General features: G+C 59.2%; 205 protein-coding genes, 17 pseudogenes and 4 CRISPR repeat arrays (1 of these 226 running past the window's edge). Of the genes and pseudogenes, 118 read left to right on the top strand and 104 right to left on the bottom strand.

Translation table 11 applies throughout. The annotated features are described in order from the left end of the window. Positions 1 to 109: 109 nt before the first annotated feature. Positions 110 to 2,959, top strand: coding sequence for a hypothetical protein (locus NGM06_RS20555; RefSeq protein WP_254270609.1), 2,850 nt, complete (start codon positions 110 to 112; stop codon positions 2,957 to 2,959). Here the strand turns inward: NGM06_RS20555 and NGM06_RS20560 are convergent. Continuing rightward, a complete protein-coding gene (locus tag NGM06_RS20560) occupies positions 2,949 to 3,167 on the bottom strand; it encodes a hypothetical protein (protein ID WP_254270583.1) in 219 nt (72 codons plus the stop codon). The genes NGM06_RS20555 and NGM06_RS20560 overlap by 11 nt on opposite strands. Here NGM06_RS20560 and NGM06_RS24535 point away from each other — a divergent pair. Then, positions 3,153 to 3,404 carry a DUF8112 family protein gene (locus NGM06_RS24535; protein WP_465260992.1) on the top strand — a complete coding sequence of 84 codons (252 nt, stop codon included), beginning with the start codon at positions 3,153 to 3,155 and terminating at the stop codon, positions 3,402 to 3,404. The genes NGM06_RS20560 and NGM06_RS24535 overlap by 15 nt on opposite strands. Before the next feature lie 276 nt (positions 3,405 to 3,680). After that, positions 3,681 to 7,111: direct repeats of the CRISPR family, unit length 30 nt; unit sequence GCTTCAACCCCACAAGGGTGCGTCTGGAAC. A 114-nt stretch (positions 7,112 to 7,225) separates the two neighbouring features. On the opposite strand, the gene NGM06_RS20565 is transcribed toward NGM06_RS24535, so the two are convergent. The 6 genes and pseudogenes from NGM06_RS20565 to cas6 form a co-directional block, all read right to left on the bottom strand. Further along, on the bottom strand, positions 7,226 to 10,177 hold the full coding sequence (locus tag NGM06_RS20565) for a CRISPR-associated endonuclease Cas3'' (RefSeq protein WP_254270610.1): 2,952 nt from the start codon (positions 10,175 to 10,177) through the stop codon (positions 7,226 to 7,228). Between the two features lie 6 nt (positions 10,178 to 10,183). After that, on the bottom strand, positions 10,184 to 11,032 hold the full coding sequence (gene cas5b / locus NGM06_RS20570) for a type I-B CRISPR-associated protein Cas5b (protein ID WP_254270587.1): 849 nt from the start codon (positions 11,030 to 11,032) through the stop codon (positions 10,184 to 10,186). A 9-nt stretch (positions 11,033 to 11,041) separates the two neighbouring features. After that, positions 11,042 to 12,094 carry a type I-B CRISPR-associated protein Cas7/Csh2 gene (cas7b, locus tag NGM06_RS20575; RefSeq protein WP_254270588.1) on the bottom strand — a complete coding sequence of 351 codons (1,053 nt, stop codon included), beginning with the start codon at positions 12,092 to 12,094 and terminating at the stop codon, positions 11,042 to 11,044. Positions 12,095 to 12,120: 26 nt separating this feature from the next. Further along, on the bottom strand, positions 12,121 to 12,645 hold the full coding sequence (locus NGM06_RS20580) for a TM1802 family CRISPR-associated protein (RefSeq protein WP_254270733.1): 525 nt from the start codon (positions 12,643 to 12,645) through the stop codon (positions 12,121 to 12,123). 575 nt (positions 12,646 to 13,220) lie between these two features. Continuing rightward, positions 13,221 to 14,282, bottom strand: a pseudogene (locus tag NGM06_RS20585) (hypothetical protein); the annotation flags it as partial. Beyond that, on the bottom strand, positions 14,279 to 15,100 hold the full coding sequence (gene cas6, locus NGM06_RS20590) for a CRISPR-associated endoribonuclease Cas6 (RefSeq protein ID WP_254270590.1): 822 nt from the start codon (positions 15,098 to 15,100) through the stop codon (positions 14,279 to 14,281). The gene cas6 and the pseudogene NGM06_RS20585, both read right to left, overlap by 4 nt. 264 nt (positions 15,101 to 15,364) lie before the next feature. Further along, positions 15,365 to 17,947: direct repeats of the CRISPR family, unit length 30 nt; unit sequence GTTCCAGACGCACCCTTGTGGGGTTGAAGC. A 94-nt stretch (positions 17,948 to 18,041) separates the two neighbouring features. On the opposite strand from cas6, the gene cas4 reads away from it, so the two are divergent. The 3 genes and pseudogenes from cas4 to cas2 all read left to right on the top strand — a co-directional run bounded on the left by cas4 (position 18,042) and on the right by cas2 (position 19,860). Beyond that, positions 18,042 to 18,599 (top strand): CRISPR-associated protein Cas4, encoded by a 558-nt coding sequence (cas4, locus tag NGM06_RS20595; protein ID WP_379793596.1) that lies wholly within the window; start codon positions 18,042 to 18,044, stop codon positions 18,597 to 18,599. 2 nt (positions 18,600 to 18,601) lie between these two features. After that, a pseudogene (cas1b, locus tag NGM06_RS20600) lies at positions 18,602 to 19,598 on the top strand (type I-B CRISPR-associated endonuclease Cas1b). 4 nt (positions 19,599 to 19,602) lie between these two features. Next, a complete protein-coding gene (gene cas2 / locus NGM06_RS20605; protein WP_254270593.1) occupies positions 19,603 to 19,860 on the top strand; it encodes a CRISPR-associated endonuclease Cas2 in 258 nt (85 codons plus the stop codon). 100 nt (positions 19,861 to 19,960) lie between these two features. Further along, a CRISPR array of direct repeats spans positions 19,961 to 23,754; the repeat unit is 30 nt; unit sequence GTTCCAGACGCACCCTTGTGGGGTTGAAGC. A gap of 101 nt (positions 23,755 to 23,855) precedes the next feature. Further along, positions 23,856 to 24,213: direct repeats of the CRISPR family, unit length 30 nt; unit sequence GTTCCAGACGCACCCTTGTGGGGTTGAAGC. Positions 24,214 to 24,290: 77 nt separating this feature from the next. On the opposite strand, the gene NGM06_RS20610 is transcribed toward cas2, so the two are convergent. From NGM06_RS20610 to NGM06_RS20625, 4 genes are all read right to left on the bottom strand, one after another. Continuing rightward, positions 24,291 to 27,485: a DUF5817 domain-containing protein gene (locus NGM06_RS20610; RefSeq protein ID WP_254270611.1), complete on the bottom strand. Its 3,195-nt coding sequence runs from the start codon at positions 27,483 to 27,485 to the stop codon at positions 24,291 to 24,293. 272 nt (positions 27,486 to 27,757) lie between these two features. After that, positions 27,758 to 28,141 carry a helix-turn-helix domain-containing protein gene (locus tag NGM06_RS20615; protein WP_254270596.1) on the bottom strand — a complete coding sequence of 128 codons (384 nt, stop codon included), beginning with the start codon at positions 28,139 to 28,141 and terminating at the stop codon, positions 27,758 to 27,760. Further along, complete coding sequence (locus tag NGM06_RS20620) at positions 28,141 to 28,536, bottom strand: hypothetical protein (protein WP_254270597.1); 396 nt, start codon at positions 28,534 to 28,536, stop codon at positions 28,141 to 28,143. Before NGM06_RS20620 ends, NGM06_RS20615 begins: the two co-directional genes overlap by 1 nt. After that, complete coding sequence (locus NGM06_RS20625) at positions 28,533 to 28,856, bottom strand: helix-turn-helix transcriptional regulator (RefSeq protein ID WP_254270598.1); 324 nt, start codon at positions 28,854 to 28,856, stop codon at positions 28,533 to 28,535. Before NGM06_RS20625 ends, NGM06_RS20620 begins: the two co-directional genes overlap by 4 nt. Positions 28,857 to 29,191: 335 nt before the next feature. On the opposite strand from NGM06_RS20625, the gene NGM06_RS24540 reads away from it, so the two are divergent. From NGM06_RS24540 to NGM06_RS20680, 12 genes and pseudogenes are all read left to right on the top strand, one after another. Further along, complete coding sequence (locus tag NGM06_RS24540; RefSeq protein WP_497007250.1) at positions 29,192 to 29,461, top strand: winged helix-turn-helix domain-containing protein; 270 nt, start codon at positions 29,192 to 29,194, stop codon at positions 29,459 to 29,461. Between the two features lie 525 nt (positions 29,462 to 29,986). Further along, positions 29,987 to 31,177 (top strand): hypothetical protein, encoded by a 1,191-nt coding sequence (locus NGM06_RS20630; protein ID WP_254270612.1) that lies wholly within the window; start codon positions 29,987 to 29,989, stop codon positions 31,175 to 31,177. A gap of 1 nt (position 31,178) precedes the next feature. Beyond that, complete coding sequence (locus NGM06_RS20635; protein ID WP_254270601.1) at positions 31,179 to 31,535, top strand: hypothetical protein; 357 nt, start codon at positions 31,179 to 31,181, stop codon at positions 31,533 to 31,535. Between the two features lie 97 nt (positions 31,536 to 31,632). Then, positions 31,633 to 31,725, top strand: a pseudogene (locus NGM06_RS20640) (ribonuclease H); the annotation flags it as partial. A gap of 443 nt (positions 31,726 to 32,168) precedes the next feature. After that, complete coding sequence (locus tag NGM06_RS20645; protein ID WP_254270602.1) at positions 32,169 to 33,014, top strand: hypothetical protein; 846 nt, start codon at positions 32,169 to 32,171, stop codon at positions 33,012 to 33,014. Positions 33,015 to 33,933: 919 nt separating this feature from the next. Further along, the gene (locus NGM06_RS20650) at positions 33,934 to 34,569 is read left to right on the top strand and encodes a DUF1989 domain-containing protein (RefSeq protein WP_254270603.1); all 636 of its coding nucleotides are present in this window, start codon (positions 33,934 to 33,936) and stop codon (positions 34,567 to 34,569) included. A 177-nt stretch (positions 34,570 to 34,746) separates the two neighbouring features. Further along, a pseudogene (locus tag NGM06_RS20655) lies at positions 34,747 to 35,375 on the top strand (YqcI/YcgG family protein). A gap of 175 nt (positions 35,376 to 35,550) precedes the next feature. Beyond that, entirely contained in the window at positions 35,551 to 35,895 is a 345-nt protein-coding gene (locus NGM06_RS20660) for a winged helix-turn-helix domain-containing protein (RefSeq protein WP_254270605.1), read from the top strand. A gap of 470 nt (positions 35,896 to 36,365) precedes the next feature. Next, positions 36,366 to 37,586, top strand: a complete 1,221-nt coding sequence (locus NGM06_RS20665) for an ATP-binding protein (protein WP_254270613.1) — start codon at positions 36,366 to 36,368, stop codon at positions 37,584 to 37,586. Next, positions 37,583 to 38,839 carry a DUF6414 family protein gene (locus NGM06_RS20670; RefSeq protein ID WP_254270614.1) on the top strand — a complete coding sequence of 419 codons (1,257 nt, stop codon included), beginning with the start codon at positions 37,583 to 37,585 and terminating at the stop codon, positions 38,837 to 38,839. The genes NGM06_RS20665 and NGM06_RS20670 overlap by 4 nt, the downstream gene beginning before the upstream one ends. Before the next feature lie 139 nt (positions 38,840 to 38,978). Then, a pseudogene (locus NGM06_RS20675) lies at positions 38,979 to 39,286 on the top strand (AbrB/MazE/SpoVT family DNA-binding domain-containing protein). After that, positions 39,283 to 39,723 carry a PIN domain-containing protein gene (locus NGM06_RS20680; RefSeq protein WP_254270615.1) on the top strand — a complete coding sequence of 147 codons (441 nt, stop codon included), beginning with the start codon at positions 39,283 to 39,285 and terminating at the stop codon, positions 39,721 to 39,723. Before NGM06_RS20675 ends, NGM06_RS20680 begins: the two are co-directional and overlap by 4 nt. 639 nt (positions 39,724 to 40,362) lie before the next feature. Here NGM06_RS20680 and NGM06_RS20685 read toward each other — a convergent pair. From NGM06_RS20685 to NGM06_RS20695, 3 genes are all read right to left on the bottom strand, one after another. Beyond that, complete coding sequence (locus NGM06_RS20685) at positions 40,363 to 42,429, bottom strand: hypothetical protein (RefSeq protein ID WP_254270616.1); 2,067 nt, start codon at positions 42,427 to 42,429, stop codon at positions 40,363 to 40,365. A 2-nt stretch (positions 42,430 to 42,431) separates the two neighbouring features. Then, positions 42,432 to 43,106 carry a DUF7504 family protein gene (locus tag NGM06_RS20690; protein WP_254270617.1) on the bottom strand — a complete coding sequence of 225 codons (675 nt, stop codon included), beginning with the start codon at positions 43,104 to 43,106 and terminating at the stop codon, positions 42,432 to 42,434. Between the two features lie 428 nt (positions 43,107 to 43,534). Further along, on the bottom strand, positions 43,535 to 44,911 hold the full coding sequence (locus NGM06_RS20695; RefSeq protein WP_254270618.1) for a PD-(D/E)XK nuclease family protein: 1,377 nt from the start codon (positions 44,909 to 44,911) through the stop codon (positions 43,535 to 43,537). Between the two features lie 297 nt (positions 44,912 to 45,208). Here NGM06_RS20695 and NGM06_RS20700 point away from each other — a divergent pair, with 297 nt between their 5' ends. Together NGM06_RS20700 and NGM06_RS20705 are read left to right on the top strand one after the other, a co-directional pair. Continuing rightward, on the top strand, positions 45,209 to 45,415 hold the full coding sequence (locus tag NGM06_RS20700) for a hypothetical protein (RefSeq protein WP_254270619.1): 207 nt from the start codon (positions 45,209 to 45,211) through the stop codon (positions 45,413 to 45,415). A 45-nt stretch (positions 45,416 to 45,460) separates the two neighbouring features. Continuing rightward, a complete protein-coding gene (locus NGM06_RS20705) occupies positions 45,461 to 45,763 on the top strand; it encodes a DUF8011 family protein (RefSeq protein WP_254270620.1) in 303 nt (100 codons plus the stop codon). 254 nt (positions 45,764 to 46,017) lie between these two features. Here NGM06_RS20705 and NGM06_RS24375 read toward each other — a convergent pair whose 3' ends face one another. Further along, positions 46,018 to 46,431 carry a winged helix DNA-binding protein gene (locus NGM06_RS24375; RefSeq protein WP_368408910.1) on the bottom strand — a complete coding sequence of 138 codons (414 nt, stop codon included), beginning with the start codon at positions 46,429 to 46,431 and terminating at the stop codon, positions 46,018 to 46,020. Positions 46,432 to 46,457: 26 nt separating this feature from the next. Here NGM06_RS24375 and NGM06_RS20710 point away from each other — a divergent pair, with 26 nt between their 5' ends. Continuing rightward, entirely contained in the window at positions 46,458 to 47,192 is a 735-nt protein-coding gene (locus NGM06_RS20710) for a DUF7504 family protein (RefSeq protein WP_248653220.1), read from the top strand. Positions 47,193 to 47,583: 391 nt separating this feature from the next. Here the strand turns inward: NGM06_RS20710 and NGM06_RS20715 are convergent, their stop codons facing one another. Next, the gene (locus tag NGM06_RS20715; protein ID WP_254270621.1) at positions 47,584 to 48,399 is read right to left on the bottom strand and encodes an IS5-like element ISNamo1 family transposase; all 816 of its coding nucleotides are present in this window, start codon (positions 48,397 to 48,399) and stop codon (positions 47,584 to 47,586) included. A 289-nt stretch (positions 48,400 to 48,688) separates the two neighbouring features. Between NGM06_RS20715 and NGM06_RS20720 the strand changes: the two genes are divergently transcribed. Then, complete coding sequence (locus tag NGM06_RS20720; RefSeq protein ID WP_254270622.1) at positions 48,689 to 50,554, top strand: hypothetical protein; 1,866 nt, start codon at positions 48,689 to 48,691, stop codon at positions 50,552 to 50,554. On the opposite strand, the gene NGM06_RS24485 is transcribed toward NGM06_RS20720, so the two are convergent. The 5 genes and pseudogenes from NGM06_RS24485 to NGM06_RS20740 form a co-directional block, all read right to left on the bottom strand. Then, positions 50,551 to 50,685, bottom strand: coding sequence for a DUF7503 family protein (locus NGM06_RS24485; RefSeq protein ID WP_438267638.1), 135 nt, complete (start codon positions 50,683 to 50,685; stop codon positions 50,551 to 50,553). The two genes, NGM06_RS20720 and NGM06_RS24485, sit on opposite strands and share 4 nt — an antisense overlap. A gap of 744 nt (positions 50,686 to 51,429) precedes the next feature. Further along, entirely contained in the window at positions 51,430 to 52,332 is a 903-nt protein-coding gene (locus NGM06_RS20725) for a DUF8008 family protein (protein WP_254270623.1), read from the bottom strand. A gap of 87 nt (positions 52,333 to 52,419) precedes the next feature. Then, the gene (locus tag NGM06_RS20730; protein WP_254270624.1) at positions 52,420 to 52,800 is read right to left on the bottom strand and encodes a helix-turn-helix transcriptional regulator; all 381 of its coding nucleotides are present in this window, start codon (positions 52,798 to 52,800) and stop codon (positions 52,420 to 52,422) included. A 388-nt stretch (positions 52,801 to 53,188) separates the two neighbouring features. Beyond that, positions 53,189 to 53,563, bottom strand: a pseudogene (locus tag NGM06_RS20735) (DUF6166 domain-containing protein); the annotation flags it as partial. Positions 53,564 to 53,859: 296 nt separating this feature from the next. After that, entirely contained in the window at positions 53,860 to 54,348 is a 489-nt protein-coding gene (locus NGM06_RS20740) for a DUF7995 family protein (RefSeq protein WP_254270625.1), read from the bottom strand. Positions 54,349 to 55,460: 1,112 nt separating this feature from the next. Between NGM06_RS20740 and NGM06_RS20745 the strand changes: the two genes are divergently transcribed. Then, positions 55,461 to 55,679 (top strand): hypothetical protein, encoded by a 219-nt coding sequence (locus NGM06_RS20745; RefSeq protein ID WP_254270626.1) that lies wholly within the window; start codon positions 55,461 to 55,463, stop codon positions 55,677 to 55,679. Positions 55,680 to 55,848: 169 nt separating this feature from the next. Here NGM06_RS20745 and NGM06_RS20750 read toward each other — a convergent pair. After that, a pseudogene (locus NGM06_RS20750) lies at positions 55,849 to 56,219 on the bottom strand (CBS domain-containing protein). Between the two features lie 144 nt (positions 56,220 to 56,363). Between NGM06_RS20750 and NGM06_RS24225 the strand changes: the two are divergent. Further along, positions 56,364 to 56,495: a hypothetical protein gene (locus NGM06_RS24225; RefSeq protein ID WP_256568015.1), complete on the top strand. Its 132-nt coding sequence runs from the start codon at positions 56,364 to 56,366 to the stop codon at positions 56,493 to 56,495. Between the two features lie 528 nt (positions 56,496 to 57,023). Here the strand turns inward: NGM06_RS24225 and NGM06_RS24380 are convergent. After that, on the bottom strand, positions 57,024 to 57,191 hold the full coding sequence (locus NGM06_RS24380) for a hypothetical protein (RefSeq protein WP_368410517.1): 168 nt from the start codon (positions 57,189 to 57,191) through the stop codon (positions 57,024 to 57,026). Positions 57,192 to 57,251: 60 nt separating this feature from the next. Between NGM06_RS24380 and NGM06_RS20760 the strand changes: the two genes are divergently transcribed. Further along, positions 57,252 to 57,530 (top strand): winged helix-turn-helix domain-containing protein, encoded by a 279-nt coding sequence (locus NGM06_RS20760; protein WP_254270627.1) that lies wholly within the window; start codon positions 57,252 to 57,254, stop codon positions 57,528 to 57,530. 343 nt (positions 57,531 to 57,873) lie between these two features. Continuing rightward, entirely contained in the window at positions 57,874 to 58,734 is an 861-nt protein-coding gene (locus NGM06_RS20765; protein WP_254270628.1) for a hypothetical protein, read from the top strand. A 14-nt stretch (positions 58,735 to 58,748) separates the two neighbouring features. Here the strand turns inward: NGM06_RS20765 and NGM06_RS20770 are convergent, their stop codons facing one another. Then, the gene (locus tag NGM06_RS20770; protein WP_254270629.1) at positions 58,749 to 59,261 is read right to left on the bottom strand and encodes a macro domain-containing protein; all 513 of its coding nucleotides are present in this window, start codon (positions 59,259 to 59,261) and stop codon (positions 58,749 to 58,751) included. A 208-nt stretch (positions 59,262 to 59,469) separates the two neighbouring features. Here NGM06_RS20770 and NGM06_RS20775 point away from each other — a divergent pair, with 208 nt between their 5' ends. Both NGM06_RS20775 and NGM06_RS20780 read left to right on the top strand, forming a co-directional pair. After that, positions 59,470 to 59,655: a DUF5786 family protein gene (locus NGM06_RS20775; RefSeq protein WP_254270630.1), complete on the top strand. Its 186-nt coding sequence runs from the start codon at positions 59,470 to 59,472 to the stop codon at positions 59,653 to 59,655. 99 nt (positions 59,656 to 59,754) lie between these two features. After that, positions 59,755 to 59,898, top strand: a pseudogene (locus NGM06_RS20780) (S1 domain-containing protein); the annotation flags it as partial. 104 nt (positions 59,899 to 60,002) lie between these two features. Here NGM06_RS20780 and NGM06_RS20785 read toward each other — a convergent pair. From NGM06_RS20785 to NGM06_RS20795, 3 genes are all read right to left on the bottom strand, one after another. Further along, positions 60,003 to 62,234, bottom strand: a complete 2,232-nt coding sequence (locus tag NGM06_RS20785) for a CDC48 family AAA ATPase (protein ID WP_254270631.1) — start codon at positions 62,232 to 62,234, stop codon at positions 60,003 to 60,005. 75 nt (positions 62,235 to 62,309) lie between these two features. After that, entirely contained in the window at positions 62,310 to 62,825 is a 516-nt protein-coding gene (locus NGM06_RS20790) for a macro domain-containing protein (RefSeq protein ID WP_368410518.1), read from the bottom strand. Between the two features lie 426 nt (positions 62,826 to 63,251). After that, positions 63,252 to 64,079 carry a DUF8137 family protein gene (locus NGM06_RS20795; protein WP_465260991.1) on the bottom strand — a complete coding sequence of 276 codons (828 nt, stop codon included), beginning with the start codon at positions 64,077 to 64,079 and terminating at the stop codon, positions 63,252 to 63,254. A gap of 152 nt (positions 64,080 to 64,231) precedes the next feature. On the opposite strand from NGM06_RS20795, the pseudogene NGM06_RS20800 reads away from it, so the two are divergent. Then, a pseudogene (locus NGM06_RS20800) lies at positions 64,232 to 64,734 on the top strand (macro domain-containing protein). A 48-nt stretch (positions 64,735 to 64,782) separates the two neighbouring features. Here the strand turns inward: NGM06_RS20800 and NGM06_RS20805 are convergent. Next, on the bottom strand, positions 64,783 to 65,355 hold the full coding sequence (locus NGM06_RS20805; protein WP_254270633.1) for a cysteine hydrolase family protein: 573 nt from the start codon (positions 65,353 to 65,355) through the stop codon (positions 64,783 to 64,785). Between the two features lie 183 nt (positions 65,356 to 65,538). On the opposite strand from NGM06_RS20805, the pseudogene NGM06_RS20810 reads away from it, so the two are divergent. Next, positions 65,539 to 66,684 (top strand): annotated as a pseudogene (locus NGM06_RS20810) (nicotinate phosphoribosyltransferase). A gap of 39 nt (positions 66,685 to 66,723) precedes the next feature. Here NGM06_RS20810 and NGM06_RS20815 read toward each other — a convergent pair. Then, positions 66,724 to 66,966, bottom strand: a complete 243-nt coding sequence (locus tag NGM06_RS20815) for an amphi-Trp domain-containing protein (RefSeq protein WP_254270634.1) — start codon at positions 66,964 to 66,966, stop codon at positions 66,724 to 66,726. Positions 66,967 to 67,118: 152 nt separating this feature from the next. On the opposite strand from NGM06_RS20815, the gene NGM06_RS20820 reads away from it, so the two are divergent. From NGM06_RS20820 to NGM06_RS20830, 3 genes are all read left to right on the top strand, one after another. Continuing rightward, complete coding sequence (locus tag NGM06_RS20820) at positions 67,119 to 67,511, top strand: NUDIX domain-containing protein (RefSeq protein ID WP_254270635.1); 393 nt, start codon at positions 67,119 to 67,121, stop codon at positions 67,509 to 67,511. Between the two features lie 1,081 nt (positions 67,512 to 68,592). Next, on the top strand, positions 68,593 to 69,816 hold the full coding sequence (locus tag NGM06_RS20825) for an arylsulfotransferase family protein (protein ID WP_248653218.1): 1,224 nt from the start codon (positions 68,593 to 68,595) through the stop codon (positions 69,814 to 69,816). Then, positions 69,804 to 70,727, top strand: coding sequence for a phosphatase PAP2 family protein (locus tag NGM06_RS20830; protein WP_248653217.1), 924 nt, complete (start codon positions 69,804 to 69,806; stop codon positions 70,725 to 70,727). Before NGM06_RS20825 ends, NGM06_RS20830 begins: the two co-directional genes overlap by 13 nt. Before the next feature lie 89 nt (positions 70,728 to 70,816). Here the strand turns inward: NGM06_RS20830 and NGM06_RS20835 are convergent, their stop codons facing one another. The 7 genes from NGM06_RS20835 to NGM06_RS20865 form a co-directional block, all read right to left on the bottom strand. Then, on the bottom strand, positions 70,817 to 72,148 hold the full coding sequence (locus tag NGM06_RS20835; protein WP_248653216.1) for an MFS transporter: 1,332 nt from the start codon (positions 72,146 to 72,148) through the stop codon (positions 70,817 to 70,819). A 710-nt stretch (positions 72,149 to 72,858) separates the two neighbouring features. Further along, positions 72,859 to 73,854, bottom strand: coding sequence for a phosphate uptake regulator PhoU (locus tag NGM06_RS20840; RefSeq protein WP_254270636.1), 996 nt, complete (start codon positions 73,852 to 73,854; stop codon positions 72,859 to 72,861). Between the two features lie 261 nt (positions 73,855 to 74,115). Continuing rightward, positions 74,116 to 74,955, bottom strand: coding sequence for a phosphate ABC transporter ATP-binding protein PstB (pstB, locus tag NGM06_RS20845; protein WP_248653214.1), 840 nt, complete (start codon positions 74,953 to 74,955; stop codon positions 74,116 to 74,118). Between the two features lie 10 nt (positions 74,956 to 74,965). After that, the gene (gene pstA / locus NGM06_RS20850; RefSeq protein ID WP_248653213.1) at positions 74,966 to 76,588 is read right to left on the bottom strand and encodes a phosphate ABC transporter permease PstA; all 1,623 of its coding nucleotides are present in this window, start codon (positions 76,586 to 76,588) and stop codon (positions 74,966 to 74,968) included. After that, complete coding sequence (pstC, locus tag NGM06_RS20855) at positions 76,588 to 77,577, bottom strand: phosphate ABC transporter permease subunit PstC (protein WP_379793599.1); 990 nt, start codon at positions 77,575 to 77,577, stop codon at positions 76,588 to 76,590. Before pstC ends, pstA begins: the two co-directional genes overlap by 1 nt. Before the next feature lie 63 nt (positions 77,578 to 77,640). Next, positions 77,641 to 78,684: a PstS family phosphate ABC transporter substrate-binding protein gene (locus NGM06_RS20860; protein WP_248653211.1), complete on the bottom strand. Its 1,044-nt coding sequence runs from the start codon at positions 78,682 to 78,684 to the stop codon at positions 77,641 to 77,643. Positions 78,685 to 78,969: 285 nt separating this feature from the next. Continuing rightward, positions 78,970 to 80,052, bottom strand: a complete 1,083-nt coding sequence (locus NGM06_RS20865; RefSeq protein WP_248653210.1) for a PstS family phosphate ABC transporter substrate-binding protein — start codon at positions 80,050 to 80,052, stop codon at positions 78,970 to 78,972. A gap of 255 nt (positions 80,053 to 80,307) precedes the next feature. Between NGM06_RS20865 and NGM06_RS20870 the strand changes: the two are divergent. Together NGM06_RS20870 and NGM06_RS24490 are read left to right on the top strand one after the other, a co-directional pair. After that, positions 80,308 to 80,439: pseudogene (locus tag NGM06_RS20870) on the top strand (IS5/IS1182 family transposase); the annotation flags it as partial. 146 nt (positions 80,440 to 80,585) lie between these two features. Beyond that, positions 80,586 to 80,834, top strand: coding sequence for a DUF7511 domain-containing protein (locus tag NGM06_RS24490; protein WP_438267639.1), 249 nt, complete (start codon positions 80,586 to 80,588; stop codon positions 80,832 to 80,834). 169 nt (positions 80,835 to 81,003) lie between these two features. Here NGM06_RS24490 and NGM06_RS20875 read toward each other — a convergent pair whose 3' ends face one another. Further along, positions 81,004 to 81,219, bottom strand: a complete 216-nt coding sequence (locus NGM06_RS20875) for a hypothetical protein (protein WP_248653209.1) — start codon at positions 81,217 to 81,219, stop codon at positions 81,004 to 81,006. A 185-nt stretch (positions 81,220 to 81,404) separates the two neighbouring features. On the opposite strand from NGM06_RS20875, the gene NGM06_RS20880 reads away from it, so the two are divergent. The 5 genes from NGM06_RS20880 to NGM06_RS20900 all read left to right on the top strand — a co-directional run bounded on the left by NGM06_RS20880 (position 81,405) and on the right by NGM06_RS20900 (position 85,494). After that, positions 81,405 to 81,998: a hypothetical protein gene (locus NGM06_RS20880; protein WP_248653208.1), complete on the top strand. Its 594-nt coding sequence runs from the start codon at positions 81,405 to 81,407 to the stop codon at positions 81,996 to 81,998. A 56-nt stretch (positions 81,999 to 82,054) separates the two neighbouring features. Beyond that, a complete protein-coding gene (locus tag NGM06_RS20885; protein WP_248653207.1) occupies positions 82,055 to 83,794 on the top strand; it encodes an ABC transporter ATP-binding protein in 1,740 nt (579 codons plus the stop codon). Then, positions 83,791 to 84,582: an energy-coupling factor transporter transmembrane component T family protein gene (locus NGM06_RS20890; protein WP_248653206.1), complete on the top strand. Its 792-nt coding sequence runs from the start codon at positions 83,791 to 83,793 to the stop codon at positions 84,580 to 84,582. The genes NGM06_RS20885 and NGM06_RS20890 overlap by 4 nt, the downstream gene beginning before the upstream one ends. Positions 84,583 to 84,584: 2 nt before the next feature. Next, the gene (locus tag NGM06_RS20895) at positions 84,585 to 85,031 is read left to right on the top strand and encodes a hypothetical protein (protein ID WP_248653205.1); all 447 of its coding nucleotides are present in this window, start codon (positions 84,585 to 84,587) and stop codon (positions 85,029 to 85,031) included. An 88-nt stretch (positions 85,032 to 85,119) separates the two neighbouring features. Then, a complete protein-coding gene (locus NGM06_RS20900) occupies positions 85,120 to 85,494 on the top strand; it encodes a hypothetical protein (RefSeq protein WP_248653204.1) in 375 nt (124 codons plus the stop codon). Between the two features lie 555 nt (positions 85,495 to 86,049). Here NGM06_RS20900 and NGM06_RS20905 read toward each other — a convergent pair. The 3 genes and pseudogenes from NGM06_RS20905 to NGM06_RS20915 all read right to left on the bottom strand — a co-directional run. Continuing rightward, positions 86,050 to 86,252 (bottom strand): annotated as a pseudogene (locus NGM06_RS20905) (IS5/IS1182 family transposase); the annotation flags it as partial. A gap of 245 nt (positions 86,253 to 86,497) precedes the next feature. Next, entirely contained in the window at positions 86,498 to 87,049 is a 552-nt protein-coding gene (locus NGM06_RS20910; protein ID WP_248653203.1) for a hypothetical protein, read from the bottom strand. Between the two features lie 450 nt (positions 87,050 to 87,499). Beyond that, positions 87,500 to 87,919 carry a RidA family protein gene (locus tag NGM06_RS20915; protein WP_248653202.1) on the bottom strand — a complete coding sequence of 140 codons (420 nt, stop codon included), beginning with the start codon at positions 87,917 to 87,919 and terminating at the stop codon, positions 87,500 to 87,502. Between the two features lie 141 nt (positions 87,920 to 88,060). Here NGM06_RS20915 and NGM06_RS20920 point away from each other — a divergent pair, with 141 nt between their 5' ends. From NGM06_RS20920 to NGM06_RS20930, 3 genes are read left to right on the top strand one after another with little or no spacing between them, the layout of a single operon-like run. Further along, positions 88,061 to 88,462 (top strand): ArsR/SmtB family transcription factor, encoded by a 402-nt coding sequence (locus NGM06_RS20920; RefSeq protein ID WP_248653201.1) that lies wholly within the window; start codon positions 88,061 to 88,063, stop codon positions 88,460 to 88,462. Beyond that, positions 88,455 to 89,618: an ACR3 family arsenite efflux transporter gene (gene arsB / locus NGM06_RS20925; RefSeq protein ID WP_248653200.1), complete on the top strand. Its 1,164-nt coding sequence runs from the start codon at positions 88,455 to 88,457 to the stop codon at positions 89,616 to 89,618. Before NGM06_RS20920 ends, arsB (NGM06_RS20925) begins: the two co-directional genes overlap by 8 nt. A gap of 8 nt (positions 89,619 to 89,626) precedes the next feature. Then, positions 89,627 to 90,073 (top strand): low molecular weight phosphatase family protein, encoded by a 447-nt coding sequence (locus tag NGM06_RS20930; protein ID WP_248653199.1) that lies wholly within the window; start codon positions 89,627 to 89,629, stop codon positions 90,071 to 90,073. 167 nt (positions 90,074 to 90,240) lie between these two features. Here the strand turns inward: NGM06_RS20930 and NGM06_RS20935 are convergent. From NGM06_RS20935 to NGM06_RS20975, 8 genes and pseudogenes are all read right to left on the bottom strand, one after another. Further along, a pseudogene (locus NGM06_RS20935) lies at positions 90,241 to 91,582 on the bottom strand (MFS transporter). Positions 91,583 to 91,889: 307 nt separating this feature from the next. Beyond that, positions 91,890 to 92,387, bottom strand: a complete 498-nt coding sequence (locus tag NGM06_RS20945; RefSeq protein WP_248653198.1) for a carbohydrate kinase family protein — start codon at positions 92,385 to 92,387, stop codon at positions 91,890 to 91,892. Between the two features lie 776 nt (positions 92,388 to 93,163). Then, positions 93,164 to 93,640, bottom strand: a complete 477-nt coding sequence (locus NGM06_RS20950) for a PIN domain-containing protein (protein ID WP_254270637.1) — start codon at positions 93,638 to 93,640, stop codon at positions 93,164 to 93,166. Beyond that, positions 93,637 to 94,491, bottom strand: coding sequence for a UPF0175 family protein (locus NGM06_RS20955; RefSeq protein ID WP_254270638.1), 855 nt, complete (start codon positions 94,489 to 94,491; stop codon positions 93,637 to 93,639). The genes NGM06_RS20950 and NGM06_RS20955 overlap by 4 nt, the downstream gene beginning before the upstream one ends. 944 nt (positions 94,492 to 95,435) lie before the next feature. Further along, positions 95,436 to 96,236, bottom strand: a complete 801-nt coding sequence (locus tag NGM06_RS20960) for an ABC transporter permease (protein ID WP_254270639.1) — start codon at positions 96,234 to 96,236, stop codon at positions 95,436 to 95,438. After that, a complete protein-coding gene (locus NGM06_RS20965; protein ID WP_254270640.1) occupies positions 96,229 to 97,191 on the bottom strand; it encodes an ABC transporter ATP-binding protein in 963 nt (320 codons plus the stop codon). Before NGM06_RS20965 ends, NGM06_RS20960 begins: the two co-directional genes overlap by 8 nt. Positions 97,192 to 97,687: 496 nt before the next feature. Beyond that, on the bottom strand, positions 97,688 to 98,764 hold the full coding sequence (locus NGM06_RS20970) for a class I SAM-dependent methyltransferase (RefSeq protein ID WP_254270641.1): 1,077 nt from the start codon (positions 98,762 to 98,764) through the stop codon (positions 97,688 to 97,690). A 164-nt stretch (positions 98,765 to 98,928) separates the two neighbouring features. Next, positions 98,929 to 99,729: a helix-turn-helix transcriptional regulator gene (locus tag NGM06_RS20975; protein ID WP_254270642.1), complete on the bottom strand. Its 801-nt coding sequence runs from the start codon at positions 99,727 to 99,729 to the stop codon at positions 98,929 to 98,931. Between the two features lie 300 nt (positions 99,730 to 100,029). On the opposite strand from NGM06_RS20975, the gene NGM06_RS20980 reads away from it, so the two are divergent. From NGM06_RS20980 to NGM06_RS21000, 5 genes are all read left to right on the top strand, one after another. After that, complete coding sequence (locus NGM06_RS20980; protein ID WP_254270643.1) at positions 100,030 to 100,863, top strand: alpha/beta fold hydrolase; 834 nt, start codon at positions 100,030 to 100,032, stop codon at positions 100,861 to 100,863. 518 nt (positions 100,864 to 101,381) lie between these two features. Next, positions 101,382 to 101,855 carry a redoxin domain-containing protein gene (locus tag NGM06_RS20985; protein WP_254270644.1) on the top strand — a complete coding sequence of 158 codons (474 nt, stop codon included), beginning with the start codon at positions 101,382 to 101,384 and terminating at the stop codon, positions 101,853 to 101,855. 182 nt (positions 101,856 to 102,037) lie between these two features. Then, positions 102,038 to 102,319, top strand: coding sequence for a NifU family protein (locus NGM06_RS20990; protein WP_254270645.1), 282 nt, complete (start codon positions 102,038 to 102,040; stop codon positions 102,317 to 102,319). A 62-nt stretch (positions 102,320 to 102,381) separates the two neighbouring features. Then, entirely contained in the window at positions 102,382 to 102,801 is a 420-nt protein-coding gene (locus tag NGM06_RS20995) for a molybdopterin-dependent oxidoreductase (protein WP_254270646.1), read from the top strand. 89 nt (positions 102,802 to 102,890) lie between these two features. Then, positions 102,891 to 103,505: a class I SAM-dependent methyltransferase gene (locus NGM06_RS21000; protein WP_254270647.1), complete on the top strand. Its 615-nt coding sequence runs from the start codon at positions 102,891 to 102,893 to the stop codon at positions 103,503 to 103,505. Between the two features lie 31 nt (positions 103,506 to 103,536). Here the strand turns inward: NGM06_RS21000 and NGM06_RS21005 are convergent, their stop codons facing one another. Then, the gene (locus NGM06_RS21005) at positions 103,537 to 103,842 is read right to left on the bottom strand and encodes an antibiotic biosynthesis monooxygenase family protein (protein WP_368410519.1); all 306 of its coding nucleotides are present in this window, start codon (positions 103,840 to 103,842) and stop codon (positions 103,537 to 103,539) included. A gap of 188 nt (positions 103,843 to 104,030) precedes the next feature. Here NGM06_RS21005 and NGM06_RS21010 point away from each other — a divergent pair, with 188 nt between their 5' ends. The 7 genes and pseudogenes from NGM06_RS21010 (at position 104,031) to NGM06_RS21035 (ending at position 107,743) form a co-directional block, all read left to right on the top strand. Then, positions 104,031 to 104,438: a DsbA family protein gene (locus NGM06_RS21010; RefSeq protein ID WP_254270649.1), complete on the top strand. Its 408-nt coding sequence runs from the start codon at positions 104,031 to 104,033 to the stop codon at positions 104,436 to 104,438. Between the two features lie 18 nt (positions 104,439 to 104,456). Then, on the top strand, positions 104,457 to 104,666 hold the full coding sequence (locus tag NGM06_RS21015; protein WP_254270650.1) for an SDR family NAD(P)-dependent oxidoreductase: 210 nt from the start codon (positions 104,457 to 104,459) through the stop codon (positions 104,664 to 104,666). Next, positions 104,597 to 105,148 (top strand): annotated as a pseudogene (locus tag NGM06_RS24385) (SDR family NAD(P)-dependent oxidoreductase); the annotation flags it as partial. The gene NGM06_RS21015 and the pseudogene NGM06_RS24385, both read left to right, overlap by 70 nt. Positions 105,149 to 105,355: 207 nt before the next feature. Then, the gene (locus NGM06_RS21020) at positions 105,356 to 105,757 is read left to right on the top strand and encodes a helix-turn-helix domain-containing protein (protein WP_254270651.1); all 402 of its coding nucleotides are present in this window, start codon (positions 105,356 to 105,358) and stop codon (positions 105,755 to 105,757) included. Positions 105,758 to 105,901: 144 nt separating this feature from the next. Beyond that, a complete protein-coding gene (gene trxA / locus NGM06_RS21025) occupies positions 105,902 to 106,261 on the top strand; it encodes a thioredoxin (RefSeq protein WP_254270652.1) in 360 nt (119 codons plus the stop codon). Beyond that, entirely contained in the window at positions 106,262 to 107,287 is a 1,026-nt protein-coding gene (locus NGM06_RS21030; protein ID WP_254270653.1) for an NAD(P)/FAD-dependent oxidoreductase, read from the top strand. 63 nt (positions 107,288 to 107,350) lie between these two features. Then, positions 107,351 to 107,743 (top strand): DUF302 domain-containing protein, encoded by a 393-nt coding sequence (locus NGM06_RS21035; protein WP_254270654.1) that lies wholly within the window; start codon positions 107,351 to 107,353, stop codon positions 107,741 to 107,743. A gap of 23 nt (positions 107,744 to 107,766) precedes the next feature. Here NGM06_RS21035 and NGM06_RS21040 read toward each other — a convergent pair whose 3' ends face one another. The 3 genes from NGM06_RS21040 to NGM06_RS21050 all read right to left on the bottom strand — a co-directional run bounded on the left by NGM06_RS21040 (position 107,767) and on the right by NGM06_RS21050 (position 109,409). Further along, positions 107,767 to 108,468, bottom strand: a complete 702-nt coding sequence (locus NGM06_RS21040) for a DUF2270 domain-containing protein (protein ID WP_254270655.1) — start codon at positions 108,466 to 108,468, stop codon at positions 107,767 to 107,769. A gap of 111 nt (positions 108,469 to 108,579) precedes the next feature. Beyond that, a complete protein-coding gene (locus tag NGM06_RS21045) occupies positions 108,580 to 109,164 on the bottom strand; it encodes a DsrE/DsrF/DrsH-like family protein (protein ID WP_254270656.1) in 585 nt (194 codons plus the stop codon). Between the two features lie 2 nt (positions 109,165 to 109,166). Then, positions 109,167 to 109,409 (bottom strand): sulfurtransferase TusA family protein, encoded by a 243-nt coding sequence (locus NGM06_RS21050; protein WP_254270657.1) that lies wholly within the window; start codon positions 109,407 to 109,409, stop codon positions 109,167 to 109,169. A 214-nt stretch (positions 109,410 to 109,623) separates the two neighbouring features. Between NGM06_RS21050 and NGM06_RS21055 the strand changes: the two genes are divergently transcribed. The 7 genes from NGM06_RS21055 to NGM06_RS21085 all read left to right on the top strand — a co-directional run bounded on the left by NGM06_RS21055 (position 109,624) and on the right by NGM06_RS21085 (position 115,860). Then, complete coding sequence (locus tag NGM06_RS21055) at positions 109,624 to 110,799, top strand: MBL fold metallo-hydrolase (RefSeq protein WP_254270658.1); 1,176 nt, start codon at positions 109,624 to 109,626, stop codon at positions 110,797 to 110,799. 1 nt (position 110,800) lies between these two features. Next, a complete protein-coding gene (locus NGM06_RS21060) occupies positions 110,801 to 111,295 on the top strand; it encodes a YeeE/YedE family protein (RefSeq protein ID WP_254270659.1) in 495 nt (164 codons plus the stop codon). Further along, a complete protein-coding gene (locus NGM06_RS21065) occupies positions 111,292 to 111,762 on the top strand; it encodes a YeeE/YedE family protein (RefSeq protein ID WP_254270660.1) in 471 nt (156 codons plus the stop codon). Before NGM06_RS21060 ends, NGM06_RS21065 begins: the two co-directional genes overlap by 4 nt. Before the next feature lie 404 nt (positions 111,763 to 112,166). Next, positions 112,167 to 112,316: a DUF7512 family protein gene (locus tag NGM06_RS21070; RefSeq protein WP_254270661.1), complete on the top strand. Its 150-nt coding sequence runs from the start codon at positions 112,167 to 112,169 to the stop codon at positions 112,314 to 112,316. Positions 112,317 to 112,318: 2 nt separating this feature from the next. Then, the gene (locus tag NGM06_RS21075) at positions 112,319 to 113,308 is read left to right on the top strand and encodes a sulfite exporter TauE/SafE family protein (RefSeq protein ID WP_254270662.1); all 990 of its coding nucleotides are present in this window, start codon (positions 112,319 to 112,321) and stop codon (positions 113,306 to 113,308) included. A gap of 98 nt (positions 113,309 to 113,406) precedes the next feature. Further along, the gene (locus tag NGM06_RS21080) at positions 113,407 to 114,531 is read left to right on the top strand and encodes an MBL fold metallo-hydrolase (RefSeq protein WP_254270663.1); all 1,125 of its coding nucleotides are present in this window, start codon (positions 113,407 to 113,409) and stop codon (positions 114,529 to 114,531) included. Positions 114,532 to 114,570: 39 nt separating this feature from the next. Then, positions 114,571 to 115,860 (top strand): MFS transporter, encoded by a 1,290-nt coding sequence (locus NGM06_RS21085; RefSeq protein ID WP_254270664.1) that lies wholly within the window; start codon positions 114,571 to 114,573, stop codon positions 115,858 to 115,860. Between the two features lie 55 nt (positions 115,861 to 115,915). Here NGM06_RS21085 and fdhF read toward each other — a convergent pair whose 3' ends face one another. Both fdhF and NGM06_RS21095 read right to left on the bottom strand, forming a co-directional pair. Next, positions 115,916 to 117,976, bottom strand: coding sequence for a formate dehydrogenase subunit alpha (gene fdhF / locus NGM06_RS21090; RefSeq protein ID WP_254270665.1), 2,061 nt, complete (start codon positions 117,974 to 117,976; stop codon positions 115,916 to 115,918). A gap of 495 nt (positions 117,977 to 118,471) precedes the next feature. After that, positions 118,472 to 118,837, bottom strand: a complete 366-nt coding sequence (locus NGM06_RS21095; RefSeq protein WP_254270666.1) for an SHOCT domain-containing protein — start codon at positions 118,835 to 118,837, stop codon at positions 118,472 to 118,474. 180 nt (positions 118,838 to 119,017) lie between these two features. Between NGM06_RS21095 and NGM06_RS21100 the strand changes: the two genes are divergently transcribed. From NGM06_RS21100 to NGM06_RS21110, 3 genes are all read left to right on the top strand, one after another. Next, a complete protein-coding gene (locus NGM06_RS21100) occupies positions 119,018 to 119,548 on the top strand; it encodes a VIT1/CCC1 transporter family protein (protein ID WP_254270667.1) in 531 nt (176 codons plus the stop codon). Next, positions 119,549 to 121,147: an SLC13 family permease gene (locus tag NGM06_RS21105; RefSeq protein ID WP_254270668.1), complete on the top strand. Its 1,599-nt coding sequence runs from the start codon at positions 119,549 to 119,551 to the stop codon at positions 121,145 to 121,147. 259 nt (positions 121,148 to 121,406) lie between these two features. Beyond that, on the top strand, positions 121,407 to 122,072 hold the full coding sequence (locus NGM06_RS21110; RefSeq protein WP_254270669.1) for a hypothetical protein: 666 nt from the start codon (positions 121,407 to 121,409) through the stop codon (positions 122,070 to 122,072). A 61-nt stretch (positions 122,073 to 122,133) separates the two neighbouring features. Here the strand turns inward: NGM06_RS21110 and NGM06_RS21115 are convergent, their stop codons facing one another. Further along, positions 122,134 to 124,149, bottom strand: a complete 2,016-nt coding sequence (locus NGM06_RS21115; protein WP_254270735.1) for a copper-translocating P-type ATPase — start codon at positions 124,147 to 124,149, stop codon at positions 122,134 to 122,136. A gap of 487 nt (positions 124,150 to 124,636) precedes the next feature. On the opposite strand from NGM06_RS21115, the pseudogene NGM06_RS21120 reads away from it, so the two are divergent. Beyond that, positions 124,637 to 124,747, top strand: a pseudogene (locus NGM06_RS21120) (DoxX family protein); the annotation flags it as partial. 104 nt (positions 124,748 to 124,851) lie between these two features. On the opposite strand, the gene NGM06_RS21125 reads toward NGM06_RS21120, so the two are convergent. Continuing rightward, complete coding sequence (locus NGM06_RS21125; RefSeq protein WP_254270670.1) at positions 124,852 to 125,760, bottom strand: glycosyltransferase family 2 protein; 909 nt, start codon at positions 125,758 to 125,760, stop codon at positions 124,852 to 124,854. A gap of 221 nt (positions 125,761 to 125,981) precedes the next feature. Between NGM06_RS21125 and NGM06_RS21130 the strand changes: the two genes are divergently transcribed. Continuing rightward, a complete protein-coding gene (locus NGM06_RS21130; RefSeq protein ID WP_254270671.1) occupies positions 125,982 to 127,418 on the top strand; it encodes a PAS domain S-box protein in 1,437 nt (478 codons plus the stop codon). Positions 127,419 to 127,559: 141 nt separating this feature from the next. Further along, a complete protein-coding gene (locus NGM06_RS21135; protein WP_254270672.1) occupies positions 127,560 to 131,429 on the top strand; it encodes a PAS domain-containing sensor histidine kinase in 3,870 nt (1,289 codons plus the stop codon). Positions 131,430 to 131,834: 405 nt separating this feature from the next. On the opposite strand, the gene NGM06_RS24495 is transcribed toward NGM06_RS21135, so the two are convergent. Together NGM06_RS24495 and NGM06_RS21145 are read right to left on the bottom strand one after the other, a co-directional pair. Further along, positions 131,835 to 132,182: a DUF7342 family protein gene (locus tag NGM06_RS24495; protein ID WP_438267640.1), complete on the bottom strand. Its 348-nt coding sequence runs from the start codon at positions 132,180 to 132,182 to the stop codon at positions 131,835 to 131,837. Between the two features lie 164 nt (positions 132,183 to 132,346). Continuing rightward, the gene (locus NGM06_RS21145; RefSeq protein WP_254270736.1) at positions 132,347 to 133,492 is read right to left on the bottom strand and encodes a Fic family protein; all 1,146 of its coding nucleotides are present in this window, start codon (positions 133,490 to 133,492) and stop codon (positions 132,347 to 132,349) included. A gap of 541 nt (positions 133,493 to 134,033) precedes the next feature. On the opposite strand from NGM06_RS21145, the gene NGM06_RS21155 reads away from it, so the two are divergent. Beyond that, positions 134,034 to 135,260: an MFS transporter gene (locus NGM06_RS21155; protein ID WP_254270673.1), complete on the top strand. Its 1,227-nt coding sequence runs from the start codon at positions 134,034 to 134,036 to the stop codon at positions 135,258 to 135,260. 175 nt (positions 135,261 to 135,435) lie between these two features. Here NGM06_RS21155 and NGM06_RS21160 read toward each other — a convergent pair whose 3' ends face one another. The 3 genes from NGM06_RS21160 to NGM06_RS21170 all read right to left on the bottom strand — a co-directional run bounded on the left by NGM06_RS21160 (position 135,436) and on the right by NGM06_RS21170 (position 138,676). Beyond that, complete coding sequence (locus tag NGM06_RS21160) at positions 135,436 to 136,674, bottom strand: LVIVD repeat-containing protein (protein WP_254270674.1); 1,239 nt, start codon at positions 136,672 to 136,674, stop codon at positions 135,436 to 135,438. A gap of 2 nt (positions 136,675 to 136,676) precedes the next feature. After that, positions 136,677 to 137,942, bottom strand: a complete 1,266-nt coding sequence (locus NGM06_RS21165; RefSeq protein WP_254270675.1) for an LVIVD repeat-containing protein — start codon at positions 137,940 to 137,942, stop codon at positions 136,677 to 136,679. A gap of 296 nt (positions 137,943 to 138,238) precedes the next feature. Beyond that, positions 138,239 to 138,676: a hypothetical protein gene (locus tag NGM06_RS21170; protein ID WP_254270676.1), complete on the bottom strand. Its 438-nt coding sequence runs from the start codon at positions 138,674 to 138,676 to the stop codon at positions 138,239 to 138,241. Between the two features lie 315 nt (positions 138,677 to 138,991). Between NGM06_RS21170 and NGM06_RS21175 the strand changes: the two genes are divergently transcribed. Further along, positions 138,992 to 139,357 carry a DUF8112 family protein gene (locus NGM06_RS21175; RefSeq protein ID WP_254270677.1) on the top strand — a complete coding sequence of 122 codons (366 nt, stop codon included), beginning with the start codon at positions 138,992 to 138,994 and terminating at the stop codon, positions 139,355 to 139,357. 453 nt (positions 139,358 to 139,810) lie between these two features. On the opposite strand, the gene NGM06_RS21180 is transcribed toward NGM06_RS21175, so the two are convergent. The 3 genes from NGM06_RS21180 to NGM06_RS21190 all read right to left on the bottom strand — a co-directional run bounded on the left by NGM06_RS21180 (position 139,811) and on the right by NGM06_RS21190 (position 144,398). Further along, positions 139,811 to 141,163, bottom strand: a complete 1,353-nt coding sequence (locus NGM06_RS21180; protein WP_254270678.1) for a hypothetical protein — start codon at positions 141,161 to 141,163, stop codon at positions 139,811 to 139,813. Beyond that, positions 141,156 to 143,009 (bottom strand): AAA family ATPase, encoded by a 1,854-nt coding sequence (locus NGM06_RS21185; protein WP_254270679.1) that lies wholly within the window; start codon positions 143,007 to 143,009, stop codon positions 141,156 to 141,158. The genes NGM06_RS21180 and NGM06_RS21185 overlap by 8 nt, the downstream gene beginning before the upstream one ends. 279 nt (positions 143,010 to 143,288) lie before the next feature. Next, complete coding sequence (locus NGM06_RS21190) at positions 143,289 to 144,398, bottom strand: MrcB family domain-containing protein (RefSeq protein WP_254270680.1); 1,110 nt, start codon at positions 144,396 to 144,398, stop codon at positions 143,289 to 143,291. Between the two features lie 202 nt (positions 144,399 to 144,600). Between NGM06_RS21190 and NGM06_RS21195 the strand changes: the two genes are divergently transcribed. The 3 genes from NGM06_RS21195 to NGM06_RS21205 all read left to right on the top strand — a co-directional run bounded on the left by NGM06_RS21195 (position 144,601) and on the right by NGM06_RS21205 (position 146,479). Next, positions 144,601 to 145,227 (top strand): hypothetical protein, encoded by a 627-nt coding sequence (locus NGM06_RS21195; RefSeq protein ID WP_254270681.1) that lies wholly within the window; start codon positions 144,601 to 144,603, stop codon positions 145,225 to 145,227. Between the two features lie 297 nt (positions 145,228 to 145,524). Then, positions 145,525 to 146,079, top strand: a complete 555-nt coding sequence (locus tag NGM06_RS21200; protein WP_254270682.1) for a hypothetical protein — start codon at positions 145,525 to 145,527, stop codon at positions 146,077 to 146,079. 70 nt (positions 146,080 to 146,149) lie between these two features. Further along, positions 146,150 to 146,479 (top strand): Cdc6/Cdc18 family protein, encoded by a 330-nt coding sequence (locus NGM06_RS21205; protein WP_254270683.1) that lies wholly within the window; start codon positions 146,150 to 146,152, stop codon positions 146,477 to 146,479. Positions 146,480 to 146,551: 72 nt separating this feature from the next. Here the strand turns inward: NGM06_RS21205 and NGM06_RS21210 are convergent, their stop codons facing one another. Beyond that, the gene (locus NGM06_RS21210) at positions 146,552 to 147,736 is read right to left on the bottom strand and encodes a trans-sulfuration enzyme family protein (protein WP_254270684.1); all 1,185 of its coding nucleotides are present in this window, start codon (positions 147,734 to 147,736) and stop codon (positions 146,552 to 146,554) included. 218 nt (positions 147,737 to 147,954) lie between these two features. Here NGM06_RS21210 and NGM06_RS21215 point away from each other — a divergent pair, with 218 nt between their 5' ends. From NGM06_RS21215 to NGM06_RS21230, 4 genes are all read left to right on the top strand, one after another. Further along, positions 147,955 to 148,275: an antibiotic biosynthesis monooxygenase family protein gene (locus NGM06_RS21215; RefSeq protein ID WP_254270685.1), complete on the top strand. Its 321-nt coding sequence runs from the start codon at positions 147,955 to 147,957 to the stop codon at positions 148,273 to 148,275. A 233-nt stretch (positions 148,276 to 148,508) separates the two neighbouring features. After that, entirely contained in the window at positions 148,509 to 149,411 is a 903-nt protein-coding gene (locus tag NGM06_RS21220; RefSeq protein ID WP_254270686.1) for a hypothetical protein, read from the top strand. A gap of 24 nt (positions 149,412 to 149,435) precedes the next feature. Further along, positions 149,436 to 149,633 (top strand): hypothetical protein, encoded by a 198-nt coding sequence (locus NGM06_RS21225; RefSeq protein ID WP_254270687.1) that lies wholly within the window; start codon positions 149,436 to 149,438, stop codon positions 149,631 to 149,633. 76 nt (positions 149,634 to 149,709) lie between these two features. Next, on the top strand, positions 149,710 to 150,066 hold the full coding sequence (locus NGM06_RS21230) for a hypothetical protein (protein WP_254270688.1): 357 nt from the start codon (positions 149,710 to 149,712) through the stop codon (positions 150,064 to 150,066). A 24-nt stretch (positions 150,067 to 150,090) separates the two neighbouring features. Here NGM06_RS21230 and NGM06_RS21235 read toward each other — a convergent pair whose 3' ends face one another. Next, positions 150,091 to 151,653 (bottom strand): HEPN domain-containing protein, encoded by a 1,563-nt coding sequence (locus tag NGM06_RS21235; protein WP_254270689.1) that lies wholly within the window; start codon positions 151,651 to 151,653, stop codon positions 150,091 to 150,093. A gap of 233 nt (positions 151,654 to 151,886) precedes the next feature. Between NGM06_RS21235 and NGM06_RS21240 the strand changes: the two genes are divergently transcribed. After that, positions 151,887 to 152,453 (top strand): hypothetical protein, encoded by a 567-nt coding sequence (locus tag NGM06_RS21240; RefSeq protein ID WP_254270690.1) that lies wholly within the window; start codon positions 151,887 to 151,889, stop codon positions 152,451 to 152,453. 140 nt (positions 152,454 to 152,593) lie between these two features. On the opposite strand, the gene NGM06_RS24545 is transcribed toward NGM06_RS21240, so the two are convergent. Beyond that, a complete protein-coding gene (locus NGM06_RS24545; RefSeq protein WP_497007251.1) occupies positions 152,594 to 152,866 on the bottom strand; it encodes a winged helix-turn-helix domain-containing protein in 273 nt (90 codons plus the stop codon). 338 nt (positions 152,867 to 153,204) lie between these two features. On the opposite strand from NGM06_RS24545, the gene NGM06_RS21250 reads away from it, so the two are divergent. The 5 genes from NGM06_RS21250 to NGM06_RS21270 all read left to right on the top strand — a co-directional run bounded on the left by NGM06_RS21250 (position 153,205) and on the right by NGM06_RS21270 (position 155,445). Then, positions 153,205 to 153,534 (top strand): helix-turn-helix transcriptional regulator, encoded by a 330-nt coding sequence (locus NGM06_RS21250; protein WP_254270692.1) that lies wholly within the window; start codon positions 153,205 to 153,207, stop codon positions 153,532 to 153,534. Continuing rightward, positions 153,531 to 153,923: a hypothetical protein gene (locus NGM06_RS21255; protein ID WP_254270693.1), complete on the top strand. Its 393-nt coding sequence runs from the start codon at positions 153,531 to 153,533 to the stop codon at positions 153,921 to 153,923. Before NGM06_RS21250 ends, NGM06_RS21255 begins: the two co-directional genes overlap by 4 nt. Then, positions 153,920 to 154,075: a hypothetical protein gene (locus tag NGM06_RS21260; RefSeq protein WP_254270694.1), complete on the top strand. Its 156-nt coding sequence runs from the start codon at positions 153,920 to 153,922 to the stop codon at positions 154,073 to 154,075. Before NGM06_RS21255 ends, NGM06_RS21260 begins: the two co-directional genes overlap by 4 nt. Then, positions 154,072 to 154,452 (top strand): winged helix DNA-binding protein, encoded by a 381-nt coding sequence (locus tag NGM06_RS21265; protein WP_254270695.1) that lies wholly within the window; start codon positions 154,072 to 154,074, stop codon positions 154,450 to 154,452. Before NGM06_RS21260 ends, NGM06_RS21265 begins: the two co-directional genes overlap by 4 nt. Before the next feature lie 93 nt (positions 154,453 to 154,545). Then, positions 154,546 to 155,445, top strand: coding sequence for a DUF8008 family protein (locus NGM06_RS21270; protein ID WP_254270696.1), 900 nt, complete (start codon positions 154,546 to 154,548; stop codon positions 155,443 to 155,445). 81 nt (positions 155,446 to 155,526) lie between these two features. Here the strand turns inward: NGM06_RS21270 and NGM06_RS21275 are convergent, their stop codons facing one another. The 5 genes and pseudogenes from NGM06_RS21275 to NGM06_RS21295 form a co-directional block, all read right to left on the bottom strand. Beyond that, on the bottom strand, positions 155,527 to 155,844 hold the full coding sequence (locus tag NGM06_RS21275; protein WP_254270697.1) for a hypothetical protein: 318 nt from the start codon (positions 155,842 to 155,844) through the stop codon (positions 155,527 to 155,529). A 134-nt stretch (positions 155,845 to 155,978) separates the two neighbouring features. Further along, a complete protein-coding gene (locus NGM06_RS21280) occupies positions 155,979 to 156,413 on the bottom strand; it encodes a PIN domain-containing protein (RefSeq protein WP_254270698.1) in 435 nt (144 codons plus the stop codon). Then, positions 156,414 to 156,665 carry an AbrB/MazE/SpoVT family DNA-binding domain-containing protein gene (locus tag NGM06_RS21285; RefSeq protein WP_254270699.1) on the bottom strand — a complete coding sequence of 84 codons (252 nt, stop codon included), beginning with the start codon at positions 156,663 to 156,665 and terminating at the stop codon, positions 156,414 to 156,416. It lies immediately after the preceding gene. A gap of 352 nt (positions 156,666 to 157,017) precedes the next feature. After that, positions 157,018 to 157,528, bottom strand: a pseudogene (locus tag NGM06_RS21290) (PIN domain-containing protein). Then, a complete protein-coding gene (locus tag NGM06_RS21295) occupies positions 157,529 to 157,831 on the bottom strand; it encodes a hypothetical protein (RefSeq protein WP_254270700.1) in 303 nt (100 codons plus the stop codon). Positions 157,832 to 158,126: 295 nt separating this feature from the next. On the opposite strand from NGM06_RS21295, the gene eif1A reads away from it, so the two are divergent. Then, positions 158,127 to 158,411, top strand: coding sequence for a translation initiation factor eIF-1A (eif1A, locus tag NGM06_RS21300; RefSeq protein WP_163523456.1), 285 nt, complete (start codon positions 158,127 to 158,129; stop codon positions 158,409 to 158,411). A 39-nt stretch (positions 158,412 to 158,450) separates the two neighbouring features. Here the strand turns inward: eif1A and NGM06_RS21305 are convergent, their stop codons facing one another. From NGM06_RS21305 to NGM06_RS21315, 3 genes are all read right to left on the bottom strand, one after another. Then, entirely contained in the window at positions 158,451 to 159,506 is a 1,056-nt protein-coding gene (locus NGM06_RS21305) for a phytoene/squalene synthase family protein (protein WP_254270701.1), read from the bottom strand. Between the two features lie 94 nt (positions 159,507 to 159,600). Then, positions 159,601 to 159,747: a DUF7563 family protein gene (locus NGM06_RS21310; RefSeq protein ID WP_254270702.1), complete on the bottom strand. Its 147-nt coding sequence runs from the start codon at positions 159,745 to 159,747 to the stop codon at positions 159,601 to 159,603. Between the two features lie 107 nt (positions 159,748 to 159,854). Further along, on the bottom strand, positions 159,855 to 161,441 hold the full coding sequence (locus tag NGM06_RS21315; protein WP_254270703.1) for a bacterio-opsin activator domain-containing protein: 1,587 nt from the start codon (positions 161,439 to 161,441) through the stop codon (positions 159,855 to 159,857). A 456-nt stretch (positions 161,442 to 161,897) separates the two neighbouring features. On the opposite strand from NGM06_RS21315, the gene NGM06_RS21320 reads away from it, so the two are divergent. Beyond that, entirely contained in the window at positions 161,898 to 162,257 is a 360-nt protein-coding gene (locus NGM06_RS21320) for an ArsR/SmtB family transcription factor (RefSeq protein WP_136718286.1), read from the top strand. Then, positions 162,250 to 163,095, top strand: coding sequence for an arsenite methyltransferase (locus tag NGM06_RS21325; RefSeq protein WP_254270704.1), 846 nt, complete (start codon positions 162,250 to 162,252; stop codon positions 163,093 to 163,095). Before NGM06_RS21320 ends, NGM06_RS21325 begins: the two co-directional genes overlap by 8 nt. A 110-nt stretch (positions 163,096 to 163,205) precedes the next feature. Here the strand turns inward: NGM06_RS21325 and NGM06_RS21330 are convergent, their stop codons facing one another. The 6 genes from NGM06_RS21330 to arsD all read right to left on the bottom strand — a co-directional run bounded on the left by NGM06_RS21330 (position 163,206) and on the right by arsD (position 167,204). Beyond that, on the bottom strand, positions 163,206 to 163,583 hold the full coding sequence (locus NGM06_RS21330; RefSeq protein ID WP_248653052.1) for a winged helix-turn-helix transcriptional regulator: 378 nt from the start codon (positions 163,581 to 163,583) through the stop codon (positions 163,206 to 163,208). Between the two features lie 350 nt (positions 163,584 to 163,933). Beyond that, positions 163,934 to 164,239 (bottom strand): SelT/SelW/SelH family protein, encoded by a 306-nt coding sequence (locus NGM06_RS21335; protein ID WP_248653053.1) that lies wholly within the window; start codon positions 164,237 to 164,239, stop codon positions 163,934 to 163,936. A 162-nt stretch (positions 164,240 to 164,401) separates the two neighbouring features. Next, positions 164,402 to 164,590, bottom strand: coding sequence for a halo-CC-star protein HcsS (gene hcsS / locus NGM06_RS21340; protein WP_248653054.1), 189 nt, complete (start codon positions 164,588 to 164,590; stop codon positions 164,402 to 164,404). Beyond that, positions 164,581 to 164,949: a halo-CC-star protein HcsL gene (gene hcsL / locus NGM06_RS21345; RefSeq protein WP_254270705.1), complete on the bottom strand. Its 369-nt coding sequence runs from the start codon at positions 164,947 to 164,949 to the stop codon at positions 164,581 to 164,583. Before hcsL ends, hcsS begins: the two co-directional genes overlap by 10 nt. Beyond that, the gene (gene arsA / locus NGM06_RS21350) at positions 164,946 to 166,871 is read right to left on the bottom strand and encodes an arsenical pump-driving ATPase (RefSeq protein WP_254270706.1); all 1,926 of its coding nucleotides are present in this window, start codon (positions 166,869 to 166,871) and stop codon (positions 164,946 to 164,948) included. Before arsA ends, hcsL begins: the two co-directional genes overlap by 4 nt. 3 nt (positions 166,872 to 166,874) lie before the next feature. Next, positions 166,875 to 167,204 (bottom strand): arsenite efflux transporter metallochaperone ArsD, encoded by a 330-nt coding sequence (gene arsD, locus NGM06_RS21355; protein WP_248653057.1) that lies wholly within the window; start codon positions 167,202 to 167,204, stop codon positions 166,875 to 166,877. Between the two features lie 244 nt (positions 167,205 to 167,448). On the opposite strand from arsD, the gene NGM06_RS21360 reads away from it, so the two are divergent. Genes NGM06_RS21360 through NGM06_RS21375 form a run of 4 tightly spaced genes read left to right on the top strand, consistent with a single transcriptional unit; the run spans position 167,449 to position 169,938 of the window. Continuing rightward, positions 167,449 to 167,847 (top strand): ArsR/SmtB family transcription factor, encoded by a 399-nt coding sequence (locus NGM06_RS21360; protein ID WP_254270707.1) that lies wholly within the window; start codon positions 167,449 to 167,451, stop codon positions 167,845 to 167,847. Next, positions 167,840 to 169,003 (top strand): ACR3 family arsenite efflux transporter, encoded by a 1,164-nt coding sequence (gene arsB, locus NGM06_RS21365; protein ID WP_254270708.1) that lies wholly within the window; start codon positions 167,840 to 167,842, stop codon positions 169,001 to 169,003. The genes NGM06_RS21360 and arsB (NGM06_RS21365) overlap by 8 nt, the downstream gene beginning before the upstream one ends. Positions 169,004 to 169,018: 15 nt before the next feature. Continuing rightward, positions 169,019 to 169,489, top strand: a complete 471-nt coding sequence (locus NGM06_RS21370; protein ID WP_254270709.1) for an arsenate-mycothiol transferase ArsC — start codon at positions 169,019 to 169,021, stop codon at positions 169,487 to 169,489. After that, positions 169,486 to 169,938, top strand: coding sequence for a low molecular weight phosphatase family protein (locus NGM06_RS21375; RefSeq protein ID WP_254270710.1), 453 nt, complete (start codon positions 169,486 to 169,488; stop codon positions 169,936 to 169,938). The genes NGM06_RS21370 and NGM06_RS21375 overlap by 4 nt, the downstream gene beginning before the upstream one ends. A gap of 19 nt (positions 169,939 to 169,957) precedes the next feature. Here the strand turns inward: NGM06_RS21375 and NGM06_RS21380 are convergent, their stop codons facing one another. After that, positions 169,958 to 170,188 (bottom strand): helix-turn-helix domain-containing protein, encoded by a 231-nt coding sequence (locus NGM06_RS21380; protein WP_368410520.1) that lies wholly within the window; start codon positions 170,186 to 170,188, stop codon positions 169,958 to 169,960. 18 nt (positions 170,189 to 170,206) lie between these two features. On the opposite strand from NGM06_RS21380, the gene NGM06_RS21385 reads away from it, so the two are divergent. After that, a complete protein-coding gene (locus NGM06_RS21385; RefSeq protein ID WP_254270711.1) occupies positions 170,207 to 171,886 on the top strand; it encodes a transposase in 1,680 nt (559 codons plus the stop codon). A 273-nt stretch (positions 171,887 to 172,159) separates the two neighbouring features. On the opposite strand, the gene NGM06_RS21390 is transcribed toward NGM06_RS21385, so the two are convergent. Beyond that, positions 172,160 to 172,942: a helix-turn-helix transcriptional regulator gene (locus NGM06_RS21390; RefSeq protein WP_254270712.1), complete on the bottom strand. Its 783-nt coding sequence runs from the start codon at positions 172,940 to 172,942 to the stop codon at positions 172,160 to 172,162. A 238-nt stretch (positions 172,943 to 173,180) separates the two neighbouring features. Between NGM06_RS21390 and NGM06_RS21395 the strand changes: the two genes are divergently transcribed. The 3 genes from NGM06_RS21395 (at position 173,181) to NGM06_RS21405 (ending at position 176,378) form a co-directional block, all read left to right on the top strand. Then, entirely contained in the window at positions 173,181 to 174,254 is a 1,074-nt protein-coding gene (locus NGM06_RS21395) for a hypothetical protein (RefSeq protein ID WP_254270713.1), read from the top strand. An 87-nt stretch (positions 174,255 to 174,341) separates the two neighbouring features. Then, positions 174,342 to 174,632: a hypothetical protein gene (locus NGM06_RS21400; protein ID WP_254270714.1), complete on the top strand. Its 291-nt coding sequence runs from the start codon at positions 174,342 to 174,344 to the stop codon at positions 174,630 to 174,632. Between the two features lie 162 nt (positions 174,633 to 174,794). Beyond that, on the top strand, positions 174,795 to 176,378 hold the full coding sequence (locus NGM06_RS21405; protein WP_254270738.1) for a transposase: 1,584 nt from the start codon (positions 174,795 to 174,797) through the stop codon (positions 176,376 to 176,378). Between the two features lie 352 nt (positions 176,379 to 176,730). Here NGM06_RS21405 and NGM06_RS21410 read toward each other — a convergent pair whose 3' ends face one another. After that, positions 176,731 to 176,940, bottom strand: coding sequence for a hypothetical protein (locus tag NGM06_RS21410; RefSeq protein ID WP_248653070.1), 210 nt, complete (start codon positions 176,938 to 176,940; stop codon positions 176,731 to 176,733). A gap of 48 nt (positions 176,941 to 176,988) precedes the next feature. On the opposite strand from NGM06_RS21410, the pseudogene NGM06_RS21415 reads away from it, so the two are divergent. The 3 genes and pseudogenes from NGM06_RS21415 to NGM06_RS21425 all read left to right on the top strand — a co-directional run. Then, a pseudogene (locus NGM06_RS21415) lies at positions 176,989 to 177,304 on the top strand (transposase); the annotation flags it as partial. 167 nt (positions 177,305 to 177,471) lie between these two features. Continuing rightward, on the top strand, positions 177,472 to 178,137 hold the full coding sequence (locus tag NGM06_RS21420; protein WP_254270715.1) for a hypothetical protein: 666 nt from the start codon (positions 177,472 to 177,474) through the stop codon (positions 178,135 to 178,137). 73 nt (positions 178,138 to 178,210) lie between these two features. Then, positions 178,211 to 178,819 carry a hypothetical protein gene (locus tag NGM06_RS21425; protein WP_254270716.1) on the top strand — a complete coding sequence of 203 codons (609 nt, stop codon included), beginning with the start codon at positions 178,211 to 178,213 and terminating at the stop codon, positions 178,817 to 178,819. A gap of 674 nt (positions 178,820 to 179,493) precedes the next feature. Here NGM06_RS21425 and NGM06_RS21430 read toward each other — a convergent pair. Next, positions 179,494 to 179,820, bottom strand: a complete 327-nt coding sequence (locus tag NGM06_RS21430; protein ID WP_328518205.1) for a Fic/DOC family N-terminal domain-containing protein — start codon at positions 179,818 to 179,820, stop codon at positions 179,494 to 179,496. A 306-nt stretch (positions 179,821 to 180,126) separates the two neighbouring features. Between NGM06_RS21430 and NGM06_RS21435 the strand changes: the two genes are divergently transcribed. The 4 genes from NGM06_RS21435 (at position 180,127) to NGM06_RS21450 (ending at position 187,132) form a co-directional block, all read left to right on the top strand. Next, on the top strand, positions 180,127 to 181,803 hold the full coding sequence (locus tag NGM06_RS21435; protein WP_254270717.1) for a transposase: 1,677 nt from the start codon (positions 180,127 to 180,129) through the stop codon (positions 181,801 to 181,803). A gap of 351 nt (positions 181,804 to 182,154) precedes the next feature. After that, on the top strand, positions 182,155 to 183,291 hold the full coding sequence (locus NGM06_RS21440) for a tyrosine-type recombinase/integrase (RefSeq protein ID WP_254270718.1): 1,137 nt from the start codon (positions 182,155 to 182,157) through the stop codon (positions 183,289 to 183,291). A gap of 257 nt (positions 183,292 to 183,548) precedes the next feature. Further along, a complete protein-coding gene (locus NGM06_RS21445; protein ID WP_254270719.1) occupies positions 183,549 to 184,673 on the top strand; it encodes a mechanosensitive ion channel family protein in 1,125 nt (374 codons plus the stop codon). Between the two features lie 254 nt (positions 184,674 to 184,927). Beyond that, positions 184,928 to 187,132 carry a CDC48 family AAA ATPase gene (locus NGM06_RS21450; RefSeq protein WP_254270720.1) on the top strand — a complete coding sequence of 735 codons (2,205 nt, stop codon included), beginning with the start codon at positions 184,928 to 184,930 and terminating at the stop codon, positions 187,130 to 187,132. A gap of 71 nt (positions 187,133 to 187,203) precedes the next feature. On the opposite strand, the gene NGM06_RS21455 is transcribed toward NGM06_RS21450, so the two are convergent. Continuing rightward, positions 187,204 to 188,427: an MFS transporter gene (locus NGM06_RS21455; RefSeq protein ID WP_254270721.1), complete on the bottom strand. Its 1,224-nt coding sequence runs from the start codon at positions 188,425 to 188,427 to the stop codon at positions 187,204 to 187,206. A gap of 159 nt (positions 188,428 to 188,586) precedes the next feature. On the opposite strand from NGM06_RS21455, the gene NGM06_RS21460 reads away from it, so the two are divergent. Continuing rightward, a complete protein-coding gene (locus tag NGM06_RS21460; RefSeq protein WP_254270722.1) occupies positions 188,587 to 188,778 on the top strand; it encodes a hypothetical protein in 192 nt (63 codons plus the stop codon). Positions 188,779 to 188,850: 72 nt separating this feature from the next. Beyond that, a complete protein-coding gene (locus tag NGM06_RS21465) occupies positions 188,851 to 190,197 on the top strand; it encodes a glycerate kinase type-2 family protein (protein ID WP_254270723.1) in 1,347 nt (448 codons plus the stop codon). 39 nt (positions 190,198 to 190,236) lie between these two features. Here the strand turns inward: NGM06_RS21465 and aceB are convergent, their stop codons facing one another. From aceB to ddh, 3 genes are all read right to left on the bottom strand, one after another. Further along, positions 190,237 to 191,538 carry a malate synthase AceB gene (gene aceB, locus NGM06_RS21470; RefSeq protein WP_254270724.1) on the bottom strand — a complete coding sequence of 434 codons (1,302 nt, stop codon included), beginning with the start codon at positions 191,536 to 191,538 and terminating at the stop codon, positions 190,237 to 190,239. A gap of 68 nt (positions 191,539 to 191,606) precedes the next feature. Next, positions 191,607 to 194,723 (bottom strand): FAD-binding and (Fe-S)-binding domain-containing protein, encoded by a 3,117-nt coding sequence (locus NGM06_RS21475; protein ID WP_254270725.1) that lies wholly within the window; start codon positions 194,721 to 194,723, stop codon positions 191,607 to 191,609. 135 nt (positions 194,724 to 194,858) lie between these two features. Beyond that, positions 194,859 to 195,797 (bottom strand): D-2-hydroxyacid dehydrogenase, encoded by a 939-nt coding sequence (gene ddh, locus NGM06_RS21480; protein ID WP_254270726.1) that lies wholly within the window; start codon positions 195,795 to 195,797, stop codon positions 194,859 to 194,861. Positions 195,798 to 195,882: 85 nt separating this feature from the next. Between ddh and NGM06_RS21485 the strand changes: the two genes are divergently transcribed. Then, on the top strand, positions 195,883 to 197,526 hold the full coding sequence (locus NGM06_RS21485) for a thiamine pyrophosphate-requiring protein (protein ID WP_256568018.1): 1,644 nt from the start codon (positions 195,883 to 195,885) through the stop codon (positions 197,524 to 197,526). 91 nt (positions 197,527 to 197,617) lie between these two features. Continuing rightward, positions 197,618 to 198,025 (top strand): PPC domain-containing DNA-binding protein, encoded by a 408-nt coding sequence (locus tag NGM06_RS21490; RefSeq protein ID WP_254270728.1) that lies wholly within the window; start codon positions 197,618 to 197,620, stop codon positions 198,023 to 198,025. Between the two features lie 67 nt (positions 198,026 to 198,092). Here NGM06_RS21490 and NGM06_RS21495 read toward each other — a convergent pair whose 3' ends face one another. The 3 genes from NGM06_RS21495 to NGM06_RS21505 are packed head-to-tail and all read right to left on the bottom strand — an operon-like array spanning position 198,093 to position 201,708. Next, a complete protein-coding gene (locus NGM06_RS21495) occupies positions 198,093 to 199,361 on the bottom strand; it encodes an MFS transporter (protein ID WP_254270729.1) in 1,269 nt (422 codons plus the stop codon). 17 nt (positions 199,362 to 199,378) lie between these two features. Next, the gene (locus NGM06_RS21500) at positions 199,379 to 200,440 is read right to left on the bottom strand and encodes an alkaline phosphatase family protein (protein WP_254270730.1); all 1,062 of its coding nucleotides are present in this window, start codon (positions 200,438 to 200,440) and stop codon (positions 199,379 to 199,381) included. 50 nt (positions 200,441 to 200,490) lie between these two features. Then, positions 200,491 to 201,708: an MFS transporter gene (locus NGM06_RS21505; RefSeq protein ID WP_254270731.1), complete on the bottom strand. Its 1,218-nt coding sequence runs from the start codon at positions 201,706 to 201,708 to the stop codon at positions 200,491 to 200,493. Between the two features lie 99 nt (positions 201,709 to 201,807). Between NGM06_RS21505 and NGM06_RS21510 the strand changes: the two genes are divergently transcribed. Both NGM06_RS21510 and NGM06_RS21515 read left to right on the top strand, forming a co-directional pair. Then, positions 201,808 to 202,686: an isocitrate lyase/PEP mutase family protein gene (locus tag NGM06_RS21510; RefSeq protein ID WP_254270732.1), complete on the top strand. Its 879-nt coding sequence runs from the start codon at positions 201,808 to 201,810 to the stop codon at positions 202,684 to 202,686. 90 nt (positions 202,687 to 202,776) lie between these two features. Continuing rightward, a complete protein-coding gene (locus tag NGM06_RS21515; RefSeq protein WP_254270450.1) occupies positions 202,777 to 203,961 on the top strand; it encodes an iron-containing alcohol dehydrogenase family protein in 1,185 nt (394 codons plus the stop codon). Positions 203,962 to 203,968: 7 nt separating this feature from the next. Here NGM06_RS21515 and NGM06_RS21520 read toward each other — a convergent pair whose 3' ends face one another. Continuing rightward, the gene (locus NGM06_RS21520; RefSeq protein ID WP_254270451.1) at positions 203,969 to 205,219 is read right to left on the bottom strand and encodes an MFS transporter; all 1,251 of its coding nucleotides are present in this window, start codon (positions 205,217 to 205,219) and stop codon (positions 203,969 to 203,971) included. A 135-nt stretch (positions 205,220 to 205,354) separates the two neighbouring features. Here NGM06_RS21520 and NGM06_RS21525 point away from each other — a divergent pair, with 135 nt between their 5' ends. The 3 genes from NGM06_RS21525 to tcuA all read left to right on the top strand — a co-directional run bounded on the left by NGM06_RS21525 (position 205,355) and on the right by tcuA (position 208,744). Then, positions 205,355 to 206,722, top strand: a complete 1,368-nt coding sequence (locus tag NGM06_RS21525) for an MmgE/PrpD family protein (protein ID WP_254270452.1) — start codon at positions 205,355 to 205,357, stop codon at positions 206,720 to 206,722. Then, positions 206,719 to 207,237: a cupin domain-containing protein gene (locus NGM06_RS21530; protein WP_368410513.1), complete on the top strand. Its 519-nt coding sequence runs from the start codon at positions 206,719 to 206,721 to the stop codon at positions 207,235 to 207,237. The genes NGM06_RS21525 and NGM06_RS21530 overlap by 4 nt, the downstream gene beginning before the upstream one ends. Positions 207,238 to 207,307: 70 nt before the next feature. Continuing rightward, positions 207,308 to 208,744, top strand: a complete 1,437-nt coding sequence (gene tcuA, locus NGM06_RS21535) for an FAD-dependent tricarballylate dehydrogenase TcuA (protein WP_254270453.1) — start codon at positions 207,308 to 207,310, stop codon at positions 208,742 to 208,744. Between the two features lie 42 nt (positions 208,745 to 208,786). Here tcuA and NGM06_RS21540 read toward each other — a convergent pair whose 3' ends face one another. Further along, entirely contained in the window at positions 208,787 to 210,283 is a 1,497-nt protein-coding gene (locus NGM06_RS21540; protein WP_254270454.1) for an ABC transporter substrate-binding protein, read from the bottom strand. Positions 210,284 to 210,487: 204 nt separating this feature from the next. Continuing rightward, entirely contained in the window at positions 210,488 to 211,930 is a 1,443-nt protein-coding gene (locus NGM06_RS21545) for an ABC transporter substrate-binding protein (RefSeq protein ID WP_254270455.1), read from the bottom strand. Between the two features lie 158 nt (positions 211,931 to 212,088). On the opposite strand from NGM06_RS21545, the gene NGM06_RS21550 reads away from it, so the two are divergent. Next, the gene (locus NGM06_RS21550; protein WP_254270456.1) at positions 212,089 to 212,412 is read left to right on the top strand and encodes a hypothetical protein; all 324 of its coding nucleotides are present in this window, start codon (positions 212,089 to 212,091) and stop codon (positions 212,410 to 212,412) included. Between the two features lie 501 nt (positions 212,413 to 212,913). Here NGM06_RS21550 and NGM06_RS21555 read toward each other — a convergent pair. From NGM06_RS21555 to NGM06_RS21570, 4 genes are all read right to left on the bottom strand, one after another. Further along, positions 212,914 to 213,822: a carbohydrate ABC transporter permease gene (locus NGM06_RS21555; RefSeq protein WP_254270457.1), complete on the bottom strand. Its 909-nt coding sequence runs from the start codon at positions 213,820 to 213,822 to the stop codon at positions 212,914 to 212,916. Next, on the bottom strand, positions 213,822 to 214,766 hold the full coding sequence (locus NGM06_RS21560; RefSeq protein WP_254270458.1) for a carbohydrate ABC transporter permease: 945 nt from the start codon (positions 214,764 to 214,766) through the stop codon (positions 213,822 to 213,824). Before NGM06_RS21560 ends, NGM06_RS21555 begins: the two co-directional genes overlap by 1 nt. Positions 214,767 to 214,769: 3 nt before the next feature. Beyond that, on the bottom strand, positions 214,770 to 215,954 hold the full coding sequence (locus NGM06_RS21565) for an ABC transporter ATP-binding protein (protein WP_254270459.1): 1,185 nt from the start codon (positions 215,952 to 215,954) through the stop codon (positions 214,770 to 214,772). Positions 215,955 to 216,027: 73 nt separating this feature from the next. Next, a complete protein-coding gene (locus tag NGM06_RS21570; RefSeq protein ID WP_254270460.1) occupies positions 216,028 to 216,294 on the bottom strand; it encodes a hypothetical protein in 267 nt (88 codons plus the stop codon). A gap of 118 nt (positions 216,295 to 216,412) precedes the next feature. Here NGM06_RS21570 and NGM06_RS21575 point away from each other — a divergent pair, with 118 nt between their 5' ends. The 4 genes from NGM06_RS21575 to NGM06_RS21590 are packed head-to-tail and all read left to right on the top strand — an operon-like array spanning position 216,413 to position 221,040. Then, positions 216,413 to 217,684, top strand: coding sequence for a CaiB/BaiF CoA transferase family protein (locus NGM06_RS21575; RefSeq protein ID WP_254270461.1), 1,272 nt, complete (start codon positions 216,413 to 216,415; stop codon positions 217,682 to 217,684). Positions 217,685 to 217,697: 13 nt separating this feature from the next. Continuing rightward, positions 217,698 to 218,219 carry an MFS transporter gene (locus tag NGM06_RS21580; protein WP_254270462.1) on the top strand — a complete coding sequence of 174 codons (522 nt, stop codon included), beginning with the start codon at positions 217,698 to 217,700 and terminating at the stop codon, positions 218,217 to 218,219. A 43-nt stretch (positions 218,220 to 218,262) separates the two neighbouring features. Next, positions 218,263 to 219,657, top strand: coding sequence for an MmgE/PrpD family protein (locus NGM06_RS21585; RefSeq protein ID WP_254270463.1), 1,395 nt, complete (start codon positions 218,263 to 218,265; stop codon positions 219,655 to 219,657). Positions 219,658 to 219,663: 6 nt separating this feature from the next. Further along, complete coding sequence (locus tag NGM06_RS21590) at positions 219,664 to 221,040, top strand: MFS transporter (RefSeq protein WP_254270464.1); 1,377 nt, start codon at positions 219,664 to 219,666, stop codon at positions 221,038 to 221,040. Positions 221,041 to 221,052: 12 nt separating this feature from the next. Here NGM06_RS21590 and NGM06_RS21595 read toward each other — a convergent pair whose 3' ends face one another. From NGM06_RS21595 to NGM06_RS21610, 4 genes are all read right to left on the bottom strand, one after another. Continuing rightward, positions 221,053 to 222,153: an Ldh family oxidoreductase gene (locus NGM06_RS21595; RefSeq protein WP_254270465.1), complete on the bottom strand. Its 1,101-nt coding sequence runs from the start codon at positions 222,151 to 222,153 to the stop codon at positions 221,053 to 221,055. Further along, on the bottom strand, positions 222,154 to 223,215 hold the full coding sequence (locus NGM06_RS21600) for an isocitrate/isopropylmalate dehydrogenase family protein (RefSeq protein WP_254270466.1): 1,062 nt from the start codon (positions 223,213 to 223,215) through the stop codon (positions 222,154 to 222,156). Positions 223,216 to 223,348: 133 nt separating this feature from the next. Then, positions 223,349 to 224,488 carry a mandelate racemase/muconate lactonizing enzyme family protein gene (locus NGM06_RS21605; RefSeq protein ID WP_254270467.1) on the bottom strand — a complete coding sequence of 380 codons (1,140 nt, stop codon included), beginning with the start codon at positions 224,486 to 224,488 and terminating at the stop codon, positions 223,349 to 223,351. A 105-nt stretch (positions 224,489 to 224,593) separates the two neighbouring features. After that, the gene (locus NGM06_RS21610; RefSeq protein ID WP_254270468.1) at positions 224,594 to 225,772 is read right to left on the bottom strand and encodes a CaiB/BaiF CoA transferase family protein; all 1,179 of its coding nucleotides are present in this window, start codon (positions 225,770 to 225,772) and stop codon (positions 224,594 to 224,596) included. A gap of 238 nt (positions 225,773 to 226,010) precedes the next feature. Here NGM06_RS21610 and NGM06_RS21615 point away from each other — a divergent pair, with 238 nt between their 5' ends. Beyond that, positions 226,011 to 226,418: an acyl-CoA thioesterase gene (locus NGM06_RS21615; protein WP_254270469.1), complete on the top strand. Its 408-nt coding sequence runs from the start codon at positions 226,011 to 226,013 to the stop codon at positions 226,416 to 226,418. Between the two features lie 28 nt (positions 226,419 to 226,446). On the opposite strand, the gene NGM06_RS21620 is transcribed toward NGM06_RS21615, so the two are convergent. Continuing rightward, positions 226,447 to 227,157, bottom strand: a complete 711-nt coding sequence (locus tag NGM06_RS21620) for a haloacid dehalogenase type II (RefSeq protein ID WP_254270470.1) — start codon at positions 227,155 to 227,157, stop codon at positions 226,447 to 226,449. A 172-nt stretch (positions 227,158 to 227,329) separates the two neighbouring features. Between NGM06_RS21620 and NGM06_RS21625 the strand changes: the two genes are divergently transcribed. The 3 genes in view from NGM06_RS21625 to NGM06_RS21635 are tightly spaced (at most 42 nt apart) and all read left to right on the top strand, a layout consistent with a single transcriptional unit that may run on beyond the window. Then, the gene (locus tag NGM06_RS21625) at positions 227,330 to 228,112 is read left to right on the top strand and encodes an enoyl-CoA hydratase/isomerase family protein (RefSeq protein WP_254270471.1); all 783 of its coding nucleotides are present in this window, start codon (positions 227,330 to 227,332) and stop codon (positions 228,110 to 228,112) included. A gap of 42 nt (positions 228,113 to 228,154) precedes the next feature. Beyond that, complete coding sequence (locus tag NGM06_RS21630; RefSeq protein ID WP_254270472.1) at positions 228,155 to 229,384, top strand: CaiB/BaiF CoA transferase family protein; 1,230 nt, start codon at positions 228,155 to 228,157, stop codon at positions 229,382 to 229,384. Beyond that, on the top strand, positions 229,377 to 230,075 hold the start of the coding sequence (locus NGM06_RS21635) for an acetate--CoA ligase family protein (RefSeq protein ID WP_254270473.1). The gene runs 1,419 nt beyond the window's last position; only the first 699 of its 2,118 coding nucleotides appear in the window; its start codon is at positions 229,377 to 229,379; its stop codon lies beyond the right edge, outside the window. Before NGM06_RS21630 ends, NGM06_RS21635 begins: the two co-directional genes overlap by 8 nt.

The raw sequence follows: 230,075 nt of genomic DNA on the forward strand, positions 1-230,075 counted from the left end.
CGCGGGCTACCTCGGTGGTGACATCACCGACGCCGAAAACACGACCGACGATGTGGGCGACGGTGAGACCGCCGCAGGGTGGCACGATTACGGACCGTCGGATACCACCATGTCTGTGAACCCGGATGACTCGTGGCGGCCGCGACCGATTATCTACGGCCGGGCCGTCGTCGAATACGAAGTCTTCCGAACGACTGCTGGCAATGTCCAACCAGACCCCAATGAAATTCGGGAAGACCTCGACAAGTATCTCGGACGGTACGAAGCAACAGACGACCCCGAGTTTGCGCTTGTCAGGAAAGCTGGCCGGAGTCTCGGTGGTCTCTACGGGAGGGCGCGAAAACGCGACGACGACGACCTCGCCAGTGCCATCTACAAGGTTGGCGTCAAATGGCTCCTCACAGACGGCGTAAACGACCAGCTCGCCATCTCGGACGAGATGGATGACGACGAAGTCGCCCGCCGGACTGATTTGTTCGTTCGCACGATACGGACGCTCCTGTCTCACGACGTTCCCGTTCCGGCGACCATTTTCGAGCAAAACACTGCGCAATTCCTTCACGGTGCCCAAATTGAAGCCGACCGAGCAGAGACAACCCCGGTTACTGTCATCGAGAACTTGTTCGCGTACGCGCTAACGAACAGTCGAGACATAGGTCCCGAACAGTTAACGGCACTCCAGTCACTACTCCCGGAACTCGCCGCCGCGTGCAACAAGGGGTTTGACGCAAACCTCGGCCAGTTTCTGGAGAACGTGTATGCGATGGCGCTCTCGAAGCTTGCGAACAAGTCGGTGAATCCGAACGGGGAGGCGGTCGCAGAGTGGGTGGACGAACTGGAGGAGCGAGCGGAAGCGATGGCGGGCCACGATGACGCCCACAACGACCCGGCGGGGCAGTTTCTGGAGAACGTGTATGCGATGGCGCTCTCGAATCTCGTAGATAAGTCAGCGACCCCGGACGGGGAAGCGGTCACAGAGTGGGTGGACGAACTGGAGGAGCGAGCGGAAGCGATGGCGGGCCGCGACGACGCCCACAACGACCCGGCGGGGCAATTTCTGGCGAACCTGTACGCGATGGCACTCTCGAAGCTCGCGGACAAGTCGGCGAATCCGAACGAGGAGGCGGTCACAGAGTGGGTGGACGAACTGGAGGAGCGAGCGGAAGCGATGGCGGGCCGCGATGACGCCCACGACCTCCCGGCAAGGCAGCTTTTGGAAAACCTGTACGCGATGGCACTCTCGAAGCTCGCGGACAAGTCGGCGACCCCGGACGGGGAGGCTGTTACCGAGTGGGTGGACCACATCGCGGAACAGGTGGGCGAGGTGGCGGCCAGCGACACCCATTCCAAGCCGCAGGCAGAGTTCGTCGCGTGGACCTACGGGTTCGGTGTGGCACGAGTTCTCCCGGGCGATAGCGAGAGGCCGACGGTGTGGGGGCAGACACTCGCCGACCATACAGTCAATATACTACCCGACTCGGAACTCGACACCTTCTATGACGCGGCACGCATCGGACTGATGCAGGAACCAAACTTCGACGGGCTACCGTGGCTAGTTGGCGACGTTCTCGACCGGACGGTTGCGGCGGAGTCGCCGGTTGGTGAGTCCCGCGACCAGCGAGTAGAACTGGTCGGTGGACTTGTCGCGGACATCGCTGAAGGATTCTGGTCGTTGGGACAACACGACAGTTTCGAGTCGGACGTGTTCCGCGCTCTGACAGCGCGTGTCGGCGCGGTGGCGAGTACGAACGTCGAGTTTTTCCACGATTTGGCGAGTCGAGTGGCTGACAGTCTCGCAGACACCGATACCGACGACGCTGACACGGGTGTCGGGGCGTCTGGGGCGTGGCTGGCGCGAATCTACCCCGCGGCGCTCGTGGCCGTCGCCGACGCCGACTCGGCTACGTCAGATGACCTCAACACCGTCTACGAACAAGGCCGAGATGCACTCGCAGACGCGAGCAGGAAGGTAGTGGCGGAGTACCACGCGCGGGCACTTGGCAGGGTTCCACGGGATGCCGTGGCGGATTGGCACGACCGAGCGGCCACCCGTGCGTGCGACGACCTCGGCGCTGACGCGCCTACGGCTCTTTACCGAGTTGGTCTCCAGCACGTCCGCAACGGAAACGGCAGGACAGCGATGGCGTGTCTCGCGGGCGTCTGGCGTGCCCGAGACGCACTCGGCAACGAATCGGCCGTCACTGAGAGAATAGGCGTCGGCTATGCTGCACACCTCGCACTCGATATCAGTGACGCTGATGTGGACGAAGCCGTTCTCGACGCGCTTCCGGACGAGACGAACGACCACCCTGCGGCAGTTCAGGCGGTCGCCGCCGTTCTCGACGACCGCGACCCAGTTGTAACGCCCGACGAACTACGCGCGGACATCAACCCCGATGCCGACAGTCATTCGCTCGCTGACCTCGAAACGCTCGCCTACAGCGACCTGCTGGAAGCACTTACCCGGACGCCGCGCGACGACTACGAAACCGCCCTTGAACTTATCGCCCACGACGGTGACGCTGAGACCGTTGTTTCGAGACTCCGTAGCGTTTGGGAGGCACGCGATGAGGTTGAGGAGGACAGTGACGACTATGTGGCGGTTCTCTCGGGTGGTGTCTTGCTCGCCGCTCATGCGCTGGTTGTTGGCCCGGACGTAATCGACGCTGACCCAGACGTTATTCGCGAGACTGTCGCTCCGCACCGTGACCGGCTCTCGAACTCGGTTCGGACGCTCTTCGCGTACCTTGCTGACGACGCGCCGGACGCCGACCCTGAAGCGATGGCAGAGCGAGCCGATACCGACAACCCCGAGGTCGAGGATCTCGAAACATTCGCTGTCGCGGCTGTGCTCGGTTTGGCGATGCGTCACGATGAGGAAGCGCAGGGCGACGAAACAGAAGGCTCGGACGCGACCGCCGAGACGGATTCGACCGTCCGCGACGATTCTAGGGATTGACGTTGCCGATTGTCCGGAATGCGGTGGCGAGACGAGTGGGGAGGGCGTCGTCTGTTGGCGGTGCCACTAAATGGCGTTCGCCGACCCCGACGCGGAGACCGTGCGCGTCAAGACTGACGTGGAGCAGGCCCTCACGGGCCTGTAGGTTGGTCTCGCTGGTTCGAGAGGCACCTGCTGTTGGCGTGGTCGGGAGTTGCACGACAGCCATTGTGTCACCGTCTACACGCATCGCACCGCCGGGTACGACCAGTGGAACCTCCCACGGGTCTACTGTCGAGACTCTAACGGTGGTGAGATCGAGACGCCCACGCTCGGGACGGTTGAGGTTGTCGTGACTGCCTTCCTTGGGGTGATGCAAATGGCGACTTCCCAGACGACTCGGTTGGCATTGACGGGTGTCGAACTAGAGGAGTACAGCGGTTCGGACGACGGAAGCGAGAGGTAGTGGACGAAGGCTCAGAACTGCTACTCTATCGCTGTTCTTTTTCGTTCGGTATTTAACCTCGGTGGAACCGGCCGAGATATCTCGCTAACCAATGAATCGAGTACTTTTATATCGTACACAAGCGACCGTCATAGACCCCGCCTTTCTGCTTCAGTTGCTCAATTCTGATGTCGACTTCTGAAGCAGCCATCCAGAGCTTCGTCGCATAGCCTCGGACCAGTTTGACCGGAACACCATCCTCGTTCTTCTGCTCAAACTTGGACATACGCTTCTTGAGCTTCAACCCCACAAGGGTACGTCTGGAACCCCTGACATAAAGCGTCCCACATCTCGGGGAGTTCGCTTCAACCACATAAGGGTACATCTGGAACTCGGGTCCTGGGCGCTGATACGCACGATATTCGGCTTGCTTCAACCCCATAAGGGTGCATCTGGAACACGCGTCCGTTCGAGGCTGACGAGGACACGCTCCGCGGCGGGCTTCAACCCCACAAGGGTGCATCTGGAACGGCGGAGGTCCTCGAACACGTCGAGGAACTGGAGCTTCAACCCCACAAGGGTGCATCTGGAACTCCCCGAGTCGATTTCGACCTGAAGGCCGATGCTGCTTCAACCCCACAAGGGTGCATCTGGAACCGCGTCAGAACCGAGGGCAAAGGAACTCGTCGGCGCTTCAACCCCACAAGGGTGCATCTGGAACCCGGGAGGACGCCGAGAATGGACCCGAGCGCCGCGCTTCAACCCCACAAGGGTGCATCTGGAACGGGTTGACGGTGCTGCCGTCGTTCGGGTTCTCTATCTGCTTCAACCCCACAAGGGTGCATCTGGAACGCTCGTCCGCCGCGTCGTGATCGAGGCTCACGCGCTCGCTTCAACCCCACAAGGGTGCATCTGGAACCGTTCTTCCTCCTGATAGCATTAAGTACTGGCGTGTGCTTCAACCCCACAAGGGTGCATCTGGAACACAGTGTTTATAAACGGGAGTGCGACGGACCCGACGCTTCAACCCCACAAGGGTGCATCTGGAACGGTGTGGGTCCACGCAGAGACGCCAGCAGTCAGCGCTTCAACCCCACAAGGGTGCATCTGGAACCCCGCAACTCGTCGGCGTCACAACGCTACTCATGCTTCAACCCCACAAGGGTGCATCTGGAACCGTGAAACGCGACGGAAGTCAGTACGCGCTCGACGCTTCAACCCTACAAGGGTGCATCTGGAACCAAGCTGCTCACTTGTTTGCCCCGGTTTGTTCACGGCGCTTCAACCCCACAAGGGTGCATCTGGAACCAGACTCCTCGTAGGCGGCGTCGATTCGGGATTGCTTCAACCCCACAAGGGTGCATCTGGAACAGCAAGGTCGAACTCGCGTCGTGGCACTCGGATTCGCTTCAACCCCACAAGGGTGCATCTGGAACAGCAAGGTCGAACTCGCGTCGTGGCACTCGGATTCGCTTCAACCCCACAAGGGTGCATCTGGAACGGTGATAATCTGGGTGATTCCGTGGCTATGATAGATGCTTCAACCCCACAAGGGTGCATCTGGAACCGCGGTCCGGTTCACCGTGGCATTGAGAGCCTGAGCTTCAACCCCACAAGGGTGTATCTGGAACGACACCACTCAGGGTTTCGGGGTTCAGGACCAGCTGGACGCTTCAACCCCACAAGGGTGCATCTGGAACCGACTGGATAATCGACCTATGAGCGGGGCGATGTGGCTTCAACCCCACAAGGGTGCATCTGGAACTCGGCTTCGCGGCTTCCGTCTCACGTTCGCCGACGCCGCTTCAACCCCACAAGGGTGCATCTGGAACCGGGCCTCAGCCACCATGTCGCGGTTCTCGGCTTCGCTTCAACCCCACAAGGGTGCATCTGGAACCGGGCCTCAGCCACCATGTCGCGGTTCTCGGCTTCGCTTCAACCCCACAAGGGTGCATCTGGAACCGGTTCACCTCGGTATGAAGTGGCACGTTCCATGAAGCTTCAACCCCACAAGGGTGCATCTGGAACACCGTCACCGATCAAGATACCGTCGTCCGTTATCTCGCTTCAACCCCACAAGGGTGCATCTGGAACAATTAGAAAACGGTGAGCGAAAACCGTGTGAGCAATGCTTCAACCCCACAAGGGTGCGTCTGGAACGACGCCGCTTTCTGGCCAACCCGTTCGCCGTCCATGCTTCAACCCCACAAGGGTGCGTCTGGAACGCGAACCCCGCACCGGAGACAAAGCCGAGTTATTCCGCTTCAACCCCACAAGGGTGCGTCTGGAACCGGAGATAATCGCCCCGTTCACCGGGCTGGCCGCTAGCTTCAACCCCACAAGGGTGCGTCTGGAACAAGATGTAGTTCGGGGACCAGAGCAAATTCACGATGCTTCAACCCCACAAGGGTGCGTCTGGAACGAAACACCAACGACACTCCCTCCGGTTCTCCCCGGAGCTTCAACCCCACAAGGGTGCGTCTGGAACGAAACACCAACGACACTCCCTCCGGTTCTCCCCGGAGCTTCAACCCCACAAGGGTGCGTCTGGAACTACCTGACGTTGGTTGGCCTTGGTGCGTTCCTCATGCTTCAACCCCACAAGGGTGCGTCTGGAACCTTCGGTGCTGATGGGTCGTTCCCGACTCAAATTCTGCTTCAACCCCACAAGGGTGCGTCTGGAACACGTCCGTGATCTCGTAGCCCCACCACTCGCCCGTGCTTCAACCCCACAAGGGTGCGTCTGGAACTCCCCGAGGACGAAATCGTGGACGCTGCCGAGAAGCTTCAACCCCACAAGGGTGCGTCTGGAACCGGAGTGACGGTAACACCCCGGCGAAAGTGAAAGGGGCTTCAACCCCACAAGGGTGCGTCTGGAACTCCACCTCTGTCTCGAACCCCTCGATGGCCTGTTCGCTTCAACCCCACAAGGGTGCGTCTGGAACGGGATTCCTCCCACTTGGGTAGATGCACTACCCACGCTTCAACCCCACAAGGGTGCGTCTGGAACGAGGCCGTCGTTCGGGTCGACGCCGTCGACGCGCAGGCTTCAACCCCACAAGGGTGCGTCTGGAACACGTTGATAGAAGACTACTCAGTCGTCCTAGCGCGCTTCAACCCCACAAGGGTGCGTCTGGAACCCGGCAGACCGACGAGGTGGTCGCGGTGGTCGAGGCTTCAACCCCACAAGGGTGCGTCTGGAACCGTAGGTCTGCTCCTGCTCGTAGAGCGTCTGTTCGCTTCAACCCCACAAGGGTGCGTCTGGAACGGCCAGGAACGGCGTCGCGCTGGCCCAGGAATCGAAGCTTCAACCCCACAAGGGTGCGTCTGGAACACGGTGACCGGCGTGACCTTCGGGGACCTCGGAATTGCTTCAACCCCACAAGGGTGCGTCTGGAACGAGCGGGCGGACGGCGAACGAATCGAGGTGCTATCGCTTCAACCCCACAAGGGTGCGTCTGGAACCCCACCTCGACGCCGGGTGTCGCCGAAGGCTTGGAGCTTCAACCCCACAAGGGTGCGTCTGGAACACGGGGTAACGCCTAACCCCTCGCGGCCGGAACTCCGCTTCAACCCCACAAGGGTGCGTCTGGAACCGAGCGCGTTCACGGGTTCCTGCGCGGCGTCGTAGTCGCTTCAACCCCACAAGGGTGCGTCTGGAACCGCGCGTAGAAGTCCGAGGGAGCGAACGCGACCACGCTTCAACCCCACAAGGGTGCGTCTGGAACCATGCCGGAATCACCGGCTACACGTGTTCTCGTTGGCGAACCCATACAAGTGTTTCCGTCGACCTCCAATTCCCCCTGAACCCCCAGGGGGTCGACGGAGTGACAGCCGGATAGTTATCGATGGATTCGACTCGATGGGCCACCGCCATCGTCAGCGACGAATCCGCCGCCGTCGAGTTTGTACGCGCCGTATCCTTCCGTTCCGTAGTGAACGAATACGTCGATACCGTCACTATCGGTCCGTGCGGAACGGTCGGCAGTAACGTGAGTCGGCAGGGACTCTTCGAGATCTCGAACCGGAATGGACACGCGAAGATCCGCGAGGTCAGCGAGTTGACTGAAGCCCTCGCTTGCGTGCTGTTGGAATGCATCGCCGAGGTCGTCTAGACGCTGTTCGTCTGTTTCGGTGACTGCGACGAGAAGGTCGACGGTTTCGTAGCTGTCGTCGATGAGCGACCGTCGGCCGAGTTCTTCCGCGTTGCTCGCGTCAATGCATTCGGCTGGTTTCTCGGTTGATAACGAGTGGCTTTCGATGGCTTCGAAGTAGCGCGGAATCGCCTCGTGTTCGAGCGTTACGCTGGAGAGCGTCACGCCCTCGCTTTCGCGGCAGTCAAAGAGTATCTCGGCGGCGTCCTGTAGAAGATTTCCGTCGTAGACGTATTCGGACGGCGGCTTCCGGTCTTGTGCATCGTCTTCGGACTCGTCGTCCTCGACGGGATCGAGCATCCAGACTGTTACTTTGCCGTTCTCTGGCCCCCACTCGAATGACCGATTGCATCGACCGGCGGTCTGGACGACGCTGTCGAGCGGTGCGATGTCTCGGTACGCTCGCGCGAAACTGATGTCCACGCCTGCTTCGATGGCTTGCGTCGAGACGAACGCGAACGGGACGTTAGCGGTCGAGAGTACGTCGGCGACCGCGATGAGGACGCGTCGGTCAAGCGGGCGGTATCGGGAGTTGAATGTCGCAACGTATCGCCTTCCCGAACAATCGCTGGTGGAGTACCACTCGTCGCTATCGATGTTCCTCTCGAAGCCGAGTTCGCGGAGCGTCCGAGCGGCGAGTGCCTCGTGGTCGGGGAGTTCGTCCGTATCCATATCCACCTCGCGGAGAACGTTCTCGTAGGTCTCGCCGACGTGGGTCGCAGGATGACCGTTCGACAAGAATTCGTTTTCGATGCAGTCGGTTAGTTCCCGCGAGCTGCCGATGGTGTTGCAGACCGCGAGAACCGAACGTCCGTTGGCTGGCTCGCCAGAAGACGACCGTGTCGCGTCCACGATTTCTGACGCCGCCGCTTCGTGAGAGAGTGGCGTTCCACCGGAGTTCGATGTGGCTGTCTCGACGGACTCATGGATATCGTAGCGGACGCGTGCGACGGCCTCCGACGCCTGCCGCTCAAACGACCTCCCATCGCCGAGGGCGTGCGCGGACGGTGCTGTCTCGGACTTGTCCGCATTCGATGCTAACAATGACCGTGTATCGAAGTCTCCTTCGGTGAACAGGGTCGGTTGAGTCGCGGTCATCGAGATGACGCGAGCGTCGTATTCGTCGATGAGTAGCCGAGTAAGTCGGCGGATCGCATCCCACCAGCGCTTCGGAAGTGCCTGTGGTTCGTCAAGGACGATAACGGCGTCGCGGAGCGCAGGAAGTTTCAGTCCTTGTCCGTTCGTCGGTCCGGCGAGACTCTCGAAAAGTTGGACGAACGTCGTGAGAACGACGCCCGACCGCCAACTCTCGCCGAGCAGTTCGGCCTTCGACCAGTTCACGTCCTTCTCGCCGTTGCCGGACTCCGGGTCCGTTTCGGCGTCGGTGTACGTCACTGTCTCTACGAGGTAGTGGTGGACGGTGAACGCGTTGCTCCGCGGGTCGGCGTCGAAGATGTCTTCATCCTCGAAGATATCGCGTGTTTGTTCGATAATGGACGTGTAGGGGAGTGCGTACACGACCGTCGGTTTCGTGTCTCGGTCGTGCTGGTCTGCGAGCGTGTCGCGGAGTTCGAATGCGCCCGTGATTCCGGTGAACGTCTTGCCGAGTCCGGTGGGGAGCGTGAGCGTTCCGACTTCGCTATCAGCTAACTCCGGCGCGTTCGCTCGGACGCGCTGCCGGGCCGCCTCACGGAGGACGTTGAGCGACGCCTCGTCAGTCGGGTCGATGTCGCCCACGTCGATATCGCGGTTGTCATCGCCCTCGTCCTCGTAGTCCGAGCCGTCCTGAAGCGATTCGATATGGCTCTCCAATCGGTCGAGTTCCAACGTCCGCGGTTCAAGTTTCGCTCGCTCGACCTCGCCCGCGGCAGTCTTGTCGGCGAACGTCAGCGAACTCCAGAGCCGGGTAATTCGGTCGTAGAGGTCGGTAGGGAGCTGTTCGGAACCGGGTTTCAACGCCTTCGATCCTGTGCTGACTTCCCGGCGGAGTTCTTCGAGTAGTGTTCCGCTCTCGAACGCGTCGACGAACCCGTCCCACGAGACGATTCCGCCGGACGCCTTCTCAAGGAGCGTCGCCGCCACGTCACGACTCGGACCGTACGCTTGGACCTGCTCGATTTGCGGTCCGGCCCAATGCCCCTCTTGGTTCTGCTCGCCGTTCACCGCTTGGAACGTCGCCTCGGCGAAGTCGGGGAGCCGACCGTGGTGGCGGAGAATCGCACCCCACGCGGCGAGTCGGTCGCGCTCGCTAGCCCCCATCTTGCCGAGGGCGTAGTACGCCGCGAACGCGCCGAGTCGGGCGTGGTAAGTGTAACGCTGTCGGCCATTCTGCGGATACTCGTCTCGCACATACAACTGGAACGCAGGTGCGACCTTACCGAAGTCGTGCAACCAGCCCACACACCGCGCGATGTCGGCTTGAAAAAGCTCTTTATTTTCTCCAGTACTGTTTTTATTACCATTCGATATCTCCGCATTTCTTCCAGAGTTGGCTCGCTGGCTCGCCCCTGTCTCGAACCGACCGAGCCAGACCGTTCGGTCGGCAACCTCCACGGCGTGGTCTACCAGCAGTTCGTCACCGCGATCCTCGTCCTCGCGCCGCCGAGAGATTATTTCGTCGGAAAGACGGTCAGCGTTCATCAGTAGTCAGTAGAACGCTATTGTACGCCCATCAACTTCGCCGAGTGAGAGACCGTCGCCCGAGGTTTTCAGCGCGTCGCCGTCGGTGAACGCGTAGTCGGTGAACTCGGTCGTCCGGCGGTTTCGCCCGTCTGCTTCCATCGCGGCGGGAAGCCGCTCGACGTGGTGTGACGCCCCCGCGCTCGGGATGATGGTCTCGTCAGCCTCCGGAATCGCGGAATCGACCGTGACGGTCGCATCGTCCGTGGAAACAGCAGTTACGTCGTGTTCGACACCGGACTCGGGTGTCTCGACGCGAGCGAGTAGTTCCGAGAGTCCGAGTGACGGCGGATAGTGCGACGTCCCGCGTTCGAGATGGTGCTTGAGCGCGGTGTGAAACGCCTCGTCCTCGACCGCAATGTAGAGTCGGTACGCTGGGTCTACGACGTACTCGTAGCTGTGAATCTGACGGTTGTCGGTAGTGTCCGGGAACGACACTTTGACCGTCTTCTTCCCACTACCGCCAGCGCTGTCAAAGGTCTCTCCGGGATTCGTTCCAACGCCGAGACTCGGCTGGGTCATCGTACGGAGGTCGCCGACCGCTTCGATGCCGACCGCCGAGACCGCCGGGTCAAACACGTCGTAGTACTCGTCGCGGCCGACACCGACGATAGCAGCGAGCAGTCCCGCGACGGTCGTTCGCGGTGGAAGGCGATACGTCTGCTTAGTGACCGTCCGGTCGATGCGGCGGAAGTGCGCCCAGTCCCCGCGCACCGTGCAGACGAGACACGAGTCTGGGACGCCGTCGGTGAGTTCCGGCGGCGTCTCGCTCCGGTCCGGGGCCGGGTCCATCGCCCCGGCGTTCGCGTTAGTCACGTTCGATCCTCACTCATCCGCAGGGAGCGTCTGCTCGAATTCATCGTACACCTCGATTTCGCGCGTCGGAACGCCGTGGTCTTCGAGAAGCGTGTCGAGGTCGGCCGCCGTGCCGTACTGTTCGCCGTTATAGCTCACGTCGAGGTACTCGTCGCCGACGAAGTGAACCGTCTCGACATGATCGTTTACGGACGCGAGCCGGTTCACGAACTTCGTCACGTCGAGCGTCGCGTCGGTGACGTTCCGGAGTTCCGGCTCGGGCTTCGACCGTTCGGCATCGAGGTCGAATCCGTTGTGGAGGTCGCCGACGTGGTAGCCGTCGGTCGCGTACTCGACACGGACATAGAGCCGTGGCTCCTGTCCCATCTTGCTTCGCGAGATGGTCTGATTCTTCATCGCTCGCCAACAGAGCGTGTCGAGACGCTCCACGTCAGTTCGGGTGAGCTTCGTGTCGCTCGCACCGTTCTCGTCCACCAGTCCGTGGAACGGGAAGATAGCGTACTTCAGTCGGTTGTCGTCAAGGTCGAAGCCACCCGTCTTCTTGTCGTCCTGCGTGGCGATGACGCTGGTAAGCGTGTTCGACTCTTCGTTCTCTTCGACCGCGTTGAGCGACCGCGCGGGCGAGAACTGGACTGGCCCGGTGTAGTTACCGCCGTCGAAGGCGTCAGCCACGGCGTCGAGCAGGTCGTTGTCGGTATCGGCGTTGAAACTCAGGGTCGCGCCGAAGTACCGCACGTCAGTCGCCGCGTCGAGAAAGTCGTCGCGGATGTCCTCGATTTCTTCGATGGCATCCGCATCGTCGATGTCGCCGAGTACGTCAAGCGCGAGTCGTGCACGAACCTCGCTCTCGTCGCCGGTTTTCTTGATGAATACGCCGTGATCGTCGGCGTCGAGTTGGTCGCGGAGGTAGCGTTTCAGTCGCACGTCGGTCACGACTGCTTGGTCCGTGATAGGGTCCTTCCGCGGTCGATTCTCGCCGAGCGGGTTACCGTTCGGGTTGCAGTCCTGTGCGTCGGTGATGAAGACGATTTCGGAGCGGTTTTCGACGGTGTTGTCAGTCATGGTTGGAGTCGAAGTGTTGGAGTCGGTCAGTCGTCAGTCGATTCCTCGTCGTCGTCGCGGACGCCGAGAGCGTCCATGAGGTTGAATGCTTGATTCCGGGCGTCCGAACCGTACGCGAGACCGAGAGCGTAGAAGAACCGCAGGTCCTCAACCGGAAGGTTCCACGTCTTCGGTGGCGCGTCAGCGAACGCGTCCGTTAGCAACCGCTCGGTCTCCGGAAACAGTTGTCCGGACATCCCGAGTTCGCCTGCGTAGACCCCTGAGCGTTGTGTGAGGTCAGAGTACACTCGCTGTATCCGGTCAGTTGTCAGCCGGTCGGCAGGATGCTGGTTTCGAAGCGTCCGACTCATGTCTCGCTCTCGCGACTGATGGTCGGCCAACTGACTGAGAAGAACGCCAAAGAGGAACGCTCCACGTCGTTCGTCGTTGTCCTGAAGCGCGTCCCGTTCTTCGAGAAACCGCTCTGCCGGTACTTTCGCGCGTGATGGTGTTTCACGTTCCCGTCCGGCGCGAGGTCGGTCGGGTCCGGAAGCGAGTCGCCGAAGTCCAATGCGTCGGGTGTCTCGTTCATCGTCGTTCGTGGTGTAGCTTCGAGTTCGGGTCGGTCGGCGGGTGCGGAGAGCAGGTCTGCGCGAGCAAGTGCTTCGAGTTGGGCGTACTGGGTGAGAACCAGATACGTCGGAAAGTTCTCTTCGTCGGGATCCATGACAGACCCGATTCGCTCGACGTACTGCGAGAGCAGTTTATCCACGGGGACCGACTCACCGGTCAACAGCGCCGTCACGAGCCACTCACGGGGGTCGTTGCTCGTCGGATCGTCAGCGTCGGAGAACGCCAGCGTGTCCCGGGCGTAACTTCCGCTGGTAATCGCTTTGACTACGTCCTCCGTCTGAGTCGCCTCGGCGATGTGCCGCCAACCGTCGGGATCAGGTCGGCGGAATCCCGCGGCCGAACCGAACAGACTACTTTCCAGTACGTCGAGATGGGCTTTCCCAACCTCGCGCGGCCAGTAGATATCGACGTTCGGCACCTCGTGGAGGACGTTGATGTCGCCGCTGTCGTTACGGACGCCGATGACGTAGAACCGAAGCGCCTCGGCGAACGATTCGTCGACGTTTTCAGCGTGTTGCTGAATTCGGTGGATGCTCGTCTCGTCGGCGTCCTCGATAGCGCCGTAGAGCCACTCGGCGGACTCGTGATCGCAATCGACGACGTACGGGAGCGTATACACCCGGAGACCATCGCGAGTGCGACTGCAGTTCTCGACCAGCGAGGTACCGGACTGAAGCAGTAATGCGGCCTCCGAAGAAACCGGGTGGGACCGCCACGACTCGACCTTCTTGAGGTTCGCAAACTTCTCGGAGTGCTGGACGGTGAAGAACGCAAGCGGGTCCTCGGCGGTCCCGAACACCTCGCCGCGTTCGCCAGTCACCATGCAAGTCCCCTCGCCTTTCGAAGGCGAAGGGACGTTCTTCGTGGCGAGTTTGTGGTTTTTACGCGCAACCATCCCGTCGTTCAGGATGGGGAGTTGACCGGGGTAGTAGTAGCCGTTCTCGGGCGTTCCCTCCGGCGGCGCTTCGAGCGAATCGGGGTCGAGCTTGATTGCGACGGTCGCTACGACCCTCGGGGAGTCGGCGCTCGGGAACGCCGGGCGCAGGTGTTGTTCGATTTCGTCCGCAATGTCGTCGCGGGAGCTAAGCGTCTGGAGGTCGCGGATAACCCAGCCGTCCGGGTTCTCGTCGGCGACGCGACCAACCGCTTCTTCCTTTCCGCTGGCATTCGACCACTTTTCGAGTTTCTCACTACTGTACCGGACCGTCTTATCGAGGTCCCAACCGCCTTTCGCGCCGCGCTCGGTGAGACTGTGGTCGATTCCCCGCCCCCACGGATACCGCGCATATCCGAGTTTGTCTACGTCGCTCGGCTGAAGCGGGTCGGCGCTAATTCCGTTGAGTTCCGGGCTATCGCCAGTCACGTCTACTTCGAGCGTGACGAGATACCGATCCTCGTCGTCCTGTACTACGAACTCGTCCAGTTCGCCGGGCGTGTAGTACAGGTCGTATTTGCTGTCGATTTTACCCTCAGCGGCTTCCGTTATCGCACCGTACAAGACTTCGAGCCGTCGGAGCGACGAGATTGGCCCGCCTGGATGGTACTCCTCGAACGTCTCGGGGTGCAGGTCCGTCATCGCTGGCCACCATCCGTCGCCGCACTCGATGACGCACCCGGCAGTTGCTTCGAGTCTTTCTCGATGTTCAGGAAGCCGAGACCGAGGGCGTTCCGCTCGCCGATTCCCGCGTCGAGTGCAAGGTTGAGGTGGCGACGGTGATGGTCGTCGCGGACTCGATAGCCGAATCGCCACTTGCTCAAAACGTAGGTCATCTCGACACCCTGCGTCACCTCGACCGGGACGGCGAAGGTCTTAATGAGATTGTACTCGTCGAAGAGGTCGCCGTCTCGCTCGCTTGGACCGGGGAGATGGTCGTCACAGAACAGCCTGTGCTTCTTGTCGAGATTATTCTCGATTTGGGTCTTGAATGGCTCCAGCGAGTGTTCCGGTTGCCAGAACGTTGCCTCGTCGCCCTCATTTTCGATACCGTACTCGTCGGCCTGCCACGGCGGAATGCGGACAAGGACGCCCGTCCCGGTTTCGAGAGTGCCCCGCGTTCCGGGTTCTCCGACGTCCGGAGCGACGGTCGTCACCTCTTCAACGCGAAACGGCATCTCGCCGACGTTGAACTCTCGGTCGGTAATAACGCTCTCTGCGATAGCCTGAAGGACATCTTGGTCTGTCGCGGCGACAAGTACCGTTCGTTCGTCGCCCTCCTCGATGTCGCCCCACGGAAAGACGTTCGAGAACGAGAGACCAACCGGTCGCTCAGCGTCGTGCAACTCGTCGTACTCGGTTCCGCAAAGTCCTTTCCACAGCCGCCCACGCAGTTCGTGGAAGTGGGAATTATCGTACGCCGCGTCGGCCTGCGCATGGAGGCGAATTAGGAGCCGCACTCTCTCCACCTCCGAGGACGTTCATTCAACCTAACCATTGCATACGACCACCCCTCTGAAGGGACACCAAATGAATGTTGTGCTCGAGGAACAGATCACCGGGGTAATAGTACACTCCCAGCGAGGGAAACTGCTCGACAAAATCGTATTCCACTGGCCGTGATTCTCCGTCGACCCCCAGGGGTTTGGGGTGAATTGAGGGTCGACGGAAACACTTGTATGCGTTCGCCCACGACAACACGTGTAGCCGGTGATTCCGGCATGGTTCCAGACGCACCCTTGTGGGGTTGAAGCCCAGACTGCGTTGGTCGGGGTCTCCTCGGCGGCGGTTCCAGACGCACCCTTGTGGGGTTGAAGCACCGCCGTCATCGAACATGTGACGCCGTCGCCGGTGTTCCAGACGCACCCTTGTGGGGTTGAAGCTCTGACGCAGGCCGGTGTCGAAGCGGTTGTTCCGCGGTTCCAGACGCACCCTTGTGGGGTTGAAGCGGAGGGACGGGCGATGTCTGACGCCGACCTGAAAGTGTTCCAGACGCACCCTTGTGGGGTTGAAGCACTCATTCGTTGACCTTCTGTCGAGCGCGCCGGGTTCCAGACGCACCCTTGTGGGGTTGAAGCACTACGGTAGTAGGCCCGCTATGAAAAGTATGCCGGTTCCAGACGCACCCTTGTGGGGTTGAAGCGATAGCGTCCGAGCGGTCGCGGGTCATAGTCCGTCAAGTTCCAGACGCACCCTTGTGGGGTTGAAGCACTACGGTAGTAGGCCCGCTATGAAAAGTATGCCGGTTCCAGACGCACCCTTGTGGGGTTGAAGCGATAGCGTCCGAGCGGTCGCGGGTCATAGTCCGTCAAGTTCCAGACGCACCCTTGTGGGGTTGAAGCGTCAAACCCGTGTACGAACTCTCGAAAGAGGAGTGTTCCAGACGCACCCTTGTGGGGTTGAAGCGCGCGGCCCAGCGTCGACGCCGACAGACACGTCCGAGTTCCAGACGCACCCTTGTGGGGTTGAAGCTCATATATCTTCCCCGGCGCGAAGAAAGGGCCAGGGGTTCCAGACGCACCCTTGTGGGGTTGAAGCTCATATATCTTCCCCGGCGCGAAGAAAGGGCCAGGGGTTCCAGACGCACCCTTGTGGGGTTGAAGCGACCTCGGGGACGCTTCGAGCGCCAGCGACCCGGGTTCCAGACGCACCCTTGTGGGGTTGAAGCGTCGGGGCCCGGCTTGCCAACCGTTCGCCCGACGCGTTCCAGACGCACCCTTGTGGGGTTGAAGCGTGCTGTCGCTGGCGGGCAAGGACGTCGGCGACTCGCGTTCCAGACGCACCCTTGTGGGGTTGAAGCGACGTCGTCATCTGTGATCCGCCCGCGACGAGCGGCGTTCCAGACGCACCCTTGTGGGGTTGAAGCGTCGAACGGTACGCCGACGAGTTGAGCGTCCAACGTTCCAGACGCACCCTTGTGGGGTTGAAGCGCGCCTGAGGGCGAGACGCTGCGACTCCCCGGAGTTGTTCCAGACGCACCCTTGTGGGGTTGAAGCACGAGTTTCGGATATCTGGCGGCGTTGGCGATTGTGTTCCAGACGCACCCTTGTGGGGTTGAAGCTGGAACTTCAGGACGATTCCGCCTAGGATGAAGGTTCCAGACGCACCCTTGTGGGGTTGAAGCGTGAGACTCGCCGCCGTTGATACCGTCAAAAAACTGTTCCAGACGCACCCTTGTGGGGTTGAAGCTCAGCGCGCTGAACTTTCCGGCGATGGTCCTGATGTGTTCCAGACGCACCCTTGTGGGGTTGAAGCTCCGGCAAGCGCGTGGTCGGCCCGGACGCTGGCGAGTTCCAGACGCACCCTTGTGGGGTTGAAGCGTCGGTGGCCTCCGTCCGGGCGGAGCGTTAGCGTCCCGTTCCAGACGCACCCTTGTGGGGTTGAAGCAACCCGATTATCCGGTAAAAGCGTTTCCGGCTTATGTTCCAGACGCACCCTTGTGGGGTTGAAGCGGCCGTTTACCATCCCGGCCGCGGACCTCAACCGTGTTCCAGACGCACCCTTGTGGGGTTGAAGCGTCGGTGGCCTCCGTCCGGGCGGAGCGTTAGCGTCCCGTTCCAGACGCACCCTTGTGGGGTTGAAGCAACCCGATTATCCGGTAAAAGCGTTTCCGGCTTATGTTCCAGACGCACCCTTGTGGGGTTGAAGCGGCCGTTTACCATCCCGGCCGCGGACCTCAACCGTGTTCCAGACGCACCCTTGTGGGGTTGAAGCTCGACCCTCTGAGCGACGAGGTCATCGAGCGGCCGAGTTCCAGACGCACCCTTGTGGGGTTGAAGCCAGCGTCTCGACATCTCAGACGGCCGAACGGAGGTGTTCCAGACGCACCCTTGTGGGGTTGAAGCGACGGCTCGATCTCCTACAACCTGAAGGCAAACGGCGTTCCAGACGCACCCTTGTGGGGTTAAAGCATCACCGCCGACACCATGTCGCTGTTGTCGTAGAGCGGTTCCAGACGCACCCTTGTGGGGTTGAAGCGTCGCGGGCGTCACTACGGCCCAGTTCGCGCTCGGGGTTCCAGACGCACCCTTGTGGGGTTGAAGCGCGGAGATTTGCCGCGTGACCATGAAGCTCTGGTTCCAGACGCACCCTTGTGGGGTTGAAGCGTCGGATAATCGCTCCGAGCGCGAGCTTCACGAGTGCGTTGGTTCCAGACGCACCCTTGTGGGGTTGAAGCAGCCAGCGACTCCTGCGCGCCGTAGGAGAGGCGACCGTTCCAGACGCACCCTTGTGGGGTTGAAGCTGGGACACCAAAGCCGGTACGGCGGCCATGCTCAGTTCCAGACGTACCCTTGTGGGGTTGAAGCGTGTTTCCCTCGTATTCCCTCGAAGGAACAAGGTTGTTCCAGATGTAGTATCTCACGAAAGAACTTTAACTGAACAACATTTCTTCCAGATCTAATGGCTGAGGATGACAAAAGTAGCGTAGACCGTTATCTCGCCGCTGAGCGCGACCCCCACCGTGAACCGAAGATCCGGATAACAGGTCTGATGGTTCAGTACTATCACGTTTGTGAGCGCGAACTCTGGTTCATGTCTCGTGGGTTAGACATCGACCGTGGAACCACGAACATTCAGCGAGGAAGCTACGTCGACGAAAACAGTTACGACGACCGCCGGAAGTCGTACCAGATTAACGGCCGGATTCAACTCGACGTGCTCGACTCCGGCGACGTAATGGAGGTGAAGGTCTCTTCGACGCTGGAGAAGCCCGCTCGGATGCAACTGCTGTACTACCTCTGGTATCTCGAAGAAGTTCTCGAAATCGAGAAAGACGGCGTTCTCGCATATCCGAAGGAACGGAAACGCGAAAGCGTCGAACTAAACGACGAAACACGGTCAGAAATCGAAGACACCATCCGCGGGATCATCAGGGTGGTCGAACGCGACGCACCGCCAGCGTTAGAGAAGAAACCATACTGCGACGCTTGTCTCTACCAGGACATCTGTTGGGTATAACGATGCCAAAGGACAATCACCACATCTTCGCCGACGGCGAGTTGTCTCGAAACGAAGGCACCCTCCGAATTGATACCTTGGATGGTGAGACGAAATATCTCCCGGTCGAGAGCGTGGATACGCTGTATCTCCACGGCCAAATCGACTTCAACACGCGGGCACTCGGCCTGCTCAACGAACACGGCGTTCCGGTTCACGTGTTCGGGTGGAAAGACTACTACCGGGGGTCGTACCTTCCGAAGCGCGAGCAAGTCTCCGGAAACACGGTCGTCGAACAAGTTCGGGCGTACGACGACCACGACCGCCGACTCCGTATCGCTCACGACATCATCGCCGCTAGCATTCACAACATGCGGGCGAACATCCAGTACTACGACGGACGGAAAGAAGACTTCACAAGCGCAGTAGACCGCCTCAAAGAGCAGAAAGCGCGTGTCGAAGACACAACCGAAATCGACGAACTTCACGGTCTCGAAGCGACCGCACGGAAGATTTATTATCGGTGTTTCGACCGTATTCTCCGAGACCCCTTCGAGTTGACGAAGCGAGAATACAATCCGCCGACGAACGAAGCGAACGCCTTAATCTCGTTTCTGAACTCCATGGTGTACACAACGTGCGTGTCGGCGATTCGGAAGACGGCTCTCGACCCGACGATTGGGTTCGTCCATGAACCGGGCGAGCGTCGGTTCACGCTCTCGCTCGACATCGCGGATATCTTCAAGCCGATTCTCGCAGATAGGGTTTTGTTCCGACTCGTCAATCGCCAGCAGATTAGTATCGAAGACTTCGAAAGCGAGCTTGAAGGGTGTCTGCTTACTGAGGATGGCCGCGTGGCGGTTCTTGAGGCGTTCGAGGAAACGCTCGACCGGACGGTTGAACATCCACGACTTGAACGGAACGTGAGTTACAAGACGCTCGTTCAGAACTGACGTGTATAGCTTGAAGAAACACATCCTGACGGGTGAACCGTATCGGCCAACGGAGCGGTGGTGGTAACGTGATGGTGATCGTCGTCTACGACGTTCCGGCAGAGCGAACTCGGATTTACCGAAAACTCCTGCGTCGGCGACTCGAACACCTCCAGCAATCCGTCTTCTATGGTGATCTCACCCAAGGACAAATAACCGAGATGAAAAACGAAATCCGAACAAAGTTAGATTCAGATGATTCGGTTATCGTGTTTGAAGCGGGGTCGTCAGCAATCGTCGATTACACGACGTTCGGAGACACCGACGAACCCGGAAGTCGGTTTACCTAATCTCCGTCGACCCCCGGGGGTTTGGGGTGAATTGAGGGTCGACGGAAACACTTGTATGTGTTCGCCCACGAGAGCCTATCAAGCCGGGAAATCCGGCATGGTTCCAGATGCACCCTTGTGGGGTTGAAGCTCGCGCAGTTCGCGGAACGACGCGACCACGTCGTCGTGTTCCAGATGCACCCTTGTGGGGTTGAAGCCCGGATGGCGCAGTTCACATGCAGTGGCGGAATGCGGGTTCCAGATGCACCCTTGTGGGGTTGAAGCCACTTCACGAGGACACGGTCGAGAAGTATCTTCGTCGTTCCAGATGCACCCTTGTGGGGTTGAAGCATATCGTCCGTGGACTGGCCGCCGTCGGCGCGGGCGTTCCAGATGCACCCTTGTGGGGTTGAAGCGCGAACGCGAGCCCGGACGACCCGGGCGCGGTCGTGTTCCAGATGCACCCTTGTGGGGTTGAAGCGTTTGACTGGTGGTGTTCGCCCCGGGCGTCGTGTCGGTTCCAGATGCACCCTTGTGGGGTTGAAGCGACTTGATGTCGGTCCACGTCCCGCCGTCCCGACTGAGTTCCAGATGCACCCTTGTGGGGTTGAAGCAGATACCATCAGGCACGCACCTCCGTTCGGTCAAGTTCCAGATGCACCCTTGTGGGGTTGAAGCGCTGGTTCTATCCCTCACTGAAACTGAAAAGAAGTAGTTCCAGATGCACCCTTGTGGGGTTGAAGCTAATGGTATTCAGTCCCACAGCAATCGTCCCTGAAGTTCCAGATGCACCCTTGTGGGGTTGAAGCATCGTCGAGAAGTCGCGGGGGCGCTCGCCGTTGTTCCAGATGCACCCTTGTGGGGTTGAAGCTTGGGTTGAGAGAGGCGACGACAGTGTCGCCGCCGTGTTCCAGATGCACCCTTGTGGGGTTGAAGCACGTGGTCCCGCGTCACGACCGTCCGACGCGGATCGGTTCCAGATGCACCCTTGTGGGGTTGAAGCGACGGAAGGCCTCGCCGAACCAGTCGTCCACGAACTGTTCCAGATGCACCCTTGTGGGGTTGAAGCCTCCAGTGTCTCGCCCATAACGAAAAAGCACGCGAGAGTTCCAGATGCACCCTTGTGGGGTTGAAGCTGAATCAGGTAGCCGGAGAACAGTAACGTGATAACGGTTCCAGATGCACCCTTGTGGGGTTGAAGCCCGGATAGGCTTTCACACCCGTCAGACTCCCAACTTGTTCCAGATGCACCCTTGTGGGGTTGAAGCGTCACGAGGTCGAACCCCTCGCGGTCGTAGTACTCGCGTTCCAGATGCACCCTTGTGGGGTTGAAGCGAGGTAGACGACCGTTCCCTCAAGTCGGTGTTCCGAGTTCCAGATGCACCCTTGTGGGGTTGAAGCGTCGTTCCGGTTAGCGCAGGTGGCGACGAAGAATTTGTTCCAGATGCACCCTTGTGGGGTTGAAGCTTCTGGTAGACGAGACGGCCGCCACACTCCGGGCGTTCCAGATGCACCCTTGTGGGGTTGAAGCAACCGCTCACCCACTCCGAGCATAGCAAACTACACGCGGTTCCAGATGCACCCTTGTGGGGTTGAAGCGTGGCGCTTCGCCCGAATCACTCCGCTCGCCGTCTTGTTCCAGATGCACCCTTGTGGGGTTGAAGCCAGTTCCAAATTCCGCGAGACGACTGGAACTCATGGGTTCCAGATGCACCCTTGTGGGGTTGAAGCCCGGAGTCTGGTCGCCTGGCAAGGGCTGGACGGTGTTCCAGATGCACCCTTGTGGGGTTGAAGCTCAGGACCGCGTCGACTTCTGGGAAGAACATTTGACGGTTCCAGATGCACCCTTGTGGGGTTGAAGCGTTCGTAATCGACCCGATTACGCGGGCCAGACGGGAGACAGAGTTCCAGATGCACCCTTGTGGGGTTGAAGCGCCCCGCTGCTGGTGCTAACCACCACCATCGCGGGCGTTCCAGATGCACCCTTGTGGGGTTGAAGCGCCGGTCGTTCGTCGATGTGTCGTGTCATGAGTCTGCGTTCCAGATGCACCCTTGTGGGGTTGAAGCTACTCAGGGGTCCTCGGCGTCGTCCGGTTCATCAACGGTTCCAGATGCACCCTTGTGGGGTTGAAGCAACAGCCGGTCCTGGTCACGGTCCAGCACGTCCAGGTTCCAGATGCACCCTTGTGGGGTTGAAGCGGTGGTGGTTTCGTCGCTCATCTCGGATTCGTCGGGTTCCAGATGCACCCTTGTGGGGTTGAAGCACTCCGTCGGACCTCAACGACGGCGAACTGACCGCGGTTCCAGATGCACCCTTGTGGGGTTGAAGCCGACGTGGAACTGCTCACGTCGGTCTCGGCCTCGGGTTCCAGATGCACCCTTGTGGGGTTGAAGCCCGAGCGAGACCTTGCCCGCCGGACCGAGCGAATCGGTTCCAGATGCACCCTTGTGGGGTTGAAGCGCGCTGTCGCTCGACGGCGTCGCGGTGATGCTGGTGTTCCAGATGCACCCTTGTGGGGTTGAAGCTGGGCGGGGGCGCGAGGGCGGCCATGCGTGCGCAGGTTCCAGATGCACCCTTGTGGGGTTGAAGCATCTACGAGTGCGATGGCTTCTGCGACGAGGGCCCGGTTCCAGATGCACCCTTGTGGGGTTGAAGCTTTCTCCGCGAGTCCCTCGGCTACCCGAGCGGCGTTGTTCCAGATGCACCCTTGTGGGGTTGAAGCGACTCCACGGGCCTGCAAGACGTCGAGTAGATGTGGTTCCAGATGCACCCTTGTGGGGTTGAAGCCGATTCGGAGAGTCTATTTGTCGACTAGAGTACCCGGTTCCAGATGCACCCTTGTGGGGTTGAAGCGCCCCAGATGGGTCTCTCTGTCGAGATAGGTATTAGTTCCAGATGCACCCTTGTGGGGTTGAAGCGCGCTCCAAGACTTATTTTCACTCGCTACAGACTGCCGTTCCAGATGCACCCTTGTGGGGTTGAAGCGACTTCGCGCACCGCGCCGAGGTCGTTCACACGTTGTTCCAGATGCACCCTTGTGGGGTTGAAGCATGTGCGCGACACCGGTCGGAAGCTCTTCGAGGCCGTGTTCCAGATGCACCCTTGTGGGGTTGAAGCGGTCCACATCGAGAGCGAAGGCGCATCGACCACCGCGTTCCAGATGCACCCTTGTGGGGTTGAAGCGGCGCACGCACTCGCGCACGGCCTCACTCCACGAGTTCCAGATGCACCCTTGTGGGGTTGAAGCGACGAAGGCGACCCGCGGCGGGAGCGCGTGACTCGTGGTTCCAGATGCACCCTTGTGGGGTTGAAGCAGTTTGTTCTCGCGGGGGTCGTACCCAGCGGCCTCGTTCCAGATGCACCCTTGTGGGGTTGAAGCATAAAATGCCTATTCACTAATCCTCAATTCTATTCTGTTCCAGATGCACCCTTGTGGGGTTGAAGCAGTTGCCAGCAGCGACGAAGCCGACGACGAGGGGAGTTCCAGACGCACCCTTGTGGGGTTGAAGCCCCGACGACACGCCGCCCTCAGAAGCCCTCGACCAGTTCCAGACGCACCCTTGTGGGGTTGAAGCTCGTGATCGGCCTGCTCGTCGTCGGCGCGAACCGCGGTTCCAGACGCACCCTTGTGGGGTTGAAGCACGTTCCGGTGGGAGGACCCGAACGGCGACGGTGCCGAACCGACGAAGTTCCAGACGCACCCTTGTGGGGTTGAAGCAAGATATCAAGTAGGATGGCTCAGAAAAACGACTCGTTCCAGACGCACCCTTGTGGGGTTGAAGCTGATGTAGAACGCGAGGCCGACACTCCCGGCGTAGTTCCAGACGCACCCTTGTGGGGTTGAAGCACCTTGCTGTCCGTGAATCGCCGGAGCCCGAGCGCCGTTCCAGACGCACCCTTGTGGGGTTGAAGCGCGAACCGCTACTCCGACATGAGCTGTCGGACGCTCGTTCCAGACGCACCTTGTGGGGTTGAAGCAAAAATGGTGGCTATCAGAACGCAGAGACCTACCAGAGTTCCAGACGCACCCATGTGGGGTTGAAGCGCGAAGGGCGTGCCTGCGTAGTCGTAGGCGGTTGGTTCCAGACGCACCCTTGTGGGGTTGAAGCACGCCATCGTTCGGGAAGTCGATGCCGATGCCGGTCGTTCCAGACGCACCCTTGTGGGGTTGAAGCTCGCCAGCATCCTGATTTATGTTGAGGATAGTGCCCTGTTCCAGACGCACCCTTGTGGGGTTGAAGCAGTGTCCCGCCGATCCAGTAGTCCTTGATCAGTGCGTTCCAGACGCACCCTTGTGGGGTTGAAGCTCTGGTCGTAGTGGTGGCGTTCTCGGGTCGCAACTAGTTCCAGATGCACCCTTGTGAGGTTGAAGCGGCGTCGACGTGATCTTCACTCTCCTAGAGTCCGCGGAGTTCCGGATGCACGGTGACCTACGTGACCTCGCCCTTGATTAGGGAGACGAGGCATAACTGCCCCGGCCTTGGATTCTCCTCGCGGATGCGACTTGGAGACTGAACTGGTCTGGCCGCCGACCGAACACGATGGCTTCTGGTGAGTCATCCGCGGACTCCATCGTGGTTTCAGCAGTTGCTATTTGGAGTGTCGAGAGCCACTTATCGAGGACCGGCCATGCGTCCTGTAACTCGTCGATATCGACCGGGTGCTGGAGCGCCGCTGAAACTGTTTGGATTGTCTCGCTATCCGGCGCGAGTTCATCCAGTAGTTCGAGAACAACCCCTCCGACAGACGCTATCCGGACGTCGTCGCGACACGTATCGCGGCGGGTGAACCACGGCCGGACGTCGGACTCTCCACTCTCCCGGAACGGAAGCGCAAGCCGAACTCCAGCACTGGTTTTCCGGACGAGGTCGAGTGCAACGAGACGGTCGCGGTGGTCGTACCAGGTTGCTCGGTCGACGCTTGCTCGGTCAGTCATCTCGGTCACGGACAGCGGGTCCTCAGCAGTCAGGAGCGTCGTGACGAGGGCTTGGACGCCCGGTGTTTCCCACGGGAGTATTCGGGCGTCATCGACGACTGCGAGTCCGTACCGGATTTCGTCGAGTCGGATATCGCGTTGGCGACTCTCGGGTTCGAGTCCGCAGATTGCGGCCGCGGCGTCGAACGGCGTGGCAGTAAAGAGTCGCAGGACTGAGACTGCACTCCGCGTCGGGGAGAGGTTTTTCGCTACACACATCCGTTCGACCGCCGCTGCGAATGCCGTCCGGTCAAGGTCGTCCGTCGCGACAACCGGCACTCGCACTTGGATTTCGGGCGCATCCTCGTGGAGTTCCTGTGGTGCCCGCAGACGGTTGCGGAGGTCCTCGACGAGTGCGACTTCTTTGTCGCCGAGGTTGCCGACGATGCAGACCGACCCAATCAGTTCGCCGAATGGGTCGTCGTAGTCGACGGACGGAGTAATCGCCGCGTCACGTTTCTTGTCGCGGGTTTCGAACAGTTGGCGGTAGATGGCAGCGTGACCGTATTTCGACTGGATAGCGATGCCGGTCGCGAGCGATTGGACGAGTATTTGACGCCGGTCGTCTCGGAGGATGTCGTTTCGGCCGGAGTTCTGGGTGGGGAGACGGACCTGCCGGACGACCTCAACGTCAACGAGGTCAAGGAGATGGACCATGGTGCTAGCGAGGCCGAGTGCTTCGCGGGTGATCGTCGAACGGAACTCGGCTTCGGAGCCTTCGAAGTCGCCGAGGGCGAGGGTGCGCGTCAACTCGCAGAGCTGCTCTTCTGCGGTTTGGAGTTCATCGAGATAGTCTGCGCCGTCCTCGACCGCGTCGGGGAGATGTGCGAGGCACCGCGAATCACGGAGAATATGGCGGTGGTCCGTAAGGAACGTTGAGAAGGTGTCGTGTTCGTCGAGGCGGTCGCCATCATCGAGGACGGCGGCGAACGTCCGCGGACTTGCTAACGCTCGGGCAATACACACCCAGTACTGGAGTGGCCCGTCGAATTCTGCACCGACAGTGAGGCGGTCCTGTTGGTAGTCGTAGTACCACCGGGGACTGCCGCGGTCGGCTTGTGGTTCAAGAGGGTAGTCCACGATGGCAACGCCGTTTTCGGGGGTTGAGGCGGCAGATGCGGTGGCGTTCCAACGGGGGAGCGGTTGGACGGTGTGGAGATGGGGCAGGCGGGTTCGGTCGGCGGTCTCCTCCGTCCCCCCGTCGTGTGTGCGCGGGGTTACACGGCTATCGTCGGAGGAATCCAACACGTTGCTAACGGACTCTTCGAGGGTTTGCTGGCGTGCGAGTTGCTCGTCCCTCCAGTCGAGATACGTGCGGCCCGCGGGCAGGAGTTCGACGTGTTTGTTGGTTCGTGGACCGAAGGTATCAACGAGGCCAAGGTCGCGGAGATGGCCCACGAGTTGGCGTCGGCGACTATCCGAGACGGTCAGCTTGCTATCTAGCGCAGAGTAGCTAAGCGTCTCGCTATCGTGGTTCGCTAGCCAGCGTAGGACTTGTTCTTCCGGACTGTCCCGGCCGAGGGTTTGTCGTGCCGCCTCGATGGTTTCGGTCCGGTGGCTACCAGCGGATGTGATGTCTTCTCGGCTAACGGGGAGGCGTGCGCCTTGGTCATCGTGCAGGTTGCGGAGTGTGAGTCGGGGACCGACAAGAACGAGGTCCGTGCCAGCGGACAGGGCGGTGAGGTAGTCCGCGACAGTCCGGCGCTGGCTTGCCCGCAGTTCCCAGAAATCGTCGGTGACCGTCGCCGCGATAGTTGGTGTCTCGTTGCTGAGCGCGAGCAGTCGGGGGATGATATGAGCGTCGTCGGTACTGGACCGCCCGGTCGCGACGTGCTGGAGTCGGTCGATAATCGTGAGTGCGGCGCGCTCACTCCCCTTGTGGAGTTGGGTGGCGAGCGCGGCAAGGTCGGTCTCGGAGAGGTCGAGGTCGTTCTCCTCCAGGACGGTCCGGAGTTCGTGGGATGGGTAGTCTGCGGCAAGGTCCTCAAGGACGGTGAGGATAGCCTGCTGAATACAGTCGTTGTCTATGACGACTCGCGAAAGCCGAGAGATTGGTTTATCTACTGTGACTGGGACGGCGTCAACTGGCGGCGTCTCCTGTTTGACCTGTATCGACCCGTCGGTTCCACGGTCCAACTCTGTGTCCACATCGGAGTCCTCGGAGAGAACGCGCTCAACTTCGGCAGCGTACCGGTCGTGATAGTCGGCGAAAGCATCTCTGGCTTCGTCGGCGTACAGGTCGTGATATCCGGCGAAAACCTCTGTGGCTTCGTCGGCGTACCGGTTGTGGTACTCGGCGAAAATTTCTGTGGCTTCGCCGGCGAACAGGTTGTAATACTTGGCTAAGACATTCTCTGCTTTGTCGGAGAGGAAGTCGGTGCGCCACTCTACGAGGTCGAATCGGGATTCGACTTCTTGTTCTTGCTCGGCGTACGGGCCGTGGGTGTCCTTGAAGTCTTGGTAGGCGTCGTTGTGGTCGGCGGCTCGTGCAACCAGTTGTGCGCGGGCTTCCGCGGCGACCGCGCGGTCGTCGCCTTCGTACTTGCTGTCTAACTTTGCTGTCTCGTGAGTCGTTCCGCAGTACGGGCAGTCGGCGGTGGCCTGCCCGCGGATATTTTCGGCGAGCCAGTAGTCGGTGCAGGTGCTACAGCCGACGACATGATAGGTCATCGACCCACCTCCCTGCAGCTAGAGCCAGTCACGCCGTCCGCTGACGTGTCCCCGGAGAGACGCGGTCGGTCTCGATGGCCGCCGGACTCTCGGACCCTCGGGACGACGTGTGGACGGCCGATGGACGTAGAGTGGACTCTGCGCGTGGGGGTGAGCTTGTCGCTGGGCATGGGGTGTGCGAGTGACGGCCTACGCGCTGCTGGACGTCGTGCCGTCGTCGATACCCCCGAGAAGTCGCCGTGGCGTGGCCCACAGCGCTCTCGTCGCAAGCATCAGGTCTCACCTCGCGTTCGTGGACGCACGTCGGAGCTAGGGAGCGCACACTCAGGAACGTCCATGTCGAGCGACTCGGCAGTCCGCAGGACCAACTCACTCAAAATGGCCTTCCCGTCCTCGGTCAACTCCACGGTGAAGCCGCGAGCGTCGTTCGGATGGTCGTCCTTCGTGGCGAGACCACTATCGACGAGTTCGTTGAGACGGGGATAGAACTGGCCGCCCTCAGTATTCGTTTGGCCGAGCGCTTCGAGTTCTCGTTTGACGTCTGCCCCGACGGGAGTTTCCTCTTCTTCGGTGTGGTTCGCCCGGTGGACAGCCCAGAGGAGGTCGCGTTTGTAACTCGTCAGGTCGCTCGCAATCCGTCTCCGGCGGCTCAACATCACTGGCCACCTCCGTTGTCCGCGTTGGCACGGCGGATGCGGTGACAGAACTGGCAGGGCGCGTACCGCTTGTTTTGGGCTTCGATTCGGGTGAGTTGCTGAAGTCCGTTGTCGGTGGTCGCCGGACAGAGCGGTTGGTTGTTCGCGTCGGTTTCGTGGTAGGCGTAACTCGTCGCTCGACGCGCCTGCTGGATGAGGACGGTCTCGGAGTCCGGGAAGGGGTCTTGTTCGGTGCGCCGGTCGAGTTCCTCCCGTGACGGGTCCGCGACTGTGTCCGGGTCAGGACAGGTGTGCGAGGAGAGTTGGACGGTGGGCGTGCCACAGTCCTCGCAGACATCGAACGTCTCCGGAATGGCCTCGTCTAAGTCCGGACCGAACCCAATGGGTTGTGTCATTCGGAGTCACCTCCGGTTAGCCCGACAGCGTTGGCGCGGCGTTTGGCGTGTTCGACGAGAAGCTGTCGGGCGTGGTCGGTCGTCGCGTACTCGTTGGTCCGGTCGTCCTTCCGGCCTTTCGTGATGAGGTTGCGCTCGACCAGTCGGTCGAGATTCTGATAGAGCCGACTATGGTTGAGGTCCTCGCCGTACACGCTGTCGAGACGCGCTTTGATAGTGAGACCTTTCGGCGGCTCACCGTCTTCGAGCGCGCAGACAGCGTACAGCAGGTCGCGCTCGAACGCCCGCAAGTCAGTGAGCGAGACTGTCTCGGCCGTCACGCCGCCACACCTCCCTGACCGCCGGTGAGTGCGATTGACGGACTATCCGCTCGTCGTGCGGGGGATTCAAGTCCCGCGTCGGTGAATGCGTACATGCTTCCGTAGTCTGGGTACGGGAGCGAACCGCGGACCCCGATGGTTCCAGCATCGGGTCCGCATCGTTTCTGCGATGCGTCAAACCGAGAGCGTCGAATCCGCGTCTCGTTCCCGTTGTTTCTCAGTTCATAACTAACGCAACTTAAATCTATACACTCATCTAAATGCCTAGGAACCCAAGTAAGTGTCTGAAGAATTGAATCACGCAAATTAAATTCTGGGCTTAAGAATGTCTCTCCATGGCTTTGGAAGAGAATGGGCCGACTGACGCACATCGAGCCATTCTCGAACTCTTGGCGCTTGACACCCCGCCTTCTTCGCGCTCCGATAAAATGCGGCTCTCTCCGAAATGTCTCACCCAGAGTGCTGGATACAAAGACTCTAGCCACATCGGCGTTACCTGCCGAGAGTTGCACGATGCGGAGTTGGTCGAGCGGGAGGACCCCGGCTACTATTCGATTACGTGGCGTGGCCGGGCGTACCTTGAGGGTGAGTTGACGCTCGACTGATTGGGAAGCGATACGCTCTTGCGGTGGAACTGGGGAGTGTTGCATGGTCCTGTGGCGATAGCTGTTGCTAGTCGGTGCTGGACTACTCGCGGAGCCTGTGCCAACGAAGGCCCGCGAACTCGGCCGCGATGCTGGACCCATCGCGATTCGTCTTCCTGCGAACCGTTACATCAGAAATGGAGCTGCTTGGTATTTTTAACTGTTCTGACTCTGTAATTTTGCCTTGTATTGAACCGAGGGGTATCTTGGATTGAGACAAGACAAATGCTATACCTTATGTATGCTGATCAACGTTGACCTAATTTGGTGGTCAATAAAACCTGTGATGGAAACTGTGCGGTTTAGAAGGAATATTATTAGTGGAATACCTGATTATGATAGTCACCCTAAGAATACCAATTTTACAGTTGACTTTTGTTTTTCATTTCCTCATATTACCATTGTTCTATAACAAACTCCCAGCCACAAGTGAAGGAATTAATATAGAATGATTAATTGTTATGGCTAGTGTTTAGGTGTCTTGTTATGGAAGGGGAAGTATACCTCATAGAGGAGGCTGTTGAAAAATTAGAACAAGAACACGAGTTTGGAGGCGTGAGGATTCATTGGTATTGGGAGGTCAAAGAGGACCCAGATGTATTCAAGCACGCCTCTTCTTTCATTAGCGAATCCCTTGACGAAGAATATGGTGAACTTGTTTTTACTACTAAGGAAAATCCTTGTCATGAGTCTTGTATATCTCCCGATCAGGGAAGTAGGACCGACGAAGTCCCTTTTGAGCCGATAGAAAAGGTCGAACTCCCGGTAAATGATCTCAAAGCGGCGATTGATGGTCGGAGGGAAGGTGCGATTTTGCGTGATCATCTCTTAGCGGACGGCGGGAATAATAATGATTTTATACCTAATAATACTTGGAGCAAAACTGAAGAGCATATTGAATCATATGAAGAAGCAAAGATTTTACCTAGTGAGTTAGTACAGGATCTTTTGTCAGGAGATCTACAATCTCTTTGGATAGCCTCCCTTACTGATCGATCTACTTTTGGTACCGTAGAAGAGTTCTGGGAAATTGAGGATATAATACATTCAGCAGAGTTGTCTGACAATCCAAAAGACAATGCGTATAGCGGACCTCTATTTGTATACAGTAGAAAAAGTCCCTCGTTGTTTGATGTGGAGGAATGGAGAAAAAGATTAGAGCCAAAGCAGGAGTCTGAAAATAGGGAAGAGCTTGTCCACCTTCGGTCCGAGATTAATGCGTTTTGGTCATATGATCGTCAGCTACGAAAGGCAGACGATGTGGTTGAGAAGATGAATGGAAATGGGTGGGAGAAAACGTGGCCCTCAAATTCGAGATACATTATAGCCCATGATGATGGAGGGATGGGGCCCCGTAAAGACAAAAAAGATACTGCAGTCCCTCATCCAAAGGCAGTCGCGCCTGCTGCTCACTTAACTACTGACCAGTGGCACATCCGAGTATTCAAAATCGGAAATTCTGTGGATAGTGGTTTTAGTGCAGCTGGTCAAATTCATTTTGACCCGTGGCACCATGGATACATTAACCCCAACAATACAAATTGGCAAATCAGTACCGGTAGAGATTTCATTAAACAGGAATGGACTGGGTATAATTTCAACACTCAGCTAGTTAAGGTTGGTAATTCAAGAGGGCCGAGCTATTTTGATGGGATGCCCGTTATGATTGAAAATTAATGTGGCCTTCAACGGACTTCATCAAAATGTGATTTACTACCCGTTTTTGGCCGGTTTAATCCACCTGCTACTTATATTATTATTATTTATTTTATTTGAGTATGATTCCAATGTCAGTACTAAAGTTAAGATTTGGATTGGTATTGGAATGATAGCTACTGGGATAGTTCCCACATTCTTATTCTCCTTATTCGGCCTTATTTCGCCTGTTATTTTCCTCCTGTTAGCTTTCTTACTAATGTTACGTGCAGAACTTGGTTCCGGTCTCGGTGAACCTTTAGGAGCAGTATATATCGGCCTATGGCCATTATTTTTATTAGTTTACATTTTAGTTGGTGTTATAGAGTATATTATATAATATATATTATAATATAAATAATTACAATTTATTTTTATAAGGTAGACGGTTGTGAAAGAAGTTTTTTGGAAGATCAAAATGGCGTCTTACGCTTGGATTAGCCAACGAAGTCCTCGCGAGTGTCAGCTATGAGGCGACCGCTACCGACGCTATCAACGACGCTGTCCCCGCCTCCGGTGGTCTCTTCGACTGTTAGTGGGAGAACTCAAGGTTTAGTCGCGGTGAGTGAAACAGACATGATTGGCGACGTTGGACCGCTCACGAAGGCCTACGGCCATCTGCACGACTCAAAATGTGTACAATTCTGGGATTGATTCCTGTGGTTTTACGACCCGTGTTGGTGAATCAATCAGATATAATTAACTGCCGTAGAACGAGATCATACAGAGTCGTTTTCACTCAGTGAGTGAATACCTAAGCGAATTCAAGGAAGGAATGAGATAGCTCTTTACTGGTGCTGATATAGGTCATAAAGTCTGATATGTGATTGGTTATATTATAGCGGATATGGATGTACCAGACGGAGGGAGTTCACGGCGGAATGTCCTCAAACTCACGGTTTCCCTTGGTACTAGTGGGCTTACGGCCCTCGCGGGTTGTTCTTCGCTTCAGTCAAGTATCGACTCTGGTTCGATGACAACGGCGCAATCGAATACACAGATAGACTCAACGACCGCCGGTGATTCGTCGAGTCAATCTCAACCCCCCTTCTCCCACCAATTTCTCCAGTCTATTCAGAATCTAAGCTCTGAAGACGGTAGTGGATTTGGAACGAGTATCGTTTCTGTAGATTTATCAGATATACGCGAGTATGAAGAGAAAGTTGGCGGTACAGTCCTCATACCGTCCAAAAGAGGCTGGGACGAAGGTGCGGTTAACTTCGACATTGAGAACATCAAGGCATACGGCAGTAGCTTCCCCAAAGCGGAGGTCGCTGTTATTCGCTTCAAGCAACAAGCTTTCCGTGAAGCACTTGCAACCCGTGCCGCAAAGCAAGAAGAATACAAGAATTGGGAAATTTGGTCTGCTACAGAGGCAAAGGATGTCTACGCCGTTCAGGAGGACACGGTTATTCGAATAGTAGGTGATGAATCCGTGAAACCTATACAGCGTGTAAAACGCCTACTTGTGGAGTATTCTGATGACAGCGATCAATTGTATACGAAAAATGTTGCATATGCAGACGTGGCTGACGCTGTTGCGGCCCCCTGGTCGATGGTAACCTCGGCCGTTCTCGACGACTTGTACCCGAAGGCTTCGTTCCTCGGCTCATCGTACCATTTTCCTGAACCGGGACGCATCAAAGTCGTGAGGGCACTTGGTTATCCGTCTGGCCAGAAGCCGGATAAAGAGAAAATCCGTAAAACGATGGCGGAGAACTCAGAACCCCTCAATGATCCCGTTGTGAAAGAAATGGGCGCGGCATTGGTAGCTTCCCAGACATTCGATGTGGAAGACCTCTTCAACGTAGATCGCTAATCAGACATCAAATATCCATAATCCGCCGAAATCGCATAACGGTATTCTCGACCATCAAGCGCACAGCGTAGATTGCCAGTTTCGTATCGGTCAAGGTAGGCGAGTATCTCATCGGTCGTCTCGGGTTAGACAGCAACTCCTTCCCGTGACCGTCGTTCAGCCACGCGATTTTTGCCTCGGCGAACTGCATGCGGTGGGACTCCCCGTGAGTGTCGGCTACGAAGTGGCGGCCACCACCGACACGATTAACGACGCTATCCCCGACTCCGCTAGTCGCTTCGACCACTAATAGGAGAACCCAAGGGTTAGTCCTGAAGAGTGACCAGAAACGGACCTGACTGGCGACGTTGGCCCGCTGACGAAGACCTACGGCCATCCAGCACGACTCAGAATCGTTGAGACGGCGCTCGCCCATCCCGACCAAGCTTTCAACGTCCGTGAACTCGCCACTGAGTCCGACCTCGCTGTCTTAGATGCTCCCGCACTCTGGATGCGGGCAAGCGTATTCTCCGCAACTGCAAGCGAATCTACAGCTTCCATTTCGGGTCGCTCGCCTCAGGAAGGGAACAGTCTGCTTGAGATAAGAGAGCATCCGTTTCTATAGTCCCGTCCAATGCAGTCAGTGAAACCATGGTTCGGTGTAACCACTTGGTCAGGCGTCAACGCCAGCGCTTGCCGAGAATTGCACACGTCTTGCGAACCCCTGTGTGTACAATGGTCTCGACTGAGTGCGAACTGACCCGCCGACCGGCCTGATTGAGTCGGATCTTCGACCCTTCTTTAAATACTCATCCTGTTCCAGCAGGTCGAAAAGAACTAGGATTCCGAGTGGGCGTGTGTACAAATATGCGGCTTAGGATGAACGACCGACGCGACCGGCGGGCGGTGATTTTTCACTCAGGCGACCGTCGGCTCATTCGTGGAGACCCATCGAATCCCACCGAAGAGCGGGAGTGCGTTCGGGGTCACCGCCGGGGAGACGTTTGAGGTCGTCACGCCGGAATCGCGACAGGTCGCCGACCTCGTGGCGTTCGTCCGCGACGACCCCGCGGAGAGGTTCGCCCAGTCGTACACCCGCGACTGCAACGGTAAACTCCGCATCTCGACCGGAGACGCGCTCTACACGACGGCGGGCGAGAAGTTGCTTACCATCACCGAAGACGACTGCGGCGTCCACGACATCATGTTCGGCCCCTGCACCGACTGGATGCTCACCGACCGCCCGACCAGCGAGGGGTATCAGAACGAACCCGGCGGCTGTCGGGAAAACCTCTCGCTGGCGCTCGACGCCTACGGCCTCGACACATCGGTCCCCGATACGATGAACCTCTTCCAGCACTCGACGGTCACCGATCAAGTGTATTTCGACGTGCGCGAGAGTCCCGCCGAGGCTGGCGACGCGGTGACGTTCCAAGCAGAGCGGGACGCGATAGTCGCGGTCTCGGCGTGTTCGGCGAAGGGCGTCGCCAGCGGAACCACGCTCACGCCCATCGACCTACGAACCCCCGACGGAACCGTTGTCGACCTCGCTTCCGTCCACGACGACCGGCCGTAAGCCATCGTCCTCGCGGCCCGGTTCGACGGGCAGGGAGTTTAATCAGTCGCCTACTCTAGTACGGTTGTGAGCAGTCTTCAGACGAAATTTCAGATCGAGTCCGCCATCGACGACGGACTCGCGGAGTGGAAGACCCACCGCTACCGCGCGTTTCACGAGACGATGACCGACGAGGAGATGCCGTATCCCTGCTACTTCGCAGTCGACGCCCACCAAGAAGGCGACCTCCGGTACCTGTTCGCGCCCGCCGCGACCACGGAGGCCGGGAAGAAAACGGTCGCCGACGGACTCGCGGACTACCTCGACGAAGCGCCGGACATCGCCGACGTCACCGCGCTGCCATCTTCTTCGAACCGCAGGAGGAAGAACACTCGGTCGCGGAGTACCGAGACGAGGTTTGGGAGCTTCTCGCGTACCTCCACCGTCACGACCCGGAGCCGTGGCCCGAGGACGTACCGAGCGACCCCACCGACACCAAATGGGAGTTCTGTTACGCTGGCGAACCGATGTTCGTGGTGGCCCGCACGCCAGCCTACGAGCGTCGTCACAGCAGGTACACGCCCCACGGTCTCGAACTCACGGTGCAGCCGAGGTGGGTGTTCGACGGACTCGGGGGTGACACCGAGGCGGGTCAACGCGCCCGCCGAATCATCCGCGAGCAACTCGCCGACTACGACGACGTTCCTCGACACCCGGACATCGGCGACTACGGCGACCCGGACGTCCACGAGTGGGAGCAGTACGTGCTTCCGGACTCGAACGACGAGCGGTTTGACGAGTTTCCCGTCTCCGACTGGACCGCCTGACGTGCCTTTGGATGAGGGATTTGTATGCCCGTCCACTTTTGGTAGTGAACAATGGCTCTCGCCTGTACTCGTCCCCGAGGTGGCCGCTACCGACGCTATCTCCAACTCCAGCAGTCTCTTCGACCCTCGGTAGGAGAACCCAAGGTTTAGTCGCGGTGAGTGACCAGAAACGGATATGACTGGTGACGCTGGCCCGCTAACGAAGACCTACGGCCATCCAGCACGACTCAGAATCGTTGAGACCGCGCTCGCCCATCCCGACCAAGCGTTCAACGTCCGAGAACTCGCCACTGAGTCCGACCTCGACGAGTCAACCGTCCATCAACACAAAGACTTCCTCGTTGATCTCGGCATCCTTGACCGCGTTTCCCTCGGCCGCATCGACGGCTACCAATTAGCCGACTCGGAGCTTGCTCGGGTCGGTCAAGAATGGCGAAACCTCCATCACGACCGACTCAACGCCCTCGAGAACGACACCGAAACCGCCATCGAAGACTTCTACGGCGTTGCAAAACCATAGCGCGCAGTCCCTCCACTCAGTAAGGAAACACCCCAACCGAACAAGTACACCCAATACATCGTTCCAGACGTACCCGAGTAGGGTTGAAGCACGCGCCGGACGACGAACTGGTAGGTACTGTCGAGTTCCAGACGCACCCGAGTAGGGCTGAGGCCACATCATCGGCACGTGCCCGTGGGTTCTGGGCGGTCCCATCCAGTTTATACACGGTTCTGAGCCAACGGACTCGGTGTCGTTGGTTCCTGTATCGCTTATTTTTTCAAATTTGGGTTCAGAGCGTGTTTCGTCGAGCGCGCGGCCCATCCAACTGCTGGATGGGGGTCGCTTCTGTCGTGCCTTCTCTAATGGTCGACGGTGGAAAAGCAGAAAATCAATCGGCGATTGAGATTGAATAGTAATGTTGGAACTCTTTGAAGGAAGCTATCTCCGCTTGGAAGGTTTTTATATACAAGGGTGTGAAAAGCCATCAAATGCCCGACGACTATGCAGGACTGGTCATTGAACGCCTTTCCGATACAGAGCTTCTCGTAGTAAGGCGGATGGGTAGCGAAGTGCGAGTGGCGAATTTCGTCCCTCACGAATCAGAATACGACTCGGTTCAACTGGGCGATGTCGTTGAGATAGAAGCGCAACAAACCGGTGATGACCGCGCTATCGATATAGATTCTCGAAACGGATTTTCTTCTGGTAACATCGCAGCTGTCGTTGAGGATACATTTGATGGAATAGCTATCGTTCGACATAATCAAGGCCTCTCAACGGTAACCCGTGTTCCTGAAGACGTCAACGAGGGCGAAACGATAGCCGTCACTGGCGCATGGACGTATCATGACACCCTTTCACCCAGCCCACCTAATATAGACGATCTTACTTCTGAATCAGATACTGACACTGACGACTATGAATGGCGATATGACGGTGACATTACCGTTACGTTAGACGATCTCGGTGGTCTTGACCATGTCAAGCGTACACTCAGAGAACAGGTTATTCGGCCGCTTTCCGACGAAAACGACGGGCTACGGAATACTCTTAATATCACGCTCTCTCAAGGGCTACTCTTTCATGGACCTGCGGGAACGGGGAAAACTCGAACTGCAAAGGCGGTAACTAACCATGTTGACGGTGATCTCTTTATCGTTGACGGTCCAGAACTTGTTAGTAAGTACTACGGTGAGACCGAACGCCAAATCCGGGATGTGTTTCAGGAAGCCGAGCAAGCTGCAGACGATACTGGGAACGTGAGTATTATTTTCTTTGATGAACTTGATAGCATGGCTCCATCCCGCGGACAGGCGGACGAGACTGAGCGTCGAATAGTCGCCCAATTGCTCTCCGAACTAGACGGATTCGACGAACGCGGTGATATCATTGTTATCGGTGCAACCAATCTCGTCGATGAGATTGACCAAGCAATACTTCGCCCTGGACGGTTCGATACTCAGCTGAAGTTCTCTAAACCTGAATTGGAAGCCCGTAAAGATATCCTCCAGATTAGCCTCAATGAGACACCTATCTCTGATGACGTAAATATCTCTGATATCGCTAAGAAAACTGATGACTTCTCGGGTGCTGATTTGGCTGCTGTCGTCAAGCAAGCAAAATATCTAGCACTTCGAGACGGAACAGATACCGTCCGAATGGAACACTTTAGCATAAGTGTAGCCCGCCGAGCGGAGGCACAAACATGAATCTCTCTGGACTCCGGAACTATTGGCGACAATGGTGGTTCGGACAAGCATCGGGCGACCCTTCAAGCGAAGATGGCCATCAGTTCCCGCAACTTCGTGAATTCGTCTATATTGATCAACGAAGTGTTCGAAGCCTCCTGGCGTCGACGGATTCTGGGCGAGTTGCAGCCGAACAGACAAACCGTGAGAGCAACGTCAACACGAGCAAACACAATGCAAACGCTGGCGCAGGTGCTAGGCCTGTAAACGTTAGTGCAGGGACGAAACGCATCTCAAAGGAGAGTACTGAGACAGAGAACGTGTACTCGTTTGATTTAATTCAGTCGAAGTTCACACGTCTCTACGAACATGAGAAGATTGTGCCAAAGATTTCGCTTGCTCAAGACAATACATATGACTTACAGAATAGCCTTGGGCTATCGGAGTTAAATCGTGGGGCTGTTCTAGAAATTCGCGGGATTATCCGACTTCACCCCTTGTACAGAGTGTACCGAGCTATCGAGTACATCAACACTGCTGCTCCCGAGGAAAGTATCATAGCTCAGGAAGACTTACAAGTCATTGAAGAAAGCCTTGGTGACAAGATTCCTGTTGAGATTGAAGTTGATGGCCTCTCGTTGGACGACGGTGGAAATATTCGCAGGGATTCTGAGGGAGATACATTCAATATTGTGACGTTACTTGATGAAACAGAGTTATGGACTGAGCCCATCCAGACATTGGCATCCAGTAAGCAGTTCCGGGTATTCTGTCGCGTTGAAGCTGTCCAGTCCAATTGGTATCCGATGAAGCTGGTTCGGGTGTTAGAGAGTATTTCGGACGATCTTGCTGAAGAATACAATACAGAACTTGAAGGTCGGTTGCAGGCGGCAATAGATGCCTTTGAAGCAAGTGTTGAGGCGTCGAGTAAGACATCGGAAGTTGACGAGCAGAAAGTTCAGAATTTCGTGGAGTTCCTTGTTGAGAAAGCCAATACCTCTGTCAATGATGACCAAGTAGATGAAGTCGTAGATAGGGCAATCAATGCGTACTCACCAGAAGCGATAGTCGCATTTGAGCAGGAGGTTGAACTCCTGAAAGAGACGTATAAAGCATTTACGGAGGTTTTGTCTGAGAATTTTTTCTCGGATAATCCTTCTTCTCTACGGTCGGAATTCCATCAAAACCAAACCTCTCAGCCACAGTCTACTGACTATTCAGAACGGGACTTCACGGCGCACTTAGAAGTGAACGTTATCGGAATCTATTGGTGAATAGTATTCTGTTTTTCTTCAGCGTCTGATTTTTGAGCGGAGCGATGGGAGCGTGATTCGAGACTTCTGTACAAATGTTTGTTTGCTATGCTCTCGCCGACACCTTTAGTAATACTGGAAACCCTATGTACAACTAAGAATGACAAGTAACACTCGGAACCCTGAAATCGTACGTGTCTCCCAGAAGGGCCAAGCGACGATTCCGAAAGCCCTCCGGGAGAAGTTCGGTATCGAGACGCCCGGTGAGGTGTTCGTCTACGAGGAAGGCGACTGCATCGTCATTGAGCCTATCCCCTCGCTTGATGAACTCCACGGTATCCACGCTGGCGACCACGAAGCGGGCGAGGTGCTGAGAAGGTGCGCGAGTTGAAGGACGATGAGCAACGTCGCGAGGAGGAGCGCGCGGAGCGCCTCCGACCGTCTGCTGACGAGAACGGTGACGAATGACCGACGCGTACGTCTTCGACACCGAAGCCCTCATCGCATTTCTCTATGACGAACCCGGCCACGAGATCGTCGCTGACCTGCTGGCCGACGTCTTCGAGACCGCCGCCGAGGGCTATCTCGCCGAGGCGAACGCCAGTGAAGTATTCTATCTCGTCGCCCGTTTCGAGGGAACTGACGACGATACGCCGACTGACGCATCGCTCCTTGCGGCCGACCGAGACCTCCGTGCCCTCGAGCGTCGTGGCCTAGGCATCGAGCGGGCGGACTGGCGGCTCGCTGGCGAACTGAAGGCCGATGGTCATATCTCGCTCGCCGACGCTCACGCGGTTGCGCTGGCCCACGAACGGGATGCAACGCTCGTCGCTGGAGCAGACGATGATTTCGAGGACCTTCCAATAGATATCGAACTACTCCGCTTCCGAGATCAGGGTGTTTGAGAATCGATTCCCTCGTTCCAAACTCAGAGACAGAGATTTTACGTCGTCCTCAACAATCCGTCTGTATGCCCTTACTGCAATTCTCCCCTTCTCCGTCTTTTTAGATAGCTCCGCTGTAACTACGCAGTCTTCTCACATCATCACGCTCTCGCTCAACTCGATAATCTCCTGCCGCAACTGTCTCGGCTATGGTCCAAGGTCAACGGAGACCGTCACGTTGAGACCGTCAGTATATGCGAGGCGACCGCGTCCAGCCAATCGAAGACTCCTCGGACGCTATCGACGTCGACGACTACAACTCAGAAGGAAAGCGGATTCACCTCGTTCCAGACGCACCCGAGTAGGGTTGAAGCGGTCTGCGACCTTCTCGGAGCGGACGTACCCGCACCGTTCCAGACGCACCGAGTAGATTTGGGTAATTCGGTGAAGGTGGTCACCAACTGCTGTCAAATTCCATATTTCATGCATTAATAGTATTACAGTAGGTGAGTATACTCCGCCTGCAATGCAATCGAAACTAGCCACCCTCGGACGGAACCACCCAAAGGTAACCAGTACAGTATTCACAGCGTTCCTTCTGGCAGGGCAATTCCTGCTGGCCACCGACATCAGCCCACTAGGAGAGGCACACCCCGGCCCCTAAATCAAATCAGACGCTGAAATTTCGTCGCTCCAATATCGTTCTCCGTTGCAATCGACCGCCGCCAGATTTCCATCCAAGATTTCGTCCAGTGTAGATTCTGAGAGATCAAAGGTATCCAGTTCGCCACTTGCGACGTAGTGCGTTTCTGGGTCAATGCGTGATTTGTAGGCTGATCCGAGTCCGTGGCTTGGTGTTGCGAACGCGTTTACTTCCGTTTTGAATACGTCGTTGTCGATGTTTGTGATGCGCAAATGGAGTGGGGTGCCACCTTCGCAGTGGCAGAGTGAGAGGGTGGCGTTGCCGATGGTGAGCCAGTTGGTGCCGGAGAGGAGGTGGGTTTGGAGGACGGTGGTGCTGGTGTGGAGGGTGTGGCCTGCGGCGAGGAGGCGGGCGAGTTGGGTGCCTGCGCGTGTGGCGACGGTGTCGGCGACGTCGGAGAGTGTGATGATTCCGCCGAGGCTTCCGGCCTCGACGAGGTGGAGGCCTTGCTCGTGGGAGTCGCACGCGTTCAAGAGGAATGCTTTCACCGAAACATTCGAAAGCACCTCTGTGTCAAGGTGGCCGTCTGGACAAACAATACCGTCGTCGGTGACGTGGCCGATGTAGTGGAGGAAGTCCGCATCCTGGTCGAGCAATGCTCGTAACTCTCCCGTTTCAACATCGGTGTGGACGGTGATGTCGAATTGGTGGCGTTCGTTCAACTGGTAGTACTCCGAGACAGCGCGCTCGGCCTGCATCGCGGGGTCGTTGCAGACGACGTAAATCTGGATCGGCGACGGGTCTGGGTCAACGTCGAGACTGCGGTGGAGCGACCCAGACGTGAGTTTGTTCACGCCAACCGGCACCCCATCTCCGACCCATGCCCGACCAACCGTGTCGAACGACACCGGCTCCGGCGTCACAAACCGACTCGACACCTCCTCTGACCCCGAACCAGCGTTGGAGTCGGTGCGTTGGAAGCCCGTAATCACGTCCGGTGTCGGCGTCGCTGACCCCGACTGGTCAGGAGTCGTCCGGACAACGGCTAACTCGTTAGCGAGAAACGGCATCGCGTCGAGACTCGATATAGACGGATCGACATCGACAGTTAACGGCCACGCCGGAATCACATCCGCGACCGCGTCATACGGCACGTCGAGATACTGTTCAAGCCGCACTGCCAGCGGCAGCTCGTAGAGCCAGCCAACATCCACGTCCAACCGCTCCTCCAGTCGGTGGCGTTCATGCAACGCAATCTGGTAGTAGCCCTCCGTCCGCACCACACAGTCCAATACGAACACCTGCCGGAGGACACGCCCAACCTTCCGTTCGTACCCTACACCTCCCTCTAAATCATACGTGAACCCATTCTCCGTCACCAGTTGTGGGTGGGTGCCCGGCACGACCTCCGCGCCGAGATAATACGCCAGCGATACTGCCGGATACACGTACTCGTATTCGGCAGGGACCTCCACCCGAATCCCTGTCTCCGGCCGTTCGATGCCGTCCGGCACCGCAAACACGTCTCCCGTCTCAATCAATGGCGGGTGCCCACGCAACGTCGGAAACGACCGCTCCGGCGATGTCGTCTTCAACGCCGACCCCAACAACGACACCGCCCGCATCACATCCTCCGGACGCTCTGGCGTCGTAATCGTTCCCGCTGGCTGGTCATGCAACGACCGCACCCCTACCTGTACAGCAACCACCCCGTCAAACTGAACCACCACCCGCGAATCCTCTCGCGTAACCACCAGCGGACACCCAACCCGCAGATAGAGCTTTGTCGGCGCGCTATTGATTTCGAGCGTCCGCGCCCCCTCAACCCGAAGTCGTCCATCCGACGGGTCGAACGTCTCTGCCAACCCATCCTCGCCATGCAGGTAGATACTCGTCAACTCCGGCACCACCACCCGACTCGTCGACATTTCGACTGCATTCCCAACCGGAAACCGGAACACGTCCGGTGAGACTGACACCGGCTTCACTGGCGACGCCGTCCACAGATCAAACTGTGCGCTCTCAATCGGATCGACAACTCGAACGCCCGGCCTGTCGTCCAACGCCGTCATCGTCGGCTCCATACCTACAACGACACCCACTTCGTCGTGATATCCTCATCGGGAAGATGCCACCGTTGCTCGACACACTCTTGCTGTGACCGCAACTCGATATGTGCATCAAACAGTCCGACATCAAGCAGTTCGCTAGCGCGCGTGCTGTCACCCCGAAACTGGCAGTACAACGTCCCATTCACAAGACCGACGTACTTCGAGACCGCCTGCACAAACCGCCGCACACCACGCCCGTCCGCCCAGTCACAAAACTGGCCGAGCGACTGCACCCCAACCCGAAGATCGTTATCCCCTAACTCGAACTCGTCACTCAAGTCGGTAATCGCGTCGAGAACACCCTCCCGTAGCGTCGCGAGGTCGTCCGCACCACCAGCACGTCCTGCCGATGCAGTACTCCGCGCTTGCTCACCAGTTACCACGCGAACCGAGTCCATAGCTGGCGAGATACCTGCAGGCAGCAGTTGGTCGGGAGTTGAAAGCTGATACGGCGACACCACCACCTGCTTGCACGTCTGATTTCCGAGCGACAGCGACAACTGTTCGGCAAACCCCGCTGCGTCCACTGTTCCAGTGACAAGAATACTGCACCCTGTCTGCTTCAATTCCTCAAGACGCTGTGCAAACACTCGCGCGGTTTCCTGACCACCCCCACGAAACAACTGACAGCTACCACGAGTAAATTTCATATTACAGAATTCAAACTCTATAACTTAACCTTGCATATTCTATTTATCGAATACGCTCGAAGTACTCTCCAACTCGAGTGCGTTGAGACTGCTCATTGACAGCTTCTCCCTCTATCAGCGATCCCAACACGTGGCCGACATCTTTTACTGGATTTGACTCTCACTGCCACTGTTCCAACCTGCACGAACGACAACGGCCTTGTTGAAACCCTCAACCAGTAATAGATTTCAGCAGTGGTGCTGAATACACGTTGTCTATTCAGCACGCGTCAAGATCGAGCAGAGAACAGTAGCAATCGGTCGTGATCGAGACGGTATACTTCCTATTCGAATTATATTCAATCGCCGGGACTTCCTTCGGGGTGTAGTGGCTGGGGCGCCAGGTTTGCTGACCGGCAATTTGCCACTCCCAAAGAACGACCTGTTGGTTACTCCCGTTTCGACAGGGGACCTGAGAACTCACCAGTCGGCGGTTTACCGAACACGTCCTCGTACGATGCTTCAAAAACCGAGTTCATTAGTTTCAGCAGCTGTGAATTCTCACTACAAAACTCGTCGACCGCAGTAGTAACCTGGGCGAAATATGACGAAACCAGGTTCTCTGGATCGAGGTCATAGTTCTTAATGAAGAGCGCGGACGCCCTCCCGAGTTGAATCTCGTCGACGTCCAGTTTCTCTAGTTCCGCACGGATCTCATCCCCGTATTCTTCCGTACACTTCTCGGTGAACACGGCATTGAACGAACCGTCCCCTTCGAAGGTCTGCTTGTGGACTTTGCGTTGCGGTGGCAGCCGCAGCCGGAACGAGAGTTTCTGACTTCGAAGGTGCTCAGTCGTCGGTGGAATCCGGAAGTACAGTGCGATTGTACTGTCCCAGCCAAACGGGTCCTGATCCCAGTACTCCGGCATCAACCCCTGCCACTTCGAGCTGTCGTTCGACCGAATCTTCCACCTAGACCCCGCCATATCGAACTGGTCCCGGATTTTATCCGCCCACCGAGCGGTGAGGTAGTTGCTGACGTCGTCAAAATCGTTCTCGAATTGCCTGTGCGCTTGTTCCACTTGGTGGATGACGTCGTCGTATTCGAAGTATAGTTTGAGACGTTCGGTGAGTTCGTCTTCTTCAGGTGGTGAGTCCATGTTCTCGGTCTCCTGTAACGATTGGATGAAATCAGTGAACTGGATGACACTCCGGTTCGGGTACTGGAACAGCGAGCCCTGGAGTCGGTGGTCGAACGTTTCTGCGATCGCCGCCCAATCAACCGCGTCAAATTCGTCGTCTTCAGGGGGTTCTGCCGCCGCTTTCTTCACGTAGACGTAGGTTGCCTCGTCGAGTTCGTCAACCGTGATTTCGGTAGTGTCGAACCACGTAAATTGCCAACTGTCTGCTGCGGCGTATGTTGGTGTCTGATTCTCGTTCTCGTCGGCGCCGACTTTCAACTCCAGAAATACCGCCCAGTCTGGGTGGTCGTCCAGGGCTTGCCCACTACAGATAACGAGGTCGATACGGCTTTCCGAACTATCGTCTGCGATGTGAACCTCTTCCTCGAGTTCGACGTGTTGGGCGACGTTCAACTTGGGGGTACCAACAACCTCTAAGAACACTTCCAGGAGCGTGTACCCGAAGCCGTGGGGCTTGTGCGGATCTAAGAAGTACTTGAGCGTCTGTTGATACTTTTTCTCCCGTCGCCCGGATAGAAATGAAAATACGCCATACGGCTGTTGGGTTCGGCGATCGAGCTCCAGATACCGGTCGATAAAGTTCTCTATCCGCTCCGTATCCAACTCCAGGATATCCTCACCCATGCTTAACCCTATCTCTCGTGATTTCCATTAAACTACTCCAGGATAAGAATCAGTGCTCAGATCGTTCCGTTTTAGTCGGATACTACGTTCATACCTTCAGACAAAGTTTGGATCAGTTCTCTTCAGCTGAAACACGCAGGAACTCCGTGCTGCATACAAGCACTGTCTTCAGCATCAGTAACCTCTCAAATCCGGAGGGTTTCAACAGAGCCAGAAAATTCCCGAATAGAACTTGGGAGCTGGCCGTACCTATCAACAAACATTATTGCTAAGAGAATACATCTCGTAGTCATCGAAATGGATCTCCTAACGCTTTTAGATTGGCGGGTTCAAGAGGTCGAGGAACTCTACCGCCTTATCGAACACTTCGAAGAACGGGGTCGGGAATTCGACTTCATCCTCTATGCAGGTGACGATCTTGGGAGATTCGTAGACGAGGAAACAAACCACTTCGACCAAGTTGCTGAAATGGCCGACAGTCGATCAACGGACCACGCAGGGTAAACTAGAAAGAAAATGACTTACAGATTGAACGGATACTTGAATGTCATGCGCGCTACAATAAAGAAACGCGTGTTCAGTGAGCCGGACGGCCGTCCCGTGTCGCTCGTCTATTTTGGTCTAGCACTCGTCTTGCTGAGCCAGTACGTATATCTCGTATGGATTCTCACTAGCGAGGATTCAAGCTTTTTTCTACTCATAATGGGGGTCGGATTCACGCTGCAGGGCATCGCCGAATCACGGCCGGAGAGCCAGCGACAGACAGCCGGTGTACTTCGTCTCACGGCGATACTTGTGTACCTGTGTAGCCTCATCGCTACCGTCTTCCTTCCCGGGTTCTTACTCGGATGACCGTCAGAATTGCCCTCGTAATAATTTTCTCTTCCCTGAATAGCACAACTGCGATAAAAGAATCCTCCTCGTGTACGTTCCCCGACCACAAACGCTGTTGGCGGTAGCCCTCCCAGCTCACCCCGTCCGTGTCTACCGCTGGACACCGCTGGAACTGATAGACGTACGAGTAAGCGTACGATGTCACCGCCACGAGGAGCCACCCACAGGGGTGGTCTACACGTCGTGACGGATCCAGTTCGGGGCCGACCGTGCTAGTTTAGGCTAGAGATACGTCCCTCTCGGGTCGTGTTTGGGTCCGACCACCCCGTTATCCGGACACCTCGTCTTCCGGGGCGCGGCGGCTCGGCAGGCAAGTAGGACTCGGGAAAGTCGATGTCGAGCGAGATGGCGTTCCCCACGAACAACTGCGTGAGTACGGTTTTGCCCTCGTCAGTGAGGTCGCACGTAAACCCGCGTGCGTCGTCCGGGTGGTCAGTCTTGGTAACGAGGCCTCGCTCGACTAGCTCATTGAGGCAGGGGGAGAATTGGCCGTCCTCGGTGTTAGTCTGGCCGAGCGCTTCTAATTCTCGATGCAGTTCCTCTCGCCTCGACCGACCGTGGTACTCTCCCAGGCCGTCGTTTAGTCCATCACCTCGCTTGCCGCTAATCTTAATCAAAACATTCATTTATACTGTCTAAATAGAGTGGGGTAATGGTGTCTCAGGAAGCTGATACTGGACTTTCGGACACCAACCGGGAGACGTTCGTCAGAGAACTTCAGGAACTGAAGGAATACGGTTCGTCTCTCCTCGTCGTTGGCGACGTTCCCGACGCGGCGGCGGTGAAAGCCTGTCACTGGATGCTCGGTGATGAGACGGTACAGGACCGGCGTCGGCTCTTCGTCTCGACGTCTCCGGACTTACCGGATATCAGTGAACGACTCTCCACCTCACCCGACCGATTACACCCTGAGACCACCAAACTCGTCACGTGGACAGCTAAATCACGGAGTGCCACCACGGCCTCGCCAGTTCGGCCTCCGCAACTACCGTACGAAGGGGTTGACCCGAGTCACGTCGAGAGTGACAAACTCGCAGAACTCGGCATCGCTATCTCCCGAGAGATTGAGGCGTTCGAGGAGATTGCTGGCGAGCTTTCCCCCTCGGAACTTCGTGTCTGCTTCGACTCTCTCACGGCACTGTCAGCGGAGTACGACCAGCAGAAAGTCCTTCAGTTTCTTCACATCCTGATTGGCCGCATTCAGAGCGTCCGGGGGATGGCGCACTTCCACTTCCCGGTCGAATACGACTCGAAGCACGTCAAGCAGTTCGCTCCCCTCTTCGACGCGACGGTCGAACTCCAAATCGCGGACGGTCAGCCAGAACAGCGGTGGCATCTTCGTGAAGCAGATATTACGTCTGGATGGCTTACTCCGCCCGGCTCGTAGGAAGACAACTGCAATCCCCGCACTTGTCGTTCGTTTATGTTTGGAGGCTTTTGTTTAAGAACCCGATAGTTTTTTGCTACTACTCTGAGAGACGCCTACTGTAATGAACAGTCTGGGTAGCGAACGAGTCGAGTCAACCAGCGAGGATTCGGTTGGTACACTCTCCTTTGCTCTGTTGAACGCAAGACAGCGACAGAATCAGTATTATGACATTAGATTTTTCACGGGTAGCTACGCTCTCTCTGCGGATTCTAAGATCGGACGATTCAATTTTAGCGGCTTTACGCAGTGATCAAAACATCAGTTTCACAGGATACCGCACGAAGGATGAGGTGGACGATGGCGATGCCTCTCCCGGATACGTCCGGAGAAAGGGAGCAGGCGGCGAGCCCTAACTCGCCGCCTGCGTTAGGTTATGTACGATGCACTTGCGCGTGAGCTCCCGGAACTGGCCATGCCAGCTCCGGGAGCGGATCTCGTCGCCGTCGTCCTTCAGCATCGCAAACACTGTCTCACTCATCGACCGCTGGTTGTAGACGTCGTCGTCAATTCTGGCGTTGTGAGCTTTCTTCAGTGCGTTTTGCTCACAGTGTTTGATCACTGGTCGCGTTGACGCGTCACGGCAGGCTTCACGGAGATCGCTCCACGAGTACATCTTGTCAGCCAGCAACTCCTGCAGGTCTTCGGCGTTGCGCCGAAAGACCTGCAGTCCGATATGGCCGTCATAGGCTTTCTTCGTCGTGAAATGAGCGTCCATGATGGCAAGTGAGTCCGTATCAACGAGCAGCGTCGTCTTCATCGCATTGAACGAGTAACCGACTCGATTTCGGTAGTGTGAGCTGGCTTGATCTCGTTGGAAGCCACTGGCATCAATCGACGCAGTGCCCGAAAGCCCCGCCTGCTCCGCTGACTGGCGGAGCAGGCGGCGCAACTCTTTCATCGGAAATTCACCGTCCCAAACGCTGAACGACGAGTAATCAGGAGATTTCTCAAGGCCGAACACATTGAGGATTCCCGGCATCTCGTTCAGGTAATCTTCGAGCTTCCGGAGTGGTTTGTTGATTTCCTCTTTAAGCAGAAGCAGCGCGATTTTCGTGGAGTTAGCGTACCCGTCCGCGCCGTCCGGCGCGGCGGGTACGTCTGGTTCTTCTACGTGGTTCGTGGCAAAGTCTCGAAACGTTTGTGCGAGGGTCTTGAGACGCCCCATATCGCAAGACAGCGTCCAATTCCCCTGAAATCAGCGATATAATCCGCAGACGGCGTCGGCATTCAACGGAGCACTCTCCTTTGATGCCGATTCGGACGGTACCGGTATCACTATCATCGACTCGATCGAACGACAGCGGTACTCGGTTCAAACCTCTTGCCCAGTCACTCCGACACCAGTCGGTGCAGACAACTTTCTCTTTCCTGCGGACAAGGGCATCTCCATTACCACGGGAACGCTCACTCTGCCAACGGTCGTCCCGGTCTACGTACGTGATCAGACGGGTGAGATGCTTGCCGAGGCAGAGCACTTCGCCTACGAGGAGTTCGGGGCTGGAGTCTACAGTATCGAACTCGGTGCACCGATCAAACTCTATCTCCGAGTAAACGATCCGTTCACAGTTGCATCAGATACGGAACGTACTCGACTCGAGTTCGCCGAGGAGACGGAGATACTGTTGGGTGCCCGATCTCATCACGAGAAGCCCGCGGCGACCGTCACCACGACGTCCGACCCGGAAGACATGATGGCGGCCATCTCCACGTTCGGGTCTGCCCTAAAGACAACGAGTTGCGAACGGTCGTACCCGTCACTTCGCGGCCATCCGCCGACTATCGAACTCGGTGAGTCTCTCGATATCCCTGCGGGCCTGGAAGTTCCCGACACCGGAATTCGAATTGAGATTCCAGCGACGCATCAGGCTATCTATGTCGCTGCTCCACTCGCGTACTACCTCGGAGCCAAAGTGGTTGAAGGTGATAGCCCGTGTATCGTTACTGAGACGGGGTTCGAGCACTCGCTTGAGACGACCCGTGGATTCGAGAGAGAAGTCGAACGCGTACTCAAACAAACGTTCTTCCTCGACTGTATCACGCGGACAGAGGGATACTACGAGGTCGATCTGCACGAACGTCGAGCTATCGAATCGAAGGTTGATCTCGACTTTACTGCGCTGTATGACCGACCGCTGGCGGAACAACTCGAAGCGTACTTGGAGGTACCGTTTGCACTTCTCGAAGAGGCGATCCCCGAGTGGAAACTGACCTCCCACGTCGAGCCTATCTCGACGAGTATCGAAGCAATGCCGTTCATCGTCGAGGATTTAGCTGTGGTTCATACCCCACAGGAAACGACGACTGTTGAATCTGTTGAGGAAGCAGAGGCAGTCAGCGATTTCCTCCGAGCAGAATCAGAAGGGCAGGAGACGTTCACCCGGAGTACCGGACAAACAGTACCGACCGAGGATGATTACGTACAGCCGGAATCAACCGATTCGCTCGAACAGACGTGGGTCGGTGAGGGCACACCTGTCGGAGCCAGCAAAGCGACGACCGAGGCGTTCAAGAACCATCTTACCCGGACGCCAACGGAGGGCGATATCGAAATCACGGTCGTCTGCAACGCCTCCGAGATGAACGAGGAAGGTGACGCGGTGAACGCTGGCTACGGGTCACGCGAGGAACTTCCATTCGATGTCACCTTCCACCAGAACCTGACTACTGACGAGTTACGGCAGTTACTGACTTCGGAGACGGACTTCCTCCACTACATCGGTCACATCGACGACGAAGGCTTCGAATGCGCCGACGGGCAGTTTGATGCAACCACGCTCGAGACGGTCGGTGTAGACGCGTTCCTGCTGAATGCGTGCCAGTCGTACCGTCAAGGGATGAAACTGCTAGAAGCAGGGAGTATCGCCGGTGTCGTGACTCTGAGCGACGTGATCAACAGTGGGGCAGTGCGCATCGGTCGGACGATGGCCCGACTGCTCAACGCCGGGTTCCCGCTTCGAGCCGCCCTTAATATTGCCCGTGGTGAGAGTATTATCGGTAGGAAGTATATCGTAGTCGGTGATGGTGGGCTGTCTATCGCTCAACCAGAGAGTGGAACGCCGAATCTCTGCGAGATTGAGCAGGACGGTAATCAATTTACCGTGCGGATGAAAACATATCCTACAAATCAGTATGGGATGGGGAGTCTAGTAATGCCATACGTCGAACAGAATGACGAGTATTTCCTTAGCTCAGGTGTTAAGAAGGAATTCTCGATGCAGGAAGACGAATTATCCCGACTACTAACTCTAGAAGAGATCCCAGTCCGGATGAATGGGAGATTACGATGGAGTTCTGATTTTGCCAATGGGAATATTATCTAGGGTCCACCATGGGTCCCGAGGATTGCTGCGGACGCATTGCCAGTCTGTGTCAGGAGCAGGCAAATGGTAAAGAGGACACCTGCCATTCGAGGATTCTGTGCGATGTAGTCTGAGATGTCGGTCTCGGACATTGCAACCTATACTTTCACCCACACAAATTTGAAACTTTTTGAAAAGTATTATCAAATACAATATGTATTTTAAAGACATTTGATAGTATACAAGTTGTTCATTTAACTGATTATATATATGATGGAGAAAGAGTCGTCGACCACTGTCGTTGCCGCCTGAGCGTGGGCGGTGAAGTCTGAGGCTAGCGCACCCATGCCGACTCCGGTCCCGAGGCTCGTCCCCGTAACACTTGCTAGCCGGAGGTACGACCGCCGGTCGAGCTTGTGAACGGCCTTTTCACCACTGCTTTCGTTCGTGGAATTATGGATATTAACTTAACATAGGCCCCTCATACCATTAGTTAATAATATATTATAATAATAAACTAACATACATTATTATAAGTAGGGAAATTCAGGCGGAGGGGACGAGTCGAGACCGGACGTAACGGTCAGTCTCGGAGACACTCCACGTTCACCACAGCCCGGAGAACAGCACCGTGCACCAGTGCAATCCTCCTCGGGAAGGTTCCGCCCCGGCCACAAACTCTGTTGGCGGTCACTCTCCCAGCCCACCCCCTCCGTATCTACCGCTGGACACCGCTGGAACTGATAGACGTACGAGTAAGCGTACGGTGTCACCGCCACGAGGACCCACCCACACGGGTGGTCTACACGTCGTGACGGATCCAGTTCGGAGCCGACCGTGCTGGTTTGGGCTAGAGATGCATCCCTCTCGGGGCCTATTTTCGACCGGCCACTCCGTTATCCGGCCACCTCATCTGTGGCCGGACCGTCAGTTGCATCAAGTGATGGTTCACCCGGTAGGTCGGCGTCGTCGGTCAACACCACGACGTTCTCCTTGTACGTCAGTCCGTCCGCCGTGCGTTCTTTCTGGGTGGTGATGAGTCGGTGCTTGCTGAGTTCCTGCATGGCGTCAAGGGTGCGCCGGGCGAGTTCTTGCGCGTAGTTCTTCGAGACGCCCTCCTCGTGAGCGCGAATCCAGTCGGCGAGGTCTGACGACTTGAGGTAGACGCGCCAGCCACTACTGCCAGATGTCCAGAGTTGGTAGCGCCCGGGATTATCGCGTTCCCGCCATGCTTTTGCGGCGAGTTCGTCGGGCTTCCGGTTGGTAACGCTCGCTAGCATTTCGGTGTCGTAGCGAGCGAGACGTTGAATCGGGAGGAGGTCGGCCGTGGAGTGAGCGACGTGGCCGCCCCGGCCGAGTGCGTCTTCTTCGCCGGGCAGACGGGCGTACTGGTTGCCGTCGTCCTTGGTGATGCGTTCGACGCGGTCACCATCCACGTCGAGCAGTTCATCCATGATGTTCGCCTCGACGTTGTCGTACGCGAGATGCGCGCCCTTTTCGAGTTCGCGAGATTGGAGTTCTGCAATCATTGCCCGCGTCCCGTTCGCTTTTGCTTCGAGGGCGCTGAGCCGCGCGTCGTGTTCGCCTTCGACCGTCTCCTCTAGCTCTGTAAGTCGGGCCTCGGCCTCGTGGCGCGCGTCGCGCTCTTGGGAGAGTTCGTCGCGGAGGTCCTTGACTTCGCGTTCGAGGTCGCCAATCTGCTCTCGGAGGTCGGCGGTTGCTTGCTGGATTCGCTGTTCGACAAGATTGGCGAGCTGTTCGGGAAGGAGTTCGTCGTCGGTGGGGGTGTCGGTGGTCATGGCTTCTCTGGGGTTGTCGGCAGGGGTGACTGGTGAGCGATACCGCTAGGCGTGCGTGGGCGAGCAGACGAACAGAGGGAGTCTGGGTTATCCGCGGGGTCGCCCGCAGAGTCGGCGGCCGGGCCGTGGCGGCTCGGCAGGCAGGTCTAACTCGGCCACGTCGATGTCGAGCGAGATGGCGTTCCGCACGAACAACTGCGTCAGGACTTCTCGGCCTTCCTCGGTGAGGTCACAGGTGAATCCGCGGGCGTCGTCCGGATGATCGTTCTTGGTAATGAGGGTTCGCTCAACTAGCTCATTGAGGCGGGGGTAGAACTGCCCGCCTTGGGTGTTGGTCTGGCCGAGCGCTTCCAACTCTCGCTTGACGTCCGCGCCGACAGGTGTCTCGGTGGCTTGGTTTGCGCGGTACACCGCCAGCAAGAGGTCGCGTTTGTAGCTCGTCAAGTCGGCTGCTGTTTGGTCGATCATCGACCCTCACCTCTGGAACTGGGAGTGGTACCCTTGGGGATGGTACAGCCACACGGCTGGACCATACACTCAGTGGGGCTATTGGCGGCGATGGCGCGAATTGGTGACCCGCAAGCGGGACACTCGCCGTCCTCCAAAGTCGTCGTACTCATTGGCTGGTCACCTCCTCGTTCGCGCGGCGGATACGGTGACAGAACTGGCAGGGTGCGTACCGCTGCGCTTGTGCCTCGGTGCGCGGGAGTTGTGTGAGACCGTCGTGGTTGACCGGACAGAGCTGGTCGCCGTCTTGGTTGGTTTCGTGGTAGGCGTACGACCGCTGGCCCGTCGTCTCGATGACGAGGACCGCCTCCTGCTCCGGGTAGGGATCGTTCTCGATACGCGCGTCGAGGTCGGACAGTTCACGAAGAGCGTTTTCGATGTCGCTGCCAGTGAGTCGCCAGTACCCTTCAGGATGAGAGCAGTCTAACTGGCTCACGACCTCGTTTTTGAATGCGGTGTAGTGGGCTAGCGAAACATCTTCGTCGCCGGTGTAGTCTAGTAAGAGTGCAAGCGCGAGTTGCGCTGGGCCACTTCCACTATATCCCCAGCTGAAGCCCGAGGGACTGTGGTTCGCCAGTTTGAGACTTGGCTCTGGCGTCACCTCTTGTCCGGGTTGTTTTTCCACAACAGCGCGTCCGCGCCGCCGGTAGCCGACGTAGACGATATCCTGATTCTGGTTTGGCCGTGTCTGTTCAAGCGACTGCGAGTCGATTGTTCCACTCATGGTTCAATTCGAGGGACTACTTCGAGTTCCCCCGCACCCCCTATGGGGTGAAAAACTTACGCGGTCACTCCGTCATGTTTCCTGGCTCGCTCGGGCGCTCAGTAGTGAACGTCTGCTGGCACAATCCAGAACGTATTGCTCTTCGTGATACGGTCGGGATTCTTGACGCGTGCCGGGCAAGCCAGTCGTCATATCTATCGTTACTGCAATTGGAGGGTCGTCCCAGCAGGCTTTGCTAGCGACTGGTGTGCCAGACTCGTCGAATGTCACTTCGACGGTGATGAAATCAGTTAAGATCAGTCTTCATCGGCTAGTGTCGGGATTTTCTCCTCAAACAGTCGATCGAGTGCAGTCCACAGAACCTCTGTTAGAAGTGTTTTCTCGAACTCGGCATGCTCGTGGTCATGTTCGCCCGCTACGGGGTGTTCGTACTGGAACGCATGCCGGGCAAGCCCGTCGTCGCGCATGATCTCCTCATCGCTTAGTTCCTCAAGTGCGTCCCGTACCCGATCGAGATTCCGCTTGAACTCGCTCTTCGTCGCCTCCCACCCACGTTCCAGCAATTTCTGACCATCGTCGGATTCCACAGGAACTGCTACTGGTAGGTCGCCCCACCGGGCCTTCCCAGCGACTGACGTGCCCGACTCGTCAAACGTCACGTAATAATCGAATACAGCATCTGCGTGTAGGCTGGCTCCGACGAGTCGGTCGAACACCGTCTTTCCAGTCGCAAGTGCTTCGTCTCGTGTCGATGCCTCTACTAGCGAGTAAATTACCGTATGCATTGGTTCTCACTTCGGTCTGCCGACGCACACAACTACACGCCGCGCTACTGCTTGGTGCGCCAGCACCCATCGCCGGCGCAGAAAAAACACGGATGGCAAATTGCCCAACCAGGAAGGGTTACAGCCCCCTTCGAAACGGCACTATAGAGTGTCGATGCTTCCACAACGAGATTGACGATATGAAGGAGTATCCACTCAGTATCTGAGGTTGAGTGGACCTCCTTGGAGCCATTGAGGTGATTTATGAGACAGAACCTATACTTGGTCCGACTTGTAGGAACAGTTGCTCCACCGTTGAGCGTGCCAGAACACTGCCTCCCCTTCTGGATCTCTTGTTTGTTAACTCATCAGCCCGAATAGGAACGGAGCTTTGTTTACTGTGGACCCTGTACTCACGCTTGGCGGCGATGACGAATAGTTACCCCACTGAGCCCCTTGTGATGACGATGGCATCTGAGTCGCCACTTTCGGTTCAACGAACGTGCTGTTGAATGGCCCCCTGCCAATTAATACAAGTTGTTCTGTGTACCGGAGTGCTCCTTCGGGAAGACGTGCTGACAGACCGAATACGCCCGATTGCCGTCATTGATAATACACTCAGATTCGCCTCACGCCCAACCACACTCCGGACATTTCGCAATGTTGGACGTCATTCCACGTGGCTGTAGGTCCTTTAACAGGATGTGCCTTGGTACGGCGTGTCGCTTTGTTGGGCTGCTGACGAACCATCAATTGGTGTCTCGGCCCAGCGGAAGAGTCTACTATTGGTGATCGAATTGCCAGGTGGTGCGTTCGACTTGATAGCTTCCGCAGTCAGGACAGACGTGATACTGGAGGTCGAACTCGGATTCACATCGTCGGCACTCATACGCCGACACGGCCTCGGTATCAGAATCCAATAGTGAACAGACATCGTGGACAATTCCCACGGTCTCACCTTGAAGCGGCGCTTCAACGCTAATCGGCTTAAATCTTATATATAATTTCATCAAATACTGGGAACAGACTGGAATGACTTAGATAGCGTACTGTCGACGAACACGGAGTTACAATAGGGGCTGACGTTCATATACATTGAACTCATCTGTCCCAAACACACGGAGTTCCCATAGATGCAACAACCCCTCCCGTCCTATGCAAAGGAGGTCCTGGAAACGCTCAAACCCCATATCACGGCAGCAGATGGTCGACTCCCCATTGACGAGGCGAAGCAACGCATTTCTGACGAGTTCGAACAGGCAACTATTGATGCCGCGTTGGAACAGCTTCTCCAGCGCGGCTACCTGTACGAAGTAAACGGTCAGTTACGAATCACCGAAGATCACATCTGAAGTCCAATTGTAGCGTGTTCCCCGCGGAAATACTGATTCGTGATATTGCTTCGGAATCTCGCAGGACACGGCGAGTACTGTGCCATCACGGTCATTGTAAAGAAAATGGAGCCCGTTACCGGCGGTACTCCGGCGATTGGACTTCAATCGTCTCCGCGACGTTATTGAGTTATTCGCCAATCGTGGCGACCAAATCGTCGAGTATGACAATCCCTGTGAGAGTCCCGTTTTCGTCAACGACTGGAATGCGTCACACGTTCTGCTCGCCAATGATGCGCGAGATCTCGATTCCCTCTGCATCTTTGCGGATCGTGACCGGATCTTCAGTCATCACCTCCTCAGCAGGGACCGACGCAACATCGTTATGCTGGGTGACGGCGAGTGCGATATCACGGTCCGTAACGATGCCGACCGGTTGGTCGTCTTCTGTGATGACTACTGCCCCGACGTTTTCGGATTCCAGTTCTTCTACGATATCCCTAAAGTGCTGTCGCGGGATGCCGTGACCACGTCATCTGGGCCAAGATCGCGTACAGGCATGGTCCTAGAGCGGTAGGATGTCTCTATCATTTAATCCACGGGCCAAGCACGTCCGGAAAGTCTCGCGTCGTTATCCATTCTGCCACCTGCTGAGGCAATTGGAGAACGACAAGAGATATTCCGCCGCGACTCGTAGTTGGGGACGTGACTGGGCTGAGTGCCACGACCAAGGCGACGGATCACCTGGAAGAGGCACTGGATGCAGAAAATGCAGATGACAAAAACTTCCACATTAGACAGGCGCTACAGCTGATCGATGCAGAGACATCCAAGTAAGTCTATTTTGGTTACTAATCGTTCGAAGGATGGGTTTCGGTCTTGTTATTCGATCCGAGTTAGGTCCGGTTCTGCGTCATCACGGCCCCCGTCATAAACTAATTCGTACGTCGCTACCGCCTCAGACGTTTGGATCTCAATTTCCGTGCGTTTCGTCCCTTCTTCAAATGAATAGTGAATCGACAGTTCTACTGGATGGTCAAACGTCTGGACGATTGTATCGATTGCTTCCTGTAGTTCTGCCGCTTTCGGTGACTGCGGTGCACGCTTTTCCGTCATTTGTGCCCTTTTTACTATACTCTCCCCTCACTGTTCCGATTCCACGTCTGAGTCGTAAACCTAGTTAGATTGTCCGTGAAGGAAGAGAACTGCTCGTCTGCGTGTCGAACTTGCGTTTTGTTATTCGAGGTTCGGGACTTCGTCTTCTACACGCCCGGAAAGTTCGACTTCAAGTTCTAGTTCCGGTTCGCCGTCGCCTTCGAACTCGATATCCAACTCGATCGGCCCACCGAACACGAACGGCAACTCTCAGTCGTCACCCGTGATGGTGATCTCGTCGGCATGCCGGAACTGCTCGCCCAATTCGATCAAGAACTCACCAGCGTCCTCTGCACCTATATAGTACTCCTCCTCGAAGTAGCCGTCTGTGATCGTATTCATCTTCGCGTCCTCGTCTTCAGCGGGCACTTCAGGCATGGTTCAGCCGGGAGTTGGTCTTTGACACGGATAAGTACTCTTTGGAAGATTATCTCTACTATGGATTCACTCGAACTTCTCGGGTCGAAGACGCGACTCGACATCCTCCGGGTCCTTTCACGGCGGGATATGTACGTGTCCGAGTTGATGGAGGAAGTCGGGATGGATGGGAAAACAGCCACCCATCACCTCGATGTGTTGGTGGATGCTGGCCTTCTTGTATCGTATACTGAGGGGCGTCGTCGATACTTTTCGCTAGTTCGTGAGGTTCGGTTTGAAGTTTCGCCGTCACCAAATCGCCGGTTTGTCGTCCAGTTTCCAGAACACGAAGAGACGTGACGTTCCTTGAACGCCGGAACGAAACGGTCGGTCCAGACACGTACTGAGGAACTAGCTCACGCGACAGTCACAGGAAGAAGCGTTTAGCTGGTATAGATGTCGATAATATCGTCAAGTGTTTTTTCTGCGTCCTGATCGTCATTGGACTCTGACATGCAGTTATCGTCCGTTTGCGTCTCTTGCTCTGCCACGGTTACGCCGCTCAACTGAGAAGGCATACTACGGGTTATGCGGGCGAACAGTATAATGGTTCAGAATACTTCACCCGTAGATTACCCCACGTCCATGTATCACGGTGCTCACTTCGAGAGGTTTTTATCCGAACTTGTGTGTATTTTCGCGTATGCCGCGGGAGTTCATTTCTGAATACGGCCTCGACCCGGGAGACTACGTTCAACAACTCGTCGATCAATTCCGCGACCGCTGTCCGAAGTTCATCGAACAACCGATTGAGGAAGCGATTTTCGTCAACGACGGTCCCATCGACTATCTCGCCTGGTTTGCGCTCGACGACTACGAACACCACACCTTCTTCTACCACGATGACAACCCGAACCAAGATGTCGTCCGCCGATTTATCTTCCTCTCTCCGTCTGAACAAGAGATGCCGGAGTTTAAGGCGCTCTTGCAGAAGTACTACGGCGTGTACACCGAACTTGAGATTGCGAGACTCCTCGAACTCCGAGATACGTATCGTCCACAGGTCGGTGAGCGCCCACGGCTGAATCTCGGTATCTGTTACAACCCGGAGGACGACCGGGTCGTCTCTGGCGTGAGCGGCATTCCACGCCCGCACGAACAGGACATCTTCGACGACGCTGCCAAAATCGTCCCCGACAAGAACCTGGAGAAGTTCATCACCCGAACGGTCCAAAAAGTCCATACACAAGTCGAGGAGAAAGCCGATCGTCACATGATCTCCGCGGACATTAGAACTGTGTTGGAGGACGATCCAGATTTCAGCTTGGAAACGACGAAACCGCTTCCGAAAGGCATCCACCCGAAGTACACGGAACACGAGGCCGAGCTCTGGCAAAAGCCTGCGTCACGCGTCGAGTACATAGAGGGGTCTCAAGGATTCCTCCAAATCTGGATTCCGACGGACGAAGACGAGATCACGCTCGTGAATGCGACAGCAGGCAAGTACGACCGCAAGGCAATCGTCGATACGATACGGGACAGATTCGAAGCGACAGTTGCCTGAACTGGGCTATCTGCTCACGCGTTCTCTCGGACATCTTCCGCGATCCGTTCAAGTGCCTCGTATTCTCGTTGGGAGTACGCAATGACTCGGACGTCGGACAGCGACGTCGGCTGGTAGTCCCGGATTGTCTCACAGACGCGTCGAGCCCCGTCCTCGAACTCGTAACCAGCGGCTCCTGTCCCGAGGATTGGAATCACGAGCGATTCACACCCGAGCTCATCGGCTTTCGTGAGCGAGTTCTGTGTCGCTTCATGGATGCTCTCCGCCGTCGCTTGGCCGTCTCCGTAGTGAGGCATCGCTGCCGCGTGAATGACGTATTCGGCGCCCAACTCGTATGCGTCAGTGACGGCGACCTCGCCGAGTTCGACAGGGCCCTTCGAGACGGCCTCGTCGTTGATTGGTCCGTTAGCACCCCGACGGAGAGCACCGGCGACCCCACTTCCCATCTGTAGACTGGTCCCTGCGGCGTTCACGAGTGCATCGGCCTCTTGGGCCGCGATATCCCCCTGGGTGACTGTGAACTCCATACGAACACTCTCTGTATCGTTCCCCAAAAACGGGCGGGGGTCTGATCTCGTGTAGAACAGTACCATACCTGAGATACGTTACAGGGAGAATCTAACCGAACTCGATCTCTCTCGGTGCGAACCCAGTATTGAACAACCGGATCTCCGCGTGGATTGGTTCCAAGGCCCAATCAAACGGTTTTAGTCTTCGACGCTCCTATGAACACATATGGGTTTTGGGAGTTACGATGAATCCGAGCAACAGAATCAGGAGGTCAACACCGACGACGACAGCGAAGGCGTGAGTGTTCACGAAAACGACCACGAAGGCGAACTAAAGTTCGAGACGGGTGCCTCGACCGACGACCTCGTCGACAAACTCCAGGACATCAAAGACGACACCGAAGACGAGTAACCGAAACACTCGGGAAATCCGAGGCCCCATAGCAGGGTAGGATTTCACTATCCTACATCACACTCAGTTTTCAGCTGGTCGTTCCAATATTTCTATAAAAAGCTGAAGTACCGCGTGTGGATCGGACAGGACGACGTCGTCCTCGTCGAACCGTAGGATTGGCAGGACGAGAAGGCCAACGTCGAATGGCGGTACACGCAACAGGACGCCGACCAACTCTGCGCAGAAGGCCACATCGAATAGGCCATCCCGCTTTTACGGGACGAACCTCGCGTTCAAATCAGGTCGTTTAGTACTGTAGCCGAGATGCGAGTCGTAGTCACAGATACCCCCACTAACACCGAGGATCAACGGAACCCTCGTGGTCCACTGATACTGCCGTCATTGAGTTGGCCCTCCTCGAATTCCTCCGTGATACGTTCGTACCGTGTTTCGACTGCTTCTGTCATGGTCGGACGAACATCCGCAATTGCCTTGCGGAAATGATGCAGTGCAACCGCTGACGTCTCCGCCTGTTCACGCAGCGCTTTGATTGCCGCTTCTTGGGTGACCGCTTCGATGTCACTTCCGACGTACCCGTCAGTCATTTCCGCGAGGTCTCGGAAATTCACGTCCGATGCGAGTGGTGTGTCATCTGTCTGTACCTTGAAAATCTGTGTACGTCCCTCGACGTCCGGTGCGCCAACGTTGACGAGCCGATCGAATCGACCGGTCCGCAGGATTGCTTCGTCGAGCATATCCGGGCGGTTCGTTGCACCGACCACCATGACGTCCTCTAGCGGTTGGATTCCATCGAGTTCGGTCAGGAGTTGATTGACGAGTCGATCCGAGCTCTCCCCACCCGATTCCTGTGAACGGCCAGCTGCAAGGCTATCGAGTTCGTCGAAGAAAACGACCGCTGGTGCCGTCTCTCGTGCTTTCCGGAATATGTCACGGATCGCCGCTTCGGACTCCCCCGTCCATTTTGAGAGCATTTCGGGACCCCTAACCGGGATGAAGTTCGCGTCAACTTCGTTCGCAACGACTTTCGCGATCAGGGTCTTCCCCGTCCCTGGTGGCCCGTAGAGAAGCACTCCCGTAACCGAATCGATTCCCAACCGATCGAATTTCTCTGGCGACTGGAGCGCCCATACGATGCTCTCTCGGAGGGCCTGCTTCGCGTCCCGGAGCCCGCCGACGTCATCCCACGTCACGTCTGGTAGTTCGACGCGCACGTCACGTAACGCGGAGGGTTCGATCTCGGTGAGAACGCTGTCGAAATCGGTCGCGGTCACGCTCATGCGATCGAGGAGCGCCGGTGGAATCTCCGCGTCCTCCTCGTCGTCGAGGTCAATATCTGGCAGATACCGTCGGAGTGCGTGCATCGCTGCCTCTTTCGCCAGCGACGCGATGTCTGCGCCGACGAATCCGTGGGTGTCGGCAGCGAGCTGGCCGAGGTCAACATCGTCGGCGAGTGGCATGCCACGCGTGTGGATTTGAAGAATTTCCTCACGGTCGCGTGCGCTGGGCACGCCGATTTCGATCTCGCGGTCGAATCGTCCGGGACGCCGAAGGGCCGGATCAATCGCGTCAGGTCGATTCGTCGCGCCAATCACGATGACATCACCGCGATTTTCGAGGCCGTCCATCAGCGAGAGGAGTTGGGCAACGACGCGTCGTTCGACCTCGCCAGTCACGTCGTCACGCGTGGGGGCAATCGAATCGAGTTCATCGATAAAGATGATGGCTGGCGGATTGTCGCTCGCAGACGCGAATACTTCGCGGAGTTCCTCCTCGGATTCGCCGTAGTACTTGGAGATGATTTCCGGACCGGCAATCGAGTGGAACGAAGCGTCGGTTTCGTTGGCGACTGCCTTCGCGAGTAGCGTTTTTCCAGTACCCGGTGGTCCGTGCAACAGGACACCCTTTGGTGCCTCGATGCCCAGTTTTCGGAACACCGTGGGATGGGCAATCGGCAGTTCGATCATCTCACGGACGCGCTCGACTTCGTTTTCGAGCCCGCCAATCTCCTCGTACGTGATGATGTTGTGGTCGTCTGTCGTGGATTGGTCGGTCACTGGTGTTTCACGAATGGTGATGCTCGTTTGCTCGGTGATTTTACCGGTCTGATTGGGCTTGATTTCGAGTGCGATCAGCGAGAGCGTCTCGCCCGGTGTTTGGACGAACGGCTGATCGTGGGGATCGACTGGAACGAGGTCGTCTTCACTGACGGGCCGATTGCGGAGTTGGTGTTCGATGAAACCTGCGACATTCGGACCGATGGGAACGTGGACCTCCTCTGCCGGGGCCAAGACGATGTGCCTGGCACCCCCGAGAGTGGCCTTCTGCACCGTAACGTGATCGCCGAGCGCGACGTCGGCGTTTTGTCTGGTAAACCTGTCAATACGGATCGTCTCGTCGTCCCAGTCCTCGAAGTCGGTTTGCTTTACCCTCGCGACAGTCGTGGTACTGCCCTCAATGGTCACGAACCCACCGGGCGTGAGCCGTAGTGTCTCAAGCACGGCAGGGGACAGTCGGGCAATCCCCTGTCCGGTATCGTTTGCGTAGGCTTTCCTGACTTGGAGTTGGATGTCGCTCATGCTCTCACGCGATTCAAATACAGGTAGAAGAGTTTCGGAGACCAGTACTGAAAAAGGGTACGGACACCCCGAAAATCACTCTGCTTGGGACGTTGTTCTGACCTCGTACGCGACAGTACGAAGCTGTTCGAGTTGTGGCTCCGTATGGCCAATAATCCGCACGTCAGCCAGCGAAGTGGGTTTGAACGCCCAAATTTCCTCACAGATAAGTCGGGCGCCTGCCTCGAATTCATAGCCGCCACCACCACAGCCGAGGACTGGAAGGACGAGCGATCGACAATCTAGCGCATCAGCCTGTTCAAGTACGGTCTGAGTTGCATTACGAATGCTCTGCTCCGCTGCGTTGCCCTCATCGGGACTCGATATCGCATGGAGCAGGTAAATTGCGTTAAGCCCATGTGGGTCAGTGACAATTACATCACCACCGGACACCGGTCGATGCTGATTAATCTCGTCCATTATCGGACCACGTGCCTGTTCGCAGATCGCGCCACTGACACCACAGTCCATCGAAGAATTCGGACTCATTGAATTCACGAGTGCATGGGCCGTCGCCTCAGTAATAGTCCCCTGGTCCAAGGCAAACTGCATAGTGAATATAGGGGAGAGGGAAGTAAAGGCTGTGGCTATTGGTATGGTCTGATATGCATGGCCCGTTATGGCACTGTAGGTATTGGTCCTTTCGAAAACGGATATCTCTATTGGCAAAATTCCGAATATCCGTTAGAACGTGACTTGTCAGTCGTGACCGCACTCAGGACATTTGAAGCGCAGAACCCTGTTGCATCACTGTTGGGAGTAGTCCTCATCTTCTCCATCACACGAGTGTCATAAGTAGTTATATTCCTGATGCAAAATGCTCACATCTAGTAATTAAATCATTAGATATACTTTAATTAGTAATTTGAAACTAAAAAACTAGATAACCATAGGGGTCGCGCCTTGAGGTACCCGGCCTCCACCTGTAAGAATGTCTGACGGAAACCAGCGAGCATGGCGCTGTTCGCCGACAAAGGATTAGAATGCTAACTCCTGGAATGTCCAATCAGTTGGAAGCTCTTTAGCAATCCCTGTCTCCTCTACGAGCGTCCGAAGTTGCTCCTCAACAGTGGCGTCCCACTCAAATTCATCAGCGTAGTCCTCAATCGTAGACCAGAATCGCGGCACAGTCGGTCGATACTTCTTGCTATCAGGGCCGACGAGACACTCAAGGAGGAATCGATCCTCAGTGACGTCTCGTTCCGGTGCTAGGGGAACTGTGAACGCGAGAGACTCCTCTGTAATCAGTTGGCGAAGTAACTCCGTAGCGGCATGCTGATCTGCATAAAACGCGTGTTCGAGCGTTTGCTGGACCCACCACGGTTTGTCCACAACGACTTCGCGGAGATACGCTGTCACGGAATGAGTGGGGTGTGCAATTCCCCATCCATAGCAGTGCGCTTCCGTCTGCGCCAATTTGTGATCGTACTGCCCTGAAAAGGCACGGAGATACTTGAGCGCTATTTCAGGGACCGTGGTAATACCGTCCTGTATGCGCGTTCGAATGATGAATCGCCCAACGACGTTCACCACGATATGACTACAGTATGGGACAAGGAGGTTCTTACTAGGGTTGTACTGTCTAATCACCTCTTCGAGGATTTCCCATCCCTCACATTGCACAGTCTCGTCAAGTAACGAAACTAAGGGTTGGTAGTATCGCCAACAAATATCTCGGTATTGCCGACTAGAGTTTGACCTCGTTACAATAGTTTCTAAAGCCGTATTGTAGGATGAGAGCGCAGTAAGGGTAGTTTTAGGATTGTTCGGTTGCGCTTCTTGGAGTACTTGTTCTAAATCGGTCACACTTCACCTCCCGAATCGGCTAGACGTAAGGAAGTAGGCTGTAATGAAACGGTCGGACTATAGACCAAATAGTGTAGCATGAGAAACTGTAATATAATCGAAAACCAAACATCCCTTTGCCGTTTTAGGGAATTGAATCCTATCGAACACCGATGGATGTGACTGTCGTTCATGGGGACATCGCGGTCCAGAGTACTGACGCCCTCGTGAACGCAGCGTCCACCTCACTCGAGATGGGGAGCGGCGTCGCTGGTGCGCTTCTACGGGCAGCGAATGCCCACTCGAACGTGACGCAGTCGCCAAGGGACCAATCGAGTTAGGAGACGTGGTGGTGACCGACGCCTACGAGTTGGATGCCGAGTACGTCGTCCACGCGGCAGCGATGGCACATTCTGGACCGCATTGACTCGCGATGCTGACGAGCATTTGGGACACAACGCGGCATAGTCTCGAAATAGCCGACTACTTCGACTGTAATTCGGTCGTGTTTCCGTTGCTTGGATGCGGTTCCGGCGGCGTCCACACGCACGAGGGGGCACAACTAATCTGTGAGGAAATCTGGGACTACGAATCGACAAATCTCACGGACGTACGCGTCATCGGGTACTCGGACCGCGAGGTTGGGATTCTCGAAGACATTGTTAGTAATGAGTAGCAATGGTGAATGTCGACCACTTACGGATGGACGGTATCCGGGGGTCCCTTAGTGGAATTCAATTGCAGCGCGGTCAGTCACCTCACCGAAGAGCCAATCGGCATGGTCAACGGCATACTCCCGGTGGTCTTCTTCGATGAAGCCGAGTGCGTCCTCGACGACGACGGGGCGGTAGTCGCGGAGTCCTGCACTGCCGGCGGTGTGAAGGACGCAGACGTTCGCCAGTGTACCGCAGATGAGCAGGTCGTCGATGCCGTGAGTATCGAGGTAGCCCTCGAGGTCGGTCCGATAGAAGGCGTGGTAGGTGTGTTTGACGACGACGTGATCGTCATCGCGGGCATCGAGATCATCAACGAGTACTGCGTCCCACGACCCTTCGAGGACGTGTTCGCCCCACCGTTCGAACTCGTCGTAGTAGTGATTGCCTTCGAACTGTTCGAGGGGATGCACGTCGCGCGTGAAGACGATTGGTACGTCGGCGTCACGCCCTATCTCGATGACGTCGTTCACCGGGCCGATCGAGTTCTCGCTTGCCGGGGCGTACAGACTGCCGTCGGGATGGCAAAACCCGTTCTGCATGTCGACGACGACGATTGCAGTGCTATTCGGGTCGTACGCCATACGAGAGAATTTGTGGTGTTTGAAGAGAAAAGTTGGCCAAAGATGGTCTTCATAGAGCGTTTCGAAACAGCATTCGATTCGTACGAGGATTTTTGTTTACGTAGTGGAGTAGATATGATCAGGAGGTGTCTCATCGCCCACCGGCAGGGCAGATGCGACACGTAGCAGGAGGGGTACGAAACTATGACCCAGTTCGACATTGTTTCGGACGAGACTATCATGTCAGGGAACGCAACCGACGCGTACTTCGATCGGACGGTTGAGACGCTCGAATATGCGGATCGCAACCCGACCGTCGTCGCCGAAATTACGGCGGACCAATTTCCGACGGGCGACTTCGAACTCTTCGCGGACGTCAAGGACGCGGACACCTCCTCGAAGGCGTGCCTGTCAATGTCGATGCACTCCCCGCAGGATACTGTTCGGTGGCGGACCGGTACTTCAGACCGAGGGCCGCTATCTGGACTTCGAACGGTACGAGACGGCGTTACTGGGATTTCTCTCTCATGCGTCGGGAATCGCGACGAATGCACTTCGGGCGCGATACGCCGCTCCGGACTCGCTCGTTCTGAGTTTCGGCACACGACACGTCCACCCGGCAATCGCAGGTATGGTCGAACGGTCTGCACTCATTGCTGGCCTGGACGGGTTCTCGCACGTAGCTACTGGAAAGATTCTCGAACGCGATGCGAGCGGCACGATGCCGCACGCGCTGCTGATTTGCTTCGGAAAGGGCAATCAGGAGGAAGCGTGGCGAGCCTTCGACGAGGCGGTCGACGCGGACGTCCCTCGGGTCGCGCTCTGTGATACGTATTCCGACGAGGTCGATGAAGTGCTCCGTGCCGCCGAGGTACTTGGTGACTCCCTCGACAGCGTTCGCTCGACACCACAAGTTCTCGACGCGGCGACTTAAGACACATCGTCCGAGAGGTTCGCTAGGAACTCGATGTTAACGGCCATGAGAACGTCAATATCTTCGTCAGTGGCGGGATGACGCCCGAAGCGATACGGGAGTTACGAGACGTTGCCGATGGCTTCGGTGTCGGCGGCTACGTCAGCAACGCAGATCCTATTGACTTTGCACTTGACATCGTCGAGGTTGACGGGACATCCGCAGCCAAGCGCGGAAAGCTCTCGGGGAAAAAGCAGGTGTATCGAACTACTGATGGCGGCCACACTGTTGGCTTGGCACACTACGAGGAATCCGCAGACGGTGAGCCACTGCTCGAACCGCTCCTTCGCGACGGGGACCTCGTGCGGGACTTCGACCTTGACGCAGCAGTCGAGCGAGCGATGGCCGACGCAGAACGTGTTGGCTTCGACTCCTGAAAACGGTCCTGTAAACGGCGTGTAGGCCGTGATTGGTGGTCACGCCGTCCAAGCGAGCTCGTACTCGAGCTCATACTGCTGCTCTCCCGTTTCTGAGTCTGTGAGCCGCTCGAGTTCCACTTCGAACGTCGGTTCGTCGGGAATCTCGACTGTGTGTTCTTGTTCTGTACCCTCTAGCGTGACGGAGCCGACTTCAATTTGCTCGGCGGCGTCGATGAGCGTCTTGGCGATCTCTGACCGTGTCTGTAGGTTCTCCGTCTTGAAGAGTTGTTCTTCGGGCATCGATCGATGCTACGTCTGCGGATGCGATAAATAGTGTGCCTCGTTCCCATATGCCAAGAATCAATATCCGGTTATCTGTAACTAGCTGTTGGATGCGACAGTTTCGACGGCGAGACCTGTACCTCTTTGTGGTCGGCCTCTGACTATCTCGTATGGTGGAAGTTCGAGCACTTACGACCGATGCCGTGGTCGTGCTCGACGGGGAAGTGCTGCTCCTCGAACGTGACCATCCTCCGTTCGACGGGTATTGGGTGCTCCCCGGTGGCGTCGTCGAACGAGACGAGACCGCACGGGAGGCGTGCGTTCGCGAAGCGAGAGAGGAGGTCGGACTCGACGTCATGGTCGAGGAGTTCGTCGGTCTCTACGATGATCCGGACCGCGACGAGCGCGGGAACGTCAGTGCGGCGTATCGGTGTACACCCATCGCTGACGACTCGCCGGTTCCCCGCGAAGAGGCCCGTCAGGTAGCGACGTTCGATCCGACTGACCTTCCGGAGATGGGCTTCGATCACGAACGGATCGTCACAGACGCGCTCCTTGAGTGAGATGTCAACCGTCGAAGGGACGCGGATTTACGGGAAATTCGAGGCGAAAGCCTCGTCCTTTAGGGCGGGGATGAAGCCGACAAACCCTCTACAACCGACATTATCAAGTAGTCCGGCGTCGTATCGTGCGGTAAGACAACTCGCGTAAACTCTCAATCGGAAGACTCGGGGTCGCTTCCCACTGGTACGGACGGTTCCATGCCCACCACCGGCAAACCCGGTGGGGAGTACGTGGTTCGGATTCGTTCGCCGTCCTCACAGTACCCCTACCCGTCACTGGAGACGGTCGGCAACGACCGCGCACACGAGGGGGCGACAGCATACCAAAACACGCCCCGTTCGCGGTTGCACTCCGCCCGCCATGGTGGAGTATGGTCGATGGCACGACCCGTGTCCGCCCACGTTCCAACCGTGGGTGGTTGCCCGGTATTCGGACGCCTCGGTTTAGGCGGTATTGGGTGTGGCACAAGCGGATACCGCGTCCATATCGGACGCCGAATACCCCATACCCTCGCTTGAGGGCCGACGTGTAGCGCACGAACCCGGTACTCACCACGCGGGGTGAGGAAGTTGTCTTCGGGGTAGCGTTAGACGGCCCGACGCCCCACGAAGGAATCCTCGCGCTTTAGCGCGGGGAGGATGTCAATTGCTGCTGTAACGTTCATTCTATTCGTTCGCGGGACGAGCGGGGTGTATCTTATCCTTGGGGGTGGCGGTGGTGGTATCCTCCTCGGATACGTCCTTCTCTGACAGTTCTGGGATGCGAAAAACACCAGCATTCACCGACAGGGCCACAGTCTTCAACTATCAGTACCGTGAACCGTGAGCTACTGAATCGACTTCGGAGTGCCGTACGGGTCAATTCGCCATAGGTGGGAGTGCTGAGCTTCAGACAATGGTAACTATGAAAACCTACAGGGCAGTGTTCGCGGTCGTAATCGTCGCATGTTTGATCGTCGTCGCGAGCGCCTACGTGGCCGGATCTTCGGGAGATAACGGATTCGAAGGGAGGTCATAGACAGAGGTACTCGATGGATCTGAGCAGGTCGTCCCCGACCGTGACAACGGCACCGTCATCGGGATGGACTCAAACTCGTGGCTCGGTGCCGAAGGCGATGGTCCCCGGGGACGTGCCGAACTCGTCGCGTACGGGTCGAATGGCAGTATCCTCTACTACAACGATACCCACACCCGGTACTGGGACGTCGACCCCGTCTCCGGGACAAGAGCAACAGTTGAGGCTGCATACGCAGACCACATTAAGGGAAAGAACTGTCCGACTGCCGGAAAGTGGAACTACACCAAGTATGGCGTGAGCGAGGAGAGATGGAACGAGTACTACGCTCACCACAAGGAGGCGAACGCCTGCACACAGAATGGCGTCGAACGAGTCAACCTCACCACCGGTGAAGTCACGCCAATTTGGTCGCAGAAGACTCCCGGTAAAGAAGCAACTCGGTATCACGACATCGACCGAATCAATCAGTCGCACTTCGTTGTCGCTGACATCTATCTGGACCGTATCTTCATCGTCAACCAGACGAGCGGAGAAACCGTCTGGATGTGGAACGCGTCCAATACGTTCAACGCGAGCAAAACAGGTGGTCCGTTCCCCGATGACTGGACACACATCAACGACGTCGAACTCGTGAACGACGGGGAGCAGATCATGGTTAGCGTCCGGAACAACGACCGTGTCGCCTTCATCGACCGCGATACGGGACGGATCAACGAGAGTTGGACGCTCGGCGAGGAGGACAACTACGAAATACTCAATGAGCAACACAACCCGGACTACATTCCCAGAGAAAACGGCGGCCCCGCTGTCTTAGTTGCCGATTCGGAGAACAACCGAGTCGTCGAGTATCAGCGACGGAATGGAGAGTGGGAACAGACGTGGACATGGCAGGGCGCACGGTTACAGTGGGTCCGCGATGCCGACCGCCTGCCGAACGGTCACACCCTAATATCCGACTCGAACGGCAACCGCGTCTTCGAGGTGAACAAGCAGGGCGAGATAGTCTGGAGCACGCATGTGGGGTTCCCGTACGAAGCTGAACGGCTCGGTACGGGCGACGAGAGCACCGGCGGACCGAGTGCGGTACGGGCGAACCTTGACTCCCGCACCGGCGGACTCGCCGACCAGTTCTGGATCGGCGTCAAGGACGTGCTTCCAGGGAAGTACCTGAACGGACTGATGTACATCACCCCGATCTGGTTGGGTGTCAGTCAGTTATTTGCCCTCCTAATAGCAGCCATAACGGGTATCGGGTGGGCGATACTGGAACTCAAGTGGAGACGATAACTCTCACATCGATGTTTTGGAACGGGCGAAGTCTCGGAATCACGGAGATGCTTCAAGCGTACCGAGAGGGACCGATAGTGGTCTTCTTCGCGTTGACTACCCAACTGGCCGATGTCTGGTTCATCTTTCTCCTTGGCGGGACCCTCTACGTCGCCGGAGAGGAGATGCCCCGATTGGGAATCGATCGGCGACGGGGGCTGTTCGTGCTCGCGCTCGCCCTCACGTACGTCGCCCTCATCGGTGTCCTCAAAAACATCTTCGTGCTTCCCCGTCCCCCGGGCGCCGCTGAACCGCCTGAAATCGCATGGATTCCGTCCGTAATCGAACCAATATTCCACAGCACGGCGACTGCCTACGGACCGGGATTCCCGAGCGGTCATGCACTCGGGAGCACGATGGTTTGGGGCGGACTGGCCCTCGTGCTTAACTGGGGGTCATACCGCACACGACTGAGCATCGCTGGAGCCGTCGTTGCGCTTGTATCCTTCTCACGACTCGCACTCGGCGTTCACTATTTGGTCGACATCGTCGTCGGCGCTGCGATCGGTGTGGTCGTACTCTGGGTTCTCTACCGACTGGCCGACAACGGTGTTGATCCCGGAAGGGTTCTCCTCGTGGCGGTCGTAATTGGTGTAGTCGGGCTGCTTCTCGGAGTTACGTTTGACAGTGTGACAGCGGTCGGCGGTGCGGTCGGCGGATGGCTGGTCTGGCGCGGCATCGCCGATTCGACGCCAGCACATCCTACCAATCGCCAAGAAGTGGTCACCGGATTTCTCGTTCTCGGAGTGACAGCTGCCGTCTTCGGCGTGATCTATGCGCTGGAGCCTCCCCTCGTAGTGACGTTCGTCGGCGCAGCAACTGCCGCCGGGGGCGCCGTCGGTGCGCCGCTTCTCGGCGAGCGGATAGTCTAACCTCCGCGCGTTTTTGATTTCACATCTCGGTCAGACCTGACTGGTGCCGAACATTCGGGCGACCACGATGAGGAAGGCGATTCTGTCGGTTACCGGTACGCCTCGAAGTCCTCACCGAATAGCAGGAAGTAGACGGTGCCAATTCCGCCGATCACAGTGGCAATGGTGAACGCGATCTCCGGGCTGACGAACTCCCACAGATACCCGCCCAGCGCTGCACTCGGGATGACGATTGTATTCCGGAGCAGATAGTACGCCCCTGTCACTCGTCCTCCGGCGCCCTGTTCGGCGGGTCCGACAATCAGTGCCTTATGAGAGGGTAACCCTGCAAACCGGAGTCCGGAGAACGCGAACACGAGAATCAATACGAGTGAGCTCGCAGGGACGTTTATCAACAGGATCGGGAAGATAGCGTAGACTGCGAACCCGAGTGCGACGACAGGTTTGAGCCCCACGTACTCGGCTACCTTGGCTGCTGGAGCCATCACGAGAAGTGCGACGAGCATCTCCACGCCAAGCAGATACCCGAAGAACGCCTCCGGCGAGAGGTCGATGCCGTAGGTGAGTCCGCCAAGTGAGAGGGAGGTCTCGAAGCCGATTTGGAGGAACTGAGTGACGACGAGGACGAAGAACACGTAGACCATTCCGTTAGCGAATCGAACGAGCGTGTCGCCAACGAGGAGTGGCCGGAGTTCATCCGGCATATCTCGTAGGTCCTGCCGAATCTGGTCGATACCTTCGAAGGAGTCACCAATGGTATCGGAACTGGCGTCGTAGAGGATATGCTGGACGATCGTTCCGAGTGCTCCAAAGATGACTGCCACCCCGAGGACGTACTGGAAGCTGACGGTGAACTCGGGGTGGAAGCCGATGAGGACCGCCGCCAGCACAGGACCGATCAGGAACGCCGTCCGTCGGAACGTTTCCGTGCTCGCGAATCCCGACGCCAACTGCGAGGGGTCGGTGGCCTGTTTGACGACGGCGAAGGAGGCACCGAGGCCGAACGATTTCCACGCCTGCGCGAGGAGGAGGCCGACGAAAATCCAAATCCAGGGTTCGATTGTGATGCTGGCAATCGCTATTGTTCCGATGTTCGGTGCGAGTAACCAGAAGGCGAATCCGAGCGTCGAGAGGAGTCCGAAGACGGTGAGCGCGTACCGTGAGCCGATGCGGTCTGACACTGCGCCGCCGGGATAGGGATAAACCGCAGAGATAATGTTACCGACGGTTCCGAACAGTCCGACGACGAACCCGGACGCACCCAGAGAGACAATGTACTCAGGGAGAAACCGGCTGGTCATCTGAAAGCCCAAGCTAAATGCGAACATCGCCAGCGAGAGTACCAACACGTCCCGCTGAAGTGCGAAAAACTGCCGGAACGCATCAATTGGTCCTGCCGCCTCTGCCTGTTCCTGCGCCATGTTCAGACGTGTGTAGGTTTGACTTAAACTGTTATCGGAGAATGGTCTGGTAGCAGTCTCATGGCGGTTCAAGAGACGTGGGGAACTACGATACGTCCTAGCCGAATACGCGAACGAAATACTCGACTTACATTGGATTCTTCACTATGCTTGCGACAGTGAGCTCATCACCAATGCTGAGATCGTCAAAAGCGTCTTCACCGTCCACTGGATGAGCAGTAACGCGCTCGCAGGCGGCGAACTTGTGGGCGAGGGTTCGTGCCTGTACCGGCGACTTGAATCGTCGTATACCGGATGAAGAAAAGATACTACAGGAGATTAAGGAGTATCCCCCGCGACGGAAATCTCTATAGATCTTTCTCCCAAGAATACGATGAGAGTCTAATTACAGTCAAAGTCAAACTTCCAATAGCCTCGGTGATGGTCTACTGCTACCAGTTTGAAGTGAGATGGGAGACGATCAACCATTTCGTCCAGAAGCGAAGTCGCTCTATCCGGGGATAGGTGAGATGGAGAAAGCTCTCGACATTGCGGCTGGTTCCAGACGGTCGCCTCGTTGCTGGCCGTCGCGTTTGGTGTGGTCAAGATAAGAATGAGCGCCGGGCTTGCTCAGTAATTCGGCTGCTCAAATTGAAGTAGAGTATTCGGGACGGATGACCCCCGAGTGAGTTAGGCTTCCTCGCGCCCCTAATTTATATGTTATATTTGTGTTACGACCAAAGGGAATTTTGTAGCGCACATTCGGCGATGTTCTTTCCGTATTTCGCTGTTCGATCTATGCTATCAAGGACGCGAGTAACGACGAATGCTTCTTTCGGCGTTCGGTCTACTAGAGCCTCGTCTATGACAGATACGTCCTCGGTAACTCGGTTACAGAAGTTGAGAGTAGAATGGATTTCCCCGGCAGAGTAATCGTTGATCACAGCATCTGTGGAGTCTTCGACGATTTGTCGAGAGTCGGACCCAAGGGACCGGACCTCTGACCGTAGTTCTTCGTCGATCTCGCCATCATAGCGACTCGCCACATTCGCAATTTTGACGGCGTGATCCGCTACCCGTTCGAGCTGACGAGCCGTGAAATAATACGCAAACAACTCCCGTCGGGAGAGCCCGAGTTGATTTAGCTCGTCGAAATCCTTGAGAGAGCGGTTGAAGTGACGGGTGATTAGCTGGAAGACACGGTCCGCTTCGTCATCCCGCCGTGAAATATACTCTACTTCAGTAGCGTCTCCAGCGAAGGCGGCAATAGCTGCCTCGTGCATCGACAGTGTGTTGAATCGGAGCTGGATAACTGACTGGCGGATCGAGACTTCACTCGCATCCAATAGCCCTTGAACGGTTATCTGAGACTCTGATTCCTCAGCAACTTCGATACCAGTGAGTTCTCGTGAGAGAGAAATAACCGCTTGCCGTTGTTTCCTCGTAAAGATATCTTCTGGATACAGAGTAATTTTATCGAAACCCGCAGTGTAAGCAGCCTGGAACATCCGCTTAGCTGTCGATACTTCTGAATCCGTCAGGACAATCTCGACGTTCGAAAGTTCACTCTGGTCCTTCTCATTCCGTCGAATGGTGAGTGATCCATCAAGATGCGGATAGAGATACAATAAGTCACCCGCTTCGATGTCGTGTTCGTCTGCCCAGTCGACGGGCATCGAGACCGTATACGTGCCACCACCGACTTTTTGGACCTTTCGTGCTTCCATATCAGTGAATCAAGTCCGAACCATTTCCGGCTAGGTAGGCGGTCTTTACGGCAATGTTAGCCTCGTGGCTAATCTCTTGTTCGAGACATCGCCGTTTAGTCCCCTCACTACTGCCGACAATCTCCGAGCTTGAGACTGTCTCTGCCACTCTGAGAGACATTAAACTGCGGTGCAGTTGGCGTAACCCGAGTGGTTCAAGCTCTCGAACGTCACCTCTGAATTCACCGAGAGATCGCTGGTGTATTGGGCGTGACACAGCTATTATCCGAATTTGCCGGTAATGTAGTCCTCAACACGCTGGCTGTCGGGATTCTCGAAGATCTTCTGTGTATCGCCGAACTCGGCGAGTTCACCACCGGTGAGGAAGACAGCCGTCTTATCGGAGATTCGAGCGGCCTGTTGCATGTTGTGGGTGACGATGGCGACCGTGTATTCCTCGGCGAGTTCCTCAATGAGGTCTTCGATTTTCGAGGTGGCTATCGGGTCCAGCGCAGATGCCGGTTCGTCCATGAGGAGGACGTCGGGATCGACTGCAATCGCCCGAGCAATACAGAGACGTTGTTGTTGGCCACCGGAGAGGTCGAGTGCGCTTTTATCGAGTTGGTCTTTGACTTCGTCCCAGAGCGCTGCACGCTTGAGCGCCTGTTCGACCCGTTCGTCCATGTCGTCCGTGATACCTTGAATTCGGAGGCCGTAGGCGACGTTATCGTAAATACTCTTCGGGAACGGATTTGGATGCTGGAAGACCATTCCAATCCGACGTCGCAGTGCGACGGGGTCAATATCCTCCTCGTACACGTCGGTCCCATTGAAGAGTAGTTTACCGTCGATTGTTGCAGCCTCGACAAGGTCGTTCATCCGATTGATACATCGGAGGAACGTCGATTTCCCGCAACCAGATGGCCCGATGATTGCGGTCACTTGTCGGTTCGGTATTTGGAGGTCGATACTCTGAAGTGCCTGTACATCTCCGTAATGGACGCTCAGATTCCGAGACTCGATAACCGCTTCATCTGAGTCCGGTGTCGGTCGGGTTTCTCGTTCGGAAGTCGAATCCTCTACGTCTGTCGATATCGTCGGAGTCGTGTCGGTATCACTCATTGTAGTTTCCTCAGTTGTCACTTTCGTATCGGTTTCGAATTACGATTGCAGCGGTATTCATCACCAGCATCAGGGTAAGCAGCACCACGGCAGTTGCTGGAACCACGCCATGTCTAAACGCTGCACTAACGTTACTGCGAGCGGCGAAGATTTGCAGTGGGAGTGCCGTCGCGGACGAGAATATGCCCTCTGGCGGTGAGTACTTCGTCGTTGCGACGGCGATGATGACTAGTGGTGCTGTCTCGCCGATAGCCCGAGCAAGTGCGAGAATCGTCCCGGTGAGTATCCCCGGAACTGCTTCCGGAAGTACGACGTTCCGGAGCGTCTGCCACCGACTGGCGCCCATGCCGTAGGAGGCTTGACGTAGCGAATCCGGAACCGATCGGAGCGCTTCCTGTGCGGACACGACGACAATCGGCAGGATGAGCAAGCCGAGTGTCCCTGCCGCAGAGATGACGACACCGGTACCAAATCCGAGCGTGTTCCTGAACAGCGCCAGTCCCAGAATCCCGTAGACGACCGAGGGGACACCAGCAAGATTCGAGATGTTCACTTCGAGAAGTGCTGCGAGTCGCCCGCTCCAACCAGTACTCGCTGCGTACTCTTCGAGGTAAACCGCAGCGCCGACACCAACTGGGAACGCTAAGAGCGCCATGAAACCCACGATGATGATCGAGCCGACGATTTGCGGATAGACTCCTGCTTGACCGGCATCGAGTCCGTTCCACGAAGTCAACAGGAGCGTGGGCGTCACGTAACTCTCGAGTCCCTCGATTCCGAGTTGGCGTTCAAGGACTGCCCCCACGACGATTCCACCGATGACGACGAAGGGACCGAGGACACCAATTCGCCCCTCAGGGTCCGTTGCGACAGTTTCGCCGACGACGTAAACAGTCGGGAGGACCAACGCCGAGGAGAGAACGATCCAGAACGACGGGTCGATGCCGAGCGCGATTCCACCGACAGCGACGAGAAGGGATGTCACGATTACGGCCCCGGCAGCGTAGAGACCACGCTGACGAGACCAGCGACGCGACACGACGACTCCCATAATCACGGCGACTGGGACGGTGACCACGCCGAAGTACGTGATCCATCGCGCGAGGATGTCGACAAGCGGACGAATCGTTCCGTAGAAGAGGTTTGCGACCCCGAAACCGACGAGTATCGAGACGGGAATCGCAGGCCCGATGTAGCTGTTATCGTCCGTGGTCCGACCGTAGAGTGCTACTAGAATCGGGGGAACACCGCCAAAGAGCGCGTAGACGAAGATGTCGTACGGGCTTAGTGCTTCAGCCACCACGTACGAAACGCAACTCACGGTGAGACCGCCGAGGATGACTGCGAACGCTCTCGCATTCGCGGCCCGCACTGCCGGACGACGGCGTGCGTAAAGGGTGAACGCGGCGGTCGGTGTGACGAGCGTCCCGAAGTAGAGGAGGTACCACCGGACAGATGCCGTCAAGGGTCTGAACGCGTCGAACGCGATGTATCCGAACAGTACGAGTAGCGATACGATACCGAGTAGCGTCGCACCGACCAGTCCCGCCTCGAAGAGCCGCCCTTTCAGGTGTTCGAAACGTAGACGGGAGGTCTGGCGCAACTGACTCGCCGTGTCTTCTTCGGCCGCCATTATTCGTACACCTCCCTGAAGTGTCGTCGGACTAGCTCGGCGAGGACGTTCATCCCCAGCGTGATGACGAACAGCGTCATGGCGATGGCAAACATCGCCTCGTACGTCGCTCCGGGCGTCTGGTCGGCTCCCGCAATCTGGACGATCGCGGCAGTCATCGTCTGACTGGACTCGGCTAAGTTACGGAGTACGTTCGGGAAGTAGGGCATTTGTGGACTCATGCCCATCGCCATCGTTACGGCCATCGTTTCACCGATCGCTCGCGAGAGCGCGAGGACGTACGATGCGACGACTCCGGAGGTTGCTGCGGGAACGACTACTTTCGTCGAGACGTCGAACTTAGTCGAACCGAGACCGTAAGCGGCCTCCCGAAGACTATCCGGAACCGAACTGAGAGCGTCCTCACTAATCGAGGAGACCATCGGGATTATCATGATCCCGACGACGATACTTGCAGATAGCGCGTTGAACGTGCGTAGCGACGGCATGATGAACGTGAACTCCGGTACGACTGGGAGTCCGGGCGGAAGTACCCGAACTGAAAGCGGAAGCACGCTGTCTACCAGCGGTGTGATGTACACGAGTGCCATATAGCCGTAGATTACCGTCGGAACGCCAGCGAGAATCTCGAGCGCCGGTTTGAGGATTGATCGCGCTCGCTCGCTCGCGTACTCACTTAGATATATCGCGGCAGCCAGACCAACTGGCAGTGCGATCAATGCGGAAAAGAACGTCACGATGAGTGTTCCGCTGACGAGCGGAAGTACCCCGTACGACTGGCTAATAATCGGACTCCACTTCGTGCCGGTAAAGAACTCGATCGGTGAGACGTTCGCCCAGAACGTAAACGCCTTCCCAGAAAGCGAGAGAACGATTCCGACCGTTACGAGAATCGTCAAAATCCCACACCCCGCTATCAATGCCCTATACAGTTGCTCCTTCCGGACAACAAACTCATTCCGTTGTAATGAATTGGTGTCCGGTTGCATTTCGTTACTCATTTTGAGATGGTGTATTGGTCGGTTATTCCGTTACAGACGACCGATCGCCTATCACCTGCTGAACTCGTATTCACCGGCGATCGCAGCTTCGAGGTTGTTCAGGTTATCTTCGACCATCTGCTTGCTACTCGGGACGTAGCCGATTTCGTTGGCGATGTAGTCCTCGTCGGCCTCGTTGATGTAGAACCGGATGAACTCCTGCAGGTGGTTCTTCTGCTGGAGTTTGTTCATGTTAGCGTAGAAGAACAGTGGTCGAGCCAGCGGGTAGTTCCCGCTCTGCGCAGCTTTGAGACTCGGTTCAACGGGCTCGCTCCCGCCTTCGCTGACACTAAGCGCTTTCACCGTGTCAGGGTTGTTTGTGTAGTAGGCGAACGGGAGATACCCCATCGCATATTTGCTTCCTGCAACCCCTTGCGCGATGAGGTCGTCTTCTTCGGTACCTTCGAAGTCCCCGCGGATCTTGCCCTCCTCGCCGACGACGGCTTCGGTGAAGTAGTCGAAGGTGCCGGAAGTAGTCGCAGCGCCGTAGAGGTCGAGCGGCTCGTCCGGCCAATCGGAGTTGACGTCCGACCAGGTCTTGGGTGCCGTATCCGGCGACCAAATCGTTTGTAGCTCTTTGAGGCTTATCGAGTCGATGAAGTCGGCCTCATTGTTGACGACGATGGTGAGGGCGTCCTGCGCGATGAAGAACTCCACGGGCTCGAAACCGTTGTCCCGACACTGCTGTACCTCTTTATCTGCGATGGGACGACTCGAGTTGTTAATGTCGCTATCGCCGGGGATGAAGACGTTCTTGAAACCACCGGAGCTCCCGTCTCGAGTCAGGTTGAAACCGACCTCCGAGTGATCCTGTTGAAACTGTCGACTAACCTCTTGGGCAATCGGGTAAACGGTACTGCTCCCCGAAATTCGGATATCCCCAGATAGGGCTTCTGATTCACTAGTACCGTTGTTTCCATTACTGTCGGTCGTCGTTCCGTTTGTATCGCTGCCTCTTGTACATCCAGCGACACCTACAGTTCCGACAGTACTAGCAGTAAGAAGGAATTTCCGTCGTGATACATTGCCGGAGAAATTCCCCGAGTTTTGTGCCATCACTTGAGCCAAGACTGAGGACAAATATATCTCTTAGTATGACCCCTATATCTTTTCCCGTTTGACTATATTACTCTATATATCACTATATACTCCCGAAGGGCCTGTATGGGACTCTTGCGACTAACCATACAATGGTGTCTGTCGTAGACTAATCCCCTTCGACAAATCGACTCTTCAGGACGATAAAGGATGCTGTGAGGACCGGAGTGCGTGTTCAGCGGTAAAAACTTCACATCGAAATCTGCGGTCGTTCGGTTATTTGGAGAAAAACGTCGGATACAGTTATCGGCTGAACTCGTACTCACCGGCGATCGCAGCTTCGAGGTTGTTCAGGTTATCTTCGACCATCTGCTTGCTGCTCGGGACGTAGCCGATCTCGTTGGCGATGTAGTCCTCGTCGGCCTCGTTGACGTAGAACCGGACGAATTCCTGTAGATGGTTCTTCTGCTGGAGTTTGTTCATGTTGGCGTAGAAGAACAGCGGTCGGGCTAGCGGGTAATTCCCGCTCTGTGCAGCTTTGAGGCTCGGTTCGACCGGCTTGCTCCCGCCTTCGCTGACACTGAGTGCTTTCACCGAGTCGGGATTGTTCGTATAGTAGGCGAACGGGAGGTAGCCCATCGCGTACTTATTGCCCTGCACGCCCTGCGCGATTAGGTCGTCTTCCTCAGTACCTTCGAAGTCCCCGCGGATCTTGCCCTCCTTGCCGACGACCGCTTCTGTGAAGTAGTCGAAGGTGCCGGAGGTGGTCGCAGCGCCGTAGAGGTCGAGCGGCTCGTTCGGCCAGTCGGAGTTGACGTCCGACCACATCTTCGGGGCAGTATCCGGCGACCAGATTGTCTTGAGGTCTTCGAGGCTTATCGAGTCGATGAAGTCGGCCTCGTTGTTGACGATGATAGTGAGCGCGTCCTGCGCGATGAAGAACTCCACGGGCTCAAAACCGTTGTCCCGACACTGCTGTACCTCTTTGTCTGCGATGGGACGACTCGAGTTATTGATGTCGCTATCGCCGGGGATGAAGACGTTCTTGAACCCACCGGAGCTCCCGTCCCGAGTCAGGTTGAAACCGACCTCCGAGTGATCCTGCTGGAATTGACGACTAACCTCCTGGGCCACCGGGTAAACCGTACTACTACCGGAGATGCGGATATCGCCGGACAAAGTCTGCGACTCGGTGGTTTTGTCGTTCCCGTCAGTGCTCCCATCATTGCCTTCGTTACCCCCATTGTTGCTCTCGCTGCCAGACGAGTCCGACGTGTCGCTATTACCGGTACATCCAGCGAGGCCAGCGACCCCAGCCACTCCAGACGTGAGCAGGAATTTCCGACGCGATACGACATCTGAGAACTGCTCCGAATCTTGTGCCATCAACTGGAACAGGGTGGATAGTAAATAAGCGTCTTTATATGAGTTGTACGAGGGCCTATAGTCTTGGTTATACCGGTATACTAAGAATGACGGATATATAGTCGTATATTGTGGTCCGAGTATAATACGCTCTGAGCGAAAACAGAAGTAAATCGCCGAAACGACTCTTGCAATCGCTACTGGCGACAAATCTCTGGATAACTGGCCTTGTTTAAGCCCTTGCTGACAAATATGACTGGTGAGTAGCTGAAGAAAATGGATGCTCTGTCGATGTCACGATTCCTTCGGTTCGTTGAACGGGCTATGATGCTGGCTCGCCGTGCTGCACTACGATTCTCGACACGCTATTCATGGAAGCGGTTCACGCTCCACCAACATGTCGTCCTGCATGGTTGCTCTCCACGGCACTGAAAAAAGCGCTCCACTCAAATAATCCAACAAAGTTGTCCAATTCCCTTCGGCAATATAGTGGTACAATGAGCAATTAGCAGCAGCTATTTATGAAACAACCAGTTTTCCAGTCAAGTCACCCAATGAGTGAACGTCCTCTCACGACCGACGATTGGTCCGGCTCCACGGACGATTACGCCAACACTACGAGAGATCCGGTAAAATCAGTCTCGGCACAACCGACTCTAGACCTGCGTCTAACCATCGTGAAATACCACGAGCAACCAGATCGGGGAACGATACATCCGCCGGAGTTGACCGGAAGTAATCGGATGGAGACCTGGTTGACCGCAAATATGTCTGCGTTTGTTGCACTCTCGGAGTGGCAGTAGGTGAAATCGCAGTATCCTTGGCCTTGTTGATGACGGTCAGTAACCTACAGCGTCAAAACCCCGACTATAGTGGTCAATCTCATTCAGTTGTACCTTGTCAGTCCTAATGGATGTTCAATTCTGTTGAGGGCAGTTAGAGTTGGGCGTACAACTCCGGATGGATAAGACATTACTCACTGTATTCGAAGTCACTTGAACTATGAGCGCCCTCAAGTGACGCAAGTCGTGTCGCGATTTGTTCACGGAAGGCAAGACCTCCAAGAACCGTTACCGTAAGAATCACTTGTCCAACTGCCTCAAATGGCATATCGTATTTCGACGGGGTCATATCTAAAGAAGATACTGGTAGCTCCGCCTCCATTTTGTCCCAATCTGCGATGTACACTAAAAACTATCGTCCAGTTTCAGTCTAGAAAATTTGCGTGGGATTGCGGGAAGTCAAATAGTAAATGGTAGGAGTAAACGATACTATATATCGGTACGTTCGGTTCTGTTCGTTATGTCTGGGTACGGCAAGGAACTAATCCCTCATAGCAATGCTCTTTTTATTCACCAAGTGACTACCCGGTGATGGCTCAAACAACGGAGTCGACGCGGGGCAAATCCACCGCGTTCACGACCGACGTGGAACTGACGAATCTCGTGGTCATCGCGGGGCTCACGGCGGTACTGTTCGCAGGGGCATTAGCAATCGGTGAGGGTCTGGGCGAGATTCCTCCGGACATCGACTGGAAGGCGTTCTTCGTCGTATACACGGTCATCGCGTTCGTCCCATGGGGGACGCCGACCATCGCGGCGGCTGTCGGCGCAACCCTCGCAGAAGGTATCCTCGACTTCTTCGAGGGCATCGAACCGGACGAACCGTTCGGCTGGACCGGCTACGTTGTCGGCTTCACGGTCGCGGGATACTTCATGAAAGACCCGAGTAACAAGGTGAAGCTCACCATTGGTGCCGTGCTCGGCGCGTTCATACAGTTTGCCATCGAGGGGCTGAGTCTAATCCTTGTCTCGGGCGACGCGATGTCCGTGTATCTGACGGCACTCGCCGGCAACACGGTCACCCACGGTATTATCCTCGGTGCGATTCCGCTCATCCCCGTCGTCTCCGCGCTTCAGGGTCGCATGAAGCGCATGATGGCACCCGCCGCACAGCAATCCAACTGACGCGATAGCAGTTTTCTGTACCATGAATCCGACAAACCGAGCGAACGGGGGAATAGATGCTTAGCGTAGATTCGTTCACGTTCACGTACCCGACGCAGGACGACCCTGCATTGTCGGACCTGACGGTCCAGGTCGACGAGGGTGAGGTACTCGGTGTCGTCGGGCCGGTCGAAGCCGGGAAGACGACCCTGGCGATGAGTCTCGCCAGTTTCGCACCCCAAAACACCGGGGGGACGACCAGTGGTGACATCTCTGTCGCCGGACGCGACCCACGCGAGGCCGACGACAACAAGGTCGCAATGGTGTTCGAGGACTACGCCGCCCAACTCACCCAGGTTCGGGTCATCGACGAAGTCATCGCACCGCTGGTGAACCGCGGCATTCCGCGCGACGAGGCGACCGAGCATGCGCGTGACCTGCTCGAACGGGTCCGCATGGCCGACACCGAAGACAAGTTCACCTGGGAACTCTCTGGCGGCCAACAGCAGCGGCTGGCCATCGCTGCCGCACTCGCCATCGACCCCGAGGTAATGATATTCGACACCGCACGGGACATGCTTGATCCTGAGGGCCGCGACGATGTCGGGAACCTCGTCGCGTCGCTTGCCGGTGAGAAGACGCTCGTTGTCACAGAAAATGACCCTGACGCGCTGGTCGGCATTGCCGACAAACTGCTCGTCCTCAACGACGGTCAGCGCGTCGCATTCGGCCCTGCTGACGACCTCCTTCGAGACCAGGAACTCTTCGAGCGGATCGGGGTCGCTCCACCGGTCTGCTGTGAGATTGCGAACGATGTCGGGTTAGCTGGGAACCCGCTGACGCCGGGCGAGTTCCTCGACGCGTCTGAGCGTCATCGCACCGCTAATTCACGAGGATCGGATGTAACGGTGCAAGCACCGGATGGGGGCATCCCTAAAGCAGCGGACTTCGGCGAACCGCTCGTCCGCGTCGAAGGTGCCAGGTACGAGTACGGTACCGACGAGGTGGCAGTGGATGAAGTGGACTTCACCGTCCACGAGGGGGAGGTTCATGCGGTCATCGGTGGCAACGGTGCCGGGAAGACGACGTTCAGCAAACTTCTCGCTGGCCTGTTCGAGCCGACGGCAGGGACGGTGTCCGTTGACGGCGACTCGACTGAGGGCCGTACTGCGCGCAACGTTGCAGAAACGGTCGGCATCGCCCTCCAGAACCCCGACGAACAACTCTCCGAACAGACCGTCGAAGCGGAACTCCGTTTTCCGCTCGAAAAGCGCCAGTACGAAAAAACCGGGCTGCTGGGCCTCTCGAAGCGTGAACGTTACGACAAGGAATTCATCGATTCCCGCGTGGAGGACGTGCGTCGCCTTGTCGGGTTAGACGAGGAGCAACTCGACGAGGACCCCATGTTCTTGCCACGCGGCCAGCGGCGGCAGGTGAACATGGCGAGCGCGTTGATGCCCGACCCGGACGTGCTGGTTCTCGACGAACCAGTTGCCGGTGTAGACGCCACAGCTCATCGCCACGTCGAGCAGACGATCTCCCGATTGACTGACCAAGGGAAAGGAGTCGTCGTCATCGACCACGATATGGACTTCGTCTGTGAGGTGGCCGATACGATCACGGTTCTTGATGATGGGTCTATCGCGATGCAGGGACCGACGAAAGAAGTGTTCGACCGCGATAACTGGGAGTGGCTGACAAGTCGGCATCTGCTTCCGCCTCGTCCCGCCCGGCTCGCACGGCAGGTCGGTATCGAGGCGTTAACCGCCGATGAATTCGTCGAACAATTTGCTTCGCGCGTGGAGGTGTCAGGATGAAGCGGCGCGTGCCGGTCGTCTACAACGACCGCGATACGTGGCTCCACCGCCGTGACCCGCGGGCGAAACTCGGCGTGTTCGTGGCGATGCTCCTGTATATGTACGTTGCACCGACCTGGGAGTGGATGGTGGTGTCGGTCGGCATCGGCCTCGGGATGGTCGCACTCGCTCGCGTTCCCCCCAAGTGGATCGGCGCGCTCTTGGCTCTGCAACTGGTGAACGTGCTCGGAATCCTGGCGTTTCCGGCCATCCAGCGCATGGTAGCCGGCGGCACGGCCTTCGGTGGCAACTTCGACTTTGGACTCAAACTCGCACTGTCCTGGCAGTCCGCACTCCTCGTCAGCGCCAGCCTCTTCACCACGATGGAACTCACCGAGATTACCGACGGCCTGCGGAAGCTCAGCGTTCCTGAACTCCTCTGCTTCACGTTAGAGTACGTCTTCCTGCTATTCTACGTCACCATCAGTGATCTCTTCCGTATAATGGACGGCATGAAGGTCAAAGGCCTTGAGATCGAGACGCGGAACCCACTCAAGTTCGCCAAGAACGTGCCGAGTTTGGCAGTCCCGATGTTCATGACGGTCCTCCAACGGTCGAACACGATGATGTCGGTGCTGACGATGCGCGGGTACTCGTTCTCGAACGAGGGACGGGAGCTCCGCCACGACCTGCAATTCGACGGTGGAGACACTATGCTCGTGGTGGCGGCAGTAGCGGTTCTCACTGTCACCGGAGCTGTCAACTTCGGCTTGCTGACCGTCCCGTTTTTGCCAGCATCTGGAGCGTGACCATGACGAATACAGAACCAACTACACGACAGCCGGAAAACGATTCGCGTACGTACGTCAATCCGAGCACTGCTGAAGGATGGAGCCGACTTGGCCTGTTTTTCGGCATGGGATTTTTCGCCATTGGTAATCTCCTTGAGATGGTCGCAGTCGTTTGGGGTGGAACCGTCATGATCGCTGGCGCATTCACCCTCAATACTGCTGGGAAACTCGCCCACTACTGGAGCCTCTCAATCCCCCGTGCCGAACAGGTGAAACTTTCCGCGTCGTGGATACTCCTCGCCCTGACTGTGGTCGGCTTGCTACTGAACTATAGCTACGCCCGTTACGGACCCGGTGAGGCATCGTTCTTCTGGTCGTTCGCAGTCGCGGGACTCGGGTTCGGACTACTTCATATGGCCGCACAGTCGAAGTACCTGCCAGTAACCGAGAAAACGGCTGACGAATGATACAGGAAACGGTGTCGGATACGACTGTTATTTCGGGTCACCAGACGGGGAACACCCATCTTTTTACGCCAAAGGGCTACTTCCAAATATGACTGAGTTGGCCACGTCGAGGGGTGCTGAAGAAACTGAGACAAGCAATCACGCCGTTGTCGCACTAGTTATGTACGGTGCGGTCTTCTGGGGCTGGCTCAAATTGGACGACGTATTACGTTCAGTAGTAGGTGGTGGTGTCAATTTGTGGTTGTGGGGTTTCGGGGTTCCGATTTTGTGGGGCCTTCTGCTGATCTGCCTCCTAAAGCGATGGACGTGGGCGTGGATGAGCACGCTCTTGTTCGGTGCCGTGACGATGATGATGTTTTTGTTCCTTGGTAAGCAAATTCCAGCAACTGTGATGGGCGGGACGACGGTGTACTTTCTTCTGAAGGCCGGTCACTATGGTGTCGGGAAGCAGCATCCAGAATGAGATAGACAGCACACGTCTACATATGCAGAGGTGACTGCTGCATCTATTCTCTGAGTCGGTCACGGCACAGCTGACAAGATTTGGATAGGTCGCCTGCATTCGTGGAAGAAACACCGTGCGAATCGGTCAGTGGCTCGTCTGGCGAGACACTTGATTGGTAGACACAGCATCGGACTCGGTATCGACGGTGCAGTCAACTGTCAGCAGTATCCTCACCCGTCTGTTCCAGTAGCTCAACCATCTCTCGGGTGTTGTCACGAATGTCCTGACTCATAACGAAGGTAGTCACCATATACAAGACAGTGATTCCGAGGGCGATGGTTCCGAGAGGGGCCATGAATACCAGAAGATGAGTCTAATCATATAGAATTTGGTAATAGAAATTATAGGGCGCAAGCCAGCCACGCATCGAGCAGACCTCTTCGACGCGACCTCCGTGCAGCATCACTATGATGAACTCAACGCCAGTTCAGTCCCGATTATCTGCTCTCTATCTGACGTTCAGAACACCTCGTCGATGTCGTAGGTGAGACAGCCAATAGCGAGTTCACGGAACTACCTCCACGAGCGTCGGGGGCGGACGAATGTGCCGTATTTCTGTTTGAGATGAGAGTTCACCGTCTCGCTCTGACTACGTTACCCGTAGCGGTCGGCGTCGAGCCGAGAGTTCCACGCCTCGTGGAGCGGCGAAAAGTATCGATGCTTGATCACCGGACGAACATCCCGTCACGGGCTGACGCGCGAATTTTCTGGTCGTCGTCACGTGTAGATCGATAATCGCGTTTGACTTCTCGAATCCAATCGAGACGCACGTCTGGTCGGCTGTCTCTCTCGAAACAGCCAGAGAAGACGGATGAAAGCGTTACAGATAGGACCTTACGTCGCTTCATAACGGACCCACTCCCCGACTGAGTGATGGATGTTCGAGTCAGTTTGATACTCTCGAATATCACTTCCTGGACTTTCCCCGTCGATATCTCGTATTCCGCTGAGACCGCTACGTTCATCTCTCCTCCCCGACGAATCTTACATCGATTTTGCCCTTATTGATATGGATGTTATGTTCTGGACTGATCCCTTTATTCTCTTTCGGGGCTGTATTCCACGCGCTCTGTGGCACGTCAAAGGTTTTCTGAAGGTTCACACCTTCTCCACTTGTCTCGAGTTTGTGGATGTACGTCGTAGGGTCCGAAATAACAATCACCAGGTATTCGCCATTTAAAATGGTCCCCTCGCCCTCAAATACTAGTGTTCCTTCATCCGACCCTCTATTGACCGTTAGCGAGATCTCGACCGGATTCTCGCAATCGTTATAAATCTCTACTCCATGCGAATTATCGGCTGTTTTTGACTTCTCACCCAAAACGACCTCGGTAAAGGGCGCTTGACCGGGGTATGAGCGAGCAAATTCACTTATACGTTTTTTGACTGGTATTCCACTCGTTTTTGTCACCGTAAACTCTGATTTCTCTTCTGTTCCTACTACCGAAGTACAGCCAGCAAACGGGACAGTTAATGCAAGACCGCTAAGTCGGAGTACCTGACGGCGTCTCATATTTCAAGATTTGTGGAGAATATCAAAATCCCTGTGGAAGGTCAAATACTCTTCTAATGGCTTCTTCGTTCACAAAATACTTTGTCTGTACTAACGATTAGCGATTCTCGTAGTCGGCCTCCACCTCATGCCACATTCGCGCACTGGCCTTGTTTAGACGTGATGCAGATCGCCATTACGGTCTTTGCAGAAAAAAACGAGATTGGATAGAGAGACACTCTCGGCCTAATTCTATTCACCCTCCAGAGCCACCGATCGACGTATTCACATCGTCTAAACACGGCCCACGCACGGTATTTACCAAGGCAACTAAAATCTATCACCGATTGAGGCTTTCAACAGCCCGGATAAATAGGTTTCTTCCGGATCAATGGAAAGCAAAGCTCGAAGAAGGACTCAATACCGAGGATACCGACATTCGTTTGAACTAGCGGTATCGGTTCTCAGAAACTATTCGATAGCGACAACGGCGTCGACGGTTACTGCGGCACCGCCGAGTAATTCACAAACACCGACAGTCGTGCGTGCCGGATACGTCTCATCGAAGTACTGCTCGTAGGTGTCGTTCACCTGTTCGTACGCGTCCATCTCGGCGAGATACAGAGTGAGTTGGAGAACGTCGTTCATCTCTCTACTGTGGCGTTCCAGTTGCGATTCAAGATTCTGTAAGCACCGTTCCAGCTGTCGGGTAGGCGGCTCATCGCTCATAACTCGATCTCCATCTTCTGGGAGTTGTCCCTCAATAAAGAGGAGGTCTGACTCACCAGTTTTCTTCCCGTATCCGGCAATGAACTCCGTTCCGTCACGCTGTTTTCGGCTGGTCATACTGGCCCGAGCTAACTGTGCGTCGCCCCGTGAGTTTGATTCCATATCTGAGTTTAGTATTTACTAAACTATAGTCCTTTCCACTTTTCCCAGATAGTGGGGTTATACCCTTATGTTCTTTCTCTATATGCTAACTAGCCCTCTCATCCGAAACCGTTAATTGAGTCTCTATTCAAATCAAAACCGATGGCACAAGCTACGGACCGACTTCGGCGGTATCTCGATGATGAACTCGGGGAGTGTCGCAACGAGGATGTCGAGCGCCGCCTCGACGAACTCAGCACTCTCGAAGCCGCAATCGGGACAGCGCAAGTGGATGCTGAACTCGATGTGCTCTCGGCACTCTCCAACGACACGAGGTATACACTCGTCCGCGTCCTCGTCGCTGCGCGGGAGGAACTCTGCGTCTGTGAACTGAATGCGGTCGTCGACGTGACCGAAAGCGGCCTCAGCCACGCGCTCTCGAAGCTCGTCGATGCAGGACTAGCTGAGAGCCGAAAGGACGGCCGATGGAAGAAGTACCGTGCAACGAACCGGGCTGTCGCGCTTGTCACCGTCCTCGAGGGGAGCGTGAACGCCGATGAGTAACGCCGACGCCCACGATCACGGCCCGAACTGCGACTGTGAGAGCTGTGGCGACCCGCGGTCAATGGACTTCCTCGATAAGTACCTCACCGTCTGGATTCTCGGTGCGATGGTCGTCGGTGTGGGACTCGGATTCGTCGCCCCGTCGGTGACCCAACCCATTCAGGACTTCCACCTCGTCGAAATCGGGCTCATCGCGATGATGTATCCGCCGCTGGCGAAGGCCGATTACTCGCAACTTCGCGCGGTATTCAGTAACTGGCGCGTCCTCGGGTTGAGCCTCGTTCAGAACTGGTTGATTGGGCCGACGCTTATGTTCGGGCTCGCCGTGGTCTTCTTCAGCGGACTGGTTCCCGGCCTGCCCGCTCGCCCCGAGTTCTTCCTCGGCCTCGTGTTCATCGGGATGGCCCGCTGTATCGCCATGGTGCTCGTTTGGAACGAACTTGCAGAGGGATCGACTGAGTACGTTACCGGGCTGGTCGCGTTCAACAGCCTCTTCCAGATCATCACGTATGGGGTGTACGTCTGGTTCTTTGGGCTGTTCCTCCCGCCACTACTCGGGATGGAGACACTCGTCGCGGGCATCCAGACGTTCAACGTGACGCCGATGCAGGTGTTCCAAGCGATCGTTGTCTTCCTCGGCATCCCGTTCGTCGGCGGGTTCCTCACGCGATATATCGGCACGCGAACTAAGGGCGAGGAGTGGTACGACGAGACGTTGGTCCCGAAGATCGACCCGCTTACGCTCGTCGCGCTCCTCTTTACGGTCATCGTGATGTTCGCCACGCAGGGCGAGAACATCGTCGCCTCGCCGGGTGACGTGCTCCTGATCGCCGTTCCGTTGACGATCTACTTCGTCGTGATGTTCCTCGTGAGCTTCGGGATGGGCAAGGGCATCGGCGCGGACTACTCGACGACGACGGCCATCGGGTTCACCGCCGCCTCGAACAACTTCGAACTCGCAATCGCGGTCGCCGTTGCGGTGTTCGGCGTCGGCTCCGGCGTCGCGTTCACGACCGTCGTCGGCCCGCTCATCGAAGTACCCGTCCTGCTTGCGCTGGTCAACGTCGCACTGTACTTCCAGCGAAAGTTCGACTGGAGTAGCGACGGAGCAGCGAATCTTGACGTAACCGCACGCGAAACGACGACTGACGACTAATTCAAACCATGTCCATAGATACTGACGCAACCGACCCGATTCGCATCGCCTTCATGTGTGTCCAGAACGCCGGGCGCTCCCAGATGTCCACCGCGTTCGCCGAGCGCGAGCGGGATCGCCGGGGACTCGGCGACGACGTCGAGATTCTGACCGGCGGCACCCATCCAGCCGACCACGTCCACGATGAAGTCATTGAGGTAATGGACGAAGTAGGGTTCGACCTCTCCGATCGAACACCGCGAGAGATCTCCTTGGAAGAGTTGCAGTCTTGCGACTACGTTGCCACGATGGGCTGTTCGACCCTTGACGTTGGCGAGGTGGGAGAAGATGTAGATATCCACGACTGGGCTCTGGACGATCCTGATGGAGAGGATCTTGACCGAGTGCGTGAGATTCGTAATGAAATTGAACAGCGTGTCACTGCTCTGTTCGACGAGTTCAGCGATGCACCCTGAACGGAGACACCGCTGACAGAACTGCTGTCTCTATCTACTATATTGATCAATCCACAGAGAGTCCACTTCTCGGTGCAGAATCGGAAATTCGTATTCTACCCAGAGACCGATTCGGTGAAACACCAAATCAGTAGGGCTGCGTATCTTGTAGCCCAATTCGAAGTGGGTTAGCGGTACGCGTCGAACTCCTTGCCAAAGAGTAGGAAGTAGCCAGTTCCGACGAGACCAATGACAGAGGCGACCGTGAAGGCGATCTCGGGACTGACGAAATCCCAGAGATAGCCACCGAGGACAGCACTGGGGATAACCACCGTGTTCCGGAGCAGGTAGTATGTGCCCGTAACGCGGCCGCCGGTATCCTGCTCAGCGGGCCCGACGATTAGTGCCTTATGCGAGGGCAGGCCAGCGAAACGGAGTCCCGAGAACGCAAACACAAGGATCAACGCAAGTGCACTCTCCGGGGTGTTGATGAGCACAATCGGGAAAATAGCGTAGACAGCGAACCCAAGTGCGACGACGGGCTTGAGTCCCACATACTCGGCTGCCTTGGCGGCGGAAGCCATCACGAGCAGTGCGACTAGCATCTCGACGCCCAGCAGGTAGCCGAAGAATGCCTCGGGTGAAAGATCGAGCGCGTACGTAAACCCGCCGACACCTACAGTCGTTTCGAGGCCCACGCTAAGGAACCGAGTGATTACGAGGACGAAGAATACGTAGACCATGCCGTTGGCGAACCGGACGAGGGTCGCCGACGAGTAGCGGACGGAGTTCTTCGGGCATGTCCCGGAGGTCCCGCCGGATCTGGTCGAGACCCTCGAAGGAGTCCCCGATGGTGTCTGAACTGGAGTCGTAGAGGATGTGCTGCACGATGGTACCGACGGCCCCGAATACGACCGCGACCCCGAGAACGTATTGGAAGCTGACGGTGAAGTCGGGGTGGAAGCCGATGAGGACGGCGGCCAGCACCGGACCGATCAGGAACGCGGTCCGGCGGAAGGTCTCGGTGCTGGCGAAGCCCGCGGCCAGCCGCGACGGGTCGGTCGCTTGCTTGACGACCGCGAAGGTCGCGCCGAGACCGAACGACTTCCACGCTTGTGCGAGGAACAGTCCGACGAGGATCCAGATCCAAGGCTGGATAGCAACGCCCGCGAGTTCGATCGTCCCGATGGTGGGTGCAAGCAACCAGAACCCGAAACCTGCTGTCGAGAGCAGACCGAAGATAGTGAGCGCGTACCGCGACCCAATGCGGTCGGATACCGCCCCGCCAGGGTACGGGTAGACGGCCGAGATGATGTTCCCGACCGTTCCAAACAGTCCGACGACGAAGCCAGACGCACCGAGTGCGACGATGTACTCGGGCAGGTACCGGCTGGTCATCTGGAAGCCCAGACTGAACGCGAACATCGCCAACGAGAGCACCAGTACGTCCCGTTCGAGCGCGAAGAACTGACGGAACGTATCCAGGGGTGTCGTCTCTTCCGCTTCGACCGAGACTCGTTCTTGACTCATTGGTACTGATTCAATAGTTACTCGTTCGACAGCCCGATTCGATCAAAGAAATCTTCGACGAGACGCCGGGTCTCGTCACGCTGAGCCCGAACTCCCTCAATATCGTCTATACCGACTGACCCGTGGACTTCGACGTCGGCTTCCTTTGCAGCGTCTCGAGCCTCAAGATCATCCGTAAGAAGGACAGCGTTTCGATTGATTGCGAGGTAGAAGCGGAGCAGTTCGCGTTCGCAGACTGATTATCCGTCGGCAACTCCGTTATGCTGCTGATGGATTTCTCTCAAATCCAGTATCACGACTCCGTCGGTTATTCAGTGGTCTGTCGGTCTTTCTCTCGGCAGGTGGCGACGAACTCTTCTACGACAGATTTGAATTCCTCGATATCCACTTTCGAGGCAAACGTTTTGAAGTTCACAGCCGTTGCTCCTTGAGGAATTCCCCGAAGTGTCTGGAAGTTTCTCTCGTATTCGTGGTAGTCCTCCGCGGCCCACGGCACTGCATCGAGGTCCGAATCGTGGTCCATCGGCATCCTCGCGGGCCAGACTTGCACTTCCCTGTTGATACTCGCAGTGAAAACACTGGGATCTCCGTGATAGTCCCCCAAGTGTGCATCAACCTTGCATTGGAAGTTGGCGTTCTTGGCCTCGCCTATAGTGACATCGTCTCCGATTTCTCTCGCAAACTCGTAGAGTTCCTTGAAGGAATTAGCCGTTCTACTAGAGATTTCACCAGTGTCCTGTTTGAGATCGAGATCAGTTAGCAACTCTTCCTCCGACTCAACGTATTCGGGGCCCGTTCGAGACATCAGTCTAACTTGAAATCCGCCCTATCCTTAAGTACCTACTCTATTATGATTCCCAGCCAGTAGTTCTTCTCTCCTGTGTTCAAATCCCATCGTCTCCTTGTTGACCGAAGATGCAGAGCTACCGGGCGAGCCGTCGCTCGGTGACTCGGATGGTCCGGCCACAGACGAGGTGGCCGGATAACGGAGTGGCCGGACTCAACCATACCCCGAGAGGGACGTATCTCTAGCCCAGACTAGCTCGGTCGGCACCGAACTGGATCCGTCACGACGTGTAGACCACCCTCAACGGTGGATCCTCGTGGCGGTGACACCGTACGCTTACTCGTACGTCTCTCAGTTCCAGCGGTAGATACGGAGGGGGTGGGCTGGGAGAGTGACCGCCAACAGCGTCTGTGGCCGGGGCGGAACGTCCCCGAGGAGGGTTGTACTGGTGTATGGTGCTGTTCTCGGGGAGTCTGTTGAAATCCTCGGCAAATGAGGGGCCAACGTGCTGAATACAGCGGATGTGAGGAGGACTATGGCTGGACGGTTGACGAACAAATCCTCCTGAGTAATCAACGAGATTCCATCATCGACTACGCATGCAACTCACTAGGGCTTCGTGTTGTCGCAGTACAGTAGCTTTGAGATTTATAGTGAATACAACTAGTGAAGTGGTTGGGGCTACCTAGCGGAAGCCGGGAGCGGAATCGACAGCCGGTAAATAAAGATGGCGCAAGTTAAGGGAAAAGAGTCGGAGATCGAGTTCAGGCGGTTCGCGGTTGCAGACTGATTGCTCAGGGTTTCTCGGCTTGCATCAACTTTTCGGCGACGACATTGGGCAGGTAGATGTCGTCTCTGTAGGCCTCAACGCCAGCGTCGAACGCCGTCTGCGAGATGCCACACTGCTCGAACGTCTCAATGACGAACCGCGTCCCCCACTTGGTCGCGACATCTCTCGCCTTGGCCGTCTCGACGAGCTTCTTATCGTTAGTCACTAGCACGTCCGAGTGCCGTTCAGCAAGCGCTAGACACGTCTTGTCGGCCTCGCTGAGCGCTCCAGGAACGCCGGTCTCAGGAAGTTCGGTCACCGACTGGACCGTCAGCCACTCTGGAGCGCTGTCCACGTCGCGGTCCGGTAGGAACTCGGCCGTCCAGATGCGTTCCGGTACTCGAAGTTTGTCCTCCGGTGAGTAGAACGCCAGCGAATCGAACCAGCCAGCGCTGTAGAAGGAGCTAAGAATCACGTTGTCCAGTACGAACGACATGCTCACTCGGAGTCGAAGACCTCCGTTCCCTCGAACAACTCACTCGGGTCGTCGGGACCATACCGCGGCCGGATGCCGTGGTCGGCCAGCAACTCCTCAAACTCCTCAACGCGGACATCCGCGAGTTCTGCGCCACGGCTCACCGAGATGTCCAACTTCTCGTAGGCGAGGACTGCGCCTTCGTGCTTGACCTCTTCACCGATGGCGTCGATGGATCGCTCCGGCGGGTACACGCTAGGGTCCTCGCCGCTGGCTTCGGCCAGACAGTACTCCGCGAAGGCGATGTCCAGGAGCATGTCGTCAGTCACGTGAGTCTGCTCGCCCTCACCGATAAGGACGACACGACTTATGAGGGCGTGCCAGCAGGCGAACAGGCTGTCGGTGTCGGTCGAGCGATCGAGACGCCGCTCCAGTTCATACTGCACGTCAAGGACCCTATCGAAGTACAGCCCAAGAATCAACGCCTCGCGCTCCTGGTTCCGGCCCTTGAGGAGTTGCTCTAGTGCTTGCTCGCGCATCTCGGTCAGCGGCCGCTCGACGATGCCCGTCAACTTGCTGAGGACCTTCGCCCCGCCTAGGTCGCCGATCAACCATGCGGCCCGCTTCACGAAGGACTGCTTGTCGTCGTCCCCGAAGCCATAGGTCTCGCCAACCTCCGCCGGGGACATTCGGAAGCGTTCTTCGGCTGGCTTGTCCACGACCTCCTCGGCTGTTGCGACGAAACTCGGGAGGTCGAAGACGTCGGCGGCACTCTCAAGAAGGGAGAGAACGGACCGATACTCGGTCGAGAGTCGCTCGAACGGTCCCCGACCGGACTCGAAGTTCTTCTCGGTTGCCGCCATACTGGTCTCTATCATAAATAGTGCGCCCGTCCGTTAAGTCTCTAATGGTGATTATGCCCCCTCGTGAAGATTCCACTTTCTATTGTATTTTCTATATGCTGATATAGTTATGCTCCTTTGTTTCGTTTACTATACAAAATTGTTGTTCTTATTATATAACATTCAGAGTCTTTTCATACGAATATTCTATGATTAACTAACTATTTCACTTTTGCTCGTTGTAGTAGAGCAAGATTCCATAACAAGGAGACTGTTTCCCACCGTGTTTTCACTCGTAGTTTTAATTCCTTTAGGATTATACTTCCTCCAGAGGAATGTGTTGTTTGGTGCCACATTGCTTGCAGCCGCTTGTCTAACAGTCCTCGCATTCATATCGCCGTCTTTCGAGGATTTTGTCGAGGAAAACCGAGTCACTATGTCCGCTCTATTACTTGTCGTCTTCGGACTGTCGGGTGTCACGTTTTATTTCGATAACGAACTTCAATTTGCGCTTATATTGTGGGCTGCTGCGTTTCTACTTGCGATATTGATCGCACTCGAGATTTGGAACAAGAAAACATTTGGATAAATACTACACCCCTGTAGTTGTCGCTTTCCTATCGAGTTCTAGAGACACCCTTGCGGGTTAAAGCGTCTTCTCGGCAGGGCCTTCTTCTCGAAAACCGTCGTTCCAGACCCACCCAAAATAGATATTCCGGGGGTGCTAATTGTGTACTCGAACGCGGCTTCGAAAATATCTGAGTGACGTAGTCGATCACCCTCAACTGCTCGGTGGTGTCTGCAGTCTCGCGGAGTTCACATCACACGCGGTCCTCGAGGATACGGAGGGGTTCGGTTTGCTGTATCGGTCTCCCGGAGTTGGCGGTGGATGCACTCGTATTCGTCGGCGTCGAACCTACACATTCAGACCGCCAAAGAGTACGTTCGAATAGGAGAATGCATTCGAGTATTCGATGGACTTACGCGATGTCTTTCCTCCGGAACCACTCCGCGCTGGCGGCCACGAGCAGTGCTGTGCCCGTTAGCAGGACGAGTGCGCCCGCGAGGTCGTATTCGCCCTGCACCAGTATCGCGGTCGGGTCGTAGTACCGGGTCGGACTGATCGCGCTGAGCCAGTCGGCGTCCGCCGAGGCGCTGACGGATTCCAGCAGGAACAGTCCGAAGACGGCTCCGAGTCCGCCCCGCTTGGCCACGTCGGCGGTGTCGAACGCGACCGAGAGCACGAGGCCGATGGCCCCGCACGCGAGCAGGTAGGGGATCGATAGTAGGTGGGCCATGGCGAGGTCGGCGACCGAGATGGATTCGTTGATGGCAAGGACGGTGACGTACACCGCGGTGCCGACGACGAGGTTGATCGCGACCACGACCGGTACGAGTGAGAGGAACTTCTCGACGACGACTTGGCGGCGTGTGATGGGTGCCGCGAGCAGGAGGTCCATCCGGTCGCGCTCCACGTCGTCCGCGACGAGGCCACCAGCGAGGTATGCGGCGTAGATGCCGAGCATCAGCACCCAGAAGAACTGGTAAAGTTCGATCGCAAGGAATCCCTCGATGCTCGTAATCGAAACTGCGCCAGTCGCGCCGAAGGCGGCCCTGACCGCGGGCGGGAGACTCTCCATGTAGGCCTCGAAGTCAACGCCTGAAGAGGCGATGGAGGGGAACAGGCTGACGAACAGCAGCGACATTGCCGCGAGCAAGGCCGCCAGCACCAGCGTCCCTTTCATCTTGCGCTCGGACTCGTACTCGGCGATCTCAAGCATCAGTCTCACCTCCCGTAGACGCGGGGGTTTCGGCTGGCGTCTCGCTCGCTCCGGCGTCACCGTTACCCGAGGGGGCCGCCTTCCCATCGTAGAACTTCATGAACACGTCTTCAAGTGGGGCTTCCTCGATTTCGAGGTCCCGAACGCGGTACTGCTGGAGGTGGTCGAGCAGGGCGTCGTACTCGCCGGTGAACATGAACGAGGCATCGCCGTCGGACGTGTCGAAGTCATGGACGCCCGCGAGCGCGAAGTCTCCGGGGTCTAGCGACCCCTCGACGCTGATGTGGACACGCTTTCCGCTCCGGTCAAGCAGTTCCTCGACGCCCTCCATCGTGACGAGGTGGCCGTTCCGGATGATTCCCACGCGGTCGCAGACCCTCCGAACCTCGCTCAGGATGTGGCTGGAAAAGAAGAACGTGGTGCCCTGCTCCTGTTCGTCCTCGATGAAGTCGTAGAGGCGCTCCTGCATCAGGGGGTCCAACCCGGAGGTAGGTTCGTCCATGATCACGAGGTCGGGGTCGTGCATGAACGTCAGGACGAGGGCGAGTTTCTGGCGATTCCCTGTGGAGTACTCGCCGATTTCGCGGCCGACCGGCGGATCGAAGATTTCGAGAAGTTCGTCGCTTCGCTCGTCGCTCTTGAGGTCGCCGTGATAGCGAATCAGCCGTCGGCCGGTCACCCCTTCGTCGAATCCGGGGTCACTGGGCAGATAGCCGATCCGGCGTTTGGCCTCGATGAGGTCGGCCTCGTCGGTCACGTCCCGGCCCAGCACGGTCGCAGAACCGTCTGTTGGTTCGATGAACCCGAGGAGGGTCCGGATGGTCGTGGTCTTGCCTGCGCCGTTCGGACCGAGGAAGCCGAACACCTCGCCCTCTCGGACCGTGAAGGAGAGGTCGGTGATGGCCCGGGTATCGCCGTAGTACTTCGTCAGGTCCTCGGTTTCGATGGCGCTCATAACATCACGTTCGATACGTAGAAGTGTGAACGCATGAATGAATTGGTCAGTCGTTCACTATCGGCATAGTCTCGCTTCTAGCCCCGAACGGGGCTTTTGAAAATCCACGTGTCACTCGCAGTGATTGTACTGTTCGTCGTTGCTGTACTAGCGTGGGGAATCTCACTAGCTACGAATTAACTGGGCAAGACAGTCTTCACGTCTGTCCTGTATTTTAACGACGGTACTCTCGGTGACCTATTTGTCGTCCGCGCATGTCGGTCGTCTTACTGGCGGCCCACGTCAGAAAGCCATCGACAGTTTCGAGGAAGTCCCGCCGTCGTCAATTCGAGCAAGCGATGAGAATTTACTCCTCGACGATAGGTCGGGCCTCGTTCCGGAATCCCTCAGAGACTTCGATAGCGTGCGCCTTGTCCGCTCGAACCATCGGTGAGGTTCGGTCGTCTCCACAGCCACTCTGTAGCACCTTCGTTAATCTGTGGTCGTAGTGTCATCGTCACGGCCTGGCTTCGAGTACCAGATTGAATGGCGTCTCGGTGGCTCGCCGGAAGTGACTGAAGCCACCCTTAGTGACTACTTCGCGCAGTCGCGCTTCACCAGCTTGCGCGCCCAGCGCCGGGTCAGCCCCCTGGTCGAGCGAGTTCGGCGTGCAGAACATCGTTGAGAACCCATAGAACACCCGCCCCACCGGGTTGAGGTTGTCCTCGACTCGGTCGTTGGCGAACGGTTCGACCAGCATCCACGTACCGTCGGCGGCGAGCGTCTCCCGGACGTGCGCGGCAACGCCGACCGGATCACCCATATCATGGTAGCAGTCGAACATCGTCACCACGTCGTACTCGGACCCATTGTACTCCTTCGCCGTCCCCACTTCGAAGTCGACGCGGTCGGCGACGCCAGCCTCCTCCGCTCGTTCACGTGCGGTGTCGATCGAATGCTCGTGGTAGTCGATTCCGACGAACGTCGAGTCGGGGTAGGCCTCGGCCATGATAATCGTCGATGCCCCGTGGCCACAACCGACGTCGGCGAGGCGTCCGCCCGCTTTGAGCCTCGCATCTACTCCGTCGAGCGCGGGAATCCACTCGTCTACGAGACTGGCCGCATAGCTGGGTTTGTAGAAGCGTTCCGTGGCGGAGAACAGTTCCGGGTGCTGTTCGTGCCATCCGACTCCCTCGCCGGTCCGGAACGCCGCTTCGATGTCGTCTTGGACGGCTGCGATAACGGTATTGGTTCCCTGGAAGCCGCCGAGCATGAACGCCGGACTGTCTTCGTCAGCCAACACGACTGTCTGCTCTGGGGAGAGACTGTAACGTGCGGTTTCGGAATCGTAGGTAACATACCCGCCAGCGGCCTGTGAGCGCAGCCACTCACGGATGTAGCGTTCATTTGTGTCGGTGTGTTCAGCCAGCTCTCCGGCGTTCAGCGGTCCCGCGTCGGCCAGTGCCGTGTAGAGGCCGAGCGTATCGCCGATGTCGGCTAACGCGGCTTGGAATGCGCCTCCGAGGTCGCTCACGGCTGTCCCGACGAGTTCGTTCAGTTGTTCTTCGTCGATAGTGGGTTCTTCGATAGACATGGTTCTTGTCCGGATTCTCCGTGAAGAGTCACTGTATTTCGGCTCTGCACTACTTCTCCACGAGAATCTGTACGACCAAGGTACGAATGTACATTCCTAGTGAAACCGTTTCACCACGTGAAACCCCTCGATGATCGTGGCGGTCCCCGGGCGAAACAGACCCGTCACGTGACGAGGGTCGCATCGTCGATGAGTCGGGCGTCGTTTCGGTATTGCTCGTAGACCGATTCGGCCCACGCGAGCGCCGACGGCGAATCGGTGTCGACGACCGCCTTGAGCATGCCCGTCTCGACATCGTGACAGCAGATGCCGACCCGATCGTCGTAGATGCCGAGCCCACACCAGTCGCTGTCCGGCAGCGCGTCGTGCATTAAGGTGGTGCAGTTCTCACAGGCATCTGCTTCCGCGACCTTCTCGGGGTTCCAAGCCACGATCGTCTCCAAGACGTCCGGAGAATAGATGAACTCGAACTCCATTCCGTCGAGGATGGCTCGGCACGCCACTTCGAGATTGCAAGTCTTCACAACTGTGGTTCCGAACCCACGCATCGACTCGGTACCTTCGATAAGTTGCGTGACGCGTTCGACGGGTTGGTACGGATACCCTGATCCCGGGTAGGAGACGGTGGCGTCGGCGAACAGGTCGACCGTGAATCCCGGCATCTCGCGCGGGAGCCACGGCACGATATCGCGTAGTTTCTGCTCCATCTCCATCGCCTCGCGGAGGTCCATGAACCGCTCTGCGACGAATTCGCCCAGCCGCGTCAGTCGGTAGATTCGTCCGTCTCGGGAGATCCACCGTCGCTCTTCGAAGTCGCAGAGGATTCGCCCCATGGTCGGCGAGGATGCGCCCGTCGTGACACGCAGGTCGTTTCGATCACAGGGACGCTCGGCTAGTGCGTCGAGTACCTCGATACGGTGGTCCGAGCGTGCGAGAAACTCAATCTCGTCGATTGGCGAGTTCATGCTCGTGGTACGAGTTAACACGCAATACTCTTGTCGTACATCGCCCATGCACTCCTGTATTCGTACGGCGGATTTCGGACTTCTCCCCCCCGAATTTCCGACGTTCCAAGCGGAGCATTTCCCAGGTCACATGGAAGCCCGCAGTTGGGTTAGTGAGGACTGCATCGCAGATCAGGCGACCGAAGTACGATCAAAGATCACTGGCCGACACGTGGCTGTTGCCCCTTTCGGGACGTGCAGGGATTTCACGAGATGACGTTATGTCATCGAGGCTCGTAGAGGAATGGTAGTGAGTCGTCCATGGTCAAAACAACGTCATCAAACACGGGTGGGGAAACAGGAACGGTCACGTCAGCAGATGGAACTGCAATTACCTTCGAACGGACGGGGAGTGGACCCCCGCTCGTGCTCGTCCACGGAGGTGGCGATGTACGTGAGTTCTGGGATCTGTCTGGAGTTCGCTCTGCCCTCGCGGACCACTGTACGGTCTACGCGATAGATCGGCGCGGGCGCGGCGAAAGCGGTGACACCGAGGAGTACGAACTAGAACGAGAGGCCGAAGACGTGGTGGCAGTCGTCGATTCGATCGACGACTCGGTGGTCCTGCTCGGCCATTCATACGGAGCCCTCGTAGCGCTGGAGGTGGCCCTGCGGACCGACAATCTACGCGAACTCGTCCTGAACGAGCCGCCCGTTCCGGTCGGCGATCACGAACTCGACGTCGATGACGCGGTCGCCGAAATCCAGCGGCTCCTCGAAAGCGGTGAGAACGAACAGGCGCTTGTTCTGATGCTCCGGGAAGTCGCTCAGCTCACGCCGGACGAACTCGATACGGCCCGCTCGGCGCCGATATGGCCGGACATGGTGGATGCGGCCCACACTCTACCTCGCGAACTGCGAGCGAACGCCGAGTACGAGTTCACTTCCACTCGGTTTTCTGACGTGAACACGCCGACCTTGGTGCTGTCCGGCGGCGTGAGCCCGCCGTTCTTCAAGGATGCGACAGAAGCAGTAGCCGATGCGTTTCCCAATAGCAGGCTCGTCACTTTCGACGGTCACTCACACGAGCCGATGAACACCGCGCCGGACCGCTTTGTCGACGAGCTACTCGCGTTCGTCCAGGAATCGAATTAACAGACCGGCGATCGCTACCCACCCGTTCGCTACGAGTTCGACGGGTAGACGCGCGGCCACCGCGAGACCTTCGTCTACTACCGCCTCGCGGGAGCGCCGACGCGGAAACGACTCACGTCCGCTGGCCGTCCGGACGAGGCGACGCCCGAGATGGTCCCGTACCTCGTAGTCCAGATGTAGCAGGGAAGCGGCAACGCCAGCGTGGACCTCGCGCCGTGGCGCTACGAACTCGACCACGAGCGAGGGACCGTTGTGGAATCGGTACTCCCCTGCTCTGCAAAGCTTCTGTTACCGACCAGATTTTCAACTACTGTACTGCCCGTGCAGGACTCAAACCACTCGTCGTCACGACCGGTGAGCCGGTTCTCCGGAAAAACGCCCACCTCGAAGACGTCCACGGAAACCGACCCGTACTTTCGGAACCGGAGCAGTACACATGGCAACCCGGTTCGTGTCGAGTAAGCTACCGAATATATTCGTGAAGTGGTTTACCTTTTTGACAGCCGTTCCTGTAGACGATGCCAGCCACTGGAGATACTGCACCGACGTTCACAGCGACCGTCGGGACCAGCGACCACGAGTCGTTCGACCTCGAAGACCACGTCGGCGACGGACCACTCGTCCTCGCGTTCTTTCCGGGCGCGTTCACGCCGCTGTGTACGAACGAGATACTCGCACTGCAGGAGAGACTCGAAGAGTTCCGGGGCGCCGGTGCATCCGTTCTCGGGGTGAGTGCGGACTCGCCGTTCTCGCTCGGGGCGTTCCGAGAGGAACACGGCGTCGAATTCGACCTCGTGAGCGACATGGGTCGGGAGGCGATTCGAAAGTACGACTTGGAGATCGACATCCCAGAACTCGGACTGTACGAGATCGCCAACCGTGCCGTGTTCGTTCTGGATAGGGATGGAACAGTGACGTACGACTGGATTGCCGACGACCCCACGAACGAACCGCCGTACGACGAACTCCTGAACGAAGTCCAAGCGGCCTAACGAGGCCGAACTGGACCGTCACTCTCCTCTGAGAGTCCAGTTCGGATGCCGAGTACTTCTCCGACGACTAGAGGCGGTAATCCGGGCCGGTTCTCCCGAACGTATTCACGGTACTCGAACTTCTCGCTCGGCGGAACGTATTCGGGTAAAGTCGTACAACAGTTGTTACCGATACTGTTGGTATGGGCGCAGACAACCGGAACGGTCCGGACTCATTCGACAACGAGAGCGAGAAGCTCGCGAACGACGTTGCCGCGTTTCTCCGGCGGAACTTCCCCCAGATTGCGATGCACGGTGGGAACGCTGCGATACAGGAGGTCGATACCGAGTCCGGTGCCGTGTGGATTCAGCTCTCGGGGGCGTGCGGCGACTGCGGCATCTCCCCGATGACGACGCGAGCGATTCGGGATCGCCTCCCGATGGAGATCGACAGGATACGAGACGTCCACGTCGAGACGACGTGATACCCGACGTGTACGACCCGTCTCAGTCGGTAGACACACAAAAAGATCGGAGCTCTCGGACGATGAACGATCTCGAACGCCACGAAATCCCACCGAGTGTAGACACGACCGACTGGAACCTCCGCGTCACCGGTACGGTCGAACGACCGCGTCGCTTCACCGAGAGTGACCTGACGTCGCTACCCCTCGAAACGTCTACCGACGACTTCGAGTGCGTAGAAGGGTGGGTCGCGGACAGTCTCACGTGGCGGGGCATCCGCGTCGAAACCATCTTCGACCGCACGACCCCGACAGCCGAGAGCGAGTACGCGCTCGTTCGCGCGACGGACGGTGACTACGCGTGTTCGTTCCAGTTGGACCGACTCGCCGAGTCGATTCTCGCCGTCGAACTCGACGGCAAGCCACTGTCGATCGAACACGGCGGACCGGCACGGCTGATTCCGACCGACGCCGAGTCGGACTGCTGGGAGAGCATCAAGTGAGTGTCGGCCATCGAGGTCACCGAATCGCGGCCGACGGAAGAAGATACGGCCAAAGAAACCGCATTGTCTCGACTGGAGTGAAACAAACGATGCAGACATGGGACGAACGCTTTCGAGACGGAGACTATCCACAGAATCCCGATCCATCACCGATCCTCCGCCGGTATCTCGGGGCCTGTCCGGACGGACGGGCACTCGACGTTGCGACGGGAACCGGCCGCAATGCGGTCTTCCTCGCCGAAGAGGGGTACCAAGTCGACGGCATCGAACAGTCTATAGAGGGGCTACGAATCGCTCGAAGAAACGCGACCAACAGCGGCGTCGCCGAGCGCACCAACTGGATTCAGGCGGACGTACCGACGTACGCCTTCCCCGAATCGACCTACGACGTCGCCACGATCAGCTTCTATCGTGCGGTGGATCGCTTCCCCGACATCAAGGAGGCGCTGACGCCGAACGGGGTACTCTTCGTCGAACATCATCTCCGGTCCTCGGAGTCGGTCCAATCCGGCCCGAGTGGCGACCGATATCGGTTCGCCGCGAACGAACTTCTCCACGCCTGTCTCGACCTGACGGTCCTCTACTACGACGAGCGAACGGAGACGCGAGACGACGGACGCTCCAGTGCCGTCGTCCGAATCGTCGCACGGAACTCCTCGGGGCACCACCAGTCGTATCCACAGATAGATTCCGAGGAGAACTGAACACACCCCGTATCCGCGAACGGGGAGACGACTATTCCGTGGAGGTGCGTTCGACTGCGACCTCGTGAACTTCGATTTCGTTCGGCGCTTCGAAGACGTCCTCGGCCGACCGGTCTCGGTGGGCCCGCTCAAACGTCTCCCCCTCTCGCCACGACTGGTAATCGTCGAGCGATTCCCAGAATGTCATCGTGACGTGGCGTTCGGCCTCGATTGGGCTGAGGACTTTTAGACCGAGGAACCCCTCTTGATCTTCGATTCCGTAGCTATCCTGCAATCTTTCGAGGAACGTATCGGTGCGTTCGTCTGGAATCCAAACGCGATTGGAAACGGCGATTATCGGTCCTCACACTCGTCGGTTTTTCACGTAGGCCGCAGCCCCTTCTTTTACATCGCCGAGCGTTTCACCGAGGCCCAACTCGCCAGTATCAGAGCCGACCGGCCGAAGTCGGAGCACTGACAAACGAGCGATGACCGGCAAGGATTCCGCAGTGTCCCAGTCGGTTAGACTGAATAAAGTAGATCACATTGCCAACAATTGTTAGGAACCACCTCGAACCCGGCACGGTACGGTACGAGTTTCACGATTTTCCGATACCGGTCTCGGACTGGCCGTACCGAGTCGCTACGCTGGCGCAGGCTGTGCAGGACGAGCGGGGCGACAACGCCTTCTGGACGTTCGAAACCCGCGCGTTCGAGCGACAGTCGGCGTACGACTGGGAGGCGCTCGAATCGCTCGCCACGGAACAGGACGTGCAGCGCGACCGGGTCCGCTCGCTGGCGACTGCGAAGCAGTACAAGCGCGTAACCGAAGCGGACCGCCAAAACGGCGTTGACCGCGGAGTCACAGCCAAACCGACGATGTTCGTGAACGGAGAGATCGTCGAGCAGTGGACGTACGACAACCTCGCGAGGGCGATTGACGATGCGAGATAACGAGGGTGATCTATACCCATGAACGTCCTACTTACGGGTGCCGCCGCTGGAATCGGGAGGGCCACTGTCGAGCAACTCCTGGTAAAGGACCACGAGGTCGTCGCGGTCGATATCGGCGAAGCGGGACTCGGCGAACTGCCGGAGGAGTCGAAACGCTCCACGCGGACATCGCCGACGAGAGACGGATACGCGAGGTCGTCGTCAACTGCGCCGGATACTACGAACTAGGTTCGATTACGGACGTGGACGCTGCGACGGTAGAAGAGCAGTTCAGGACCAACGTGTTTGGACCGCTCAACGCGATACGCCATGCGATACCACAACTGCGGCGTAAAGAGGGCAAGGTGATAAACGTCTCCTCGATAATCGGTCGGGTATCGCTCCCGTTTGTCGGCGTCTACTCGGCCACCAAGCACTCCGTCGAGGCGGCGAGCGATGCGCTGAGAGTGGAACCAGGCCCCGTGGCGACTGGGTTCAACGAGCGGGCGAGGCGTTCCCTACAGAAGTACGTCCTCCGCTCCGTGCACGTCGATACGTACGCGGAACTTCTGCGACAGCGACGGGATGCATGGGATAGACCCGCAACGAGTCGCGCAGACGATCATCACGGCGCTCGAAGCACGCCAACCACGGAATCGATACACTGTCACGCTACAGTCGTGGCTCGCCCCGAAGCTGAAGGCAATTACGCCCGAACGTCTCTGGGATAGAGTCGTGAAGAACCTTATCGAGCCTTCGTTCCCGATCGGAATCCGGTAATCCCTCTGTTCGCCTGCCGAGCCGGCATGATAGTGCTACACCTTGTGGTACCTGACGGCATATCCGGCGTGACCGTCCGTCGAGCAGGGACAGTATGGGATTGTACGATTTCTGCACAAGTCTTTTAATCCGATGACGCCTAGGTAGCGTTGATAACAATGCCAGATTCGATGTCCGAACAGCTCCAACAAGATATGGAGTGCGAGGGACTCCTCGAGTGTTTCCACGGCCTCAAACAACTCGACAGAGAGTGCTTTCAGGCGCTCGTAGACGTAGAAGAGCCGCTTACGGTCGACGAACTCGCAGACGCCGTCGACCGCGAGCGTTCGACCGCCTACCGTGCGGTTCAGCGCTTGCTCCAGACGGGGTTCATCCAGAAGGAGCAGGTCAACTATGACCAGGGCGGCTACTACCACGTCTATTCACCGACTGACCCGTCGAACATCACCGACGATATGCAGCGAATGCTCAACGACTGGTACGCCAAGATGGGCCAACTCATTCAGGAGTTCGAGAACAAATACGAGCAGGCCGAGGCGACTGCACCGGCCGACAGTTAACGCCTTCTGCCGGTTCTATCGTTCACCTCCTCTCGTAGTACGACGACGCCGTTCGTTATGCCGATACGAGCGAATCCGACACGAACATAGTATTGCATAATATTCCCAAAACCCTTAATTAGCAACGGACCATAGAGACAGGTGATGACAGCTAATACGACATCGGATTCAAGTCCGATTACTCCGGACAAACCCGTCACTATCGACAGCCAGTCCGAGTTAGATGAATTCGTCGACGAGCACAGCGTCGTGCTGGTGGACTTCTATGCTGACTGGTGTGGTCCGTGCCAGATGCTGGAACCCATCGTCGAACGCCTTGCGGAACGGACAGACGCCTCGGTTGGAACGGTCGATGTCGACGCTAACCAGCAACTCGCTCGGACGTACGGTGTCCGCGGAGTGCCGACGCTCGTCCTGTTCGCGGACGGTGAACAGGTCGAGAAAATCGTCGGTGTCCAGCAGGAAGACCAGTTACGCACTTTAGTCGAAAGCTACACGAAGTAAATGAACAGTAATATCCACACTCTCGTGATCGCGGGCTCGGGTATCGCCGGGCTCTCGGCCGCCGTGTACGCGGCCCGAGCCGACCTCGAGCCGCTGGTCCTCGAAGGCGACGAACCCGGTGGCCAACTGACGCTCACGACCGACGTCGAGAACTACCTCGGATTCCCCGACGGTGTCGGAGGAATGGAACTGGTTGAACGCGGAAAAGAACAGGCCGAGCAGTTCGGTGCCGAGTTCGAACACGTGAGCATCGAGGAGGCGGGCCTCGACGGACAGCCGCTGCAGCTCCGATTATCGAACGGCGAAACCATCCGAACGCGCGCTCTCATCGTTGCGACCGGAGCGAGCGCTCGCTGGGTCGGCGCCGACGGCGAAGACGAACTGATGGGTTACGGACTATCGACGTGTGCGACGTGCGACGGCGCCTTCCACCGCGGCAACGACGTCCTCGTGGTCGGCGGTGGCGATAGCGCGATGGAAGAAGCGCTCTTCCTCGCGAAGTTCGCTGACTCCGTGACTATCGTCCACCGACGCGAGGAACTCCGAGCCTCCGAAATCATGGCCGACCGCGCTCGTGACCACGACGACATCGAGTTCCGATGGAACACCGAACTCCAGTCGCTGCGCGGTTCTAGAGAGGAGGGAATTACGGGCGCCACGCTCGTCACTCACCCTGACGGATACCCGAAGCAGAAAGCGAAGAACGGGGTCGACGTCCAGACAGCGACCGTCGACGTCGGCGGTGTCTTCTACGCTGTCGGTCACACACCGAATACCGCGTTCCTGGAAGGAACTGGCGTGGAACGCGACGAAGACGGTTACGTCCAACTACGGACAGCTGCAGACGGACAAATGACGTCGGAGACGACGGTCGAGGGAGTCTTCGCCGCGGGTGACGTGGCCGACTCCCGCTATCAGCAGGCGGTCACTGCGGCCGGAACTGGGAGTATGGCTGCACTCGACGCGGAGGAGTTCGTCGAGACGCTTGAGATGACGGATCGTAACGTCGCAAACACCTCGGTATAACGCCAGATAACTTCTTCCGAGAGCGACCCGAACAGTTTTATAGTATTGTGCTTTACCCACAATATGATGTACACTATCGACCGTACCGTCTCGGGCGATTTCGGCGACATCGTGGAAGAGACGATTACCGCATTAGAGGACGAGGGCTTCGGCGTGCTCTGCGACATCGATGTCCAAGCCACCCTCGAACAGAAACTAGACACAGACTTTCGTCAGTACCGAATTCTCGGAGCCTGTAATCCAAATCAGGCCCACAACGCGCTACAAGACGAACTCCTACTCGGGGCGCTCCTCCCGTGCAATGTAATCGTGTACGAGACGGACGACGGGGAAGTCGGCGTCAGCGCAGTCGACCCGAAACGACTCATCGGTATCACCGATAACGACGCGCTCGATGATGTCGCAACTGACGTCCACCAGAGCTTCGAACGAGTACTCGCCAAAATCGGCGATTGATCGGACGACTGTCCGGATGGAGGCTATTCCTCGCGCAGGTCCTCGCTCAAGAGTTCCGTCTCGGCGTGCCACGTCCGTGGCCGAAGTGCGGTAAAGAGTAGAACACCGTAGCTGACCAGCACAGTGGAAATAACGACGCCGCCCGGAATCCGACCGATGGCCGCGCTAGCTGGCCAGGGAACGTCTGCAAACGCGGTGATCCGAACGGTCCACGCGGCGAGGAGAACGGTGAGTAGCGGGAGATACACCCGGCGCAGACGGTGGGCGATGGCCTCCATCCGAGTGATCTTGAGCTGCGGTTGGCGGTAACTGTCGCTCAGGTGGGTTCGCCAGTCTTCGTCCGCTAATCCCTGCGAGGGGTCGAGCCCGTACGCCCAGACGTTCTTCTGAAACGCCCGGACGCGGGACCGCCAGATGTCGTATCCCCGGTATCGACGTGCTTCGATACCCAGGAAGGTGCTCAGTACTCCTCCGCCGGCGAGCAGTACGTAGTGGGGATTCGATTCGCTGGAGAAGGCCCACGTCAGGATCGCCGCGAGTACGATGACCGCCCAGTTGGTGGTACGGTCGAGGCGTTCCCGCCAGAGTTTCATCCGGTGGATTTCGCCGCGGTACAGATGAGCCATCGAGCTGCTGGGGCCCATCTCTTCGTCGAGGAGGCCTCGCCCGACCTCGCGGTGCTCTGGGTCGGACGGATCTGTTTCCTTACTCGAATTCCCAGTCATCGGTACTCATCTTCGTTGACTTGCATAATCATTCTACGATTGCGAACTATTGCGTGCGGTCGCGGACTGGTATCGAAGGAATGGATGTCCAATAGAACCCCGAATCCGAAATTAGACGAGTAGTTGGATGTCAGCGTCGGCCATGTCCTGAAGCGCCGTCGCGGCACCGACTCCGGTGGTGACTCCGTCGTAGAAGTCGCCCTCGTCGTAGTCCATCAGGTCGATCGTCATCTGGCACGCCTGGAACTCCACACCCATGTCCAACGACGTTTCGAGGAGTTCCTCGATGGTCGCGGTGTCGTTGTCCGCTATCTGTTTCTCCATCATCCGTGTCGTCACGCGGTCCATCCCCGGGAGTGCGCCGACGGCGTTCGGAACAGGCATGTTGGGATTCCCGACCGAACTCAGCTTGAGGTTCTTCGAACGCTCCTCGTGGAGGATGTCTAACCCCCAGAAGGTGTGGAAGACCGTCACTTCCCAGCCGAACGCGGCCGCCGTACTCGCGAGAATGAGCGGCGGGTACGCCATGTCCAGCGTTCCCTTCGTCGCGATGATCGACATCTTCTGAGGACCGTCATCGATCTCGTTTTCGAGGTCGGCGAGTTCCGACTCGAGTTCTTCGATCCGTGATTCGAGGGCGGCCGTGTCCGTCTCGGTTGCGGCGTCGGCCGACGTTGAGGGAGTGTCTGTGCTCATGTTTACTCCATTTTCCGGACGTAGTGCTTGTAGAGGTCGTCTCGCTCCTCCTGTTCGACCAGCTCGACACCCTCAGTCGTGTCGGCCCATCCGCCGAGGTCGCTCGTGCTTCCAGGGTCGGTTGCGAGAACCTCTAGAACGTCTCCCTCGTCGAGATTGTCGATGGACTGCTTCGTCTTTATGACCGGCATCGGGCAGTTCTGTCCTTTCACGTCGAGCGTCTCGGTGATTTCGTACTCAGTCATGGTATTGACTTCACTGCCCAATATCACTCGGGGCTGTAAAAGCCTATCGGTGGTAGTTCAGAGAAAGTGCACAAACAAAAATTCCACTGTTGGAAATAGCCGTTATTATGGTGTCTTAGTGGCCTTAACCGAGTATAGCACAATATAGTATTGTACACTCAACGGATTACTATGCAAAGACTTATTTAACTGCCGAAGATAGACACGAGTGACGATGACAGCAGCGCACTCCACAGAGGGTATAGTCGAATCGATTACTCCCACCGAACTGAAAGAGCGCATCGACAGCGGAGAAGACGTTTTCGTCCTCGATGCGCGCTCAGAAGGCGACTTCGAGGAGTGGCACATTGACGGAGAGAACGTCGATATCGTGAACTACCCCTACTTCGAGCTCCTTGACGGCATCCCGGAAGACCTGCTCGGCCAACTGCCCGAGAACCGAGATATAACCGTCCTCTGTGCGAAGGGCGGCTCTAGCGAGATGGTCGCCGAACATCTCGAAGACGAGGGGTACGACGTCAACCACCTCGAATACGGCATGAAGGGCTGGGCACGCATCTACGAGTACACCGAACTCGACACCGAGACGGAGGCGACCGTCGCCCAGTACCGACGCCCCTCCAGCGGGTGCCTGGCCTACCTCGTCGTCTCCGACGGCGAAGCCGCGGTCGTCGACCCACTACGGGCATTTACCGACGAGTACATACAGGACGTGAACGCGCTCGGTGCTGACCTGAAATACGTGCTCGACACGCACGTTCACGCCGACCACATCTCCGGTGTTCGCGACCTCACCGACGAAACCAATGCGACGACGGTCCTACCCGAACCTGCCGTCGACCGCGGCGTCGAGTACGACCGGCCCTACGAGACCGTCGAACACGGCGACGCACTCACTGTCGGCGACGTCGAAATTGAGGTCGTCCACACGCCCGGCCACACGACCGGGATGACGTCCTACAGGGTCGGCGACGTGCTGTTCACCGGCGACGGCCTGTTCACCGAGAGCGTGGCGCGGCCGGATCTCGAAGACCCGGAAGCCGCGAAGGACGCGGCGAAGACGCTCTACGAGAGCCTCACCGAGAAAATTCTCCCCCTCCCCTACGAGACGGTAATCGCACCCGCGCACTTCAGCGACTCGGCGACGCCGAACGACGACGGCACGTACACGGCCGAACTCGGCGAACTGAAGGAAACGATGGACGCGCTCACGATGGACGAAGCCGAGTTCGCCGAGTTCATCGCCGCAGACATGCCGCCGCAGCCTGCCAACTACGAGGACATCATCGCCACCAACCTCGGACAACAGTCGCCCGACGACGAGAGAGCGTTCGAACTGGAACTCGGCCCGAACAACTGCGCGGCCAGCGAGGAGGCGCTGACTGACTGAGATGAGTGGCCTCGTACCGCTGGTCACCGCCAGTGAGCTCTTCCCCCGAGGGGTTCTCCCGTACGTTCTCGGCGGCCTACTCGTCGGACTCGGGGCGGCGGTCATCTACCTCGCGACGGGCATCATCGCCGGGGCGAGCACGTTCCTCGAATCGACGCTCTCGTACGTCTCGGACGTGCCGCGGTTCAATCGGCTCAAGTACGTCCAGTCGCGCGGGTGGCGGTTCGTGTTCACCGCGGGAATCGTCAGCGGCGCGGCCGTCTACGGACTCGTGTTGAACCCCGGCATCTGGACGACCGACGTCCAGTGGTGGCGACTGTTCGGCGGCGGCTTCCTCGTGGGAGTCGGGACGCGCCTCGGAAAGGGGTGTACCTCGGGTCACGGCGTCTGTGGCACCGGGTCGCTCTCGAACACGTCGCTCGTGAACGTCGCTACGTTCCTGACCGTCGCCATCGGGACCGCACAACTGGTTCAGGCACTGGGAGTGTCGCCATGAGCGGGAACGAACGGAGTCCGTTGTTCCTGCCCGTCATCTACGTCGGCGGACTGATATTCGGGTTCGGGCTGGCCGTCAGCGGGATGGCCCGCCCGGAAGTAGTGCTGGACTTCCTCCAGTTCGAGGACTTCGGTCTGCTGTTCGTGATGGGCGGGGCCGCGGTCGTGACCGGCATCACGTTCACGGTCGCCACGCGATACCTCGACCGAGCACCGTTGACCAAGCGGGAGTACACCCGCCGACTCAAGGACTTCGACCGGAACGTCGTCATCGGCGGCGCCATCTTCGGCGTCGGGTGGGGACTGTCGGGCATCTGTCCCGGCGCCGCGTACGCCAGCGTCGGTATCGGTAACTACCCGATTCTGTTCGCTATCGCGGGGATGTTCCTCGGTGCGTACGCACAGGGATACTGGCGCGCACTCCGCGCGGACGACACCGGAGACGCGACCGACGCCGCCTCGAGCTAATCACCGTTTTTGCCGTTTCCTCGTATCGACGCTGTAGAACGTATCTACCGTCGGTGTCCGTGAAAACCGTAGCATTCTCTAACAGGGGCGACACCGTCGGAGCGGGTTCCCGACTTATCGTCGAAGCTCCTCTCTGTTGTCCGCTGACGCTGTTACCTCTTTGAGGACGTCGTCGTTCTACTCTGACTTGGTTCAGTTTTCGGGATTGTGCTCCGCCTCGTGCCCAGGCCACGTAGGTGCCCATTGATGCGTCCGTAGTTACCCGTAAGTTATGCATAGCAATCTGGTGGTCACGCGAATATAGTATTGCATGATACGTTCAAAACCATTATTACCCTCCGCTGGCTATCCGGATATGTGCAGAAGTTAAACATGCGTACAAGACTGGAAGCGAGGGTTCGCTGATGTTCGGAATCGAAACGCTAGAGGGGTCGGCGGCGGCCGTCGCTCAAGTCGGCTTCGTACTGGCCGAGGCCATGGTACTGTACGTCGTATACGGCGGACTGACTTCGGCCGTGGGCGACCACATCACTGACGCAGTTCGGAGTGCGTGACCATGGAGGTACTCGGACTGAGCGTGGCGGTATTTGCGATGTTCGTCGGGTTCGGACTCCTCATCGGAATCTTGTTCGGGTTCTTCGGGATGGGCGGTTCGTTTCTCGTCACACCGGCCCTTCTCGTGATGGGCTACCAACCGAAGGTTGCCGTAGGGAGCGGACTCGCGTTCGTCTTTGGGACGAGCGTGATCGGCGCGCTGCGCCACCGCGATCACGGCCAGGTCGATTACAAACTTGCCCTCATCATGACGGCCGCGATGACGATCGGTATCGAGGGCGGGAAGCACGTCGTGTTCTTCCTCGAAGACGCGGGAATATCGGACCTCGTCATCAGCGTGGCCTACGTCGGACTGCTCGCCGTCGTCGGTCTAATGACCTTGCGTGACGCTCGCTCGGAGGCGGACGAGTCCGCTAGCTTCGACCTCTCGGAGACGATTCAGTCGATCGAGATCTGGCCGATGGTCGAGTTCACCGGCGGCGTCCGCGTCTCCGCCGTCATCGTCTTCGCCGTCGGGTTAGCCATCGGCGTCCTATCGGGGTTCCTCGGCGTCGGCGGGGGATTCCTCCTGATGCCAGCGATGATGTACGGATTCGGCGTCCCCGCCGCAGTTGCCGTCGGGACCGACATCCTCCAAATCACCATCTCCGGAGCGTTCGGTGCCTTCACGTATGCGCGAGCAGGCTCGATCGCGCTACCCGTCGTCATTTCGCTGCTAGCCGGTAGTGCTCTCGGAGCCCGTGTCGGTGCGAGTGCGACGAAACTCGTCGACGAAGACGACATCAAGGGGTACTTCGCCGCGATGTTGCTGGCCGGCAGCATCGCAGTTGCCGCGAAGAAACTCAGCACTACGTACGGTATCGAGATACTGCAGACGGTCAGCATAGCACTCATCTTCGGTGCAGCAATCGTGGTGTCGGCTGCGGTCGTCTATAGCGCTCTGAAGGAATTACGCAATCCATCTCAGACGGAAGTCTCGTTCGGTGATTAACCGTTACGACCGGTCGCATTCTGAATAACGTCTCTCCTTGGGAACCCGTCATGATGGCCGACGGGTTTAAGAGCATAGATTGTATAGTATTGGGTGTAATGAGCAATACTACTATCGGCGCTTCTGAAGTCGCCCGGCGCGTCCGGGACGACGAGGCCGAGGACCTGTTCGTCTTCGACGTCAGAAACGAAGACGACTACGAGGAGTGGCAGATCGACGGAAGCACGAACGTTCCCGTCTACGACGAACTCCTCGAATACGACTACTCCGGGTTAGAACGCAATCTCGACGAACTCCCGGAGGACAAGGAAATCGCGGTCGTCTGCGTCGCTGGCGTCACGTCGGCCCGCGCTGCGGAGTTCCTCCGCGAACACGACTTCGACGCGAAGTCCATCGACGGCGGCATGAACGACTGGGGTCGGGTCCACCGCCAGTACGACCTCAAGGACATCGACGGTATCGTCCAAATTGTCCGGCCCGGAACGGGATGCGTCTCGTACCTCGTCCACGACGGCGGCGAGGCCCTCATTGTCGACCCGAGTCAGTACATCGACCAGTACCTAGGGGCGGCCGACGAACGCGACCTCGATATCGTCGGCGTCGCAGACACTCACGCCCACGCAGACCACGTCTCGGGCGCTCGCCGTCTGGCGGGCGAACTCGACGTGCCGTACTTCCTCCACGGGGAGGACGCCGGTGAACTGGACGAGGTCACCGAGATAGAGGACGGCGAGACGCTCCCCGTCGGCGAACAGAGCCTCGACGTACTCCACACTCCGGGTCACACGCCCGGAAGCGTCTCCTTCCGAATCGGTGACGCGCTCCTCTCCGGTGACACGCTGTTCCTCCGGAGCGTCGGTCGCCCCGACCTCGAGGACAGTTCGGAAGACGCCATCCGCGAGGCCGCCGACCAGTTATTCGACAGTCTCGACCGAGTCACCGACCTAAACGACGAGACCGTCGTCCTGCCCGGCCACTTCAGTGACGAGACGATCCGCCCGCTCGCGACGGAACTTGGAGCGCTCCGGGCAGAGACCGACAACGAACTCGTCGGCTACGTCGAAGACGGTGACCGAGAGGCGTTCGTCGATACCATCGTCGAGAGCCTCTCGGACGAACCCGCCAACTACAACGAGATCAAGCAGATCAACTGGGGCAAAGAGCAGGCGGGCAGTGACGCCGAAGCGCTCGAACTCGGTCCAAACAACTGCGCCGCCAACTAAAGCGGTTGTACTCACACGATCGTAAGCCAATATTTTACCATGAATAACGTAACTGAACTCGATCAAGGAATCCGCGAACACCTCGGGCAGTTCTCACTGCACATCCTGTTAGTGTTCGCTACGGGTCTGACCATCGGCACTGAACGTGCTGTCGTTCCAGTTCTGGGCCGTGACGTACTCGGCGTCGAATCCCTACTCGTCATCGGTTCGTTCGTCGTCTCGTTCGGGTTTGTCAAGGCACTCCTCAATCTCTACGCCGGTAAGTGGGGCGAGGAGTACGGTCGCAAGCCGGTGCTCATCCTGGGATGGGCGACTGCACTACCGCTACCGATTATTCTCATCTTTGCCCCTAGTTGGGGCTGGATCACGGTCGGGAACGTCCTCCTCGGCATTAACCAGGCCCTGACCTGGAGTATGGCGATCAACGCCAAGATCGACCTCGCAGGCCCCAAACAGCGCGGACTCGCTGTCGGTATCGACGAGGCGTTCGGCTACTCCGGCGTCGCCGTCGGTGCATGGATCACCGGCGTCATCGCCGCCCGGACGGGTCTCCGACCCGAGCCGTTCTACTTCCTCGCTGCCGTCGTCGTCTTGGCGTTCCTGATCTCGATCTTCCTGATTGAGGAGACGGTCCAGTACGCAGCGGTGGAGGCCGACGACGACCACCACGATGCGAACCTCCCGTTCGGCGAGGTGCTGAAGCGAGCGACCTACGGCGATAAGACGCTGTTCGCCGCGGCACAAGCGGGTCACATCGAGAAGTTCGTCGATACGCTGTACTGGCTCGCCGTCCCGTTGTATCTCACGAGTCAGGGACTCGGGATTGCAGCGGTCGGGTTCGTCGTCGGTGTCCACAGTGCGATGTATTTCCTCCAGATTGCCACTGGTGGACTCGCGGACCGAATCGGTCGTCGTCCGCCTGTCGTCGCTGGGATGTTCCTCACCGGCGCGGGCGTCCTCGGGATGGTGCTCGTCGAGGGATATCTTCCGTGGGTCGTTCTCTCGGGGGTTTCCGGCCTCGGGATGGCGTTGCTCTATCCGAATCTGATGACGGTCCCGGGCGACGCCGCACATCCGACGTGGCGTGCGACGGGAATGGGTGTCTACCGGATGTGGCGCGATTCGGGCTACGGTGTCGGCGCGATCCTGATCGGCCTCTCGATGGAGTTCGTGAATGCCGAGGCCGCTTTCTACGTGACTGCGATCCTGATGTTCATCTCCGGCGCAGTCGTGTACCTGTGGATGGAAGAGACGCATCCGGACTTCGGGACACACGAACCTCCGTCCTCTGCCACAGAACCACCGACTCGAGCGATGTCCGAACATTGAGGACTAATGACGTCGAGAGTTCGAACGAGGATCGAAGCTTCGTCGTCGATAGAATCTACCGTCGTGCGTCTCCCGTCACGGTGACACGGATGGCGGCGTGCTTGTACTCCGGGATCCTCGCGACCGGGTCGAGTTCGTCCGGCGTTAGGACGTTCACCAGCGGGTCGGCGTAGTGGAAGGTCATGAAGACGGTCCCCTGCCGGATGGCGGGCGTGACCTCGGCCTGGACGGACACTTCGCCGCGGTCGTTTTCGACGCGAACCAATTCACCGTCGTTGACGCCGCAGTCGCTCGCGTCTTCGGGGTGAATCTGGAGAACGTCCTCGCCGCGCATCCGCATCAGCGTTCCCGACCGGCGGGTTACGGCCCCGCTGTTGAAGTGCTGAAGCACCCGGCCCGTCGTCAGCACGAGTTCGTCGTCCGCGACGGAATCGACGGGATCGACGTGCTCGACCGACCGTAACTCCGCGGTCTCGTTCCCGGAGGCGAACTCGTCGGCGTGAAGAACACCGACGCCAGACGACGCACCTTTCGGGAACGGCCACCGGAGACTATCAGTCCCAATGGTGTCGTAGCGTATCCCGGCGTAGATGGGCGAGACGCGCGTCAGTTCGTCGAACACCTCGGCTGGCCCCTCGTAGTCGAAGTCAAGGTCGGTGACTCTCGCACCGAGTTCGCGGACAATCCCTTGGTCTCGCCGCGCGTCGCCCGGGAGGTCGGCGTTGGGCCGCATCCGCATCACCTGTCGGTCGGTGTTCGTCACGGTCCCGGCTTTCTCGGCCCACGAGCTCCCCGGGAGGACGACATCGGCGTACTCCGCGGTTTCCGTGCGGAAGATGTCGTGGACGACGAGGAACTCGATATCCTCGAAAGCGTCGGCGACCCGGTTCGCGTTCGGCTCGGTAATGACTGGGTTCTCGCCGAAGACATATGCCCCGCGAATCTCCTCGCCGAAGCGGTGAGTCATCTCGACTTCGGTCAGGCCGGGGGTTGGCGGCGGTTCCACACCCCACTCTTCGGCTACGCGCTGGCGCGCTTCGTCATCGATAACCAACTGGTACCCAGGGAGAACGTCAGGAAGTGCCCCTACGTCACCGGCACCCTGAACGTTGTTCTGGCCGCGAAGCGGGTTGACACCGACCCCGCGCTTCCCGAGATTCCCCGTTAAGAGTGCGAGATTAAGTAATGCGTGAACGTTGTCGGTGCCGCAGTGGTGCTGGCTCATCCCCATTCCCGTGAAGATGGCTGCTCGGTCTGCCTCGCCGTACAGTTGTGCGGCCTCCCGGAGATTGTCCGTCGGGACGCCCGCGAGAGTAGCGTTCTCCGCCACGTCGACGGACCCGACGAACGCCCGGAACTGCTCGACAGCCGTCACTCGGTCGTCGAGGAACGACTCGTCGACTAGGCCCTCCTCGAGCAGCACGGCGGCCATGGCGTTGAGCAGGGGAATGTCGTACCCCGGACGGACTGGGAGGTGAAGCGTCGCGGCCTCGGTGGTATCGTTCGCTCGCGGATCGACGTGAATCAGGTCCGTCCCGTCTCGAATCGCTGGCAACAAGTACGACCGAAAGATAATCGGGTGTTGTTCGGCAGGGTTGGCCCCCATGACGAGGAAGACATCCGCGTCGCTGAGATCCTCGAGGGTGTTGGTCATTGCCCCCGCACCGAATCGATTCTGCATAGCCGCGACGGTCGAGGAGTGACACAACCGCGCGCAGTTGTCGACGTTGTTCGTCCCGAGTGCTCGCGCAACTTTCTGGAGGAGGTAGTTCTCCTCGTTCGTGCAGTTCGACGATGCGAAGAACGCGAGCGCGTCGGCACCATTTTCTGCAACAATTCCGGAGAACGCGTCAGATATTCGAGCGAACGCCTCGTCCCACGACGCGGTGACGAGTCGACCGTTCTCGCGAACGAGCGGTTCGGTGAGCCTCTCTTCGTGACCGACGACGTCGAAGGCGGCGGCACCCTTCGGACATATCTCTCCCCGCTTGTTCACCGGCGCCATCCATCCGGTCGCTTTTCCTGACTTCGGTGCATACTCGATTCCGCATCCAACGCCACAGAACGGGCAGATGGTCGGCCGAGATTGGAACGATCGATCCGAAGAATCGGTCATAGTACTAGTGACGGTAATGATTAGCATGGCTCTGACGGCAGTAATTCCGTACTTACTCATGACTCGTTAGTATAATAATGTATTTTGGCGGTCAGCATCATCTCGGGAGTACGACCGTTCGAACTGGCAGTACTAGGGCCGTCGGAATCGGTCAGGTGTCCGTACTCCCAGACGAGATCGATGAACTCCTCCCAATCGAACCGTTAGCCGTATTCGTGAACACCCTGTCAGATCGAACTCGGTTTCCACCAGGAACCGTCTAGCAAGTCCCTTCTCTCGCCCTTCGGAACGCGTTCACCGAGTGCCCTCCGTGGTGGACGAATTACGCGGACGGTTTCCCCTACCCCCGGAGTTTCAGTTGGTTCTGAACACCTCCAGTGAACTCATCGAACCTCACGGTGAATCGCATGTACAAACGGGCCACGTTCACAGGAGTACTGACCTAACAACCGTGTCTATGATCGTAATCGTGGAAGCTCTTATCCCATACAGAGATTATCGTTCAACCTCGTCCTGCTGAAGTCGGTTGAGCCGCTGTTCGTACTCCTCGTCGCTCAACTCGCCGCGGGCATACGCTGTCCGAAGTTCCTCGAGCGCTGGGTCGTAGTCGCGAACCCCGCCTCTGACGATGGCGCGATACAGGAGGTACCCGATACCGAGTAGTACTACGAGGAACAGCACCATCATCCCGGTTCCCCACAGGGGGGAGAACCCCGTTCTCAGTCCACCCCCGTTCCACCACCCCATCATTCCCATCATCGGCATCGCGAACGTCATCATCAGGAGCGGGACGAACAGGATGACGAGAAGGATTGCGAGGCCAATCCATAGGAACGAATCTGCTTGATATTGGCGAGCCATGGTTGAATTCCCTCTATCTACTTGCTCTGTCAAAATGTAAACTTACGCCCGTGTTTCTCCGGAGCCAAGCTAACTCTTATCAATCGCTTCACCTAGTTCACCTACTTCTAGTCGAAGTTCGCTCGCCAAGTAGCTTTAACGGGTACTGAACCTCTTTTGTGTAGAGAGCGAAGCGGACACGTGATCGAACGCGTATTCGGGAACGGACTCGAGGACCGTGGCGGATACATCGCCGAAGTAATCTACGGGGCCAACGACGGTATCGTGACGACGTTCGCCGTCGTCGCAGGCGTCGCCGGAGCAGCGCTCGACCCAGCGATTATCCTCATTCTCGGGGTCGCGAATCTCCTTGCGGACGGCTTCTCGATGGGGATGAGTAACTACCTCAGCCAGCAATCGGAACTGGACTATCAGTTGGCCCAAGGAAGTTCTAGCGAGAGCGGACGACCGCCTGTGTACACGGCACTGGTGACGTTCTTAGCGTTCGTCGTCGCGGGATGGGCACCGCTCGTCCCGTACGCGTTCGGCGTCAACGCGACGTTTCGCCTCTCGGTCCTCGTGACCGGTGTCGCGTTCTTCACGGTCGGCGCTAGCAGGAGTCTCGTAACGAACCGCCGGTGGTACGCCGCCGGTGGGGAGATGTTTGCAATCGGGATGCTCACGGCAGCCGTTGCATTCGTAACCGGCGTGGCCCTCGGTGGACTCGCATAGATGGCCAATCGTCGCGCCCTAATAATCACCGTCGTCGCGTTCGTTGCTGTCGCCACTGCTCCGGTCGAAGGACTAGCATCGGATGGCCAGTACGCTCTCGCAACGACAGCCTTCGCGGGCGTTCTCTGGGTCACTGGCGCGCTGCCGCTCCCGATCACGGCGCTATCGATCCCCGTCCTTCTGACGGTGTTCGGCGTCGTCCCGAGCGCCGGCGAGGCGGTCGCTGGCTTCGCCGATCCGATCATCTTCCTCCTACTGGCCGGGTTCGTTCTCGCGGAGGCCCTCCAGAAGCACGGCACTGACCGCCGGATCGCCTACCACATCCTCGCCGTGGTCGGGACCTCCCCTCGACGGATTATCTTCGCCGTGATGCTCGCCACCGCCGCGCTGTCGATGGTGATCTCCAACTCCGCGACCACGGCGATGATGGTCCCCATCGCCCTCGGTATCGCCGATCGCGTCGTGCGAGAGAGTCCACGAAGCAACGGCGGTGGGGGTTCAGTACCGATGGCTGAGGACGTCGAAGAGGAACGGGCGCCAACGTCACCTCACAAATCGACGCGGATAGCCGAACAGCCGAATTTCCGGATAGCGATGCTCCTGGGTGTCGCCTACGCAGCGAGTATCGGCGGCGTCGGGACGCTCATCGGAACGCCGCCCAACGCTATCGTGGTCGCGCAACTCACGGACCAACTCGGATACACGATTACGTTCGTCGATTGGCTGACGATCGGCATTCCGTTCGTCGTGGTCGGCCTCCCGCTGACGTGGTACGTTCTGGCGGTTCTCGTCTATCCGCCTGCGGTCGAGGACGCGAGCGTCGCTCGGGAGGAGGCGAGGCGCTATTTACAAGAGGTGGGATCGCCCTCGACTAACGAGTGGCGGGTCCTCTTCGTGACCGGTATCACGGCAGGCTTATGGTTACTTGGCGGTCTCGGCTTTCTCTTCGAGGGCGTGTTACCGAGACCCGCGTACGTAACGCTATTCGGAGGTACTGGTGGGCACCTCTTCGGCATGGGTTCCCATCAGGGCGCTCTGTACTACGTAACCGTGGGGTTGGCAGCGATTCCGGCGTTGGCCATCGCCGGGACCATCGACTGGGAGGACGTCCAACGAATCGATTGGGGGACGATAATTCTCCTCGGAGGCGGCATCTCGCTGGCCAACGCACTCGCGGCGACCGAGGCGACGCGCTGGCTGGCCGAGGCGGCCATCGGTTCGGTCGCCGGTGCGCCGGTACTGCTCGTTGCGCTTGCAATCGCAGCGGCCACGGTCGCGATTTCCGAGATCGCCTCCAACACGGCGATGGCGGCGATTTCGGTCCCGATTCTGATCTCGATAGGGCCGCGGTATGCCGGAACACTCGGCACGTCTCCGACGGTCGCGAGCGTCTTTCTGGCGGTTACGGGCGGTGTGGCGGCGAGTTTCGGCTTCGCTCTACCGGTCGCGACGCCGCCGAACGCCATCGCGTTCGGAACCGGCCAGATGACGAAAGACCAGATGCTCCGTCCGGGGGTACTCCTCGACGCTGCGATGATCGTCGTCACCGCCGTCCTGTCCTTCACACTCTTCACCGTCGTCTGGCCGTTCATCGGATGACCGAGGCCCGGACTCACTACTACGAACCTATCGCTCGGCCTTCCGAGCAGTGGCGAGTCACTGTCCGCATCGTGGTGGAGTTGGAAACTAGGCTCAAACCGAATTCATAACGGGTTTTGATTCCCGTATTTCACGCGGGATGCAGAATACAATTTTAAATCCTGCATCTCGAACATCGGTTTCTCTGAAAGGCTCTGCTATAGTTATTCCCGATATCTAAGTAGTAACCGCATTAGATGAGGAGAACGAGCATACGACTATGAAACCGAACCAGTCCGGCTTCACGCCACCGGACAGACGTCCCCAGACGAACAGTCTCATTCTATCTTGGTTCGAACGATACGCCGACTACGGGACGTACGGCCTGCTCGCAGGAACGGTCCTCTGTCTCGCCGCATTGTTCACTAACCCGGTCCCGGATCCATCGTTCCCGTGGTTCACGGTACCTGCCGAGTTCCGACTGTCGTACGCGCAGCCGCGCATCGAACACTGGCCGGTCACCTATACGCTGGGCATCTGGCTGTGGGTGTTCTGCCTCCCGTCGATGTTCCTTCGAGGCTACCGGCGATACGGGTCCGTCGCAGGCACCGACCCGAGTGTTTGGCTCACTGCACTCCCTGTCACGTTCATGCTCGGTGTGACCACCTATTGTCGGTTCTTCTGGCCGAAACTCCATCCGGCGTCGTGGAACGCGCCGTCGTACACGTTCGTCTGCTGGGGGTACTGCTCGTCGTACGTCCCGCTCTGGAGCAATCTGGCGTACGCCGTCGCGCTGTTCGGCGTCGGAACCGTCGTTCTCGCGTATCGACGTTCCAAATGGGTCAAACACGCCCTCGCGACGTTCGGCGTGTTGGCGCTTCCGCTCGGGATTCCCGTCCTGTACGAAGCGTACCGACGTCACGCGATCGGAGGTGAATCTAGATGACGTCTTTCCGCGCTCGTAGCGGTCCTGAACCGGATACTGTTATCCAAACGCGCTGTAATGGCTAGTCCGCGAGTTGGGCCTGCTCCGGCGTCGATGCGCCCGGTAGATTCGGTACCGAGAGGTCGGCCCGCCGAAGTAATTGAGCGTTGATTGCGACTATCACCGTACTCAGCGACATCAGTAATGCACCCACAGCCGGCGAGAGGAGGACACCAATCGGAGCCAATACGCCCGCGGCGAGCGGGATGGCGAACACGTTGTAGCCAGCAGCCCAGAGGATGTTCTCCTGCATCTTTCGATAGCTCGCCTTGCTCAGTTTCACGAGGCGCACGACGTCCATCGGATTGTTCTGGACCAGGATGACGTCGGCCGACTGGACGGCGACGTCCGTCCCGCTGCCGATAGCGATACCGACGTCCGCTCTGGTTAGCGCTGGCGCGTCGTTGACACCGTCACCAACCATCGCGACGAGTTTGCCCTGGTCCTGGAGTTCCTGCACTTTCGTGTCTTTGTCCTCGGGCAGCACTTCGGCGAAGACGGTGTCGATGCCGAGTTCGTCGGCCACCGCATTGGCGACGTCCTCGGAGTCACCCGTGAGCATCGCCACCTCGATGTCCAGGTCGTGAAGCGCATCGACGACGCGGTAGCTCTCCTCGCGGATGACGTCCGCCATCGCGAACGCCGCGACCAGTTCCCCCTCGCGAACGAGGTAGACGACGGTCTGTGCGTTTTCGCCCGCTTCGTCGGCGAACGACGCGAGGTCCGCGGGGACGTCACTGTCGAGGTGGTCCAGAAGGTTCGGCCCGCCGACGAAGATCTCCTGACCGTCTACTGTGGCGCTTACTCCGCGGCCCTTCATCGCCTCGAAGCCGGTAGCATCTGGCGTTTCGACCCCGCGTTCGTCGGCCGCCTCGCGTATCGCTCTGGCAATCATGTGTTCGGAATCGCCCTCGACGGCCGCCGCGAGCCCCAAGGCCTCGGCTTCGTCGACACCGCCGATAGTTGCCATGTTGACGACACCGTGTTCGCCCTGGGTGAGCGTCCCCGTCTTGTCGAAGATGATCGCGTCGAGTTCACGCGCCTGCTCCATGGCGATGCGGTCGCGAACTAGTATCCCGTTTCGCGCGGCGAGGGAGGTGTTGATGGCGACGACGAGCGGAATCGCCAGACCGAGCGCGTGCGGGCACGCGATAACGAGGACCGTGACGACTCGCTCGATCACTGCCGCGTCGAACGTCGTCGCGACGGTCCACGCGATAGCGGTGACGACGGCCGCGCCCAGCGCGACGTAGAACAGCCAGCCCGCCGCCCTGTCCGCGAGCACTTGGGTCTTCGACTTGCTCCCCTGCGCCTCCTCGACGAGGCGCATGATGCCCGCGAGCGTCGTCTCGTCGCCGGTCGCGCCGATTCGCACTCGCAGACTTCCGTCGCCGTTGATAGTCCCGCCGATGACCTCGTCTCCCGGTTCTTTGGAAACGGGTCTGGATTCGCCGGTGATCATCGACTCGTTCACGTCCGAGTCGCCCGCCTCAACCACGCCGTCGGCGGGGACGCTCGCACCGGGGCGGACGAGAACGAGGTCGCCTTCGGAGAGTTCGTTCACCGGGACCTCCTCAGTTTCGCCACCTTCGGTAACGCGTTCGGCGGTGTCGGGCATGAGTTTCGCCAGTTCGTCGAGCGCGCTGGAGGCGCGTCGCACAGACCGCATCTCGATCCAGTGACCGAGTAGCATGATGTCGATCAGCGTCACCAGCTCCCAGAAGAACGCCGATTCGGTCGGGAAGACGACGCTCGCCAAGCTGTAGACGAACGCGACACTGATAGCCATGGAGATGAGCGTCATCATCCCCGGAGACCGGTCCCTCACCTCGGGGATCGCCATCCGAAGGAACGGAATTCCCCCGTAGGCAAAGACGACCACCGCGAAGACGGGGTTGATCCACTCGCTTCCGGGGAACGCCGGGACCGAAAAGCCTAGCCACTGCTGAAGCGCCTCGCTGTAGAGCAGGACCGGTATCGACAGTAGCGTCGAAACGAAGAACCGCCAGCGAAACATCTGCTCGTGACCGGCGTGCATCCCGCCGTGATCTCCGTGTTCATCGTGACCACTGTGGTCCATAGCGCCCTGCCCGCCGCCGTGGTCAACCCGGTGAGCCGTGTGACCCCCCGTCTCCTCGGAGTCCTCGGCCTCTTCCTCAAGCATCGACTGTTCGACGCGGTCGACATCGCCCGTCTCCGCGTTGTCGCCGGGCGGACGTTCGGGGCCGTCGTGCCCGCCGTGGTCGTGCGGCGACCCGTCGTCCGGTGAGGAATTCTGATCGTCCATCGGTTACGCTCTCGACTCCCTGTACGGTAGCGCGCGATAAGGTAGTTCGGTCGGCACCCGAAGCCGACTTCGCGAGTAGGACGAATCGGCCCCAATCCTGAACTCCTCCAATGGGCAGTCGTAAACGATTCTCCACGTAACTAATTCATAAGTTACGCTAATCCATGCGAATACGTATCCATATTGTTTTATTAGCCCTTTGATATCTATTGGAGTCGGGAGTTCTCCTTCCGTTACCATGACCTCCTCTGCTATCTCACCAGACGCTCGTAACACCTTCGAGAGCACCATCGGCGGTTACACTATCGGCGGACGGGCCCACAGTCTATCGGCGTGGTTCGTCCTCAACACGGCGTCTGTCGAGTCACCCTGAACTAGAGAGGAACCGCGTGATACGTTCGCAGCGCAAATCGGATACGTCACTTCTCCGACTTCGGTGACACACCGAGACGATTACGTGACGATTTCGACGTCGAATTTGCTGTGCCAGCGGTAGCGTCGGCCACCCCAGACGAACGTTCGGCGCGTGAGTGCGTAAACCATCAGCGGAACTTGGAGGATGATAGCGGGATACGCCAGCAGAACCGTCCAGCGGCGGACACCGAAGTACGCGTACACACCTGTGGCTAACAAGGTTGTACCGATGCCCGCATAGAGCGGTACGAAGAGACAGAACAGCGCGAGAAGCGACGTAACGAAACCCACGACGACGGTGTCCCAGGGGTTGTGCTGGCGGACGATCTGTGTGAACCGAACGTGTCGTTCTATAGTCTGGCGTATCGTTCCACCGATTTCGACGGGGTGTACTCGTTTGAGTGACGTCGTGTCCAGATACTCCGAGAGGAGACCGTCGTCACTCACGGTTCGTCGGAGATCTCGGAGAAACGATTCCCAATCCAAGTCGTCACGTTCGAACATAACCGCTCCGCCCCACGCCTTGTCGGTCGCGTACGTCCCGAGCGTGCCTCCGATAGCGTAGATCGGTTCGAGCAGGATCGAAAGTGGGTCGCTGCCAACGAAAAAGTAGAGTTCGGAGACGGGGCCCTTCCGGTCGTACGCCTCGTGGAGCGCAGCCAGCCAATTCGGGGGATGGTGGAAGTCGTCGTCAGTCCAGACGAGCCGGTCGTGTGTTGCCTCCTCCATACCCGTAGCGATAGCATTTGCCTTGCCAGAACAGCCTGTGGGTTCGCCGGCCACGACGACCCTCACGTTCCGAAATTCGTCACCGTAGTCGGCAACGGAATCGGTCTCTCGGTCGCAGATGACGAGTAACTCGTCGGAGGGAGTGAGCTGGGTGGCGATCTCCTCGATGGCCGAGGACTGCGTAGTCGTCGGGAGGAGAACGGTTGTCGGCGGGGCCATCGTTATCTGTCGTATCTTCGAGCAGTCGCAAAAAGCAGTTCGATACCATGTTGGTGTCGCGACGTCCACCGTCAGTAACCGCATCAATTAGATGGAAGACCACGGGGTGATTCGAGACTGTCGCCCTAAAACTAACTACGATTTCGCAGGTTACTCGCCTCACATCGGGTAGTAATGGGAAATCACAATCATCATGACCACCCGGTATCTTGGAGACAGCAATGGGGTACTTGGCACGGGGTATCGAACGGGTCGGCGGACGACGCATCATCTTCGCCCTCGGGGGACTCTACATCGTCATCGCCGCCAGCTTTCCAATCACGCTAGCCGTCGGAGAACGGACGGTCAACGACGTGTTTATAATTTCGCTCCTCGTCGGCGCGAGCGGTCTCGCCCTCTCCTACGGTGGCTATCGACTCCCAGAGACCGACGTCCGTCCCGACCTCTATCACGTCGTCGCGGGATGGTGTCTCCGCGCCATCGAAGTTATGGTCGGTGTTCTCCTTTTCATCGCGCTCGTCACAAATATGAGCGACCCGCTCGCGAACTTCCTCATCCTCCCGGCGCTGGCCAGTGTCGCCGGACTCGGAATGGGATACCACGATGGACAGGCCCAAACGCGAGCGGTGGACGCTGAGGAGTACAGTCGTGAACTCGAACGGTATCAGACCATCGTCGAAACCGTCAACGACGGCATCTACGTCGTGAACGGTGACGGTCACTTCACGATGGTCAACGAAGCCTACGCAGAAATGCTCGGGTACGACCGCGAAGAACTCCTCGGCTCTCACACTTCATTCGTCGCGGAAGACGCGGAGACCCTCGCTGACGAAATTCGACGCGATCTCGTAGCGGATGACTCCGAGACAGGAACATACGAGGCGACGTTGCGGACTGCGTCTGGTGAGCAAATCGAGGCCGAGGCGACCATGGCACTCCTTCCGACGCGGGATAGTGACGGCCACGACAGGGTCGCTGTCGTGCGCGACGTGACCGAGCGCAACGAGCGCGAACGCCAACTCGAACGCCGGAACGAGCAACTCGACAACTTCGCGAGTCTCCTCGCTCACGAGCTCCGAAACCCAGTCAATATCGGCCAAATCTACAGTCAACAGCTTCCGCAGGAGAAGGCGAACCCGCAGGCGGTGGAGTACGTCACGGAGGCGTTCGACCGCATCGAGGACATGATCGAAGTTATGTTACTCGTGGCACGAGGTCGAGAGGCAGTTTCCGAGTGTTCCACGGTGCAGCTTGCAGATGCGGCACGGCAAGCGTGGGACGAGGCGGACACGTCCGAAGCGACACTGGAGGTGACGACCGACCGGACGATAGAGGTGGACGACACATACATTCGCCACCTGTTTCGGAATCTGTTCGAGAACGCGGTCGAACACGGCGGGGCCAGCGTCACTATCACGGTCGGCGACCTTCCGACTGGCTTCTACGTCGCCGACGACGGTTGCGGTATCGAACCGGACAAACAGAAGGTCGTGTTCGAGACGGGATACACGTCCTCGGCCAGTGAAGGAGGGATGGGATTAGGGTTGACGTTCGTCCAGGAGATGGCAGACGTGTACGGATGGGACTGTTCGGTGACGGAGAGCACCGATGGTGGGGCGCAATTCCAGTTCGAGAACGTAACCAGTACGCACGTGTAACCAAAATAATTCGCACTACGTTTTGAACAGAACTACGGTGCAGATTATGGATACAAGACGGGTAAAAACGACACTGTACTCGTCCAGGGAAGCAACCCTCTAAGGGACATTCTTTTTGCCGTCAAATACGGACATAGGTCAATGAGTTCGGGTCGAACCTCCTCCGAGGACGTACTCGCTGCCGCTAATCGCGTAGGGGTGGCTGGTGAACCCTTTACGGCCAGCGAAATCGCGGAGGAGTTGGGGTGCGCTCAACGTATCGCGGTAAACAAACTTGAGGAACTGGCCGAGCAAGGTGACATCGAAAGCAAAGAGATTGGCGCACAGAACCGTATCTGGTGGCGACCAGCAGATCGTGTCGAATCCTCTGAGAATAGGGAAAGTCTCGAAACCGAACTGGAGGAAGTCTTTGGCCGAATTTCGGACGCCTTCTACGCGCTTGACACCGATTGGCAGTTCACGTACGTAAGCGACCACGCCGAGGAACTTATCGACTACCAAGACGAGGGGCTCGTCGGCAAGGACTTCTGGGAGGTGTTCGAATGGGCCGAGGATTCGATACTCGGCGAAGAGTACCGCAAGGCGATGGAAACCCAGAAGGTGACCTCGTTCGAGTTCTACTACCCCGACCCGCTCGACGCGTGGTACAAAGTCCACACGTATCCCTCTCAAACAGGGCTCTCAGTGTATTTCCAGGACATATCCGATCAAAAACGGCGCGAACGAGCACTTGAAAAGAGCGAACACCGCTATCGGACACTTGTCGAAAACTTCCCCAACGGTGCTGTTACCCTCGTCAACGAAGACCTCCAGTACCAGACCATCGGCGGTAAACCAATCACCAATGGTGCGACAATCGAAAATCTCGAAGGGAAATCGGTCCGTGAGGCGGTCCCGGAAACGTTGGCCGACGAATTAGTTCCGCGCTATGAGGCCGCATTCGAAGGCGAATCGAGTTCCTTCGAGACCGAATCCGACGGCCGCATATACCAAATTCAGATTCTTCCAGTACACGACGATGATGGAGAAGTATTCGCGGCTCTGGGGATGTCTCAAGACATAACTGAACAAAAGCAAAATCAGCAGCAGCTTGCTGAAAGCGAGCGTCGCTACCGGACGTTGGCTGAGTACTTCCCAAACGGCATCGTGACGTTATTCGATCACGACCTCCGATATACACTTGCAGCTGGACGCGGGTTCGAGAGTATCCCAGTCAAGCCGTCCGACCTCGAAGGGAAGCAGTTCGACGAGGTCTGGGATGACGAGACTGCCGAAGGACTCAGACCTGCCTTCGAGGCTGCGCTCGATGGCGAACAGCGAGCAGTCGAACTTGAGTACGTTGGCCGAGAGTGGGTAGTCCACGCGGTCCCCATTACCGACGAGCGCGGCAAGGTGTTCGCAGGCATGACCATGGCCCAAGACATCACTGAGCGCAAAGAACGCGAACGCGAACTCCAACGCTATCGGGAGTACACGGACAAGGTGCTCAACGCCATCGATGACGTATTCTATCTTCTCGACGAGTCCGGAACCCTCCAGCGATGGAACGACACCCTCTGCAAGGTAACTGGTTATCAGAGCGATGAAGTCGAGTCCATGCAGGCTCTCGAGTTCTTCGACCAAGAGGCCCAAACTGAGATAGCAGGCGCGATACGTGACGGATTCAAGACCGGCGACGTACACTTTGAGGCGGAGATCGTAACGAAAGGCAGGGACAGAATCCCGTACGAGTTCGTCGCTTCCGCGCTTGAGGGTCCGGACGGCGAGCGCGTGCTGGCGGGCATCGGTCGGGACATCACCGACCAGAAAGAGCGCGAACAGACGTTACAGGATGCGAAAGAACAGTTAGAAGCAGCGACTGAAGCCGGTGCCGTCGGAACGTGGGAGTGGAACCTCGTAAACGACGAGTTCGTCACGGGAGCGTCGTTTGCCCGAACGTTCGGTGTCGACCCTGAGGATGCTCGCGAGGGTGTGTCTGTCGACCGTCTGCTTTCCTCCATCCACGAGGATGACCGTGAGCGCGTCGAACAAGCAATCGAGAACGTGATAGAGTCCTGTGGCGAGTACGAGGAGGAGTACCGGGTCTGGAATGCCGACGATGAACTCCGGTGGGTTGTCGCCCGTGGACACGTCGAATGCGACGAAGATGGCAATCCCATCCGATTCCCCGGTGCACTTACCGACATCACCGACAGAAAGCGAACCGAGCAGGAACTTGCGGCCCAGAGGAAACAACTTGAGATCCTATTCGAGGTGCTCCCGGTCGGCGTCATAGTCGCAAACGGAACTGGCGATATCATTGAGGCCAACGAGGCCGCAAAAGACATCTGGGGCGTCGAGGAGTTCGATGCAGAGACGGTGTCAGAATACCAGCAATACCGGGCGTGGTGGGCGGACACCGGCGAACGGATTAACTCCGAGGAGTGGACGCTGGCTCGCGTGCTCCGGGGTGAAGAGGTTGAGGACCCCGACGTCTACGAGATTGAAACGGCGGACGGCGAGCGCAGGACCATCATGGCTCACGGGATGCCGATTCGGGGTACAGACGGCACGGTCTCACGGGGGGTCGTGACGCTGACGGACATCACCGAACGCCGCGAATCCCAGCGCCAACTCGAGGAGTCTGAGCGCAGGTATCGGACGCTCGCCGAGAACTTCCCCAACGGTGCTGTCGGACTCTTCGATGAAGACTTGAAATATACAGCGGTCGGCGGGCAACTCCTCGATGAGGTCAGGATTACTCCTGAGGAGCGAATTGGAAAATCCGTCTACGAAATCTATCCGAACGAACTCATTAGCGAAGTTGAGCAGTATTTCCACGCTACACTCGACGGCGAAACGAATTCGTTCGAGACGCAGTATCACGGCCTTCACTTGTTTAACCACACGCTTCCAGTCAGGAATGCCGACGGGGATGTCTTCGCAGGGATGGTCGTCGTCCAAGACGTCACTGACCAGCGAGAGATGGAGCAAGAACTTCGTAAGAGCGAAGCAAAATTCCGGACACTCGCCGAGAACTTAGAGGAAGTTGTGTGGATGTCCGACCCCGAGACGAGAGAATTCCTGTACGTCAATCCGGCCTTCGAGGAGATTTGGGGACGGGACCGCGAGACGCTATACGAAGAGCCGCGGTCCTTCCTCGACGGTGTACACCCCGAAGACCGCGACCGAGTCCAAGACGTCTACGAATCGATGCCAGAGACGGAGTCCGATATCGAGTACCGAATCGTCCGACCGGACGGCGATGTCCGGTGGCTCCACGTACAGTCTGGACACGTCCGCGACGACGACGGCGACACAATCCGCATCGTCGGCATTGCCGAAGACGTCACCGACCGAGTAGAGCGTGAGCAACAACTTGAGGAGACGGTCGAACAGCTCGAGGAGTCCAACGAACGCCTCGAGAGTTTTGCCAGCATGCTCGCCCACGAACTCCGCAATCCGGTCACCATCGGCCAAATATATAGCCAACAGCTCCCGGCCGAGACGGACGCCGAAGCGGTCGAGTACGTGACCGAAGCGTTCGACCGGATCGAGGACATGGTCGACGTGATGCTAATCCTCACGAGAGGCCGTGACGCAGTTGGTGAACAGACTACAATTCAACTCGCAGATGTCGCACGAGAGGCTTGGGGCAAAGTAAACACGCCCGACGCACGTGTTGAGGTTGATATAGACTACACGATTCAGGCCGACGAAACGTACATCGAACACCTGTTCCGAAATTTATTTGAGAATGCTGTCGAACACGGTGGTCCAGACGTGACGATTACGGTCGGTGAACTTTCCGACGGATTCTACGTTGCCGACGACGGGGTCGGGATCCCAGCAGACGAACGAGACACCGTCTTCGAAGCGGGGTATACGACTGCTGCCGAGCAAGGCGGTACCGGATTGGGGCTCGCCTTCATTCAGAAGGTAGCCGACGTATACGAGTGGGACTACACTGTGACGGAGAGTTCCGATGGGGGAGCGCGATTTGAGTTCACGAATATAACGACCAGCCGTTGATGACCATACCGTATAACCTAGCGTTCAACTAGCAACGATTGTTTCCAAGGGACATCAAGAGTATCACCACGGGCTTCACGACTCAGTATAGACGGAAGACAACGGTGTGAAAGTGCAACTTCCGCCTTCCGACGATGTGAGGTTCGCCGCCGGGGCACATAAATAGTAGAATTAAATATTGGATGGTCAGATACTGGCATAAACTCGTCAAATAACCAATTCCAGAATAGGCTAATTTGTATTTGCTTATTTCACCAATAGACAATCTATTGTAGAGTCGTGATACTGGTTTGGCACGCATCCTCTAAAGAAGCAAAGACAACTTTAGTGCGGCTTAACCAACGTATCGGAGTATCAGACTGTTCTGTGGGTTAATACTCGAAGAGACACTGAGTGGCCGCCTCCTCACCTGTAACCGTCGTGACCGTCGGATGTCGTTGCAGAACGTCCTTCAGCCCCTCGTACACTGAACTGCTTGTCGTTCCTGATAGCCCCATTCGTATTAGGCAGAGAGGCGTCACGCTCGGTCACCCAATCGTATTCGTTGAGTGCTGCCCGGACGACCGGGATGCGCTCTTTGAGATGCTCCCACTCGCTGGCAACCCCCCGTCGTTCCTCAATCTCCTCGGACTGGTCGTACTTATGCAACACGGCACTGCTTGAAGCGGGTGAGTCAGGATGTCTCAAGCAGCGAGCGTGTGCGCTGGACGTAGCTGTTCGTCTCCCAATTTCGAGCGGTGTTGATGTCGTCACGGAGCGTGGATGCTTCGTCGGGCGTCAATCAGACTGTTCGAACGAATTCTGCGATGAGCGTGGACGTCGTCACAAGTCGTGTATCGGCAAACAAGGCGTGAATCAATCAAACGAGTTGAATTCACTACAAAGGAAGAGTGCGGCGTCGGTCTCGTTGGCGGGTATTACTGGAGGATGTCGAATACGTCGACTGCTTTGTACTCTTTCCCGCGTTCTTTCCCGGTTACTTCTTCGATGAGGCCATCTGCTTCGAGGTCGTCGACGATTTTGTAGGCAGTGCGGCGTGAGACATCGAGATACTCCACGAGGTCGGGTGCCGTGAAATAGGGGTACTGGAGCAATTGGCGAGCGAATTTATCCGTACTCGTACTGCCTGGGTACTCCCTTTCGTATCGTTGTTGGAGCTCACGGAGTTGGTGGGTCCGACTGTATGAGGTTTCGGCTTGCGTACGGAGTCCCTTGATGAAGAACATGAGCCACTCGTCCCACGCGCCTTCCTCACTTACCGCACGCATCCGTTCAACGTACTCGACTTTGTGGCGATTAAAGTACGCACTTGGGTAGATGTATGGACTCTCCAGATAGCCCTCGCTCGCTAGGTAGAGAATGATGAGAAGGCGGCCAAGCCGACCGTTGCCATCCGAGAACGGATGTACTGTCTCGAAGAAGTAGTGAATGATAGCGGCGTCGATGAGCGGATGGTATTGCCCCCCCATCTGGATGTACGATGCAAGCGACTGCATGAGTTCATCAAGTCCCTCTGGGCTTGGTGGGACGAACGAACGTTGTCCCGACTGTGGGCTCGGTAAATGAACCATGTGGTCGCGGAAGTTACCGACGACGTCCCCGTCGTTACGGACGTCTTCGAGGAGCATCAAGTGAAGTTCTTTGATGAGTGAGAGTGTGACCGAACTCCCGCTTTCGATCTCCTCGAGTCCATATGTTAGTGCGTTCTCGTAGTTGAGGGCCTCTTTCAGGTCTTTCTCGATTGTGGTGTCAGTCTCGCCAGAGGGGTGTTGTGTATGGTACGCTTCGACGTCCTGATATGCCACGTCTGCGCCTTCGATTTGGGCGGATTCGACAGCTTCGATACGAATGAGCGAGGTGTAGAGGACTGCGGAGAAGTCTACCGTTGAGCTAATTCCGTCCACACGGCCGATTTGATACGCGGCATCGGCAACGAGGTCATGGGTCTGATCAGATATCTCGATTTTCGGCTCTATTGGCAGCGTCTCCGGCGAATAGTATGGCTCTGGATGATATGGAACGTACTTTCCTGGGGCGCTCTCTGGAAGACTTCGCGTCGGCATCTCAGTGACACTCTTTTCTACCCCCATTGGTATAGGTGTTTTTATAGCCTGTATACGAACGGCCTGGTGGAGACTACTCGCGTGAAAATATGCGTGAAGAGTATACGTACACACACCAACACGCAATCTTCATGTATGGCATATATAAGCGGGTATACGGAGAACACGGATTCTAAGGTTAAGATGTCGTTTGAGAGGTGCGGTTGCACTTAGGGCCCTACTGCTGACGGCTCGGATATCTTCACCGCCACAGCAAACACGTGGTGTTAGTTGGATTTACTCCGTGACCGTCGGCTAGACAACTGCACTTCAAAACATCTCCACCGGTAGCCAACCCAGAGAGAACGGGACTGCTCGTGACCGTGACTCCATCTCCTCGGACTTCCACGTCTCGTCGAACGAATCGAGTACCTCCTGTGGAACGTTGAGGCTCGTTCGCATATGCGACCTTCCGTTGAGAGCTACCTAGGCCCTGTTATTACGATTCCTCAGAATCAAAATAACGGAACGTAATTGAGTCTCTCTTATCGATGTCCGAATAATGGGTCGTCTCTCTGGGTCTCTCTGGAAAGAATCAGCACGTGGGAGTATCCTCAAATACTATCTCTACAAGTCCACCAAAGCGGTCGAATTCTACCGGCCGATTATGTACCTCTTCTTCCTAGCACAGGGACTCAACTTCACGCAAATCGCCATCCTCGAAGCGATATATAATCTAACAACATTGGTCGGTGAAATACCGACGGGGTACATCGGAGATCGCGTTGGTCGACGGAATAGCCTTCTTATCGGGACGGTGCTGATCGCTGTAACGCTTCTGGGGATTGGCCTTTCTGAGTCGTTTTTCACGTTGGCGGTTCTCTATGTCTGCTGGTCTGCAGGATACAACTTTAGATCTGGGAATGAGGGTGCGTGGCTGTACGACACGCTCACAGACGACCTTTCGGAAGACGAGTTCGCACACGTTCGAGGGCGAGGAGAATCTGCAGCTCTCGCGGTTGGTGCTGGTGCAGCCATTGTTGGCGGGTATCTCGGGAGTATCGATCTCTCGTACCCGTGGTTTGTCGCAGCTGCAGTTACGGGGTTCGGCGCCGTGGTACTGCTCACACTAGACGAACCTGAGACGTACAAAAAGACAGACACGGACGAGTTGAGCTTCCGCCGAACCGTTGGTATCGTCAAGGAGGTGCTTTCCAAACGGAATCTCAGGGCATTCATTCTCTATTATTACGTCCTCTACGCCGCTGTGACGTACCTCGTGTTCGTTTTTCTCCAACCAATATTCCAGACCGTCGTTGTCGATTTAGGGGTCTCCCCCGAACAAGTCGAATCTCTTCTGGGGTGGTTCTACGCAGCGTACAGTCTCGTCGGCGCGGTACTCAGCTACTATACCGGTGCGATCAAGGACTTCATCGGTATCCAGACGTGGTTCATTATCCTGCCATTCATCGTCGGTGCAGCACTGGTCGGGATGTATTTCGTTCCGATACTTGCGCTGCCGACCTTCCTCGTCGCTCGAGGGCTCTCGGACGTCACACGGTCGTTCGCTGGACAGTACGTTAATAACCGAATCGAAACGCTCGGACGCGCTACTGTGTTGAGCGCTATGGCGATGATCAGCGGCTTAGCCGTCATTCCATTTCAACTTGGAAGCGGTGTTCTCTCGGACTATGTGTCTCCACTGTTTGCGCTAGCTGTCGGAGGAGTTGTCCTCATCGTTGGTTCTGGAGTAATCCTTTTGTGGGAACCTCCTGTAACCGAACAATGATATTACCGGAGGCTTCGAAAAACGACGATTTTGGTCTCCCCGACATTCTGGTCTCGTCCGTCTGAGTTACCAGCGACGACCTCAAACGGTCACACCATCGATTAGTCTTCGTGTTTGAGGATGTGGCAGTGCCACGGGTATTGACCCGTAAAGTTCGTGGACAGGGTGACGACACTCACCGCATCCCCGGCGAGTCGGGTCGGCCGGTACCATCGAAGCCCGGCGAGTCCCTGCGGCCGCGGTCACTGTGAAGGAACACGAGACCGCCGCCGATGTCGCTCGCGACGGTGAATCCGCGTGCGGCGTCAGCACCCCAGAACGACGTATCGTCGGTGTGATAGCTGGCGATGGTCTCGGGGTTCGACGGGTCGCTCACGTCGTGGACCGTCACACCGCCGTTGTACCACGAGGCGTGGAGCTGGTTTGAGGTGACGTCGAAGTTGTGTGACGTGCGGAACGCATCGACGTTCGGCGGTTCGATGCGGACGAGTTTCCGGGGGTTGTCAGGGTTCGAGATGTCCCAGATTTTGATGCCACCGTAATCGTCGTTGTCGGGGTTTTCGACACCGACTTCGCCGGGGAACGTTTCAGCGCCGACGTAGACGTAGTCGCCGTCTGGCGACGGCTGGACGTAGTGAGCATTGCCAGGTCGTGTGAGGTAGCGCTTTGAATCGAAACCCGGTTCGTCCGCACCGGGCGCGTCGCCGAACTGCGCCACCAGTTGCGGATCGGTCGGGTCGCTGACGTCCGCGACGACGATGCCAGCGTCCCAGAACGCCTGATAGAGGAGGTCGTCCTGGACGTAGATGTCGTGACACGGGCTGACTCCGCCCATCGCGAACTCGGGGAAGTCGTCTTTGAGGCGGTACTCGCCGACGACGTCCGGGTTCGTCGGGTCGTGTACGTCGACGATGGTGGTGCGGGCCTCGCTGAACGCCGCCTCGCCAGACTCGTTGACGGTGAGGTAGGCGTAGCCGTCAGCGAGGAAGTTATTGTGGATGTGATGGCCGACATTCACGAACTCGATCTCGGTCGGGTTAGTCGGATCGCTCACGTCCACGAGCGTGACACCCGGCCCACCGTTGCTTGCCAGGCTAACGAGGTCACCGTCGACCTTGGCATCGAGAATGCCGCCTGCCGGATCGGATGCGGTCATCGACCCGACGAGTTTCGGCCGGGCCGGATTACGCCAGTCGACGACGGCGAGGCCGTCGCCCGTTGCGACGTACGCGTAGTTGCCCTGTGTGGAGACTTCGAGCGACCCGTCGACCGCCTGCTCGCTAAACAGACGGAGCGTATCGTCGGTTGACCTCTGTGCGTCTCCGGGGACGCTGGCACTGCTGAGGTCCGCGACGCTGGCGAGGCCGAATACGCCGGTCGCCTTCAGGAGGTTGCGTCTGGTGGAACGGTGCATGGTCACTGTCCTCCCTTCGCTGCGGCGGGTGTGACTTTGAAGACGTAGATGCCGGTGACCATGTCGGACACGACCGTGAGGTCGCGCTTCGCGTTGTAGTTCGCACCCCACGCCATCGGCGCCTCGCCTAGCCATCCTGGACCTTGGGCTTGGTCGGCCATGTCGTCGGTCGCGTAGCGGTCGGTGAACGTGGGGTCTGTCGGGTCGCTGATGTCCCAGACGACCGTTCCTTCGTGGTACGCGCCGTCGACGAGGAGCGAATTGTTCCCCTTCGAGATGATGTCGTGGTTGTGCGTCGTCCAGTCGTAGGTTTCCAATGGGTCGTCGCCCTGATACTCCGCGTTCGGAGACGGTGTGTATCCAATGGGTTTGGGGTTCGAGACCGAGCCGTCGCCCCAGCCGATGTCGAAGATGTGTTTGCCGCCGGGTTTGCCGTGGCCAATTTCGTCGCCGACGACGGCGATGCCACGTCCGGGGTCGCAGTCGGCGTAGTGGCAGTTCTCGAACGCCTCCTCGCCCAGCGGGACGTCCTCGTAGTCCGGTAGGCCTTCGTAGCTGAAGCTCCCGGCCATCTCGGGGTTCGCAGGGTCGCTGACGTCCATGATGACGTAGCCGTCGAAACCGCCGCCGATGAACGCGAGGTGTGCGAGGTCGTTCTCGGGGTCAACGACGATGTCGTGGAGGTCGGCTTCCGGGCCGAACGTACCGACGAACGAGGTATCGGTCGGGTCGCTCACGTCGAAGACGCCCATGCCGTGATGTTCGGTGGTGTACACGTACGACTCGGTCGGGTGTGGGAAGAGGTTGTGCGTCGACCCAGCGTCGAGCGTCCCCAGAACGGTCGGGTCCTCGGGCGTCCCGTCAGCGTAGCCATAGTCGATGATTTCGACACCGGCGAAATCGTCGTACTCGTCGGAATTCGGCTCCTGTGACCTGTAGTAGAGGCCATCGCGGCGGCCGAACTTCACGTCCGCGTTGCGTACGTTCTCGGATGAGGGTACCTGGTGTACCTGAGTCGGGGTCGTCGGGTTGCTGATATCGACGAGGAAGCTACCGCCTGTGCCGAAGAAGCTCCCCGTGAGAGCGTACTTCCCGTCGTCACGAACGTCTCCTTCTGTGTATCCGCCCGGTGGATCCTCGAGGAGCGAGTGTCCGAGCTTCCTGATTCGTCCTTTTTTGGACTTTCCGCGTGCCGCCGCCAGTCCTGTACTTCCGATTGCAACCGTGCTGCCCAGCAGTTGGAGCAGCGTTCGCCTCGTTTGGGTCATGGAGTGATCCATCTCAGCATTCATTCGAGAATAATTGTAGTTAATTAGCCATTAAAGACTGTAACAATACTCAACGATACCATGGATTCATTAGGACTCGCCTACATATATTTATAGATTATCCGGTTGTGTTCCCTTCAAGATTAAGAAAATCTCAGAAGGAGTATACTTAAAGAGTCCCTGAAAAGATTCTATTTGATAGTGAACCCACAGTTATCAACTAGCGACTTCCGCTCATTTCGAACTCGATATAGTTGCCACTCCGAGACGGATGGATTGCTGACAGAGACAAGGCCTTAGGACCGATAGCCGATTGTGTAGTGGCGCAACACCCCAGCGACCGTTCCGACGACGACCCCAATTCCTAGCAGTATCGCCAAGTATACCCCGACCATCGTGAACGAGTAGACCTGCGTGCCCACCACCAGATAGACCGCAGAGAAGACAACTCCAGTAACGAGTCCGTATCCGAGTCCAGCAATTGCGTAGTTGTGGACCGACGGTGTCTCAAGGAAGTACCACGACACCCCCATAACAGCCACAGTCAGGGCCACACAGAGCAGGTAGAAGTGGAAATACGTGTGTCCGATAAGGAATTGCAGCGTTTCACCGACCCCTCGGGGACCGCTCAGATGTTCCGCGATGAACGGGAGTACATAGCCGACTCCGAGAAGTACTCCCGTCAGAGTGGCGTTCCGAACTCGACTACGATGACCAATTGAAACCGTCTTCATCGACGTTGAGTATGGGTAACTGCCCAGAATGTAAAGTCTTCGGCAGTTCTCACTGAGACCGTGACGCGCTCCGCCAAGCGTTCCCCTGACCGCCGAGGAGTGGGTCGCTGTGGCCGGTGATCGGGCTGATGTTCTAGTACGGGGTAGCGGTCGCGTTCTGGGGTGTGTTCCAGTATCTGGTGAATCCGCTGACCGTGCTGTTGATCCTTCTTCCGACGGCGTACGCGGTCTGGCTCGTCAAGAAGGTCGAGGGACAGTACAATATCGTGGATGGAATGCAACCAGGTAGCTGGCTACGCAGGCGGCCCGTGACGGTTGGTCTACTCAGAGGAGACCGTGCGTGTCGAGACCGACGTCGAGCAGGTCCTCACGGGCCTGCAGGTCGGACTGGAAGGTGCGAGAGGCACCTGCTGTTGGTGTGGCCAGGAGTTGCACGACGGCCACTGTGTGACGGTGTACGCCTACCGGACCGCCGGACATGACGAGTGGAACCTCCCACGGATCTACTGTCATGACTGTAACGGCGGGAAGATCGAGACGCCCACGCTCGGGACGGTTGAGGTTGTCGTGACTGCCTTCCTTGGTGTGATGCAAGTGGCGGCGTCGCAGACGACTCGGTTGGTGTTGACGGGTGTCGAGGTAGAGGAGTACAGCGGGCCGGACGACGGAAGCGAGGGATAGTGGGCGAGTCTGGGTGGGACTACTCTTCTGGTTGTTAGTTGCTGGTACTTGCTAGTTAGTCCAGCAGGCGCGAGCGATGAGACGGACTATGATCTCTCGCTAACCAATGAAGCGAGTTTCGTAAGCGGGTTTCATTGGTTAGTAGTATTACTGGTACAATCTGTCTTCTCACCACTTGACGACCAAGCGGGTGGTTTCCGAGCGGAAAGAGTCGAAATGCGGTCTACCGCTAACCAAGGAATGCTATCCAGTGGAGGGCATCATTGATTAGTAGCGATGGTACCCGGCGCTCGTCGAGATTCAGATGGCAGAGGTGATCGTCGAGGCGTATCAGGACTTCGAGCACGAATTGCGTGAGCAAACTGGGATTCTGATTGAGTTGAAAGTGGGAGAACTAGTAGGCAACGAACCGGAGAATAGACCTTGGGACGATTGGCGGATTCACACTCACGACTAAAGGAACTGAGAAATGACGTCTGTTAGTGTCGACTCAAGCTCTGATGCCTGCAGGATTTTCATCTCGTTGTCCCGTTGCTCGTCAACGGATGCGGTTTCCTCAGCCAAGTCCTGGATTACTAAGAGTCCGTTCCACCCACTTCCGAAGTAGTCCTCGTTGACTTGTTCGTTTCCGTAGACGAACTCTTCGTCTTGCCTGAGGAAGGCAAGATACTCTAATGTCTCTTTTATCCCTTGCCGAATCGTACTCGTGTATGTGCTGTTCTTGACCTCCGTAATCAGATAGTCACGGTCGCTCTCCGTATGTTTGATTTCGACGGCAATCAAGTCCGGACGTCCTGTTTGAGTCCGAAAGTATCGGTCCTCGAAATACTGGTTTGCAACGTTCATGCCGGTCGTGTGGACCTTCTCTGTACGCGAGAGATGGTCCTTATCGGTGTCAGGGACGGGACGGAAAGATAGGTTCCGGTCACGAGCCGAGTTGTCGTGGTAGACTACGATTTCTGACTCACCGTCACCTTCGAGCCGTGCGATTTCCTGCTGGCCAGTTTCTATGGTCTCGAATTCAGCGCTCGTCTCGCGAAGTTCTTCCAGCGTAGCGATGAACCGGAACAGGACGAACAATTCGAGGAGAGTATCATCGTCGTCCGGTGTGATTGCCGTCTCTGAGAGAAGACGCTCAAGCTGATCAGGGTCACCCGAGAAGATTTCACGGCGGACTTGTAGAAGCTCGGCCGCTTTCCGGTAGACCTCGTGCCGTGACTCGCTCGCGGTATTGAGCATCCGATCTGTCGGCTCGTAGGCCTTCGGCTCCCGAATCCGTCGCACGTGAACGTTTTGCTCGACAATGCGCTGTAGTTCGTTGATGAGCGGAGTGTTCCAGCGGTCGTTGACCCAGGCGTAATCTTTCTGGAGGTACTCCTCAGCTTCCCGTAGTGTTTCGTGGATAACCGCGACTAACCGCTTGAAGACGAGGTTCTCTGCTGTATCGTAGCTCTCAGTGCGGTTTTCGCAGACGAACGTCGACCGATCACCGGGGTTCTGACTGTACCGGCGCTTGATCGTCGCGGCCCAGTTGATCTTCCCGTCGATCGTCCCGCGTTTCGTACGAGAGACTGATTCAGTCTCCGTTTTGAGGTTTCGAACGCGCTGGGGAAGTTCCTCGACGAACTCTACGACTTCCGGCAAGAGGACGAAGTGGAGGTCAAGGAGACGCTCGTACTCCGAGAACCGCTCATCGAGTGCCTCAGGTTTAACCGCTGCAGCGAACTCACGCTCGGAGAAAGCGCCGTTCATCACGTATGTGAGGATGTCCTCAGTCAGGTGATCGAGGAGTTCCTTCCTATTCATCCGTATCTTGGATAGCCGCAACTTGCAGCATGTCTCTCGAAGCCCGGTCCAGTTGCCGGGCTTCGATCTGATCGACGTTTGCAAGGCTTCGGACGACGCGGTCTCGTTTCGGGACGCCCTCCAGTTGCGGGAGAACGTAAGAGATGACGGCCTGGGTGAGCCGGTGACTCCATGGGACGGTTCGGGTCTCGGTGAGGTACTCGAGAATGTCTTTGACGACAGCTGGCCCGATAGCGCGGTCATCGATCGCACCGTTAGCTGCCTGCCAGACCTGTCCCACGTCTACGAGTGGCTGGCTACTTTGGGTCTCGTCGATGTCCTGGACGCCGGTATTCCAGACGTCATCGTAGTCCTTGAGGAGACTCCCAAGGCCTGCGTCATTGAGCGTCTCAAGATCGGGTGCAGGAACTCGGATGAAGGAGAAACGGCGCATGAATGCATAGCTCATCTCGTAGAGCGAGGTCTTGTCGTAGGTGTTCAAGGTCGCGAAGAGACTCCAAGAATTCGGAATACGATACTCGTGCTGCAGGTAGACAGAACGCTCGTCAACCGGAGCAAGATCGACTTCCTTCCCCTTCTTAGTATACGGGAGTTGAACCGGTTGCCCGGAAAGAACCGTGAAGAGTTGACCGAAGGCCTTGTCGATATCGGCACGGTTGAGTTCGTCGATGACGAGCGATTCGTTGCGCTGGACGTTCGTGGAGCGTGTCTTGAACCGGTTCAGGACGAGGCCTGGAGTGAACTCGAGGTGATCACCGTCACTGCCGTCCTCGTTAGGCATGTAGCCACCAACAGTGTCGAAGGTCGACCAGTCGGCAGTCGCGGTCGTCACTTGCGACCCCGAGTAGAGGTGCGGGTACTCCTCAGCGAGATAGTTGGCGACCCGGCGAGCGATCTCAGTCTTGCCCGTGCCAGGAGGGCCAGTCAGAATAATGTGCTTCCCCACTCGAAGCGCTCCTTCGATCTGGGCGACGATCTCCTCGCCTATGCTACTGGGGAAGTAGAGTCCGTCGAGGATTTCGTCGGGATCAAGTTCGCCGTCGAACGACTTATCGATCGCAATCGATGGAACCTCGTGAAGTTTGTCCGTGAGCGCTGTGATGATTCCACGAGCTTGCTCACCATTGAGGGGTTTAATCATTTGATACCGGGGGAAGCCCGATCCACTCGCTTCCCGGCTGATTTCGTCTGCCTCGTCGAAGTCAAGCGAATTGTCCGTGAGCAACTCCAGATCAGCGTCAACGGTCGCTGATGATTTTGCGTAGATATCGTTGGTGAAGTCGATTTCATCGATATCTCCTGTCGCGTACAAGCGCTCGAAAGCGACGAGGTACGGGAACGAATCGTCTTTCGGACGACCGTCTCGTTCGTCGAACCACCACGTCTTCTCGTCCGGCTTAGTAGTCTTGGCACGGACAATTCCAGCACCGATTATACCAGACTCCTGGTTCTGGAGAGCTTCCCAACCGGGTGAGCCTGTCGAATGGAACAGGATAACGTCGCCAGCCTGTATGTCTTGCCAATCGTTTTGGTCCCCTTCTTCTAATCCGAGTGCTGCGTATTCGTAGGTAGTAAGCCAGTAGTCCGGCGGAGCGGTGAACTTGTAGACGGTCGGCTGAGTGTCTGAGACGTGTTCTGCAAGAGGGTGATCGTCGTCTAATTCATCTGTGCCGTCTGTGTCTGTGGGGACAGTGTAGGTTTCCCGGAGAATGCTGTTGAGTCGTGGCTGGCTGAGAGGTGCGCCGCGGATATCCATGTCCGCCTGGAGGATGCGGAACCACGCGAGGAACAGCATTTCGACGGAGGAGAACCCACGATGAGAGCCAACACCTAATTCGTCGGCCATCGCTTCGAGGTCGGACTCTATAGACTCGTACACCGCACGGAGCTGATCGAACTTCGCGGCAGTACTCGGCGATACTTCGGCCGACGGCTTGAATCCGTCTAGAGCGACCGCCCAGTCCTCAATGATAGCCTCGCCGATGCGGTGTCTGAGCCACGCAGTATCCTCGGACGCTCGTGTAAGTCGTTCGCGGACATCCTCGAGCGCCTCATCGAGCGTATCGTACTCGTCTGCTGGCTCGACTATTACACCCTCCTGCGGATAGATCTTCTGTCCCGTAATCTACTCAAGGAACTCTTCGACAGAGTCGAATTCCGAGAAGAAAGTCGAACCGTCGCGGTCGAAGTTAAGCGCGCTGTAGGTGTCGTTGGGCCACCCCTTGAAGTCTAACAGGTCCCAGAACCACTCTCGGTCGAGTTTGGCCTGATAGATCGGTTCGAGGAACATTACGTGAGGGAACGTTCTGTCTGTGGCGTCTCCCCAGCCAACTGCGTCGGTGAACTCTCTCGCCGTATTCGGGTCCAGGACGGTCGCGTGAGCGACGCGCGCTAAGACCGTGTAGTCACCGTCGCGACGACCATTACGGTCGGCGAATAACAGATAGTCACCCTCTTCGGCGGCCTCGTCTTCTTGATTGCCCCAAACCCGGAGGTTCTCCTGATCGATCGGTGCTTCGTAGACACCTTCGAGTCGTTCTCGAGGGACGCCTTCTACGATCGTCTGTTCGAAGTTCGTCCGAATCGGGCCGTCTCCGGCTTTCACCGGGACTTGGTAGACGGTTGGTGTCGATTTCGGCTCGGGCGAAGAATTCACAGAGATGTACTTCTGATATCCGTCTACGAGCGTCCGAAGATCACGTTCTAGCTCATCGTCGTCGGGTATTTCACCCAACTGGTAGCGCTTGTAGAAGATGGTTCCTGGCCCGTAGAGTTCGTTCCGACTTGACGCGTTTGGGAACTCTAACGATCCGGCTTTGAAACCTTTTGGCTGAATCGTCTTCCGCACGTCTCTCGCGGTCTCCTCCAACTGATTTCGGGCTGCCGGAGTCCCTAGCTCGTCCTTCAGAGTCGTGACTCCCTGATTGAGGGTGAGTGTTACGCGGTCCTGTTGTGGCTCGAAGAGGTAGACGACGTAGACCCCATCCTGAATCTCGGTCGTCTCTCGCGGGTCCATAACCGCAACCCAGGGAATAGCAGTCCATCGGCCTCGTCCGGGAGACGATTTTACGACGACATCTTCGTCACCGAGTATCTCCTCGATCTGTTCCGGAATGTGGGTCTCTATATCCTTGCGCGTGACGTGTGAGGTGAGTCCCTGGCCGATCTGCTCGACAGGGTACTCAGCGACGACACGGTGAAGTAATTCAGAGAGTCCCTCAGAAGGCAAACTCATAGCGAGGGCAACGAAATGAAGGGCAATCAAGATTATCCTTCGGCGTTGGCCTCATCTATTTTCCAAGAATGTACCTCGAAAAGTTGACTGTCTCACTATTGGATAACGTGACCCACTGGAGTGACCTCAAATAGGTATGAATAGTAGGCTGCTTCTCTATTAGAGGAAAAACTATTTATATATGATATGCATTAGTGGTGGTATGGTCTCGATAAGCGATACCGAACTCTTCGGCATGGTTGTAGCGCTGTACCAAGAAAAGAACGACTACGCAACCTACCAAAAACCGGACTCAAGAGATCGACTCACAGAAACCATTCACGGCCTCCAAGGTGATCTTCTACATTACCACAACGTCGACATCGTCGAGGAAGTTGGTCATCCCGATGAAGTGTTCGTTACTGTCCGAGACGTAGCTACCCTTACTGGCTATTCTCAGGACAATGCTCGGAGACGCTTGGACGTTCTCGTCGATGAAGGTCTACTCATCTTCCACGGTGATGTTCCTGGTGAGAACACCCAACGCCTCTATCTCCCTGCCGATCTGCCAGTAAAAGAGAAATTCGCTAAACTCCACGAACTCGATGGACGCAGCATTCCACCGCAACTGACTGACCGGACTTCAGTCACACCAGGCGACTTCGACCACGCTGAAGGAGGAGTCTTCGTGTACGAAGAAAACCCGACGATAGGTGTAGACGTGGAAGCACCAGAAGACTGGTCAATTCGAGCTTACGTCGAGGACCAACTGAGTAAGAATGACCTCGTCGCTACGGACCTCGATAACTTCTGCTACAAACTCCGACAAAAAGCTGAACTGATAGAATAAGGCGTAGGCCCCGTCCCGTGGGCACTTCTCCGAATTTCTCTTGCGATGCATCTTGACCGAATGGGTCTGAAATTTGTCGGACTTTGTGGACCCGTCTTGTTCACGTTCAAACTCTAGGTAATGGACGTGACTCTGCAGGGTATGAGGATTCCAGGTACGAACTAGGCGAGCATTTAGAAATCCTGGTTCAGTTGTCGGTCGAGGATTTGTTCAATACCAGATTGATGGAACGTAGGTTTGGAGTATGGAGATATCCCCCTCAGAATTTATATGTCTTGAATATATCCATAATACGTGATGTCACAGAACTCAGACTCACTCCGGAGTGTCGGTGTTATAGTCGGTGTATTCGCAGCGATCGGTGTCGGCCTCGGATTAACGGGATTCATCAGCATCGGTTGGATTGAAGGCACCTTCACGAGCGCGGACCAAAGCGGGTTCGCTAACTCTCTCGGACAGATGTTCGTCGGTCTCGTTTTCCTCCAAAGTGTGATAATCACGTTCTTCACCGGGCCGACAGTCGCCGCCCTCGCTGGACTCGTCACGGGGATCTCGAAGACCAGCAAGACTCGAGCTGCAGGAATCAGTGGTATCGGTGCGTTCGTCGGTTTCTACATCATGGTGCTGATAGCCATCTTGGTGATGTCGATGGCATATAGCACGAGCGGAGGTAGCGGATCCGGTGGCTCAGGTTCCTTCGATTTAGTCAATACGCTCGTGACTGCTGCGAAGGCCGGAATTCCGACTGCTGCGGTCGGCGTCGTTGCTGGCTATATCGGGAGTCACTTCGAGGGGATCAACATCTCTCTCGGACAGCAGTCTCCTTCTCCGCAGAGTATGTCCGACGACTAACTTCAGTTGAACAAGCCATTTTCGCTATATCCTGGACCTCGCGACGGGGGATGCGCGGTTCGCCATCGCGTTGCTTCGCCGGGCCGCCGAGCGCGCCGAAATCGAGGGGCGTGACTCGTTCAGTCCGGGGTTGGTCGAGGACATAGCGGACGACGCCGAGACGGAGGTCTACGAGCGCAACGTCCAGCGGTTGTCTACCCACCAGCGGATTCTGTTCGATATCGTTCGGGAGTCGGAGGAAATCGCGGCGGGCGAGTTGCATGCCGAGTACGAGGAGCGAATGGGAAACCCGAAGTCGAAGCCGACTCGACGGCGGTATCTCCAGTCGTTGAAGCGGTACGAGTTGGTCGAGCAGGTTGGGCGGACGCGAGGGACGTGCTATCGGTATTTAGAGCCGTAGATGAGCGATACGTACGAAGTGCGTATCGCTCACTGATTAACGTCTTCCCCGTCAAGAGAAACCGGGGCGTGCTTACGGTAGCGCCGTCTGGAGATCTTCACAGAGATCATCAGCGTCTTCGAGACCAACCGACACCCGGACCAACGTCTCGGGAATCTCCGCCGTGGCCTCCCCGTGACCCACCTCGTCGGGAATCATCAGCGACGGTACTTCGATAAGACTCTCAGTCCCACCAAGACTGGCTCCCGGCGTGAATATCTCAAGCCCTTTAATGAACGCTTCAAGTTCGACAAGCGTACCGTCGAACTCGAACGACAGCATCCCGCTATACCCCGACATCTGCTCACTCGCAAGGTTATGTTGCGGGTGACTCTCAAGCCCCGGATAGTAAACGCGGGCGACTTGATTGTGGTTCTCAAGGAACCGCGCGACCGCCATCGCGTTCTCCTCGTGATATTCCATCCGCGCTGGCAACGTCTTCACCCCTCGCGTAACCAGATAGCAGTCAAACGGCGAAAGCATATTTCCAAGCCCAGTCTGCTGGGCAAACGCCATCTGCTCGAATATCTCATCGTCGTCAGTGATAACGGCACCGCCGGTTGAGTCGGAGTGTCCGTTGAGATACTTCGTCGTGCTGTGGACGACGATGTCCGCACCTAGTTCCAGCGGGGCTTGGAAGTACGGACTCGCAAACGTGCTGTCCACCCCGAACAGGCTATCGTGGTCGTCGGCGATGTCGGCTATCGCCCGGACGTCGCACAGGCGCATCAGTGGGTTCGTCGGAGTCTCCGCCCAGATTAGGTCGGTATCCGAATCGACGACGGCGGCGATGTTTTCGGGGTCACGAGCGTCCACGAAATCGACATCGATGCCGAGGTGTCCGGCAGCGAGTTCCGTGAGCAGTTTTTCGGTTCCGCTATAGATGGAGTCCGAGGAGACGACGTGGCCCCCCGGAGGAACGAGCGAGAGCATCGTCGTCGAGGTGGCGGCCATTCCGGAGGCGAACGCCAATGCATGCTCACCGCCTTCGATGCGGGCTAACTGCTCTTCGAGGGTCGCCCGCGTCGGATTGCTCTCGCGGGAGTAGTCGTGTTCATTAGCTTCGTCCCCGCTGGCCCACTCGAATGTGGTCGAGAGGTGAATCGGCGGGACAACGTCGTTCGTTCCACTTCTGTGGGGGTGCGTCTCGGTCCTCGCTGCGCCGACAGCGACGGTCGCAAATCGATTCTCGTTAGACTGGTCATCGTTTCGTGTCATTGGTGGTTCACCATAAGACTCACTCGGGAGGTCGTACACCCCGATACGATTGGGTTGTGCATAGGAGTATTCTTTCTAGCGATGGATAGGTGTGGAGTTTCAGGCGAGATTGACAAGAGACAAAACAGGGTTGACGCGGGTCAACAAGTAATCTGTAGCGAAACGTTGTATCCCCAGAGAGGAGGCATTTTATCTGCGTGGGCGAGTGAGCCGTATTGATGTATCTCGTTACGTTCCGCCTCGATCCGGGAGAGTACGATGCGGAGTTCCACGAGTTGAACGACGCGATACAAGCGGCCGCCGAGGACACCGAGGGGTATCTGGGTAAGCGGACGTGGCAATCCCCGGAGAGCGAGGAGGTTCTCGTCGTATACTACTGGGAGACGTTGGACGCGCTCGAATCGTTCGGAGCAGATCCTGACCACAAACGGGCGAAACAGCGATGGACAGAGTGGTACGATGCGTACGAAGTCACCGTTACAGAAGTCGTCGAGGCATATGGGAGTGGGTTCGGTGATAACGCAGACCCGCCTGCGTAGAGCAACCGGATCACGGCGGGCGAACTGCACGCCGAGTATGCCACCGAACCGTGGCCTGGATGCAGGCGGATTGAGACAGAATCGAACCCAGAGTAGAGCGCAAACCCGCCGACCAACGCGGCCGCGCTACGCCAGCGAAATAGAGGTTGAGAAACAATAGTAGATTAGAACCTCCTATAGAGCAGATAGTCAGGGAAAGCCATTTGTCTATTTACTGAGTTTTGGCCGATATCATGGAACGACTTGCAGATGCGTACTCCACAGACAAAGCCGAACGCCGAGTAGCATTTTCTCCCCACTCCCTCGACGGCTATGCTGTAGACCTCTTCGCAATCGCGGCGGTTGCAGTCGTCCTCGTTCTGGTCATGCAGACTCGACCGAGCTTCCAGAACCAACTCGTCCTCTTCTACGACGACCCGACGCTCCACGCCTTCTACACGACACACTTCGTCCACTCGTCACCAGCACACCTCCAAAGTAACGCCGCGATGTACCTCGTGGTCGTGCCGCTCACCTATCTTATCTCCCTCCAGTCCAACCGCCACCGCGAATTCCGACTTGGCTTCCTCGCTGTCCTCTTTATTATGCCGCCGGTCATCTCGCTCGCGAGCTATCTCGGCCTCGATCTCGTCATCGAGACGATCTTCGGCTTCGACCCGAACGTCCGCTCCAGTCGTGGCTTCTCGGCGCTCGTGGGAGCGTTCGTTGGGATGCTCACGGTCTCGGTGGCTGACCTCTTCCGCAACCTCGCTCCTCGGGAAGGGTCCTACTGGCCGGTGATTGGAGTGATGTTCTGGTACGGGGTTGCGACAGCGTTCTTTAGCGTCTTCCAATATTTGGTCAGCCCGTGGACGGTGCTGCTGGTTCTGTTGCCGACTGGGTATACGGTGTGGCTCGTACGGAAGGTTGGGGTAGAGTACGGTCTTTCGGAGGGACTGCAGGAGGATGGTTGGCTCCGTGGGCAGCCGGTGACGGTTGGATTGCTGGTGGTCGGGTTTATGGCCGCGGTCTGGGGTACGCGAGGGCTACTGGCGTTTCCGTGGTTCGCGGGTGGGACGAATACGCTGTCGCACTTCGTCGGGCTTCTGACCGGCCTCGGAGTAACTTCACTAGTGATAGATAACCGAAAGAACTAGTAGATGGAGTAATATATTACCTCCATGGCCATCACCTCGACCTCCGAGGACGACACCCTCAGCATCGACCTTCCAAGCAATCGGGAATACGAGCGCGTCGAAGACGCCGACTTGGACGAGGCACTCGTGGAGGCTATTCATCGCGCTGAAGACGCACAAAACGATTTCCTCGCACAGTTACTCCGAAAGGAACTGAAGTCGCATTACTACGAAACTCGCTGACCGATTTCGTTCAGCATCTGTGATTTTATCATTGTTCTGCTAGACTTTTATTAGTAAATAGATACTAACCGTAGTTATGGCTACACACGAGCAAGATGTCAAAGAAGAGGTCAAGAACATCATTCTCGACCATCGCGGCTCGGATGACCAAATTTCGTCCCGGGAAATAAACGAACAGATTGGCGTCGACGATATCGGTTCCTTCCCGAATACCCGGGCAATCATCCGGGAGCTCATCCTCGAGGATAACATCCCAATCGCTTCTGGTGGGAACGGCTACTTCGTGATCGAGACCGAAGACGAACTGAAGGAGTACATCGAAAGCCTCGAGAGCCGAATGTTGAGTATCGCAGACCGGAAGTACGGAATTCGGCGGGCCGCTCAGGATTGGGACGGGGAAATCGAGTCGTCCGAGGATGCGGACTTGCTCTAAATCGGCGTTATATCCCGGTGCCTTCTATTCGTCCGGAGGAGTGTAACTTGACTCCAAGAGCGACTCTCGAACCATAGATGACTGCTCAAGCAAGAACCGATCGATTTTCTTAGTGACCTCCGTGGCCGACGGATATTTTGAAGGAACAAGTTGGAGGTAGGCAAGGAGAACCTCAGAATACAGCTGGCGAGCATAAGTAAGAAATCCTTGGGCTGAGAACTTTTCTCCGTTAACCTCAATAAATTCTTCAGAACTCGGTGAAGTTGGAAGTTCTTTATCATCGTGTACAACGTCACTTCGGAGTTCGTACATCGTCCGGAAGAACTCCGCCAACTTAGTGGCAGACCAACCCTTCGAATTGGACTCTCCAAGAAGGCTTGCTGCACGGAGCCCGAGCCGATATTGGTTTCCTCCTGGACTCCCCCCTGTGAGTAGTGTAGTCTCACAACCAACAACGCAGTCAATTAGCTGATCTTCCTGGGTATCTCGGCTAAACATTCGCTCAAAGCGCGAAAGAGGCTTATGGAATTCCGTGTCATCCGGTCTAAGCTGATTGCGGTGATTCTCCCAAATACGGTTGATTTCAAGTTCACGGTTTTCAGCGATTAGAGCATTCGTGGTAGAAGTCGGGCATTCAAACTCAATTTCAAAGGTAACACGACTAGCGATACCTCGATAAGTTTCCCATCCAGGCGACACGGCATATCCCTTCTCAAAACCGACCGTAGACCGAGGACATTGAAGACGAACACACCGTCGAACTGTAGTGGCAATATATCGAATGAGCGCAGTGAGCTTCTGCCAAGGATAGAAATCAGCAGGTCTGAGGTCAAACTCGGGTGATTGCCATGGGGTAACCTCATTACCTTCAATCTCCTCAGCAATACAGCGATACGGTCTTTGACGTCGGAGAACTATTTCTAATGCAGGATTAGGCTGACCAGCATTAAGTTGACTAGCTGGGTCTAAAATGTCGCTTTGTGGGAATTCAAATGTCGTAATGCCTGTCTCTTCGAGTTTATCGAGTGGTCGAATACGGAGAGTTTCAATAGTATATGGTCCTAGAAAATCTGGGTCGCCCTGCAGGTCTGGTTCAAGATCGATTGTGATGTCCGAACCGATATTGGTGTTCTTTAAACAGAGAAGAAATTGAGTTCTCTCACGATCAGTGAACCGAGGTTCGAATTGTTCATTGAACGCCGCTTCAAAAGTAGCCTCATCAAATTGCATTTCACCTTCGTAATTCAGAACAGTTCCTGTGAACTCAAATAGAGCCCGTTCGATTGATTCAATTCGGTCACCTTCCGAATACGTCTCGTCTTCAGGTGGGCTCTGTAGGTTCTCAAAGATGAATTCCGCTGCATCTGCAAATTCGCCATTGTAGAGATTATCGAAGACATCGTTGTCTTTAAGCAGGTTTCCTGGTACAGAGACCTGTTCACTTGAAGTACTCGGGAGGAGAGTGCCAGAAGATAGCTGTTGGAATGTCTCCGTGGGGATATTAGTTTCAGTTTTGATTTCGTCGATGACCGCTTTAACTCCTTTTTTAACCAGCGGACGGGCTTCGTCGAACCATTTTGGCTCCATCTTACTTACCCATCTCTGCCAGATTCCTTAACGAATCCGATTAGTTCTATCAACGTGGTCTGAGGCATTAGAGGACTGTTAGCGTTTCTGTGGTTGGCAAGTGTAGGTTGAAACGTTGTCACACCTTATCGGGCTTCTCCTAGGAATTAGGCCAAGAATTTATGACTCATGGGTTCGCCAACAATTAATTGTAAACAGACAAATTTTTCAGGTGTTGGAGGTCTTTGTGACATATGAAGTTCAAAGAGACAGACACTAATACGAAATTATTGGGTTTTTTAGTTGTTGTTATTACTTTCTACATTCTCGGAAGTCTAATACTTAAAGAACCGAAGCTAAGTACAACATCATCAAGCTTTGTAGCTATATTGACTGGACTTTACGTGATGTTCACCTACGAACTATTAAAAGAAACAAGCAAGCAACGGAAGCAAAATATTCAGCCTACCTTTGCAGTTGATATCCATAGGAACTTTGTGGAGATAAAAAATGTCGGGAATGGTCCGGCATTGGATACAGAATTAGTTTTAGAATTGGTTCCTCTTAACGGTGATGCAGAAGAAGGAAAAACAGAGACTAGTGATTTAGATATTCCTGCGGGTGATTCTATTGAATTCCGTCAAGGACCGTTTGATTCGTTCGGGGCTAATCTTTCGATGGGTACTCTTCCAAACATCGATCTCCATCTTCGTGGTAATTATTTAGATGTACATGAAAACCGGGAGGAAATACGTAGTCGGACCTATGACCTTGACCCCTATCGGGACAAGAATTATCCAATTAGCAGAAATAGGAATTAGGACGGTTAACGTGCTAACCTTGAACCGGAGTCTATGAATCTATTTCACTATTCACCCCGGATTCTTATTCCTGCTTAAGAAACAGTCACCAGGTTCCCATTCTCTATACTCCACGACTTCTCGTGAAATGAGCGAGCAATTTAGTGATCGCCGGATTCGTCTTCTAATTTGTTCGCGTTAAGGTCGCCAGCGAGATATTGTCGACCTTTCTCCGAGATTTGATAGTAACCGTCTTGGACGCGTTCAATGAGGTCGTTTTCGAGGAGTACAGCCACTCGTTTATTGACGTAATTTCGCGTATATTCCGTATTAATCGCAATAACGGCTGGTGAGAGGATTAAATCACTCTCCGCGAGTGTCTCAAGGATTCTATCGTCTCCTTGAGTCATCCATGACACTCGCGGTCTACGCATTTTCTATCGATTTCAGAAGCCGAGTCATATCTCTACTGAAAACCCCTGAGTACGAACACAGGCAATGGATTGTAGTCCATCGTTTGATGGAATAGATTTATTACCCCCTGCTGAGATGTCGCGACTACGGAAGCAAATCGCGGACCCGTCGCTCCCCCGATGGGTCGCACTTGAAAACGATGCGGACCCCGATGCTGGTGACATCGGGTCCGCGTGAGCCTCCGTAAAATGGGTACGGAAGCCATGTACGCAATCGCTACGCGGGGTCTTGAAAGCCCCGAACGACCGACGGAATCGTCCGCGAAACGAACGCCGACCGGAACCGAGGTGACCGCGGCATGAGCGACACTGCCGCGGTCGGGTTTCCCGAGTTCCATTCGTTCGAGCGTGACCTCCTGTTCGCGGTCCACGCGCTCGAACGCGACGGCGACGCCCCGCATGGTCTCGCCATCAAGTCCTACCTCGATGCCGAGTACGACGAGGAGATTAACCACTCGCGGCTCTACCAGAATCTCGATGCGCTGGTCGAGCGCGACCTCTTGACGAAGGGCAAGAAGGACGACCGGACGAATGAGTACGCTACCACTGACACTGCCGAGCAATTGCTCGTCCAGCATGCGAAGCGTCGCGCCAACGCAGTCGGGCTACACAGGGGTGACCCGAAATGACCCAAGCCACCGAAGGGTTCGGTCCGGACCTCGAAACTGCAATCCCCGAAACCTTCGATGTGTGCGACGACTGCGGGACACCGACGATTCAACTTTCCTCTCATACGTGCCCGGACCCGGACACCGTCCAAGAACCGACGCGCGAGGACCTCGACGCGCGTATCGAGAACGATCCCTACCCGGAGCAGGAGACGGTCCTCGTTATCGAGACGACGGGCCAGCGGTCGTACGCCTACCACGAAACCACTGATTCGGGAAAACCACTCTGTCCGGTCAACCATGACGGACTCAAGGAACTCCCGCGCACCGAGGCACAAGCACAGCGGTACGCGCCCTGCCAGTTCTGCCACCGCATCCGTGACGCCAACCGGGAGGTGACTGACCAATGAGTACGACGACTTTGGAGGACGGCGAGTGTCCGGCGTGCGGGTCACTAATTCATGCCATCGCCGCCAACAGCCCCACGGAGTGTATGGTCCAGCCGTGTGGCTGTACCATCCCCAAGGGTACCACTCCCGGTTCCGGAGGTGAGGGTCGATGATCGACCAAACAGCAGCCGACCTCACCAGCTACAAACGCGACCTCTTGCTGGCAGTCTATCGCGCAAACCAAGCCAACGAGATACCTGTAGGCGCGGACGTCAAGCGGGAACTGGAAGCGCTCGGCCAGACCAACACCGCGGGCGGGCAGTTTTACCCGCGATTGAACGAACTGGTCGAACAAGGGTTCCTCACCAAGAGCGACCATCCGGACGACGCCCGCGGATTCACCTGCAGTCTCACCGAGGAGGGCAACACCGTACTCACGCAGTTGTTCGTGCGGAACGCCATCTCGCTCGACATCGACGTGGCCGAGTTAGACCTACCAGCGGAGCCGCCACGGCCCGGATTACGTCTACACGGGCGAACACGCGGGTAGCCTAGACACCCCCTTAGTCGTCCGTTGCGCTGACGCGCACGCTTAGCAGACGGTATCGCCAGCCAACCACCCAACCCACACTCCCGAGAACTGATGACCACCGACACCCCCACCGTACAAGGACTCCCCGAACAGCTCGCCGAATTCGTCGAACACCGAATCCACGAAGCGACCGCGGACTTACGGGAACAGATCAGCGACCTCGAACGCGAAGCCAAGGACCTCCGCGATGAACTCGCCGAGGAACGCGACGCGCGCCGCGAGGCTGAAGCCCGACTTGCCGATCTCCAAGAGGCAGTCGAGAACGAACATGACGCCCGACTCAGCGCCCTCGAAGCGAAAGCGAACGGCACTCGGTCGATGATCGCCGAGCTACAGTCTCGAGAACTAGAGAAAGGCGCGCATCTCACTTACGACAACGTCGAGGCGAACATCATGGATGAGCTTCTCGATGTAGATGGTGACCGCATCGAACGCATCACCAAAGACGACGACAACCAGTACGCTCGCCTCCCCGGCGAAGAGGACGCGCTCGATCGGGGTGGTGCAGTTGCTCACTCGACCGCGGACTTACTTCCGATTCAACGTCTCGCCCGCTACGACGACGAAATGCTCGCCAATGTCACGAACCGGAAGCCGGACGAGCTTGCGGCGAAGGCGTGGCGAGAACGCGACGACCCCGGCCGCTACCAACTCTGGACGTCTGGCAGTAGCGGGTGGCGTGTCTACCTGAAGTCCTCAGACCTTGCTGATTGGATCCGCGCCCATGAGGAGGGCGTCTCGAAAAACTACGCCCAAGAACTCGCCCGGCGCACGCTCGACGCCATGCAGGAACTCAGCAAACATCGACTCATCACCACCCAGAAGAAACGCACAGCGGATGGTCTCACCTACAAGGAGAACGTCGTAGTCCTGAAAGACGACGTGGATCTACCGGGCGAGTCGTCGCTCGGTAAATCGGACGGTCCGGCAACAGACGAGGTGGCCGGATAACGGAGTGGCCGGACCTAAACACATCCCGAGAGGGACACGTCTCTCGCACAACCGACCGTAATCGGCCGTGGTCTGGAGCCGTCACGACGTGTAGACCACCCCCATGGGTGGGTCCTCGTGGCGGTGACACCCTATGGTTACCTGTCGGTCTCTCAGTTCCAGCGGTGTCCAGCGGTAGACACGGACGGGGTGAACTGGAGGAGGGACCGCCAACAGCGTTTGTGGCCGGAGAACGTACACGGAGAGGGTTACACTGGTGTATTCATGGTTTTCCGGGTGGGCATAGCTGCCGTTCCGAACACGAACATCACCGTTCTGGAGTTCGAACTCAAGTGCTTTGTACTGGGCGTGCTTCCGGACTCTACTCGTCGTCTCGAGTCTTGCAAGTGGCGTCGTCATTGTGGTCGTGAGACACCGAGAAGGCGAGTGCCCCGCACCCGCCAGGGGTAGAAAAACTAACCGACCGGCTCTATTGAAGCGGCTTATCTACAAATGAACAACCCGAGTGTCTTGGGGCTTGACTACGAGGTGATTTATTTCGGGTCGTACGGATTTGTCGCAGTATCGAGTCGGTAGACATCGTCAACTGCATCGAAGTCATCATCGAAGGCGTAGAGATACCCTAGCCCTTCTGTTTGCATGTAGGCGACGATACACGCATCGACGAGCGAGAGTGCTTTGTGTTGTCTGAATAGTGCTTTTCCCGTCGCAAAGGCATCGGTAGTTAGTGACCCGACATGGAAGCGGGCATTCTCTTCAATTCGGTCAAGAAGATCGACGGCCGCATCGTGACCGGCGTGGGTGGTGAGTCCGTTCATCGTCTCTGCCAGAACGTAATCGAGAATGACTGCCTCCGGCAATGATCCGTCGTCAACGCCACGGAGGATGGGGAGCGCAGTATCGTGTGCGTTATCTCGTCGATAGGTCGCTGCGAAGAGGACCGACGTGTCGAGTAAGGCCTGAGGCATTTATTCGATGTCGACGCCCCAAGTGTCGTGGTCGGTAGTTACGTCTGTTTCTGTGTCTCCGTCGTAGCCCTCGAAGTCACTAAATGTGCCTGTCCGTTGCTGAATGACGTGGACGCGGATACTGCCATCCTTTTCGATGTGCCAGCGCAGCTGGTCACCGTCGTCAATTCCGAGTTCTCGCCGGATTCGGGCAGGGATGTTCGCTTGGTTGCCCGAGACCTTGCTCTCGGCGTCGACACGGTCACTACTCATGGTCAATAGAGGGAACTCTATCGTTAAAAAGGTAGTGTGGAGACACACTATGTTCTGCTTGAGGCAGCAAGTATAGTAGGATTTTGATAACAAACACGTCTCCGGTGACCATCTCTCTTTCTGCGTGGAGAGAATCCCGCCGTTTACGGCGGGAGTGAATCCGACAATCGCTTGGAGACTCCACCTCGAAAAAGGAGTAACACCGCCCGATACAGCGTCGCGGCCGAACGTCCTGTCCGCCCGTGACTCATAGGTTCTCGCGGTCAACAAAATCGCGATTAACGAAAACGGGAAACGAATCGAGACAGAAACCAGTTCTCACGCAACAGAGTACTATTCAGAGGCGTGGTACTCACGACTCGTCGAGTAACGAGCGTACTCGCCGGACGTAGCTGTTCGTCTCCCAACTTCGAGCAGCGCTCATCTCGTCGAGGAGCGTGCGCGCTTCGTCGGGCGTCAATCGGTTTGTTCGAACGAACACCGAGAGTAGCGTGGACGTCGTCACGAGTCGTGTATCGGCGAGCAAGGCGTGAATCAGCCCCAGACTGTTGAACTCCTCGCAGAGGAAGAGCGCGGCGTCGATTTCGTTCGCGAGCGTAACTGCGGCGTTCTCACCGTCGTCGAGCAGAAACTCGGCGTCGAGGTCCAGTTCGGACTGCCAGTTCCGCAGTTCGGTCGAGGACCGCAGTCGCGGCCACTCCGTGTTCGTCGTCGTACGACGCGATCTCTTCCAGTTCTGCGATGACCTCGTCCGGGACGAACACGTCGTAGCGGTCGAGACAGAGCGCGAGTGGATTCAGAGTCGTGTTTGGGACGATACCGAGGCTCACGAGCGCCGACGTGTCTGCGACTAATCCGGGCATCTATAGGTCGGCGACCTCGTCGACGAAGCCCTCGTCCAGTTGCTGTTTCAACACGCGGAGGTTGGCCGCTTCCTCGGCCCCGACGAGCGCTTTGAGTTGGTCGTAGCTGATCTCGTCGTCGTAGTAGGCGGCGGCGATTTCTTGGGTGATGGTATCGTCATGTGCGGCGTCTTGGAGGTACTCACGAAGTGCGGTCACGAGTACGTCTGTCCGGTCTTCCCCGAGGACCGTGGCGAGTGCGTCGGCCCGGTCGATGAGGCGGTCGGGTGCCCGGAACTGCACACGCTTCTTATCGGTGTTCATCGTGTGTACATTATGAGCTAGCCTACTTGAGAGGTTTTCGCGCGTACGATGTGAGCCAATCCTCGGACGTCTCTACGTCTGTTCGACACCCCGTATTCCACCGCACTGGAGGTCGCCGAGATGCTATACGCGGACTGCTCGACCGCCTACCGGACCACCGATACGCTGCGGGAGGAGGGAATCATCGAAGAGGTATCGTCCGGTCACTGCGATGCGTATTCGTCTCGCTGAAGAGGGTGTGCCGTGACACCAAACGTATCGGATGCCTTTTCAGTGCGACGCTCTACTATAGAGTATGAGCGAAAACTCGGGCCGGCGGAATCTCCGCATGCCCAACGATGACGAGTTGTTCGGCGTTGTTACCGAACACAACGGCGGCAACCACGTGCGCGTCCAGTGCGAGGACGGGCAGAACCGGATGGGTCGAATCCCCGGACGGATGAAGTACCGAGTCTGGATCGAACAAGGCGACGTCGTCCTCGTGGAACCGTGGGACTGGCAAGACGAGAAGGCCAACGTCGAATGGCGCTACACCCAGCAGGACGCCGACCAGCTCCGCGCTGAAGGCCACATCGACTAAGCTCAGTTTTCTTCTACCCTGACCGATGGACCGATCCGGTTACTCGGACGGTCCGACGGGCCAACACGACCGGAGGCGGTTCACGACTCGTTCGAACGGCCTCCGTATCGAACGCGCGTCCCGGTAGCCTGCCGTCTCGGTCTGCGCCGAGGAAGCAGGTGATTCGGTCCCGCCGTCCGGGTCCGCTTCGGCTTCCGGCGAGATTGCGCTCGCCCGGTAGAAGGCCGCCTCGGGGTCGTCCTCGCGTCGCCAGTACCACCAGGTCCGTGCGACGAGACGGAAGTAGTCCCCGAGGCCGAGACTCGGCGTTCCGGAGAGGACGTCGTACTCACGCTCGCGGACGAGTCGGTGATACTCGGCGTACAGAACCGCCGAAAGCAACACCGGGAACTGGCAGTCTTCGGGCAGGTGCGCGATGCCCGCGACGCCCTCGCGGTAGCGTTCTTCGGTCCGACGCAGTTCGCTGCGAACCGCCGCGGCGACGCTCTCAGAGTGGCGCAGGTCGGCGATATCGTCGGTCGAGACCCCGTACTCTTCGAGGGTCGCCCGCGGGAGGTATATCCGGCCGTAGTCGGTGACGTCCTCCCGAACGTCACGGATGAAGTTCGTCAACTGGAACGCTTCGGCGAGTGCCTCCGCGTGGGGGCGGGCCGTCTCCTCATCCTCCGGACCCATTACGGCGAGCATCATGTAGGCGACGGCGACCGACGACCCTCGAAGGTAGTCGGTCAGGTCGTCGTAGGTGTCGTACACCTCCGGTTCCACGTCGGCCTCCATGGCGTCGATAAACACGTCGATCTCCTCGTCCGCGATGCCGTGACGCTCGCGCGTCTCGTCGAACGCCGAGAGTACCGGGTCGTCGGTCGGTCGCTCGCCGGTAGCCATCGCGCGCATCCGGGCGAGTTCGGCCCGGAGTTCCGCCGGGGGTCCCGGGTCGGGGTCGTCCACGACGTCGTCAGCCATCCGGAAGAACGCGTAGAGTACGTACGTCGGATGGCGCGCTCGCTCGGGGAGGAATTTGGTCGCCACGTGGAACGTCCGTCCGGTCCGTCGTTGTATCGCGCGACTCGTCTGGAGTTGTTCGTCAGTTACCATTCGTGTAGCCTCCATCTTCGACTATTCGTAACACTGAGACCGGCGTCGAACGACAGTGGCCAGCCTGTTCGCTGCCGAGTGGACGACGTGAGAATCAGGAGTCGGCCCTACTCAGCGTCACTTCGGCGATTCCCGCGTTCGCCGAACACTCGGGGCAGGCCCGTATCTGTCCGCTCTCGTCGGCGAAGACGCGCACGAACGCGTTCGAAACGTAGCTCCCGCAGTGATTACATGTCGGCATGGTTGGTCCCGGGAACCCCGTGTCGTCCGCGAGTCCACCGCTGGACCGGGGTTCGGTGTTACTCCTAACTGACGAGAGAGAAGCCAAAAAAGAAACTACCTTACTAGTCAGGCGTCGTCGAAGAACTCTCCGATGAGCTTCCGCTCGGCCGCCCGAAGGTGCTGGTGAAACGTGGCGCGCGAGACGCCCATCGACTCGGCCAGTTCGTCTCCCGTCGTCGAGCGGTTCGGATCGTAGTAGCCCCCGAGGTAGGCCTTCTGCAAGGCCGTAATCTGACGGTCGGTCAGGCGTTCTTCCAGACCGCCGACGAACTCCCGCTTCGTGTCGGCCGGGCGTTCCCGTTCTCGGAAGGCGACGAGTTCACTCCCCGTAACGCGGTCGCGGAACGCCTCGGTGACCGCTCGCGAGTCGATACTCGGGGCGAGTTCGAACGTGAGTCGGGCGCTCCCGTCCTCGGCCACGATAGAACGCGTTTTGACCCCTCGTTCGGCCAGTTCGGCGACGACCGAGCCCCCGCCGATTCGGAACTCGAAGAGGTTCGACTCGTCGTCGCCGCTGACCACCGCCGCGTCTTCGACTTCCGAGATGCGCTCGGCGATGTCTATAATCGTCGCCGGTGGGGCGTCCGTCGTGAAGAACATCGAGAGACCCGCACCGTCCGAGTTCACCGACCCCCGATATTCGAGTCGGCAGTCACACTCTGCGGAGAGTTCGACGAAGAACAGCGTGCGGTCGGCCACGTCGAACTCGAGTTCGACGACGTTGTCGGCCGTGAGGACTTCCCGGCTCTCGCGTGCGTTGAGCGCCGCCCCGACGGTGCGACCCAGCGCTTCGAGGACGACCGTCTCGCGTTCGTCGAACGCGTCCCCATCGTGCGAATAGACGGTCAGTACGCCGTAGACCGTATCTCGGTCGGCGATAGGGACCGCGGCCATCGACCGCGCACCCGGAATGCGGTCCGCACAGGCGGTGTCATCGACCGACGACGTCCGAACCGACCGCGTGTCGAACGCGCGGGCCGTCGTATCGTCGGCGTAGACGTCGATTTCGACTCCGTCGAGCGACTCCCCCTCGCCAGCCCACGACGACGGGACGATACGCTCCGAGACGAGGTCCAGTTCGCCGAACCAAGCGAGCGCGTACGGGTCGGCCGCGGCGAGACGCTCGGTCACCTCGCGCACGGCCTCCTCCTTCGAAGCCGACCGCATCAGCGACTCAGTGACGTCCTTCAGCAGTCCGTTTATCCTGCGGACGAGGTGTTCGAGGTCTCGCTTTCGTCGCTCGACCTCTAATTCCGCCTCCTTACGTGCGGTGACGTCGTCCTGAAATCCGACGAAGTTGGTGACCTCACCGTCCGCGTTTCGGAGTGGAGCGATGGTTATCTCGTTCCAGAACGGTTCGCCGTCCGCTCGGTAGTTCACGAGTTCGACCGACACCGGTTCCTCGGCGTCGATCGCTTCGGCCATCTCCGCGACGGCCTCCGGTGCAGTCTCCTCGCCCTGAAGGAACCGGCAGTTGTGTCCCACGACCGTCTCGCGCTCGTAGCCGGTCAGGCGCTCGAACGCCTCGTTGACGTAGATCAGCGGATTGTCCTCGCGGGACGGGTCGGAGATCGTGATTCCCACGGGCGCTTCGTCCATCGCGCGTTCCTTCAGTTCGAAATCGACCTCGCGCTCCCCCTCGGCGTCGGCCATGCGTCGGCTAGTCGGACGCCCGGTTTGTATGTTCCCCTCGACGCGACAGTCGCGTCGGACGTGACCGCTCCAGCTACGCCAGTAGACCAGTAGTTCGGAGCAGTATCCTCGGCAGTGTAGATTTACCGTCGGACGCGCGTCTCCCTCTGTCACGGGCACGTATACTCCTGTCTGGCGTCGGTTCTCTCCACGAAGCCGAAACTTCTACCGGAATGCCACAGCCAGCACAGAAGTTGAGACTGGAGCTCTCAATGCATACGCATTCAGCACACATAATCCCGAACGTGGATTTTACTTCAGACAGTTTCGTCGATGTACTCGTCTTTCTAGCGCACTGATTTGGGATTCAAATCGGTGGTGTTGAGGCTACACCGAGGGTCTAAGATGATTCTACAGTTGCGAATGGTTCCGTCGAGGAAAACATATTAGTATTTGCTTGTATAAGCTGAACCTGATATGGTAGAGGACGCGATCGTTGACGGAACCGCGGAAGGGACTGCTCCCTGCTGTGCACCGCCCGGTGATGTTGACTCAGATACGATGGCGACGGATCTCCAAGTGCTGACCGCGATGGGGAACGACACGCGATACGAGCTGCTTCGCCGAATCGCGAACGCCGACGACGGCGTCTGCGTCTGTGATCTCGAAGCCGCAGTCGGCGTCAGTCAAAGTGCCGTCAGCCAAGCACTCTCTCGCTTGTACACCGCACAATTGGTCACGCGCCGCAAGGAGGGGTCTTGGCGGTACTACGAAACGACTGAAACGACCTCAGCCCTCCTCGAAACGCTCGACGACCTGCGAGGAACCTATGAGTAACGATACTGAGACAGCGACCGGTGACCCCGATCCCGAGGAGACTCGTCAGATGGTGCGCGAACGCTACGGGACTATCGCTTCGGATGACCAAGACTGCTGTGGCGATGTCGGCATCGATGTCACCGACGACGGTGGGTGCTGTGACGGCGACACGGACGCGACCGGGAGCGAACGCCTCGGCTACGACGCGGACGACGTCGCGTCGGTCGCCGACGGTGCGGACCTCGGCCTCGGGTGTGGAAACCCGAAAACGTTCGCCGAGATGACGCCCGGCGAGATAGTGCTCGATCTTGGCTCCGGTGCGGGCTTCGACTGCTTCCTCGCTGCACAGGAGGTTGACCCGGACGGACACGTCATCGGTGTCGACATGACCCCGGAGATGGTCTCAAAAGCGAGAGAGAACGTGACGAAGAACGACGCCGACAACGTCGAGTTTCGTCTCGGCGAGATTAGTCATCTCCCCGTTGCTGACGCAACCGTCGACGTCGTCATCTCGAACTGCGTCGTCAATCTCGCCCCGGAAAAACAGCGCGTGTTTGATGACGCCTACCGGGTCCTCAAGCCCGGCGGCCGCCTCGCCATTTCAGACGTCGTCCAAACCGCGCCGTTCCCGGACGATGTTAAGATGGATCCGGACTCGCTGACTGGCTGCGTCGCTGGGGCCTCAACGGTCGACGCCCTCGGAGCGATGCTCGACAGTGCCGGCTTCGAAGCAATCGAGATAGAGCCCAAGGACGAGAGTACCGAGTTCATCAGTGACTGGGATGCGAACCGGGACCTCGGTGACTACCTCGTATCTGCAACCATCGAGGCCCGGAGACCACCTCGCGACGTCTGACTCACTTCGAGTACTGCTGGGTTCGACTACTCAAGCATTCTTGCAGGCGAATTAACCGAACCCCTACGAATCATCAAACCGATCGAGAACCGTCTGATCTCGATATTGAACTACTGAACTGTCGCACATTTCGACGACTCGTCCGTGGTTGCACACTCGCTTCCGTCGGAGCACTCCGCAAGACCAATCATTCCTTCCATCTCTTCGAGGAGTTCGACGAATGCGTCCCCATTCTCGGTCAGTTCGTACGTCGTCGAGGGCGGCGTCGTCGCTTCGACGTGCTTCTCGACGAAGCCGTGACACTGTAGCTCTTTCAGTCGTCGTGAGAGCATCGTCGCCGTCACGCCGTCGATGGAGCGCTGCATCTCGTTGAACCCGTATTGTCGATCCGAAAGCAACCGCAAGGCGTGAAACGCCCACTTCGAGCCGAGAATCTCTCGCAGTTGGTGCCACGACTGCTGCCAATCAGACACGTCGGTCGTCTTCATACCCGCTAATGGGCGTGCAAACACTCGAAAGTATCGTCAGTGGCCTCTGTCAGCTGTCGCGCTCACCCGTCGTGAATCTGTAGGCGAGGACACTCATCAGGAGCGAGATTCATTCCCTCCAGGTTCGCGAGTGGACAGCCACAATGTTCGCACTTGAATTGCTTGGCACCAGTCGCGGCTTCGAGTGCTTTCGTCTCGAGCCGAGCGAGTCTATCAACAACTGCACGACCCGTTCCGTCCTGGCCGGCCACGAGATGTGGGCACGCTGTCTCGACGTCCGGGTGGGTTCCTCGACAAATAGCTTGGTCGAAATCATCGACACGAGTCTTGCTCATCTGTATAGATCGAACTCAACAACACCCAGGACTGCAATCATTCGAATCGGGAACCTCGTCGACGAGTTCGCGGGGATCACAGTCACAGTCAGAGAGTTGCCCACACACACCCTCCATAATTGTCGTGAGGTCGTACTCGATCTCGTCGACGTCGAAGACGACAACGTCGTCGACTCGAACTTCGAAGATGCCGTCCTCGCCGGGGACCAGTTCGACGCCGTCCACTGTTTCGCCACACGACTCCAGAATCTGTGTCTGCGTTTCCGTTGCGCGGTCGATGAAGCCACACGGGTCACAGTATTCGACTTCGACGCTTGTCATCGGAGTATCACAGGAACCACTACGTGGACGGCCCCCATAAGATGCCAGTACCCTGGTACGAAGTACCTTTCAGCGCTGAAACCACCCGTCGAATGTGCTATCACGAAGAATATATATCCGCATACAAGCGCCGGACGAGTACCGGCCTCTACATGGGAATAGTCAGCAGCAGTCGTCGGTACTACAGACGCTCCCGTAGTTCAGGCCAGTCGCTTCGCTAATCGCGTCGTTGTACTCTTTGAGCATCGTCTCGAACTCAGATGACGCTCCGTCAGGCTGACTCTCTGCCAGTTCCTCGCCGAACGCTTCGGCAGCGGCCAGTACTTCCTCGTCGGTCGCGCTCAACAGCACCCACCTCCAGTTGACCGGGCGAACTTGCGGCCGATCTGCTCACTGATCGCGTCGTTCGTCTCCTGGAGCAGATCGACGAGCGTCTCCTGTGCGTCCTTGTGTCGCTGGATGGTCTCGTTGTCCGCCATCTCCGATTTGAGCTCTCGCAGCTCGCTCAGCAGCGACTGATCGTATCCATCGCGTTGCATCCGTTGCTGTTTTTCCCGGTACTCCTCGAGGAGTGCCGTCGCTTCCGAGTCGTTCTCGAGGGCTCGGCTGGCTGCCGTGAACTCCTGATAGGTTTCGGAATCGGTGAGCATTTCGACGAACGTCTGGAACGACGCTTCGACTGGCTCCTCGTCCGAGCGAACTTCACTCATGAGATCGTCACCTCCGGTTCCTTCTTCGGGAGAGCTGACAAGCCAGTGATCTCGTCGCCGAACGAGCTCAGTTCCTCGAATCCGACTGGCTCGTCCCGGCGCAGTGGTGCGAGCATCATTGGCGTCTCAAAGCGGTCCTTGATCTCATCGAGGTAGTTCTCCTGCTGTGCCCGCCGGTTCGCGAAGAACGCGTTGTCGCCGTATTCCTCGGGGAGCAGGTAGTTCGCGACGACGAACGCTGTCTCGATACCGACCTGGTCTTCGAGGTCCTCGGCCGCGCGGTACGCCTCCATCATGGGCGTGTACTCAGGATACATGACGAACGCGAACGAAGTCCGTTCAGGGTCTTGCATCGTCTCGATGACCTCGTCGTACTGGTCGCCCTTCGCTGGGGCGGCACCCTTCGTCAGCGAGCCGAGGTCCATAAATCCCTTCCAGTCGGAGGGCAACTCCAGCAGGCGGAGCGTGTGCCCCGTCGGCGCGGTGTCGAAGACCACCACGTCGTAGCCGTCTTCCTCGAAGTAGCTCACGAACTTCTCGAGCGCCGCCATCTCCTCGGCACAGGGTGACTCCAGTTCCTCCTCGACGTTCGCGATCGCGGCGTCGACATCGATCTGGGTGTCCTCCTTGTCCTCGTACATCTCAGTGACGTGGTCGAGGACCTGCGTGCGGTACTCTTCGAGGGCCTTCTCCTGGTCGATGCGGGCCGCGTCGAGGTTCGCCTGGCTCACCGACGTCGGTTCGTGGCCGACCGGCTCACCGAAGATGTCCTCGAGGTGGGCTGCCGGGTCCGTGGTCACGACGAGCGTCTCGTATCCCGCCTCCGCGAGCTTCGTCGCCGACGCCGCGGCGATGGTGCTCTTGCCGACGCCGCCCTTCCCGGTGAAGAACAGGTACCGCGTGTCGTCGCCCGGCGTCACTCGGTCGGCGACCGACTCTGGGTCGGCCAGCGCATCGACGTCGACCGACTGGTCGGTCTCGACGTCGGTCGCCGAGCCGACGTCGACGATAGCGTTCTCGCCGTCGTAGATGACGCCCGCGACGTCCGACAGCAGGTCGAGGCCGGCGATTTCGCCAGGCTGGAGGGGATAGGTTGCCATTGCGTCGGCGTTGAACTCGGTTTCCGCGCGTTCGATGGCCGCCTGTTCGTCCTCGCGTTTCCCCTCGAAGAAGGGGTCCTCACAGACCGACTCGGGGAGGTAGCCGTTGACGACGAGCATCTGGGACTCGATGCCGAGCTCACCGAGGTCGGCGGCACTGCGTTCGATCTCGTCGAGCGAGGAGTCTTCGGGCTTGCCGACGAACCCGAAGGTCGTCCGCTCAGTGTCCTGGAGCGTGTCGATGGCCCGCTCGTACTGGTCTTTCCTGTCCTCCATCGAGGCCGCGGGGCCGATACAGGTCGAGCCGCCCTTCTCGAGTTCAGCGTTCCAGTCGGAGGGCAGCTCCATAAGCCGGATGGTGTGGCCGGTCGGCGCGGTGTCGAAGACCACCACGTCGTATTCGGGGCTGTCCATGAAGTCGACGAAATTGTCGAAGGCTGCGATCTCGTCGACGCAAGGACTGTTGAGTTGCTCTTCGATAGTCTCGATCTCCTCGTCGTCGAGCAGCTGGCGCATCGGTTCGATGGTCTCCTGGCGGTACTCTTCGGCCGCCGTGTCCGGGTCGATCTCGATGGCAGAGAGGTTCTCGATGCCTTCGATTTCAGTCACCTCGTGGCCGATCTGCTGGCCGAAGATGTCCGAGAGGTTCGGTGCAGGGTCAGTCGTCACGAGCAGCGTCTCGTAGTCGTTATCGGCGAGCCACGTCGCAGTCGCACAACTGACGGTGCTCTTGCCGACGCCGCCCTTCCCGCTGAAGAAGACGAATTCTGTGTCGTCACTGCTCGGTTCGACGAGCTCTCGTGGCGTAGTGTCCGTACTCATCGGTTAAGCCTCCTGGGGCGTGTTCTGTTGCTCGCGGATCTCGCCCGCGAGCTCGTCGTAGGAGAGGTACGCCGATTTGGCGAGTATCTCGTCGTCGAGGACCGTAATGGGGAGGATCGAGGGGCCGTGTTCGTCGACGAGATCGGCGATCGCCTCGGTCTCGAGGAATCGGTCGATGTCGTGTTGCATATTCGCCCTCGACACCTCGAGATCGAATTCCTCTTCGAGTTGATCAAGTGCGGCACTGACCTCGACGAGTTCGTCGTCGGGATCGGGGCCACAGACGCCTGTGGAGCAGCACATCGCCTCTTCGTACAGTGTGAGTTCTATCATATGTGGTCTCCTCGGTTACCGTTCCGGCTGCCGGTAGAGTCGTGGTCACAAACCACCGCATCTAGTTTACCAACGATTCAATTAAAACTCTGTTCAGACATCAGCATAAACACTTTGGTTCGCTCACCCACGAGTACTCGCCCCACTAATGACCTCCATTAACGACTTAATAGAGTATGTGAGTTAATCTTCTGCTAGGAATATTCCGCAATGGTTAATTGAGAGAGTGATCAAGTGATTGCTGATGGCACAAGCGACCGAACGATTACAGCGGTATCTCGATGACGAACTCGGGGAGTGCCGCAGCGAGGATGTCGAGCGCCGTCTCGACGAACTCTCCACGCTTGAGGCCGGACTCGGGACGGCACAGGCGGAGGCCGAACTCGACGTCTTGTCGGCGCTGTCCAACGAGACGCGCTATACGCTCGTGCGCGTCCTCGTTGCAGCCCAAGAGGAACTCTGCGTCTGCGAGCTGAACGCCGTCGTTGACGTGACCGAGAGCGGTCTCAGCCATGCCCTCTCGGCACTCGTCGGCGCAGACCTTGTCGAGGGTTGGAAGGACGGGCGCTGGAAGAAGTATCGGGCTACCAATCGAGCTGTTGCGCTTGTTACCGTTCTTGAGGGAAGCGTGGCAGATGAGTAACGTCGAACACGACCACGGGCCCGACTGCGACTGTGAGAGCTGTGGCGACCCACGGTCGATGGACTTCCTCGACAAGTACCTCACTGTCTGGATCTTTGGTGCGATGGCGATCGGCGTCGGGCTGGGATTCGTCGCCCCATCAGTAACCCAACCGATTCAGGACTTCCACCTCGTCGAGATCGGACTTATCCTGATGATGTACCCGCCACTGGCGAAGGCCGATTACTCGCAACTTCGGACCGTCTTCAGCAACTGGCGGGTACTCGGGTTGAGTCTCATCCAGAACTGGCTGATCGGTCCGACGCTCATGTTCGGGCTCGCCGTATTCTTCTTCAGCGGCCTCGTTCCCGGTCTGCCGGCACGCCCCGAGTACTTCCTCGGGCTCGTGTTCATCGGGATGGCCCGGTGTATCGCGATGGTCCTGGTCTGGAACGAACTCGCAGAAGGATCGACCGAGTACGTCACCGGCCTCGTCGCGTTCAACAGCCTCTTCCAGATCGTCACCTACGGGGTGTACGTCTGGTTCTTCGCACTGTTCCTCCCGCCGCTGCTCGGCATGGAGTCACTCGTGGCCGGGATCACGACCTTCGACATCTCGCCGATGCAGGTGTTTGAGGCGATCGTCATCTTCCTGGGGATTCCGTTCGCGGGCGGCTTCCTGACCCGGTATGTCGGAACTCGCGTCAAGAGCGAAGCCTGGTACGATGATGAGTTCATCCCGAAGATCGATCCGCTGACGCTCGTTGCGTTGCTGTTCACCGTCATCGTGATGTTCGCCACGCAGGGCGGCGCCATCGTCGCCTCGCCGGGCGACGTCCTCTTGATCGCGGTACCGCTGACGATCTACTTCGTCGTGATGTTCCTGGTGAGCTTCGGGATGGGGCGGGGCATCGGCGCAGACTACTCGACGACGACGGCGATCGGCTTCACGGCGGCGTCGAACAACTTCGAGCTCGCCATCGCCGTCGCCGTGGCGGTGTTCGGTGTTGGCTCCGGCGTCGCGTTCGCCACCGTCGTCGGCCCACTCATCGAAGTTCCCGTCCTGCTCGCGCTGGTCAACGTCGCGCTGTACTTCCAGCGAAAGTTCGACTGGCGTGGCGCCACGACCGGACAGCTCACCCCAACTGGTTCAGAACCCACTCCTGAGGATGATTGAGCCCCAAACAATCCAATGATTCCCCAGACAAACTCCGTTGATCCCCTTCGCCTCGCGTTCGTCTGCGTGGAAAACGCGGGTCGAAGTCAGATCGCGGCCGCCATCGCTGAAACCCAAGTTCAGATCCAGGACCGAACGGATATCGAGATCCTCAGCGGTGGGACGGACCCAGCAGAGGAGATCTATCCGGCCGTAATCGACGTAATGCGGGAGAAAGGCTATGACCTGTCGACGCGGACACCGACACAGATCTCCCGCGAGACCCTCAAGGGGTGTGATGTCGTCGCCTTGATGGGGTGTTCGTTGTCGGTCGATGACCTTCCAGTGGGAGTGGTCGTTCGTGACTGGGGGTTCATCGATCCGGCGGATGCTGATACGGAGTCTGTATGGGCAATCAGTACAGAGATCGAACAGCGCGTTATCGAACTAATTGCCGACCTGCCGACCGAAGCGGAACGAAGAAACCACACACACCAGATACAATGACTGAACACAGCGACACCGATCCGATTCGAATCGCCTTTATGTGCGTCCAGAATGCTGGCCGCTCCCAAATGTCCACGGCATTTGCGGAGCGTGAACGGGAGCGACGTGGACTTGAAGACCGCGTCGAAATCCTCACCGGAGGGACGCATCCGGCCGACCACGTGCACGACGAAGTCGTCAACGTGATGGAAGAGGCGGGGTTCGATCTCTCCGAGCGGACGCCACGAGAGATCACGCTGGACGAACTGCGCTCCTGCGACTACGTTGCCACGATGGGCTGCTCGACACTCGACGTCGGCGATGTTGGTGAGGACGTCGATGTCCGTGATTGGGCGCTTGACGATCCGGATGGGCAGGATCTCGACCGAGTACGCGAGATTCGTGATGAAATCGAACAGCGAGTGATTAGTCTATTCCAGGAAATTGAAGACACCGAGACTTCACCGTAATAAATAGATTACGTAGACACTATGGGTTAGATTCTGAATTTGCTGAATGGACGATCGTATTCTCGAGAATGTTCTTTTCTCCATTCCGCAGTCGGGCTATCACTGCTTCCTGCGTAATACCTAATGACTCACCGAGTGCCTCTAGAGTTGTGTTCCGGGGTTTGTCGAAGTAGCCTTCAGTGTACGCTAGAGCTAATGCTTCGTGCTGTTTGTCTGTGAGATTGTACTCCCGTGAATTGAATATCTGGATTCATATGCGTTGTAACAGATGAATTCACCAACTTATAAGTCACGACGAGATGTCTTTCGACGAATTGCTCGGCAATCACATGTGGAGTGGCCGGTATACGACGCGACGCCCCTGTACGAGCGAAGCTCGCTTGACGGTCTAGAATCAGATATTCGGACAATCTCCCAGACCTGGTTCAAACACGACCGCCACGAGTCGGTTGAGAAGTTCGTCTGCGCACTCCCCTTAGCATATTTCAAATTCGACGCATACGACTGCTACGCGGGGCCGACTCGCTACGAGATGGACACTCTCTTTCGCGTGTTCGTCCTGAAGGAACTCCACGGGTGGGAGCACGAGACAGCACTCCTTGAGTACCTCGAAAACCAGCCCGAACTCTGTGAGAGTCTTGATCTAGAGACACTCCCCGACCAATCAACACTCTGGCGTAGTTGGCATATGCGTTTCACTGATGCCCTTCGCGAGACGGTCCAGAAAGCGGCTCGAACGATTCTCATCAAAGCGCAGAACGTGGATGTAGCCGTGCCACGCGAACCAGAACGAAATCTCCCGGATCGAAGCCACGACGCTACTGACTCGGACCCTTACGACCAAGCCATCCTCGACAAGACCGGCACGATTACCAAGCACGTCAGTCGCGTCGTGTTCCCCGCGTTCTCGCTCAATCGTGGCGAGGACTGTGAGATTCCCGAGAACGCCTACTGGGGCTTACAGACCTACTTGGGACTCCGTGAGAACTTGGCCGCCAACGAGGGCGCTCGGAGCTTCATTCACGAGTCGACACGGAAGCGAACACCACTCGGACACTGTCATCGCGACCAGATTCGTGATCTCTCTATCGATCAAATCCGCGAGATGTATCGACAAGCGGTTCGACAACTCACCGACGAGCTCGCAGAGACGGGGGAGTTCTTCCGCGCAGGCATCGTCGCCATCGACATCACCGAGAATGATCCCTTCACGGGCGACCGCACTGGCCACGAAGACGAAATAATCGGGACGAAAGAGAAGAACGATGAGTACGCCTATCAGTGGGCGACCGTCCAGCTGGTCGGTAACGCTGTCCCACTCGTCCTTGATGCCCGCCCGGTACGGAAAGGCGAGTCACGACAGGAGATCGTTGTGGACCTGCTCGACTCCGCTGAGGACCTGATTCACGTCGATAACGTGCTGATGGACCGGGAGTTCGATAGCCAGCACGTCTTGGAGATGATCAGCCAGCGCGGACTGTCGTACGTCGTCCCGAAGCGGATGCAGAACAGCGAGAAAGCCCAAGCCAAGCGGTTGCTCCAACGTGGTCAGGACCGACACGAAACCGACCGGAAGCTCCATCTCGGGAAGAACGAATGGCACGAGACGACGCTGATCTACCGTCGGAAAGAGGGCTCCGAGCACGATGACCATCGACAGTACTCGGTGTTCATGACGAATAGAGGGACTGGGCACCTCACGGAGTACGACTACCGGTGGGAAATCGAGAGTGGCTACAAGTCGATAAAGCGATTCATGGCGGCGACGACGTCGAAGGATTTCGGGCTGCGGTTCTTCTACTTCGCGTTCGCCTGTCTGCTATACTCGATTTGGCGAGCGGTGGACCTGCTGGTACAGGTTGAGTTGACCGATGAGTACGAGCACTCGCCAATTGTGACGGCCGATAACACGCTGACTCTGGTGAAGAAGGAAACGGGAATCGGATAGAGAGGTTTTACCCGTGTTAGCGCGGCGTCTGAGTGGCAACACTGTCGGAAGCCGCCGAAATTCGTGTATGTAGTTGTATTTCCAATATGAATGGCCGTTTGGAGAGCAATCTGAGCCAGTTCCCGATCACTGAACCAGCCAAAACCACGCATCACAGCCCCGCTAAACCCGCTGTAGTCTCAACTTCACAACCTCGGAGGATGGTTTTGATGCGTGCCTTCTATTCAGGAGTGTATGGGATGAATAGAAATTGGCAGCTGATCTCTCGCCTCTTTAGACGCGGCCTCGGAGGAAGACTGGGTCAGCGTCCTGTTTCGCGCGTTCATACTGATCTGTCGCCCAGTCGAGCGCTTCTGGAGTGTCGTTCACGAGGATTCCACACACGCCTTGATCCGTGAAGACGATGATGCCTGCCTCGGCCGAATCGACGATCCAGAGCCCGAAACTGAACGGGATCGATGTAGTGTGCAGGCTCACGTTCTCGTCATCCAGCAGTTCGTCCGTGAGTGTTGGAAACGCGGCACGGGTGCGTTCGAACACGTCTGGTGGGATGAGCAGTTCGAGCGAGTAGTTCTCACCCTGTCTCACACACTCATAGAAGTCTTCGGCGAAGCCAGTCACGACAACCGGTGTCGCAACGGAGACATTTTGTCTGCCTTCGACACTATCGAGGAGCCTATGCATGACCGCATCCGGCATCGATGAATCGGCCTCGTGGACATCTGCTCCGATAACGAATGCGCAGTCGACTGGACTCCCGGAAGAGAGTTCGTTGAACAGTGGTGCCGCCTCAGCAAGATTCTCTAAGCGGTCGAGATACGCGTTTCGTGTCCGGTAGCTGCATAGTCCGAGGGGTGTGGGTTTCCACACGCCGTCTTCGTACGTGGCGAGTTCGGCGTCGGCGAGGTCACGGAGCGCGCGGTCAAGCGTGGAGCGCGACCCGTCCAGGTCGTCTTCGAGGTCACACTTCGAGCGTGGTTGGTCGATGAGCGCGCGGAGGTACAAGTGACGCTCGGCGAGGACGGAATCGAGGCAGTCACCGAGTGGGCGGGGCATGTGAGGCAGTTACATACCGGATGGGCTTAATTTCTTGCATCTATTTAACAGGATAACTATCGGTCCCTCCACGACGGAAAAACTCATGTCGTGGGGGTGGGGGTCAGCCCGTGGGGGGAGGGGGATATGGACTGGGGTGGGGTCGCAACCAATGGGGGAGGCCCCCATCGCATGAATAATTCGTCAGTCGGTGAGATGAATACAATTGCTGGTTATGTGCCACTTGTGGTGTGTCCACATGCCAACCAATGACAGCAATCGGATTGTTAGTCGTCGAAATGCTTCAAAAACCAGTGCAGGACTATTTGCTGCTACAATCGCAGCTCCTACGGTAGAAGCGACTAGCGAGGAAAATTGGACGGACCTAAAGGCGAAATATGAGGTAAAATCGACTTCTACTTTGCCGACCGGTGAGCACTCTGCACGAACACAGATCGTCGAAACAAATGTAGTAGATAAAAATAAAAATATTTTGACTATTGAGAGTTCTGTTACTGAAAATGGAAAATTGGAAAAATCCACATATACTGTTCCTGTAAATGCGCTATTGGCGGAGAAACCCAAAAAGTACCAGAAAGGAGATAAAAAGCTGAGAGAAAGGATCAATGTAGAGGACGGTTGGGTAGATGAGTTCGATGGATTAATTTCAACTGACGAAATCGAATTCAGTCTGGAATTTTCACTTTTAGAGCGGAGTGGTAGTAGCAAGGTTGGTGGAAAAGGAAAACCGATCGTTGTCCTTCCTCAGATCGTCCCACCTGATGGGCGACAAGTCATTTCCTCCGGCTCGATGCCACGTACGACCTCTAAATCACACGAGACAGACGATAACATATCGACACAGGCCTCAGTGACGCGTTATGCCTATTCGCGGTTGACAACTAAAGATAACAGACCAGCAGATATTACGACTGCAAAAAGCGATTTTACTGCGTGGGGTAAAACAAATAGTACGGACACCGAATTTGTGTCTGCGGGCTATAATTGGACTCATCAAACGTCAATTAATTGGTTTATTCTCTATACAGACACAACCACTGCGCCATTCCCCGCACAGGCAGATGTTCATGGAACTGCTGCGTATCAGGGATACTTTCCATTAACTCCGTATACCGATCATTGGCGGGATTTCCATTACCATGAACACGGTATTAGAAAGAATGGCCATTACACCCAATTGGAGGGTACTATTAAGACCGCACCTGAAGCATTCGGGCCGTATGTAACATGGAAATCACAGACGTTCTACAACGGGAATACATTGTATAATACTGGAAGTCGACAATCAGCTCTCTGGTATATCATCGATTGACTCAGAAACAGTGGGTTCAACACTGACAAGCACCATTACTAATTTATGGTCAATAATACATATACCAAAGTCAGTCAAGGGGTCGCCATGCTTTTCGTAATTATTCTCACGGGGATCCTCCTATGGACGCTTCCCCGACCAGGTTATTCTCAGTCTCGGCTTATATTATTTTCAGCTATAATTGGAGGTGCATGGATCGGAATTATTGGAGTAGCTGTGATCAGTTTTAATTATAAAATAGGGTTGTCTATAACGGCTATCGGGACAGGTACATTATTCATTCTTGGTTTTTGGCAAGCTGCTATCGGATTTATCATAATGCCAACAGCTGCTCTGATTCTACTTGCAGCATATCTTTCTTATGAGAATGAATACTGATATATTCCCTCTATTTTGGGTAGGTATTATCTGTGAATAGTTTAGCCAAGCAATTTCAACCCCGCTACAAACAGAACCTTCTATCTCCTGTGTAATTTTGTAATTTATTACAGACCTCATATGAGTGACCTCAACAATCGTTCCAGTATCGACAATTATCGGATGCGCTATCTATGTGAGGCGTATCAGCTCGGTATCGCCATCCGAAACGACCTCTATGAGTCCGATCTCGTCACCGGGTTCGATAACCTCGACCACTCGATTGATTCAGTCGAAGACGGGTATCCTGCCTGGCATCCTGCTCCACTCCCCTTTCGCGCGATGATCCTCGCGTTCATCTTCATGGAGATTACAGGCGAGTCGTACGCCGCCTTTACCCGACGACTGACGCAACAACCGGAGGTAGCCGCTGTCTTTGGTTTCAGCCGAGTGCCGGATGAATCGGCGTTCTCTCGAGCGTGGCGGAATCGATTCGACGACGCTGTCCAGGAGTACGTGCAGACAGCCGCTCACTTCGTCATCAAAGAAGGCCACGATCTCGACATTTCCGCGCCCGAGGTCCGCCCCAAAGCAGAGATCGTTGACGACCCTCCAGTAGAGGAGGACTCAGTAGAAGAAGAGTCGTTCTCCCAGGACGAGATCGTCCAGACGACGCGCCTCGCCCGCGATCACGCGTTCGGCTACTTCGACTCTGGGCGTGGCCCGAACGCCTCGTACGAGGACACGCGATTCTTCGAGTTGCAGACCTTCATGGGGATGGTTCGGTGCGGTACCGCCCAGGGAGCCGCGCGCTTTCAGTATCGACGAGGCGAACAGTACGGCCCGCATGGCGACACCCACCTCCGCGCTGTCAAACAATTCGAACCCGACGAACTTGTGGATGGATTCAATGAGACGACGGATCGCTTACTCTCGGTCATCGCCTCGGAAACCTCGTTCCGCCGGCCAATCACCGCTGCGATCGATATCACGACCATTCCCTACTACGGGGATATCGAAGAGATGCCGATGGTCAGCGGGACAAAAGACGGCGAGGGCCGGGCGTTCAAGTTCGCGACCCTCTCAATCATCGGGCAGAACATCCCGCTCGTCCTGGCTGTTGAACCTGTGCGTGAGAGTTCGGCCTGGGACGAGAACTCGCCGAATCGAATCCACCGGGTCGTTCGACGATTAGTGCTTCGAGCGAAAGAACACGTGCCGATAGAGACCGTGCTGTGTGACCGGGAGTTCGACTCGATGCGCGTCTTCCAGGCCCTCTCGAATCTCGACGTGAACTACCTCATTCCCAAACGCATCACCAGCTCCGAACGCGAAGTAATCGAGCGGATGGAAGAAGACAACCAAGAGGTGGCCGTTGAATCGGCGTCAGTGCACGTTGAGGCCGGCTCGCATCCGATGCGGTTTCTGTACGTGCCGTCGACGAGCGACGAGGGCACGACTGTATTTGCGACGAATCTCCGAGTCGGGCCAGATGAGGCCGAGACGTTCTGTCGGCGCTACAGTCGTCGCTGGCAGATCGAGAACGAGTATAAGAGTATCAAAGGTGACTTTCTCGCGAAGACCTCTTCGAAGGACTACCGCGTCCGGTTGTTCTACTTCGTGTTCGCGGTACTCCTTTACAATATCTGGCGGCTCACCGACTTCCTGCTGAAAGCGGGTGTTGACGGCGAGATGGACTACGCGCCTGTGTTGACCGCGGGTGAGTGTGTGGAGCTGATCGCCTCAGCGTTGATTCCACCCGATTAACAGGCTGAGCCCTCGCTAAGTCCTCCTCTCTAGAGTGGCGACACTATTCAGCAGCGCCAGAATCCGCGCAATTTCACACGTCTATCCGATAGATGCGTCCTAGAGGGTTCGAATTCGATGCTCTATCGGAGAGAAGAACTACGGGTCGACGGAGATTCAGCCTAAAACTAGCCCATCCTCCGAAACTGTGCAACTTCCCGGCCCGACAGTAGTTGAGGTCGGTCGTCTCAATGCATAGAGCATAGTCTCATGGGGTGGTATGGTTTCGACCCTTATTGCAGTCTATTTCTTTTGTAACGGCTGATAGGAACATACTACGAATCGATTGTAGTCCCATCGATAGTCTCACTGATCAATCGAAATGGCTGAAGTTCACCCGTGTCGGGCTGGCTTGCACAACCTCGTCATCGACAAGACAGGGTGCATCAATCCCCTCCTCGAGCTGTCTATCAGTGTTGGTATCCTGATAAATGGCAGTTCTAATAACATTCGTCCTCAAAAAGGCCTGTGTTTCTAATACACCGCCATCGGCGTTGATACCGTTGTCATACGAGTTCTTCATGCACTGACGCCCTGAACTGTCCCGTTGACGTACGTGACCAACAGAATGGTCGTCCCAGTCGCTCCGAACAACGCACGAAACACCGACGATACGCTCGATATCGAGTACAGGGTCGAAGACTAAATCGAGGAACACAGCGAAGACATTCAGATGAAGCAATCGACGCTAGACGAGACGTACAATCGTCATACAGGAGTTGAAAGAGCTAACGAATCAATGAAGGACTGCGGCCTCGGGCGCACCCATGCCCGATGCCGCGTCCACGTACGAGCGCACGTGTTCCTCGCTCTGTGTCTTCGCCTCGTCGTTGCTATCACCAACTACCCACGGAGACAACCCGGGAAACACGACCATCACGGTGTGAGAAGAGCTTTATCGCACTCTCGTTTCATTACCAGTTATTAGACACTCGTTCAGCGTGGGTATTTATCCCAATAGCTGAATATATTTTACAATATTGCATCCATACAAAAGTATTCATGCAAAGGGTTTGATGTTGATTTGCAGCCAAAAATGACTCAAGAAACAAATTTGTCCACTGACGAATCAACACGACGTAGAGTTCTACAAGGCATCGGAGTTACTGGGCTTGGGTTTGCCGGTGTTAGCAACGCAAACGCTGCCACTACGACGATAGGCAATTCTGTGCAGTTCGTGGAGGCAGTGCTTGATTACACGGTGAACTCAGCTAGTCCGGATGTCGTACAACGGTCTGTAGTTGAGATTGACAATCCGAAAGGTTTCTCAGTGAACTTGGAGGAGCAGAAAATCGTTTTTAACCAATTTGCCCGCTCAGGTCTTGTATCAGAAGTAAAGGCAGCCGAAGAAGCTGTCGCAACAAGTAACCAACATTTGGAGGCCAACTTCGATGGCCATCAGAAAATGCAGTACTTGGTAACTGATCGGACTGAGGACCTTCGTCCACTCCGTGGTGTTCTGACGAAGCGACCGTTCACTCCTCCGCAGTTCAAAGCTCAGTTTGTCGGTGACACTGTTCGGTTTACTGGGCCTCAGTCTATCGAAGTTCCTGTTGGGAGGGAGACATCACGCAATCTTCCAGAACGCGAGGTTGTGGTAAAAATCCGCCCGGAGAGGAGCTCTGACACCTATCCAAAAAAGAGTATAGAACAGCACACTGTCACACCGGTTATTACAGTTCGCAACCACGGCTCGCTTGAGATTCACAAGGTGAAATAAAATGTCATACACAAAAACTGGAGGAAGTTCGCGGGGTGACACGAACAAAGATCACACAATGCGGATTAAGGTAATGAAGGCAAAGGTCCCCAGCACAAGTGAGCTTGATACGGTATATCAGGCGGTTCTCAACGCACTGGATCAAATTATGGACGAGACAGGAAGTGCCTATGGTATGGACATACCAGGTTATGTAATAGAAAAGTATGAAACTGACCACTCTTTAAATTGTTCCAATATGGAAAGTTCCGCGACGACGTGGTTGGATAATAATGGGTTCACCGATGGACAGTTCCTCTGGGTGACAAACTGTTCCGATGCCTTCGCTGATTCAGAAGGGGCATGGGAGGGTCGGACTGAGGCATTCGTCAGTACCGACTGGTACTCCGGTGACATGCTGGGAGCCGTGGCAATTCAAGAGGCATTACATTCCTTCCTGCTGGACAGTTGTCTCAAGCTTCCAGGGGATGATCACTCACTCGGCCAGGATGCTGATGAGGGTTCATATGATAATGCAACACCAATGGTCGCCTCATACGGTGATAGTAGCGAAAATTACGAGTCTAAGGGAGACTGCAACCGCGATAAGAATACTGATGGTGTGACTTACGATATTACCTACTGTACGGTTGAAGGAATGAACTATTCTAGAGAGCATGCCTACAATAACGGTGTACACTAACGTATAGAAAGTAATAATCTCTAATCTGTGTTCTATATTTGAGTTCGGTAGAGACAGACTGTCTGCGTTCCGCTTATGAGCACTCAATGATCTGCACAGTAAACTCAGTCGCCGCTCGTTCGTCGGGACGCTGGTAGACGATCTTAATGTCTGTTGGAAGATGATTTTGTGCCGTTAGTTCGACTTGATACTGATACGAGGCACCAGCGCAGTCAACACTCTCGGGGGGGTCTGAGTTGGTCCAACGGGGATACAAGACCAGTTCTGCGTACCGCTCGGTGCTGTTGTATTGGAGCGCCCGAATAGCCACTGTCCGACAACTACTCGTCGAGAACCACCCACTGAGCGTTGCGCTCTGAGCCGTGCAGTCGCCGGACTGAGACACACTCTCCTCATTTTCTCCGGCCGTCCCATCGTATGAGACACTCGTGACGGTCGCTGACAGACCATCTGTTTCCTTTTGTTTTGTCGCTGTTGGAGATCCAGCTGTAGGTGAATTGAGTGTCGAGAGACATCCTGCGACACTTGCAACGCTTATTGCACCAAAAGAAGAGAGGAGGGCACGGCGATTCATAGTGAGATTATTGAGTGCCGAGAGGTAAAATTATCCCTTAGGCTCAAAGAGTAGCTGAGTCAACAACACCATTATATCAGATACCGACTTGGTGGCTGTTTCAGTAGGAACAGTGTCGAGACAATAGGGTTTGCTTCGTCCCCGCGTACCCCGAGAGCAATCGGTGAAGCATCTCACACAACAACTCGACGGTGACAGTCTTACCTGCCGTTATCGCATCTCGGCTGTGTGTCAGGGCGTGCAAGTAGTTTATGATCTCCTGGGTACCCTGTCGTCTGTCCTCGTCGATGAACGTCTCCTGTCCTGCTTCATACGCGTAGATATCTGAGAGGGTCACATGAGTGCCTTCGATCTGGGACGCTTCCAGTGTCTCCTTCCGAATGAACGGTTCAATGAGGATCTCTCTTGACCCGATGCGAGGGCCAATGCCGTGGAGCCGGCTTAGCTTGCGTCGCCCTCGCTAACGGGCATCAGTTGGTCAGTGCTAGTTGTGGGCGGTAACGGATCCAGGTTTGAACGCCGAATACGTTCCCTTTGGGGTCGTAATCGGAACGATTTCACCGGGTGCCGTCTCTTCGAAGTCGTCTCGATCCATTACTGGTAGTAGCCGTACAAAACACGATCCATTATTGGCATTTTGATCCTAAATCAAAATAGCGCAGAGGCGGATTGCACCATTGCAACTACTACCAGAGAGTGGCGTTTTTGAGAGAGTCGTGTTCAACGTCCCGTAGTGGTTGCAATTCGTGAGTCGCGACGAACTGTCTTTCGACGGATTGCCCAACGAACGCACGTCGAGTGGCCAGTATACGATGCCACGCCAGTATACGATCGAAGCACGCTTGCCGGGTTGGAGTCCGATATCCGGACGGTCTCACAGACGTGGTTTAGGCACGACCGCCATGTATCGGTTGAGAACTTCGTCTGCTCACTCCCTCTGGCGTATTTCGTATTCGCCGCGCACGACCGCTATGTGGGGGCGACTCGCTACGAGATGGACACGCTCTTTCGCGTCTTCGTTCTGAAAGAATGCCACGGATGGGAGCACGAAACCGCACTAATTGAGTACCTTGAGCGTCGTCCAGCACTCTGCGACCAACTGGATCTGGAGACAGTACCGAACCAATCAACGCTGTGGCGCAGCTGGCACAACCGGTTCACTGCCGAGCTTCGCAGTACAGTCGAGACAGCTGCGCGGACCATCCTCATCAAAGCCCAGAACGCGGGTGTCACCGTTCCGCGCAAGCCAGAAAGACACCTTCCATCTCGAGGTGGCAAAGAGGACGAATCGGACCCAGACAATCGAACTGTCCTCGACGAAGCGGCACCGATCACGGACCACATCAGCCGCGTCGTATTCCCCGCGTTCTCACTGAATCGTGGCGACGGTTGTGAGATTCATGAGAACGCCTACTGGGACTTACAGACGTATCTCGGGCTTCGTGAGCGGCTGGCTGTCAATGAAGGCGCTCGCAGTTTCGTCTACGAGTCGATGCGTGAGCGGACACCGCTGGGGCACGTCCATCGCGAGCACATCCGTGACCTCTCAATCGAACAGACTCGCGAGATGTACCGACAGGCGGTAGATCGGTTGTTAGGAGAAGTCTCGGAGACAGAGCAGTTCTTCCGGGCCGGGATCATCGCGATCGACATCACCGAAGCGGATTCCTTCACCGGTGTTCGAACGGGACACGAAGACGAAATTATAGGGACGAAGGAGAAGACCGATGAGTACGCTTACCAGTGGGCCACTGTCCAGCTGGTCGGCAACGCCATCCCGATCGTGTTGGATGCTCGCCCTGTTCGACGAGGTGAGTCACGCAAGGAGATCGTCGAGGACCTTCTCAACTCCGCCGAGGAATTGGTCCATGTCGATAACGTGCTGATGGATAGGGAGTTCGATAGCCAGCATGTTTTGGAAATGATTAGCCAGCGCGGACTCTCATACGTCGTGCCGAAACGAATGCAGACGAGCGAGAGAGCTCAGGCGAAGCGACTCCTCCAGCGGGATGATGATCGATACGAAGCGGACCGCAAACTCCATCTCGGGAATAACGAGTGGCACGAGACGACGCTGATCTACCGGCGCAAAGAGAACGCTGAGCACGATGATCACCGGCAGTACTCAGTGTTTATGTCGAATCATGGCGGGAGTTTCCTCACCGAGTATGCGTATCGCTGGGAGATCGAGAGTGGGTATCGGTCGATCAAGCGATTCATGGCGGCGACGACCTCGAAGGATTTCGGACTCCGGTTCTTCTATTTCGCGTTCGCGTGTCTGCTGTATTCGATCTGGCGGGCAGTCGATGCGCTGGTGCAGGTCGAATTGACCGGTGAGTACGAACATTCGCCACTCGTGACGGCGGACAATACGCTAACGCTGTTGAAGAAGGAGACTGGAATCGGATAGACCGCGGCTATTTGCTGAGATAGTCGAGTCGTGAGTGGCGACACTATGGAGCAGAGAGGAAAATTCCTGAACTAGTTACAAATTCGATAAGGTGGTGTGGTTGAGAGCCGATCTGAAGCTGTCTTGTCTCACTGATCCGTCCGAAACCACGCATTACAGCCCCGCTAAACCCGCTGTAGTCTCAACTTCACAGCCAGCAATTTCGATATATCGTTAATTGATTTATAGATGGCAATATGCCGCGCCGTCTTGCGATTTTACGTCCAAAACACCGTCTCGGGTCCACTTTGCATTAGGACAGTAATACCGAGTGATTTTTGTCACCCCGGCGCCGTACCAACAGCACGAACCGTGGACAACCGAAAGGACAGCTCTTCCGCCCGGAGAACCAACTTCGACGACGCCCTCGGCGACTACGTTCGGAGCAAAGCCGTCGCGGACCCGGAGGGGACCGGCTCGGGAAACTACGTCTCGAACGCCGAGTCGGTCGTCCGACGCTGGGCCGACTGGCTCGACCGCGAGGAGAACGTCGAGTCGCTGGACGCGGTGGAACCGATACACCTCCGGCGGTACGCCCGCCACCTCAAGACGAAGGTCCGGCAAGACGAGTACGCCGCCAGCACCGCACAGACGTACTACGCCTACGTGCGAGCGTTCCTGACGTGGTGCGCGCGCGACCAACTGCTCGAATCGAATCCGGCGGAAGACGAAATCGCGCTCGAAGAGCTACCCGACGACCCCGGGACGAGAGAGACCCAGCAGTTCTGGAGTCCGGACGACCGACGGCAACTCGAATCGTACGTCCGCCAGCGAGCACTCGAAGCCATCGAGTCCGGCGACGACACCCAGAAACGCAAGCGACTCCGCCAGCACGCACTCGTCGCGCTGCTCGCGCACACGGGCGTCCGCGGCGCGGAGGTGTTCTCTCACCCCAAAGACGACCGGCGAAACGGCGCGACGTGGGCCGACGTCGATTGGGAGAACGGTGCACTCCGGGTCCTCGGGAAGAGCCAAGAGTACGAGTACGCACCGCTCCCCGACGTGGCACAGAAACCGCTCCGACGGTGGAAGGACGAACTCGACCCGCCGACGACCGAGTTTCCGCTGTTCCCGACCGAACACGCACCGTCGAAGTACAGCGCAGTCCGGTCGCAGGTGACGGATATCGACCTCGAAGCGGCGGATATCGACGCAGTAGTCCGGGAGAACGAGGTCGCCCTCCCCGCGATTTCGACGGAGGGCGCACGCTCCGTGATGAAGCGTCTCTGTGACGAGGCAGACCTCGACGTGGACGGCGAATATCTGAAACCCCACGGGGCGCGACGCGGTCTCGGCGACGAACTGTACCGATCGAACCCGACTGACGCTCAAGCCGCGCTTCGCCACTCCTCGATATCGGTTACGAACGAGAGTTACTCGCACATCGAAGCGGGAGAAATCGGCGACGTCATCGACAGCACTCGGGAGAGAGGCGAAAACGGAGGATAGCGATACTCACGTGGCCGATACCGTGAAGATTTCCCGACGGTGGTTGCGACACTGGGGACGAGCGGACGATACACCGTCGCCGAACCGCCATAAACCTCTTTTCGATATACCGAAATTCCCTGTCTCGTCTCGTGAACGCCTCCGAAACGAGGCGGGGCTACTCTACGGACGTATCGTCGGTCACTCGCTCCTCGAACGCTCCGAGAACGATATCGAGACACGGTGGTTTATATGGTGTGCCTTCATTGACGAGTTCGGTGACAGGAATTATCCCCGGTGTATCGTCGGTTCTACCGCCGCTCCAGTTCGGTACCTCTCTCCACGAAACCCTCGCGGTCGTCTCGGTCGCCGTGGTGGCCGGTGCGGTAATCTGGCGTCTGGGCGAGCGCTTGAAGGCCCGATTTCGAACCGAGAACGCGGAGATCGTGCGGGCGGGACTGCTGTTGGTGTTAGCGAGCGTCGTCGCGGCCGTCTTGGTGAGCGAGTGGAACGCGACGGGCGACATGCTCTCGGTCGTCGGCGCGATTCGACTCGGCGTCGACGCGGGGGTTCGCGTGCTGATTACGGTCGTCCTGTTCGTCGCCGCGCACACCGTCACCCGCATCCTGAAGCGACTGCTCCTCGGCGGCAGTCACGCCAAGAGTCGGGCCACGTCCGAGCACCAGCGCAGAGTCGTCTTCTACGTCAGTCAGGTTGTCATCTACATCGTCGCCGTCTTCGGAACGTTCTCGCTCTGGGGGATTCAAGTGAGCGACCTCCTCTTGGGAGCGGGCGTCCTCGGCGTCATCCTCGGTCTCGCGTTCCAGAACACGCTCGGGTCGATTCTCGCGGGGTTCGTCCTCATGCTCTCGCGTCCGTTCGACGTCGGCCACTGGGTCCGAATCGGTGATCACGAGGGGTTCATTTCGGAGATCACGATCGCCCACGTCCGACTTCGTAACCTCGACGGCGAACACGTAGTCCTCCCGAACGAAGCCGTCAGCAATCGAACTATCGTCAACCGGAGTTTAGAGGGGAAACTTCGCCACTGCGTGGAAGTCGGTGTGGACTATGGCGTGGACCCGGAGCACGCGGAGTCCGTCGCCCGAGAGGCGATAGCGGACCTCGACGAGATCATGACCCAGCCCGCGCCACAGGTACTCCCAGTGCGATTCGACGATTCGGCCGTGGTACTCGAACTGCGGTTCTGGATCGAGAACCCGACGCCACAGCGCAAGTGGCGGGCCGCTCAGGCCGTCATCTACAGTGTCAAGACCGCGTTCAACCGCGAAGGCATCAAAATACCGTTCCCGCAGCGAGAACTGACCCAGCGGAGAACGGATGCCAACGTTCGCGACGCCGAGAGTCGCTCGCGGGACTCCGTCGATACGAGCCGGTCGTAGTCCCGGACGCACCCGAGCGAACTCGACTGAACGCCGTTCCGATTGCCGCGTTCGACTGTCGCGTTTCGCTTGTTGCGTGCGGCCATTTGGGTTTAGACGTTCGTACCGAGCGTGGATTTTGTCGTCGGAAGTACCCACATCTATTTCAGTTTGGTCCGCGTAAGTATGGTATATCCAGTGCGGTACTTGTCTCGGTGATTTGAGGTGTCGGCAGTTTTCCGTTCGAGTACGGTCTGGACAGAGAGACAACATTCATGAAACTAATTGTCAAACCGCTCGACCGGAAGAGTGCTGGGAAGGGTATCGCGGCCATCGACAGCGAGGCGATGGAGGAACTCGGCGTTTCGAACGGTGACTTCGTCACTATCGAAGGCGAGGACGGTACTGCGGTCGCCCGCGTCCGGCCGGGACGGTCGGGCGAGCGACAGTGGGGCGTCGTCGGCATCGACGGCCAGACCCGGAAGACCACCGGCGCACGAATCGACCAACTCGTTCGGGTCGAACAGACCGACGTCGCCGCGGCCGACGAGCTAACGATAGCACTCCCCGGCGGGCTTCAGATTCGCGGCAACCTCGCCTCGTATCTGCGCGATAAACTCGCCAACCGCGCGGTTCGGGCGGGACAGACCGTCCCCGTCGCGCTCGGATTCGGTTCCCTGACGGGCCGGTCGAGTCGCCGGATTCCGGTCCGAATCGTGGATACTGAACCGAGCGGGACCGTGGTCGTCACGCAGTCGACGTCCATCGATGTCGCCGAGCAGTCCGCCGAGGAAGTGGACGTGGAACGCGGTGACGAGGCGTCCCGCGACTCCGAGTCCCCCGGCGTCACCTACGAGGACGTCGGCGGCCTCGACGACGAACTCGACCAAGTCCGGGAGATGATAGAGTTGCCGATGTCCCATCCCGAACTGTTCCAAGCGCTCGGCATCGAACCGCCGCAGGGCGTCCTGCTCCACGGCCCGCCCGGCACGGGCAAGACCCTCATCGCGAAGGCGGTCGCCAACGAGATAGACGCCAACTTCCAGACCATCTCCGGGCCGGAGATCATGTCGAAGTACCACGGCGAGAGCGAGGAGCGGTTGCGCGAGGTGTTCGACGAGGCCGGAGAGAACGAACCGGCGATCATCTTCATCGACGAGATAGACTCCATCGCGCCGAAGCGAGACGACACGCAGGGCGACGTGGAACGCCGCGTGGTCGCCCAACTGCTCTCGCTGATGGACGGACTGGAGGACCGCGGTCAGGTGACCGTCATCGGGACGACGAACCGCGTCGATTCCATCGACAACGCGCTGCGCCGCGGCGGCCGCTTCGACCGCGAGATAGAGATCGGCGCGCCGGACACGCGGGGCCGAGAGGAGATTCTCCAAGTCCACACCCGCGAGATGCCCATCGCCGAGTCGGTCGACATCGAACAGTACGCCGAGAACACCCACGGCTTCGTCGGCGCGGACTTGGAGAGCCTCGTCCGCGAGGCGGCGATGAACGCGCTCCGACGCGTTCGCCCCGACCTCGACCTCGAAGGCGACGAGATCGACGCCGAGACGCTCGAAGCGCTCGAAGTGACCGAGGCGGACTTCCGGGCGGCGCTCCGGGAGATCGACCCGAGCGCGCTCCGAGAGGTGTTCGTCGAGACACCCGACGTCACGTGGGACGACGTCGGCGGTCTCGCGGAGACCAAGGCCCGACTGCAGGAGGCCATCCAGTGGCCGATGGAGTACCCCGACGCCTACAGGCAGGTGGACCTCCAGTCGCCGAAGGGCATCATGCTCCACGGACCGCCGGGCACTGGCAAGACGCTGCTCGCGAAGGCCGTCGCCAACGAGGCTCAGTCGAACTTCATCTCGGTCAAGGGCCCCGAACTGTTCGACAAGTACGTCGGCGAGTCCGAGAAGGGCGTTAGGGAAATCTTCGAGAAGGCGCGGTCGAACGCGCCGACCGTCATCTTCTTCGACGAGATCGACTCCATCGCGACCAAGCGCGGGAGCGGTGGCAGCGATTCGAACGTCGGCGAGCGCGTCGTCTCCCAACTGCTGACCGAACTCGACGGGTTGGAGGAACTGGAGGACGTGGTCGTCATCGCGGCGACGAACCGACCCGACCTCATCGACGACGCCCTGACGCGCGCGGGCCGCATCGAGCGCAAGATAGAGGTCGGCGAACCCGACGAGGAGACCCGACGCGAAATCCTGAAGATTCACACCCGGAACCGGCCGCTCGCCGACGACGTGGACATCGACCACCTCGCGGCCGAGACGGAGGGCTTCGTGGGTGCGGACTTGGCGGCGCTGTGCCGCGAGGCGGCCACCGCGGCCGTTCGCGAGCACGTCCGGTCGCAGTCCGGTGAGGAACCGATGGCCGTCGAGGACATCGTGCTCACGCAGGCCCACTTCGATGCTGCACTCGCGGATATCAATCCGGAAGACGCCGACGACTCGTCAGAGACCGACGAGGTGTAATCGGCACTCGGGCGGTTCGTTCGACGGGACTGCTCCGTCACCGATACTATCCTCGACTGGGGACGCTGACGCTACTCCTCGCTGGAGAGTCCGGGGAGGAAGGCGAAGATTATCGCGACGACGGCGAGCAGGCCGCCGAGTATCAGGACCGCGCCGTCGAAGTACCCCTCGTCGGCGAGGACGCCGACGAAGACCGACCCCGTCGATGCGATCAGGAAGTACCCGGTCCGTAACAGTCCCCACGCGCCGTTCCGCTCCGCTGGCGGGAGCGCGTTGATGATGTAGGTGTTCGTGACCGGCGCGATGCCGAGTTGGACGCCCGCGAGGACGATGACGACGGTGATGGGTACGAGACCGGAGACGAACGGGAGCGCGAGCAGCGGGAGCACGCTGACGGCGGCCAGCGCCACCAGCACCAGTCGGTTCCCGAAGCGAGTGACCGCGCGTCCGCCGCCGACCTGTGCGGCCGCACCGCTCACGAAGAGCGTGGCGAAGAGGACGCTGGCGGTCACTTCGTCGATACCCTTGACGGTGATGAGATACGTCGGTAGGAACGCGGTGAGACCCTGAAAGACGAACACTCGTATCGTCTTGCCTCCGACCCCGAGGACGACGCGCCGACGATTGATCGCAGACAAGAGGCCGCGAAGGCGACGACGAGTGGACGCCTCGGTGGCATCGGGAATGGCGGTCGTCGGAACGACGCGCCACGCCAGCACCGTCGTGGCGAACAGAAGCGGGACGGCACCGGCAATCGTCGCGCGCCATCCGAGGCGACTCACGGCCGCTCCGGCGAGGATGGGGAGCGCCGCGGCACCGAGACTCCCGACCGCGAGCGTGAACCCGATGGCCGCGCTGTCGTTGTCGGGGTAGATGGACGAGAGCAGCGTCCCCCGCGTGGGTCCGTAGAGACCGTTTCCGACGCCGACGAGCGCCGCCGTGACGAGGAAGACGCCGAAGAGGGGTGCCGCCGCGAGCGCCGCGATGCTCAGCGTCATGACCGCGAGACTGGCGAGGAGCACCTTCCGGTCGCCGATGCGGTTGCTCAGGAGTCCGGCCGGGAACTGCGATAGGCCGTACACCGCCCAGATGACGGTGATAGTGAACCCGGCGGTCGCGTTGTCGATGTCGAACGTCGCCTTGATTCCGGGCAGTAACACGGGAATCGTGATGCGCGTCCCGAGAATCAGCAACCACCCGACCGCGATGGCGACCAGCGCCCAACCGCGGCCGTCGCCGCGGAGCGGTGCGATAGCGTGTTCGATTCGTTCCTTCAACCGGACGGCGATGGTCACCAGCATTCGACTGTCGAGTAGCGTACTATAGTCCCGACGGTTCTGTTATAGCTTCCGGCCTCGGCAACCGCGACTCGCTCGACCGCACCGGACCACCCACCGAGAAGAACTAACCGTCTCAAACACGTAGTCAGCCAGCACGTGGGAGCGTCGGAATAGATGTCGTACGACCTCGGGACGATATACCTGACTATCATGTTCCTCAACTTCCTCTACATGGTCGTCCTGCTGTACGGCGGAATCTGGTACACGAACCAGCAGACCGTCCAGTGTCCCCGATGCGGGGTCAAGTATCCGAAGTACCACGTGGGGAACCACGAGTGCCATCCCTCTCTCGTCGACGACGATTGACTCCGTTCGGCGGACGCGGTCGCGGGTACCGACCACCGTTAGTGTTTTGTCACCGTCCCACACCTTCGAAGTATGAGCGTGTATCGGGACTCGCTGGCCGAGACGGCCGCGCACGAAGTCGCGCTGAACTGCCTCGACGCGGGAATCGAGGGCGCGCACCCGGCCCGCGTCGTCGGCGAGAACGTCACCCTCCACGGGAACCAGTTGACGGTCGGCGACGCCACGTACGACCTCTCGGAGTACGAGGAGGTTATCGTCGTCGGGGGCGGGAACGCGGCGGGCGCTGTCGCCGCAGGTCTCGAAGACGAATTGGGCGACCGAATCGACCGGGGAGTCGTCGTCACCGACGTACTCCCGGAGACGACCGACGTCGAACTCGTCGAGGGCGACCACCCTGTCCCGAGCGAGCGCGGCGCGGCGGGTGCCGCGCGCGTCCGCGAACTCGCCGAGTCGGCGACCGACGAGACGCTCGTTCTCGGCGTCGTCACCGGCGGCGGGAGCGCGCTGTTGCCCGCCCCGGCGGGCGACCTCTCGCTCGCGGACCTCCGGCGAGTCACCGACGAACTGCTCGCCTCCGGGGCCGCGATAGACGAGATAAACGCCGTTCGGAAGCACCTCTCGGCGATAAAGGGCGGCCGCCTCGCCGAGGCCACGGCACCCGCGACGGTCGTTGGACTCGTCTTCAGCGACGTCGTGGGCAACGACCTCGACGTCGTGGCCAGCGGACCGCTCACGCCCGACCGCTCGACGTACGCGGAGGCGCTGGACGTGGTCGAACGGTACGACCTCGACGTCCCGGAGTCGGTGCGCGAGCGACTCTGGCGCGGCGTCTCGGGCGACCTCCCGGAGACGCCCGGTCCCGACGACCCGGCGTTCGAGGGCGTCGAGACGCACGTCCTCGCGGACGGGTTCACGGCGCTCGCCGCCGCCCGCGACGAGGCGGTCGAGCAGGGGTACGACGCGCATGTCCTCAGTTCTCGAATCCGGGGCGAAGCGCGCGAGGCCGCCAAGAGCCACGTCGGAATCGCGGAGGAGATGCGAGCGACCGGCAACCCGTTCGACACGCCCGCGGTCGTCCTCTCCGGGGGCGAGACGACGGTGACGCTGCGCGGTGACGGCGACGGCGGGCCGAATCAGGAGTTCGCGCTGAGCGCCGCGCTCGAACTGGACGACGGCGGCGTCGTGATTGCGAGCGTGGACACCGACGGCATCGACGGCGCGTCGGAGGCGGCCGGTGCCATCGTGGACACCGAGACGGTCGCCGACGACCGGGGCGAGGCCCGCACTGCGCTCGAAGAGAACGACGCGTTTCCGTTTCTGGACGCGAGAGACGCGCTCGTCGTGACCGGCCCGACCGGGACGAACGTCAACGACCTCCGGGTGATGGTCGTGGACTCGGACGCGACGTCGGCGCAGTAGAACCGCTTCGACCCCGGGAGCAATTCGGCGTGAGCGACGTTATCCGACCTCCATGGCGCGGTCCACGACGTCCTCGCCGTACGTCTCCCTGAGTTCGTCCCGCTGGTCCGGACGGGCCTCGTACACCTCCTGAAACAGCGTGATCGGCGTTTGTGCCGCCTGATACGTGGCCTCGTCCCACATTCGGTCTCTCGTGACTTCGACCTCGACGCCGTCGAGGACGAGCGTCGCCGTTCGCTCCATCGAGATGGCACCTCTCCCGGCCGCCTTGGCCTCCTCGAACTCCGCCATCGAATCGACGTAGTCGTCCATCGCAACGACGTACTGGGTCCGGTCGCGCAACGCCTCGGCGAGTCCGTCCTCGTCGAGTTCGCGCTGGTCGCGCGCGACTCGAAGTCGATACCGGCCGTCGTCCAGTTCGTCGAGTTCGACGTCGTCGCCCTCGTAGGCGTGCGCACCGCCGCCGGTCCGGTCGAGTTCGACGGTCTCCCCGCCGACTTCGAGCAGGTACGTTCCCTCCTTCGGCGGGAGGGGTCCGGTGTTGGCCTCCACCACTTGGCCGGGCGTCAGCGACCAGATGCCGAGCATCCCCTTCGCCCGGTTGTCGGTCATCCGCTCGTGGTACCCTTCCACGTCCCTGATGTCGTCGTACGGCCCGTCGACCGCGATTAGCCCGTTCGCGCTCGCCGCGCGCGAGGTGTTGTGTCGGAGTTCCGGCCACGGGGGGAGTTCCCCCGTCGGGGTCGTGGCGCGCATGTCCTTGGTGTAGTCCACTTCACCGTCGACGAGGAGGAACAGTCGCTCCAAGTTGTTCGAGCGCTTCCCGATTTCCCGGTCGATTCGAGCGAGCGCGAGTTCGGCTTCCCCGCTCTCGACGATGGGCGACATCGACAGCGACCCCTCCTCGAGACCGTTTTCGGCCTCGACGACGGTGATGAACTCGTCGGCCTTCTTCCAGTCGTCGATGGAACCGACCTCCGGGACGGCGAACCCGTCGATGTGTTCGACAGCGCCAGCGTCGGGGTCGGCGATGCGCATCATGTGTTCGAACCCCCGCCGCCTCGTCTCGGGGTCGTCTCTGTGCCAGACGATTCGGGGGTGAATCTCGCCCGGGAACTCCTCGCCGTGCTCCGAGACCACGTCGACGATGTTCTCGACTCCCTCGTCGCGCATGGTGGGTGCCGTCGCGTCCTCGTTGTCCGGCACCCAGACGTCGGGGGCTTGCATCCCCCGCAGTTGCGAGGCCTTCCGGAGCATCTCGGCGGTGTCGTCTCCCTCGACGGCGGTCGGTGACGTGAAGAAAGAGCGGACGAACGCTCGTTCGTTTCCGTGTGTCGCCATGTGCGGCCGTACCGTCGGTGGCTTGACTGTTAAAGACTAGCACGGGACGGGAGCCGGTCGGACCCCCGTCATCCGAGCGCGCTCGCCAACTTCTCGACGGGATGGGGCACGTCCTCGTCGTACTCGTCGCCGAGTTGCGTGCGGCAGGACGCGCCCGGCGCGGTCACGGCGTCGCCGTCGCTCTCCTCGATTTGGTCGAAGAGGATGCGACCGATGGCCTGCGACATCGAGTAGTGCTCGGCCTCGTAGCCGAACGTCCCGGCCATCCCGCAACAGCCAGAATCGAGCGGTTCGACGTCGTAACCCGCCCGGCGCAGGACGCCCACGGCGTGGTGGTCCTTCTTGACCGACTTCTGGTGGCAGTGGCCGTGGTAGGTGAGCGACTCCGCGGGCGCGGTCCACGTCACGCTCTCGCCGAGGCGGAACGTGTCGAGGTACTCGCAGACGCCGTAGGTGTTGCGTGCGAGGGCCTCCACGTCGTCATTCGTCACTCCCGAGGCCTGCCCGCCCGCCGATTCCGGAGCGCGCTCCGCCCCGCCCAGCAGGTCGAGGTAGTCCGACTGGAACATCACCGCGTCCGAGGGTTCGACCACGACGACGTCCCTGCCGTCGGCGACGTACTCCGAAAGCGCATCGACGTTCCGACTGGCGATGTCTCGGGCCTTCTCGACGAACCCCTTCGAGTGGGGCGGCCGCCCGCTCCCCGTCACGTCCGGCACCGTGACGTGGACCCCGGCGGCTTCGAGGACTCTCACGGCGGCCTTCCCCGTCTCGGGCTTGTTGTAGTTGGTGTAGGTGTCGGGGAAGAGGACGGCCCGTCGCTCGGCCTCGGCTTCGGACACCCGCGCGCCGCCGCGCTCCTCGAACCAGTCGCGGAACGTCTCGCTCTCGAACGCCGGGAGCGAGCGCTCGCGAGCGATTCCCACCGTCTTTTCGAGCAGCGTCCGGGCACCGGGGAGGTTCTGGCCCCAGTTGGCGACGGGCGCGAGCGCGCTGCCCACCTTCGAGAGCGCGTCGATGTTGGCGAACGCGCGGTCCCGGAGGGTCGCGCCGTGGCGCTCCTTGTACTCGCGTTCGACCTCGACCTTGAGTTTCGCCATGTCAACCTCGCTCGGGCAGTCCACGGAACAGCCCTTGCACCCGATGCACAGGTCCATCACCTCGTGCATGAACTCCACGTCGAACTGCTCGTCGCCTCCCGCTCCGGAAGCGGTCGGGGCCGAGTCGGTCTCCGCCGGGGTCGCGCCGTCGAGGTCGCCCGACATGGCCGACCGGAGGAGGTTCGCCCGGCCGCGCGTGGACTGAATCTCCTCTTCGGAGGCGCGGTAGGTCGGACACATCACGCCGCCGGTGGTGTTCTGCCCGCCGCGACAGCCGCCGCAACCGTGACAGAGTTCGGCCATCCCCTGAAAGCCGTTGTCGTTCTCCCAGTTCAGTTCCGGTTCGAACCCGGCGTCGAACTCGTACTCGGTGTCGAACCGGAGGTTCTCGGTCATGTCGTGGTCGCCGCAGACGTTCCCCGGATTCAGGAGCCAGTCGGGGTCCACCGCCGTCTTGAGGTCCCGGAACAGGTTCCAGACGTCCTCTCCGTAGAGTTTCTTGTTCCACTGGGTCCGGGCGCGGCCGTCGCCGTGTTCGCCCGAGACGCTTCCGCCGTACTTCACCGCGAGGTCGGTGGCGGCGTCGGCGATGGACTCCATCCGCTCGATTCCCTCGGCGTTCTTGGTGTTTATCAGCGGTCGGACGTGGATGCACCCGGGTCCGGCGTGGGCGTAGAAGCTACCGAACGTGTCGTGGTCGTCGAAGACGTCCTGAAAGTCCGCGATGTACTCGGGGAGGTGTTCGGGCGGGACCGCGATGTCCTCGATGAAGGCGATGTGCTTCTCGTCGGTGGTGCGCGAGAGCAGAATCGGCGTCGAGGCCTTCCGCATCTTCCAGAACTTCTCCTGTTCCTCGTCGGAGAACGCGGTCAGGCCGTCGAACGCGATATCGTCCACCCGGTCGTCGAGCAGGTCCCGGACCTTCCGCTCGGCCGCCTCGTCGGTGTCGGCGTAGAACTCCACGAGCAGGAAGGAGTCGGTCCGCTCGGGGAGGATGCTCACCACGTCCTTGAACTCCTCCAAGTCGCGGGCGAGGTCAACGAGCACGCCGTCCAACACCTCGACGGCGGCGGGGTCGTGTTCGAGAATCGGCCCGACGTCCTCCATCGCCTCGACGAGGCTGTCGTAGGTGAGCAGGCCGATAGCGGTCGTGTTCGGCACCGGTTCCAGCGAGAGCGTCGCTTCGGTCACGATGCAGAGGGTCCCCTCGCTGCCGACCATCAGGCGGGCGAGATTGACGGACCCCGTCTCGCTCACGGCTTCGCCGTTCGCGTCTTCCGAGGCGCGATGCGCCTCGCCCGCCTCCTCCACCAGCGCGTCCAGACTGTACCCCGAGACGTTGCGCTTGAGACTGGGATACGCCCCCTCGACGGTGTCGGACTCCTCGTCGATTATCCGGAGCGCCTCGGCGTAGAGGCGCTCTTCGAGCGTCCCGTCCGGGTCGGCACCCGCCCGTAGTTCGTCGAGCGACACCTCTCCGAGCGTCGTCACGGTGCCGTCGGCCAGCACGACCTCCAACTCCTCGACGTAGGCGTCGGTCTTGCCGTACTTCAGCGAGTGCGCGCCCGTGGTGTTGTTGCCGATAGCGCCGCCGATGGCGCTCCGGTTCGCCGTCGAGGGGTCCGGCGCGAACTTCAGGTCGTGGGGCGCGAGTCGCTCGTTCACCTCCGCGAGGACGGCCCCGGGTTCGACGCGCACCTCGCGGTCCTCGGGGCGGACGTCTAGCACGTCGCCCATCCCCCGAGTGAAGTCGAGGACGACGGCCTCGTTGACGGTCTGTCCGGCGAGACTGGTGCCGCCGCCGCGGGGAAGCACCGGAACCTCTCGGTCGGCGCAGTATTCGACCACAGCACTCACGTCTGCGGTCGAAGTGGGGAACACGACGCCGATTGGCGTCACCTCGTAGGCGCTGGCGTCGGTCGCGTACAACTGGCGCGTGTAGGTGTCGAATCTGACCTCGCCGTCCACGAGCGATTCGAGGTCGTCCACGAGACCGGGTCGTTCGACCGTGCCGTCGCGGTAGTCGTAGTTCGCTCGCTCGTCGCTAGCGGGGCCGGACTCCCCGGACAGGTCGCGCTTGGCCATAGGTTTACGTTATCACCTACCATTGGCCGGTGGCGTGTAAACCCTTCGCCGTAACAGGGTCGAATCCTGCGGAGTCGAGACTGTGACACGTCGAACCAGTAGGGACGCGCGGATTCACGCCTCGTCGCCGGACGACTACGCGACGCGGTTGCGGAGGTCCTCGCCCGCGAGGTACCGACCGACGTTCTCCGACACGAGGTCGGCGATGTCGAGGTGATACCGGTTGGTCGCCGACCCCTTGTGGGGGGAGATGATGACTTCCTCGAAGTCCCACAGCGGAGAGTCCTCCGGCAGGGGTTCGGTCTCGAAGACGTCCAACCCCGCGCCCGCGATGTCACCGGCGTCGAGCGCATCGACGAGGGCGTCCTCGTTCACGATGGGGCCGCGGGCGACGTTGAGGAGGTACGCGTCGTCGCGCATGCGCCGGAACTCCGGCGCGCCGAACATGCCTTCCGTCGCCGGGGTGTGGGGCACCGCGATGGCGACGAACCGAGCGTCCGCGATGGCCTCGTGGAGGTCCTCCGGGTCGTAGATTCGAGAGACGCCGGGGACCGACTCGTCGGACCGCCGGACGCCCACGACCTCCATTCCGAGGGCGTCGGCGCGTTCGGCGATGCCGCGCCCGAGCGTCCCGAGACCGACCACGCAGAGTCGCTCGCCGCCGACGGTGAACGGGCGCTCGTAGTCGGGGTCGTACCAGTCGGCGTCGTGCTGGTGGTCGCGGTAGACGTGGAGCAGGCGGGCGAACGAGAGCATGTAGTTGACCGCGAGTTCGCCGACGGTCTCGCCGTGGATGCCCGAGGAGTTCGTCAGCGGAACGCCCGCGGCCTCGTAGGCGTCGGTGTCGAACTCGTCGTATCCGGCGCGGGCGCAGTGGACCCACCCCGCGTCGAGGAACTCCGGTCGGGGTCTGAACGAGACGACGGCGTCGGACTCGGCGTAGCCCTCGCCGTCGCCGACGAGTTCGGCGGGCACGTCGAGGTCGTCGAACGCTTCGACGAACGCCTCCGTCGGGACGACGTTCTCGACCGATTCGTGGACGCAGAGCCGTTCGATGTCGGCGCGCTCTGACATACCTATCACTCACGCGGAACTGGTTTGAGGTTTTCGCCGCCCGCGGCCGCGTCGGCGAGATTTCCATAACTATAGAATGTTATAAATACATTTACAACACTGCACCGCGCCACACTCTGACATGGACGTGACAGAGGCGATTGCAGACGTGCTCGTCGCGGAAGGCGTCGATTACCTCTTCGGGTTCCCGTCGAATCCACTGTTCGACACGGGGGCCGTCGAGGAGGCGGGCATCGAGACGATAATCGTCCGACAGGAGCGGACGGGCGTACACATGGCCGACGCCGTGAGCCGAGTGACTTCGGGCGACGACGTCGGCGTGTTCGCCTGCCAGCACGGTCCCGGCACGGAGAACTCCTTCGGCGGCGTCGCGCAGGCGTACGCGGAGTCGGTCCCGCTGGTCGCGTTTCCGCGGGGCTACGACAGGTCGAAAACCGACGTGGACCCGAAGTTCAACTCCTTCCTCAACTACCAGCACGTCACCAAGTCCTGCGAGCAACTGACCGACCCGGAGGCGGTCGCCGACACCGTCCGCCGGGCGTTCAGCGCCGCGCGCAACGGTCGGCCGCGCCCGGCGCTCGTCGAGATTCCCATGGACGTCTGGGACGAGGAGGTCGGCGACATCGAGTACGAACCGACCGAGTCCCGGAAGACTGGTCCCGACCCGAGCGACGTCCCGCCGGCGGTGGACATGCTGCTCGACGCCGAGCGGCCCGTCATCTACGCCGGGCAAGGCGTCCACTACGCGGAGGGGTGGGAGCCGCTCCGCGAACTCGCCGAACTCGTGGAGGCCCCGGTCGCTACCAGCCTCAACGGGAAGAGCGCCTTCCCCGAGGACCACCCGCTGTCGCTCGGCGCGGGGTCCAAGAGCGAACCCGGACAGCTCGCGCACTTCCTCGACGAGTGCGACCTGCTGTTCGGCGTCGGCACCAGTTTCTCCACGTCGTCCTACGGCATCACCGTGCCCGAGGACAACGCCATCGTCCACGCCACGCTCGACCCCGCGGACATCGACAAGGAGGTCGACAGCGACCACGCCGTCGTCGGCGACGCGAAGCTGACGCTCGAAGCGATGGTAGCGGAGACCGAGGACCGCCTCGACGGGCCGCGCGGCCGCCGCGAGGACGTGGTCGAGGAGATTCGGGAGGTCGAAGAGGAGTGGCTGGCCGACTGGCGGCCCAAACTGGAGTCCGACGAGACGCCCATCAACCCGTATCGGGTCATCAACGAACTCACCGAGGTCGTGGACGCCGAGGACGCCATCGTCACCCACGACGCCGGGAACGCCCGCGACTTCCTCGCGCCGTTCTGGGAGTCCACGGAGCCGCTGGGCTACATCGGCTGGGGGAAGACGACCCAACTCGGCTACGGTCTCGGACTGGCGATGGGGGCCAAACTGGCCCACCCCGACAAGCTCTGCATCAACGTCTGGGGCGACGGGGCCATCGGCATGACGGGTCTCGACATCGAGACGGCGGCCCGCTACGACATCCCGATTCTCTCCATCCTCCTGAACAACGAGGAGATGGCGAGCTACGACACGCCGTTCGGCGGCGACTTCCGGACGGTGGCCGAGGGACTCGGCGCGTACGGCGAGCGCGTCGAGGACCCCGACGAAATCGCCGATGCCATCGAGCGCGGCATCGAGAAGACCGAGGAGGGGACGCCCGTCCTGCTGGAGTTCGTGACCGCGAGGGAGACCGAACTGTCGCGCCCCGACCTCGACTGAGGTCGAACCACCCCTTTTTCTCGCAGAACCGGCAGGGAGTCACGCGAGCGGTACTACGAAGTGGGCGGTCGCCGTCGTGGCGAACGCACACATGGACCACGTACGCGAAGGTGACCGAATCGTCGTCCGACTCGACCCCGGCGAGGAAGTCCTCGACTCGCTCGCCGAACTGCGCGACGAGTACGACATCGAGAACGGGTTCCTGACCGCCATCGGCGCGGTGGACCGGGTGACGCTCGGTCACTACGACACCGAGGCTCAGGAGTACAGCGAGGAGGAGTTCACCGGCCAGTTCGAGGTGACCAGTTTCCTCGGCAACATCGGGCCGGACAAGATACACACCCACATTCAGGTAGCGGACGACTCCTTCGAGTCGTTTGGCGGCCACTGCTCGGGCGCGCGGGTCTCGGGGACCTTCGAGGTCATCGTGAGCCTCGGCGAGACGCCGCTCACGCACCACCTCGACGAGCGGACCGGTCTCGACGTGTTCGACATCTAGTCGGCAGTCGAGAGTCCAGTATTCCAGCGATTCACCCTCCGAACGTGTCCGCGAGGGGCGGCGTTCCTCAGTTCTCCGACCGACCGCGCGACTCCGGGGCGAACCAAGAGACCAGCAGTCCGAGTCCCGTCAGTGCGGCCGCGTAGGCGAACGCCAACAGGTACGTCTCGGTGATTTCGATGAGCGCCCCCGCGACCAGCGGTGCCGTGAACGCGCCGGAGATTCCCGCTGTCGTCAGAAACGCCAGCGCGGTCCCCGTAATCTGCGGTTCGACGACCTCCTGAACGTAGCTGTACACGACGCCGAACGTGAGCTGGATGACGAACCCCGCGACGACCAGCGCCGCGACGATAACTGCGAGTTGCGTCGTCAGAGCGATGAGAACGACCAGCGGGAGCGAAACGAGGAACGCGACCCGGAGGACCGGCAGTCGCCGCCGGTTCAACAGTCGGTCCGAGATAGCGCCGCCGCCCGCCCGCGAGAGGACCCCCATCGCCGGGAACACCGCGGTCAGCAGACCGCTCAGCGCGGCCGAGAGGGCGAACTCCCGGGCGAGGTACGACGGTAGCCAGCTGTTCAGAAAGAGGTAACAGGAGTAGGCGGCGAACGCCATCGCGCAGCCGTACCACACCACCGGACGTCTCAGGATGGCGGCGAAGTTCGCCCGCATCGACGCGGTGTTGGTCGTCGGTTCGACCGTGAGACCGCGCATCCCCGCCGTGAGAAGCGCGAACGCGACGGCCGAGCCGAGAATCATCACGAGGAAGTTGGCGTGCCAGCCGAACCGCGCCGCGACGAGCGGTCCCGAGAGTTGCCCCATCGCGAACCCCGCGGGGGCGCTCGTGATGAACACGCCGATGGCCGTGCCGCGGTTCGCGGCCGAGACGGCTCCGCCGACCAGATTCGTGGACGCCGTCCAGATCACGCCCACGGCGACGCCCGCGACGAGACGCGCGGCCAGCAGCGACCCGAACGCGCCCTCGCGACCCGCCCACCAGCTCCAGCCGCCCGCGAGGACGACGACGGCGGTCCCGATGGCTATCATCCGGTAGTCGCCGAGCCTGTCTATCCAGACGCCGAGCGCGAAGTTCGTGACCGCCCACGAGGCCGGAACCGCACTCACCAGCCAGACCGCCCTCGCCGGAGCGACCCCGAGGTCGGCGGCGACGGTCGAGAGGACGCTCGCCGGAGCGATGATGTAGTGGTGGGTCGCCGCGGTCAACAGCCACGTGCCGACCAGACACGCGACGAATGTGCGTTCGTCGCGGAAGCCCCGACGGACTGCCCGGAGGCGATTCGTCATTCCGTCGAGAACGGACCGCGTTCGCTCGCTCATCGTACGGGTCTCACGGATTATTCGAGCCCGCGGAACGCCTCGACGTTGTAGTCGAGGGTCGCGCCGCTGGTGGCGACGTACGGGACGCGGCGCTCGTGGTGAGAACCGTGCGAGCGCAACTCGACCGACCCCCGGACGCCCTCCTCGACCGGGCCGAACACCGACGACTCGGTGCCGAGTACGAGCGTGTCGCCGATGGCGTCGGTCGGCAGTCGGAACCGCTCGGCCGCCTCCGCGGCCGGGAGGACCGCCTCCACGCCGTCGATGTCCGCCAACGGTTCGAGGGCGTCGGCCGACCCGTCTTCGAGGTAGACGTACGCGGCCCCGCCGAGGTTCTGGTGATGGTAGGTGTGTTCGTCGGTGATGAGTCGGACCACCTCGGCGGCCAACCCTTCGCGGGCGACTGCGGCTTCGAGGTCCACGCAGACCGACTTGCGGTTCATCCCGTGGTCGGCGGTGGCCACGAGCGCGTCGCTCCGCTCGGCGAGCGCGGCCACTCCGGCGTCGAGTTCGCGGACCCACTCCTCGGCCGGGGTTTCCTCGGGACCGTGCTTGTGGGGAATCACGTCCGTCGTGGAGACGTACAGCACGTCGGGGTCGCGCTCGTCGAGGACGTGGACCGCGGCGTCCAGCAGCCACGCGCTCGCCCCGCCTGAGTAGATGCCCGGGGGTTCGCCCACGGCGTCCGCCAGCCAGTCGGGCGGGTCCTCCGCGCTCGCCGCGAGGTCGCAGTCCTGCCCGACCATCCCGACGAGTTTGTCCTTGGCCACGAGGGCGGCGACACTTTCGCCGCGGTCGGCCCGGCGCTGGAGTTCGGTCCGACGCCGCAGGAGCGACGCGTCGTTCATGTAGGCCTGTTCGTCGCGTTCCGGGTCGTAGTAGGTGTTGCCAGTCACCCCGTTCTCCGCGGGGAAACTGGCGGTGACGATGCCGACGTTGTTGACGTTGGTGAGGCTCGGAACGAGTCCATCGCAGGTGCCCGCGTTCCCGCGGTCGGCGATGCGGTCCCATCCCGGCGTCTCGACGGCGTCGAGGTACTCGGGGTCGAGACCGTCGAGACAGGCGACGACGTGAGTCATGTGGTACCGCGTGTACCTGCCGCATCCAGACACATATACGTTCGCCACCGTCACTCCCCGGCCACCGCGGGTTCCTCCGGCCCGGGCGCGGACCGCCGGAGTCGCCGCGACAGCAACTGCAACGAGACGAGACCGAAGACCGCACCGAGCGCGAGCGTCGGGAAGGCCCACGCGTACCCGGCGGTGTCCACGACCGCGCCGAAGACGACCGGCGAGACCACCGTGGCGCTGAACCCGGTGAGCGTCTGGACCGAGAGCGCGGCACCCACGTGTTCGTCGTCCACAACCTCGGTGACGGTGGTCGAGGTCGGCGAACTGTCGGCGGTCAGGAGCGTGCCGTAGACGAGCAGGAGCGCGGTCAGCGCGGGGAGCGACAGCAGGTCGCCCACGCTGCCGAGGACCGCGCTGATGCACGCGCTCCCGCCCAGCACGACGAAGACGGTCGGAATCCGACCGACGGAGTCGCTCGCCCACCCGCCCAGCAGGTTGCCGACGCCGCCGAGCGACATCATCGCGCCGGTCAGCAGACCGGCCAGCACTGCTGGATTCGACGCCCCCGAGAGCGCCGGAGTGAGGACCAGAAACGCGGGGAGCCAGTTCCGCACGCCGAACAGTTCCCACGTGTGCCCGGCGTAGACGCCGACAGCGTAGAGGTACGCCCGATTGGAGAGGAAGCTCCGGTCGAACTGCAGGTCGCTCGTGGCCGCGTCCGGGTGGTCGCGGGCGAACGCCAGCATCACCGGTCCGGCGACCACCGCGCCCACGCTGGTCGCGCCGATGCCGACCCGCCAGTTGACCGCCGCGGCGACCGACGACGAGAGCAGGAACGAGAGGCCGGTACTCAGCGAGAACGCGCCGGTGTAGACGCCGAGCGCCCGTCCGCGGACCGACTCGGGGTACCACTCGCTGAGGAACCGCATGCCGGGCACGTACACCGCGGCCATGAACGCCCCGGCCACCAGTCGGAGCGCCGCGCCGACGAGGAACCCGTCGGCGAACGCCGCGAACCCGAGACTCGCCAGTCCCGTGCCCGTCGCGCCGACGGCGACCACGCGCCGGGTCGAGTACGTGTCGGCGACCATCCCGGCGGGGAGGATAGCGACGACGTATCCGGCTTGGAACGCCGCGAACAGCGCGCCCGCCTGAAGCCCCGACAGCGACCACGCCTCGACTATCCGGGGCAGCAGCGCGGAGTAGTTGAACCACACCAGCACCGACAGCAACAGGACGGTGCTGGCGACGGCGAGCGCCCGAGTTCGGTCTTGCATCGTCGGTGTGTCCTCCGGACCGTCGCCGCGCGACGAATTCGGACGGAAGGTCCGGGCGAGCGCACTTAACGTTATGGTACGTGATTACGAACCACGGACATGGCGAATTCGACAGCCGAGTTCCGGGAATCGGTCGAGAGCGACGGCATCGTCGTCGCGCCCGGCGCGTACGACGCCGCGAGCGCGAAACTCGTCGAACGGGCGGGCGCGGAGGTCGTCTACATGTCGGGGTCGAGCGTCTCGACGTCCGTCCACGGCTACCCGGACGTCGGCGTCACGACGCTCACGGAGATGACCGACCGCGCCCGACAGATGGCGAACGCGGTGGACGTGCCGGTGTTCGCCGACGCGGACACCGGGTACGGCAACCCCATCAACGCGCGCCGGACCGTCGAGGAGTTCGAGGCCGCGGACGTCGCGGGCGTCCACCTCGAAGACCAGACGTTCCCCAAGCAGTGCGGACACTTCGAGGGCAAGGACGTGGTGGCGACCGACGAGATGACGGCGAAGTTGCGCGCCGCGGCGGACGCCCGCGAGGACGAGGACTTCGTCCTCATCGCCCGGACCGACGCGCGGGCGGTCGAGGGGTTCGACGCCGCGGTCGAGCGCTCCCGGGCGTACTTGGAGGCGGGCGCGGACGTCATCTTCTTCGAGGCCCCCGAGTCGGTCGCCGAACTCGAAGAGGCGGCCGAGCGAATCGACGCACCGCTGCTGGCGAACATGACCGAGGGCGGAAAGACGCCGATGCTGTCGGCCGACGAACTCGACGACCTCGGGTACGACATCGCGCTGTTCCCCGCGACCGGGTTCAAGGCGGTCCTGAAGACGCTACAGGACGTGTACGCCGAAATCGTCGAGACGGGAAGCCAGCGGGAGGTCATGGACGAACTCGTCACGTGGGAGGGTCGCAACGAGATTACGGGACTCGACCGGATACGCGACCTCGAAGCGCGGTACGCCACCGACGGGGACTCGTAGTCGTCGCGGGAGTCGGTCGGCTTCGGGCCGACAGTCGGACAACGGTCGTCACCGCTCAGTTTTATGTGTCCGCCGGTCGCTCGAAGAGGCATGCACGACCGACCGCTCGTCGGAGAGGGCCGCATAGCGTTCGCGACGCCGGAGACCGAGTTCGGCGAGGGAGTGGCCGACCGCCTCCCGGAGACGCTCGACCGATTGGACGTGGACGCCCCGCTCGTGGTGACGGACCGCGGCGTCGAATCCGCGGGCGTCCTCGACGTCGCGCTCGACGGTCTCGACCTCGACCCGACCGTCCACTACGCGACGACCGAACCGAGCGTCGAGGACTTCACGGACCTGCCGGACGTCGAGGTGGACGGCGTCGTGGCCGTCGGCGGCGGGTCGTGTCTCGACACGGCGAAGGTGGTCGCCGCGCTGCTCGCTCACGGCGGGACCGCAAGCGACTACCTCGGCGTCGATAAGGTGCCCGGCCCAGTCGCGCCGACCGTCGCGATTCCGACCACGAGCGGAACCGGGTCGCAGGCGACCCAGACCGCGGTCGTCTCCTCCGACGGCGTGAAACGGGGGATGAGCGACGAACTGCTGCGCCCGGACGTCGCGCTCGTGGACCCGGCGCTGACCCACGACCTGCCGCGCGACGTGACCGCGCGGTCGGGGTTCGACGCGTTCGTCCACGCGCTGGAGTCGCTGACCGCCCGCGACCACACACGGGTCGAACCGCGACCCATCAACTATCAGGGTGCGAACCCGATAACCCGGCCGATATCGCGTCAGGCGCTCGAACTTGTCCACGGGTCGTACGAGCGCGTGGTCGCCGACGGCGACGACCGCGAGGCGAGGCGCGACCTGAGCCTCGGGTCCCACCTCGCGGGGACCGCGTTCTCGAACGCGGGACTCGGCGCGGTCCACGCGCTGGCGAGCAGCGTCGGCGGGATGACCGGCCGACCCCACGGGGAGTGTCTCGCCGCCTCGCTGACCGCCGGTCTACGCTACAACCTCCCGGTACGGCGCGAGCAGTACGCCGACGCCGCCCGGACCCTCGGCGTGGCGGCGACCGACGACGACACCGACGAAGCGGCCGAGGCGCTCCTCGCCGAATGCGAGCGACTTCGGGACAGCGTCGGTCTCCCGAGGTCGTTCGCCGACCTCGGACTGGGACCAGACGACGCCGACGAAATCGTCGAGAACACGCTGATTCAGGAGCGCCGAATCGTGACGAACCCGCGCGACGTGGGCGAGGACATCCGCGAGCCAGTGGTTCGGTCGCTGGAGTGAGTTCCAGTTACCGAACGAGCAGGTAGAGGCTGAGCAGACCGGCGAGCACCACGAGGGCCGCGAGCGCGACGAACAGCGCGCCGGATCCGGCGTAGGTGAGGACGGTCCCCGCCAGCGCGGCCCCGAGCGCGCCGACGCCGAACATCGCGAGGTAGGTGAACCCGTACGAGAGACCGTGGCTGTCGGCGGTGACGTAGTCGGCGATGGTGGCCTGATACACCGGCGCGGCCACGTAGACGAAGAAGCCCAGCAGCACGCAGACGCCGAGCAGCGGTACGACGCCCGCGTTCGACGCGGGGACGAACAGTAGCGCCGCGACGACCAGCGCCGCGAACGTCGCGACGAGCGCGTACTCGGTCTCTATCATGTCGGTCACCTTGCCGCCCGCGTACTGGCCCGCGACGCCGACCGACAGCAGGCCCGCGTACACGTATCTGCTGGGCGAGAACGTCCGCTCGAAGACGGTGACCGGTTCGAACATCGAGAGACCGCCGAGGATTTCGGGCAGGAACGTCAGCACGCCCCGGTAGTAGAGACCGTAGAGCATGATGATGGCGAACAGCACGACGAATCCTCTGGTGAACAGCAGTCGAGAGTCGCGGACCAACTCGCGGAGCGACCCGAGACCGCCGTCGGTCTCGGCGGTCCGCCCGGGGTCGCCGTCGGCCGCGACTTCGGTCTCCGCTTCCTCGACGGCCGCCCGCTCGTCGAACGAGAGTCGGAACGCGATAGCACCGGCGACGACGGCGGGAATCACGAACAGTCCGGCGACGAGTCGCCAGTCGAGGACCGCCAGCAGCACCGCCGCCGCCAGCGGGCCGACCACGGTTCCGACGTTCCCCGCCGCGCCGTGGTAGGCGAAGGCGGTGCCGCGGTTGTCGTCCTCGGTGCCCCGACTGAGAAGCGAGAGGCCCGCCGGATGGTAGAGGCTCGCGCCCGCGCCCCACAGCACCAGCGCAGCGCCCAGTACCCAGACGTTCGGGGCGACGCTGACGAGCAGGAACCCGCCGCCCATCCCGGCGGCGGAGCCGAGAACGAGTCGCTTGGACCCGTACGCGTCGGCGAGGATGCCGCTGGGGAGCGCGCCCAGACCGATGAGGGCGTAGCCCGCGCCGACGACGAGACCTAGCGTGGCCTCCGTCGCCGTGAAGGCGTCGAGCCACACCGTCACGAAGATGGGGATGGCGAGTTCGTAGGTGTGGAACATCGCGTGGGCGAGCATCGTGAACCCGACGATGGCCCGGTCGTTGGATTTCATCGTTCGAAGTCACCGCTGAATCGGGTGAATCGACTGGACCGATGGTTCGGAGTCGTATAAAATTTTGGTGAAGAACGGGCCGGGGGTCGGAATCGGGAGTACGATTATAATCACGGCGTCACGATAATTGCTCGCATGGGAGAGACGCACACGTTAGCGGAGTTCGCGGCGAACGCGACGTTCGAGGACGTTCCGGACGATATAGTGGCGGAGGCGAAACGGGCGATTAAGGACTACGTCGGGGTCGCGCTGTACGGGTCTCGGCACGGCGTCGGCGAGCGCATCTCGTCGTACGTAGACCGATGCATGGCGGGCGAGGAGGCGGCGATGCTCGGTCGCGGCGCGGCGAGTCCGCCCGGGGCGGCGCTGGCGAACGGCGCGTTCGGCCACGCCATCGACTACGACGACACCTTCGAGTCGATAGTCATCCACCCGACGTCGCCGGTGTTCCCCGCTGCCCTCGCCGGGGTACAGGTGGCGGAGGGCACCGGGCGCGACGCGTTGACGGCGTACGTCGTCGGCGTCGAGGCCGCCTTCCGGACCGGCCACGCCACCTACCCGAGTCACTACGACAACGGGTGGCACAGCACCGGCACGGTCGGGACGTTCGGCGCGACGGCGGCCGCGGCGTCGGCGCTCGGACTGAGTACCGAGGAGATAACCCACGCGTACGGCATCGCGGCGTCGTCCTCGTCGTCGCTGAAGAAGAACTTCGGGACCATGACGAAACCGCTCCACGCCGGGCACGCCGCCCAGATGGGCGTGCGCGCGGCGTTGCTCGCCGAATCGGGGTTCACCGCAGACGACGCGGTGTTCGAGGGCGACATCGGCTACGGCGAGGTGATGACTCCGGGCGGCGAGTACGACCCGACTCAGATTACCGAGGGGCTGGGCGAGGAGTGGGCCGTCGAAGACATCGGCTTCAAACCGTACCCCTCGGGCGTGATAACCCACGCGGCGATGGACGCCCTGCGCGCGGTGGTCGAGCGCGAGGACCTCGACCCGGCCGACGTCGAGACGGTCCGGGTCGCGCTCGACGAGGCCGCCTCCGAGATGCTCATCCACGCCGACCCCGACGACGCCCTGCAGGCGAAGTTCTCCATCGAGTTCTGCCTCGCCGCGATACTCCGCGAGGGGGACGCTGGCGTCCGAGAGTTCTCCGACGAGTACGTCGCCGACGCGCGCACGCGCGAGGTGATGGCGAAGGTCGAACGCGACTTCGAACCGAACCTCTTCGGCGGGAACTTCGCCGGGTACGGTGCCCGCGTGACGGTCACGACGAAGGACGGCGAAGAGTACGTCGAAGTCGAGAAGCACGCGCCGGGGAGTCCCAACAACCCCGTCTCCGACGAGCGCCTCGACGCGAAGTTCTTCGAGTGCGCCGAACCGACGGTGGGTCCCGAGCGCGCGGACGCCGTCGCGGCCGCCGTCGCCGACCTCGACTCCGAAGGCGCGCTCGACCGCCTGCTGGAGAACGCCACCGCCGCGGGCGAAGACGCATGACCGACGACTACGAACACCTGTCGCTCGACGACGTGGAGACGAATCCGGAGAAACCCGGCCGACGGTGGGAGCTATCGCCGCGACTCGGCATCGACGACTACAACGTCAACGTCGCGGTCCTCGAACCCGGCGAGCGACTGTCCCAGAACGCCTACCACTACCACCCGAATCAGGCCGAGTTCTACTACGTCGCCGACGGTCGGTGCCGCGTCGAAGTCGAGGACGGGTCGTTCGACGCCGAGACCGACGACGCCCTCCGGTTCGCGGCGGGCGTCCCCCACATGCTCCACAACCCGTACGACGACCGATGCAAAATCGTGGCCATCGGGAGTCCGCCCGAGGGGAGACGGCCGGTCCATCAGGTCCAGAGCTACGAGGAACTGCTGGCAGAGCGATACGGCGAAGACGAGACTGTGCGACACGACGGGGACGAGACCGAGCGACACGACGCCGAAGAGACAGCGGACGCCGAAGGCACGCGAGACGACGAAAACGCGGACGACGCTCCGCCGTAACCGTCGCCGTCCCTCCCCGTCAGCAGAACCGGCGGTAGTTTGATTGTGATCGTTCCGCATATTACTGGCGATGGGAATGAAAGATGGCAGCGAGCGGAACAGTCCGGAGCGACGTGAGTCCTACGACGTGGTCGTAATCGGCTGCGGGATGGCCGGGTTGGCCGCCGGGAACCGGGCGGCGCGACTCGGACTCGACGTGGCGATGCTGGAGAAGTCTCCCGAAGAGCGACGGGGCGGGCACACTCGGTTCACCGAGTCCTTCCGCGTTCCGTCGGCCGACACCGACCTCACCGAGTACGGCTACGAGTTCGACATCCCCGATTACACCGTCTCGGAGTTCTACGACGACATCATGGCCCAGACGAACGGCCGGGCCGACGAGGGCCTCGCGCGGACGCTGGTCGAGAACGCGGGCGAGACGATAGAGTGGTTGACCGAACTCGGCGTCGAGTGGGACATGACGCCGCTCAACTCCGGGTACACCGTCGGCCGGACGTGGTTCGACGGCGAGGAGTTGGTCGAGACGCTCGTCGAGGCGGCGACCGACGCGGGCGCGGACGTCTACTACGACGCCGAGGCCAGAGCGCTCCGACAGTCGGCAGACCGCCGGATGACGGCGCTCGATGCGGTCACCGACGAGGGGTTCGTCCGGTTCGACTGCGACGCCGCGATACTCGCCGCCGGGGGCTACGAGTCGAGTCCCGAGAAGCGCACGCGCTACTACGGCCCGGACTACGACGCGATGACCGTGCGCGGAAGCCGGTACAACACCGGGGAGGCGATAGACATGGTGCTGGACGCCGGAGCGAAGGCGGTGGGACAGTGGGGCGGGGCGCACATGGCGCTCATCGACGCCGCCGCGCCGGACGTGGAGGGCGGAACCAACCGCATCGACGGCTACCAGTACGGACTGCTGGTCAACCACGAGGGCGAACGCTTCGTGGACGAGGGCGAGGACGCCCGCGCCCACACCTACGCCAAGTTCGGGCAGAAGATATTCGAACAGCCGAACCGCGAGGCGTTCATCCTCGTGGACGACCAGACCATCGACGAGGTGGACGCGACCGGACCGTCCGACCCTGTCGTCGGCGACGACCTGCGCGACGTCCTCGAACGAGTGGGATGCGAGAACCCCGACGCCGCAGTCGCCACGGTCGAGGAGTACAACGCCGCCTGCGACCCGGACTCGTTCGACCCGCAGGTGCTCGACGGCAACGAGGCGACCGGCGTGACGCCCCGGAAGTCGAACTGGGCGCTGCCCCTCGACGACCCGCCGTTCTACGCCTACGCGGTGACGGGCGGCATCACGTTCGCCTTCGGCGGGGTTGCGACCACCGCCGACGCGGAGGTACTCGACACCCGCGACCGGGTGATACCGGGACTCTACGCCGCCGGAAACAGCGTCGGCGGCCTGTTCTACGACAACTACCCCGGCGGGACCGGACTGACGAACGCGGCGGTGTTCGGTCGAATCGCCGGCGAAAAAGCCGCAGAATACGTGGACTGACAGCCTGCTTCCGGTCGCGCAACCGAGTCGGTCGAACGCGGTTCAGGAGTTCTCTTGGAGGAGCTGATTGATCTCCTTTGCGGCCTGCGAGGTGGCCTGCTCGACGCTCATACCCTGCTGCATGATGCGCTGGTGCATCTTGCGCGGAACCTCGTAGGTGATGGCGTTCGCGCCGGGCACCGCCGGGATGACCGCCGGTTCGAAGTTCTGGAGCGTCTTCAGCGCCGCGCCGCGCCAGAACTCCTTGTGCAACTCCGTCTTGGCGAAGAAGTCCTCCTTCTGAATCTGGTCGGGAGACACCGGCACGAATCCGAGGTTCTTCGCGTTCTGGACCGCGCGGTCGCTGTCGCCGATCCACCACTCGAGGAACTTGACGGCGGCGTCCTTCTCCTGCTGGTTGCTGAACCCGTCGCCGATGAAGCCGAGCGACGGTAGCCACGCGAGCGCCGACTTGGTGCCCGCGTTCATCGGCAGCCCGAAGGTGTAGTCGCCGTTCTTCATGGCCTTGGGCTGTTCTTCGAGGTAGTCGCCCCAGAGGTCCGTCGAGTCCTGCAGGTGGTTGACCGCCTGCTTACCCGCCCAGTGACGGGTCGTGGACTCCTCGTCGCCGGTGTTGATGGAGTTCTGGTGGAAGTAGCCGTTATCCACGTAGTCCTTCTGCATCTTGATGGCCTTGCGGGCCTCTTTGGAGTCGATGGCGGCCTTGTCGCCGGTCAGGTTCACGACGCCGGACTTCGACCCGCCGTGCTGGGGGATGTACAGCGACATGTACTCCTCGTCGCTCTGCTTCATCCCGGTGGAGTCCGGGTAGAAGCCCTTCTTCTGGCCCATGTCGCTTTGCTTCAGTTTGTCGTAGATGCCCGGGACGTCGTCGTACCAGTGGAGGCTCCCGGCCTTGTGGTTGACTTCGCTCGGGTCGATGCCCGCCGAGTCGAGCCAGTCGGTCCGCCACGCCGTGAAGTACGGGCGGAACCCGAGCGGGAACGTCACGAGGTTCCCTTGCTTGCCGGTGGACTGGGACCCCCAGACCTTGTGACCGGCCATGACCTTGTCCGAGGTCTTGTCGGCGAGCGAGGAACTCTCCCAGAGGTCGTTGACGACCATGCCCGCGCCGCCCGCGAGGATGCCCGGCCGCGTCATCACTTCCACCATGTGCGGGACGTTGCCCGCCGCGCGCGCCGACCGGAACTTCGTCACCACGTCCGTGTACGGCACGCCCGTGATGTTGATCTGAATTCCGGTCTTGTTCTGGAACTGCTTGACGAGTTTATCGGTGTATTTCTTCTTGTTTTCGCCCTCGGTGTAGTACGAGAGCCAGATTTCGAGCGTCGGTTTGTCGGTGCTTCCGACGGTCGTCCCCTGGTCCTGTCCGCCGCTGGACTCGGTCGTCGTGGTAGCGTTACCTTCACCGCCGCCACCGCCACCACTACAACCGGCGAGACTGGTCGCCGCTGCGCCGGCACCCGCCGCCTTCAGGAACCGACGGCGATTGACGGAACTGTGCCCCGAGTTCGAGTCTGTCGACTGTTTCCTTGCCACGCTTTAACAACTCACTACCCTCTTTAATAGTGAAGGTCTTAAATCTTACCCAGATATACACTCCCTATACTGAAGTTTAATCGAGTATTGGTAAGTGGTAACGTCCCACATTGAAACGGACGCCACTCGGGAGCGTCCCGACGGACGGTGGCCTAACCGCTGATTACCGAGTCGAACTGAAGAAAAACGAGACCGGGAGAGCCGCTACTGGCTCTGCTGGAGTCGTTGGTTGATCGCGTCCGCGGCCTGCGCCGTCGCCTGATTGACGGCTTCGTCCAGTCCCGTCCCCCGTCCGAGCATCTGCGAGATGCGCTGGTGCATACTGCGCGGGATGTCGTAGGTGATGGCGTTCGCACCGGGCACCGCCGGGATGACCGCCGGTTCGAACTGGTTGAGCGTCTTCATCGCCGCGCCGCGCCAGAACTCCGTGTGCATCTCCGACTGGCCGAAGAAGTCCTCCTTCTGAATCTGGTCGGGAGACACCGGCACGAATCCGAGGTTCTTCGCGTTCTGGACCGCGCGGTCGCTGTCGCCGACCCACCACTCGATGAAGTTGACCGCGGCGTCCTGTTGCTGCTGGTTGTCGAACCCGTCAGCGATGAAGCCGAGCGACGGCAGCCACGCCAGCGCCGACTTGGTACCCGCGTTCATCGGCAGGCCCCACGTGTAGGCCCCGTTCTTCATCGCTTGGGGTTGTTCTTCGAGGTAGTCGCCCCAGAGGTCCGTCGAGTCCTGAATGTGGTTGACCGCGATTTGGCCCGACCAGTGGAGCGTCGTGGACTCCTCGTCGCCGTGGTTGATGGAGTTCTCGTGGAAGTAGCCCTGGTCGATGTAGTCGAACTGCATCTTGATGGCCTGCTTGGCCGCGTCGGAGTCGATGGTGGCCTCGTCGCCGGTGATGTTGACGACGCCGGACTTCGACCCGCCGTGCTGGGGGATGTACAGCGACATGTACTCCTCGTCGCTCTGCTTCATCCCGGTCGTGTCCGGGAACGCCCCCTGTTGCTGGCCGAGTTCGGTCTGCTTCAACTTGTCGTAGATGCCCGGCATGTCGTCGTCCCAGTGGAGGCTCCCGGCCTCGTGGTTGACTTCGCTCGGGTCGATGCCCGCCTGTTCGAGCCAGTCGGTCCGCCACGCCGTCAGGTACGGCCGGAACCCGAGCGGGAACGTCACGAGGTTGCCCTCTTCGCCCGTGGACTGGGACCCCCACACCCGGTGGCCTTGCATAATCTTGTCCGAGGTCTTGTCGGCGAGCGTGGAACTCTGCCAGAGGTCGTTGACGACCATGCCCGCACCGCCCGCGAGGATGCCCGGCCGCGTCATCACCTCGACGAGGTGCGGAACGTTACCGGCGGCCCGCGCCGACCGGAACTTCGTCACCACGTCCGTGTACGGCACGCCAGTGACGTTGATTTGCGTGCCAGTTTCGTTCTGGTACTGCTTGATGAGTTCGTCGGTGTACTGCTTCTTGGTCTCCCCCTCGGTGTAGTACGACAACCAGACTTCGAGCGTCACGTTGCCTTGGAACCCCACGTAGCCCGGAAGCCCGGTCGCCACCGCGCCCGCCCCGGCGGCTTTCAGGAAGTCTCGTCTCTGTACTGTGCTACTGTCAGTTGCCTTATCGGCAACGTCTTGCTTCTGTGCCATTTGGTAACTCCCCACCACACTGTTGGTCGGTAGCATCTATCATAAAGTTTTGCAGTATTTTTCCCGGCTCTCGCTACATCTTCCTACGATTCGATGCCTGTACTCGGCGGACGGTCGGCGGCGCAACGTTTATGAGTCGTTTGCGTGTATGTCACCGTATGTCAGGGCAGACCGTACGGTCAGGTGTCGGCACTCGGAGCAAGGCAGACTACCTCACGCTGGTTGCCAACGTCGTGTACGCGCTCGCAGGGGGCCTGTTCCTCCTCGGACTGTACTTCGATTGGCGCCACTCGGGCCAGATACTCATTAGGGAGTTCGCGCTCGCAGACGAACCGAACGCCAACAGCGGCCTGTTCATCCTCGCGATAATCGTCCTCGCGCTGGGGTACCTGCTGTCGGTGCTGGGGAACAAACTCGAAGAGTGGCAGACCGAGAAGGTCGACCAGACCCAAGAGTGGACGGTGGACGTGGGCGAGAACTGAACGACGCTCTTTTTCGAGACTTCGATTCGAGAAGCGACGACCGCTCAACGCGTCGAGCCTCGACGCCGATTCTGGAGTGCTGTCGGTGGTCGCCAGACGACTCGTCCTTACCACTACAGGAGAACCGAGAGGTCCCGTGGTCGCGTTCTGCACCCAATCGGGTCAGTTGGGTGGGCGGCAGTCGCGTTCGACGTAGCCCAGACAGCGGCGTCACTCGGGTCCTCCGGGAACGGGAGTCAGTTCGCTCGGCGGCCGAGTCCGCTCGAACAGGGGCCGCCGAGACGGTCCGACCAACGTGAGTTCGAGGCCGACTGAATTTCAGTATGGACTCCGGACCGACTGGCAGTCGGTGCAGAATCGACACGGCCGACGACGTAGCGTCCGACACGTAGCGGCGGACGGATACCTACCCATTCCGGATTGACCCAGACGAGAACGAGACGGTCGGCTACTGGGGCAAAGACGAACAGCGGAAACGAAGTCGCCGAAGTCGAAGCGACGTTAGCCCTTGACGCCGCCGCCCGACGAGAGGCCTTCGACCAGGTACTTCTGCAGGTACATGTACATCGTGATGGGGACGATCATCGAGAGGAACGTCCCGGCCATGATGTAGTGGAAGTTCCGGACGAAGAACGTCCCCTTCAGTTCGAGCAGCGCGGGCGCGAGCGTGGTGTGGAGCGCGTCCTGCCCGATGATGAACGCCATCAGGTAGTTGTGCCACGCCAGCAGGAACGCCAGCAGGAACACCGACGCCAGCGCCGGGCGCGACAGTGGCAGGATGACCCGGAAGAACGCGCCGATCTGCGTACACCCGTCCACGCGGGCCGACTCCTCCAAGTTGTCCGGGAGATCCTCGAAGAATCCCCGCAACAGCCAGATGTTGTACGGCAGGGTGAACGCCGTGAACGCCAGTATCATGCCGACGTAGGTGTTCAGCAGTCCGAGCTGCTGCATCAGCACGAAGATGGGGATGGCCAGCAGCACGATGGGGAACATGAACCCGGCGACGCTCAGCACGAACAGCGAGTTCTTGAACGGGTAGTCGAGTCGCGCGAACGAGTAGGCCGCGAACACCGCGGCGACCGTCGCGAGTCCGGCGGTGCCGACGCTGACGATGAACGTCGCCAGCGTGTACTCGACGAAGGGGAACGCGTCCCACATCGTCCGCCACGCGTTCCGGCCGCTGAACGCCACCGGGTCGAACGTGACGAACGGGATGCCCAGCGGTTGGGTGAAGATCATCTCCGGCGTCTTCAGCGAGTTGGCGAAGGTGTAGTACACCGGTAGCAGCATCCACACCATCAGGACGGCCAGTGAGACGTACTTCAGCACCGGCTTGTAGTGCGTCTCCCAGCTCCACCCTGATTGGTCCGTCTCGAACTCGAATCGTCTGTCGGTATCTGTACTCATTAGTAGTCCTCCGTTTCGGTGCGCACCCAGATGAGGATGAGCGGGATGATTCCGACCGCGAACAGCATGCCCAGCGCCGCGGCCTGACCCATGCTCCAGTTGAGGAACGCCGACTTGAAGATGGCGACTCCGAGGAACGTCGTGTAGTTGACGGGACCGCCCTTCGTGACTGCCCACGGAATGGCCACCTTACCGACCGTGAACACCGTCCGAATCATCACGACGGTGACGATGACGGTCCGTAGGTGAGGCAGGGTGATGTACCTGAACCGCTGGACAGGACCGGCACCGTCGACCTTCGCTATCTCGTACAACTCCGTCGGTATCGACTGGACGCCCGCCAGGAACACGACGTACATGAACCCGAAGTCGCGCCACACCTTGGCGATGACGACGCCCCAGAACGCCCACGGGGTGTTCGAGGTGATGCCCCCGGACGCCGGAATGTCGAAGAAGATGTTGAGCGTGTTGTAGACGAGACCGTAGGTGGCCGCCTGCTCCATCGTCCCCCACACCAGTCCGGCGGCGATCGCGGGGCTAGCGTACCCCGCGAGCATCAGACCGCGCCAGAACGGGCGGGCCGGGAGGCTCTCATTCATGACCAGCGCGGCCGCGAGCGCGACCACGAGGTCGAACGGAACCACGACCAGTTCGTACAGCAGCGTCATCTTGAGGCTGAACAGGAACAGGCTCTGTCCCTGACCGAACAGCCAGTACTCGTAGTTCTCCAGACCGACCCATGGGTCCACCGCGTCGGGGTTGAGCGTGAACTGTTTGAAGCTCAACAGAATCCCGTTGACGACCATCGGGTAGAAGACGATGCCCGTGAGGAGCACGAGGGTCGGCAGCAGGAACAGGATGCCCTGCAGGCCCCCGTACTCCTCGAGGAGTCGGTCCCTGAACGAACGGTCACGTTGCGCGATATCTTCGGAGACCGTCGACATCGCTCAGTTCCCCTCCTCGCGTGCGCCCGACGGCGACCCGTCCGCCCGGACCTCGTCGTCGGGTTGGCCGGGGACGCCGGGCACGGTTCCTTCGGTGGCGTGCATCCACTTGATGACCTTGGGACCGTCCGGGCGGAAGAAGTGGACGTTCGGCCACTCTACTTCGAGTCCGACCGTGTCGCCCTCCTGGACTCGGTCGGTCGACGCCACGACTGCGTTCACCCGTTGGCCGTCCAGGTCGAAGTAGAGTATCTTCGTGTCGCCCATCGGTTCCACGACCTCGACCTCGATATCCACGAGACCCGTCCCGGCGTCGGTAACGTTGATGTTCCCGGGTCGGATGCCGACGACCACGTCCTCGCCGGAGAGACCGTCTCGGAGTTCTTCGGCGACGGCCTCCGGCAGGTCCACGCCGAACTCGTCGCCGGTGACCGACGACCCGTCAAAGGTCATCTCGAAGAAGTTGATGGACGGGCTTCCGATGAAGTCGGCGACGAACAGGCTGTTGGGGTCGTGGTAAATCTCCTCCGGCGGTGCGATCTGCTCGATGCGACCGGCGTTCATCACCGCGATGCGGTCGCCCATGCTCATCGCCTCCTCCTGGTCGTGGGTGACGAACACGGACGCCACGTCGAGTTCCTGCTGGAGTTCCTGAATCTCGGTCCGCATCACCGCGCGGAGTTTCGCGTCGAGGTTACTGAGCGGTTCGTCGAGCAGGAACAGCGCGGGGTCGCGGACGATGGCCCGCCCCAGCGCAACACGCTGTTGCTGCCCGCCGGACAGTTGATTCGGGTATCGGTCGAGCAGGTCGCTGATCTCCATGATGCCGGCGGCCCAGCGGACCTGTTCGTCGATCTTCTCTTTGTCCGCGCCCCGCATCTTCAGGCCGAAGGCCATGTTCTCGTACACCGTCATCGACGGGTAGAGCGCGTAGTTCTGGAACACCATCGAGATGGCGCGGTCCTTCGGCGGCAGTTCCGTCACGTCGTGACCGCCGAACGTGATGGTTCCCGAGTCCGGTACCTCCAGACCGGCGATGCATCGAAGCGTCGTCGATTTGCCGCACCCGGACGGTCCGACGAGGACCAGGAACTCCCCCTCCTCGATGTGTAAGTCGATGTCGTCGACGGCGACGACCTGTCCGTCATTGAACGTCTTTCGGACGTTGTCGAGTTTTGCGTCAGCCATGGTTGAACAGTTCGTTTTCGGTAATCGTCGTAATGCGGTTCGATTTGGGTAGTCTGTACATCGTTCTGAGATCCTATTTTACGCCGGTGTGAACCCTGCTCGCACAGAACTTGCTGGTGAGTACCGATTTGATTACGGGCACGAACAGGATACTCCCGAGGATGAGCCCCGCAACGACCAGCGAGGCATCGACCGTTCCGGCGATTCCGACTGGCCCTTCCAGCCAGAGGTACACGGGGATGCTCAGTACGACGTACACGATGAGTGCCGCCGTCAGCGCGTGCTCCGTGATCCACTCGGAACCACCGTCGCGGTCGTGGGCCTGGTTAGTCTGCCCCATACAGGCTAACTCATAGCACATAGTTATATAAACTCTTGCATGGTCAATAATCACCTTTCTTATATAACCGACCCATTCGATGCAAAATCTTATCTGACCGGTCGGTCTTTCGTCACCCATGTCAAAGTCAACCGATGACACGGCCAGCGGGAAGTCGGGGATACTCGACGGCGTTCGCGTTCTCGACCTCTCGACGTTCGTGACCGGCGGGTTCGCCTCGTTGATGCTCGCGAATCAGGGGGCGGAGGTCATCAAGATCGAACGCCCGGAGGCTGGCGACGACAACCGCCACTCCGGGCCGCCCTTCGTGGACGTGGACGGGTACGATGGGCCGGGAAAGACGGCCGCCGAGCGCGGGGAATCGCCCTACTTCTGGACGGTCAACTACGACAAGAAGAGCGTCGAACTGAACCTGAAGACCGACGAGGGGTTGGAGGTGCTCTACGACTTGGTCTCGGAGGCAGACGTGTTCATCGAGAACTACCGACCGGGGACCGCCGAGCGACTCGGCGTCGGTTACGACGACTTGCGCGCGCGCAACGACCGACTCGTCTACTGCTCGATCTCCGCGTTCGGCGACTCCGGACCGTGGAGCGACCGGCCCGGTTACGACCTGCTCGTGCAGGGGATGAGCGGTATCATGGACGTGACGGGACCCGAGGGCGGCGGCCCGGTGAAGGTCGGACTCCCCCAGACCGACCTCATCACCGGGATGTGGGCCGCGTTCGGAATCATGGGGGCGCTGTACCGCCGGGAATCGACCGGCGAGGGCGAGCGCGTCGAACTCGGGATGCTGGACGCCGCGCTCCCGTGGTTGACCAAGCAGGCCGGGAAGACGTTCGCGGGCGAGAAACCCGAGCGCATGGGGACCAAGGACCCGGTACTCGCGCCGTATCAGGTGTACCCCACCGCCGACGGTCACCTCAGCGTCGCGTCGGCGAACCAGAAGCTCTGGACCGAACTGTGCGAGGCCATCGACCGGCCCGACCTGCTCGACGACCCTCGGTTCGCGTCCAACGCCGACAGGGTCGAGAACATGGACGAACTGGAGGTCGAACTCTCCGAGACCTTCCGGCAGCGACCCACCGACGAGTGGGTCGAACTCCTCGCGGACGAGCGGGGACTCCCCGTCGGGCCGGTGTACAACGTGGACGAGGCCCTCCACAACGAGCAGGTGGAGGCCCGGAACGTCCTCTCGACGGCCGACCATCCCGCCGCCGGGGAGATTCCGGTCGTCGAACACCCGCTGAACTTCGAGAACGCGGCGTCCGGGTTCGAGGAGGCACCGCCGCTGCTGGGCGAGGACACCGAACCGCTCCTCCGTGAGTTGGGGTACACCGACGAGGACATCGAGACGCTCAGGAGCGTCGGCGCGATTCCGGGCGAATGAGAGGGTTCACAGCATGACCGACGAGAACACCACGCCGGAGCGATACAGGGACGGGACCACCGCCGAAGCGGCCGGGACCGACGGAACCGTCGCCGGTGAGGAAGCGACCGACCAAGAGGCAGTCGAGGACCCGTCCGACCAGCACGTCCCGGAGGAGGACGACCGACTCCTCGCTCGGGTGCCGGAGTGGGTCGTCACGCTCGGTTCGGGGTCGCTGTTCACCGCGACGCTCATCACGTTCGTCGGGACGGTGTTCCTGTGGTACTCCGTCACACAGAGGCGGTTCTACGGCTTCGAACCGTACAAAGTCGTGCTGCTCGCCGTGCAGTTCACCGGCGTGACGCTGTTCCAAGCCCTCGGCGTCCGGTGGGGCCGCAGACGAATTCGGTGGATGTGGGTGATGCTGTCGGCCATCGCGGGCGCGCTGACGTTCGTCGCGCTCCCGTTCAGCGCTATCGCGCTCGTCTGCGTCGGTCTGGGCAAGTACCACTTCACCTTCGACACGCCGTCGAGCGTCATCCGCGGCGAGAGGTAACGCGACCCCCACGTTTATTCCTCCCAATCGCATCGCATTCGGTATGCCATCGATTGACGCGACCGCCAAGGTAGCGGCGCACTGCGCCGAGACGAGTTTCGCATCCCTCCCCACAGACGTTCGAGAGAAACTCAAGCGGCACTTGCTCGACTACCTCGGGGTCACGCTCGGCGCGCGCGAACACGCCGAGTCTACGCCCTCGATTCTCGCCGGACTCGGCGGCGGCGAGGGCGGCGAGGCGACAGCCATCGGGACGGGCGAGCGACGGGCGCCCGACCGGGCCGCCGCGGTCAACGGGGCGCTCGCCCACAGCCTCGACTTCGACGACACCCACCGCGAGTCGTCGCTCCACCCGGGCGCGCCGGTGATTCCGGCCGCGCTCGCGGTCGCCGAGCGCGAGGGGGCGACCACCGAACGGCTCCTCGCGGGCGTCTCGGCCGGGTTCGACGTGGCCTGCGTCCTCGGCCGCGCGGTCAACCCCGACGCCCACTACGACCGCGGGTTCCACGGCACGGCGACCTGCGGGACGTTCGGCGCTATCGCCGCCGCTGGCGTGGTGGCCGGTCTCTCGGCGGACGAGTTCGAGGCGGCCCTCGGCGTCGGCGGGAGTCAGGCCGCCGGGTCGCTCCAGTTCCTCTCGAACGGCGCGTGGAACAAGCGCCTCCACCCGGGACTCGCCGCCAGACGCGGCGTCACTGCCGTCTCGCTCGCCGCGGCCGGGTTCCGCGGCGCGGACGAGGCCATCGAGGGCGAGTACGGCTTCCTCAACGGGTACACCGGCGACCCGAACCCCGAAGCCTTCGACAGACTGGGCGACGGACACGCCGTGATGGAGACCGCGTTGAAGCCGTATCCGTGCTGTCGGTACATGCACGCGGCTATTGACGCGCTCACGGAAATCGGGGAGCAGGTCCACCCGAGCACAGTGAACTCGGTGGTCGTGGACCTCCCCGAACCGGGCGTGCGACTGACCGGCGACCCCATCGAGCGCAAGCGCCGACCGTCGAACTTCGTGGACTGCCAGTTCAGCATGCCGTTCTCGTCGGCGCTCGCGCTCTCGACCGGCGAGGCGGGACTGGAGGCGTTCCTCGACGCCCAGACGCGACTCGACGACCCGGCCCTCCGCGGACTGATGGACGCGACCGAAGTCGTGTCCACTGAGACGGTCCAGTCGCTGTTCCCCGACCAGTGGGCCGCGCGGGTCGTCGTCGAAACCGACGGCGGGACCCGCGAGCGGTTCGTGGAGACCGCGCTCGGCGAACCCGAGAGACCGCTAGGGTGGGACGGCGTGACCGAGAAGTTCGAGTCGCTGGCGCGGTCGTCGGGCGTCGGCGAGGACGCGCGACGGGAACTCGTCGGCGTCGTGCGCGAGTTCGAGGACCGCAGCGTCGCCGACCTGACCGATGCCGTCCGTCGGGCCGCGACCGCGGCCCCGTAACCCGCGATGGTACGCGACGTCGTCGGCCGAACCGCCGCGCGGTTCAGGAGCGGCGTGGACACCCTCCGCGGAGACGGTCGCGGGCGCATCCTGACCGTCGTGGCGGTCGGGTGGTTGCTGGTGCTGGGTATCCGCGTCGTCCTCCCGGCGCTCCTCCCGCAGGTCAAGACCGCGTTCGACATCGACAACGCGACCGCGGGGCTGCTCGTGTCGGTCATGTGGGCCGCCTACGCGGTGACCCAGTTCCCGGCGGGCATGATGGTGGACCGAATCGGCGAGCGGACGACGCTGGCCGCGAGCGCGGTCGTCACCGCCGCCGGGGCCGCCGCGCTGACGTTCGCTCCCACGTTCGCGGTGTTCGTCCTCGGCAGCGTACTGTTCGGTCTCGGGTCGGGCCTCTACGCGCCGCCGCGAGTCACGGTGCTGTCGCGCATCTACCCCGACCGCGACGGGACGGCGCTCGGGGTCACCTTCGCGGTCGGCAACCTCGGAGCGGCGGCGCTTCCGCTGGTCGCGGGGGCGCTGGCGGTGTGGGTCCACTGGCGTCTCGGCTTCGGGTTCGTCGTGATTCCGCTCGCGCTGGTCGCGGTCGGCCTCTGGGTGTACGTCCCGCCGCGTCCGAGCGGGCAGGTCCGCGCGGCCGAGCGGTTCAGCCGTCAGACCGCCGTGCGACTGCTCCGCGGCGTGACCGACCGCGACGTGGCGCTGGCGTGGGTGGCGATGACGCTGATACTGTTCGCCTATCAGGGCATCACCGCGTTCCTGCCGACCTACCTCATCGACGTCAAGGGGCTGACTCAGGGGACGGCGTCGGCGCTGTACGGACTGTTCTACGCGAGCGGGGCCGCCTCCCAGTGGGTCGCCGGGAACGCCGCCGACCGGTACGGCGAGCGCACCGTGCTGGCGGCGGTGGCCGGATTCGGCGTGTTCACGCTCGCCGCGCTCCCCTTCGTCGGCGGGACCGCCGCGCTGGCGGTGCTGCTCGCGCTCCTCGGGACCCGACTCGGCATCGGGCCGGTCGGCAACGGCTTCGTCGCCGCGCTGCTCCCCGAGGAGATTCAGGGCGCGGGCTACGGCCTCTTCCGGACGTTCTACCTCGCGGTCGGCGCGTCGGGGTCGCTGTTCGTCGGCGTCCTCGCCGAGTGGGGCTGGTTCGACGAGGCGTTCCTCGTCCTCGCGGGGGTCACGGCGGTCGCGTCGGTACTCTACCTGTTCCTCCCGGCCACCCCGGACGAACACACTCACGGTTCGGATTCGGACCGCGACGGACCGACCGACGACGAATCCGTCGCCGGAACGGGTGGAGGAACCGGCGGCGGATTGTCCAGCGCTGCGGAACCCGGGAGCGACGCGGACGGCGAGAACGACCGGACGACCGACTGAGCGCCCGCCGTCTCACTCCGCGAAGGCGTCGGGGACGCGGTCTGCGAGGCCCCGCGAGACGGCGAGTTCGCGGAGCGAGTCGGCGACCCTGTCCGGGAGCGGAATCCCCGCCTCGCGGCGCTCGGCCGCGGTCCGATACTCGGCCTCGCCGGGCAGGAGGGCGTCGTCTCCCGCTGCGCCAGCGCCCGCCGGAACCGACGGCGAGTAGTCGGCCGACCGGAGGTGGTCGGCCAGCGCCGCCACCCGGTCGCGGACGCCCGCTTCGGAGGTGAACCGCGTCGGGTCGAGGGCGACGAACAGCGCCGCGTTGTCGGCCCACTCGTGGCTCCGCTGACCGGCCACTGCGGCGTCGCCCGCGATACCGGCGAACAACTCGGCGACGACCGCGAGTCCGAACCCCTTGTACCCCGCGGTCCGGCCGCCGAGCGGGAGCAGCGCGCCCTCGCCGTCCTCGAACGCCCGCGCGTCGGTCTCGGGGTCGCCCGACGCCGTGACCGTCCAGTCGTCCGGGAGCGGTTCGTTGGCGTGGGCCAGTTCGCGTATCTTGCCGTGTGCGACCTGACTGGTCGCGATATCGAGGACGAGCGGGAAGTCGAGCGCGCCGAACGTCGGCATCCCGAACGCGACCGGGTTGGTCGCCAGTTTGCGGTCGGCGCTCCCGGGCGGCGCGACGGTCTGCGCGCCGCCCTGCACGTTGACGAACGCGGCGAACGCAACCCCCTCCTCCGTCGCGCGCTCGGCCCACTCGCCGATTCGGCCGAGGTGGGTGGCGTCTCGGACGCCGACGGCCGCGACGCCGCGGTCGAGCGACTTCGCGGTCGCGAGCGCCGTCGCCTCGGGACCCACTACCTGCCCGAAGGCGTCCCGACCGTCCACGGTCCCGGTCGTCTCGTCCTCGCGCTCGACCGCCGGAGTCGCCGTCGGGTCGAGTCGATCTGCCGCCACCATCTCGGCGTACAGCGGGAGTCTGAGCACGCCGTGGGAGGTGTGCCCGCGGAGGTCGGCCGCCACCAGCGACTCGGCGACTCGTTCGGCGGTCGCCTCCGGAGCGCCGAGACCGACGACGATGTCGCGGGCGAATCGTTCGAGGACGCGGTGCTCGACTCGGACCATCTACACCGAGAGTCTGTCCCGGAGGTCGGCGACCACGTCCTCGGTCGCGGCCTCTCCGCCGAGGTCGGGCGTCCGCGGCGCGTCGGGGTCGGCCACCTGCTCGGTGACCGCGTCCCACACGGCGTCGGCCGCGGCCTGCTCGCCGAGGTGTTCGAAGAGCATCGACCCCGAGAGCACGGTCGCGAGCGGGTTGGCGACGCCCTGTCCGACGATGTCGGGCGCGCTCCCGTGGACCGGTTCGAACATCGAGGGGTACTCGCCCTCCGGGTTGATGTTCGCGGAGGGCGCGAGTCCCATGCTCCCGGTGACGATGGCCCCGATGTCGGTCAGGATGTCGCCGAAGAGGTTCGAGGCCACCACCACGTCGAACTGCTCGGGCCGCCGGATGAAGTCCATGCTCGCGGCGTCAACCAGCAGGCGTTCCACCTCGACGCCGGGGTACTCGTCGCCGATTTCTTCGACGATGTCGTCCCAGAACACCATGCTGTGGGCCTGCGCGTTCGACTTCGTGATGCTGGTCACCTTCCCCTCGCGCTCGGTCGCGGCGTCGAACGCGGCGCGGACGATGCGCTCGGTCGCGTCGCGGGTGAACACGCCGCTCTGGACCGCCACGTCGTTGTCGAACCCGAGGTGTTCGCGGCCGCCGACGTCGGCGTACTCGCCCTCGGTGTTCTCGCGGTACACCACGAAGTCGATGTCGCCGCCCTCGTAGCCCCGGAGCGGACTCTCGATGCCGTCGAACAGCACCGAGGGGCGCTTACAGATGCCTTGGTCGAACCCCTTCCGGATGGGCAACAGCAGGCCGTGGAGCGTGACGTGGTCGGGTACCTCGGGGTGGCCGACCGCCCCCAGTAGAATCGAGTCGGAGGACTCCAGTCTGTCGAGACCGTCGTCGGGCATCATCGCGCCCTCTTCGACGTAGCGTTCGCTCCCCCAGTCGAAGCGTTCGGTCTCGAAGGAGAACCCCGCCGCGTCGGCGGCGTCCTCGAACAGCGGGAGCGCCGCATCGACGACTTCCGGACCGATACCGTCGCCTGGAATCGTGGCTATCTCGTATGCCATACACCACCAATCGGAGAAATACCGTAAAAAACCTCGGTCGGATGCGGCATTGGGTCGGCCGGGCCTCGCGCTCTCCGAGCGCCGGTTCTGTGAACGCAGTGCCGGTTCGTGAACGCCGTACTCGACTGCCGCGCTACGCGTCGGCCCGAAACTCCGCCAGCACGTCACGGTCGATTTCGACGCCGAGACCGGGCGCGTCCGGAATCGGCACCGCGTTCCCGTCGTTGGTGATGGGTTCGACCGCGAGGTCCTCCCGAATCGGATTCGGCGTGCGGTCGAACTCCAGCATCGGGTCGCCGGGAATCGTCGCCAGTATCTGGAGACTGGCCGCCAGCGCGACGGCGCTCCCGAACACGTGGGGCAGACACTGGACGTTCGCGGCGTCGGCCATCGTCGCCACGCGCCGGGTCGAGGTGATGCCGCCCGCGCTGGTGACGTCCGGTTGGACGTACCCCACCGCCCCCGCGTCGAGGACGCGGTCGAACTCGTGCTGGAACGCCCAGCATTCGCCGCCCGCGAGCGGGACCTCCACCTCTTCGTTTATCGCGGCGTAGTTCTCGACGTTGCGCGGCGGGACGGGTTCCTCGAAGAAGTGGACGTCGAGGTCCGCCAGTCCTTCGGCGACGCGCCGGGCGTCGGCGACGTCGTAGGCGTGGTTGGCGTCGGTCATCAGGCGCACGTCGTCGCCGACCGCGTCCCGGATGGCCCGGACGAGTTCCACGTCCTTCTCGGGACCCCACCCGAAGTGGCGCGCGAGACCGATCTTGTTCTTGAGCGCGTCGAACCCGGCCGCGACGTGGCCCTCGGCCTCCTCGACCACGTCGGCCCGGAGCGTCTCGAAGTCCTCGACGTCGCCCCAGAAGTGGCCGGTCGCGTACGCCCGCACCCGGTCGCGGCGGCGACCGCCGACGAGCGCGGAGACGGGTTGGCCGACCGCCTTCCCGTAGAGGTCCCACAGCGCGATGTCCACGCCGCTGACGACGCTGGCGGGGACGTAAGAGTGGTACGACGACCGGAGTCTGTACACGAGGTCGTCGTGAATCTGCTCGACGTTTCGGGGGTCCCGGCCGCTGAGCCACGGCGAGACGTACTCCTCGACGAGTTCGCGGTTGCCCGCGGTCGGTCCCCAGCACTCGCCCCACCCGACCGTCCCGTCGTCGGCCTCGACCCGGACGAGGCAGTACTCGCGGCTGTCGATCCACTTCTGGGCGTTGGCGAACCGTTCACCGAGGTCTCTGCGCAGCGGAATCGCTTCGACGCTTTCGACTTCCATGCTCTCCACGTCGGAAGCCACCGTCCTGAAACTTTCCCCGTGATAGCAAACCGCACAGCGATGGCGAGCGTCGTCGGCGAGTCTACCGAGACGCGCCGCGGGCCATCACTCCCCGTCGCTTTCGACCGCTTCGAGCGCGTCGTCGTCGAGGACCTCGCGGGTGTGTTCGCCGAGTCGCGGCGGTACTCGGTCGGTCCCGGTGCTGAGACCGGAGAAGCGTGCCGGGAACTGGACCAGCGGCATGTCGATACCGCCGAGCGAGAGGTTGGCGGTCACGTCGCTCTCGCGGAGTTGGGGGTCCTCGAACACCTCGGCGGTGTCCCGGACCGGTGCGCCGGGGACGCCGCGCTCGCGGAACAGGTCGAACCACGCCTCGGCCGACCGCTCGGCGAACAGCGGTTCGAGTTCCGCTGTCAACTCCTCGCGGTGTGCGACCCGGTCGGCGTTGGTCTCGAACCGCGGGTCGTCGGCGAGGTCCGGGCGGTCGATGGCGTCGCAGAGCGCGTCCCACGTCCCCTCGCTCCCCACGGCGACGGCGAACCACCCGTCGGCCGTCTCGAACGCGCGGTACGGCGCGAGCGAGGGGTGAGCGGTCCCCATCCGCGGGTACGGGTCGCCGGTAGCCAGCGTCCGACCGGCGCGCTCGGTCAGCCACGAGACGAGTCCCTCGAACATCGGGACTTCGACGCGCTGACCGCCGTGTTGGTCACGCACCGACAGCGCGGTCACGACCGAGAGCGCGGCGTACATCCCCGCGCAGATGTCGCCGATTGGAATTCCGGGGCGTGCCGGTGGACCGTCGGCCTGCCCCGTCACGCTCATGCTCCCGCTCAGCGCCTGCACGACCATGTCGAACGCGGCGAGGTCGCGGTTCGGACCCTCCAGAAAGCCCGATATCGAGCAGTAGACGAGGTCGTCGTTGACCTCTCGGAGGTCGTCGTAGCCGAGGCCCCACTCCGCCATGGTGCCGGGCCGGTAGTTCTCGACGACGACGTCGGCGTCGGCGGCGAGGCGCTCGAACGCCGCCGCGCCCGCCGGGGTCGAGAGGTCTAGTTCGACGCTGCGCTTGCCGCGGTTGAGCGACGCGAAGTAACTCGAAACGTCCGAGTCGCCCACCGTCGGCCCCACGGCCCTCGTGATGTCGCCGACGTCCGGGCGCTCGACTTTGACGACTTCGGCCCCGAGGTCCGCGAGCAACTGGGTCGCGAACGGTCCCGAGAGCATCTGGGTGCAGTCGAGGACTCGGACGCCGTCCAGCGGGCGGGCGGAGTCGGTCCCGGTCATCGCTGACTCCGCCTCCGCTTCCCGACCGGCGACGACTCCGCGACGGCCCGTAACCGCCCGCCGACTCGTGGACGTTGGTTCATACGACTACGATATCTCCGTACGTAGATATAAGGACCGGTCGCCTCGGGAACGCGTCTCTCAGTTCGCCGTCGCAGTTCGAGTACCGCCGCCGTCTGGGTCGAGACATCCGCCGCGCGGCGAGGATATAAATCCGCGGCGGATGCGTAACTGAAGCATGGCGGACTACGAGTACACGACCGAACTCGACGTTCGATTCCGGGACCTCGACGCGATGGGTCACGTCAACAACGCCGTCTACGCCACGTACTTGGAGCAGGCGCGCGCCGACTACTACGCCGATATCATCGACGTACCCCTCCCGGAGGCGGACACGGTGCTGGTGAACCTCTCGATAGCGTACCAGCGGCCCATCACGGCCGACGAGAGGGTCACGGTCGCGCTCGGCGTCGGCGACCTCGGCGAGTCGAGCATCCCGATGGAGTACGAGATTCGAACCGGGGAGGGCGTCGCCGCGACGGCCGAGACGGTACAGGTCGTGTTCGACCGCGAGACTGGCGACTCGCGCCCGATTCCGCAGGACTGGCGCGACCGAATCACGCGGTACGCCCAATCTGTCGAGTAGCGGGAAGACGCGACGCTGTGGCTGGTCCTCACAGCAACGCCTCGGCCAACTGCTCGGTGTCCTCGACTATCAGGTCCGGTCTCTGGGGCCACCCGCCGAAGGGGTTCTCGTGGCGGTTGAGGAACGCGCCGCGCATGCCCACCGCCTTCGCACCGACCAAATCGAAGGTGTGGGCGGTCACGAACGTCACTTCGTGCGGGGCGACGTCGAATCGGTCACAACACAGGTCGTAGGAGGCGCGGTGCGGTTTGTACGCGCCCGCCTCCGCGACCGAGACGACGCCGTCGAGGTCCGTCTCGAAGTTCGGGCGGACCGCCGCGAGCATGTCGGGGTCGCCGTTCGAGAGTCCGACCAGCGCGTACTCATCACCGAGAGCCTCGAGGGCGGCGTCCACGTCGGAGTACGGTTCGAGTTGCTTCCACTGCCTGATGACGTCCCGCACCGCCTCGTCCGGCACGTCGAGACCGAGTTGGTCGAGGCGGTAGGCGAGCGCGCGCCGACTGATCTCCTTGAACGGCGTGTGCGGGCCGGGAATCAGCGAATCTATCATCGAGTCGCGGAAGTGCATCGCCAGATAGCGCCGGAGCAGAATCTCGGGGTCGTAGTCGCTCCCGTGGGCGTCGAGGAGGTCCGCGAGCGCGGGGACGAGCGTCGATTCGCGGTCGAGCAGCGTGTCCCAGAGGTCGAACGCGAGGACCGCCGTCTCCTCGCGGAGCGTCTCCGTGGCGATTGGTGCCATACTCTCCAGTGGGGCGGACTTCACGATAAGGTTTCTGCGGATGGGGATAGAGACGGGGACGGCGAGAGCGTCGGGGCGCGAAACCGGAGAGTTCCGGACTCCGAGACCGGAGACGGCGAGAGTGAATCTCACCCAAAGTTCTTTCTCGGCCGATTCTGTATTCGTTCGGTGTATGAGCTTCTACAGCGCCTACGACAGTATCACGGTGGACGTCGCCGACGGCGTCGCCACCATCGAGTTCCACCGGCCCGAGAAGTACAACGCCCTCAACACCGAGGTGATGCTCGACCTCCAGCGGGCGTTCGCCGAACTCCAACTCGACCGCGACATCGACGCCGTGGTCGTCACCGGGGAGGGCGAGGACGCCTTCTCCGCCGGTGCCGACATCGAGCAGTACGCGGGACCGGCCGAGGAACACGACCCCCGACAGAAGGACCGGCAGGACCTATTCTACGACATCTACCGCGCGCCCCTCGACCTCCACGCGCCCGTCATCGCCAAGATAGACGGCTACTGCGCGGGCGGCGGCCTGATTCTCGCGATGTACTGCGACATGCGGGTCGCCGCCGAGGGGTCGCAGTTCGGCGTCCCCACCTGCAACATCGGCCAGATTCCGACCGGCGGGTCGAACTACCGCGCGGTCCAACTCGTCGGCGAAGCCAAGGCGAAGGAACTCGTCCTCACGGCCGGGTTCATCGACGACGAGGAGGCCCACCGCATCGGACTGGTCAATCACGTTGTCCCGTCGGAGGACCTCGACGAGAAGGTCGCCGGAATCGTGGACGCGATTCAGAGCACCGGCCGTAGCGCGGTCAAGAACTCGAAGAAGGCCATCAATCAGGCCGCCGACGCGCCCGACATCGACGCCGCGAGGGAGTACGAGGCCGACCTCTGGTGGGAGCAGTTCGCCACCGACGAGCGCCGGAATCTCGTGGACGAGTTCAACGAGGAGTAGCCCCGGCAAATCTTTTTGTCCTCGGGGTCGCGTTGCTACGCCATGACGAAGCAGGGACCGCTGTCGGACCTGACCGTCGTAGAGATGACTGCACACCGTGCCGGACCCTTCTGCGGGGCGCTACTGGCCGACCTCGGGGCGGAAGTCGTGAAAATCGAGCGCCCCGGCGTCGGCGACCCGGCCCGCGACCAAGGGCCGGGTCCGGCGGGCAAGTCGGGCTACTTCATGGCGAACAACCGGAACAAGAAGTCCGTCACGCTCGACCTGAAGGCCGACGCCGGACGGGAGGCGGCCCTCGACCTGCTCGCCGACGCGGACGTCTTCGTCGAGAACTTCGGCTACGGCGTCACCGACAAACTCGGCATCGGCTACGAGGACGTCCGGGAGGTGAACGAGGAGATAATCTACGCCTCCATCAAGGGGTACGGCGAGACGGGGCCCTCCAAGGAGAAGAAGGGCCTCGACCTCATCCTGCAGGCGGAGGGCGGCATCATGAGCGTGACGGGTCCCGAGGGCGGCGACCCGGTGAAGGTCGGGCAGGCCATCGGCGACCTGAGCGCGGGGATGTTCGCCGCCGTCGCCGTGCTGGCCCGACTCCACGAGCGCGACCGGCGGGCCGGAACCGAAGGAGACGACGACGGCGAGTTCGTCGGGAAGTTCGACGTCGGCCTCTTCGACGCCATCGTCAGCGTGATGAACGAGTATCTGACCTTCAACTCGATGACCGGCGAGGTGCCCGGCCCGCAGGGGACCTCCCACCAGTCGCTCGTGCCGTACCAACTGTTCGAGACGGCCGACGGCCACGTCGTGACCGGCGTCCCGAGCGACGAGCGGTGGGACGACTTCGTGGACGTGGTCGGCCGCGAGGAACTCCGGCAGTACCCGACCAACGACGAGCGCGCCGCGAACGCCGAGGCGGTCACCGCGATAATTCAGGAGGAGTTCGCGAAGCGCTCGACCGACCACTGGCTCTCGGCGCTGACCGAGCACGGGTTCCCGAACGGCCCGCTCAACGACGTCGGCGACGTGGTTGACCACCCGCAGGCGGAGGCGCGGGGCCTCGTCCGAGAACACGACGACCCCGACGGAGGCGAGGTCGTCCTCCCCGGCCACCCGGTCAACTTCCCCGACTTCGAGACCGAGATTCGGAGTCCCGCGCCGCGATTGGGCGAGCACACCGACGAGGTGTTCGCGGACGTGGCCGCCGACCAGACCACGCTGGACGAGTGGCGCGCGGACGGAGCGTTCGGGGGTGCTGTGGGGAATGACTGACCGAGCGAACCCCGAGCGCCCCGACCTCGACCCGCTGTTCGCGCCCGAGTCGGTGGCCGTCGTCGGGGCCAGTCCCGACTCGTGGTACTCCTCGCAGTTGATGGACAATCTCCTCGACTACGGCTACGACGGGACGGTGTATCCGGTCAATCCGAGTCGCGACGAGGCGTGGGACCGGACCTGCTACGACACCATCGCGGACGTGCCCGAAGTCGTGGACTTGGCGGTCGTCAGCGTCCCGCGGGAGTACGTCGTGGACGTGGTGACCGCGGCGGGCGAGATGGACGTCCCGGCCGCGCTCGTCATCACCGCGGGGTTCGCGGAGGCCGACGACGAGGGCGCTCGACTGCAGGCCGAACTGGCCGAGGCGGCCGCCGAACACGACGTTCGGGTGTGCGGTCCCAACTGCATCGGACTGGCGAACGCCCGCGAGGGGACGGTGTTGACCAGCACCTGCTCGCGAAAGCCGGAACCGGGCAACGTCGGACTGGTCAGCCACTCCGGGGCGCTGGCGTTCACGACCTTCTTCGAGCGCGCCGCCGACGAAGACCTCGCGTTCTCCCACATCGTCTCGACCGGCAACGAGGCCGACCAGACGCTCACGGACTACGTCGAGTACATGGCGGCCGACCCGGCGGTGGACGTCATCTGCGTGTACGTCGAGGGACTCGACCACCCCCGACGATTCATG

Origin of the sequence: Halorussus aquaticus, from assembly GCF_024218795.1 — an archaeon.
Taxonomy (GTDB): Archaea; Halobacteriota; Halobacteria; order Halobacteriales; family Haladaptataceae; genus Halorussus; species Halorussus aquaticus.

Coding starts and splice junctions, on each gene's coding strand:
- NGM06_RS20555 (WP_254270609.1), top strand. CDS start 110: ATGTCTGTGAACCCGGATGACTCGTGGCGGCCGCGACCGATTATCTAC.
- NGM06_RS20560 (WP_254270583.1), bottom strand. CDS start 3,167: ATGGCTGTCGTGCAACTCCCGACCACGCCAACAGCAGGTGCCTCTCGA.
- NGM06_RS20565 (WP_254270610.1), bottom strand. CDS start 10,177: ATGAACGCTGACCGTCTTTCCGACGAAATAATCTCTCGGCGGCGCGAG.
- cas7b (WP_254270588.1), bottom strand. CDS start 12,094: ATGACTGACAACACCGTCGAAAACCGCTCCGAAATCGTCTTCATCACC.
- cas4 (WP_379793596.1), top strand. CDS start 18,042: ATGGCTGAGGATGACAAAAGTAGCGTAGACCGTTATCTCGCCGCTGAG.
- cas2 (WP_254270593.1), top strand. CDS start 19,603: ATGGTGATCGTCGTCTACGACGTTCCGGCAGAGCGAACTCGGATTTAC.
- NGM06_RS20610 (WP_254270611.1), bottom strand. CDS start 27,485: ATGACCTATCATGTCGTCGGCTGTAGCACCTGCACCGACTACTGGCTC.
- NGM06_RS20615 (WP_254270596.1), bottom strand. CDS start 28,141: ATGTTGAGCCGCCGGAGACGGATTGCGAGCGACCTGACGAGTTACAAA.
- NGM06_RS20620 (WP_254270597.1), bottom strand. CDS start 28,536: ATGACACAACCCATTGGGTTCGGTCCGGACTTAGACGAGGCCATTCCG.
- NGM06_RS24540 (WP_497007250.1), top strand. CDS start 29,192: ATGGCTTTGGAAGAGAATGGGCCGACTGACGCACATCGAGCCATTCTC.
- NGM06_RS20630 (WP_254270612.1), top strand. CDS start 29,987: ATGGAAGGGGAAGTATACCTCATAGAGGAGGCTGTTGAAAAATTAGAA.
- NGM06_RS20645 (WP_254270602.1), top strand. CDS start 32,169: ATGACAACGGCGCAATCGAATACACAGATAGACTCAACGACCGCCGGT.
- NGM06_RS20660 (WP_254270605.1), top strand. CDS start 35,551: ATGACTGGTGACGCTGGCCCGCTAACGAAGACCTACGGCCATCCAGCA.
- NGM06_RS20665 (WP_254270613.1), top strand. CDS start 36,366: ATGCCCGACGACTATGCAGGACTGGTCATTGAACGCCTTTCCGATACA.
- NGM06_RS20670 (WP_254270614.1), top strand. CDS start 37,583: ATGAATCTCTCTGGACTCCGGAACTATTGGCGACAATGGTGGTTCGGA.
- NGM06_RS20680 (WP_254270615.1), top strand. CDS start 39,283: ATGACCGACGCGTACGTCTTCGACACCGAAGCCCTCATCGCATTTCTC.
- NGM06_RS20685 (WP_254270616.1), bottom strand. CDS start 42,429: ATGGAGCCGACGATGACGGCGTTGGACGACAGGCCGGGCGTTCGAGTT.
- NGM06_RS20690 (WP_254270617.1), bottom strand. CDS start 43,106: ATGAAATTTACTCGTGGTAGCTGTCAGTTGTTTCGTGGGGGTGGTCAG.
- NGM06_RS20695 (WP_254270618.1), bottom strand. CDS start 44,911: ATGGGTGAGGATATCCTGGAGTTGGATACGGAGCGGATAGAGAACTTT.
- NGM06_RS20700 (WP_254270619.1), top strand. CDS start 45,209: ATGGATCTCCTAACGCTTTTAGATTGGCGGGTTCAAGAGGTCGAGGAA.
- NGM06_RS20705 (WP_254270620.1), top strand. CDS start 45,461: ATGCGCGCTACAATAAAGAAACGCGTGTTCAGTGAGCCGGACGGCCGT.
- NGM06_RS24375 (WP_368408910.1), bottom strand. CDS start 46,431: ATGAATGTTTTGATTAAGATTAGCGGCAAGCGAGGTGATGGACTAAAC.
- NGM06_RS20710 (WP_248653220.1), top strand. CDS start 46,458: ATGGTGTCTCAGGAAGCTGATACTGGACTTTCGGACACCAACCGGGAG.
- NGM06_RS20715 (WP_254270621.1), bottom strand. CDS start 48,399: ATGGGGCGTCTCAAGACCCTCGCACAAACGTTTCGAGACTTTGCCACG.
- NGM06_RS20720 (WP_254270622.1), top strand. CDS start 48,689: ATGCTTGCCGAGGCAGAGCACTTCGCCTACGAGGAGTTCGGGGCTGGA.
- NGM06_RS24485 (WP_438267638.1), bottom strand. CDS start 50,685: ATGTCCGAGACCGACATCTCAGACTACATCGCACAGAATCCTCGAATG.
- NGM06_RS20725 (WP_254270623.1), bottom strand. CDS start 52,332: ATGACCACCGACACCCCCACCGACGACGAACTCCTTCCCGAACAGCTC.
- NGM06_RS20730 (WP_254270624.1), bottom strand. CDS start 52,800: ATGATCGACCAAACAGCAGCCGACTTGACGAGCTACAAACGCGACCTC.
- NGM06_RS20740 (WP_254270625.1), bottom strand. CDS start 54,348: ATGCATACGGTAATTTACTCGCTAGTAGAGGCATCGACACGAGACGAA.
- NGM06_RS20745 (WP_254270626.1), top strand. CDS start 55,461: ATGCAACAACCCCTCCCGTCCTATGCAAAGGAGGTCCTGGAAACGCTC.
- NGM06_RS24380 (WP_368410517.1), bottom strand. CDS start 57,191: ATGCCTGAAGTGCCCGCTGAAGACGAGGACGCGAAGATGAATACGATC.
- NGM06_RS20760 (WP_254270627.1), top strand. CDS start 57,252: ATGGATTCACTCGAACTTCTCGGGTCGAAGACGCGACTCGACATCCTC.
- NGM06_RS20765 (WP_254270628.1), top strand. CDS start 57,874: ATGCCGCGGGAGTTCATTTCTGAATACGGCCTCGACCCGGGAGACTAC.
- NGM06_RS20770 (WP_254270629.1), bottom strand. CDS start 59,261: ATGGAGTTCACAGTCACCCAGGGGGATATCGCGGCCCAAGAGGCCGAT.
- NGM06_RS20775 (WP_254270630.1), top strand. CDS start 59,470: ATGGGTTTTGGGAGTTACGATGAATCCGAGCAACAGAATCAGGAGGTC.
- NGM06_RS20785 (WP_254270631.1), bottom strand. CDS start 62,234: ATGAGCGACATCCAACTCCAAGTCAGGAAAGCCTACGCAAACGATACC.
- NGM06_RS20790 (WP_368410518.1), bottom strand. CDS start 62,825: ATGCAGTTTGCCTTGGACCAGGGGACTATTACTGAGGCGACGGCCCAT.
- NGM06_RS20805 (WP_254270633.1), bottom strand. CDS start 65,355: ATGGCGTACGACCCGAATAGCACTGCAATCGTCGTCGTCGACATGCAG.
- NGM06_RS20815 (WP_254270634.1), bottom strand. CDS start 66,966: ATGCCCGAAGAACAACTCTTCAAGACGGAGAACCTACAGACACGGTCA.
- NGM06_RS20820 (WP_254270635.1), top strand. CDS start 67,119: ATGGTGGAAGTTCGAGCACTTACGACCGATGCCGTGGTCGTGCTCGAC.
- NGM06_RS20825 (WP_248653218.1), top strand. CDS start 68,593: ATGGACTCAAACTCGTGGCTCGGTGCCGAAGGCGATGGTCCCCGGGGA.
- NGM06_RS20835 (WP_248653216.1), bottom strand. CDS start 72,148: ATGGCGCAGGAACAGGCAGAGGCGGCAGGACCAATTGATGCGTTCCGG.
- NGM06_RS20840 (WP_254270636.1), bottom strand. CDS start 73,854: ATGGAAGCACGAAAGGTCCAAAAAGTCGGTGGTGGCACGTATACGGTC.
- pstB (WP_248653214.1), bottom strand. CDS start 74,955: ATGAGTGATACCGACACGACTCCGACGATATCGACAGACGTAGAGGAT.
- pstA (WP_248653213.1), bottom strand. CDS start 76,588: ATGGCGGCCGAAGAAGACACGGCGAGTCAGTTGCGCCAGACCTCCCGT.
- pstC (WP_379793599.1), bottom strand. CDS start 77,577: ATGCAACCGGACACCAATTCATTACAACGGAATGAGTTTGTTGTCCGG.
- NGM06_RS20860 (WP_248653211.1), bottom strand. CDS start 78,684: ATGGCACAAAACTCGGGGAATTTCTCCGGCAATGTATCACGACGGAAA.
- NGM06_RS20865 (WP_248653210.1), bottom strand. CDS start 80,052: ATGGCACAAGATTCGGAGCAGTTCTCAGATGTCGTATCGCGTCGGAAA.
- NGM06_RS24490 (WP_438267639.1), top strand. CDS start 80,586: ATGAGTGAACGTCCTCTCACGACCGACGATTGGTCCGGCTCCACGGAC.
- NGM06_RS20880 (WP_248653208.1), top strand. CDS start 81,405: ATGGCTCAAACAACGGAGTCGACGCGGGGCAAATCCACCGCGTTCACG.
- NGM06_RS20885 (WP_248653207.1), top strand. CDS start 82,055: ATGCTTAGCGTAGATTCGTTCACGTTCACGTACCCGACGCAGGACGAC.
- NGM06_RS20890 (WP_248653206.1), top strand. CDS start 83,791: ATGAAGCGGCGCGTGCCGGTCGTCTACAACGACCGCGATACGTGGCTC.
- NGM06_RS20895 (WP_248653205.1), top strand. CDS start 84,585: ATGACGAATACAGAACCAACTACACGACAGCCGGAAAACGATTCGCGT.
- NGM06_RS20900 (WP_248653204.1), top strand. CDS start 85,120: ATGACTGAGTTGGCCACGTCGAGGGGTGCTGAAGAAACTGAGACAAGC.
- NGM06_RS20910 (WP_248653203.1), bottom strand. CDS start 87,049: ATGAGACGCCGTCAGGTACTCCGACTTAGCGGTCTTGCATTAACTGTC.
- NGM06_RS20915 (WP_248653202.1), bottom strand. CDS start 87,919: ATGGAATCAAACTCACGGGGCGACGCACAGTTAGCTCGGGCCAGTATG.
- NGM06_RS20920 (WP_248653201.1), top strand. CDS start 88,061: ATGGCACAAGCTACGGACCGACTTCGGCGGTATCTCGATGATGAACTC.
- arsB (WP_248653200.1), top strand. CDS start 88,455: ATGAGTAACGCCGACGCCCACGATCACGGCCCGAACTGCGACTGTGAG.
- NGM06_RS20930 (WP_248653199.1), top strand. CDS start 89,627: ATGTCCATAGATACTGACGCAACCGACCCGATTCGCATCGCCTTCATG.
- NGM06_RS20945 (WP_248653198.1), bottom strand. CDS start 92,387: ATGTCTCGAACGGGCCCCGAATACGTTGAGTCGGAGGAAGAGTTGCTA.
- NGM06_RS20955 (WP_254270638.1), bottom strand. CDS start 94,491: ATGATAGAGACCAGTATGGCGGCAACCGAGAAGAACTTCGAGTCCGGT.
- NGM06_RS20960 (WP_254270639.1), bottom strand. CDS start 96,236: ATGCTTGAGATCGCCGAGTACGAGTCCGAGCGCAAGATGAAAGGGACG.
- NGM06_RS20965 (WP_254270640.1), bottom strand. CDS start 97,191: ATGAGCGCCATCGAAACCGAGGACCTGACGAAGTACTACGGCGATACC.
- NGM06_RS20970 (WP_254270641.1), bottom strand. CDS start 98,764: ATGTCTATCGAAGAACCCACTATCGACGAAGAACAACTGAACGAACTC.
- NGM06_RS20975 (WP_254270642.1), bottom strand. CDS start 99,729: ATGAACTCGCCAATCGACGAGATTGAGTTTCTCGCACGCTCGGACCAC.
- NGM06_RS20980 (WP_254270643.1), top strand. CDS start 100,030: ATGGTCAAAACAACGTCATCAAACACGGGTGGGGAAACAGGAACGGTC.
- NGM06_RS20985 (WP_254270644.1), top strand. CDS start 101,382: ATGCCAGCCACTGGAGATACTGCACCGACGTTCACAGCGACCGTCGGG.
- NGM06_RS20990 (WP_254270645.1), top strand. CDS start 102,038: ATGGGCGCAGACAACCGGAACGGTCCGGACTCATTCGACAACGAGAGC.
- NGM06_RS20995 (WP_254270646.1), top strand. CDS start 102,382: ATGAACGATCTCGAACGCCACGAAATCCCACCGAGTGTAGACACGACC.
- NGM06_RS21000 (WP_254270647.1), top strand. CDS start 102,891: ATGCAGACATGGGACGAACGCTTTCGAGACGGAGACTATCCACAGAAT.
- NGM06_RS21015 (WP_254270650.1), top strand. CDS start 104,457: ATGAACGTCCTACTTACGGGTGCCGCCGCTGGAATCGGGAGGGCCACT.
- NGM06_RS21020 (WP_254270651.1), top strand. CDS start 105,356: ATGCCAGATTCGATGTCCGAACAGCTCCAACAAGATATGGAGTGCGAG.
- trxA (WP_254270652.1), top strand. CDS start 105,902: ATGACAGCTAATACGACATCGGATTCAAGTCCGATTACTCCGGACAAA.
- NGM06_RS21030 (WP_254270653.1), top strand. CDS start 106,262: ATGAACAGTAATATCCACACTCTCGTGATCGCGGGCTCGGGTATCGCC.
- NGM06_RS21035 (WP_254270654.1), top strand. CDS start 107,351: ATGATGTACACTATCGACCGTACCGTCTCGGGCGATTTCGGCGACATC.
- NGM06_RS21040 (WP_254270655.1), bottom strand. CDS start 108,468: ATGACTGGGAATTCGAGTAAGGAAACAGATCCGTCCGACCCAGAGCAC.
- NGM06_RS21045 (WP_254270656.1), bottom strand. CDS start 109,164: ATGAGCACAGACACTCCCTCAACGTCGGCCGACGCCGCAACCGAGACG.
- NGM06_RS21050 (WP_254270657.1), bottom strand. CDS start 109,409: ATGACTGAGTACGAAATCACCGAGACGCTCGACGTGAAAGGACAGAAC.
- NGM06_RS21055 (WP_254270658.1), top strand. CDS start 109,624: ATGACAGCAGCGCACTCCACAGAGGGTATAGTCGAATCGATTACTCCC.
- NGM06_RS21060 (WP_254270659.1), top strand. CDS start 110,801: ATGAGTGGCCTCGTACCGCTGGTCACCGCCAGTGAGCTCTTCCCCCGA.
- NGM06_RS21065 (WP_254270660.1), top strand. CDS start 111,292: ATGAGCGGGAACGAACGGAGTCCGTTGTTCCTGCCCGTCATCTACGTC.
- NGM06_RS21070 (WP_254270661.1), top strand. CDS start 112,167: ATGTTCGGAATCGAAACGCTAGAGGGGTCGGCGGCGGCCGTCGCTCAA.
- NGM06_RS21075 (WP_254270662.1), top strand. CDS start 112,319: ATGGAGGTACTCGGACTGAGCGTGGCGGTATTTGCGATGTTCGTCGGG.
- NGM06_RS21080 (WP_254270663.1), top strand. CDS start 113,407: ATGAGCAATACTACTATCGGCGCTTCTGAAGTCGCCCGGCGCGTCCGG.
- NGM06_RS21085 (WP_254270664.1), top strand. CDS start 114,571: ATGAATAACGTAACTGAACTCGATCAAGGAATCCGCGAACACCTCGGG.
- fdhF (WP_254270665.1), bottom strand. CDS start 117,976: ATGACCGATTCTTCGGATCGATCGTTCCAATCTCGGCCGACCATCTGC.
- NGM06_RS21095 (WP_254270666.1), bottom strand. CDS start 118,837: ATGGCTCGCCAATATCAAGCAGATTCGTTCCTATGGATTGGCCTCGCA.
- NGM06_RS21105 (WP_254270668.1), top strand. CDS start 119,549: ATGGCCAATCGTCGCGCCCTAATAATCACCGTCGTCGCGTTCGTTGCT.
- NGM06_RS21110 (WP_254270669.1), top strand. CDS start 121,407: ATGAAACCGAACCAGTCCGGCTTCACGCCACCGGACAGACGTCCCCAG.
- NGM06_RS21115 (WP_254270735.1), bottom strand. CDS start 124,149: ATGCACGCCGGTCACGAGCAGATGTTTCGCTGGCGGTTCTTCGTTTCG.
- NGM06_RS21125 (WP_254270670.1), bottom strand. CDS start 125,760: ATGGCCCCGCCGACAACCGTTCTCCTCCCGACGACTACGCAGTCCTCG.
- NGM06_RS21130 (WP_254270671.1), top strand. CDS start 125,982: ATGGGGTACTTGGCACGGGGTATCGAACGGGTCGGCGGACGACGCATC.
- NGM06_RS21135 (WP_254270672.1), top strand. CDS start 127,560: ATGAGTTCGGGTCGAACCTCCTCCGAGGACGTACTCGCTGCCGCTAAT.
- NGM06_RS21145 (WP_254270736.1), bottom strand. CDS start 133,492: ATGCCGACGCGAAGTCTTCCAGAGAGCGCCCCAGGAAAGTACGTTCCA.
- NGM06_RS21155 (WP_254270673.1), top strand. CDS start 134,034: ATGGGTCGTCTCTCTGGGTCTCTCTGGAAAGAATCAGCACGTGGGAGT.
- NGM06_RS21160 (WP_254270674.1), bottom strand. CDS start 136,674: ATGCACCGTTCCACCAGACGCAACCTCCTGAAGGCGACCGGCGTATTC.
- NGM06_RS21165 (WP_254270675.1), bottom strand. CDS start 137,942: ATGACCCAAACGAGGCGAACGCTGCTCCAACTGCTGGGCAGCACGGTT.
- NGM06_RS21170 (WP_254270676.1), bottom strand. CDS start 138,676: ATGAAGACGGTTTCAATTGGTCATCGTAGTCGAGTTCGGAACGCCACT.
- NGM06_RS21180 (WP_254270678.1), bottom strand. CDS start 141,163: ATGAATAGGAAGGAACTCCTCGATCACCTGACTGAGGACATCCTCACA.
- NGM06_RS21185 (WP_254270679.1), bottom strand. CDS start 143,009: ATGGCCGACGAATTAGGTGTTGGCTCTCATCGTGGGTTCTCCTCCGTC.
- NGM06_RS21190 (WP_254270680.1), bottom strand. CDS start 144,398: ATGAGTTTGCCTTCTGAGGGACTCTCTGAATTACTTCACCGTGTCGTC.
- NGM06_RS21195 (WP_254270681.1), top strand. CDS start 144,601: ATGGTCTCGATAAGCGATACCGAACTCTTCGGCATGGTTGTAGCGCTG.
- NGM06_RS21200 (WP_254270682.1), top strand. CDS start 145,525: ATGTCACAGAACTCAGACTCACTCCGGAGTGTCGGTGTTATAGTCGGT.
- NGM06_RS21210 (WP_254270684.1), bottom strand. CDS start 147,736: ATGACACGAAACGATGACCAGTCTAACGAGAATCGATTTGCGACCGTC.
- NGM06_RS21215 (WP_254270685.1), top strand. CDS start 147,955: ATGTATCTCGTTACGTTCCGCCTCGATCCGGGAGAGTACGATGCGGAG.
- NGM06_RS21220 (WP_254270686.1), top strand. CDS start 148,509: ATGGAACGACTTGCAGATGCGTACTCCACAGACAAAGCCGAACGCCGA.
- NGM06_RS21225 (WP_254270687.1), top strand. CDS start 149,436: ATGGCCATCACCTCGACCTCCGAGGACGACACCCTCAGCATCGACCTT.
- NGM06_RS21230 (WP_254270688.1), top strand. CDS start 149,710: ATGGCTACACACGAGCAAGATGTCAAAGAAGAGGTCAAGAACATCATT.
- NGM06_RS21235 (WP_254270689.1), bottom strand. CDS start 151,653: ATGGAGCCAAAATGGTTCGACGAAGCCCGTCCGCTGGTTAAAAAAGGA.
- NGM06_RS21240 (WP_254270690.1), top strand. CDS start 151,887: ATGAAGTTCAAAGAGACAGACACTAATACGAAATTATTGGGTTTTTTA.
- NGM06_RS24545 (WP_497007251.1), bottom strand. CDS start 152,866: ATGCGTAGACCGCGAGTGTCATGGATGACTCAAGGAGACGATAGAATC.
- NGM06_RS21250 (WP_254270692.1), top strand. CDS start 153,205: ATGAGCGACACTGCCGCGGTCGGGTTTCCCGAGTTCCATTCGTTCGAG.
- NGM06_RS21255 (WP_254270693.1), top strand. CDS start 153,531: ATGACCCAAGCCACCGAAGGGTTCGGTCCGGACCTCGAAACTGCAATC.
- NGM06_RS21260 (WP_254270694.1), top strand. CDS start 153,920: ATGAGTACGACGACTTTGGAGGACGGCGAGTGTCCGGCGTGCGGGTCA.
- NGM06_RS21265 (WP_254270695.1), top strand. CDS start 154,072: ATGATCGACCAAACAGCAGCCGACCTCACCAGCTACAAACGCGACCTC.
- NGM06_RS21270 (WP_254270696.1), top strand. CDS start 154,546: ATGACCACCGACACCCCCACCGTACAAGGACTCCCCGAACAGCTCGCC.
- NGM06_RS21275 (WP_254270697.1), bottom strand. CDS start 155,844: ATGACGACGCCACTTGCAAGACTCGAGACGACGAGTAGAGTCCGGAAG.
- NGM06_RS21280 (WP_254270698.1), bottom strand. CDS start 156,413: ATGCCTCAGGCCTTACTCGACACGTCGGTCCTCTTCGCAGCGACCTAT.
- NGM06_RS21285 (WP_254270699.1), bottom strand. CDS start 156,665: ATGAGTAGTGACCGTGTCGACGCCGAGAGCAAGGTCTCGGGCAACCAA.
- NGM06_RS21295 (WP_254270700.1), bottom strand. CDS start 157,831: ATGAACACCGATAAGAAGCGTGTGCAGTTCCGGGCACCCGACCGCCTC.
- eif1A (WP_163523456.1), top strand. CDS start 158,127: ATGAGCGAAAACTCGGGCCGGCGGAATCTCCGCATGCCCAACGATGAC.
- NGM06_RS21305 (WP_254270701.1), bottom strand. CDS start 159,506: ATGGTAACTGACGAACAACTCCAGACGAGTCGCGCGATACAACGACGG.
- NGM06_RS21310 (WP_254270702.1), bottom strand. CDS start 159,747: ATGCCGACATGTAATCACTGCGGGAGCTACGTTTCGAACGCGTTCGTG.
- NGM06_RS21315 (WP_254270703.1), bottom strand. CDS start 161,441: ATGGCCGACGCCGAGGGGGAGCGCGAGGTCGATTTCGAACTGAAGGAA.
- NGM06_RS21320 (WP_136718286.1), top strand. CDS start 161,898: ATGGTAGAGGACGCGATCGTTGACGGAACCGCGGAAGGGACTGCTCCC.
- NGM06_RS21325 (WP_254270704.1), top strand. CDS start 162,250: ATGAGTAACGATACTGAGACAGCGACCGGTGACCCCGATCCCGAGGAG.
- NGM06_RS21330 (WP_248653052.1), bottom strand. CDS start 163,583: ATGAAGACGACCGACGTGTCTGATTGGCAGCAGTCGTGGCACCAACTG.
- NGM06_RS21335 (WP_248653053.1), bottom strand. CDS start 164,239: ATGACAAGCGTCGAAGTCGAATACTGTGACCCGTGTGGCTTCATCGAC.
- hcsL (WP_254270705.1), bottom strand. CDS start 164,949: ATGAGTGAAGTTCGCTCGGACGAGGAGCCAGTCGAAGCGTCGTTCCAG.
- arsA (WP_254270706.1), bottom strand. CDS start 166,871: ATGAGTACGGACACTACGCCACGAGAGCTCGTCGAACCGAGCAGTGAC.
- arsD (WP_248653057.1), bottom strand. CDS start 167,204: ATGATAGAACTCACACTGTACGAAGAGGCGATGTGCTGCTCCACAGGC.
- NGM06_RS21360 (WP_254270707.1), top strand. CDS start 167,449: ATGGCACAAGCGACCGAACGATTACAGCGGTATCTCGATGACGAACTC.
- arsB (WP_254270708.1), top strand. CDS start 167,840: ATGAGTAACGTCGAACACGACCACGGGCCCGACTGCGACTGTGAGAGC.
- NGM06_RS21370 (WP_254270709.1), top strand. CDS start 169,019: ATGATTCCCCAGACAAACTCCGTTGATCCCCTTCGCCTCGCGTTCGTC.
- NGM06_RS21375 (WP_254270710.1), top strand. CDS start 169,486: ATGACTGAACACAGCGACACCGATCCGATTCGAATCGCCTTTATGTGC.
- NGM06_RS21385 (WP_254270711.1), top strand. CDS start 170,207: ATGAATTCACCAACTTATAAGTCACGACGAGATGTCTTTCGACGAATT.
- NGM06_RS21390 (WP_254270712.1), bottom strand. CDS start 172,942: ATGCCCCGCCCACTCGGTGACTGCCTCGATTCCGTCCTCGCCGAGCGT.
- NGM06_RS21395 (WP_254270713.1), top strand. CDS start 173,181: ATGCCAACCAATGACAGCAATCGGATTGTTAGTCGTCGAAATGCTTCA.
- NGM06_RS21400 (WP_254270714.1), top strand. CDS start 174,342: ATGCTTTTCGTAATTATTCTCACGGGGATCCTCCTATGGACGCTTCCC.
- NGM06_RS21405 (WP_254270738.1), top strand. CDS start 174,795: ATGCGCTATCTATGTGAGGCGTATCAGCTCGGTATCGCCATCCGAAAC.
- NGM06_RS21410 (WP_248653070.1), bottom strand. CDS start 176,940: ATGAAGAACTCGTATGACAACGGTATCAACGCCGATGGCGGTGTATTA.
- NGM06_RS21425 (WP_254270716.1), top strand. CDS start 178,211: ATGAAGGCAAAGGTCCCCAGCACAAGTGAGCTTGATACGGTATATCAG.
- NGM06_RS21450 (WP_254270720.1), top strand. CDS start 184,928: ATGAAACTAATTGTCAAACCGCTCGACCGGAAGAGTGCTGGGAAGGGT.
- NGM06_RS21460 (WP_254270722.1), top strand. CDS start 188,587: ATGTCGTACGACCTCGGGACGATATACCTGACTATCATGTTCCTCAAC.
- NGM06_RS21465 (WP_254270723.1), top strand. CDS start 188,851: ATGAGCGTGTATCGGGACTCGCTGGCCGAGACGGCCGCGCACGAAGTC.
- aceB (WP_254270724.1), bottom strand. CDS start 191,538: ATGGCGACACACGGAAACGAACGAGCGTTCGTCCGCTCTTTCTTCACG.
- NGM06_RS21475 (WP_254270725.1), bottom strand. CDS start 194,723: ATGGCCAAGCGCGACCTGTCCGGGGAGTCCGGCCCCGCTAGCGACGAG.
- ddh (WP_254270726.1), bottom strand. CDS start 195,797: ATGTCAGAGCGCGCCGACATCGAACGGCTCTGCGTCCACGAATCGGTC.
- NGM06_RS21490 (WP_254270728.1), top strand. CDS start 197,618: ATGGACCACGTACGCGAAGGTGACCGAATCGTCGTCCGACTCGACCCC.
- NGM06_RS21495 (WP_254270729.1), bottom strand. CDS start 199,361: ATGAGCGAGCGAACGCGGTCCGTTCTCGACGGAATGACGAATCGCCTC.
- NGM06_RS21500 (WP_254270730.1), bottom strand. CDS start 200,440: ATGACTCACGTCGTCGCCTGTCTCGACGGTCTCGACCCCGAGTACCTC.
- NGM06_RS21505 (WP_254270731.1), bottom strand. CDS start 201,708: ATGCAAGACCGAACTCGGGCGCTCGCCGTCGCCAGCACCGTCCTGTTG.
- NGM06_RS21510 (WP_254270732.1), top strand. CDS start 201,808: ATGGCGAATTCGACAGCCGAGTTCCGGGAATCGGTCGAGAGCGACGGC.
- NGM06_RS21515 (WP_254270450.1), top strand. CDS start 202,777: ATGCACGACCGACCGCTCGTCGGAGAGGGCCGCATAGCGTTCGCGACG.
- NGM06_RS21520 (WP_254270451.1), bottom strand. CDS start 205,219: ATGAAATCCAACGACCGGGCCATCGTCGGGTTCACGATGCTCGCCCAC.
- NGM06_RS21525 (WP_254270452.1), top strand. CDS start 205,355: ATGGGAGAGACGCACACGTTAGCGGAGTTCGCGGCGAACGCGACGTTC.
- NGM06_RS21530 (WP_368410513.1), top strand. CDS start 206,719: ATGACCGACGACTACGAACACCTGTCGCTCGACGACGTGGAGACGAAT.
- tcuA (WP_254270453.1), top strand. CDS start 207,308: ATGGGAATGAAAGATGGCAGCGAGCGGAACAGTCCGGAGCGACGTGAG.
- NGM06_RS21545 (WP_254270455.1), bottom strand. CDS start 211,930: ATGGCACAGAAGCAAGACGTTGCCGATAAGGCAACTGACAGTAGCACA.
- NGM06_RS21550 (WP_254270456.1), top strand. CDS start 212,089: ATGTCAGGGCAGACCGTACGGTCAGGTGTCGGCACTCGGAGCAAGGCA.
- NGM06_RS21555 (WP_254270457.1), bottom strand. CDS start 213,822: ATGAGTACAGATACCGACAGACGATTCGAGTTCGAGACGGACCAATCA.
- NGM06_RS21560 (WP_254270458.1), bottom strand. CDS start 214,766: ATGTCGACGGTCTCCGAAGATATCGCGCAACGTGACCGTTCGTTCAGG.
- NGM06_RS21565 (WP_254270459.1), bottom strand. CDS start 215,954: ATGGCTGACGCAAAACTCGACAACGTCCGAAAGACGTTCAATGACGGA.
- NGM06_RS21570 (WP_254270460.1), bottom strand. CDS start 216,294: ATGGGGCAGACTAACCAGGCCCACGACCGCGACGGTGGTTCCGAGTGG.
- NGM06_RS21575 (WP_254270461.1), top strand. CDS start 216,413: ATGTCAAAGTCAACCGATGACACGGCCAGCGGGAAGTCGGGGATACTC.
- NGM06_RS21580 (WP_254270462.1), top strand. CDS start 217,698: ATGACCGACGAGAACACCACGCCGGAGCGATACAGGGACGGGACCACC.
- NGM06_RS21585 (WP_254270463.1), top strand. CDS start 218,263: ATGCCATCGATTGACGCGACCGCCAAGGTAGCGGCGCACTGCGCCGAG.
- NGM06_RS21590 (WP_254270464.1), top strand. CDS start 219,664: ATGGTACGCGACGTCGTCGGCCGAACCGCCGCGCGGTTCAGGAGCGGC.
- NGM06_RS21595 (WP_254270465.1), bottom strand. CDS start 222,153: ATGGTCCGAGTCGAGCACCGCGTCCTCGAACGATTCGCCCGCGACATC.
- NGM06_RS21600 (WP_254270466.1), bottom strand. CDS start 223,215: ATGGCATACGAGATAGCCACGATTCCAGGCGACGGTATCGGTCCGGAA.
- NGM06_RS21605 (WP_254270467.1), bottom strand. CDS start 224,488: ATGGAAGTCGAAAGCGTCGAAGCGATTCCGCTGCGCAGAGACCTCGGT.
- NGM06_RS21610 (WP_254270468.1), bottom strand. CDS start 225,772: ATGACCGGGACCGACTCCGCCCGCCCGCTGGACGGCGTCCGAGTCCTC.
- NGM06_RS21615 (WP_254270469.1), top strand. CDS start 226,011: ATGGCGGACTACGAGTACACGACCGAACTCGACGTTCGATTCCGGGAC.
- NGM06_RS21620 (WP_254270470.1), bottom strand. CDS start 227,157: ATGGCACCAATCGCCACGGAGACGCTCCGCGAGGAGACGGCGGTCCTC.
- NGM06_RS21625 (WP_254270471.1), top strand. CDS start 227,330: ATGAGCTTCTACAGCGCCTACGACAGTATCACGGTGGACGTCGCCGAC.
- NGM06_RS21630 (WP_254270472.1), top strand. CDS start 228,155: ATGACGAAGCAGGGACCGCTGTCGGACCTGACCGTCGTAGAGATGACT.